The 214,148-nt window shown below is 59.1% G+C and carries 195 protein-coding genes and 5 pseudogenes (1 of these 200 running past the window's edge); 86 read left to right on the top strand and 114 right to left on the bottom strand.

Features of this window, described 5'->3' with window-relative positions; all coding sequences use genetic code 11:
* Positions 1 to 246 precede the first annotated feature (246 nt).
* The 8 genes from ACN1C3_RS10990 to ACN1C3_RS10955 all read right to left on the bottom strand — a co-directional run bounded on the left by ACN1C3_RS10990 (position 247) and on the right by ACN1C3_RS10955 (position 5,856).
* Positions 247 to 495, bottom strand: a complete 249-nt coding sequence (locus ACN1C3_RS10990; RefSeq protein ID WP_419115826.1) for a hypothetical protein — start codon at positions 493 to 495, stop codon at positions 247 to 249.
* Positions 496 to 750: 255 nt separating this feature from the next.
* Positions 751 to 993, bottom strand: coding sequence for a hypothetical protein (locus ACN1C3_RS10985; RefSeq protein WP_419115825.1), 243 nt, complete (start codon positions 991 to 993; stop codon positions 751 to 753).
* Between the two features lie 172 nt (positions 994 to 1,165).
* Positions 1,166 to 2,269, bottom strand: coding sequence for a bifunctional transcriptional activator/DNA repair enzyme AdaA (locus tag ACN1C3_RS10980; RefSeq protein ID WP_419115824.1), 1,104 nt, complete (start codon positions 2,267 to 2,269; stop codon positions 1,166 to 1,168).
* Positions 2,270 to 2,373: 104 nt separating this feature from the next.
* Positions 2,374 to 3,414, bottom strand: coding sequence for an EamA family transporter (locus ACN1C3_RS10975; protein ID WP_419115823.1), 1,041 nt, complete (start codon positions 3,412 to 3,414; stop codon positions 2,374 to 2,376).
* A gap of 34 nt (positions 3,415 to 3,448) precedes the next feature.
* On the bottom strand, positions 3,449 to 4,069 hold the full coding sequence (locus tag ACN1C3_RS10970) for a LysE family translocator (protein ID WP_419115822.1): 621 nt from the start codon (positions 4,067 to 4,069) through the stop codon (positions 3,449 to 3,451).
* 286 nt (positions 4,070 to 4,355) lie between these two features.
* Positions 4,356 to 4,889 (bottom strand): hypothetical protein, encoded by a 534-nt coding sequence (locus tag ACN1C3_RS10965; RefSeq protein ID WP_419115821.1) that lies wholly within the window; start codon positions 4,887 to 4,889, stop codon positions 4,356 to 4,358.
* 54 nt (positions 4,890 to 4,943) lie between these two features.
* A complete protein-coding gene (locus ACN1C3_RS10960; protein ID WP_419115820.1) occupies positions 4,944 to 5,426 on the bottom strand; it encodes a TIGR03067 domain-containing protein in 483 nt (160 codons plus the stop codon).
* 145 nt (positions 5,427 to 5,571) lie between these two features.
* The gene (locus tag ACN1C3_RS10955) at positions 5,572 to 5,856 is read right to left on the bottom strand and encodes a hypothetical protein (protein ID WP_419115819.1); all 285 of its coding nucleotides are present in this window, start codon (positions 5,854 to 5,856) and stop codon (positions 5,572 to 5,574) included.
* A gap of 270 nt (positions 5,857 to 6,126) precedes the next feature.
* On the opposite strand from ACN1C3_RS10955, the gene ACN1C3_RS10950 reads away from it, so the two are divergent.
* The gene (locus ACN1C3_RS10950; RefSeq protein ID WP_419115818.1) at positions 6,127 to 6,714 is read left to right on the top strand and encodes a LysE family translocator; all 588 of its coding nucleotides are present in this window, start codon (positions 6,127 to 6,129) and stop codon (positions 6,712 to 6,714) included.
* 122 nt (positions 6,715 to 6,836) lie between these two features.
* Here the strand turns inward: ACN1C3_RS10950 and ACN1C3_RS10945 are convergent, their stop codons facing one another.
* Positions 6,837 to 7,670 carry an AraC family transcriptional regulator gene (locus ACN1C3_RS10945; protein ID WP_419115817.1) on the bottom strand — a complete coding sequence of 278 codons (834 nt, stop codon included), beginning with the start codon at positions 7,668 to 7,670 and terminating at the stop codon, positions 6,837 to 6,839.
* A gap of 37 nt (positions 7,671 to 7,707) precedes the next feature.
* Complete coding sequence (locus ACN1C3_RS10940) at positions 7,708 to 8,211, bottom strand: VOC family protein (protein WP_419115816.1); 504 nt, start codon at positions 8,209 to 8,211, stop codon at positions 7,708 to 7,710.
* Positions 8,212 to 8,455: 244 nt separating this feature from the next.
* Between ACN1C3_RS10940 and ACN1C3_RS10935 the strand changes: the two genes are divergently transcribed.
* Genes ACN1C3_RS10935 through ACN1C3_RS10920 form a run of 4 tightly spaced genes read left to right on the top strand, consistent with a single transcriptional unit; the run spans position 8,456 to position 12,760 of the window.
* The gene (locus tag ACN1C3_RS10935) at positions 8,456 to 8,911 is read left to right on the top strand and encodes a (2Fe-2S)-binding protein (RefSeq protein ID WP_419115815.1); all 456 of its coding nucleotides are present in this window, start codon (positions 8,456 to 8,458) and stop codon (positions 8,909 to 8,911) included.
* Positions 8,912 to 8,960: 49 nt separating this feature from the next.
* A complete protein-coding gene (locus ACN1C3_RS10930; RefSeq protein ID WP_419115814.1) occupies positions 8,961 to 11,126 on the top strand; it encodes a molybdopterin cofactor-binding domain-containing protein in 2,166 nt (721 codons plus the stop codon).
* A gap of 1 nt (position 11,127) precedes the next feature.
* On the top strand, positions 11,128 to 11,745 hold the full coding sequence (locus ACN1C3_RS10925; protein ID WP_419115813.1) for a hypothetical protein: 618 nt from the start codon (positions 11,128 to 11,130) through the stop codon (positions 11,743 to 11,745).
* 49 nt (positions 11,746 to 11,794) lie between these two features.
* Positions 11,795 to 12,760: a diguanylate cyclase domain-containing protein gene (locus ACN1C3_RS10920; RefSeq protein WP_419115841.1), complete on the top strand. Its 966-nt coding sequence runs from the start codon at positions 11,795 to 11,797 to the stop codon at positions 12,758 to 12,760.
* Between the two features lie 16 nt (positions 12,761 to 12,776).
* Here ACN1C3_RS10920 and ACN1C3_RS10915 read toward each other — a convergent pair whose 3' ends face one another.
* Positions 12,777 to 13,202: a VOC family protein gene (locus tag ACN1C3_RS10915; RefSeq protein WP_419115812.1), complete on the bottom strand. Its 426-nt coding sequence runs from the start codon at positions 13,200 to 13,202 to the stop codon at positions 12,777 to 12,779.
* A gap of 115 nt (positions 13,203 to 13,317) precedes the next feature.
* Between ACN1C3_RS10915 and ACN1C3_RS10910 the strand changes: the two genes are divergently transcribed.
* Positions 13,318 to 14,175 carry a LysR family transcriptional regulator gene (locus ACN1C3_RS10910; protein ID WP_419115811.1) on the top strand — a complete coding sequence of 286 codons (858 nt, stop codon included), beginning with the start codon at positions 13,318 to 13,320 and terminating at the stop codon, positions 14,173 to 14,175.
* A gap of 190 nt (positions 14,176 to 14,365) precedes the next feature.
* On the opposite strand, the gene fabI is transcribed toward ACN1C3_RS10910, so the two are convergent.
* The 8 genes from fabI to gloB all read right to left on the bottom strand — a co-directional run bounded on the left by fabI (position 14,366) and on the right by gloB (position 25,151).
* Complete coding sequence (fabI, locus tag ACN1C3_RS10905) at positions 14,366 to 15,160, bottom strand: enoyl-ACP reductase FabI (protein WP_419115810.1); 795 nt, start codon at positions 15,158 to 15,160, stop codon at positions 14,366 to 14,368.
* 20 nt (positions 15,161 to 15,180) lie between these two features.
* Complete coding sequence (locus ACN1C3_RS10900; RefSeq protein ID WP_419115809.1) at positions 15,181 to 16,791, bottom strand: ABC transporter ATP-binding protein; 1,611 nt, start codon at positions 16,789 to 16,791, stop codon at positions 15,181 to 15,183.
* A 1-nt stretch (position 16,792) separates the two neighbouring features.
* On the bottom strand, positions 16,793 to 17,812 hold the full coding sequence (locus tag ACN1C3_RS10895; protein ID WP_419115808.1) for an ABC transporter permease: 1,020 nt from the start codon (positions 17,810 to 17,812) through the stop codon (positions 16,793 to 16,795).
* Position 17,813: 1 nt separating this feature from the next.
* On the bottom strand, positions 17,814 to 18,887 hold the full coding sequence (locus ACN1C3_RS10890; RefSeq protein ID WP_419115807.1) for a microcin C ABC transporter permease YejB: 1,074 nt from the start codon (positions 18,885 to 18,887) through the stop codon (positions 17,814 to 17,816).
* Position 18,888: 1 nt separating this feature from the next.
* Positions 18,889 to 20,742 carry an extracellular solute-binding protein gene (locus ACN1C3_RS10885; protein WP_419115806.1) on the bottom strand — a complete coding sequence of 618 codons (1,854 nt, stop codon included), beginning with the start codon at positions 20,740 to 20,742 and terminating at the stop codon, positions 18,889 to 18,891.
* Positions 20,739 to 22,568, bottom strand: coding sequence for an extracellular solute-binding protein (locus ACN1C3_RS10880; protein ID WP_419115805.1), 1,830 nt, complete (start codon positions 22,566 to 22,568; stop codon positions 20,739 to 20,741). Before ACN1C3_RS10880 ends, ACN1C3_RS10885 begins: the two co-directional genes overlap by 4 nt.
* A gap of 279 nt (positions 22,569 to 22,847) precedes the next feature.
* Positions 22,848 to 24,284, bottom strand: a complete 1,437-nt coding sequence (locus tag ACN1C3_RS10875) for a transglycosylase SLT domain-containing protein (protein ID WP_419115804.1) — start codon at positions 24,282 to 24,284, stop codon at positions 22,848 to 22,850.
* A gap of 99 nt (positions 24,285 to 24,383) precedes the next feature.
* Positions 24,384 to 25,151, bottom strand: coding sequence for a hydroxyacylglutathione hydrolase (gene gloB / locus ACN1C3_RS10870; protein WP_419115840.1), 768 nt, complete (start codon positions 25,149 to 25,151; stop codon positions 24,384 to 24,386).
* A gap of 65 nt (positions 25,152 to 25,216) precedes the next feature.
* On the opposite strand from gloB, the gene ACN1C3_RS10865 reads away from it, so the two are divergent.
* The 5 genes from ACN1C3_RS10865 (at position 25,217) to ACN1C3_RS10845 (ending at position 30,499) form a co-directional block, all read left to right on the top strand.
* Entirely contained in the window at positions 25,217 to 25,975 is a 759-nt protein-coding gene (locus tag ACN1C3_RS10865) for a methyltransferase domain-containing protein (RefSeq protein WP_419115803.1), read from the top strand.
* Between the two features lie 105 nt (positions 25,976 to 26,080).
* Positions 26,081 to 26,539 carry a ribonuclease HI gene (gene rnhA / locus ACN1C3_RS10860; RefSeq protein WP_419115802.1) on the top strand — a complete coding sequence of 153 codons (459 nt, stop codon included), beginning with the start codon at positions 26,081 to 26,083 and terminating at the stop codon, positions 26,537 to 26,539.
* 119 nt (positions 26,540 to 26,658) lie between these two features.
* Entirely contained in the window at positions 26,659 to 27,411 is a 753-nt protein-coding gene (gene dnaQ, locus ACN1C3_RS10855; RefSeq protein ID WP_419115801.1) for a DNA polymerase III subunit epsilon, read from the top strand.
* A 227-nt stretch (positions 27,412 to 27,638) separates the two neighbouring features.
* The gene (locus tag ACN1C3_RS10850) at positions 27,639 to 29,894 is read left to right on the top strand and encodes an Orn/Lys/Arg decarboxylase N-terminal domain-containing protein (RefSeq protein ID WP_419115800.1); all 2,256 of its coding nucleotides are present in this window, start codon (positions 27,639 to 27,641) and stop codon (positions 29,892 to 29,894) included.
* A 14-nt stretch (positions 29,895 to 29,908) separates the two neighbouring features.
* On the top strand, positions 29,909 to 30,499 hold the full coding sequence (locus tag ACN1C3_RS10845) for a GNAT family N-acetyltransferase (protein ID WP_419115799.1): 591 nt from the start codon (positions 29,909 to 29,911) through the stop codon (positions 30,497 to 30,499).
* An 8-nt stretch (positions 30,500 to 30,507) separates the two neighbouring features.
* Here ACN1C3_RS10845 and ACN1C3_RS10840 read toward each other — a convergent pair whose 3' ends face one another.
* Both ACN1C3_RS10840 and ACN1C3_RS10835 read right to left on the bottom strand, forming a co-directional pair.
* Positions 30,508 to 31,401: a LysR substrate-binding domain-containing protein gene (locus tag ACN1C3_RS10840; protein WP_419115798.1), complete on the bottom strand. Its 894-nt coding sequence runs from the start codon at positions 31,399 to 31,401 to the stop codon at positions 30,508 to 30,510.
* Between the two features lie 88 nt (positions 31,402 to 31,489).
* The gene (locus tag ACN1C3_RS10835) at positions 31,490 to 31,726 is read right to left on the bottom strand and encodes a hypothetical protein (protein WP_419115797.1); all 237 of its coding nucleotides are present in this window, start codon (positions 31,724 to 31,726) and stop codon (positions 31,490 to 31,492) included.
* Positions 31,727 to 31,912: 186 nt separating this feature from the next.
* On the opposite strand from ACN1C3_RS10835, the gene ACN1C3_RS10830 reads away from it, so the two are divergent.
* Positions 31,913 to 32,470, top strand: a complete 558-nt coding sequence (locus ACN1C3_RS10830) for an NADPH-dependent FMN reductase (RefSeq protein ID WP_419115796.1) — start codon at positions 31,913 to 31,915, stop codon at positions 32,468 to 32,470.
* 194 nt (positions 32,471 to 32,664) lie between these two features.
* Here ACN1C3_RS10830 and ACN1C3_RS10825 read toward each other — a convergent pair whose 3' ends face one another.
* Entirely contained in the window at positions 32,665 to 33,615 is a 951-nt protein-coding gene (locus ACN1C3_RS10825) for a DUF1853 family protein (RefSeq protein WP_419115795.1), read from the bottom strand.
* 146 nt (positions 33,616 to 33,761) lie between these two features.
* Here ACN1C3_RS10825 and ACN1C3_RS10820 point away from each other — a divergent pair, with 146 nt between their 5' ends.
* Genes ACN1C3_RS10820 through pepN form a run of 6 tightly spaced genes read left to right on the top strand, consistent with a single transcriptional unit; the run spans position 33,762 to position 40,298 of the window.
* Complete coding sequence (locus ACN1C3_RS10820) at positions 33,762 to 34,652, top strand: NAD(+) kinase (protein ID WP_419115794.1); 891 nt, start codon at positions 33,762 to 33,764, stop codon at positions 34,650 to 34,652.
* On the top strand, positions 34,649 to 35,623 hold the full coding sequence (locus tag ACN1C3_RS10815; RefSeq protein WP_419115839.1) for a metallophosphoesterase: 975 nt from the start codon (positions 34,649 to 34,651) through the stop codon (positions 35,621 to 35,623). Before ACN1C3_RS10820 ends, ACN1C3_RS10815 begins: the two co-directional genes overlap by 4 nt.
* Complete coding sequence (locus tag ACN1C3_RS10810) at positions 35,620 to 36,489, top strand: rhomboid family intramembrane serine protease (RefSeq protein ID WP_419115793.1); 870 nt, start codon at positions 35,620 to 35,622, stop codon at positions 36,487 to 36,489. Before ACN1C3_RS10815 ends, ACN1C3_RS10810 begins: the two co-directional genes overlap by 4 nt.
* 36 nt (positions 36,490 to 36,525) lie before the next feature.
* A complete protein-coding gene (locus ACN1C3_RS10805; RefSeq protein ID WP_419115792.1) occupies positions 36,526 to 36,786 on the top strand; it encodes a YeaC family protein in 261 nt (86 codons plus the stop codon).
* Positions 36,783 to 37,613, top strand: a complete 831-nt coding sequence (locus tag ACN1C3_RS10800) for a DUF2797 domain-containing protein (protein WP_419115791.1) — start codon at positions 36,783 to 36,785, stop codon at positions 37,611 to 37,613. The genes ACN1C3_RS10805 and ACN1C3_RS10800 overlap by 4 nt, the downstream gene beginning before the upstream one ends.
* Positions 37,614 to 37,625: 12 nt before the next feature.
* Positions 37,626 to 40,298: an aminopeptidase N gene (gene pepN / locus ACN1C3_RS10795; protein WP_419115790.1), complete on the top strand. Its 2,673-nt coding sequence runs from the start codon at positions 37,626 to 37,628 to the stop codon at positions 40,296 to 40,298.
* Between the two features lie 167 nt (positions 40,299 to 40,465).
* Here the strand turns inward: pepN and ACN1C3_RS10790 are convergent, their stop codons facing one another.
* The 4 genes from ACN1C3_RS10790 to ACN1C3_RS10775 all read right to left on the bottom strand — a co-directional run bounded on the left by ACN1C3_RS10790 (position 40,466) and on the right by ACN1C3_RS10775 (position 44,172).
* Complete coding sequence (locus ACN1C3_RS10790; RefSeq protein ID WP_419115789.1) at positions 40,466 to 40,876, bottom strand: putative zinc-binding protein; 411 nt, start codon at positions 40,874 to 40,876, stop codon at positions 40,466 to 40,468.
* 85 nt (positions 40,877 to 40,961) lie between these two features.
* Entirely contained in the window at positions 40,962 to 41,639 is a 678-nt protein-coding gene (locus ACN1C3_RS10785; protein WP_419115788.1) for a Crp/Fnr family transcriptional regulator, read from the bottom strand.
* Positions 41,640 to 41,725: 86 nt separating this feature from the next.
* A complete protein-coding gene (gene narL / locus ACN1C3_RS10780) occupies positions 41,726 to 42,373 on the bottom strand; it encodes a two-component system response regulator NarL (protein WP_419115787.1) in 648 nt (215 codons plus the stop codon).
* Positions 42,370 to 44,172, bottom strand: a complete 1,803-nt coding sequence (locus tag ACN1C3_RS10775) for a HAMP domain-containing protein (RefSeq protein WP_419115786.1) — start codon at positions 44,170 to 44,172, stop codon at positions 42,370 to 42,372. The genes narL and ACN1C3_RS10775 overlap by 4 nt, the downstream gene beginning before the upstream one ends.
* Positions 44,173 to 44,486: 314 nt before the next feature.
* On the opposite strand from ACN1C3_RS10775, the gene ACN1C3_RS10770 reads away from it, so the two are divergent.
* The 11 genes from ACN1C3_RS10770 to ACN1C3_RS10720 all read left to right on the top strand — a co-directional run bounded on the left by ACN1C3_RS10770 (position 44,487) and on the right by ACN1C3_RS10720 (position 59,188).
* Positions 44,487 to 45,791, top strand: a complete 1,305-nt coding sequence (locus ACN1C3_RS10770; RefSeq protein ID WP_419115785.1) for an MFS transporter — start codon at positions 44,487 to 44,489, stop codon at positions 45,789 to 45,791.
* Positions 45,769 to 47,190 carry a NarK family nitrate/nitrite MFS transporter gene (locus ACN1C3_RS10765; protein ID WP_419115784.1) on the top strand — a complete coding sequence of 474 codons (1,422 nt, stop codon included), beginning with the start codon at positions 45,769 to 45,771 and terminating at the stop codon, positions 47,188 to 47,190. The genes ACN1C3_RS10770 and ACN1C3_RS10765 overlap by 23 nt, the downstream gene beginning before the upstream one ends.
* Before the next feature lie 69 nt (positions 47,191 to 47,259).
* Positions 47,260 to 51,033: a nitrate reductase subunit alpha gene (locus tag ACN1C3_RS10760; RefSeq protein WP_419115783.1), complete on the top strand. Its 3,774-nt coding sequence runs from the start codon at positions 47,260 to 47,262 to the stop codon at positions 51,031 to 51,033.
* 1 nt (position 51,034) lies between these two features.
* Positions 51,035 to 52,573, top strand: a complete 1,539-nt coding sequence (gene narH / locus ACN1C3_RS10755) for a nitrate reductase subunit beta (RefSeq protein WP_419115782.1) — start codon at positions 51,035 to 51,037, stop codon at positions 52,571 to 52,573.
* Positions 52,574 to 52,575: 2 nt separating this feature from the next.
* Positions 52,576 to 53,331: a nitrate reductase molybdenum cofactor assembly chaperone gene (gene narJ / locus ACN1C3_RS10750; RefSeq protein ID WP_419115781.1), complete on the top strand. Its 756-nt coding sequence runs from the start codon at positions 52,576 to 52,578 to the stop codon at positions 53,329 to 53,331.
* Complete coding sequence (gene narI / locus ACN1C3_RS10745; protein ID WP_419115780.1) at positions 53,324 to 54,004, top strand: respiratory nitrate reductase subunit gamma; 681 nt, start codon at positions 53,324 to 53,326, stop codon at positions 54,002 to 54,004. Before narJ ends, narI begins: the two co-directional genes overlap by 8 nt.
* A 10-nt stretch (positions 54,005 to 54,014) precedes the next feature.
* Entirely contained in the window at positions 54,015 to 54,986 is a 972-nt protein-coding gene (locus ACN1C3_RS10740; protein ID WP_419115779.1) for a peptidylprolyl isomerase, read from the top strand.
* 24 nt (positions 54,987 to 55,010) lie between these two features.
* Positions 55,011 to 56,003 (top strand): GTP 3',8-cyclase MoaA, encoded by a 993-nt coding sequence (gene moaA, locus ACN1C3_RS10735; RefSeq protein WP_419115778.1) that lies wholly within the window; start codon positions 55,011 to 55,013, stop codon positions 56,001 to 56,003.
* Between the two features lie 278 nt (positions 56,004 to 56,281).
* Entirely contained in the window at positions 56,282 to 58,297 is a 2,016-nt protein-coding gene (locus ACN1C3_RS10730) for a ribonucleoside triphosphate reductase (protein ID WP_419115777.1), read from the top strand.
* 31 nt (positions 58,298 to 58,328) lie between these two features.
* Entirely contained in the window at positions 58,329 to 58,496 is a 168-nt protein-coding gene (gene nrdD / locus ACN1C3_RS10725) for an anaerobic ribonucleoside-triphosphate reductase (protein WP_219060010.1), read from the top strand.
* A complete protein-coding gene (locus ACN1C3_RS10720; RefSeq protein WP_419115776.1) occupies positions 58,493 to 59,188 on the top strand; it encodes an anaerobic ribonucleoside-triphosphate reductase activating protein in 696 nt (231 codons plus the stop codon). Before nrdD ends, ACN1C3_RS10720 begins: the two co-directional genes overlap by 4 nt.
* Positions 59,189 to 59,590: 402 nt before the next feature.
* On the opposite strand, the gene ACN1C3_RS10715 is transcribed toward ACN1C3_RS10720, so the two are convergent.
* The 4 genes from ACN1C3_RS10715 to ACN1C3_RS10700 are packed head-to-tail and all read right to left on the bottom strand — an operon-like array spanning position 59,591 to position 62,723.
* Positions 59,591 to 60,967, bottom strand: coding sequence for a 4Fe-4S binding protein (locus tag ACN1C3_RS10715; RefSeq protein WP_419115775.1), 1,377 nt, complete (start codon positions 60,965 to 60,967; stop codon positions 59,591 to 59,593).
* Positions 60,955 to 61,809: an FTR1 family iron permease gene (locus ACN1C3_RS10710; RefSeq protein WP_419115774.1), complete on the bottom strand. Its 855-nt coding sequence runs from the start codon at positions 61,807 to 61,809 to the stop codon at positions 60,955 to 60,957. The genes ACN1C3_RS10715 and ACN1C3_RS10710 overlap by 13 nt, the downstream gene beginning before the upstream one ends.
* A gap of 23 nt (positions 61,810 to 61,832) precedes the next feature.
* A complete protein-coding gene (locus ACN1C3_RS10705) occupies positions 61,833 to 62,183 on the bottom strand; it encodes a cupredoxin domain-containing protein (RefSeq protein ID WP_419115838.1) in 351 nt (116 codons plus the stop codon).
* 9 nt (positions 62,184 to 62,192) lie between these two features.
* Positions 62,193 to 62,723 (bottom strand): iron transporter, encoded by a 531-nt coding sequence (locus ACN1C3_RS10700; RefSeq protein ID WP_419115773.1) that lies wholly within the window; start codon positions 62,721 to 62,723, stop codon positions 62,193 to 62,195.
* Positions 62,724 to 63,235: 512 nt separating this feature from the next.
* Between ACN1C3_RS10700 and ACN1C3_RS10695 the strand changes: the two genes are divergently transcribed.
* The 4 genes from ACN1C3_RS10695 (at position 63,236) to ACN1C3_RS10680 (ending at position 66,366) form a co-directional block, all read left to right on the top strand.
* Complete coding sequence (locus ACN1C3_RS10695; protein WP_419115772.1) at positions 63,236 to 64,018, top strand: transporter substrate-binding domain-containing protein; 783 nt, start codon at positions 63,236 to 63,238, stop codon at positions 64,016 to 64,018.
* Between the two features lie 57 nt (positions 64,019 to 64,075).
* On the top strand, positions 64,076 to 64,804 hold the full coding sequence (locus ACN1C3_RS10690; protein WP_419115771.1) for an ABC transporter permease: 729 nt from the start codon (positions 64,076 to 64,078) through the stop codon (positions 64,802 to 64,804).
* On the top strand, positions 64,801 to 65,511 hold the full coding sequence (locus tag ACN1C3_RS10685; RefSeq protein ID WP_419115770.1) for an ABC transporter permease: 711 nt from the start codon (positions 64,801 to 64,803) through the stop codon (positions 65,509 to 65,511). The genes ACN1C3_RS10690 and ACN1C3_RS10685 overlap by 4 nt, the downstream gene beginning before the upstream one ends.
* Positions 65,512 to 65,601: 90 nt before the next feature.
* Positions 65,602 to 66,366 carry an ABC transporter ATP-binding protein gene (locus ACN1C3_RS10680; protein WP_419115769.1) on the top strand — a complete coding sequence of 255 codons (765 nt, stop codon included), beginning with the start codon at positions 65,602 to 65,604 and terminating at the stop codon, positions 66,364 to 66,366.
* A 53-nt stretch (positions 66,367 to 66,419) separates the two neighbouring features.
* On the opposite strand, the gene dsdC is transcribed toward ACN1C3_RS10680, so the two are convergent.
* The 7 genes from dsdC to ACN1C3_RS10645 form a co-directional block, all read right to left on the bottom strand.
* Positions 66,420 to 67,349 carry a DNA-binding transcriptional regulator DsdC gene (dsdC, locus tag ACN1C3_RS10675; RefSeq protein ID WP_419115768.1) on the bottom strand — a complete coding sequence of 310 codons (930 nt, stop codon included), beginning with the start codon at positions 67,347 to 67,349 and terminating at the stop codon, positions 66,420 to 66,422.
* 78 nt (positions 67,350 to 67,427) lie between these two features.
* On the bottom strand, positions 67,428 to 68,780 hold the full coding sequence (dsdA, locus tag ACN1C3_RS10670) for a D-serine ammonia-lyase (protein WP_419115767.1): 1,353 nt from the start codon (positions 68,778 to 68,780) through the stop codon (positions 67,428 to 67,430).
* Between the two features lie 37 nt (positions 68,781 to 68,817).
* Positions 68,818 to 70,161 (bottom strand): gluconate:H+ symporter, encoded by a 1,344-nt coding sequence (locus ACN1C3_RS10665; protein WP_419115766.1) that lies wholly within the window; start codon positions 70,159 to 70,161, stop codon positions 68,818 to 68,820.
* Positions 70,162 to 70,347: 186 nt separating this feature from the next.
* Positions 70,348 to 71,100, bottom strand: a complete 753-nt coding sequence (locus ACN1C3_RS10660) for an amino acid ABC transporter ATP-binding protein (RefSeq protein ID WP_419115837.1) — start codon at positions 71,098 to 71,100, stop codon at positions 70,348 to 70,350.
* Positions 71,101 to 71,111: 11 nt separating this feature from the next.
* Positions 71,112 to 71,834: an amino acid ABC transporter permease gene (locus tag ACN1C3_RS10655; protein WP_419115765.1), complete on the bottom strand. Its 723-nt coding sequence runs from the start codon at positions 71,832 to 71,834 to the stop codon at positions 71,112 to 71,114.
* Positions 71,835 to 71,862: 28 nt separating this feature from the next.
* A complete protein-coding gene (locus tag ACN1C3_RS10650; RefSeq protein WP_419115764.1) occupies positions 71,863 to 72,726 on the bottom strand; it encodes a substrate-binding periplasmic protein in 864 nt (287 codons plus the stop codon).
* Positions 72,727 to 72,872: 146 nt separating this feature from the next.
* Complete coding sequence (locus tag ACN1C3_RS10645; RefSeq protein WP_419115763.1) at positions 72,873 to 73,679, bottom strand: phytanoyl-CoA dioxygenase family protein; 807 nt, start codon at positions 73,677 to 73,679, stop codon at positions 72,873 to 72,875.
* A gap of 97 nt (positions 73,680 to 73,776) precedes the next feature.
* On the opposite strand from ACN1C3_RS10645, the gene ACN1C3_RS10640 reads away from it, so the two are divergent.
* The 7 genes from ACN1C3_RS10640 (at position 73,777) to otnI (ending at position 80,924) form a co-directional block, all read left to right on the top strand.
* Complete coding sequence (locus tag ACN1C3_RS10640) at positions 73,777 to 74,673, top strand: LysR substrate-binding domain-containing protein (RefSeq protein ID WP_419115762.1); 897 nt, start codon at positions 73,777 to 73,779, stop codon at positions 74,671 to 74,673.
* A gap of 223 nt (positions 74,674 to 74,896) precedes the next feature.
* Positions 74,897 to 75,601, top strand: a complete 705-nt coding sequence (locus tag ACN1C3_RS10635) for a FadR/GntR family transcriptional regulator (protein WP_419115761.1) — start codon at positions 74,897 to 74,899, stop codon at positions 75,599 to 75,601.
* A 43-nt stretch (positions 75,602 to 75,644) separates the two neighbouring features.
* Positions 75,645 to 76,550 (top strand): L-threonate dehydrogenase, encoded by a 906-nt coding sequence (gene ltnD, locus ACN1C3_RS10630; protein ID WP_419115760.1) that lies wholly within the window; start codon positions 75,645 to 75,647, stop codon positions 76,548 to 76,550.
* Positions 76,551 to 76,560: 10 nt separating this feature from the next.
* Positions 76,561 to 77,844, top strand: a complete 1,284-nt coding sequence (otnK, locus tag ACN1C3_RS10625; RefSeq protein WP_419115759.1) for a 3-oxo-tetronate kinase — start codon at positions 76,561 to 76,563, stop codon at positions 77,842 to 77,844.
* On the top strand, positions 77,841 to 78,479 hold the full coding sequence (locus ACN1C3_RS10620; RefSeq protein ID WP_419115758.1) for an aldolase: 639 nt from the start codon (positions 77,841 to 77,843) through the stop codon (positions 78,477 to 78,479). Before otnK ends, ACN1C3_RS10620 begins: the two co-directional genes overlap by 4 nt.
* Before the next feature lie 180 nt (positions 78,480 to 78,659).
* Entirely contained in the window at positions 78,660 to 80,120 is a 1,461-nt protein-coding gene (locus ACN1C3_RS10615; RefSeq protein WP_419115757.1) for an SLC13 family permease, read from the top strand.
* 21 nt (positions 80,121 to 80,141) lie between these two features.
* Positions 80,142 to 80,924, top strand: a complete 783-nt coding sequence (otnI, locus tag ACN1C3_RS10610) for a 2-oxo-tetronate isomerase (RefSeq protein WP_419115756.1) — start codon at positions 80,142 to 80,144, stop codon at positions 80,922 to 80,924.
* Here the strand turns inward: otnI and ACN1C3_RS10605 are convergent.
* The 10 genes and pseudogenes from ACN1C3_RS10605 to ACN1C3_RS10560 all read right to left on the bottom strand — a co-directional run bounded on the left by ACN1C3_RS10605 (position 80,921) and on the right by ACN1C3_RS10560 (position 93,001).
* Positions 80,921 to 81,739 (bottom strand): DeoR/GlpR family DNA-binding transcription regulator, encoded by an 819-nt coding sequence (locus ACN1C3_RS10605; RefSeq protein WP_419115755.1) that lies wholly within the window; start codon positions 81,737 to 81,739, stop codon positions 80,921 to 80,923. The two genes, otnI and ACN1C3_RS10605, sit on opposite strands and share 4 nt — an antisense overlap.
* 220 nt (positions 81,740 to 81,959) lie before the next feature.
* A complete protein-coding gene (locus ACN1C3_RS10600; RefSeq protein WP_419115754.1) occupies positions 81,960 to 83,042 on the bottom strand; it encodes an ABC transporter ATP-binding protein in 1,083 nt (360 codons plus the stop codon).
* Complete coding sequence (locus ACN1C3_RS10595; RefSeq protein ID WP_419115753.1) at positions 83,039 to 84,634, bottom strand: ABC transporter permease; 1,596 nt, start codon at positions 84,632 to 84,634, stop codon at positions 83,039 to 83,041. The genes ACN1C3_RS10600 and ACN1C3_RS10595 overlap by 4 nt, the downstream gene beginning before the upstream one ends.
* 19 nt (positions 84,635 to 84,653) lie before the next feature.
* Positions 84,654 to 85,670 (bottom strand): iron ABC transporter substrate-binding protein, encoded by a 1,017-nt coding sequence (locus ACN1C3_RS10590; protein WP_419115752.1) that lies wholly within the window; start codon positions 85,668 to 85,670, stop codon positions 84,654 to 84,656.
* A gap of 242 nt (positions 85,671 to 85,912) precedes the next feature.
* Positions 85,913 to 86,665 (bottom strand): annotated as a pseudogene (locus ACN1C3_RS10585) (ABC transporter ATP-binding protein); the annotation flags it as partial.
* A complete protein-coding gene (locus tag ACN1C3_RS10580; protein WP_419115751.1) occupies positions 86,659 to 87,720 on the bottom strand; it encodes a FecCD family ABC transporter permease in 1,062 nt (353 codons plus the stop codon). The pseudogene ACN1C3_RS10585 and the gene ACN1C3_RS10580, both read right to left, overlap by 7 nt.
* On the bottom strand, positions 87,717 to 88,907 hold the full coding sequence (locus ACN1C3_RS10575; RefSeq protein ID WP_419115750.1) for an ABC transporter substrate-binding protein: 1,191 nt from the start codon (positions 88,905 to 88,907) through the stop codon (positions 87,717 to 87,719). The genes ACN1C3_RS10580 and ACN1C3_RS10575 overlap by 4 nt, the downstream gene beginning before the upstream one ends.
* 68 nt (positions 88,908 to 88,975) lie before the next feature.
* The gene (locus tag ACN1C3_RS10570; protein ID WP_419115749.1) at positions 88,976 to 91,408 is read right to left on the bottom strand and encodes a TonB-dependent siderophore receptor; all 2,433 of its coding nucleotides are present in this window, start codon (positions 91,406 to 91,408) and stop codon (positions 88,976 to 88,978) included.
* Between the two features lie 103 nt (positions 91,409 to 91,511).
* Positions 91,512 to 92,489, bottom strand: coding sequence for a FecR domain-containing protein (locus tag ACN1C3_RS10565; RefSeq protein WP_419115748.1), 978 nt, complete (start codon positions 92,487 to 92,489; stop codon positions 91,512 to 91,514).
* The gene (locus tag ACN1C3_RS10560) at positions 92,489 to 93,001 is read right to left on the bottom strand and encodes a sigma-70 family RNA polymerase sigma factor (protein ID WP_419115747.1); all 513 of its coding nucleotides are present in this window, start codon (positions 92,999 to 93,001) and stop codon (positions 92,489 to 92,491) included. The genes ACN1C3_RS10565 and ACN1C3_RS10560 overlap by 1 nt, the downstream gene beginning before the upstream one ends.
* Positions 93,002 to 93,153: 152 nt before the next feature.
* On the opposite strand from ACN1C3_RS10560, the gene ACN1C3_RS10555 reads away from it, so the two are divergent.
* From ACN1C3_RS10555 to ACN1C3_RS10540, 4 genes are read left to right on the top strand one after another with little or no spacing between them, the layout of a single operon-like run.
* Positions 93,154 to 94,551 carry an S-type pyocin domain-containing protein gene (locus ACN1C3_RS10555; protein WP_419115746.1) on the top strand — a complete coding sequence of 466 codons (1,398 nt, stop codon included), beginning with the start codon at positions 93,154 to 93,156 and terminating at the stop codon, positions 94,549 to 94,551.
* Positions 94,552 to 94,560: 9 nt separating this feature from the next.
* Entirely contained in the window at positions 94,561 to 94,836 is a 276-nt protein-coding gene (locus ACN1C3_RS10550; protein WP_419115745.1) for a bacteriocin immunity protein, read from the top strand.
* Positions 94,814 to 95,524, top strand: coding sequence for an S-type pyocin domain-containing protein (locus ACN1C3_RS10545; RefSeq protein WP_419115836.1), 711 nt, complete (start codon positions 94,814 to 94,816; stop codon positions 95,522 to 95,524). The genes ACN1C3_RS10550 and ACN1C3_RS10545 overlap by 23 nt, the downstream gene beginning before the upstream one ends.
* Positions 95,524 to 95,784, top strand: a complete 261-nt coding sequence (locus tag ACN1C3_RS10540) for a bacteriocin immunity protein (protein WP_419115744.1) — start codon at positions 95,524 to 95,526, stop codon at positions 95,782 to 95,784. Before ACN1C3_RS10545 ends, ACN1C3_RS10540 begins: the two co-directional genes overlap by 1 nt.
* 160 nt (positions 95,785 to 95,944) lie before the next feature.
* On the opposite strand, the gene ACN1C3_RS10535 is transcribed toward ACN1C3_RS10540, so the two are convergent.
* The 7 genes from ACN1C3_RS10535 to ACN1C3_RS10505 all read right to left on the bottom strand — a co-directional run bounded on the left by ACN1C3_RS10535 (position 95,945) and on the right by ACN1C3_RS10505 (position 104,613).
* Positions 95,945 to 97,207: an aminotransferase class V-fold PLP-dependent enzyme gene (locus ACN1C3_RS10535; RefSeq protein WP_419115743.1), complete on the bottom strand. Its 1,263-nt coding sequence runs from the start codon at positions 97,205 to 97,207 to the stop codon at positions 95,945 to 95,947.
* Between the two features lie 18 nt (positions 97,208 to 97,225).
* Entirely contained in the window at positions 97,226 to 97,663 is a 438-nt protein-coding gene (locus ACN1C3_RS10530; protein WP_419115742.1) for a YciI family protein, read from the bottom strand.
* A 154-nt stretch (positions 97,664 to 97,817) separates the two neighbouring features.
* Positions 97,818 to 99,068, bottom strand: coding sequence for an MFS transporter (locus ACN1C3_RS10525; protein ID WP_419115741.1), 1,251 nt, complete (start codon positions 99,066 to 99,068; stop codon positions 97,818 to 97,820).
* A gap of 16 nt (positions 99,069 to 99,084) precedes the next feature.
* The gene (locus ACN1C3_RS10520; RefSeq protein WP_419115740.1) at positions 99,085 to 100,986 is read right to left on the bottom strand and encodes an IucA/IucC family protein; all 1,902 of its coding nucleotides are present in this window, start codon (positions 100,984 to 100,986) and stop codon (positions 99,085 to 99,087) included.
* The gene (locus ACN1C3_RS10515) at positions 100,983 to 102,131 is read right to left on the bottom strand and encodes an NAD/NADP octopine/nopaline dehydrogenase family protein (protein WP_419115739.1); all 1,149 of its coding nucleotides are present in this window, start codon (positions 102,129 to 102,131) and stop codon (positions 100,983 to 100,985) included. The genes ACN1C3_RS10520 and ACN1C3_RS10515 overlap by 4 nt, the downstream gene beginning before the upstream one ends.
* A gap of 28 nt (positions 102,132 to 102,159) precedes the next feature.
* A complete protein-coding gene (locus tag ACN1C3_RS10510; protein WP_419115738.1) occupies positions 102,160 to 103,203 on the bottom strand; it encodes a PLP-dependent cysteine synthase family protein in 1,044 nt (347 codons plus the stop codon).
* Positions 103,204 to 103,215: 12 nt separating this feature from the next.
* Positions 103,216 to 104,613, bottom strand: coding sequence for a Y4yA family PLP-dependent enzyme (locus ACN1C3_RS10505; RefSeq protein WP_419115737.1), 1,398 nt, complete (start codon positions 104,611 to 104,613; stop codon positions 103,216 to 103,218).
* Between the two features lie 489 nt (positions 104,614 to 105,102).
* Here ACN1C3_RS10505 and ACN1C3_RS10500 point away from each other — a divergent pair, with 489 nt between their 5' ends.
* Both ACN1C3_RS10500 and ACN1C3_RS10495 read left to right on the top strand, forming a co-directional pair.
* Positions 105,103 to 105,972: an HpcH/HpaI aldolase/citrate lyase family protein gene (locus tag ACN1C3_RS10500; protein ID WP_419115736.1), complete on the top strand. Its 870-nt coding sequence runs from the start codon at positions 105,103 to 105,105 to the stop codon at positions 105,970 to 105,972.
* An 88-nt stretch (positions 105,973 to 106,060) separates the two neighbouring features.
* The gene (locus ACN1C3_RS10495; RefSeq protein ID WP_419115735.1) at positions 106,061 to 106,501 is read left to right on the top strand and encodes a ParB N-terminal domain-containing protein; all 441 of its coding nucleotides are present in this window, start codon (positions 106,061 to 106,063) and stop codon (positions 106,499 to 106,501) included.
* Positions 106,502 to 106,549: 48 nt separating this feature from the next.
* Here ACN1C3_RS10495 and ACN1C3_RS10490 read toward each other — a convergent pair whose 3' ends face one another.
* From ACN1C3_RS10490 to ACN1C3_RS10455, 8 genes and pseudogenes are all read right to left on the bottom strand, one after another.
* Positions 106,550 to 107,965, bottom strand: coding sequence for a sensor histidine kinase (locus ACN1C3_RS10490; RefSeq protein ID WP_419115734.1), 1,416 nt, complete (start codon positions 107,963 to 107,965; stop codon positions 106,550 to 106,552).
* Positions 107,955 to 108,620 carry a response regulator transcription factor gene (locus ACN1C3_RS10485; protein ID WP_419115733.1) on the bottom strand — a complete coding sequence of 222 codons (666 nt, stop codon included), beginning with the start codon at positions 108,618 to 108,620 and terminating at the stop codon, positions 107,955 to 107,957. Before ACN1C3_RS10485 ends, ACN1C3_RS10490 begins: the two co-directional genes overlap by 11 nt.
* Before the next feature lie 96 nt (positions 108,621 to 108,716).
* Positions 108,717 to 110,144: an ArnT family glycosyltransferase gene (locus ACN1C3_RS10480; RefSeq protein WP_419115732.1), complete on the bottom strand. Its 1,428-nt coding sequence runs from the start codon at positions 110,142 to 110,144 to the stop codon at positions 108,717 to 108,719.
* A gap of 136 nt (positions 110,145 to 110,280) precedes the next feature.
* Positions 110,281 to 111,804 carry an ArnT family glycosyltransferase gene (locus tag ACN1C3_RS10475; RefSeq protein ID WP_419115731.1) on the bottom strand — a complete coding sequence of 508 codons (1,524 nt, stop codon included), beginning with the start codon at positions 111,802 to 111,804 and terminating at the stop codon, positions 110,281 to 110,283.
* Positions 111,776 to 112,090, bottom strand: a complete 315-nt coding sequence (locus ACN1C3_RS10470) for a lipid-A-disaccharide synthase N-terminal domain-containing protein (RefSeq protein ID WP_419115730.1) — start codon at positions 112,088 to 112,090, stop codon at positions 111,776 to 111,778. Before ACN1C3_RS10470 ends, ACN1C3_RS10475 begins: the two co-directional genes overlap by 29 nt.
* Positions 112,087 to 112,830: a glycosyltransferase gene (locus ACN1C3_RS10465; protein ID WP_419115729.1), complete on the bottom strand. Its 744-nt coding sequence runs from the start codon at positions 112,828 to 112,830 to the stop codon at positions 112,087 to 112,089. Before ACN1C3_RS10465 ends, ACN1C3_RS10470 begins: the two co-directional genes overlap by 4 nt.
* Before the next feature lie 41 nt (positions 112,831 to 112,871).
* Positions 112,872 to 113,870, bottom strand: coding sequence for an NAD-dependent epimerase (locus ACN1C3_RS10460; protein ID WP_419115728.1), 999 nt, complete (start codon positions 113,868 to 113,870; stop codon positions 112,872 to 112,874).
* Positions 113,871 to 113,893: 23 nt separating this feature from the next.
* Positions 113,894 to 114,046 (bottom strand): annotated as a pseudogene (locus tag ACN1C3_RS10455) (UDP-glucose 6-dehydrogenase); the annotation flags it as partial.
* 438 nt (positions 114,047 to 114,484) lie between these two features.
* Here ACN1C3_RS10455 and ACN1C3_RS10450 point away from each other — a divergent pair.
* The 9 genes and pseudogenes from ACN1C3_RS10450 to arsJ all read left to right on the top strand — a co-directional run bounded on the left by ACN1C3_RS10450 (position 114,485) and on the right by arsJ (position 121,034).
* On the top strand, positions 114,485 to 115,384 hold the full coding sequence (locus tag ACN1C3_RS10450; protein ID WP_419115727.1) for a polysaccharide deacetylase family protein: 900 nt from the start codon (positions 114,485 to 114,487) through the stop codon (positions 115,382 to 115,384).
* A gap of 367 nt (positions 115,385 to 115,751) precedes the next feature.
* Positions 115,752 to 115,868: pseudogene (locus ACN1C3_RS10445) on the top strand (arsenate reductase ArsC); the annotation flags it as partial.
* Positions 115,869 to 115,876: 8 nt separating this feature from the next.
* Positions 115,877 to 116,248, top strand: a complete 372-nt coding sequence (locus ACN1C3_RS10440) for a metalloregulator ArsR/SmtB family transcription factor (protein WP_419115726.1) — start codon at positions 115,877 to 115,879, stop codon at positions 116,246 to 116,248.
* Positions 116,249 to 116,275: 27 nt separating this feature from the next.
* Positions 116,276 to 116,746, top strand: a complete 471-nt coding sequence (locus ACN1C3_RS10435) for an arsenate reductase ArsC (RefSeq protein WP_419115725.1) — start codon at positions 116,276 to 116,278, stop codon at positions 116,744 to 116,746.
* 17 nt (positions 116,747 to 116,763) lie between these two features.
* The gene (gene arsB / locus ACN1C3_RS10430) at positions 116,764 to 117,837 is read left to right on the top strand and encodes an ACR3 family arsenite efflux transporter (RefSeq protein WP_419115724.1); all 1,074 of its coding nucleotides are present in this window, start codon (positions 116,764 to 116,766) and stop codon (positions 117,835 to 117,837) included.
* Positions 117,830 to 118,546: an arsenical resistance protein ArsH gene (gene arsH, locus ACN1C3_RS10425; protein WP_419115723.1), complete on the top strand. Its 717-nt coding sequence runs from the start codon at positions 117,830 to 117,832 to the stop codon at positions 118,544 to 118,546. Before arsB ends, arsH begins: the two co-directional genes overlap by 8 nt.
* A 12-nt stretch (positions 118,547 to 118,558) precedes the next feature.
* A pseudogene (locus ACN1C3_RS10420) lies at positions 118,559 to 118,718 on the top strand (protein phosphatase); the annotation flags it as partial.
* Positions 118,719 to 118,799: 81 nt separating this feature from the next.
* Entirely contained in the window at positions 118,800 to 119,804 is a 1,005-nt protein-coding gene (locus ACN1C3_RS10415; protein ID WP_419115835.1) for an ArsJ-associated glyceraldehyde-3-phosphate dehydrogenase, read from the top strand.
* Between the two features lie 12 nt (positions 119,805 to 119,816).
* Entirely contained in the window at positions 119,817 to 121,034 is a 1,218-nt protein-coding gene (gene arsJ / locus ACN1C3_RS10410; protein ID WP_419115722.1) for an organoarsenical effux MFS transporter ArsJ, read from the top strand.
* Positions 121,035 to 121,153: 119 nt separating this feature from the next.
* Here arsJ and hutC read toward each other — a convergent pair whose 3' ends face one another.
* The 9 genes from hutC to hutH form a co-directional block, all read right to left on the bottom strand.
* On the bottom strand, positions 121,154 to 121,891 hold the full coding sequence (gene hutC, locus ACN1C3_RS10405; RefSeq protein WP_419115721.1) for a histidine utilization repressor: 738 nt from the start codon (positions 121,889 to 121,891) through the stop codon (positions 121,154 to 121,156).
* A complete protein-coding gene (hisC, locus tag ACN1C3_RS10400; protein WP_419115720.1) occupies positions 121,891 to 123,027 on the bottom strand; it encodes a histidinol-phosphate transaminase in 1,137 nt (378 codons plus the stop codon). Before hisC ends, hutC begins: the two co-directional genes overlap by 1 nt.
* A complete protein-coding gene (locus ACN1C3_RS10395; RefSeq protein ID WP_419115834.1) occupies positions 123,024 to 123,824 on the bottom strand; it encodes an amino acid ABC transporter ATP-binding protein in 801 nt (266 codons plus the stop codon). The genes hisC and ACN1C3_RS10395 overlap by 4 nt, the downstream gene beginning before the upstream one ends.
* A gap of 140 nt (positions 123,825 to 123,964) precedes the next feature.
* Entirely contained in the window at positions 123,965 to 124,636 is a 672-nt protein-coding gene (locus ACN1C3_RS10390) for an amino acid ABC transporter permease (protein ID WP_419115719.1), read from the bottom strand.
* Complete coding sequence (locus ACN1C3_RS10385; protein ID WP_090322620.1) at positions 124,633 to 125,292, bottom strand: amino acid ABC transporter permease; 660 nt, start codon at positions 125,290 to 125,292, stop codon at positions 124,633 to 124,635. Before ACN1C3_RS10385 ends, ACN1C3_RS10390 begins: the two co-directional genes overlap by 4 nt.
* Positions 125,293 to 125,367: 75 nt before the next feature.
* A complete protein-coding gene (locus ACN1C3_RS10380) occupies positions 125,368 to 126,204 on the bottom strand; it encodes a transporter substrate-binding domain-containing protein (RefSeq protein ID WP_419115718.1) in 837 nt (278 codons plus the stop codon).
* A gap of 142 nt (positions 126,205 to 126,346) precedes the next feature.
* Complete coding sequence (locus ACN1C3_RS10375; RefSeq protein ID WP_419115717.1) at positions 126,347 to 127,723, bottom strand: FAD-binding oxidoreductase; 1,377 nt, start codon at positions 127,721 to 127,723, stop codon at positions 126,347 to 126,349.
* Positions 127,724 to 127,727: 4 nt separating this feature from the next.
* Positions 127,728 to 128,924 (bottom strand): alpha-hydroxy acid oxidase, encoded by a 1,197-nt coding sequence (locus ACN1C3_RS10370; protein WP_419115716.1) that lies wholly within the window; start codon positions 128,922 to 128,924, stop codon positions 127,728 to 127,730.
* Between the two features lie 80 nt (positions 128,925 to 129,004).
* On the bottom strand, positions 129,005 to 130,534 hold the full coding sequence (gene hutH / locus ACN1C3_RS10365) for a histidine ammonia-lyase (RefSeq protein ID WP_419115715.1): 1,530 nt from the start codon (positions 130,532 to 130,534) through the stop codon (positions 129,005 to 129,007).
* Positions 130,535 to 130,951: 417 nt separating this feature from the next.
* Between hutH and ACN1C3_RS10360 the strand changes: the two genes are divergently transcribed.
* Entirely contained in the window at positions 130,952 to 131,917 is a 966-nt protein-coding gene (locus tag ACN1C3_RS10360; RefSeq protein ID WP_419115714.1) for an isopenicillin N synthase family dioxygenase, read from the top strand.
* 40 nt (positions 131,918 to 131,957) lie between these two features.
* Here ACN1C3_RS10360 and ACN1C3_RS10355 read toward each other — a convergent pair whose 3' ends face one another.
* From ACN1C3_RS10355 to nirB, 3 genes are read right to left on the bottom strand one after another with little or no spacing between them, the layout of a single operon-like run.
* Positions 131,958 to 132,446: a CBS domain-containing protein gene (locus tag ACN1C3_RS10355; RefSeq protein WP_419115713.1), complete on the bottom strand. Its 489-nt coding sequence runs from the start codon at positions 132,444 to 132,446 to the stop codon at positions 131,958 to 131,960.
* Positions 132,443 to 132,835, bottom strand: coding sequence for a nitrite reductase small subunit NirD (gene nirD / locus ACN1C3_RS10350; RefSeq protein WP_419115712.1), 393 nt, complete (start codon positions 132,833 to 132,835; stop codon positions 132,443 to 132,445). Before nirD ends, ACN1C3_RS10355 begins: the two co-directional genes overlap by 4 nt.
* Positions 132,835 to 135,393 carry a nitrite reductase large subunit NirB gene (gene nirB / locus ACN1C3_RS10345; protein ID WP_419115711.1) on the bottom strand — a complete coding sequence of 853 codons (2,559 nt, stop codon included), beginning with the start codon at positions 135,391 to 135,393 and terminating at the stop codon, positions 132,835 to 132,837. Before nirB ends, nirD begins: the two co-directional genes overlap by 1 nt.
* A 1,268-nt stretch (positions 135,394 to 136,661) precedes the next feature.
* Here nirB and ACN1C3_RS10340 point away from each other — a divergent pair.
* From ACN1C3_RS10340 to kdpE, 7 genes are all read left to right on the top strand, one after another.
* Positions 136,662 to 136,934: a hypothetical protein gene (locus ACN1C3_RS10340; RefSeq protein ID WP_419115710.1), complete on the top strand. Its 273-nt coding sequence runs from the start codon at positions 136,662 to 136,664 to the stop codon at positions 136,932 to 136,934.
* A 551-nt stretch (positions 136,935 to 137,485) separates the two neighbouring features.
* Positions 137,486 to 137,578 carry a K(+)-transporting ATPase subunit F gene (kdpF, locus tag ACN1C3_RS10335; RefSeq protein WP_419115709.1) on the top strand — a complete coding sequence of 31 codons (93 nt, stop codon included), beginning with the start codon at positions 137,486 to 137,488 and terminating at the stop codon, positions 137,576 to 137,578.
* Positions 137,575 to 139,347: a potassium-transporting ATPase subunit KdpA gene (gene kdpA / locus ACN1C3_RS10330; protein ID WP_419115708.1), complete on the top strand. Its 1,773-nt coding sequence runs from the start codon at positions 137,575 to 137,577 to the stop codon at positions 139,345 to 139,347. Before kdpF ends, kdpA begins: the two co-directional genes overlap by 4 nt.
* Before the next feature lie 10 nt (positions 139,348 to 139,357).
* On the top strand, positions 139,358 to 141,436 hold the full coding sequence (gene kdpB / locus ACN1C3_RS10325; RefSeq protein ID WP_419115707.1) for a potassium-transporting ATPase subunit KdpB: 2,079 nt from the start codon (positions 139,358 to 139,360) through the stop codon (positions 141,434 to 141,436).
* Between the two features lie 24 nt (positions 141,437 to 141,460).
* Positions 141,461 to 142,033, top strand: coding sequence for a potassium-transporting ATPase subunit KdpC (gene kdpC / locus ACN1C3_RS10320; RefSeq protein ID WP_419115833.1), 573 nt, complete (start codon positions 141,461 to 141,463; stop codon positions 142,031 to 142,033).
* A gap of 26 nt (positions 142,034 to 142,059) precedes the next feature.
* The gene (gene kdpD, locus ACN1C3_RS10315; RefSeq protein ID WP_419115706.1) at positions 142,060 to 144,765 is read left to right on the top strand and encodes a two-component system sensor histidine kinase KdpD; all 2,706 of its coding nucleotides are present in this window, start codon (positions 142,060 to 142,062) and stop codon (positions 144,763 to 144,765) included.
* Positions 144,758 to 145,447, top strand: a complete 690-nt coding sequence (gene kdpE / locus ACN1C3_RS10310; protein ID WP_419115705.1) for a two-component system response regulator KdpE — start codon at positions 144,758 to 144,760, stop codon at positions 145,445 to 145,447. Before kdpD ends, kdpE begins: the two co-directional genes overlap by 8 nt.
* Before the next feature lie 269 nt (positions 145,448 to 145,716).
* Here the strand turns inward: kdpE and ACN1C3_RS10305 are convergent, their stop codons facing one another.
* On the bottom strand, positions 145,717 to 146,904 hold the full coding sequence (locus ACN1C3_RS10305) for an MFS transporter (RefSeq protein WP_419115704.1): 1,188 nt from the start codon (positions 146,902 to 146,904) through the stop codon (positions 145,717 to 145,719).
* Between the two features lie 18 nt (positions 146,905 to 146,922).
* Complete coding sequence (locus ACN1C3_RS10300) at positions 146,923 to 148,113, bottom strand: serine hydrolase domain-containing protein (RefSeq protein ID WP_419115703.1); 1,191 nt, start codon at positions 148,111 to 148,113, stop codon at positions 146,923 to 146,925.
* Between the two features lie 127 nt (positions 148,114 to 148,240).
* Between ACN1C3_RS10300 and ACN1C3_RS10295 the strand changes: the two genes are divergently transcribed.
* On the top strand, positions 148,241 to 149,128 hold the full coding sequence (locus tag ACN1C3_RS10295; protein ID WP_419115702.1) for a LysR family transcriptional regulator: 888 nt from the start codon (positions 148,241 to 148,243) through the stop codon (positions 149,126 to 149,128).
* A gap of 106 nt (positions 149,129 to 149,234) precedes the next feature.
* Here ACN1C3_RS10295 and ACN1C3_RS10290 read toward each other — a convergent pair whose 3' ends face one another.
* From ACN1C3_RS10290 to ACN1C3_RS10250, 9 genes are all read right to left on the bottom strand, one after another.
* Positions 149,235 to 150,596 (bottom strand): purine-cytosine permease family protein, encoded by a 1,362-nt coding sequence (locus ACN1C3_RS10290; RefSeq protein ID WP_419115701.1) that lies wholly within the window; start codon positions 150,594 to 150,596, stop codon positions 149,235 to 149,237.
* 5 nt (positions 150,597 to 150,601) lie between these two features.
* Entirely contained in the window at positions 150,602 to 151,276 is a 675-nt protein-coding gene (locus ACN1C3_RS10285; RefSeq protein ID WP_419115700.1) for a cysteine hydrolase family protein, read from the bottom strand.
* 134 nt (positions 151,277 to 151,410) lie between these two features.
* Entirely contained in the window at positions 151,411 to 151,569 is a 159-nt protein-coding gene (locus ACN1C3_RS10280) for a hypothetical protein (protein ID WP_419115699.1), read from the bottom strand.
* Positions 151,570 to 151,647: 78 nt separating this feature from the next.
* A complete protein-coding gene (locus tag ACN1C3_RS10275; protein ID WP_419115698.1) occupies positions 151,648 to 152,691 on the bottom strand; it encodes an LLM class flavin-dependent oxidoreductase in 1,044 nt (347 codons plus the stop codon).
* 58 nt (positions 152,692 to 152,749) lie between these two features.
* Positions 152,750 to 153,235: a flavin reductase family protein gene (locus ACN1C3_RS10270; RefSeq protein ID WP_150806618.1), complete on the bottom strand. Its 486-nt coding sequence runs from the start codon at positions 153,233 to 153,235 to the stop codon at positions 152,750 to 152,752.
* Between the two features lie 420 nt (positions 153,236 to 153,655).
* Positions 153,656 to 154,810 (bottom strand): ABC transporter ATP-binding protein, encoded by a 1,155-nt coding sequence (locus ACN1C3_RS10265; protein WP_419115697.1) that lies wholly within the window; start codon positions 154,808 to 154,810, stop codon positions 153,656 to 153,658.
* Between the two features lie 17 nt (positions 154,811 to 154,827).
* Positions 154,828 to 155,637, bottom strand: coding sequence for an ABC transporter permease (locus ACN1C3_RS10260; RefSeq protein ID WP_419115696.1), 810 nt, complete (start codon positions 155,635 to 155,637; stop codon positions 154,828 to 154,830).
* A gap of 6 nt (positions 155,638 to 155,643) precedes the next feature.
* Positions 155,644 to 156,588, bottom strand: coding sequence for an ABC transporter permease (locus tag ACN1C3_RS10255; RefSeq protein WP_419115832.1), 945 nt, complete (start codon positions 156,586 to 156,588; stop codon positions 155,644 to 155,646).
* The gene (locus tag ACN1C3_RS10250; protein WP_419115695.1) at positions 156,585 to 157,610 is read right to left on the bottom strand and encodes an ABC transporter substrate-binding protein; all 1,026 of its coding nucleotides are present in this window, start codon (positions 157,608 to 157,610) and stop codon (positions 156,585 to 156,587) included. The genes ACN1C3_RS10255 and ACN1C3_RS10250 overlap by 4 nt, the downstream gene beginning before the upstream one ends.
* 342 nt (positions 157,611 to 157,952) lie before the next feature.
* On the opposite strand from ACN1C3_RS10250, the gene ACN1C3_RS10245 reads away from it, so the two are divergent.
* The gene (locus ACN1C3_RS10245; protein ID WP_419115694.1) at positions 157,953 to 158,141 is read left to right on the top strand and encodes a hypothetical protein; all 189 of its coding nucleotides are present in this window, start codon (positions 157,953 to 157,955) and stop codon (positions 158,139 to 158,141) included.
* Between the two features lie 33 nt (positions 158,142 to 158,174).
* On the opposite strand, the gene ribBA is transcribed toward ACN1C3_RS10245, so the two are convergent.
* Complete coding sequence (ribBA, locus tag ACN1C3_RS10240; protein ID WP_419115693.1) at positions 158,175 to 159,284, bottom strand: bifunctional 3,4-dihydroxy-2-butanone-4-phosphate synthase/GTP cyclohydrolase II; 1,110 nt, start codon at positions 159,282 to 159,284, stop codon at positions 158,175 to 158,177.
* 86 nt (positions 159,285 to 159,370) lie between these two features.
* Between ribBA and ACN1C3_RS10235 the strand changes: the two genes are divergently transcribed.
* Positions 159,371 to 159,664, top strand: coding sequence for a DUF1330 domain-containing protein (locus tag ACN1C3_RS10235; protein WP_419115692.1), 294 nt, complete (start codon positions 159,371 to 159,373; stop codon positions 159,662 to 159,664).
* A 15-nt stretch (positions 159,665 to 159,679) separates the two neighbouring features.
* Here the strand turns inward: ACN1C3_RS10235 and ACN1C3_RS10230 are convergent, their stop codons facing one another.
* The 16 genes from ACN1C3_RS10230 to ACN1C3_RS10155 all read right to left on the bottom strand — a co-directional run bounded on the left by ACN1C3_RS10230 (position 159,680) and on the right by ACN1C3_RS10155 (position 175,715).
* Positions 159,680 to 160,243 carry an NUDIX hydrolase gene (locus ACN1C3_RS10230; protein WP_419115691.1) on the bottom strand — a complete coding sequence of 188 codons (564 nt, stop codon included), beginning with the start codon at positions 160,241 to 160,243 and terminating at the stop codon, positions 159,680 to 159,682.
* A gap of 2 nt (positions 160,244 to 160,245) precedes the next feature.
* The gene (locus ACN1C3_RS10225) at positions 160,246 to 160,998 is read right to left on the bottom strand and encodes a GntR family transcriptional regulator (protein ID WP_419115690.1); all 753 of its coding nucleotides are present in this window, start codon (positions 160,996 to 160,998) and stop codon (positions 160,246 to 160,248) included.
* Between the two features lie 90 nt (positions 160,999 to 161,088).
* Entirely contained in the window at positions 161,089 to 161,478 is a 390-nt protein-coding gene (locus tag ACN1C3_RS10220; protein ID WP_150807566.1) for a carboxymuconolactone decarboxylase family protein, read from the bottom strand.
* 20 nt (positions 161,479 to 161,498) lie between these two features.
* Positions 161,499 to 162,950: an NAD-dependent succinate-semialdehyde dehydrogenase gene (locus tag ACN1C3_RS10215; protein ID WP_419115689.1), complete on the bottom strand. Its 1,452-nt coding sequence runs from the start codon at positions 162,948 to 162,950 to the stop codon at positions 161,499 to 161,501.
* A gap of 65 nt (positions 162,951 to 163,015) precedes the next feature.
* Positions 163,016 to 163,501 (bottom strand): flavin reductase family protein, encoded by a 486-nt coding sequence (locus ACN1C3_RS10210; RefSeq protein ID WP_419115688.1) that lies wholly within the window; start codon positions 163,499 to 163,501, stop codon positions 163,016 to 163,018.
* 12 nt (positions 163,502 to 163,513) lie between these two features.
* Positions 163,514 to 164,995, bottom strand: coding sequence for an aldehyde dehydrogenase (locus ACN1C3_RS10205; protein ID WP_419115687.1), 1,482 nt, complete (start codon positions 164,993 to 164,995; stop codon positions 163,514 to 163,516).
* Positions 164,992 to 165,825 (bottom strand): alpha/beta fold hydrolase, encoded by an 834-nt coding sequence (locus ACN1C3_RS10200; RefSeq protein ID WP_419115686.1) that lies wholly within the window; start codon positions 165,823 to 165,825, stop codon positions 164,992 to 164,994. Before ACN1C3_RS10200 ends, ACN1C3_RS10205 begins: the two co-directional genes overlap by 4 nt.
* A 25-nt stretch (positions 165,826 to 165,850) precedes the next feature.
* On the bottom strand, positions 165,851 to 166,441 hold the full coding sequence (locus ACN1C3_RS10195) for an amino acid synthesis family protein (protein WP_419115685.1): 591 nt from the start codon (positions 166,439 to 166,441) through the stop codon (positions 165,851 to 165,853).
* Positions 166,442 to 166,828: 387 nt separating this feature from the next.
* On the bottom strand, positions 166,829 to 167,611 hold the full coding sequence (locus ACN1C3_RS10190) for an IclR family transcriptional regulator (RefSeq protein WP_419115684.1): 783 nt from the start codon (positions 167,609 to 167,611) through the stop codon (positions 166,829 to 166,831).
* Positions 167,612 to 167,813: 202 nt separating this feature from the next.
* Positions 167,814 to 168,491 carry a sarcosine oxidase subunit gamma gene (locus tag ACN1C3_RS10185; RefSeq protein ID WP_419115683.1) on the bottom strand — a complete coding sequence of 226 codons (678 nt, stop codon included), beginning with the start codon at positions 168,489 to 168,491 and terminating at the stop codon, positions 167,814 to 167,816.
* Between the two features lie 2 nt (positions 168,492 to 168,493).
* Entirely contained in the window at positions 168,494 to 171,433 is a 2,940-nt protein-coding gene (locus ACN1C3_RS10180; RefSeq protein ID WP_419115682.1) for a 2Fe-2S iron-sulfur cluster-binding protein, read from the bottom strand.
* Entirely contained in the window at positions 171,420 to 171,725 is a 306-nt protein-coding gene (locus ACN1C3_RS10175) for a sarcosine oxidase subunit delta (protein ID WP_419115681.1), read from the bottom strand. The genes ACN1C3_RS10180 and ACN1C3_RS10175 overlap by 14 nt, the downstream gene beginning before the upstream one ends.
* Positions 171,726 to 171,737: 12 nt before the next feature.
* On the bottom strand, positions 171,738 to 172,979 hold the full coding sequence (locus tag ACN1C3_RS10170) for an FAD-dependent oxidoreductase (protein WP_419115680.1): 1,242 nt from the start codon (positions 172,977 to 172,979) through the stop codon (positions 171,738 to 171,740).
* On the bottom strand, positions 172,979 to 173,899 hold the full coding sequence (folD, locus tag ACN1C3_RS10165) for a bifunctional methylenetetrahydrofolate dehydrogenase/methenyltetrahydrofolate cyclohydrolase FolD (protein ID WP_419115679.1): 921 nt from the start codon (positions 173,897 to 173,899) through the stop codon (positions 172,979 to 172,981). Before folD ends, ACN1C3_RS10170 begins: the two co-directional genes overlap by 1 nt.
* Entirely contained in the window at positions 173,896 to 174,762 is an 867-nt protein-coding gene (purU, locus tag ACN1C3_RS10160; protein WP_419115678.1) for a formyltetrahydrofolate deformylase, read from the bottom strand. Before purU (ACN1C3_RS10160) ends, folD begins: the two co-directional genes overlap by 4 nt.
* 359 nt (positions 174,763 to 175,121) lie before the next feature.
* Complete coding sequence (locus ACN1C3_RS10155; RefSeq protein WP_419115831.1) at positions 175,122 to 175,715, bottom strand: helix-turn-helix domain-containing protein; 594 nt, start codon at positions 175,713 to 175,715, stop codon at positions 175,122 to 175,124.
* Between the two features lie 380 nt (positions 175,716 to 176,095).
* Here ACN1C3_RS10155 and glnT point away from each other — a divergent pair, with 380 nt between their 5' ends.
* The 5 genes from glnT (at position 176,096) to ACN1C3_RS10130 (ending at position 182,052) form a co-directional block, all read left to right on the top strand.
* Positions 176,096 to 177,430: a type III glutamate--ammonia ligase gene (glnT, locus tag ACN1C3_RS10150; protein WP_419115677.1), complete on the top strand. Its 1,335-nt coding sequence runs from the start codon at positions 176,096 to 176,098 to the stop codon at positions 177,428 to 177,430.
* A gap of 76 nt (positions 177,431 to 177,506) precedes the next feature.
* Positions 177,507 to 178,412 (top strand): class II glutamine amidotransferase, encoded by a 906-nt coding sequence (locus tag ACN1C3_RS10145; RefSeq protein ID WP_419115676.1) that lies wholly within the window; start codon positions 177,507 to 177,509, stop codon positions 178,410 to 178,412.
* Positions 178,413 to 178,423: 11 nt separating this feature from the next.
* Positions 178,424 to 179,107: a protein glxC gene (locus ACN1C3_RS10140; protein WP_419115675.1), complete on the top strand. Its 684-nt coding sequence runs from the start codon at positions 178,424 to 178,426 to the stop codon at positions 179,105 to 179,107.
* A 10-nt stretch (positions 179,108 to 179,117) separates the two neighbouring features.
* Positions 179,118 to 180,440 carry an FMN-binding glutamate synthase family protein gene (locus ACN1C3_RS10135; RefSeq protein WP_419115674.1) on the top strand — a complete coding sequence of 441 codons (1,323 nt, stop codon included), beginning with the start codon at positions 179,118 to 179,120 and terminating at the stop codon, positions 180,438 to 180,440.
* A gap of 277 nt (positions 180,441 to 180,717) precedes the next feature.
* Positions 180,718 to 182,052: an ammonium transporter gene (locus ACN1C3_RS10130; RefSeq protein ID WP_419115673.1), complete on the top strand. Its 1,335-nt coding sequence runs from the start codon at positions 180,718 to 180,720 to the stop codon at positions 182,050 to 182,052.
* Between the two features lie 23 nt (positions 182,053 to 182,075).
* On the opposite strand, the gene ACN1C3_RS10125 is transcribed toward ACN1C3_RS10130, so the two are convergent.
* Positions 182,076 to 183,011 carry a LysR family transcriptional regulator gene (locus ACN1C3_RS10125; protein ID WP_419115672.1) on the bottom strand — a complete coding sequence of 312 codons (936 nt, stop codon included), beginning with the start codon at positions 183,009 to 183,011 and terminating at the stop codon, positions 182,076 to 182,078.
* Between the two features lie 127 nt (positions 183,012 to 183,138).
* Here ACN1C3_RS10125 and lysA point away from each other — a divergent pair, with 127 nt between their 5' ends.
* Together lysA and ACN1C3_RS10115 are read left to right on the top strand one after the other, a co-directional pair.
* Positions 183,139 to 184,377, top strand: a complete 1,239-nt coding sequence (gene lysA / locus ACN1C3_RS10120) for a diaminopimelate decarboxylase (protein WP_419115671.1) — start codon at positions 183,139 to 183,141, stop codon at positions 184,375 to 184,377.
* A gap of 58 nt (positions 184,378 to 184,435) precedes the next feature.
* Positions 184,436 to 185,083, top strand: coding sequence for a VOC family protein (locus tag ACN1C3_RS10115; protein WP_419115670.1), 648 nt, complete (start codon positions 184,436 to 184,438; stop codon positions 185,081 to 185,083).
* A 198-nt stretch (positions 185,084 to 185,281) separates the two neighbouring features.
* On the opposite strand, the pseudogene ACN1C3_RS10110 reads toward ACN1C3_RS10115, so the two are convergent.
* Positions 185,282 to 185,569: pseudogene (locus tag ACN1C3_RS10110) on the bottom strand (malonate transporter subunit MadM); the annotation flags it as partial.
* Between the two features lie 374 nt (positions 185,570 to 185,943).
* Between ACN1C3_RS10110 and leuS the strand changes: the two are divergent.
* Positions 185,944 to 188,397, top strand: a complete 2,454-nt coding sequence (gene leuS / locus ACN1C3_RS10105; protein WP_419115669.1) for a leucine--tRNA ligase — start codon at positions 185,944 to 185,946, stop codon at positions 188,395 to 188,397.
* A 338-nt stretch (positions 188,398 to 188,735) separates the two neighbouring features.
* Here leuS and ACN1C3_RS10100 read toward each other — a convergent pair whose 3' ends face one another.
* The 8 genes from ACN1C3_RS10100 to ACN1C3_RS10065 form a co-directional block, all read right to left on the bottom strand.
* Positions 188,736 to 190,415 (bottom strand): APC family permease, encoded by a 1,680-nt coding sequence (locus tag ACN1C3_RS10100; RefSeq protein WP_419115668.1) that lies wholly within the window; start codon positions 190,413 to 190,415, stop codon positions 188,736 to 188,738.
* A gap of 184 nt (positions 190,416 to 190,599) precedes the next feature.
* On the bottom strand, positions 190,600 to 192,942 hold the full coding sequence (locus tag ACN1C3_RS10095; RefSeq protein WP_419115667.1) for a DUF1989 domain-containing protein: 2,343 nt from the start codon (positions 192,940 to 192,942) through the stop codon (positions 190,600 to 190,602).
* 31 nt (positions 192,943 to 192,973) lie between these two features.
* Positions 192,974 to 194,341 (bottom strand): NAD(P)-binding domain-containing protein, encoded by a 1,368-nt coding sequence (locus tag ACN1C3_RS10090; protein WP_419115666.1) that lies wholly within the window; start codon positions 194,339 to 194,341, stop codon positions 192,974 to 192,976.
* A gap of 39 nt (positions 194,342 to 194,380) precedes the next feature.
* The gene (purU, locus tag ACN1C3_RS10085; RefSeq protein ID WP_419115665.1) at positions 194,381 to 195,247 is read right to left on the bottom strand and encodes a formyltetrahydrofolate deformylase; all 867 of its coding nucleotides are present in this window, start codon (positions 195,245 to 195,247) and stop codon (positions 194,381 to 194,383) included.
* A 35-nt stretch (positions 195,248 to 195,282) separates the two neighbouring features.
* Positions 195,283 to 196,413, bottom strand: a complete 1,131-nt coding sequence (locus ACN1C3_RS10080) for an aminomethyltransferase family protein (RefSeq protein WP_419115664.1) — start codon at positions 196,411 to 196,413, stop codon at positions 195,283 to 195,285.
* A gap of 39 nt (positions 196,414 to 196,452) precedes the next feature.
* Positions 196,453 to 197,466 carry a heme-dependent oxidative N-demethylase family protein gene (locus tag ACN1C3_RS10075; RefSeq protein WP_419115663.1) on the bottom strand — a complete coding sequence of 338 codons (1,014 nt, stop codon included), beginning with the start codon at positions 197,464 to 197,466 and terminating at the stop codon, positions 196,453 to 196,455.
* Between the two features lie 9 nt (positions 197,467 to 197,475).
* A complete protein-coding gene (locus ACN1C3_RS10070) occupies positions 197,476 to 198,417 on the bottom strand; it encodes a PDR/VanB family oxidoreductase (RefSeq protein WP_419115662.1) in 942 nt (313 codons plus the stop codon).
* Entirely contained in the window at positions 198,414 to 198,947 is a 534-nt protein-coding gene (locus tag ACN1C3_RS10065) for a dimethylamine monooxygenase subunit DmmA family protein (protein ID WP_419115661.1), read from the bottom strand. Before ACN1C3_RS10065 ends, ACN1C3_RS10070 begins: the two co-directional genes overlap by 4 nt.
* A 302-nt stretch (positions 198,948 to 199,249) precedes the next feature.
* On the opposite strand from ACN1C3_RS10065, the gene ACN1C3_RS10060 reads away from it, so the two are divergent.
* The 3 genes from ACN1C3_RS10060 to ACN1C3_RS10050 are packed head-to-tail and all read left to right on the top strand — an operon-like array spanning position 199,250 to position 201,790.
* On the top strand, positions 199,250 to 200,386 hold the full coding sequence (locus tag ACN1C3_RS10060; RefSeq protein ID WP_419115660.1) for a sensor histidine kinase: 1,137 nt from the start codon (positions 199,250 to 199,252) through the stop codon (positions 200,384 to 200,386).
* Complete coding sequence (locus ACN1C3_RS10055) at positions 200,355 to 201,014, top strand: response regulator (protein ID WP_419115659.1); 660 nt, start codon at positions 200,355 to 200,357, stop codon at positions 201,012 to 201,014. The genes ACN1C3_RS10060 and ACN1C3_RS10055 overlap by 32 nt, the downstream gene beginning before the upstream one ends.
* The gene (locus ACN1C3_RS10050) at positions 201,014 to 201,790 is read left to right on the top strand and encodes a PAS domain-containing protein (protein ID WP_419115658.1); all 777 of its coding nucleotides are present in this window, start codon (positions 201,014 to 201,016) and stop codon (positions 201,788 to 201,790) included. Before ACN1C3_RS10055 ends, ACN1C3_RS10050 begins: the two co-directional genes overlap by 1 nt.
* Here ACN1C3_RS10050 and ACN1C3_RS10045 read toward each other — a convergent pair.
* Both ACN1C3_RS10045 and ACN1C3_RS10040 read right to left on the bottom strand, forming a co-directional pair.
* The gene (locus ACN1C3_RS10045; protein ID WP_419115657.1) at positions 201,783 to 202,496 is read right to left on the bottom strand and encodes a cupin domain-containing protein; all 714 of its coding nucleotides are present in this window, start codon (positions 202,494 to 202,496) and stop codon (positions 201,783 to 201,785) included. The two genes, ACN1C3_RS10050 and ACN1C3_RS10045, sit on opposite strands and share 8 nt — an antisense overlap.
* A gap of 63 nt (positions 202,497 to 202,559) precedes the next feature.
* Positions 202,560 to 203,417, bottom strand: a complete 858-nt coding sequence (locus ACN1C3_RS10040) for a GNAT family N-acetyltransferase (RefSeq protein WP_419115656.1) — start codon at positions 203,415 to 203,417, stop codon at positions 202,560 to 202,562.
* Between the two features lie 253 nt (positions 203,418 to 203,670).
* Here ACN1C3_RS10040 and ACN1C3_RS10035 point away from each other — a divergent pair, with 253 nt between their 5' ends.
* From ACN1C3_RS10035 to ACN1C3_RS09995, 9 genes are all read left to right on the top strand, one after another.
* Positions 203,671 to 205,146: an aldehyde dehydrogenase family protein gene (locus tag ACN1C3_RS10035; RefSeq protein WP_419115655.1), complete on the top strand. Its 1,476-nt coding sequence runs from the start codon at positions 203,671 to 203,673 to the stop codon at positions 205,144 to 205,146.
* Positions 205,147 to 206,258: 1,112 nt separating this feature from the next.
* A complete protein-coding gene (locus ACN1C3_RS10030) occupies positions 206,259 to 206,927 on the top strand; it encodes a haloacid dehalogenase type II (protein WP_419115654.1) in 669 nt (222 codons plus the stop codon).
* A 51-nt stretch (positions 206,928 to 206,978) separates the two neighbouring features.
* Positions 206,979 to 208,253, top strand: coding sequence for an NAD(P)/FAD-dependent oxidoreductase (locus ACN1C3_RS10025; RefSeq protein ID WP_419115653.1), 1,275 nt, complete (start codon positions 206,979 to 206,981; stop codon positions 208,251 to 208,253).
* A gap of 88 nt (positions 208,254 to 208,341) precedes the next feature.
* The gene (locus ACN1C3_RS10020) at positions 208,342 to 209,979 is read left to right on the top strand and encodes an ABC transporter substrate-binding protein (RefSeq protein WP_419115652.1); all 1,638 of its coding nucleotides are present in this window, start codon (positions 208,342 to 208,344) and stop codon (positions 209,977 to 209,979) included.
* Positions 209,980 to 210,012: 33 nt separating this feature from the next.
* Positions 210,013 to 210,969 carry an ABC transporter permease gene (locus tag ACN1C3_RS10015; protein ID WP_419115651.1) on the top strand — a complete coding sequence of 319 codons (957 nt, stop codon included), beginning with the start codon at positions 210,013 to 210,015 and terminating at the stop codon, positions 210,967 to 210,969.
* Positions 210,966 to 211,841 carry an ABC transporter permease gene (locus ACN1C3_RS10010; RefSeq protein ID WP_419115650.1) on the top strand — a complete coding sequence of 292 codons (876 nt, stop codon included), beginning with the start codon at positions 210,966 to 210,968 and terminating at the stop codon, positions 211,839 to 211,841. Before ACN1C3_RS10015 ends, ACN1C3_RS10010 begins: the two co-directional genes overlap by 4 nt.
* Before the next feature lies 1 nt (position 211,842).
* Positions 211,843 to 213,684 carry an ABC transporter ATP-binding protein gene (locus tag ACN1C3_RS10005; protein WP_419115649.1) on the top strand — a complete coding sequence of 614 codons (1,842 nt, stop codon included), beginning with the start codon at positions 211,843 to 211,845 and terminating at the stop codon, positions 213,682 to 213,684.
* Entirely contained in the window at positions 213,681 to 213,989 is a 309-nt protein-coding gene (locus ACN1C3_RS10000) for a (2Fe-2S)-binding protein (protein WP_419115648.1), read from the top strand. The genes ACN1C3_RS10005 and ACN1C3_RS10000 overlap by 4 nt, the downstream gene beginning before the upstream one ends.
* Positions 213,971 to 214,148 carry the 5' portion of an FAD-dependent oxidoreductase gene (locus tag ACN1C3_RS09995; protein ID WP_419115647.1) on the top strand. The gene runs 1,214 nt beyond the window's last position, so the window shows 178 of its 1,392 coding nt (coding positions 1–178); it begins with the start codon at positions 213,971 to 213,973; its stop codon lies beyond the right edge, outside the window. The genes ACN1C3_RS10000 and ACN1C3_RS09995 overlap by 19 nt, the downstream gene beginning before the upstream one ends.

Here is a 214,148-nt window from a genome sequence, read left to right as displayed (position 1 = left end):
ACTCGGGTTGGTCTCAATACTGGATACGATAAACCGGCTTAATCGCATAACCTGAACCGCCGTATACGGAACCGTACGTACGGTGGTGTGAGAGGACGGCGGTTGTGAGACCGCCTCCTACTCGATTCGATTAGTAGCTGTACTCATTCATTCCTCGAGCCAGGTATTCATGACGTTTAGGTGATTTTCTGTGGCTTAGGGCACGTATCTTGGGAGGTTGTGTCGATAAACGCGTAAGGGACGGGGTTAGATCGCCATCGAATATTGGCCCGGTACCGAATGGAGGATGTAGGCCAGGTTGTGCCAGGGGTGGTGACAGGTACCGGCGCGGGAACAGTTGAGATCGTGTACAAACGGCAGGTTGCCCTCACTGGCTTTCTGCCCGGCACCGCAGGCAGTACAGCGCAAGTAGATGCCCGTCAGCAACCAGTGACGCGAATGTTCCAGCACATGTTGATCCAGCGTCGACAATCCCTCGATCAGTTGTTCAGTCATGGCTACGTCCATTTTTTTATGACTCAAAGGTTTCACGTCAAACCACCCAATGGGTCAACGGTAGACCAGCACCTGCCAAACGGGTAACCGCCAGACGCAAAAAAAGCCCACCGGAGTGGGCTTTGCTGTGGGGGCATTTACCTTATGGGCCATGTCCGTTGTTCATGACGTGTAGTGTGATGTGGAACGATTGATCGAGTGGATAAACCTGATGGGCGCCGTGGGGCGTGACACCGTTATATTCACCATTCGCGCTCACGCGGGCTTCACATTCTCCTCTATCTGCCGCACCGCCTGCGCATCAGCCTGGAGAAGCTTGAGCTTCAGCTTTTCGAAGTCTTCGCTGTTCACCCAATCAATGCGCCATAGCATGTACAGCATGCCCTGAGCCTTGTACAACGCTTCCAGGCGCTCGGCATGATTGTCAGTTCGGCGTATGTCATCTGTCGCTTCCTCCAGGTCAGCCAGGGCCTGCGCTTTGTTCTTGCCATAGCTCATGGTGGGACTCCTGATCTGTTCTATTGCGCACCGTATTGGTCACGATAATTCGGTCGCGTTCCGATTAATTTGGCCGCCGCGAGGCTTAAGCAACGTCAAGTACAAATCCCTGGTGCGGCCTTGCATGACCTCATCGAACGACACAACCTCTTGTTCATAATCATAGCGCCGGTCACGGGCAGCCGGCGGGACAATGACGGGTGGTGGGTTTCGAGGTCTGTACTGCTGCTTTCTCCAGTCTGAGCAAAAACGCTTTACGCGGTTGTCCGCCGCCATACCCGGTTAACGAACCGTCCGCGCCAATGATTCGGTGGCACGGCACCACAATGGCGATGCGGTTATGGCCATTGGCCAAACCGACGGCCCGGCTTGCGCCTGGTTTACCCAGCTTCGCGGCTATTTCGCCATAAGTCCGGGTCTGCCCGTAGGGAACCCTCGCCAGTTCAGCCCAGACTTCAATCGCGAATGGGGTGCCTGGCATCTGCAGCGGGACGTTGAAGTCTGTCAGTTTGCCTTCGAAGTACAGGCCAAGCTCGGTTTCGATCTGCCGAAGATGCGCGTTATGCCCCGGGGCCACGGCGTACCCATAGCGGCTCTGCAACTCTTCGACTTCCTTGGTCAGCGCCGGTCGATCGAGAAACTCCAATAGCACCAGTCCACGACTTTCCGCCATGGCGATCATCGGCCCCAGCGGTGTTGTCAGCCGGGTGAACAGCAGCGGCTCGCGGGTCGCCGTACGTCCTGGTGTGGTGTGGAAAGACTTCTGAAACGCGTCGCGGAAACCACTGAGCGATTCATACCCTGAGTCAAACGCCGCGTTGTCGATGGACTCGCCCTGTTTGATGCCGCCCAGCGCCATACCCAGGCGCCGTGCCCGAATATACGCGTGAAACGTCATGCTGAAATGCTGCTTGAACCAGCGCCTTAATTTCAGCGGCTCAATCCCTCTGGCCTCCAACTGCGCATCCGTCCAGCGCACTTCAGGGTCAGCTTCCACTGATTTGAGTAATGCCTGCACCCAGTCGGGAGCGATAGCCGCCGCGTCCAACGGCTTGCAGCGCAGGCACGGTCGATAGCCTGCCGATAGCGCGTCGTCAACATGGGCGAAGAACTCGACGTTTTCCGGCTTCGGTTTGCGCGCCGTGCAGGTCGGGCGACAAAAAATGCCGGTGGTTTTGACCGCGGTAAAGAACACCCCCTCATAGGCGGTGTCTCGTTCGAGCATGGCGCGAACCATCTCGGTGTGGGGCGGGAGCAGGGCGTTTTGTAGGTTCATGGACACGAGTCTAGAGTGACCGGCGCTGTGCCTCCACCGGAGAATCGACAGAGAATTTTGGCTAAGCAACGCCTGCCCGGACGTGAGCCTTTTTGAGCGTGACCTCAGTGTTTATGCCGGTGATGAATGTCCGGGAAGTGCGGATGGCTGTGCCGGATCGGCGCATGATCGTGTACGTGGCTGTGGGGCTCTGTGCCATCCCACTCAAACGAATGTTCGTGTTGATGATGCTCGTCGTGAACATGACGATGGCTGTGGTGGAGCGGGTCGTGTTGGTGATCGTGGGCATGGCTTTCGGTGAGGTGAATCCACACGCCGATACCCATCAACAAGGCAGCAGCCCAAAACGTGATGGACACCGGCTCGCCCAGCATCAAAATCGAAATGGCGGCCCCCAAAAACGGTGCCGTAGAAAAGTACGCGCCCGTGCGTGCGGTGCCGAGCCCTCGAAGCGCCAGAACAAACAGAACCAGGCTGATGCCATAGCCAAAGAAGCCAACGATCAGCGTCGGGCCAAGCACGGAAAAATCCGGAATCCGAGCTCCAAGAAAAAGCGCCAGAGAGCAGTTCACCACTCCGGCCACCAAACCTTTGATGCCTGCAATAAACAGGGCATCGGAGGCCGACACCTTGCGCGTCAGATTGTTATCGATGGCCCAGCAAAAGCAGGCTAAAGCGACAGCCAGTGGCCCAAGCCACTCATAAGATTGAGTTGTACCCTGCGGCCACGCCAGGATGAGGCCTCCGGCAACGATTGCGATCATACCCGCCACGATCCGGCGGTCAGCATTCTCTTTGAAAACCACCCACGCCAGTAATGCCGTCAGTACGGCTTCCAGATTGAGCATGAGTGAGGCAGTCGAGGCAGATGTTCGGGTCAAACCAAACATCAGCGCGACTGGGCCAAGAACACCACCGAAAGCAATTGCGCTGATTAGCCATGGCCATTCTGACGGAGTAAGGCCGGTTTTTTGCCAGCGGCGGTCGCGGACAAACCTGACGACTGTCAGGCCAATGCCGCTACCCAGGTATAAGAGGCCGGCGAGCAATATCGGAGAGATATTAAGGCCTAAGAGTTTGGCCAGTGGTGTACTCGCACCAAACAGTGCGGCCGCCGCCAGTGCGTAGAAAATGCTTACGTTCATTTACCCTGAACTCCGAGGCTCGCGCTGGAATCTCTCAAGCCCGGCGCGCCATCAACAATACCGAAGCAGCACCCGACAACAGCCCGGCGCAGCAACGGTTGAAAATACGCTTGCCGCGCGGCTCGGCGAACCAGCGGCGCATGTGCAAGCCCATATAGGCGTAGGCGCTGATGGCAATCCACTCCAGGCACAGGAACAACGCGCCGAGCACCGCGAACTGTGGCGTGACCGCTTGTGTCGAGTCGACGAACTGCGGCAGGAAGGCGGTGAAAATCAGAATTGCCTTGGGATTGCCTGCCGCTACCAAAAACTCCTGCCGCGCCAAAGCCAGTACCCCGACTGGCGCAGTCGCTGCGGCGTGCTCAGTTTCAGGGTTTGCCCGCCACAGCTGAATTGCCAGGTAAAACAGATAGGCCGCACCGAGGATTTTGATCCCGTAGAACAGTAGCTCAGAAGTTTGTAGCACTACCGCCAGACCGGCTGAGGCGAGGGCGATCATCCCGGCAAAGGCCAATAGGCGGCCAATCCCGGCGATACAGGAAGTGCGGTAACCGTAGCGAGTCGAATTGCTGACCGACAGCAGGTTGTTCGGACCGGGGGCCATGTTCAGGGCGAAGCAGGCCGGGAGAAACAGTGTAAGTGTCGCGAGATCCATGATGGGCTCCATGGGGTGTTTTTTACGAGTGCCTGGCTGCTTTGTACCTTGATCGCAGGTGGCATACAGCAGATGCGGAGAGTGTATGTGATGCGGATGGAAAAAATCAGACTCCTCTTTTTGAAGGGGACAATTTCGCCAAAGCGATACCAGGATTGGGGAAACTGCCCCGTAAATGGGGGCATGAGGGGTTGTCTAATCCCCGGGTGTTCGCCTCCCTTCTTACAAAAAAAACCTATAAAGCCTGCCCCCAAGACTCTATAGGTTTTTCAGTCACTGCAGCCTTTCAGGTACCGCTCTTGTCATCGCCAGGCTCGCCGCCTACGTGAACGCCATGATCATCGCCAGGCTTGTCGCCTACGTGAACGCCATGATCATCGCCAGGCTTGTCGCCTACGTGAACGCCATGATCATCGCCAGGCTTGTCGCCTACGTGAACGCCATGATCATCGCCAGGCTCGCCGCCTACGTGAACGCCGTGGTCATCGCCCGGCTCGTCGCCTACATGAACGCCGTGGTCGTCTCCTGATTCAGCATGACTTCCATTGCGGCCAGAGTCTGAATGGCCTTCGCCGGCATGCCCATCGCCATGACTGCTGCCACCGCCGCCTCCACCACTACCGCCTCCACCACTGCCTCCACCACTGCCGCCTCCACCGCCTCCACCACTGCCGCCGCCACCACCACCGCTCCCACCGCCACTACCACCTTCCTTGGCATATGCGCTCGAAAAGCCGGAAACTGTGTCAGGTACCAGTACCATTGATGTCGATAAAATTGCGCCGATAGCCAATGCTAATAAAGGCTTTGTAATAAGCATATTGACCTCCACTTTGACTCCCTGGGTAGGAAGTTCGATGAGGGACGGAGCAAATCACAGGCCAACTACTGGATCGACTACTGATATGCGGCCACCAAACTGGGTGTTTGGATTGCCTGCCACGTGGTGTCGCTTGCGAATGAAGGTGCGCATGGTTTCGCCCTTTTGGGTGCGAAACTCTTTCGGTCTGTCGCAACCTTCGTCGCCGGCAATAAAGACAAAATGATCGCCTTCCAGTTGATAACTGGCGGGTAATTGCTTTCCTTGGTCCGCTCCCATCGAATCAATCCAGGTGATGGATTTGGGTGTGGTGGAGGCGTCAAGGGTAAAACTGCCGGCCAGCAACAACGTACCGTCGGGCGTAACCACCCTGAATTGATTGCCTTCAATGGTGGTCAGCGCACCCGGCGCTCCATGTTCATCAGGCGGATTCGAGACGCCGCTGTCTTCCAGGTCGATTTGTTCCCACGAGCCTTGCAGGGCCTGCCGGTCAAATTCGCTGCCGGGGTCATCCTGAGCATTCAAAAGACTAAACATCCAAATTCCTTTTTATTGGCGCGATGCACTGCGACGCAGGCCGTCGTCGGGCCTGAAAATACATCACGGACGCGCACGATGGCTACCCGTCTGACCGGGCAGCCCTCATCGCAACCAACGCTGAACTTGAATGTGTCTGTGAAAACTAGACGTAAGGCTGACCATGGAATCCCCGTGGGAGCCGCTGCTGGCCTGGCATGTCGGTGAGTCTTTTCATCCAGGATGCGCGCCAGTCAACTGCGGCATGACCAATCTTGGCTTTGCGGGCCGCTCTGCGTGCGGCGTTGCGTGCATCTTTTCTGGCGTCTTTGAAGGCGTCGGTGTTGCGACAACTGCGGCATTTTACGCGCGCAAATTCAGTGGTGGAGGGGAGGTTGTCGCCATGGTGGCCGCAGGCCAGATGCCCGGCGGTCCTGAAGTGGGTAACCATCTGTGAATCTCCTTCGCAGTGAGTGCGGAAAAGGGATTCGCAGCCTGTTTAATTGATTGAAGACGGCCTTAGGCCCGTAATCGGTCGCGATCCCGTAAAGGGTTGGACATCAGCGCACAGGGCGCGTTCGCGGGGGAGATGAACGCTTGGAGGGGTACTTACAGAGCGAATCTTGCTGTGCGCCACGAGGGTGTTTTTCTTCAATACGGGTATCGGCGCGTTCTTTACCTTGATCGCTGGAATCACCACTGATCTGAAGAAGGTAATGCGATGAGCTTGATCATTTCCATGGCCGCGTTTGCGCTGGCCTCCTCGATCACCCCAGGACCGGTCAACATCGTCGCTCTGAGTTCGGGTGCGCAATTCGGTTTTCGCGCCAGTCTGCGGCATGTGGCCGGCGCGACCCTCGGTTTTGTGTTGTTGTTGGTGCTGATGGGGCTGGGCCTGCATGAAGTGCTGCTGCTCTGGCCGTTTCTGACGCGTGTCGTGCAGCTGGCCGGAGTAGCGTTTCTGTTGTTCATGGCCTACAAACTGACGGTTGACGATGGTCGGCTGAATACCGAAGGCGCTGACAGGGCGCCGTCGATGTTCTACGGCGCAGTAATGCAATGGCTCAATCCAAAAGCCTGGCTGGCCTGCGTGGCGGGGATGGGGGCGTTTGCCGCGAATGGCGAAGCGTCTTTGATCTGGAAGTTTGCAGCGGTGTATTTGGTGGTCTGCTATGTATCGGTGGGGTGCTGGGCGTATGCGGGGACTTTTCTGCGTCACTATCTGGGCAATCCCAAGGGGATGCGGCTGTTCAATCGGGTGATGGCGTTGCTGTTGGCGGCGAGCGCGATTTATTTGTTGTTGCCGTAAACGCAGAGGTCTCTGTAGGAGCGAGCTTGCTCGCGATGGACGTTAACGATGACGCGTGTTTTCTGAATAAACGCGTGCCCTTGAGTCCATCGCGAGCAAGCTCGCTCCTACAGGGGCTGCGGTTACCCCCGATACTGCCCCGGTGTCGCGGCCAGATGCTGCTTGAACGCCCGTTGAAAATGCGCCTGATCGGCAAACCCTGCTTCCAGTGCGACATCGGCAATCAGCTTGCCGCTGCGCAGTTGCGCCCGGGCGAACTGGATGCGTCGGTTGACCAGAAACGCGTGGGGCGTCATGCCGTAGTGCTGCTTGAAGGCGCGGATCAGATAGGAAGCCGATAACTGCGCCGCTTCGCAAATGTCTTCGAGCTTCAATGACAAGGTGCAATTGTCGCGGATGTACTGCGCGGCCCGTTCCAGCTTGAGGTTGACCTCACGGTCGGGGAGCTCGACGGGGTTGAGTCTTTGCTGCAATTCAGAGAAAAACGCCACCGCGCTGCTGTGTTTTTGCAGCGGTTCGATCTGTTCGTCGACCAGCACTTCATACAACCGGTTCAGCCCTGCATAGAGGTTGGCGTCGGTGGTATGGGTGACGGAAAAAGCCCTGAAATCCAGCGCCTGGCTGAACCCCAGTTGGTGCTGAAGATCGGTCAGCCAAGGCGTATCGACATAGAACATTCGATACGACCAGGGCTGATCGTCGATCGGGTTGCAGGCATGGACGTCACCAGGATTCATTAGCACCACGGTGCCAACGCCGACCTGCAGATGGCTGTTTTCATGGATGTAGGTGCTTTGCCCGGCGGTAATTGCACCGATGGAAAAGTGCTCGTGGGAATGCCGGGCGTAGCAGACCTTGCGACCGTCTGCGATGGAACGGGCTTCGATGAAGGGCAGGGCCTCGTCACGCCAGAAGCGCGGTTCCTTGTCAGCATCTTTCGCAGGGGGGGAGGTCATCGTCGGGCGTCCATCGTCAGGCCAGCTCTGGAGTGTATTAGCTCTGGCCGGCAAACGCTTGTTCAAGTGCGGCGATGTCGATTTTCTTCATGTGCAACATGGCTTGCATGGCTCGCTGGGATTTTGCCGTGTCGGGATCTTTCATCATATGCATCAAAGCGATCGGAACAATTTGCCAGGACACACCAAATTTATCCTTGAGCCAGCCGCACTGCTGGGCCGCTTTGTCGCCGCCCTCAGACAGGGAGTTCCAGAAGTGATCGACTTCATCCTGGGTCTGGCAATTGACCTGGAACGAAACGGCTTCGTTGAAGGTGAACACCGGACCGCCGTTGAGGCCGGTAAAGGTCTGACCGTCCAGCTCGAAACTGACGGTCATCACTGACCCCTCGGGCCGGCCATGAAGTTCGAAACCGGCTTTGCCATAGTGGGTGATGGCGGTGACTTTCGAGTGATCGAAGATTGAGCAATAGAACTCGGCAGCCGCTTCGGCCTGGTAGTCAAACCACAGGCAGGGAGTGATCTTTTGAATGCGTTGCATGGCGGTTTTCCTTGTCGGGTGGTCACGCTGGAATAAAGCTTAGCCCGCTGACTGTCGTCTGGCGGTGCCATAGATCGACAATTATGTCCTGACCTTTTTTCATGACCGGTGGTCGCTGAACATGGCTGGCCCGGCAAAGTGCGCTTAGCTCTATGGATAAACCCATGCGCGCGTAGACCGGGTTGGCCACAGCGTCGCAGCTCAGGGACACCGTGTGTCCGGACATCGGCATGAGGAAAGCGCAATGCTGACGCTCAATATCAACGCCAAAGAGCAGCCATTCGACGTCGCCGATGACATGCCGTTGCTCTGGGTGCTGCGAGATGTGGCGCACCTGACGGGCACCAAGTTTGGCTGCGGCATAGCGCAATGCGGTGCGTGCACCGTGCATGTCGACGGCGCGCCGCTGCGCTCCTGTATCACCCCGGCTTCGGCGGTGGCCCAAGGGCAAAAAATCCTCACCATCGAAGGCTTGTCGACAGACGGTTCGCACCCGGTGCAACGGGCCTGGGCCGAACTCGATGTGGTGCAGTGCGGCTACTGTCAGTCCGGGCAGATCATGTCGGCAGCGGCCTTGCTGACGAAAATCCCGTCGCCGACCGACAGCGATATCGATCATGCCCTGTCGGGGAATATCTGTCGGTGTGGTACCTATCCACGTATTCGTGCTGCGGTGAAGCGCGCGGCCGAGCTCGGCTGAAAAGCCGCTGCGCGCCGTTGGCACGACCCTGTGGGCTGGAGGCTCGGTGATGAACAGTGTGATGGAGATTTCCCGGCGTAACTTTCTCAAAAACACGGTGCTGATAGGCGGCGGTCTGGTCGTGGCTTTTGTCATTCCCGGGGCCAATCGTTTCACTCAGGCTGAATCAGGGCCGGACACGCCTTTTGCCCCCAACGCCTTTCTGCGCATCGCCAGCGATGACAGCGTCACCGTGGTGTTGGCGCATTCGGAAATGGGTCAAGGCATCTGGACCGGGTTGTCCATGTTGATCGCCGAAGAGCTGGATGCCGACTGGTCGAAAATTCGCGTCGAGCATGCTCCGGCCGCAGCGGTATATGGTTTGCCGGCGTTTGGCGGGATGCAGATAACCGGTGGTTCGACGTCCACCTGGATGGAATTCGACCGCTACCGTCAGGCCGGGGCAACAGCGCGGATGATGTTGATCGAGGCGGCGGCCAAGCGCTTTAACGTCGCGCCCTCCGAGATTCGTACCGAGCAAGGGCAGGTAATTGCCGGTGACCATCGAGCCAGCTATGGCGAGCTGGCCAATGAAGCCGGGCAGCTCCCACTACCGGATCCGGCATCGATAAAGCTCAAAGAGGCGAAAGACTGGAAAGTGATCGGCAAACCGACCAAGCGCCTCGATACACCGGAGAAAATCACCGGCCGTGCCCAGTTCGGCATGGACGTGCAATTCGAGGGTTTGCTGACGGCAATGGTCGCTCGCTCACCGGTGTTCGGCGGCACCGTCAAATCCTTCGATAGCGCAGCGGCCCTGGCCGTGCCGGGAGTGCGCAAGGTGGTGCAGGTGCCCACGGGTGTCGCCGTCGTTGCCGAGCATTTCTGGGCGGCGAAGCTGGGCCGTGATGCGCTGAAAGTCGACTGGGACCTGGGTCCCCATGCCGACCTGGACAGCGAGAAGCTACTGGAAACTTTTCGCAAGCTGGCGACCACCCAAGGCACGTCGGCGACTCAGGCTGGCGATGTGGTCGGCACTCTGGCCAAAGCCGCGAAAACCGTCATTGCCGAATACAGTGTGCCCTACCTGGCCCACGCACCGATGGAACCGCTCAACTGTACGGTTAAGCTTACTGCAGACACATGCGAAATCTGGACCGGTACTCAGTTTCAGACCATGGATCAGCAATCGGCAGCGAAAATTACCGGATTGAAACCTGAACAGGTGGAGATCCATACGACCTTTCTGGGCGGTGGCTTTGGCCGGCGAGCCAACCCTTCGTCAGACTTTGTCAGCGAAGCGGTCCAGGTGGCCAAAGCCGCCCAGGCACCGGTCAAAACCGTCTGGGCCCGCGAGGATGATGTGCGCGGCGGCTACTACCGATCGGCTTTTTTGCATCAGGCGCGCATCGGTCTTGGCGCCGATGGGCTGCCGATCGCCTGGAAGCATGTGCTGGTGGGGCAGTCGATCATGGCCGGCACGTCGTTCGAGGCCGGTTATGTAAAAAATGGCATCGACGGTACGTCCGTCGAAGGGCTGGCCGATGGGCCTTATATGAAAGGTCTGGCGAACCATCAGGTCGATCTGCATTCGCCGAAAACCGGAATCCCAGTGTTGTGGATGCGTTCGGTCGGGCACAGTCACACTGCGTTTGTCGTGGAGTCGTTGATCGATGAAATGGCCACGGCGGCCGGTAAGGACCCGGTTGAATATCGACGAGTATTGCTTAAGGACCATCCGCGGCATTTGGGCGTGCTGAATCTGGCAGTGGAGAAGGCCGGGTGGGGCTCGCCCTTGCCCGATGGGCATGCGCTGGGCGTTGCCGTGCATGAGTCGTTCGGTAGTTTCGTCGCTCAAGTGGCTGAGGTTTCGCAGGACAACCTGGCGATCCGCGTGCACCGGGTGGTCTGCGCCGTGGACTGCGGCATTGCGGTGAATCCGGCAAGCATTGCCGCGCAAATGGAGTCCTGCATCACTTTCGGTCTGAGTTCGACCTTGCACAGCAAACTCACGATCAAGGCGGGACGTGTTGTGCAGTCCAACTACCACGACTATCAGGTATTGCGCCTGAATGAGATGCCGTTGGTCGAGGTGCATATCGTGCCCAGCACCGACAAACCCGGTGGTATTGGTGAAGCCGGCGTGCCGCCCACTGCGCCGGCGGTGGCCAACGCAGTGTTTGCCCTGACTGGCCAACGGTTGCGCGAATTGCCGTTGCAGCTGGCGGGGGTGTGAGATGAAAAAGCACCTGTTTCTGGGCGCTCTGATATTGATCGGCCTCGGTGGCTATGCCGACCACCTGTATGCCGAGGATGAGGCGGCGCTGGCAGCCTTTGCCACGGTTCAGAAAGTCTTCCAGAGCCCGCGCTGTCAAAACTGTCACATCCCCGGCGATTCACCCTTGCAGTTCGATGCCGGCATTCCACACGCCATGGACGTGGTGCGCGGTGCAGAGGGCAAGGGCGCGGCGGGATTGCCGTGCACAACCTGCCATGCCGAGAGCAATCCTCCCGCCAGTTACGGACCTCACGCACCACCAGGCGCGCCGCACTGGAGCTTGCCATCGCCCGCGCACAAAATGGCCTGGATTGGCCTGCCGGCCGATAAGCTGTGCCAGATCATCAAGGATAAATCGAGTAATGGCGACCGTGACTTTGCCGCGCTGATCAAACACGTCAGCGACGACAAACTGGTGCTGTGGGGCTGGAATCCCGGTGGTACGCGGGCACCGGTGCCGGTTCCCCATGACGTCTTCGTCACCCAGTTCAAACTGTGGGCCGCAGCGGGCGGGCCGTGCCCACTGGGACACGGCATGGAGACGACCCAGCTAAGCGTGAGGGATGGCGTGGAGTAAACCCGCTTGTGGATTGATCAATGGAACATACATGCCAAGGGAGTGCGTGATGCTGGCCCCAATCAAACCTGTCAATGAGAGTACCCGCGTAGAGACTTTACGCTCGCTGAATGTCCTCGACACCTCCCCGGAGGAGCGCTTCGACCGCCTGACCCGTCTGGCCAGGCGCGTGTTCAATGTGCCGATCGCCCTGGTCAGTCTGGTGGACGCAGACCGGCAGTGGTTCAAGTCCGGCGCTGGGCTGGCGGCCAGTGAGATCGGGCGTGATATTTCTTTTTGCGGCCATGCGATCCTCGAGGACGAGATCCTGATGGTGTCGGATGCGCAGCACGATGAGCGCTTCCATGACAACCCGCTGGTCGTCGGCGATCCAGGCGTTCGTTTTTATGCGGGCTGCCCGCTGACCGCCGCCAATGGCGACACACTCGGCACCTTGTGCCTGATCGACACGAAACCCCGCCAACTGGACGACAAAGAGCGCGAGCTGCTACGTGAGCTTGCGCGCATGGCTGAACAGGAGTTGGCGGCAGTGCAGGTGGCGAGCATGGATGAGCTGACGCTGCTGTCTAATCGCCATGGTTTCGAGGTCTTGGCCCAACACGGGTTAAGCGCCTGTAAACGGCTGAAAAGACCGGCGACGCTGCTATTTTTTTATCTCGACGACTTCAAACAGATCAGCAATTGGTACGGCCATGCCGAGTGTGATAACGCGCTTAAATCCTTCGCTGACGTGCTTCGCATCGCGTTTCGTGAAAGTGATGTGATCGGCCGTTTGGATGGGGATGAATTCGTGGCGTTGCTGACCGGCTCCCATCACGTGGAGACTTCGGCAATCATGGCGCGCCTGCAAGGGATTCTGGATGAGCGTAACTCGACCTTGCAGCGCGGCTACGCCATCCGCTTCAGCGTCGGGCAGATCGAATATGACCTGCAGCGTCACGAATCGATTGAGGATCTGCTGGCCGATGCCGACTGGGCGATACACGCCCATAAGCAAGTTTTCAGAAAACGTTAATACCTCATCCTCAGGCTTATTTGGCGAACAACTGGTCGATGTCCTTGAATGCCTTGAACTCCAGGGCATTGCCGCAAGGGTCGAAGAGGAACATCGTGGCCTGCTCACCCACCTGGCCCTTGAAACGAATGCAGGGTTCGATCACGAATGGGGTGTCGAGGGATTTCAATCGTTCGGCCAGGGCTTGCCACTCATCCATTGCCAACACCACGCCAAAATGCGGGACGGGTACATCATGTCCGTCCACGGCATTGGTGTGGGCGGATTCCTGTGACGCGGTTTTGGCCTGTTCATGGATGACCAGTTGATGGCCGAAAAAATTGAAGTCGACCCACTGATCGCTCGAACGGCCTTCCGTAAGACCGAACACCTGACCATAAAAACGACGCGCAGCAGGCAGATCGAAAACCGGAATAGCCAGGTGAAAGGGAGAAAGTCGCATCAGGATCAAGCCTCGGCTGTAGAGAAGTCGGATTGATTCTAGCCTTGTGGTTTTCGATTAAAAGACGATAATTTTTGCGTCCAGCTCAAATTATTTCGATCAATCGAGGGCGGCAATGCTGCGTGAACTGAAAACTTTCATTGCCGTGACGCGCTACGGCACTTTCGCTGCGGCGGGCATGCACATTGGCCTTACTCAGTCGGCGATCAGCGCGCAGATTCGCAATTTGGAGCAGGCGCTGGGTATTCGTCTGTTCGATCGCACCGGTCGCCAGGCGATCCTCAATGCGGCAGGTCAACGTGCCTTGCCGATGGCCAGGGAAATCCTCGAGACCTTCAACCGCATGGCGGTCAGCGATGACGTGAGCGAGTTTCGCGGTGAGTTGAAGATTGGCGCGGTGGCCACGGTCCAGACTGGCTTGTTACCCCAGGCGTTGCTGCGTTTACGTCAACAGGCGCCGAAGCTTGAGCCCAAGCTGGTGCCCGGGGTCTCACTCAACTTGTTGAGTCAGGTCGATACCGGTGAAATCGATCTGGCGATCCTGATCAAACCGCCCTTTGAACTCCCCAAGGAGCTGTGCGCCCAGGTCATTCGGCAGGAACCGTTCGTGCTGATCGTTCCCGCGGATCTTGAGGGCGAAGATCCGTTGCAATTGCTCACCGAGCATCCCCATGTACGCTACGACCGAACCTCCTTCGGCGGGCGACTGGTGACGCGTTTCCTGCGTGAACAGCAGATTGAGGTACAGGTCGCACTGGAGCTGGATGAACTGGAAGCCATTGTGAAGATGGTCGAAAGCGGCCTGGGCGTCTCGCTGATTCCCCTGGCGGGTCTCTGGCTGGAATATGGGGCGAAGGTCAAGGTCATCCCGTTGGGCGATCTGACGTTTTTCCGGGAGATCGTACTGCTGGTACGGCATAGCCAGCGTAATCAACCGATTCAGCAGTTGTTTGCCCGGTGTTTGCTGGACTGAGTTCAGGAGGCCTAGTTCAGATGTGGGAGCGGGCTTGTGTGGGAGCGGGCTTGCCCGCGAAGAACGATGACGCGCAATGCCTGAAAAACCGCGGTGTTCGCTTCGCGGGCAAGCCCGCTCCCACAGGGGGCTACGATTACAGGACCATAAAAAAACCCGCCAATCGGCGGGTTTTTTCACAGCGTGGGCATCACTCTTCGAGGTTGCCCATGGCGGTGGTGTTGAAGCCGCCGTCTACGTACATGATTTCGCCGCTGATGCCGGACGCCAGGTCCGAGCACAGGAAGGCGCCGGCATTGCCGACTTCGTCGATGGTGACGTTACGACGCAGCGGCGTTTGCGCTTCGTTGGCGGCCAGCATTTTGCGGAAGTTCTTGATGCCGGAAGCGGCGAGGGTGCGGATCGGGCCAGCCGATACGGCGTTGACGCGAGTGCCTTCCGGGCCCAGGGAGCCGGCCAGGTAACGAACGCCAGCTTCCAGGGAAGCCTTGGCCATGCCCATCACGTTGTAGTTCGGCATGGTGCGCTCGGCACCCAGGTACGACAGGGTCAGCAGGCTGCCATTGCGGCCTTTCATCATTTCGCGACCGGCTTTGGCCAGGGCCACGAAGCTGTAGGCGCTGATGTCGTGAGCGATGCGGAAACCTTCGCGAGTGGTGGCTTGGGTGAAGTCGCCATCCAGTTGGTCACCCGGTGCGAAGCCGACGGAGTGAACGATCACGTCCAGGCCGTCCCACTTCTTGCTCAGTTCTTCAAAGACCTTGGCGATTTCTTCATCGCTGGCCACGTCGCAAGGGAAGCACAGCTCAGGGCCCGAACCCCAGCCTGCGGCGAACTCTTCGACACGACCCTTGAGTTTGTCGTTCTGATAAGTGAAGGCAAGCTCAGCGCCCTCGCGATGCATGGCGGCAGCGATGCCGGATGCGATGGACAGCTTGCTGGCGACACCGACGATCAGTACGCGCTTACCGGCGAGAAAACCCATGTGTTGCTCCTCTCTTCAGGTTATTCGACAGCTGTTGGGGCCAGAAAAGCGGCCTCCAGCAGCTGCTGTGTATAGGGATGTTGCGGTGCGGCAAAAATGCTTTGCGCGTCACCTTGTTCGACCACTTGGCCATGCTTGACCACCATCAACTGGTGGCTGAGCGCTTTGACTACCGCCAGGTCATGGCTGATAAACAAATATGTCAGGTTGTACTTGGTTTGCAGTGAACGCAGTAGCTCCACGACTTGACGCTGGACTGTCCGGTCGAGCGCCGAAGTGGGCTCGTCCAGCAAAATCAACGCCGGTTTTAGCACTAATGCCCGGGCAATGGCGATTCTTTGCCGTTGCCCGCCGGAGAACTCATGGGGGTAGCGGTTCCGGGTGTCCGGGTCCAGACCTACTTCCTTGAGCGCCGCGATAATCGCTTGTTCCTGTTCCGCCTCCGTGCCCATCTTATGAATCCGCAGGCCTTCGCCGACAATCTGGCTCACACACATCCGTGGGCTCAGGCTGCCGAAGGGGTCCTGAAAGACCACCTGCATCTCCCGCCGCAGCGGTCGAACCTGTTGCTGCGTCAGGCAGTCTAGCTGCTTGCCCTCGAAACGGATCGCACCTTTACTGCCGATCAACCGCAAGATCGCCAGACCCAGCGTGGACTTGCCGGAACCGCTTTCACCCACGATCCCCAGGGTTTGGCCCTGAGGCAGGCTGAAATTGATGCCATCCACCGCTTTCACGTAATCGACGGTGTTGCGCAGAAAGCCTTTTTTGATCGGAAACCAGACTTTCAGGTCCTCGACTTCCAGCAGCGGCGCCCCGGCCACATTGGTCGCCGGGTTGCCGCGAGGCTCCGCTGCCAACAGTTCCTGAGTGTAAGGATGCTGCGGCGCGCGGAACAACTCTTCGCACGATGCCTGTTCGACGATGCAACCGCGCTGCATGACACATACGCGATGCGCAATTCTTCGCACAAGGTTCAAATCGTGGCTGATCAGCAGCAATGCCATGCCCAGACGGGCCTGCAATTCCTTGAGCAACTCGAGGATTTTCAGCTGAACGGTCACGTCGAGCGCCGTAGTCGGTTCGTCGGCAATCAGCAGTTCCGGCTCGTTGGCCAGGGCCATGGCGATCATCACTCGCTGACGCTGACCACCTGACAATTCGTGGGGCAGGGCTTTGAGGCGCTTATGCGGCTCGGGAATGCCCACCAGCTCCAGCAATTCCAGCGTGCGTTTGGTCGCGACTTTGCCAGTCAGGCCTTTGTGCAGACCGAGCACTTCGTTGATCTGCTTTTCGATCGAATGCAGCGGGTTCAGCGATGTCATCGGTTCCTGGAAAATCATCGCGATCCGGTTGCCGCGGATATGCCGGATGGTTTTCTCCCTCAAGCTCAACATGTCCTGTCCGGCATACAGGATGGCGCCGGTCGGATGGTGTGCCAAGGGGTAGGGCAGCAGGCGCAGGATCGAATGCGCAGTCACTGATTTGCCCGAACCACTTTCGCCCACCAGGGCCAGGGTTTCACCGCGTTTGATATTGAAGCTGACGCGTTCGACCACCCGCTGGCGGCGATCGCCGACGATAAATTCGACGGAGAGGTCGCGGATTTCGATCAGATTGTCCTGATTCATTTCACTTCCTCGGGTCGAAGGCGTCGCGAGCGGACTCGCCGATAAACACCAGCAAGCTCAACATGATCGCCAGCACGGCGAAGGCACTCATGCCCAGCCACGGTGCTTGCAGGTTGGATTTGCCCTGGGCCACCAGTTCACCGAGGGACGGTGCGCCGGGTGGCAGGCCGAAACCCAGGAAATCCAATGCGGTCAGGGTGCCGATGGCGCCGGTGAGGATGAACGGCATGAAGGTCATTGTCGACACCATGGCGTTGGGCAGGATGTGGCGGAACATGATCGCGCCGTTCTGCATGCCCAATGCTCGGGCAGCACGCACGTACTCGAGGTTGCGTCCACGCAGGAACTCGGCGCGCACCACGTCCACCAGGCTCATCCAGGAGAACAGCAACATGATCCCCAGCAACCACCAGAAGTTTGGCTGCACGAAGCTGGCGAGGATGATCAGCAGATAGAGCACCGGCAAACCGGACCAGATCTCCAGAAAACGCTGCCCGGCCAGGTCGACCCAGCCGCCGTAGAAACCCTGCAAGGCGCCGGCGATCACGCCGATGATCGAACTGAGGATGGTCAGGGTCAGGGCGAACAACACCGAAATCCGGAAACCGTAGATCACCCGGGCCAGTACATCGCGGCCCTGGTCGTCGGTGCCCAGCCAGTTATCGGTCGAAGGCGGTGCAGGGGCCGGGACTTTAAGGTCGTAATTGATGCTTTGATAGCTGTAGGGAATCGGTGCCCACAGCGTCCAGGCGTTTTTCTCTGCCAGCAGTTCGCGGATGTACGGGCTCTTGTAGTTGGCTTCCAGCGGGAATTCACCGCCGAAGGTGGTTTCCGGGTAGCGTTTGAGCGCCGGGAAGTACCAGTCTCCGTCGTAATGCACCACCAGTGGCTTGTCGTTGGCGATCAGCTCGGCGCCCAGGCTTGCGCCGAACAGGATCAGAAACAGCCACAGCGACCACCAGCCACGTTTATTGGCCTTGAACAGTTCGAAACGTCGGCGATTGAGGGGGGAAAGATTCATCTCAATGCTCCCGGCTTTCGAAGTCGATGCGCGGATCGACCAGGGTGTAGGTAAGGTCGCCGATCAGTTTCACCACCAGACCCAGGAGCGTGAAGATGAACAGCGTGCCGAACACTACCGGGTAGTCCCGGTTGATCGCCGCTTCGAAACTCATCAGGCCCATGCCGTCGAGGGAGAAGATCACTTCCACCAGCAAGGAGCCGGTAAAGAAGATCCCGATGAAGGCCGAGGGGAAACCGGCGATCACTAGCAGCATGGCGTTGCGGAACACATGGCCGTAAAGCACCTTGCGGTTGGTCAGACCCTTGGCCTTGGCGGTGACCACGTACTGCTTGTTGATTTCATCGAGAAAGCTGTTTTTCGTCAGCAGGGTCATGGTGGCGAAGTTGCCGATCACCAATGCCGTCACCGGCAGCGCCAGGTGCCAGAAGTAATCGAGAATCTTGTGGCCCCAGCTCAGCTCATCGAAGTTGTTCGAGGTCAGGCCGCGTAACGGGAACCAGTCGAAGTAACTGCCACCGGCGAACACCACGATCAGCAGGATGGCGAACAGAAACGCTGGAATGGCGTAACCGACGATGATTGCCGAGCTGGTCCAGACGTCGAAATGGCTACCGTGCCGCGTGGCCTTGGCAATCCCCAGCGGGATCGACACCAGGTACATGATCAGCGTGCTCCAGAGCCCAAGGGAAATGGACACCGGCATTTTTTCCTTGATCAGGTCGATGACCTTGGCGTCGCGGAAGAAACTGTCGCCAAAATCCAGGGTGGCGTAGTTCTTGACCATGATCCACAAACGTTCCGGCGCCGACTTGTCGAAGCCGTACATGTGCTCGATCTCTTTGACCAGCGCCGGGTCCAGACCTTGGGCGCCACGGTAGCTGGAGCCCGCCACCGAGACTTCCGCGCCACCGCCGGCGATGCGACTGGTAGCGCCTTCGAAGCCCTCGAGCTTGGCGATCATCTGCTCTACCGGACCACCGGGGGCGGCCTGGATGATCAAGAAGTTGATCAGCAAAATGCCGAACAGGGTCGGGATAATCAGCAACAGTCGCCGAAAAATATACGCCAGCATCTTATTGCTCCACACCTGCAGGTTCGGCTTGCACCTTGGTTTCAACTTCTATCGCCGGTTTGGCGTCGGGTTTGATCCACCAGGTAGAGATACCGACGTCATAGGTCGGCGAGACTTTCGGGTGACCGATGTGGTTCCAGTAGGCCACACGCCAGGTCTTGATGTGCCAGTTGGGGATCACGTAATAGCCCCACTGCAATACCCGATCGAGGGCGCGGGCATGGGCCACCAGGCTGTTACGCGAATCGGCGTTGATCAGCTGTTCCACTAGTTCGTCGATGACCGGGTCTTTCAAGCCGATGTAGTTACGGCTGCCAGGTTTGTCGGCGCTTTCGGATTTCCAGTACTCGCGCTGTTCGTTGCCCGGTGAGCTGGACTGCGGGAAGCTGCCGACCACCATGTCGAAATCCCGCGAGCGCAGGCGGTTGATGTACTGGGAGACGTCGACCCGACGGATCACCAGGTCGATCCCCAGATCACTCATATTGCGCTTGAACGGTAGCAGCACGCGCTCGAATTCGGTCTGGGCCAGCAGAAACTCGATGGTCACCGGCTTGCCGTTAGCGTCGACCATCTTGTCGTCGACGATGCGCCAGCCGGCCTCTTGCAACAGTTGATAGGCCTTGCGTTGCTGGGCGCGGATCATGCCGCTGGCATCGGACTGCGGGTTCTGGAAGGCCTCGCTGAACACCTGCTCGGGAATTTTTCCCCTGAAGGGATCGAGGATCGCCAGTTGATCGGCGTCCGGCGGGCCGTTGGCGGCCATTTCCGAGTTCTCGAAGTAGCTGCGGGTACGAACGTAGGCGCCGTTGAACAGTTGCTTGTTGGTCCATTCAAAGTCCAGCAACAGGCTCAGGGCCTGACGCACCCGAACATCCTGGAACACCGGACGGCGCAGATTAAAGACGAAGCCTTGCATGCCCGTGGGATTGCCGTTGGGGATCTGCTCCTTGATCAGCCGGCCCTCGGTCACCGCCGGAATGTTGTAGGCGTTGGCCCAGTTCTTCGCGGTCATCTCCAGCCAATAGTCGAACTGACCGGCCTTGAGGGCTTCCAGCGCGACAGTGTTGTCGCGGTAGTAATCAATGGCCATGGTGTCGAAGTTGTAGAACCCACGGTTGACCGGCAGATCCTTGCCCCAGTAGTCCTTGACGCGCTCATAGCGAATCGAACGCCCGGCCTTCACCGAACTGACTTTGTAGGGACCGCTGCCCAACGGGATCTCGAGGTTACCTTTACTGAAATCGCGGTTTTCCCACCAGTGCTTGGGCAATACCGGCAATTGCCCGAGGATCAGCGGCAATTCGCGGTTGTTGTTGTGCTTGAACTTGAACAGCACCCGCAGCGGGTCTTCGGCGACCACGTCTTCGACGTCACCGTAGTATCCACGGTACATCGGGGCGCCATTTTTCATCAGCGTCTGAAAGCTGAACACCACGTCCTCGGCGCGAACCGGGTGGCCATCGTGGAAATGTGCTTCAGGCCGCAGGTAAAAACGCACCCAGCTGTTGTCGGGGTCCTTTTCGATTTTGCCGGCAATCAGGCCATATTCGCTGAAGGGCTCGTCGAGTCCGTGTTTGGCCAGGGTGTCGTAGATCAGGCTGATGTCGTCGGCCGGCACGCCCTTGTTGATGAACGGGTTGAGGCTGTCGAAGCCACCGAAACCCGCCTGGCGGAAGATTCCACCTTTGGGCGCATCCGGGTTGACGTAATCGAAATATTTGAAGTCGGCCGGGTATTTCGCAGGCTCGTTGTACAAGGTGAGGGCATGTTGCGGGGCGGCTTGAGCGGCGCACGCAAGTCCCGTCAACAACAGGCCGCAGGCCCGCATCAGCAGGGCACGCGAAGGTATCATTGGTCTTTCTCCGAAGGCTTCAGCCACCACGCGCTCAGGCCCAGGGTGTAGGGCGGCGTGGTGACGAAGGCGAACCGGTTGCGGTACGCCAGGCGATGATAATTGAGATACCAATTGGGAATAATGTAGTGCTGCCACAACAGCACCCGGTCCAGGGCTTTGCCTGCGGCCAGTTGTTCGTCACGGGTTTTGGCCGCGAGTAATTGTTCCAGCAGATGATCGACCACCGGGTTGGCGACACCGGCGTAGTTCTTGCTGCCCTTGACCCCGACCTGGCTGGAGTGGAAGTACTGCCATTGTTCCAGACCCGGGCTTAGGGTTTGATCGAGGGTCATCAGGATCATGTCGAAATCGAACTGATCGAGGCGTTGTTTGTATTGGGCGCGATCAACCGTGCGCAGACGGGCATCGATGCCGATGCTGGCGAGGTTCTCGGCGTAGGGTTGCAGCAGCCGCTCCAGGTTGGGATTGACCAGCAGTATTTCGAAACGCAGGGGCTGGCCGGCGCTGTTCACCAGGCGTTGACCATTGAGCTTCCAGCCAGCCTCAGCCAGGAGCCCGAGGGCGCGACGCAGGGTTTCCCGAGGAATGCCGCGGCCGTCGGTCTCTGGCAGGTTGAATGGCTGAGTAAGCAGGTTGGCGGGCAATTGGCTGCGATACGGCGAGAGCATCAGCCATTCATGGCCGACCGGGAGGCCGGTCGCGGAAAACTCGCTGTTGGGGTAATAACTCATGGCCCGTTTATAGGCGCCGCTGAACAGCGCGCGGTTGGTCCATTCGAAATCGAACATCAAGCCTAATGCTTCGCGCACTTTAATGTCGGCAAAGGTACTGCGGCGGCTGTTCATGAACAGCCCTTGAGTCTGGGTAGGAATTTGATGGGCGATTTGCGCCTTGATCACATCCCCACGGCCAACCGCTGGGAAGTTATAGCCATTGGCCCAGTTCTTGGCCTGGTGCTCGATATAGATATCGAACTCGCCGGCCTTGAACGCTTCAAAAGCCACATCGCTGTCGCGGTAGAACTCCACCTCGACCCGGTCAAAGTTGTATTTACCGCGATTGACCGGCAGGTCTTTGCCCCAGTAATCCTTGACCCGTTCGAACACCAGTTGCCGTCCCGGTTGTACCTGGGTGATGCGATAGGGACCACTGCCCAATGGCGGTTCGAAGGTCGTGCCCTTGAAGTCGCGGCCTTTCCAGTAATGCTGTGGCAGCACCGGCAGCTCACCCAGACGCAGGATCAACAGTGGGTTGCCAGCACGTTTGAAGACGAAGCGAATACGTTGCGGGTTGAGGATGTCGACCCGTTGCACTTCCTGAAGGCTGGTCCGGTATTGCGGATGGCCTGCCCTGAGCAGCAAACGGTAGGAAAACGCCACGTCGTAGGCGGTGATCGGCGTGCCGTCGTGAAAGCGCGCTTGGGGGCGCAGGTTGAACACCACCCAACTGCGGTCTTCGCTGTATTCCACGGATTGGGCGATCAGGCCATAGCTGGACGTAGGTTCATCGCCCGAAGGGGCGTATTGGCCGGTGCCGACCATCAGGGTTTCGTTCAGTTCGTTGACGCCGTATTGCAGGAAATTGGGCGTCGAAACCGGGCTGGTGCCCTTGAAGGTATAGGGGTTGAGCGTATCGAAAGTGCCAAATGCCATGACCCGCAAGGTACCGCCTTTTGGCGCTTGCGGGTTGACCCAATCGAAATGGGTGAATTTGGCCGGGTACTTGAGCGTGCCGAACTGCGCATAACCGTGGCTTTCGCTGATTGTTGCGCTTGCGGGAAAGCTCAAGGCCAAACTGATTAAGAGCAGGAGGAGGGGACGCATCAAGTCAGAGATCCGATCCAGGCGGCTTGGGCTTTGTGATCGGTACAGTAACAGCTTGTATCGACAGGAAAAAGGTTGTGCACCAAAGCGATATCTGACGCGAAAAAAAGATCGCATACGGTGCGATCCTGTGGGAGCCGGGCTTGTCCGCGAAGAACGATAACGCGGTTGCCCTGCAAAACCGCGTCGTCTGTTTCGCGGGCAAGCCCGGCTCCCACAGAAATCGCACAATACCTTGTGGAACGGGTTTTCCCGCGAAACGCCGACCTTAACCGGTTCTCAATGCGGGGAGTAAACCGTCAGCATCTGGCCCGGCTTCAGCGCTTGGCCAACCCGAGGATTCCAGCGCTTGAGGTGCTGCATTTCAACGTTGAAACGCTTGGCCACCATGTACAGCGAATCGCCTTGCTTGACCTTGTATTGGGTCTGCTGCTTCTGGGTGTTGGCCGCTACCACGGTGTTGACGCGCCCGGAACTGCCTTTTCTGGTGTCTTGCATGACCAGTGTCTGGCCGACCTTCAGGTTCTTGCCGGTCAGATTATTCCAGTGTTGCAGGTCCTTGACGTCGACCTTGTTGATCTTGGCGATCTGCGTCAGGTTGTCACCGTGTTTCACCCGGTAGCTGCGCTTCAACCTGGGGGACTCGCGGCTGTCCATGCCGTCGAATACCGGTTTTAGCGCGCGCTGACTAATCAGTTCCTCCGGCTTCATGGTCGACAGGCTGGCGGTCAGCAACTGAGCCTTGGACGTCGGCACCAGCAAATGCTGGGGGCCGTCGATGGTGGTGCGTTGCTTGAAGGCCGGGTTGAGCTGGAACAGCTCGTCTTCGTCGATATTGGCCACGGCAGCGACACGGGACAAGTCCATGCGCTGGTTGATTTCGACGACCTGGAAGTAAGGTTCGTTGGCAATCGGGCTGAGGTTGACACCATAGGCTTCCGGCGCCAGCACCACCTGGGACAAGGCCAGCAGCTTGGGAACGTAAGCCTGGGTTTCGGCAGGCAGCGGCAGGTTCCAGTAGTCGGTCGGCAGGCCGAGCTTGTCGTTACGCTCGATGGCTCGGCTGACGGTGCCTTCACCGGAGTTGTAGGCCGCCAGGGCCAGCAGCCAGTCGCCGTTGAACATATCGTGCAGACGGGTCAGGTAATCCAGAGCGGCGGTGGTCGAAGCAGTGATGTCGCGACGGCCGTCGTAGAAGCGGGTCTGACGCAGGTTGTAGTAACGCCCGGTAGACGGGATGAACTGCCACAGACCAACAGCATCGGCCCGGGAATAGGCCATCGGGTTGTAGGCACTTTCAATCACCGGCAGCAGCGCGAGCTCCAGCGGCATGTTGCGCTCTTCAAGGCGTTCGACAATGTAATGGATATACAGGCTACCGCGGTCACCGGCGTTTTCCAGAAACGACGGATTGCTGGCGAACCACAAGCGCTGTTGCTCAATGCGCGGGTTGACGCCAAGGCCCTCTTGCAACTGGAAGCCCAGGCGCATGCGTTCCCAGATATCCTGAGCGGCTTGCGGGCTTGGTTTCTCGCTGAGCCAGATGGGTTTTTGTTTGGTACGGTTGGAAAGATTAGGAGCGTGCGCCGCGTCGGTTTGCGCGACATGGCCGGTGCTTTGGCAGCCCGCCAGAGTGGCGGACACAGCCACCGCGATGGCTTGAGCCAGGCGGGTCAATGCGTCTGAATTGATGGCTTTACGAATAAATGACGACATTGGCTGGAAGTAAGTTCCGGGCAAAAATGTCGGGCGATTCTAGAAAGCACACTGGGTGCGGTCAACCATTCAGAATTTTCGTATCAATAGTGGCCCTACTTAGAACTTATCTTTCCAAGCCCGCAAGGCAGCAAAGACCGTACTCGGACCCCGGTTATCAAGACCATTCCGTTCGTCCGCTTTTTGTTTAACAGATGTTTCGCCAGTACGCAGGAAAGGGTTGGTAAGCTTTTCCAGGGCCAGGGTCGAGGGTAGCGTCATTCTTGCGGCTTCGCGCAGTTGAGTAACTTTCGCCAAACGTTCGGCGATGTCCGGGTTGCTCGGTTCGACCGCTTGGGCGAAGCGCAGATTGCTCAGGGTGTATTCGTGGGTGCAGTACACCAGCGTGTCTTCAGGCAAGGCCGACAGACGTGTCAATGAGGTGTGCATCTGCTCGGGGGTGCCTTCAAACAGACGCCCGCAACCGGCTGCGAACAGCGTGTCGCCACAGAACAGCACGCCATGATGATAAAAAGCGATATGTCCCAAGGTATGACCAGGAACGGCTAACACTTCGAATTCCCACCCGAGTACGCTAATACGGTCGTTGTCGTTCAGGGCGACATCGCGTGCCGGAATGTTTTCACTCGCCGGACCGTAGACCTTGGCGCCCGAAAGCTTTTTCAGCTGCTCGACGCCGCCGACATGATCATGGTGATGGTGTGTGACCAGAATGTCGCTGAGCGTCCACTCCGGGTGCCGCGCAAGCCACGCCTTCACGGGTGCGGCATCGCCCGGGTCGACCACGGCGCAACGCAGGGTGCTGTGATCTTGTAGCAGCCAAATGTAGTTGTCGGTGAAGGCGGGCAGGGCACTGATCTGTATCATCGTCGGATTCGCCAAGCGGAAAACAATGGCGCATCTTAGAACTTCTTGGCGAGTTGGAGAATGCAATGACCGATAAAGCGTTCGCTCAGGCTGATCCTGACTGGCTGGCATTGATCAGCGCGGCCCGTGAGTGGCTGGCAGGTCCCATCGGGCAATTTTTGCTGGGTGAGGAGCGGCGCATGCTCGAAGACGAGCTGGGCCGGTTCTTTGGCGGCTACCTCGTGCATTACGGTCCTTCGGCCGAAACACCGCCCTCGGCGCCGCAGGTGCAACGTAATGTCCGGCTCGGTGCGCCGCTGCCGGGGGTGGAGATCGTCTGCGAGGAGCAGGCCTGGCCCCTCAGTGAGCATGCTGCTGACGTGGTGGTGTTGCAGCATGGCCTGGATTTCTGCCTGTCGCCCCATGGCTTGCTTCGCGAGGCCGCCAGCAGCGTTCGGCCCGGCGGGCATTTGCTGATTGTCGGCATCAACCCCTGGAGCAGCTGGGGTTTGCGCCATGTGTTTGCCCATGACGCGCTGCGCAAGGCCCGCTGCATTTCACCTTCGCGGGTCGGCGACTGGCTGAACCTGCTGGGCTTTGCACTGGAGAAACGCCGCTTCGGGTGCTATCGTCCGCCGCTTGCGTCACCCGCCTGGCAGGCCCGCCTGGCCGGTTGGGAGCGCAAGGCCGGCGACTGGCAGTTGTCCGGCGGCGGCTTCTATTTACTGGTGGCGCGCAAGATTGTAGTCGGCTTGAGGCCGGTGCGTCAGGTTCGGCGCGAGCCAATGGGCAAGCTGATTCCGTTGCCAATGGCCAAGGTCAATCGTCGCCACATCGAGCCGTAAAACTCTCTTTCTCTTTAATATTATATTGGCCGGCCGGGCTTGCCCGGCCTTGGGCGTTGTCGGTCAACGATCGGCAAGTCACACGCATTTTCTGGATAGGTTGGCATGAGCGATAGCGATAGCGTAGAACTTTTCACCGACGGCGCCTGTAAGGGCAACCCCGGCCCAGGCGGCTGGGGCGCATTGCTGGTGTGCAAGGGCGTTGAAAAAGAACTCTGGGGTGGCGAAGCCAATACCACTAACAACCGCATGGAGCTGATGGGTGCGATTCGTGGTCTGGAAGAGCTCAAACGCTCTTGCGACGTGCTGCTGGTCACTGACTCGCAATACGTGATGAAAGGCATCAACGAATGGATGGACAACTGGAAGAAACGCGGCTGGAAAACTGCTGCGAAGGAGCCGGTGAAGAACGCTGACCTGTGGAAGATGCTCGATGAGCAGGTTAATCGCCATAACGTCACCTGGAAATGGGTTCGCGGGCATATCGGCCATCACGGCAACGAGCGCGCCGACCAATTGGCCAACCGTGGCGTTGATGAAGTGCGTGGCTACAAGCAGTCCTGATGGTTCGGCTGCACGGCACTGGTAAACAGGCTTGCTGCGAGGCGAACGCAGGCTTCGCCAGCGACTACAGCGTGCTAAAATCGCGCGCTTTGAAGATGAACCGTTGAGAGCTACCCCTGATGGCCAACAGATCCGTTGTACTCGATACCGAAACCACCGGCATGCCGGTGACCGACGGCCACCGGATTGTCGAAATCGGTTGTGTCGAGTTGATCGGTCGGCGCCTGACCGGTCGGCATTTCCATGTTTATCTGCAGCCTGACCGGGAAAGTGATGAGGGCGCCATCGGCGTCCACGGCATCACCAACGAATTCCTGGTGGGAAAACCGCGTTTCGCCGAAGTGGCCGAAGAATTCTTCGAGTTCATCAAAGGCGCGCAACTGATCATCCATAACGCGGCGTTCGACGTCGGCTTCATCAACAATGAATTCGCCCTGATGGGTCAGAAGGATCGGGCTGATATCACTCAGCACTGCACGATCCTCGACACCCTGATGATGGCTCGTGAGCGTCACCCCGGGCAGCGCAACAGCCTCGATGCCTTGTGCAAACGCTATGGCGTCGACAACTCCGGCCGTGAGCTGCACGGCGCCTTGCTCGACTCCGAGATCCTCGCCGACGTCTACCTGACCATGACCGGTGGCCAGACCAGCCTTTCCCTGGCCGGCAATGCCTCGGACGGCAACGGTTCGGGCGAAGGTTCGGGCAACCGCGCCAGCGAGATTCGTCGTTTGCCTGCCGATCGTCAGCCGACCCGGATCATTCGTGCCAGTGAAAATGACCTGGCCGAACACGTGGCGCGGATGGAAGCTATCGCCAAATCTGCCGGCGCTCCTGCGCTTTGGGTGCAGCTGGCTGAGGCCAAGGGCTAACCTTCATTGGCTAATGAGGGTGCCCTTGTGGCGAGGGAGCTTGCTCCCGCTGGGTCGCGAAGCGGCCCTAAAACCTGCAATCACATTTCGTCAGGCACACCGCATTCACAGGTTTTGCGGCTGCTGCGCACCCGAGCGGGAGCAAGCTCCCTCGCCACAGAGGTCTCAACCCTCTACCCTGAGGACATTGGCAGGCCTCGGTCTGCCGCCTCAGGACACCAGGCCCCATGTATAAAGACTTGAAATTCCCCGTCCTTATCGTGCACCGCGACATCAAGGCCGACACCGTCGCCGGTGATCGGGTCCGCGGGATCGCCCGGGAGCTGGAGCAGGAAGGCTTCAGTATTGTTTCTGCTGTGGATTACACCGAGGGACGATTGGTTGCCTCGACTCACCACGGCCTGGCCTGCATGCTGATTGCGGCCGAAGACGCCAGAGAAAATACCCATTTGCTGCAGAACATGGCCGAGCTGATCCGTCTGGCCCGTGTCCGTGCGCCGAACCTGCCAATCTTCGCCTTGGGCGAGCAGGTGACCCTGGAAAATGCACCGGCCGACGCCATGAGCGAGCTCAATCAGCTGCGCGGCATTCTCTATCTGTTCGAAGACACCGTGCCGTTCCTGGCGCGGCAAGTGGCACGGGCAGCTCGCAACTACCTTGATGGCCTGTTGCCGCCGTTTTTCAAAGCACTGGTGCAACACACCGCAGACTCCAATTACTCCTGGCATACCCCCGGTCACGGCGGTGGCGTGGCCTATCACAAGAGTCCGGTGGGGCAGGCGTTCCATCAGTTTTTCGGGGAAAATACCCTGCGCTCGGATCTGTCAGTCTCGGTGCCGGAATTGGGTTCGCTGCTCGATCACACCGGCCCATTGGCTGAAGCAGAGGCTCGCGCTGCCCGTAATTTTGGCGCCGATCACACCTTCTTCGTGATCAATGGCACCTCAACCGCCAACAAAATTGTCTGGCACTCGATGGTCGGACGCGACGATCTGGTGTTGGTGGACCGCAATTGCCACAAATCGGTTTTGCATTCGATCATCATGACCGGCGCCATTCCACTGTACCTGTGCCCGGAGCGCAATGAGCTGGGCATCATCGGGCCGATCCCGCTGAGCGAATTCAGCCCGGAGTCGATCAAGGCCAAGATTGATGCCAGCCCGTTGACTAAAGGCCGGCCGCCCAAGGTCAAGCTGGCGGTGGTCACCAACTCCACCTACGACGGCCTGTGCTACAACGCTGAGCTGATCAAGCAGACCCTGGGTAATAGCGTCGAGGTGCTGCACTTCGACGAGGCCTGGTACGCCTACGCGGCGTTTCACGAGTTTTTCGCCGGACGTTACGGCATGGGCACTTCGCGCACGGCCGATAGCCCTTTGGTGTTCACCACCCATTCCACACACAAATTGCTGGCGGCTTTCAGTCAGGCATCGATGATCCATGTGCAGGACGGTGGTGCGCGGCAACTGGACCGTGATCGCTTCAACGAAGCGTTCATGATGCATATTTCCACTTCGCCGCAGTACAGCATCATCGCCTCGCTGGACGTCGCTTCAGCAATGATGGAAGGCACGACGGGCCGTTCGCTGTTGCAGGAAATGTTCGATGAGGCACTGAGTTTTCGCCGTGCTCTGGCTAATCTGCGTCAGCATATCGCCGCCGATGACTGGTGGTTCTCGATCTGGCAGCCGCCGTCGGTTGAAGGTATCGATCGGGTCACCACCTCTGACTGGCTGCTTGAGCCTGAGGCGGACTGGCACGGTTTCGGCGACATTGTCGAAGATTACGTGCTGCTCGATCCGATCAAGGTCACGCTGGTCATGCCGGGGCTGACCGCCGGCGGGGCGTTGAGCGAGCGCGGCATTCCGGCCGCGGTGGTCAGCAAGTTCCTGTGGGAACGCGGGCTGGTGGTGGAAAAAACCGGTCTGTATTCATTTCTGGTGCTGTTCTCGATGGGTATCACCAAAGGCAAGTGGAGCACGCTGCTCACCGAGTTGCTGGAGTTCAAACGTAACTACGACGCCAACGTCAGCCTCGCAACCTGCCTGCCGTGCGTGGCGAAGCAAGACGTTGTCCGTTATAAGGGCATGGGTCTGCGAGATCTGTGTGACCAGTTGCACGCCTGTTATCGCAGCAACGCCACGGCCAAACACCTCAAACGCATGTACACCGTGCTCCCGGAAATTTCCATGAAGCCCGCAGACGCCTATGATCAACTGGTACGAGGCGAGGTTGAAGCGGTCTCCATCGACGCCCTCGACGGGCGGATCGCTGCGGTGATGCTGGTACCGTATCCACCGGGCATTCCGCTGATCATGCCTGGCGAGCGTTTCACCGAGTCGACCCGTTCGATCATCGATTACCTGGCGTTCGCCCGCACCTTCGACAGCACTTTCCCCGGCTTTGTCGCGGACGTGCATGGTTTGCAGCACGAAGATCAAGGCAATGGGCGTTGCTACACCGTCGATTGCATCAAGGTTTGAGGACGTTTCCTGCCATGCAGCCAGTCATGAATCCCAAATACCCTGGTTTAGCCGTGCGGGTTGCCGATGATGGTTTCGCGACCTATATCTGGGGCAGTGATTTCAGTTTTGAGGTCAGTACCTACGCGGCGGCGCAAGTGGGTCAAAGCGTCGACCAATGGCCGGTGGAGAAGATTGCGCCTTATCGCAAGTGTTATGGCATCGACCCGCAAGAGTTCAACAGTTACCGCGACGCCGCTGACAGCGCTATTTTCATGGCTTATCTCGATGATCAGCCAGTGGGGCATGTGGTGGTCAGCACCAACTGGAACGGTTTTGCCCATATCGACGAGCTGGCGGTGCATGCGCCGGCGCGCCGACACGGCGTGGCCAAGGCATTACTGGACGTCGCGCAGTTCTGGAGTCGCAAGAAGAACTTGCCGGGCATCATGCTGGAAACCCAGAACAATAATCTGGGCGCTTGTCGGCTTTACGAGCGCTGCGGTTACGTCATCGGAGGGATCGATCATCTGCGCTATCGCGGGATCGATCCGCAAACGTCTGAGATCGCGATTTTCTGGTATCGGTTGTTCGACTGTCCGCTGGAGGAGCGTTCGCCGGATTAAGCGGGCAATCAACCCGCCAGCATCGCCTCGGCTTTTTCCGTGACAATCTCCAGCAGTGCCTGCAGGGCGGGCGAGGGCGCGCTGTTCTTGAGCGAGAGCGAATACAGTGTGATGGGTACCGGCGGTGACAGTGGACACACGTCCAGGCCGCCGGCTCTTGCGCCGATGGCGGTAAAGGGGTCGACGATGGCCAGTCCTTCCCCTGCCTCGACCATGCTGCGCATCATCTGGTAGGTCTGTACCCGAATATGGATCATCGGGGCCGGGCGCAAGGCTTGCAGCTTGCTGTCGAGCATCACACTGAGCGGGTCATGACCTTCCAGACCAACCATCGACTGGCCGGCCAGGTCTTGCACGGAAATATATTTCTGTTTGGGTTGCAGCCAGCCATGGGGGGCCAGCAGTTGCAGTTTGCCCTGAGCCAGCACCTGGCAGTGGATATCGCCTTGGTCGGGATTGTGCAGGCTCAAGCCCAGATCGCTTTCCCGTAACAACAGGCTTTTGACGATGTCGCGGGTGGGTTGGCTGGAAAGATTGCAGGGCGCATCGGGAAAATGTCGGCGCAGGGTCGCAATGCTGTGCGGCAGTAATTGCTGCGCAAGCGGGGGCGTGCAGATGATCCGCAAAGGCGGCGCCTGATAGTGCTTCAGGCTGCTGGCCAATCGCTGCACAGGCTCAAACGCTTCGTATACACGGGCGATCCCGACTTGCAGCTCCCGTGCTTCGCGAGTGGCTTGCAGCCGCCCGCGCACGCTGGCGAACAACATGAAACCGAGTCGATCCTCGGCATCGCGAAGGATCGCTTCGACCTCGGCCACCGGCAATTGCAGCAACTCGGCAGCAGTGCCCAGATGACTGGTTTGCAGCAGCGCCTGGATCACTTCGATATGACGTAAACGCATGCGTGAAGTCCATGTCCGGCGGGTGAGGGATTCAGTGACTGAATCCTAACCCAAGTCCGCGCATATGACTTCTGCTCATAACACGGGGTTATGAAGCGACGTGTGTTGGGGGTTCGCGAGTGATGGTGACGCCGGATTGTTTCAACGTAAATTCGTTATCAGTCACTTTATCGACCCGATCGCCAATGGCCAGGCGATAGGTAGTAACAGGCTCCGAGCCGGTTATGCCGTCTTGCGACGGGGTGGATTCCTGGAACTCATGCACTGAATAAACACGGCCTTCCGCGTCTCTTGCATGGAATTGTCCGACGAGTACTGCTGCCATCTGCTTAGAACCTCTGGAGATAAATCACTCAATTTGCGGTTCTGTAGACCGTAGTTGGGCGGGGTAAGTTTTCATAGTGGAAAAAAATAGTCGTGAGGACCGATTCCTCGAAGCGCATGGGTTGTGATGCCGCTCGAATCATCTATAACTACAGGCTCCTATAGCCAGACAGTCGGGAATCCCTCAATGAGCAACGTCTACACGATTGCAGTTCTGGTCGGCAGCTTGAGAAAGGAGTCGATCAACCGGAAGGTCGCGCTGGCATTGGCAGACCTGGCACCCGCCAATCTCAAGCTGAACATTATCGAAATCGGTGATTTGCCGCTCTACAACGAAGACATTGATGCGTCACCGCCGGCAGCCTACAGCACTTTCCGTCAACAGGTGAGTTCATCCGACGCAGTGTTGTTCGTGACCCCGGAATATAACCGCTCCGTGCCGGGGGTATTGAAGAATGCGATTGACGTTGGTTCCCGCCCTTATGGCAAAAGCGCCTGGAGCGGCAAGCCGGGCGCGGTGATTAGCGCTTCACCGGGGGCTGTCGGCGGATTTGGCGCCAATCACCACCTGCGCCAGTCCATGGTGTTCCTCGACGTGCCGTGCATGCAGCAGCCCGAAGCCTATTTGAGCGGTGCAGGCTCTGCATTCGACGAAGCGGGCAAGCCTTCAGAGGCTGTCCGACCGTTCTTGCAGAAGTTTATCAATGCCTACGGGGTTTGGGTCGAGCAGCACAAGAAGGTCTGAAGCGTATGGCGTTGTTGGCGGTGGGTATCCCTTAGACCGAGTCGCCTCCATCGCGAGCAGGTCGGATCGCCGCACCGTCGCTCCCACACTTGACCTGTGTTGTTCACTAAATCGTGCTACGACGCAGATCCAATGTGGGAGCAGCCGGTCGACGCTCGATTGCTCGCGATGAGGCCTTCAACAACACAACAAATTCAACCTGTACCCGGCACATTCGGCCAAAGATCGGCCACCAGAAACAGCCGCTCGGCTTCTTCCCAGTCACCCACGGGGTTTTCCGTCAAGCGCACCAGCAGCTGCGCCGGTGCCTGCGGATCCAGATCGACCAGCCAGGCATCCAGCCGGGCGGTGTCCCACGTCTGGTCGGCAGGGTAATACGCCGGCGCCAGCCAGGCATGACGGGGCAGGGGTTGCCAGCGCCCCGGCGGCCTTTGAACGACAAATGTCGCCCAGTCACGCTGGTGCAACCAGCTGCCGTTCAAATGTTGCGGGTGCGCGCCAGTCGGTGACTGAGCCTTGCCCGGCCAGGGATAAAGCAGATAGCCCCCCAGCCACAACTGCGCGCTGAAGTGCAGAATGTCCAGGGCCGCCAGCGCTTCGCGGCTTTCGGGGCGGGCGGAGATCGGTAATTGATGCTGGCTGAGATGCGCCAGTTTGCGGTCCAGACGGTCATGACAGCCGGGGCCGAGCCACTGCGCAGAATCACGGCCGTCACCGTTTTGCGGCCCCAGATAGAGTTTGATCGCCAGTTCCAGATGGTGCACGCCGTCGCGATCGCGCAGCAGCATGTCCAGTTCGCCAAGGGTGTGGCCTTCGCGGCGGATCGGCAAATTGGCGGCGATCAATTCGATACCCGGCGCGTGCTGCACGGCGAATTGCCACAGGCGTTCGTAATACAGGCCCAGACGCCGGGTCGGGCCCAGAGCCAGCCAGTGCCGCAACGGGCTGCTGTCTTGATCAAGCCCTTTGAGCCACAGCGCCAGTTGTTCGGGAGCCTGCACCCAATCGCTGCCCGCCAGAGGATGGCGCTGCGGCCAAGGCGTTTCGCTGAGCATCGGCGGCGCGAGGATGACCCAAGCCAGGTCGCGCACTTCGGGATGGCGCAACTGGCGGGGTAGGTTGAGCAAGCCAGGAAACAGTATCATTCTGCGAGCATAGCCTATAAGGGTGTGTTCTCGATAAATGACGGTTGCGTCGTCAAGAGCAGCCCCTTACGGAAAGGGTTTTGTCTGCGGCCAGGTTTCGCCCATAATCGACTTTTTCGCCCGTCCCAGAACTTCGCAGGAACCCCATGGAGCAATTTCGTAATATCGGCATCATCGGTCGCCTGGGCAGTTCCCAGGTACTCGACACGGTTCGCCGACTGAAAAGGTTTCTGCTCGAGCGGCACCTGCATGTGATCCTCGAAGACACCATCGCCGAAGTCCTCCCGGGCCATGGTTTGCAAACGTCGTCCCGCAAGATGCTTGGTGAAGTCTGCGACATGGTCATTGTCGTCGGCGGTGACGGCAGCCTGTTGGGCGCTGCCCGGGCGCTGGCGCGGCATAACGTGCCGGTGCTGGGTATCAACCGTGGCAGCCTGGGCTTTTTGACCGATATCCGTCCCGACGAGCTGGAAGTCAAAGTCGCCGAAGTGCTCGACGGCCATTATCTGGTGGAAAACCGCTTCCTGCTGCAAGCCGAAGTCCGCCGCCACGCCGAGGCCATAGGCCAGGGCGATGCGCTGAACGACGTCGTGCTGCACCCCGGCAAGTCGACGCGGATGATCGAGTTCGAGCTGTACATCGACGGCCAGTTCGTCTGCAGCCAGAAGGCCGACGGCCTGATCATCGCGACGCCGACCGGTTCGACCGCTTATGCGCTATCGGCAGGCGGACCGATCATGCATCCCAAACTCGATGCCATTGTTATCGTGCCCATGTACCCCCATACCTTGTCTGGAAGGCCGATTGTGGTCGATGGCAACAGTGAGCTGAAAATCGTCGTGTCCAAGGATATGCAGATTTACCCGCAAGTCTCCTGTGATGGCCAGAATCACTTCACCTGTGCGCCGGGTGACACCATCACCATCAGCAAGAAGGCGCAAAAACTGCGGCTGATCCATCCTCTGGACCACAACTACTACGAAGTGTGCCGGACCAAGCTCGGCTGGGGCAGCCGGTTGGGTGGTGGAGGCGACTGATGCTCGATCCCGCGCGTAGCTACGACCTGATCGGTGACGTGCACGGTTGCGCTCATACCCTTGAGCATTTGCTCGACCGGCTCGGGTACCACAAGGTGGGCGGTGTCTGGCGCCATCCCTCGCGGCTGGCGGTGTTCCTCGGCGACATCATCGACCGCGGCCCGCGGATTCGCGAAGCGCTGCATATCGTCCACGACATGACCGAGGCCCGTCAGGCGCTGTGCATCATGGGCAACCATGAGTTCAACGCGCTGGGCTGGAGCACGCCGGCGCCACCGGGCAGCGGCAAGCAATACGTGCGTGAACACACGCCACGGCATGCGCGGCTGATCGATGAAACCCTCACCCAATTCGCTCAGCACCCGGCGGACTGGCACGACTTCCTTCAGTGGTTCTACGAGATGCCGCTGTTTGTCGACGCCGGGCGCTTCCGTGTGGTGCATGCCTGCTGGGATGCAGGCCTGATCGAACCGTTGCGGGCGCTGCATCACGACGGTCGGATCGATGAGCACTTCCTCCAGGCCGCCGCCGTGCCCGGCAGTTTTGCTTGCACGGTGTTCGATCGCCTGTTGCGCGGCACCGACATGCGTCTGCCCCACGGCTTGACCATGACCAGTGGCGATGGCCTGACCCGGGCGTTCTTTCGCACCAAGTTCTGGGAAGACGACCCGCAAACCTACGGAGACATTGTGTTCCAACCCGACGCCTTACCCGAGCCGGTGGCCCAGACGCCACTGTCTTCCACCCAGAAAGACACCTTGCTGCGTTACGGCATCGACGAGCCATTGTTGTTTGTCGGCCACTACTGGCGCAGCGGCAAACCGGCACCGATCCGGCCGAATCTGGCCTGTCTGGACTACAGCGCGGTGCTCTACGGCAAACTGGTCGCCTACCGGCTGGATCAGGAAACCCGCCTTGATCCGCGCAAATTCGTCTGGGTCGATGTCGAACGCCCGGAGGTTGTGCAATGAGTGCCGTTGCCGTATTGCGCCTGCCGTTGGCGGTCGATCTGAGTGGTTTCGTCAAACTGCTGCAACGCATGCAAGTGCCGCACAGGGTCAGCGAAGAGGCTGGCGAGCAGGTGCTGTGGGTGCCCGCCAGCATCAGTGAGGACGTACGCTCGCTGTACGAACGCTTCCCGGCTGGCGATCCCGAGCAACAGTTGGATATCCCGGTAACCCAGGCCGCGATGCGCCCGGGCTTTGTCGAACAACTGCGCCACAGCCCGGTGACCGCGCTGATCCTGCTGCTGTGTCTGATCGTTGGTGGCGTGACGCTGCTCGGCGACAACCTCGACACCCTGCGCTGGCTGACTTTCCTCGAATTTCACGTTGCGGGCGAGTACATACAGTTCACGCCGCTGGATAACAGCCTGGCTGCAGGGCAGTGGTGGCGGTTGGTGACACCGATGCTGATCCACTTCGGCATCCTTCACCTGGCCATGAACGGCATGTGGTACTGGGAACTGGGGCGGCGCATCGAGATTCGTCAGGGCAGTATCAACCTGTTGGGCCTGACGCTGTTGTTCAGTCTGGTGTCCAATTACGCCCAATATTATTTCAGCGGTCCGACCTTGTTTGGCGGGTTGTCCGGCGTCCTTTATGGTCTGCTCGGGCATTGCTGGATCTATCAATTACTGTCGCCGAACCCGGCTTATCACCTGCCCCGTGGTGTGTTGGTGATGATGCTGGTGTGGCTGCTGCTGTGTATGTCCGGGCTGATCTCGATGATCGGCTTCGGTGAAATTGCCAATGCGGCGCACATCGGCGGGTTGCTCGTCGGATGCTTCACCGGTTTGTTGGGTGGTTTGTTCAGCCGCCGTAAACTGGCCATCTAAAAAATTGCTATATGAATAAAGAGCGCGGAGAACCTGATGTCCTCTTTTAACGACATGATCAAAAACATCACCCCGGATATCTACCAGAACCTGAAACTGGCGGTAGAAATCGGCAAATGGCCCGACGGCGGCAAGCTGACCGCCGAGCAGCGCGAACTGACGCTGCAAGCGATGATCGCCTGGGAAATCCAGAATCTGCCCGAGGACGAGCGTACCGGCTACATGGGCCCGCAAGAGTGCGGCTCCAAGTCGGAACCGATACCGAACCTGTTGTTCAAGTCGGATGCCATCCATTGATCGAGATTGGCCGCGGTGCAATCAGCAAGATGTCGGCGCGCCTCGAAGCGTCGGCCGTTCAATACGCTTTTCGCTTGGGCGATACCGAGGTGCCGGTCAATCCAATGATCGGCACCACCGTGCGCCTCGAGTACCTGGGGGCGATCCACTGCACCCATTGCGGACGCAAGACCAAAACCAGTTTCAGCCAGGGTTACTGCTACCCGTGCATGACCAAGCTGGCCCAGTGCGATATCTGCATCATGAGCCCGGAGCGCTGCCACTATGCCGCAGGCACCTGTCGCGATCCGGCTTGGGGCGAGCAATTTTGCATGACCGATCACGTGGTCTATCTGGCCAATTCGTCGGGGGTCAAAGTCGGGATTACCCGCGCGACACAGCTGCCGACTCGCTGGCTGGATCAGGGTGCGAGCCAGGCATTGCCGATTATGCGTGTCTCGACTCGCCAGCAATCCGGGTTCGTTGAAGACCTGTTTCGCAGCCAAGTGGCAGACAAAACCAACTGGCGTGCGTTGCTCAAGGGCGATGCCACGGCTGTGGATCTCAAGCAGGTTCGCGAGCAGCTTTTCGACAGCTGTGCCGAAGGTCTGTTGGGTTTGCAGGAGCGCTTTGGCCTGCAGGCGATCCAGGTGATCAACGATGTTGAACCGATTGAAATCCGCTATCCGGTCGAGCAGTACCCGGCCAAGATCGTCAGCTTCAACCTGGACAAGAACCCGATTGCCGAAGGTACGCTGCTGGGGATCAAGGGCCAGTACCTGATCTTCGATACCGGCGTTATCAATATTCGTAAATACACGGCCTACCAGCTCGCCGTGCATCAGTAGAAGGACTCCAGCATGCGCACCGAACAACCGAAGATGATCTACCTGAAGGACTATCAGGCGCCTGAGTACCTGATCGACGAGACGCACCTGACCTTCGAGTTGTTCGAGGACCACAGTCTGGTCCATGCGCAACTGGTGATGCGCCGCAACCCGGCCCGTGGCGGGGGGCTGCCGCCATTGGTGCTGGATGGCCAGCAGCTGGAATTGCTGTCGGTCGCCCTGGCCGACCGCGACCTGAGTGCCACCGATGATCAACTGACCGGCTATCAGTTGACAGAGCATCACCTGACCCTGCATCCGACGAGCACTTCGTTCACCGTCGACACCAGCGTCAAGATCCACCCGGAAACCAACACCGCTCTGGAAGGCCTGTACAAATCCAGCGGCATGTTCTGCACCCAGTGTGAGGCTGAAGGTTTCCGCAAGATCACTTACTACCTCGATCGCCCGGATGTGATGAGCAAATTCACCACGACGGTCATCGCCGAGCAGCACAGCTATCCGGTGCTGCTGTCCAACGGCAACCCGATTGCCAGCGGTCCGGCAGAAGACGGCCGGCACTGGGCGACCTGGGAAGACCCGTTCATGAAACCGGCTTACCTGTTCGCGCTGGTGGCTGGTGACCTGTGGTGCGTCGAAGATACCTTCACCACCATGACCGAACGCTCCGTTGCGCTGCGCATTTATGTCGAGCCGGAAAACATCGACAAATGCCAGCACGCCATGAACAGCCTGAAGAAATCCATGCGCTGGGACGAAGAGGTTTACGGTCGCGAATACGATCTGGACATCTTCATGATCGTTGCGGTCAACGATTTCAACATGGGTGCCATGGAGAACAAGGGCCTCAACATCTTCAACTCCAGCTGCGTGCTGGCCCGCGCCGAAACCGCTACCGACGCTGCGCACCAGCGGGTCGAGGCCGTGGTCGCCCACGAATACTTCCACAACTGGTCGGGTAACCGCGTGACCTGCCGCGACTGGTTCCAACTGTCGCTCAAGGAAGGCTTCACGGTGTTCCGCGACGCCGAATTCTCTGCCGACATGAATTCGCGCACCGTTAAACGCATCGAGGACGTGGCTTACCTGCGCACTCACCAGTTCGCCGAAGATGCCGGCCCCATGGCTCACGCCGTGCGCCCGGAAAGCTTTATCGAGATCTCTAACTTCTACACCCTGACGGTCTACGAAAAGGGATCGGAGGTGGTGCGGATGATTCGCACCTTGCTTGGCGATGAAGGCTTGCGCAAAGGCAGCGACCTGTATTTCGAGCGTCATGACGGCCAGGCCGTGACCTGCGACGATTTCATCAAAGCCATGGAAGATGCCAACGGCGTCGACCTGACTCAGTTCAAACGCTGGTACAGCCAAGCAGGCACGCCGCGTCTGGCCGTCAGCGAGGCTTATGACAGCACCGCGAAAACCTACAGCCTGACCTTCCGCCAGAGCTACCCGGCGACCCCGGACAAGGTTGAAAAACTGCCGTTCGTGATTCCGGTCGAACTCGGCCTGCTGGACGCCAAAGGTGGTGCCATTGCACTGCGTCTGGCCGGTGAAGCCGCCGCTGACGGTACCTCCCGGGTACTGTCGGTGACCGAAGCAGAACAGACCTTCACCTTTGTCGATATCGCAGAAAAACCGTTGCCATCCTTGCTGCGCGGCTTCTCCGCGCCGGTGAAACTGAGCTTCCCGTACGATCGCGACCAGTTGATGTTCCTGATGCAACACGACAGCGACGGCTTCAATCGCTGGGAAGCCGGCCAGCAACTGTCGGTGCAAGTGCTGCAGGAATTGATCGCTCAGCATCAGCAGGGCACGGCGTTGGTACTGGATCAACGTCTGGTTACGGCGTTGCGCACAGTGCTGGCGGATGAGACGCTGGATCAAGCGATGGTCGCGGAAATGCTGTCGTTGCCAAGCGAAGCCTACCTCACCGAAATCAGCGACGTGACTGATGTGGACGCGATCCATGCCGCTCGCGAGTTCGCTCGCAAGCAATTGGCTGACAGCCTGCTCGACGGTTTGTGGCAGCGTTATCAGACCAACCGCGAGCTGTCGAAAACGACCGCTTACATCGCCGAGGCCGAGCACTTTGCCCGTCGCAGTCTGCAAAACATCGTGCTGTCCTATTTGATGCTCAGCGGCAAGCCGCACGTTCTGGCGGCGACCCTGGAGCAGTTCGATGCTTGCGACAACATGACCGAGCGTCTGACCGCGCTGGCGGTACTGGTCAATTCGCCATTTGTTGAAGAGAAGGCCAAGGCCTTGGCGACCTTCGCTGAAAACTTCAAAGACAACCCTTTGGTCATGGATCAGTGGTTCAGTGTCCAGGCTGGCAGCGGTTTGCCAGGCGGTTTGCAGCGTGTAAAAGAGTTGATGAAACATCCTGCGTTCAACATCAAGAACCCGAACAAGGTTCGTGCGTTGGTGGGGGCGTTTGCCGGGCAGAACCTGATTAACTTCCATGCGGCGGATGGTTCTGGCTATCGTTTCCTGGCGGATCTGGTGATCGAGCTTAATGGGTTCAATCCGCAGATTGCTTCGCGGCAGTTGGCGCCGTTGACTCGCTGGCGCAAGTACGATGCTGCTCGTCAGGCGTTGATGAAGGGGGAGTTGGAGCGGATTCGTGCGTCCGGTGAACTTTCCAGTGATGTCTTCGAAGTGGTCAGTAAAAGCCTGGCCTGACGTGGTACTCGCTCCCCAGGTGTTCAGCTGAACCCTGTGGGAGCGGCGGTGCGGCGATCCGACTTGCTCGCGAAGACGGCCTGGCAGCCGGCCTATCTCTTGCGGATGTACACTGATCCACATTGGATTTTCATTGCATCAAGACCCTCCCAGACCCTCCCAGACCCTCAAGCCATCGTCCCGGTGGCTTCGACCATCGGGTTCTCTTCCTCAAAATCCCCCCCGCCAATCAACTGTTTAACCTCCTCAAACAACTCATCATTCTGCTCCTCAGTGCAATCCTCGCCATAACGTTTGCGCAATCCATGCTGGCTCAGAATCAGGTGCACATCGGCGTGCAGGCCGTGCTGGTTCAGGCAGCCTTCGACGCATTGCAACGGGCAGCCATCCAGAGCGAGGATCCGCCGTCCCGAGCGCGCCTTGTTGACCAGTGCTGGCACATGCCCGCCGACACCGACAATGCAGGACATTTCGGCCAGGCCGGCGCGATCCAGGCGCAAGGCCAGGGTGTTGGCCAGTTGGGCGACGTTCGAACAACCGGAGCAGGAGTAGACCAAAGGCAGGGTTGAGTCGGGCATGAGGGTTCTCCACTGATGGACTCTGCCAGTGTGCAAGGCTGGCAGTATGGCGCCTTGACCATGGTCAAATCCGAGGCTGGCCTGACTACTGTTGGTAAGCGGCCAGATCCTCTTCAGCGAGGATGCGGATATGGCGCCGCTCCATGGCGATCAGGCCGCTCTCCACCAGACGATGCAAAATGCGCGAGAAGGTCTCCGGCTGGATGCCCAGTTTCGAGGCCACCAGGCGTTTGGACACCTGCAAGACGATCTGGCCATTGACCGGGTCGCGTTCCTGGAACAGGAAATTGATGACCCGTCGGCTGGCGTTGGCGAGGGTCAAGGTGTCGATGTCCTTGAGGCGTTGGTGCAAGTGAATGCTCATGCTCGCGAGGATCGCCAGGCAGATTTTCGGCTGGTCTTCCAGAGCGTTGCGGTAATGGCTGCCCTCGATACTGACCAGCACGCTGTCTTTCAGCGCCGTGGCGCTCACCGGGTAGAGTCTGGCCTGACTGAACAGCAAGGCTTCGGCGAAGGTTTGCCCAGCGTGGATGATTTCCACCAGGTTTTCCTGGCCTTCACCCGTGACCCTGTGCAGTTTGATCTGACCACTGACCAGCAGAAAAAAGCGCTTGGCCGGATCGCCCTGATGCATGAGTGTGGTGTGACAGCTCAGGCGTTTGAGATTGGCCAGGGCGCAGACGTCCTGGAAGACCTTTTCCGGCAATTGGCTGAACAGGTGATGACGGCGCAAGATTAAAACGATTGAAGGGTGGGTCAGCATGGCGTACCTCCGCTGACGGTCATGGTAGAGCGCGCGGAGCGCGTGGCCTATGCCTCCACAGGTCTACCTCCAAAGAGGGATGCCCGTCAGCTCGCACTGCGCAGATGCTCCATCGCCCACACGGCCGCCTCGACCCGCGAGCGCAAACCGAGCTTGTGCAGCAGGTTTTTGACGTGAACCTTGACCGTGCCTTCGGTGATGCCCAGCTTGTGCCCGATGACCTTGTTGCTAAAGCCGCTGGCAATGGTTTTCAGCACCTGACGTTCGCGCTCGGTCAGTTCCACCACGGCCTGGCGTGGCGGTGAGCGCAGCGCCTGGGCCATGACCTGAGTCAGGCCGGGGCTGATCACCAGTGCGCCGTTCAGCGCATCGCGGATGTACTGAATCAACAGTTCGGGCTCCATGTCCTTGAGCAGATAGCCATCGGCATCCAGGCGCAGCGCGTCGCGAATATCGTCTTCGGCATCCGACACGGTGAACAGCAGCACCTTTGCGGTGTAGTGCATCGCCCGCAACCGTCGCAGGGTTTCAATGCCATTCATTAGGGGCATGTTGTTATCGAGCAGCACCAGATCCGGCTGCAGCGGTTCGATGAGGCTGAGGGCTTCTTCGCCGTTGCTGGCTTCGCCGACGATCTCGAAATCATCTTCCAGCTCGAGCATTTGCCGGATGCCGTGACGCATCATCGGATGATCGTCCACTAGCAGGATGCGGTGTTGCAGGGGAGGGTTCATGAAACGCTACCTTCTGTGTGCTGCCCGAGAAACTCCGGTTGGAATTCCAGTTGGACGAGGGTGCCTTGCGGCGCCCGGGAGAATATTTGCAGTTGGCCGCGCAAGCTGCGGGCACGCTCATCCATGATGGTCAGGCCGTGGTGTTCGCGCTGGTCGGTCTGGCCGCTGAAGCCCCGGCCGTCGTCTTCGACGATGAGCCTGACGGTTTCGCCGTCCTGACGCAGTTGCAGCCAGGCGTTTTGCGCGTGGGCGTGGCGCAGGCAGTTGGAGAGCGCCTCGCGAGTAATTTGCAGAATGTGGATTTGCTCGCTGGCCGACAGCTGAAAGGCCAGCGTGTCGATGTGCAGGTGCACCTGGAAATCTCCCCGGCGGGAGAACTCCTGGGCCGTGTCCTTGAGTTCCTGCACCAGTCCCTCGTCGTGAATCTGCAAGCGAAAGGTGGTCAGCAGTTCGCGCAACTGGCGGTAGGCATTGTTCAGCCCCTCGCGCAGTTCGGCGGTGACGGTCTCCAGGGTTTCCACTGGTTCGCCACGGCGCATCAGGGTCTGCATGCGGCTGACTTGCAGCTTCATGTACGACAGGGCCTGAGCCAGTGAATCGTGCAGTTCGCGGGCGATGATGGTGCGCTCTTCGAGCAGCAGCAGGCGATGATCCTGTTCGCGCTGGCGCTTGAGTGAAAGCGAGGTGCCGATCAGGTTGGCCAGCGCCTGGATCAATTGGGACTCCCAACCCTGTGCCCGATGCCCGTCGTCAAAATGCGCCTTGAGCTCACCCAGTTCGTTGCCCTGGTTACTGATGCTGAAGGTTTTCGGACTGGCTTTAGTGTGTTTCTGGCAGGTGGCGCATTCACTGCTGGCACAGACTTCACGGTCGTTTTCGCCATGCAGGGCGAGCATGTGCGAGGCGGGGGCCTGCACAGCGCCGCGCAGGCACAGCGAGAGACGCAAGCCCGGCAGGCGTTGCTGGAAGCGCCGGATCAATTCGTCCAACCCTTCGGCATTGGCCAGGCGGGTGGCCAGGCTGCGGCTGCTTTGATACAGCAGTTCCAGGGCGGCATTGGCTTGTTGCAGGTTCAGGGTTTTCTGTTGGACCTGACTTTCCAGAGTACGGTGCGACTCTTCGATCGTCTCGGCCATGGCGTTGAAACTCATGGCCAACTGGCCCAGTTCGTCTTGCGACTGATGGTTGACCCGCACCTTGAAGTCCCCACCGCGAAAGCGCTGGGTGGCGTCCACCAATTCTTGCAAGGGCGTGACCACGCCGTACTGCAACTCGTACAGACCGATCAGCAGGATAATCATGGTGGTGAACAAGGCCATGCCCTGGATCGCTTGCTGCCAGCCTTGTTTGTGTTCGCTTTGTTGCTGCAACAGGCTGACGAACTGGTTCAGCTGCTCGACGAACGGCAGGGCATTGGCCTGAAAAAAAGCCCCATCACCACGTTCCAGTGCCGGGCGCAGATCGTCGTTCCAGCGTTGCTGGATGTGCTGGTAGCTGGTTTGGAGGGACGTAGGCGGGCCATCTTCCAGCACAGCCTTGAGTGACTGGCTGTCCAGGCGTTGTTGCAGGCTATCAGTGATGGTGGCGATTTCTTCGCCGGTTGCGCCTGCGGCCAGTTTCCAGCTCAGGTGGTAAGTCTCCATGCGCACGGAACCGGCGGTGTTGATAGCCGCCGCATCGCCCTGGCTGAACCAGGCGATCAACCCGGCGCTCAGGGAGCTGGCAAGGGCGAGGATGGCGATCAGGATCACCGCCAGCCCGGCGCGAGCGGGCAGGGAACTGCGCAACCAGCGCATCATCAGCGCCGATCCGGGGAAAAGATAAGAAAGCAGAGCATGTAGAGCTCCAGATTGTGATCGCCGAGGGTTTTGCAGCCGATCCCGGGCGCACTACCTCTAAAGAGTTGTCGGCCGCTCCGTGTCAGTAAAAGCGTCGGCAGACGAAGTTAATACATTGATAAATAAAGGGTTTATCTGGTTTTTCGAACTACCTCCTTAGAGGTAGACAGCGCAAGCATAGGCCTATACCGCCATGGGCTTCGTTGACATGGATCAAGTTTTTGCGGGGTTCGTCTCTCTAGTCTGCAGCCATGGCTAACTGACTGGAGAACGTTGTGACCCAACCGCGTGTACAACAAGGCCTTGTGCTGGGTATGAGTACGCTGGCCTTCACCGTGTGCTTTATGGTCTGGATGATGTTTGCCGTGCTCGGCGTGCCGATCAAGGAGCTTCTCCAGCTCAACGAAACCCAATTCGGCCTGCTGGCCGCCACCCCGGTATTGACCGGCTCGCTGGCGCGTTTGCCGCTGGGCCTGCTGACCGACCGCTTCGGCGGGCGCAGCGTGTTCTTTGTGCTGATGCTGGCCTGCGTAGCGCCGCTGTACCTGATCAGCCACGCCACCGCCTACTGGCAGTTCCTGGTGCTGGGCCTGTTCGTCGGCCTGGCCGGCGGCTCGTTTTCAGTGGGGATTGCCTACGTTGCCAAATGGTTTGACCAGCAGAACCAGGGCTTCGCCATGGGCATCTTCGGTGCTGGCAACGCCGGGTCGGCGGTGACCAAGTTCCTGGCCCCGGCGCTGATCGCCGCCGGTAGCTGGCAGTTGGTGCCGAAAGTCTTCAGCGCAATCCTGTTTATCACCGCGCTGCTGTTCTGGTTCTTGACCTCAGAAAACAAGGGCCATCGCAGTGTCACGGGCGCCAGTTTGCGTGAGCAACTGAGGGCGTTGAAGGATCCTGCGGTGTGGCGCTACTGCCAGTACTACTCGATCGTCTTCGGCGGCTACGTCGGCCTCGCGCTGTGGATGACCAAGTACTACGTGCAGGAATACGGTTTCAACCTGCAAAGCGCGGCCCTGCTGGCGGCGTGTTTTTCCCTGCCCGGCGGTGTACTGCGCGCTGTTGGCGGCTGGATGTCGGACCGCTGGGGCGCTCAGAGCGTGACCTGGTGGGTGCTGTGGGTCAGCTGGGTCTGCCTGTTCGTGCTCTCGTATCCCCAGACCCAACTGCAAGTGCAGACCCTCAACGGCCCGCTGAATTTTCATATCGGCTTGAGCCCCACGTTGTTCACCGTGCTGCTGTTCGTCATGGGCATCGCCTTCGCGTTCGGCAAGGCCTCGGTTTTCAAATACATCGCCAATGACTACCCGAAAAACATGGGCGCCGTGTCCGGCATCGTCGGCCTTGCTGGCGGCTTGGGCGGCTTCGTGTTGCCGATTCTGTTTGGCGCGCTGGTGGACCTGACCGGCGTGCGTTCGTCCTGCTTCATGTTGATGTACGGCGTGGTCTGGGTCTCCCTCACCTGGATGTACTTCAGCGAAATACGCAAGAGCCCGGTGTTCGGTAAAGAGCTGCCCGTGACCGCTTCCCCGTTTTCCAGCATTGCCCAAGGAGAAGAACATGTCCGTTCTGCAAAAGCCTGATTCAGGCCCGGTCATTCATGACTGGCGCCCGGAAGACCCAGCGTTCTGGGGGTGTAGCGGCAAACAGACCGCCACGCGCAACCTGTGGATTTCCATTCCTGCGCTGCTGTTGGCCTTTGCGGTGTGGATGGTCTGGAGCACGGTGATCGTGCGGTTGAACGCCATCGGCTTCAGCTTCACCACTGACCAGTTGTTCTGGCTGGCGGCGTTGCCGGGGCTGTCCGGCGCGACCTTGCGGGTTTTCTATTCCTTTATGGTGCCGATCTTCGGCGGCCGTCGCTGGACCGCCCTGAGCACCGCGTCGCTGTTGTTGCCATCGATCTGGATGGGCTTCGCCGTGCAGGACCCGAGCACCTCTTACAGCGTGTTTGTGCTGATCGCCTTGCTGTGCGGTTTTGGGGGCGGCAACTTCGCCTCGAGCATGTCCAACATCAGCTTCTTCTATCCGAAGTCCCAGCAGGGCACGGCCCTTGGCCTGAATGCCGGGCTAGGTAACCTGGGCGTCTCGGTGATGCAGTTCTGTGTGCCGCTGGTGATTACCTTCGGTGTGTTCGGTTTCGTTGGCGGTAAGCCGCAAACGCTGGCAGACGGTGGCCAGTTGTGGCTGCAGAACGCCGGGTTCATCTGGGTGCCGTTCATTATCGCGGTAACGCTGATTGCCTGGTTCGGCATGAACGATTTGTCCAGTGCCAGGGCTTCGTTCAGCGAACAGGCGGTGATCTTCAAGCGCAAGCACAACTGGCTGATGTGCTGGTTGTACCTGGCGACCTTCGGTTCGTTCATCGGCTTTTCCGCGGCGTTTCCGCTGCTGATCAAAACTTCCTTCCCTGACGTTATCGCCTTGAAATTCGCCTTCCTTGGGCCCTTGGTCGGGGCGCTAGTGCGTCCGTTGGGCGGCTGGCTGGCGGACAAGCTCGGTGGCGCGAAAGTGACCTTGTGGAACTTCGTGGCGATGATCGTGATGGTCTTCGGTGTGCTGCACTTTCTACCAGAAAGCAGCCACGGCGCTCTGCCGCAAAACGGTTCGGCCGGCAACTTCTACGGCTTCCTCGGCATGTTCATGCTGCTGTTCATCACCACCGGCGTGGGCAACGGCTCCACCTTCCGGATGATCCCGGTGATCTTCCGTACCCAGCATGAAAAAGCGTCTGCCGGGCAATCGCCGGCCATTCGCGAACAAGCCCTGAAGAACGCCGGCAAGGAGTCAGCCGCAGTGCTCGGCTTCAGTTCGGCCATGGGCGCCTTCGGCGCGTTCTTCATTCCCAAATCTTTCGGCACTTCGATGGCCCAGACCGGCGGCCCGGAGATGGCCTTCTACATGTTCGTCGGCTTCTACCTGAGTTGCATTGTGGTGACCTGGTGGTGGTACGCGCGTAAAGGCGCCGCGACGCCCTGCTGAACCGACCCGAATCCAACCATTGCGTGGGCGGGGCACAGACCCCGCGACAAAGCCTGAGAGGACTACACCGTGAGTCATTTACTGGATCAACTGCGGTTTTTCAACCGCAAGCAAAACGAGTTTTCCGACGGTCACGGAGAGACCCGCAAAGAGTCTCGTGACTGGGAGAACGTCTACCGTTCGCGCTGGCAGTACGACAAGATCGTGCGTTCCACCCACGGGGTGAACTGCACCGGGTCCTGCTCCTGGAAAATCTACGTCAAGAACGGTCTGATCACCTGGGAAACCCAGCAGACTGACTACCCGCGCACCCGTAACGATCTGCCTAACCATGAGCCTCGTGGCTGTCCGCGTGGTGCCAGTTACAGCTGGTACATCTACAGCGCCAACCGGCTCAAGTACCCGAAAATCCGCAAGCCGTTGCTCAAGCTCTGGCGCGACGCGCGGCTGACCATGGCTCCGGTCGAAGCCTGGGCGAGCATCGTCGAGGACAAGGTCAAGGCCGACTCCTATAAAAGCAAACGCGGCATGGGGGGCTTCATTCGTTCCAACTGGGAGGAAGTCAACGAGATCATTGCCGCTTCCAACGTCTACACCATCAAGCAATATGGCCCTGACCGGATCGTCGGTTTCTCGCCGATTCCAGCGATGTCGATGGTCAGCTATGCCGCAGGTTCCCGTTACCTGTCGCTGATCGGCGGCGCCTGCCTGAGCTTCTATGACTGGTACTGCGACTTGCCACCGGCCTCACCGATGGTTTGGGGCGAGCAGACCGACGTGCCGGAATCGGCTGACTGGTACAACTCCAACTACATCATTGCCTGGGGCTCCAACGTCCCGCAGACCCGTACTCCTGATGCGCACTTTTTCACCGAGGTTCGTTACAAGGGCACCAAAACTGTTGCCATCACTCCGGACTATTCGGAAGTGGCCAAGCTCACTGACCTGTGGCTCAACCCCAAGCAGGGTACTGACGCGGCGCTGGCCCAAGCGTTCAATCATGTGATCTTCAAAGAATTCCACCTGGACAAACCGAGCGCCTATTTCACCGACTACGCCAAGCGCTTCACTGACTTGCCGGTGCTGGTATTGCTCAAGCAAATGGTCGATGTGGCGCCGGGCGCCGGTTACCAGCCAGATCGCTTCTTGCGCGCTTCGGACCTGACCGACAACCTCGGCCAGGAAAACAACCCGGAATGGAAAACCATCGCCCTGGATGTCAGCGGTGAACTGGTTTCACCCCAGGGCTCCATCGGTTATCGCTGGGGCGAGAAGGGCAAGTGGAACATCCTCGCCCGTGAAGGCGGCGAAGGCCGTGAGATCGATCTGAAACTGAGCCTGATCGGTGATGACGTCGCCGAAGTGGCGTTCCCGTATTTTGCCGGCGAGTCCCACGAACACTTCCAGCACGTGGCCGGCGATGCCGTGCAATACCGCCGCGTACCGGTACACAACGTGGTGCTGGCGGACGGTAGCGTGGCGAAAGTCGCCACCGTGTTCGACCTGTCGGCGGCCAACCTGGCGATCGATCGCGGCCTCGGTGGCGCTAACGTGGCCAAGGATTACGATGACGCCTCGGTGCCCGGCACCCCGGCCTGGCAGGAGCAGATCACCGGCGTCAGCCGTGAGAAAGCCATCCAGATCGCCCGTGAATTCGCCGATAACGCCGACAAGACCAAGGGCCGCTCGATGATCATCGTCGGCGCGGCGATGAATCACTGGTACCACATGGACATGAACTACCGTGGGCTGATCAACATGCTCATGCTCTGCGGGTGTGTCGGCCAGACCGGTGGCGGTTGGGCGCATTACGTCGGTCAGGAAAAACTCCGTCCGCAATGCGGCTGGCTGCCACTGGCGTTTGGCCTGGACTGGAATCGTCCGCCTCGGCAAATGAACGGCACCAGTTTCTTCTATGCTCACAGCTCGCAGTGGCGCCACGAGAAAATGAGCATGCACGACGTGCTCTCGCCGCTGGCCGATAAGAGCCAGTTCCCCGAGCATGCCCTGGACTACAACATCCGCGCTGAACGCGCCGGTTGGTTGCCGAGCGCGCCACAACTGAACACCAACCCGCTGCATATTTGCCGTGATGCTGCGGCGGCTGGCATGGACCCCAAAGACTACGTGGTCAAGTCGTTGCAGGACGGTTCCCTGAGGTTCTCCTGCGAACAGCCGGACAGCCCGGTCAACTTCCCTCGCATCATGTTTATCTGGCGCTCCAACCTGCTGGGCTCTTCGGGCAAGGGCCACGAGTACATGCTCAAGTACCTGCTCGGCACCAAGAATGGTGTGATGAACGAAGACATCGGCAAGGTCGGTGACTGCAAACCCGAAGAAGCGGAGTGGGTGGACGAGGGCGCCATCGGCAAGCTCGATCTGGTCACCACGCTGGACTTCCGCATGTCCTCTACCTGCGTTTACTCGGACATCGTGTTGCCGACCGCAACCTGGTACGAGAAAGACGACATGAACACCTCGGACATGCACCCGTTCATTCACCCGTTGTCGGCGGCCATTGACCCGGCCTGGGAGTCTCGTTCGGATTGGGAGATTTACAAAGGCATCGCCAAGGCGTTTTCCAGCATGTCCGAAGGGAATCTGGGGGTTGAAAAGGACCTGGTGACCATCCCGCTGATGCACGACAGCGTTGGCGAATTGGCCCAGCCATTCGGCGGCACCGACTGGAAAAGTGCTGGCGTGGCCCCGGAACCGGGCAAGAACGCGCCGAACCTGCACGTGGTGGAGCGTGACTACCCGAATATCTACAAGCAGTTCAGTTCTCTCGGGCCATTGCTGGAAAAACACGGCAATGGTGGCAAGGGCATCAACTGGAACACCGACGACGAAGTGAAGTTCCTCGGTGAACTCAATCACAAAGAAGGTGCCGCCGGTATCAGCCACGGGCGGCCGAAAATCGACACGGCGATCGATGCCGCCGAAGTGATTCTGTCCCTTGCGCCGGAAACCAATGGCCAGGTAGCGGTCAAGGCCTGGGCCGCGCTGTCGGAATTCACCGGGATCGACCACAGCCACCTGGCGCTGTCCAAGGCCCACGAGGCGATTCGTTTCCGAGACATTCAGGCACAGCCGCGCAAGATCATTTCCAGCCCGACCTGGTCGGGTCTCGAGGACGATCACGTCAGCTACAACGCCGGCTACACCAACGTTCACGAAGGGATTCCATGGCGCACCATCACCGGTCGCCAGCAGTTCTATCAGGATCACCCGTGGATGCAGGCGTTCGGTGAGCAACTGATGAGTTATCGGCCACCGGTCAACACCCGCACCATCGAAGGGGTGAAAGGCAAGCGCAGCAACGGCCACACGGAAATCGTCCTGAACTGGATCACCCCGCATCAGAAATGGGGCATCCACAGCACCTACAGCGACAACCTGCTGATGCTCACCCTCAGCCGTGGTGGGCCGATTGTCTGGCTCTCGGAGAACGACGCGAAACGCGCCGGCATCGAGGACAACGACTGGATCGAGTGCTTCAACGTCAACGGCGCGCTGACCGCCCGGGCGGTGGTCAGCCAGCGGGTCAAGGACGGCATGGTGATGATGTACCACGCCCAGGAACGGATCGTGAACGTGCCGGGCTCGGAAACCACCAAGACCCGTGGCGGCCATCACAACTCGGTTACCCGCGTCGTGCTCAAGCCGACCCACATGATCGGTGGCTACGCCCAGCAAGCTTACGGTTTCAACTATTACGGCACGGTCGGTTGCAACCGCGATGAATTCGTTGTGGTACGCAAAATGTCCAAAGTCGACTGGCTCGATGGTTCAAGTGGCGATGACCTGCCACGTCCGCTGCCGACCGATATCGAGGAGAACTGAGATGAAGATTCGCTCACAGATCGGCATGGTTCTGAACCTGGACAAGTGCATCGGGTGCCACACGTGCTCAATCACCTGCAAGAACGTCTGGACCAGCCGCGAAGGCATGGAGTACGCCTGGTTCAACAACGTCGAATCGAAGCCCGGGATCGGCTACCCGAAAGAATGGGAAAACCAGGACAAGTGGAAGGGTGGCTGGATCCGCAATGCCAACGGCACCATCAACCCGCGCATCGGCGGTAAGTTCCGCGTGTTGGCGAACATTTTCGCCAACCCGGATCTGCCGAGCCTCGATGATTACTACGAACCCTTTGACTTCGACTATCAGCATCTGCACACCGCACCGCTGGGCGAACACCAGCCCACCGCGCGGCCGCGTTCGCTGATTTCCGGCAAGCGCATGGAAAAAATCGAGTGGGGCCCGAACTGGGAGGAAATCCTCGGTACCGAATTCGCCAAGCGGCGCAAGGACAAGAACTTCGACAAGATCCAGGCGGACATTTACGGCGAATACGAAAACACCTTCATGATGTATTTGCCGCGTTTGTGCGAGCACTGCCTCAACCCGACGTGCGCAGCGGCTTGCCCGAGCGGGGCGATCTACAAGCGTGAGGAAGACGGGATTGTCCTGATCGACCAGGAGAAATGCCGCGGCTGGCGGATGTGCATCAGCGGCTGCCCGTACAAAAAGATCTACTTCAACTGGAAAAGTGGCAAATCCGAGAAGTGCATCTTCTGCTACCCGCGTATCGAAGCCGGGATGCCAACCGTCTGCGCGGAAACCTGTGTCGGTCGGATTCGCTACCTCGGTGTGCTGCTGTATGACGCCGACCGCATCAGCGAGGTGGCGAGCACCGCCAATGAGCAGGACCTGTACGAGAAGCAACTGGAGATCTTCCTCGATCCAAATGACCCGGCGGTGATTCGTCAGGCCCTGGAAGACGGTGTGCCGCAATCGGTGATCGATGCCGCACAACGTTCGCCGGTCTACAAGATGGCCGTGGACTGGAAACTGGCGCTGCCGCTGCACCCGGAATATCGCACTCTGCCGATGGTTTGGTACGTGCCGCCGCTGTCACCGATCCAGAACGCCGCCACCGCTGGCACCGTGGGCATGAACGGGGTAATCCCGGATGTCGACAGCCTGCGTATTCCGCTGCGTTACCTGGCCAACCTGCTGACCGCAGGCGATGAGAAACCGGTCAAGCGCGCGCTCAAACGCTTGTTGGCGATGCGTGCCTACAAACGTTCCGAGCAAGTCGATGGCGTCCAGGACCTGCAAGTGCTCAAGGATGTCGGGCTTAGCGTGGCTCAGGTCGAGGAGATGTATCGCTACCTGGCGATCGCCAACTACGAAGACCGTTTTGTGGTGCCCAGTGCCCACCGTGAAGACGCCATGAGCGATGCGTTCGCCGAGCGCTCGGGCTGCGGTTTCAGTTTCGGCAGCGGTTGTAGCGGCAGCTCCGACACCAACATGTTCGGCGCCAAGAAAGCCAACCGCCGCGACATCCTGAAAACCGTCCAGTTGTGGGAGGAATGAGCATGCGCATTCTCAAAGTGATTTCGCTGCTGCTCGATTATCCGACCGAGACCCTGATAGCGGGTCGTGACGAACTGGAACAGGCGATTATCCAGTCCCGGGAAATCAGCCCCAAGCAGCGCGGCGCGTTGTTCGAGTTGCTTGAGCTGATCTGCGCCAATGACCTGATGGACGGGCAGGAGCACTACGGTGCGCTGTTCGGTCGGGGGCGCTCGCTGTCGCTGCTGTTGTTCGAGCATGTGCATGGCGAATCCCGCGACCGCGGTCAGGCCATGGTCGACATGATGGCGCAATACGAAGCCGCCGGGTTTGCCATCGGCGTCAAGGAGCTGCCGGACTATATCCCGCTGTACCTGGAGTTCCTCTCCACCCGCGAAGACATCGAGGCTCGCGAGGGCCTGGCCGATGTCTCGCACCTGCTGGCGTTGCTGGCGGCACGTCTGGAGGAGCGCGAAAGCGCTTACGCCAGCTGCTTCCGGGCGCTGCTGCAAATTGCCGGGGCCGAACCCCATCAGGCGGTGGCCGACCTGCGCGCACAGGTCGCCGCGGAACCTCGCGACGACTCCCTCGAAGCCCTCGACAAGATTTGGGAAGAGGAGGCTGTGGACTTTCTCCAGGCCGAACAGCAGGACCGTTGCAGTGGACTGCCAAGCGCACCGGGCAAGGCCCGCGAGGAAAGCGCAGTACCGCTGCACTGGGTGGATTTTCAGCATGAAGGGCTGGCCGTCGTGCCTGCCGAGGAGGTGGGCAATGTCTAAATGGAATCTGATGTTATTTGGGGTTTATCCCTATGTTGCCCTGGCGATTTGCCTGATTGGCAGTTGGGCCCGCTTCGATCTCTCGCAGTACACCTGGAAGGCTGGCTCCAGCCAGATGCTCAACCAGCGCGGGATGCGCGTGGCGAGCAACTTCTTCCATATTGGTGTGTTGTTCGTGCTGGCCGGGCACTTCGTCGGTCTGCTGACGCCGGCGTCGGTTTATCACCATGTGATCAGCACTGAGAACAAGCAGTTGCTGGCGATGGTCTCCGGCGGGATTTTCGGCCTGCTGTGCCTGGTCGGTCTGCTGATGCTGGTCAATCGGCGGTTGACCGATCCACGGGTTCGCGCCACTTCCAGCGTTTCGGACATTCTGATTTTGCTGGTGCTGCTGGCGCAGTTGCTGCTCGGTCTGCTGACCATCGCGGCCTCCACCGAGCATATGGACGGCTCGGTGATGGTGATGCTCGCCGATTGGGCGCAGAACACTGTGCTGTTGCGTCCGATGGAAGCAGCGGCGTCCATAGCGCCGGTCGGCTTGACCTACAAGCTGCACGTGTTTCTCGGCTTGACCCTGTTCGTGTTGTTCCCCTTTACCCGTCTTGTACACATGGTCAGTGCACCGATCTGGTACCTGGGACGGCGTTATCAAATCGTTCGGCAGAAAATCTGAGGAGGCAATCATGTCAGGTGGATGTGGATGTGGCGGCGGTAAAGGGGGCAGCGGTGGCTGCGGTTCTTCAAAACAAGCGGAGTCTTCTGCGCCTGGCGTCGACGACATCGCGCCGGCCGGAGCGGTGCAGTTTGAAGCGCTTGCGGTTGAACCGGCGGCTGCCGACGGCGCCCCGGCGCAACTGATCGCCAGCAGCGAACAGGAATGGCCGATCATCAGCGTCAACGAGGTATCGATCACCCCCGAGGCTCTCGCCCAGGAGCTGCAATATCACCCGGCCGAAAGCCGCGAGGAGGCGGTCTATCTGGCCGCCAGGGCGCTGGTGATCCGCGAGTTGTTGCAGCAGCGCATTGCCGAACTCGACCTGTCGTTGGAGATTGGCGCCGGTGAAAACGAAGAGGAAGCGGCCACCCGTTTGTTGCTTGAGCGGGAGGTGCAAGTGCCTCAGTGCGACGAGGAGACCAGTCTTCGTTATTACGAAAACAATCGCGGACGCTTCCACAGTGCGCCATTGCTGGCAATACGGCACATCCTGCTCGAATGTGCGCCGGAGGATGCCGAGGCCCGGGGCCTGGCGCACGATCAGGCCGAAGTCCTGCTGCAGCGTCTGGTGGATTTTCCCGGAAGCTTTGCCCAGCTTGCGCTGAACTATTCGGCTTGTCCGTCGAAGGCCCAGGGCGGTTCTCTGGGGCAGATCAGCAAGGGCCAGACCGTGCCGGAGCTGGAACGTCAGCTGTTCACCCTGGCGCCCGGGCTGGCCAGTAAACCGCTGGAAAGCCGTTACGGCTGGCATGTGGTCAGTGTCGATCAACGAATCGAAGGCATGCCGCTGCCCTATGAGGTGGTTTCCACGGCGATTCATACGCAGTTGCAGCAGGGCGTCTGGCAGAAAGCCCTGGTGCAATACCTGCAAACCCTGATCGGTGCTGCGGATATTCGCGGTATCCACTTGCAGGGCGCCGACTCACCACTGGTGCAGTGACCATTGGGCAAACCGGGAGATGTGATGAACGCTGTGATGCAGGATGGTTTTGGGCGGCAGATCGATTATCTGCGGATGTCGGTGACTGATCGGTGTGATTTTCGCTGTGTGTATTGCATGGCGAAAAACATGACTTTTCTGCCACGTCAGCAGGTCCTGACGCTTGAAGAATTGCAGCGCTTGGCGACGCTGTTCGTCGGCCTCGGGGTGCGCAAAATCCGCCTGACCGGCGGCGAGCCGCTGATCCGCCCCGGTATTGTCGGGCTGTGCCGCAACATTGCCGCGTTGCCCGGTTTGCGCGAACTGGTGATGACCAGCAACGGCTCGCAGCTGGGCCGTCTGGCCCGGCCGTTGGCCGAGGCCGGGGTCAAGCGGATGAACATCAGCCTCGATAGCCTGGACGGGCAGAAGTTTCGCGCCATCACCCGCAACGGCGATCTCGATCAGGTGCTCAACGGCATCGAAGCGGCGCGCGGTGCGGGTTTTGAACGGATCAAACTCAACTGCGTAGTCATGAAAGGGCGCAACTTCGATGAAGTCCTGGGGTTGGTGCAGTACGCCATCGAGCAACACATCGATATCAGCTTTATCGAAGAAATGCCCTTGGGTGACGTCGGGCGTTCGCGGGGGGAGTCGTTTTGCTCCAGCGACGAGGTGCGGGCACTGATCGCCAGCCGTCATCGGTTGCTCGACAGTACTGAAAACAGCGGCGGACCTGCGCGTTATGTGCGCCTGGAACGCCACCCCGATACCCGTATCGGTTTCATTTCACCCAACAGCCACAACTTCTGCGGCAGTTGCAATCGGGTCCGGATGACGGTCGAAGGGCGGCTATTGCTCTGCCTCGGCCAGGACGACTCGCTGGATTTGCGTAGTTTGCTGCGCCGCTATCCGCTGGATGACCAACCGGTGATCAACGCGGTGCAAAAGGCGTTGAGCGGTAAGCCCTTGCGCCACGATTTCAACCCGGAAGGGGAGGTGCAGATTTTGCGTTTCATGAACATGAGTGGCGGTTGAGCCGGATGCGGTTTGTAAAACAAAGGAAAACTAATGTGGGAGCGGGCTTGCTCGCGATAGCGGTCTATCAGTCAACATTGATGTTGAATGTGATGGCCTCTTCGCGAGCAAGCCCGCTCCCACATTAGATTTTCGCGGCTCTGAATCAGGTGTCTGGATTCCCTTTTGCCATCGATTTTTGACGTCGATCAATTGCAGATCGGTGCTTTTCCCGTAGCCTTCACTATATGTTGTGTTTTATATAGTTAAAACATCTATATGTGGTGTATGGAGGCCAAATGCAGAGCACGCTGATCTCAGTAGGGTATAACCGTTTGCACAAACGCGATGGCAGCCTGGTCGCCTTCGATGCGGACAAGATCCGTCAGGCGTTGATCGCCGCCGGCAAGGCCACCGGGGAGTACACCGAGGTCGAAGTCGAGGGGTTGCTCGAAGCGGTACTGGCCCGACTGGAAGGGCAGGCGCGATTGCATGTCGAGCAGATCCAGGATCGGGTCGAACGGGTCCTGATGGACGCCGGTTTTTTCCTCGCCATGCGCGCTTACATCGTCTACCGCGAACAGCACGGGCGCTTGCGCCGTGACCGCCGGACCATGGTCGAGGTGGCGACTTCGATGAACGAGTACCTGGACCGTGAAGACTGGCGCGTGCAAGCCAACGCCAATCAGGGCTACTCCCTGGGCGGGCTGGTGCTGAATGTGTCGGGCAAGGTCACCGCTAACTATTGGCTGGACGAGGTGTATAGCGAGGCGATCGGTCAGGCCCACCGCGAGGCGGATTTGCATGTGCACGATCTGGACATGCTCGCCGGTTACTGCGCCGGTTGGTCGCTGCGCACCCTGTTGCACGAAGGCCTGAATGGTGTACCCGGACGTGTCGAAGCCGGCCCGCCGAAACACCTGAGCAGTGCCCTGGGACAGATGGTGAATTTCCTTGGCACCCTGCAAAACGAATGGGCCGGTGCCCAGGCGTTCAGCTCGTTCGATACTTACCTCGCGCCCTATGTGCGCCAAGACAAGCTGAGCTATCAGGACGTGCGCCAGGCGATCCAGGAGTTTATCTACAACCTCAACGTGCCCTCGCGCTGGGGCACTCAGACACCCTTTACCAACCTGACCTTCGACTGGGTCTGCCCGCAGGATTTACGTGAGCAGATACCCATTATTGGCGGTGAGGAAATGCCGTTTGCCTATGGCGACTTGCAGGTCGAAATGGACTTGCTCAACCGCGCCTATATCGAGGTGATGCAGGCCGGCGATGCGAAAGGGCGGGTGTTCACCTTTCCGATACCGACCTACAACATCACCCATGACTTTCCATGGGACAGTGAAAACGCCGATCGCCTGTTCGAGATGACTGCGCGTTACGGGCTGCCGTACTTCCAGAACTTCCTCAATTCGGATCTGCAACCCAATCAAGTGCGCTCGATGTGTTGTCGTTTGCAGCTGGATGTCCGTGAGTTGCTCAAGCGCGGCGGCGGCTTGTTCGGCTCGGCGGAGCAGACCGGCTCGCTGGGGGTGGTCACTATCAACTGTGCGCGTCTGGGCTATGTGTTCAAGGGCGATACCAGCGGTTTGCTGCAGCGCCTGGACACCCTGATGGAGCTGGCGATGGAGAGCCTGGAGGTCAAACGCAAGGTGATTCAGCATCACATGGACGCCGGTTTGTACCCCTACACCAAGCGTTACCTGGGCACTTTGCGCAACCATTTTTCCACCATCGGCCTCAACGGCCTGCATGAAATGCTGCGCAATTTCTCTGGCGACGAGCAGGGCATGCACACCGAACAGGGCCGACAGTTTGCCTTGAATCTACTGGACCATGTGCGCGCCACCTTGCTGCGATTCCAGGAGGAAACCGGCCACCTGTACAACCTCGAAGCCACTCCGGCCGAAGGCACCACCTACCGCTTCGCCAAGGAAGACCGCAAGCGTTACCCGGACATTCTCCAGGCCGGCAGCGTCGAGGCACCGTATTACACCAATTCTTCGCAACTGCCGGTGGGCTACACCGACGATCCCTTCGAGGCGTTGGAGCTTCAGGACGAACTGCAATGCAAATACACCGGCGGCACGGTGCTGCATCTGTACATGGCCGAGCGGATTTCCTCGACCCAGGCCTGCAAGCAACTGGTGCGCAAGGCACTGGGACGTTTCCGTCTGCCGTACCTGACCGTGACCCCGACCTTCTCCATCTGCCCGGTGCACGGCTACCTCGATGGCGAGCATGAGTTCTGCCCCAAATGCGACGAGGCACTGCTGCTGCGTGAGCAAAGCCTCGGCGCCGTTCATTGATTTCGATTCACTCAACCCAAGGAACTTCACCATGAATGCATCGCAAACATTGCCCCAGGCTCAACGTCAACGCTGCGAAGTCTGGACTCGGGTGATGGGTTATCACCGCCCGGTATCGGCCTTCAATCCGGGCAAGCAGTCCGAGCACCGCGAGCGGGTCCACTTCACTGAAAGCGCGGCGCTGGCCGGGCGCCAATGAGTCGAATGCTTCGGGTCGGGGGCATGGTGCCCCTGACCACTCTCGACTATCCGGGACAGCTGGCCTGCGTGTTGTTTTGCCAGGGTTGCGCCTGGCGCTGTCGTTACTGCCATAACCCGCAATTGATCCCGCCTCGCGGCAGCGAAGAAGTGGAGTGGTGTCGGGTCCTGGCGTTTCTGCAACGTCGTCAGGACTTGCTCGATGCAGTGGTGTTCAGCGGCGGTGAGCCGACCTTGCAGGACGGTTTGCTCGGCGCTATGGACGAAGTACGGCAGATGGGCTTTCGCATTGGTTTGCACAGCGCCGGGATTAAGCCGGCCGCTTTTGCCAAGGCAGTGACGGGGGCCGATTGGGTTGGTTTCGACATAAAGGCCTTGCCTGAGGATTGTCAAACCATCACTCGGGTCGGGGGCAGTGGTGCCGCTAACTGGCGCAGTCTGGAGCATCTGCTGGCCAGTGGTGTTGACTATGAGTGTCGCACCACGGTGCATTGGCATTTGTTTGACCCGGCGCGGTTGTTGATTCTGGCGCGGCGGTTGAGTGCTCAAGGGGTCAAGCGTTTTGCGGTGCAGTTGGTCAGGACGGCGCGGATGCTGGATCCGCATTTGTCGGGTGTTTCGGCGCAGGTTGAGCAGGCGGAGTTGTGGGCTGCGATGCGGGAGTTGTTTCCGGAGTTTGTGTTGCGGGGGTGATCCCGCGGCCTGTCTCTCGCGGATGTACACCGATCCAATGTGGGAGCTGGCTTGCCTGCGAAGGCGGCCTGACAGCCGGCCTGTCTCTTGCTGATGTACATATCCATTTCTGCGGTAACGGCCACTTAGGGTTTCGCTTTTACAGCGAGTCCCTTTGGCAAACGCCCCAAAGGAACCAAAAGTCTTCGCCCCGAGCGTTCGGCCCCTCGCCAAGGCTCGGTGTTCCCTCGCTACGGTGTCCATCAGGGGGCATCGCCCTCCGGTCTGCTTCGCGACGACCTCCATGCGATGTTCTCGGCTTCGCCGAGGGGCGCTGCGCGCCAGTCCCCTGATGAACACCTCCGCTCGGCCTGCCGAAGGGGCGGGTAGATCAAGATCAAAAGCCAAAGCAAAGAACTACCGCTACCAACCCCAAAATTGCAGCCACCAGCCATATCCCACCAAGCCATTGGCCAATAACAGGCAAACGCTGCCTGCCAGGCGCCGAGCGAGGGAAACACCTTCGCGCCCCAGCACCTTCCATCCCAACACCAAACTCCAACCCATCGCCGCCATCAACAGCAACGCCCTTGCCGGCTGCACCCACTCCAGCAGCAGACCTTCATAGCGCAGTAACTTCACGGTGGTCGCCGACAGCCCCAGAAACAGTCCGGCACCGCCAAGGGGTGTCAGCGTCAGGGCCAGGGGCGAATACAGTGCCGAATTTCCCGCCAGTCGCGCCGTCAGACGCAACAGAATCAGCAACGCCGTACCCAGTAGTAATGAACTCAAACTCAAGTAGACCACGATGCTGAAACCGTCGAGCCAGCTGAAGCTGTCGTTGAGTTGCGGGTAATGGGTGAGCAGCCACCAGGGCGCGTTGTCTTGCAATGGCCAAAGCAGATCCTGTTCGACCAGCCATTGTGCGAGCTGTTGTTTGAGTGCGATGAACCATGGGCTGACAGTCCACTGAAACGCGCCCATGGCCAGGCCGATTACGCCGAACAGCAGTAATCGTGCATCCCAGGGCGATAGCGTGTGTGCCGTTGACTGAAGTATCTCTTGATTACTGGAGCGTGCGATCAGCCGAACCGCACCGCGTTGCCCGCTGCAGCGTCCGCAGGCGTGGCAGTCGCTGGCGCCTTGCAGGCGTCGGATATCGAGCAAGGGGGCGCAGTTGGGCGGTGGCAGGCGTGGCGCGGCATTTTCCAGCCAACGCTGTTCATCCACCTGAAAATGCACGGGCGCCAGTCGGGCGAGCAGGGCGAAGACGCCGCTGACCGGGCACAGGTAACGGCACCAGACCCGTTTGCTGCGGGCGAATAGCAAGCCGACGATGACCGCCGCGACGGTCGAGCCGCCTAGAATCAGCAGCGCCGCCTGGGCGTAGTCATAGACGCTGATCAACTGGCCGTAAAGGGTTGTCAGGCAGAACGCCAACGTTGGCCAGCCGCCCCAGCGCACCCAGCGTGGTACGCCCAAACCTTTGCCATAGCGGCTGGCCCATTCGCTCAGTGAACCTTCCGGGCACAGCACCCCGCACCAGAGTCGGCCGAACAGCACCATCGACAACAGCACGAACGGCCACCAGATACCCCAGAACAGAAACTGCGCGAGCAGGGTCAGGTTGTCGACGATCCGTGCCTGGCTGTCCGGCAGTGGCAGCAGCGCCGGTAGTAACAAGAGCAGCGTATAGATGAGCACGACCGTCCACTGCACGGCGCGAATCACTGGCGCGTGCCGACGCATCCTGTCGCCTATTTGCTGGAGCCATTGATTGCGGCGACTCAGGCCGCGCATGGGACTTTTCCCATGGCGCGTTGCCGTAACCAGCCGCCGACGGCCAGCCAATAGCCGACCCACACCAGCAAGGTCATACCACTGGGAGTCGCTCGGTAACCGGTAAAACCGGCCAGTAAGCCACCCAACCCTCGGCTGTCACTGAGCCACGCGCTGCTGTCCCAGAGGGCTTCGCCAACGCCGCTATAAACTATCTCCGGCAGATCCAGGGCGAGCAATTGTCCGCCGATTCGCTCGGTGCCGCTGACCAACAATGCCGCACCGAGCAGGAGCAGCAGGGCTTCGCTGATTGCAAAGAATCTCTGCCATGAAATGAATCGGCGGCTGCTGTGCAGCAGGGCGACGGTCAACGCCGCCAGCACCAGTCCCGATACCCCACCGACCGCAAACAGTCCGAGCTGCGGGCCGCGCAACTGAGCCCCTGCACCGTAAAGAAACACCACGGTTTCGCTGCCTTCACGGCTGATCGCGAGCATCGCCAGCAGCAACAGCCCGAGGCCGCCTTGTTGGGACAGGTGGCTATCGGCGTGTTGCCGTAAGTCATGCTTGAGGGTGCGTCCGTGACGGTGCATCCAGCCAACCATTTGCACAATCAGCAGGCTGGCAACCAGCGCCAGTGCAGCCTGGAACCATTCGCTGGCCGATCCGCTCATGGCTTCGCCGGCAAACAGAATCAGCACCGCCAATAACCCCGACAGCATCAACCCTAGTACCACACCGGCCCACAAATATCGGGCCAGACAATTGCCCTGGTTTTGCTGGCTGACCCAGGCCTGGAGAATGCCGATCACCAGCAGCGCCTCGACGCTTTCGCGCCAGACGATGAACATTGATTGATTCATGGAAAGCTCCGTGCACGACCAGGTTATTGAGCGAGGATGGCGCCTTCGGGCAATTGCAGATTGAACTCGTCGAAGAACGGATAGCGGCCGGGCCTGAGGGGGTGAATGACCACGAAGGTTGTCACTCCCGGTGACAGGACTTTTTCAACCCGCAGCGGCGTGCTTTCAAACTCTGCCGGACCTTGGCCGATGTTTTTCAGGACGATTTTGAAACGTTGCCCAGCCGGTACTTCCAGCAAGGCGGGGGTGAAGTGCCCGTCGCGCAGGCTGAGCTCATAGCTGGGCATTTCGGCATAGGCGGTCAATGGCGTGACCGCCCAGGCCAGAATCAGCCAGGCGAGGTGTCTCGACGGGCCGCGGCTCTCAGGCGGCATGCGGTCCATTCAATAACCGCCTTTTTTACCAATACCGGCGTAGATGAACTCGTAGTGCAGTTCGCAGCGCTCGAACCACGGCGCCACGCCGGTTTCCTTATCCGTATGGCGACCGAGGGAGGCATGACCGCTGGGTGGCAAGACGGTGAAGGTCAGTTGGTATTTGCCGGGGCCGAGCAGCTTCACGTTGTCGCCATAGTGCGGACCGTCATTGGCGACCATCGCGTGGAAGTCGCCTCTGAGTTCCGGCTCGCTGCCCTGCTTTTTCAGAGTGAAAGAGACATTGAGGTAGGGCACGAAACTGCCTTCCTGAAAGCCTTGGCGATTGTCGGCGGTGGCCCGCATGTCGGCTTCCAGATGAACATCGGAATCCGCGGTGGCCCGCATCATCCCGGCAGGGGCCATCTCGATCGGTTGCAGATACACCGCCCCGACTTCCAGCCCCGAGCACAATTGCGGCTCCCCGATCGGGTATTCCTTGGCGTGGGCCAGGGGTGCAAGCAAGAGCAGGGCAAGTGACAACGAAAAGGGGGTACGCATTAAGTCTTCCTGGGCACTGACGAGTAAGAGCTCGAGTCTAGGAGATCTTCTTGCGAATAATAATGATTACCGTCAATTTTTAGAAAGATACGACTACAAGGAGGCGAGAAAGCATTCGAGCACTTTTTCTTGTTGTATATACAGGTACAAAGTAATCGAGGCCGGTAACGTCGCTGAGCCCCGGATGGGCTGAATCGCGCGCATAAACCCATCTCAAATTGTTACCGGACGCACCAGTGTGGCGCAAAACGCTGCACCGGTAACAGTCCCCGAACGCGCCTCAAAAATTTTCGACCATTTATTTGTCGCCTCGTAAGCGCCGGCCCAGAAGGTTTCCAGCCGATTTGAGCACCTTTTTGAGCGGCCAACTCACAAGTTGGCCGTTTGATTGCATAGGCCTGTACGTACAAGTAGGGCTATGTGCGTAAGAGTCATGGGCGTTTTGAAGTACGCCTTCCAATAACAATAATTCTGCGCCACAAGCGCTCGTATTGGTTTTTAGGGATTGAATAATGAAAAAAACATTGATGACCCTTTCTGCGCTGACTTTATGCATGGCGACAGGCGTAGCGCTGGCCAAGGAATATAAAGAGCTGCGCTTTGGTGTTGACCCTTCCTACGCACCATTCGAGTCCAAAGCGGCTGATGGTAGCCTGGTGGGCTTCGATATCGACCTGGGCAACGCGATCTGCGCCGAGCTGAAGGTCAAGTGTAAATGGGTCGAAAGCGACTTCGACGGCATGATCCCTGGCCTCAAAGCCAATAAGTTCGACGGTGTGATTTCGTCCATGACGGCCACACCAGCCCGTGAGAAAGCCATCGACTTCTCCAATGAGCTGTTTTCGGGTCCCACCGCACTGGTCTTCAAGAAAGGTACTGGCATCGACACTGACCCGGCATCGCTCAAAGGTAAAAAAGTGGGCTACGAGCAAGGCACCATCCAGGAAGCCTTCGCCAAAACCGTACTGGACAAGGCGGGCGTCACCACTCTGGCCTATGCCAACCAGGACCAGGTCTACGCTGACTTGATCTCCGGTCGCCTCGATGCCTCGATCCAGGACATGCTGCAAGCCCAGCTGGGCTTCCTGAAGTCGCCACTAGGTGCCGATTTCGAAGTCAGCAAGCCGGTCGATAGCGAGCTGCTGCCAGCGAAAACGGCGGTGGGTATCGCTAAAGGCAATGCAGAACTGAAAGCCCTTTTGGACAAAGGTATCAAAGCGCTCCACGACGATGGCACCTATGCCTCTGTCCAGAAGAAGCACTTTGGTGATCTGAATCTCTACAGCGGCAAATAATGTTCCGGCGCCCGTTCCCAGGACGGGCGCTTTTTTTGATTGCCAAAGGCCTGACCCATGTTCGAAAACCTGCTGCAGATTCTGGGGCTTTCCGCTTTCAGCTTGAAGGGTTTCGGCCCGCTGCTGATGCAAGGCACCTGGATGACCGTCAAATTATCGATACTGTCGCTGCTGTTGAGCGTTCTGCTCGGCCTGCTCGGCGCCAGCGCCAAGCTTTCCAGCGTCAAGCTGTTGCGTGTTCCGGCGCAGCTCTACACCACGCTGATTCGCGGGGTGCCGGATCTGGTGCTGATGCTGCTGATTTTCTACAGCCTGCAAACCTGGCTGACCAGTCTCACCGTGGCGCTGGAGTGGGACTATATCGAGATCGATCCGTTCAGCGCCGGGATCATTACCCTGGGGTTCATCTACGGTGCCTATTTCACCGAAACCTTTCGCGGCGCGATTCTCGCCGTGCCGCGCGGGCAGATGGAAGCCGCAACCGCCTACGGCTTGACTCGCAGCCAGCGCTTTCGCTTCGTGGTGTTCCCGCAAATGATGCGCTTCGCCCTGCCGGGCATCGGCAATAACTGGATGGTGATTCTCAAGGCCACCGCGCTGGTGTCGATCATCGGCCTCGCCGATCTGGTCAAGGCCGCTCAGGATGCCGGTAAAAGCACCTATCAACTGTTCTTCTTTCTGGTGATTGCAGCGCTGATTTACCTGCTGATTACCAGTGCTTCGAACGTCGTCCTGCGCTGGCTGGAACGGCATTACGCGTCGGGTTCTCGGGAGGCTGTGCGATGATCGAACTTCTGCAGGATTACTGGAAACCTTTCCTCTATAGCGACGGCTACCACATCACTGGCCTGGCCATGACCATGTGGCTGCTCAGTGCCTCGATCTTCATCGGTTTTCTGGTGTCGATCCCACTGTCCATCGCCCGGGTTTCACCCAAGCTTTACCTACGCTGGCCGGTGCAGTTCTACACCTACCTGTTCCGCGGTACGCCGCTCTATATCCAGCTGCTGATCTGCTACACCGGGATCTACAGCATCGCCGCCGTTCGCGCGCAGCCAGTGCTCGATGCGTTCTTTCGCGATGCAATGAACTGCACCATCCTCGCCTTCGCCCTGAACACCTGTGCGTATACCACGGAGATTTTCGCCGGGGCGATCCGCAGCATGAACCATGGCGAAGTCGAAGCTGCAAAAGCCTATGGCCTGACCGGTTGGAAACTGTATGCCTACGTGATCATGCCCTCGGCCCTGCGTCGCTCGTTGCCGTACTACAGCAACGAAGTGATCCTGATGCTGCACTCGACCACCGTGGCCTTTACCGCGACCATCCCGGACATATTGAAAATTGCGCGGGACGCCAACTCGGCGACCTTTTTGACCTTTCAATCGTTCGGCATTACTGCATTGATCTACTTGAGCGTCACCTTTGCGCTGGTCGGTTTGTTCCGCCTTGCCGAACGCCGATGGCTGGCCTTTCTTGGCCATGCTCACTAGGATTTCTGCATGCGCTCCTGATTGCCCATGTCGACGCTCGCGAAGCCTGCGCAGCGGCTACCTATTTTCGTTTTGAGGATGCTTGCACCCATGTACAAACTGACCATTGAAGATCTGCATAAAAGTTACGGCAGCCACCAGGTGCTCAAGGGCGTCTCTCTGAAGGCCAAAACCGGTGATGTGATCAGCCTGATCGGCGCCAGCGGTTCGGGCAAGAGCACCTTTCTGCGCTGCATCAACTTTCTCGAAACCCCCAACAGCGGGGCGATGAGCCTGGACGACCAGCAGATTCGCATGGTCAACGATCGCCATGGTATGCGCGTGGCCGACGATGCTGAACTGCAACGAATCCGCACCCGTCTGGCGATGGTGTTCCAGCACTTCAACCTGTGGAGCCACATGACGGTGCTGGAAAACATCACCATGGCCCCGCGTCGGGTGCTGGGTGTCAGCAAAAAAGATGCTGAGGATCGGGCTCGACGCTATCTGGACAAGGTCGGTCTGCCGGCCCGGGTCGCTGATCAGTATCCGGCGTTCCTCTCTGGCGGTCAGCAACAGCGTGTGGCGATTGCCCGGGCCTTGTCCATGGAGCCGGAAGTCATGCTGTTCGACGAGCCAACCTCGGCCCTCGACCCGGAACTGGTGGGCGAAGTGCTCAAGGTGATTCAGGGCCTGGCGGAAGAAGGTCGCACCATGATCATGGTCACCCACGAAATGAGCTTCGCTCGCAAAGTGTCCAACCAGGTGCTGTTTCTGCATCAGGGGCTGGTCGAAGAGCAGGGTGCTCCCGAGGACGTGCTGGGCAACCCCCAGAGCGAGCGGTTGCGTCAGTTCCTCAGTGGCAACCTGAAGTAAGTCCCATCATCCGTATGGAGCCCGGCGAAGGTGGCATTCTTTTTCGCCGGCGCTCACGTACATTCGTGCAGCCAGTCAATCAATACCTGGACGCGCTTTGGCACGGGATTGCGGTGAGGGTGGACCAGGAAGTAATCGTAACGCCCGGGCTGGGTAAAACCGCCAAAGGGCAGGATCAACTCACCTAGATCTATTCGTCGTTGCACCAGGCGCTGGCGACCGATGGCTATACCGACATTATTGATTGCCGCGGTAACGCATAAGTCGGAACGATCAAAGGTCAGGCTTTTAGTCGGTAGTGAGGACAGCATGCCTCGATGGCCGGCCCACAGCTGCCACTCAGCATCGTAAACGGCGTTTTCCCAGGCCAAAGCGTCGTGCAGAAGGGTGCAGGTGCGCAGGTTTTCGGGGTTCTCCAGCAAACCATGTCGATGAGCATATTGCGGGCTGCAAACGGGGGCGATGGTTTCACTCATCAGTTTATGGCTGACCAGGCCAGGGAATTCGCCGTTGGCATACAGCAGGGCCAGGTCGATATTCTGGGTGCGGAAATCGATGCTGTCGTTTCCGACGCGGATATCCAATGAGATTTGAGGGTAGCGTTCGTGAAAATCGGCCAGGCGTGGCACCAGCCAGCATTGAGCGGCTGAAGGACGGGAATACAGCGCGACTGAACCGGAAATTTCCGAGTTGGGTGATTGTTGCAACGCCTCCGTCAACTCCTCCATGACCCCTTGCAGAATCATGAACACTCGCTCGCCCTCGACAGTCAGCCGAACCTGGCGTGTCAGGCGTTCGAACAGGCGCAGCGACAGTGCTCGCTCAAGCCTGCCAATGCGATGGCTCACGGCACTCGGTGTCAGGCAAAGTTCTTGCGCGGCCAGGGAGAAGCTCAGGTGTCGAGCCGCCACCAGAAAGGTATGCAGGTTGGCAAACTGCGTGCTATTGATTTGGGCCCCAGGTCGGGGGGGAAGGTTCAGCATCAATAGGGTACTCCGCTGGCGAAAATCGATGGATCCGTGCCCCTGCATTGAGCACGGGCACGGACCGACGATCAAGGTTTATTGCAGTGCCAGGAGCACCCGTCCTTTAGTCAGGTAGGCGTCCATTTCTTCGTTGGGCACCATGCTGCCTCCAGTGCCCCACACCAGATGGGTGGCGTTGGCCAGGCGAGATTCGGTCAGGTTCAGACGCTCTCGATAACCCTGCTGCTCCTGCAGAACCCTGATCAGGCCAGGAACGCCTGCCAGCGCGGAGGGTTCCAGTTTAAGGCCTTCGGTCGATTCCATCAGGGCCAGCAGGCGGTACATTTCCTCATCGCTGATCGTGTAGTAACCGTCGAGCATGCGTTGCATCGAACGACCGACGAAACCGGACGGTCGACCCACCGCCAAGCCATCGGCGGCAGTGCTGTTGTCGATGCCGAAGTCATAGACCGACACCGCATCATGCAGGCCGGTATACACCCCCAGCAGCATGCAAGGCGAGTGAGTCGGTTCGGCGAAGATGCAATGCACCGCGTCACCAAAAATGTGCTTTAGGCCAAAGGCAACGCCGCCAGGGCCACCGCCTACGCCGCACGGCAGGTAAACGAACAGGGGATGTTCTTGATCAACGGTGATGCCCGCCGCCGTCAGCTGTCGCTGCAAGCGTTCAGCGGCCACGGCATAGCCCAGGAACAGGTTGACCGAGTTTTCATCGTCGACAAAATGGCAGTGCGGATCGGACTCCGATTGTTTACGGCCTTGCTCGACGGCGACGCTGTAATCGGACGCGTACTCCATCACGGTGACCCCGCAAGAGCGCAACTTGTCTTTCTTCCATTGCCGCGCGTCGGCGGACATATGCACGGTGGCCTGAAAGCCCAGACGCGCACTCATGATGCCGATGGACAGACCCAGATTGCCGGTGGAGCCGACGGCGATACTGTACTGAGCGAAAAATGTGCGGGCTTCCTCGCTGTCCAGTTTCGCGTAGCTGTCGCCGGGTTGAATCAGGCCCGAGGCGAGAGCCAGGTCTTCGGCATGCTTGAGTACTTCGTAAATCCCGCCACGGGCCTTGATCGAGCCGGAGATCGGCAGCAGGTTGTCGGCCTTGAGCCACAAGGTGCCCTGTGATGCCTGCGGGTGTTGGCTGGCCAACGCCGCCTGCAATGTAGTCAGGGGTAAAATCTCGGACTCGATGATGCCGTGACTGGCGCGGGTCTCTGGAAAAGCCGACATGATAAACGGTGCAAAACGCTCAAGCCGGGCGCTGGCATCAGCGATATCGGCGGCGGTCAAGGCCACGTCGCTCAATGCCTGTGCGGTAGGGGCGAGGGCAGGGTTGAACCAGGTGGTTTCCTTCAGGTTCACCAGTTCGGCGATCAAGGGGTGGCTTTCGCACCATGTTTCGATGGTTTTATCCAGGATCATCTTGTTACTCCAGACTTTGAATTGCAGACGGACGGGCTCACACCCAATGCGACAACAGCAGTGTCATCCCCAGGGCGACGACTGAGGCGAGCACGGTACCGGCGGTAAATTTTTTCAGCGCATCACTCAGGGAGACGCCCAGGTATTCCTTGACCACCCAGAAAGCCGAGTCAGTCACGGTGGTCCAGCCGATAGCGCCGGCACCGATGGCGATCACCATGAGTTCGCGGTTTTGCCCTGGCATGGCGTCCAGGATGGGCAGAATCATGCCAGCCGCGCTGACCATTGCCACGGTTGCCGAGCCCACGGCCAAGTGCATCAGGCCGGCGACGAGCCAGGCCAAGAGGATCGGATTGATGTCCCATTGCCCCAGGGTGCTGGCGAGGACTTTGCCGACGCCGCTGTCGATCAGCACGCCATTGAACGCGCCACCGGCGCCGATGATCAGCAAAATATTCGCCAGCGGGGTGAAGCAGCGCTGGGTCAAGACCTGCAGTTGCGCCATCTGTAAGCCACGGCGCAGTCCCAGCGCCCAGTAGGCAAAGATCACCGCGATCGCCAGGGCGGTCAGGGGGTTGCCGAGGAAGGTCATCAGGCTGTACAGGCTGGAGCCTTGAGGCAGGCTCATGACAGCCAATGTCTTGCCGACCATCAACAGCAGCGGCAACAGGATGGTAAACAGGGTCAAGCCCAGGCCTGGCAGCTCTCGGTGCGGACTCAGGACGCAGCGCTCATCCAGAAAAGCCTGCTGGCTAGCGGGCGCAGTGCGCGAGCAGACCAGGTTGACCCAGACAGGGCCGGCGATGATGGCGGTCGGCAAGCCGACGATCAAACCGTAGAGGATGACGGTGCCGACATCGGCGCCGAGCATCCTGGTAATCGCCATGGCGGCAGGATGGGGCGGCAGCATGCAGTGCACGGTCATCAGCGAAATGGCCAGCGGTATTCCGACATACAGGATGTTGAGCCGGGTTTCCTTGGCGACGACGTAGATCAGCGGGATCAGCAAGACAAACCCCACCTCGAAGAACACCGGGATGCCTACGACGAAGCCAACCAGCATCATCGCCCATGCGGCGCGCTGTTCGCCCAGGGCATTGAGCAACGCCTGAGCAATACGCTCGGCGCCACCAGACTCTTCGAGCATTTTGCCGAGAATACTGCCCAGGCCGATAATCGCTGCGAGGAAGCCCAGCGTGCCGCCCATGCCTTTTTCAAAGGATTCGGCAATGCTCGGCAAGGGCATACCGGCCCCGGCGCCGACGACAAAACTGGCCAGCATCAAGGCCAGGAAGGAATGAACTCTGAATTTGACCACCAGCACAATGATCATCATGATCGCTGCCAGTAGTATCAGTAATAGACCCGCATTTTCTTGCATGACGACCCCTTATTATTTTATTGAGCGCGTTAGCCCGCATACCTCACGGTGCGAGGGATTAAGCGTCAGCGGTAAAGGGGTTTACAAAGGATGGTTTTTCAACGAACGGGTGATCTGATATCACCTATGGGGGAGGGGGTTCCCCATGCCAGATTCAGTGAAGAATCTGACATGGGGAGGCGCGGGTCAGTGCTGCATGGACTGGATAAAACTGGCGATGCGGCTGTTGTTGGGGGAGGCGAGCAGTTGTTCCGGGCAACCGGACTCCAGAATTCCACCGTCAGCGACAAAGCAGATGCGGTCGGCCAGTTTGCGCGCAAAGTTCATTTCATGGGTGACGATGATCATCGTCATGCCCTCCTGGGCGAGCTGGCGGATGGTGTCGAGCACACCGGACACCAGTTCCGGATCGAGGGCCGAGGTCGGCTCATCGAACAGGATCAGCTCGGGTTTCATGGCCAGGGCTCGCGCGATAGCGACCCGCTGACGCTGCCCCCCGGACAGTTGGTCGGGGTAGTAGTCGAGGCGCGTCGACAGGCCGACCTTGTCGAGAATCGCCTTGGCCTCGGCTATTGCCTCCTGTTTGGGGCGGCGTAGCACATGCACGGGTCCTTCGATGACGTTCTCCAGAACCGTGCGATTGCTGAACAGGTTGAACTGCTGGAACACCATCGGCATTTTGCTGCGCGCCATGCGCAGTCTGGATTCGTCCACTTGTTGGTAGGCCTGGTTGTCCTGATGGCACAGCCTCTCCCCGATAAAGGTGATCTCACCGGCGCACGGCGTTTCAAGAAAGTTGATGCAGCGAAGCAGTGTCGATTTTCCACCCCCGCTGGGGCCGATAAGGAAGATCACTTCACCACGCTTCACGGTCAGGTCAACGCCACGCAGAATCTTTGAATTTCCGTAGGCCTTGTGCAGGCCGCTGATCTGCAGGATGGGATCGGCATTCATGATTTGGCCTCTGTCAGCTTGGAGGGTATTGGACTGGTATTGACACGGGTTCCTGTGCGCAGGTGGGCTGGCGTCAGGCGTTGTTCGATCCAGTGCACCCCGCGTGCAGCAATGAAACTCAGGACGAAGTAGATGATCGCGACCATCAGATAAACCTGCATGCTCAGGAAGGTATTGGCGATCACGATGCTGCCGTGACGCAACAGCTCATTGACGGCAATGAAGGACACCAGCGAGGAGTCCTTGAGCAGTGAGATGAAATAACCGCCCACTGTCGGGATCGCAATTTTCAGCGCCTGGGGCAGGATCACCCGCAGATAAATCTTGTTGCGCGACATGCCGATGGACAGACCCGCTTCTCGCTGGCCCTTGTCCAGCGAGAGGATGGCGGCACGAAAGACCTCGGAGAGATAGGCCCCGAGGTTGAGGCTCAGGCCCAGCACCCCGGCCCAGAAACCGGACAGGGTCAGGCCGATTTGCGGCAGGGTGAAGTAGATCACCAGTAACTGTACGACCAGTGGCACGCCTCGCCAGAGTTCCACATAGCTGCGCAACGGCCAGTCCAGCCAGGGTCGGTGCGTCAATCGCCCGAGGGCGACGGCCAGGCCGATGAGGATGCCCAAGGCCATGCTCAGGACTGACAGTTCCAGTGTTACTACCGCGCCCTTGAGCAGGAACGGGAAGTACTTGGGAATGAGGACAAACAAGAAGTCATACATAACGGGTATCCCTCTGTTTGTTCACGGGTCAGTTCTTGGTCAACCGGGTTTGCTCGGCGTCCCAGACGCCGTATTTTTTGAGGATGGCCTGGTGAGTGCCGTCAGCGATCATTGTCTGGAGTGCGCCGTTGATGGCTTCGCGTAGATCCGTGCATTCTTCACGCACTGCAATCGCTTGGGTGCCGTAGACGTAGGGTGCCTTGGCTTCGGCTGCGGCCCATTCCGGTTTAGGTTGATAGAGAATCGGGTCACCCACGACGCGCAGATTTTTCATGGTCTCCTTCTGGCCAATCAGGGTGCCCTGATCGAGCAGAACGGCATCGGCCTGATTATTCTGCAGGGCCTGGAAGGGTTCACCAAAGCCGTTGAAGTCCATGACTTCGCCCACCACTCCGGCGTCAGCCAGCCGGTGTGCGTTGAGCGAGTCGTCGGTCCCCATTACGGTGGCGAGCTTCTTGCCCTTGAGGTCGTCCATCGATTTGATCGGTGAGTCGGTCTTCACGATGACGTAGTTGTAGCTCAGGAAGTAAGGATCGCTGAAGAGGATTCCGGCGTTCTTCACCCGCTCCTGGGTGGCCGACATGGCGGAGAGGATGATGTCCCAGCGTTTGGATTTCATGCCGGGAATCAGGGTCGACCACTCGGTAACGACATACTCGGTTTTGGGCACACCGATACGTTTGCCGATCTCTTTAAACAGCTCGGCTTCGAAGCCGCCGTAGCTGCCATCTTCGTTTTGCCAGATGAAGGGTTTCGTGCCCATCAGACCGTTACCGGAGCGCAGCACGCCGGCGGCTTTGACGTCTGCCAGGCAACTGCTGCCGGCTTGAGCCAGGCCGGCGGTGCCAAGGAGTAATAGAAGAGCGCTGATTTTGAGTGTTGAACGTTGCATGGGTGTGTCTCCGATTGGGGATTTTTTTGTTGTTATTTTGCCGAGCAAAAGCTCTCAATCTCGGAACCGTGTATCGACTGCGTGCAACTCCTTCTCCCTGATTCCTGGGGAGGCGAGCGATGGATGTTGGGGGGATAGCCGTCGTCTCAGTCGTCTTTGCGCCAGACCACCGGAAACCAGTCTTCGCGCATGCGGTCGCCGGTGTTCAGGTTGATCCCCGGGAAGGGCGGAGAGGTGCGCCCCGGGCGGGCGATGTAACGCACATCGTCGCCGATGAATCGCGTCGAGAACGCTCTTCTGCGGCCGGTGCCCTGGTTGCCCGCGGCGCCATGCACGGTGCGAAAGTCAAACACCACTGCATCGCCCGGTTGCAGTTCTGGCGAGAGGATTCTGAAGTCGCCGCTCTCCACGTCCGGCATGTCCATGAACACACTTTCCCCGGTTGTGGAGTGGGTCTGGCCATAGAAGTCGGTGTTGCTGGCCCAGCTTTTCGGTCGTACCGGTTTGGGCCACAGGTGTGAGCCGAGCACCACGCTCAGGGTGTTGAGGCGGGTTACCGGGTCGAGTGGAATCCAATAGCTTGCGGTCTGCAGGCCATCCACGCAGTAGTAGGGCAGGTCCTGATGCCAGGGCGTTGGTTTCGAGGTGCCAGGCTCTTTGACCAGGATGTGATCGTGGAAGACCTGCACCTGTTGTGATTGCATGATGTGCCCGGCGATCCCGGCCGCCGGTGAGTTCATGACAAAGTCGGTAAAGGTCGGGATGCGTTGCCAGTTGCAGTAGTCTTCGAAAAAGCGACCGCTTTCGCCGCTGCCCACGTTCTCTATCGCAAACTGGCTGGGTTGCGCGAGGTTCTGTTCGAATCCTTCGCGCAAGCGCTCTATCCAGTCGGTGAAGACGCCGCGCAGAACGACAGCTCCGTCACGTTGAAATACCTCGACATCGGACATCATCGGCCTTGCTCCTCTGTTGTTAGCGTTGTGCGAGGAGTATTGCTTTTGCGCCTAAATAGGAAAACTATATATATCTTATTCTTGAGTATAGGAAAAGATGATAGGTTTTTCGTTTCGTCAGTTGGAGTACTTCGTCGCTGCCGCCGAGCATGGAAGCATCAGTGCTGCGGCAAGAGCGCGGCATGTGTCGCAGCCCTCGGTGTCCCTGGCCGTCTCTCAGTTGGAAGACACCTTGGGTGAAAAGCTATTCCGCCGTCAGGTCAGTCGCGGGCTGGAGTTGACGCCGGCAGGGCAGCGGCTCTTGGGGCGCGCGCGGGACATCCTCAATTTGGCGGCCGCCATGACCGAGGATCACAGTGATCGGCAAACACTGCGGGGCCAACTGACGCTGGTCTGCTTTCAGGATCTGGGGCCTTACTTCGCGCCTCGACTGCTGGCTGGTTTTCGCGCGCAGCATCCGGAGGTCGTGGTCACGCTGTTTGAAACCGATCTGGCCGGGGTGCATCGAACCTTGAACGCCGGCAAGGCGGAGCTGGCATTGACCTATGAGTTGGGGCTGGACCCGCTGACCGAGCGGCAAGTACTCGCGCAACTCTCACCCTACGCCTTGCTGCCAGCCGACCATCCACTGGCGGCACAGGAGGACGTATCGCTCTTCGAGCTGGCGAGTGAATGTCTGATCCTCGAAGACATCGCGCAGACGCGAGAGTATTTCCTCTCGCTGTTCTGGTCCCACGATCTGCACCCCATGACGCAGCAATACACCCAGACCTTCGAGATGCAGCGCGGTTTGGTTGCGCATGGTTACGGCGTGGCATTGTCATGCACCCGTCCGGCAGGTGATCAGAGTTACGACGGCAAACCGATTATCTGCCGCCCGCTGCGCGAAGCCGTCAAGCCGCAGCGCGTCGTGCTCGCCCAATCCAGTGCCATGCGTCCTTCGCTAATCGCTGAAGCCTTCATGGGCTGGGCAGCAAGCGAAACTCATTCGTAGACCCGGGTTCATCTTCATCGATCGGTAAGAGTACGACTCTCAAGCTTGCTGCCTTCCAGGGCGGCTGGCCCGTGCCTGACTGTCTACAGCCGATCCTGCGTATCCGGATGCAGTGTTAAAAAATGTTAATTGTAAAAAACACTTCACATAATCTGTTCATTGGAGGATTATCTGCTCAACCTGTATGACAACCTGATAACAAGACAAAAACAGGATTGCCTCGATGTTCGACAAGGTCCCGACTCACGTGCTGAGCGACAGCGTCGCTCAGCAGCTGCTGGACAAGATTGAGACCGGTGTGTTCGGCACCGGCAGCAAGCTGCCCAGTGAAGCCATGCTTTCAGAAGCCTTCGGTGTCAGTCGCACCGTGGTCCGCGAGGCCATTTCCCGCCTGAAGAACGAAGGCGTGCTGCAGCCTCAGCAAGGGCGCGGCATCTTCGTCACGGCCAACGCCAATATCCGCCCGCTGCGTATCGATTACGCCGAAGCCAATCTGCCCGGCAGTGTCTTTCACCTGCTGGCGCTGCGCCGTGCCATCGAGGCAGAAATCGCCTCCGAAGCGGCGCTCAATCGCAGCGAGGCCGATCTGGTGCAGATCGACGAGGCGCTGGCGCGTATCGATGAAGAGGTCGATGAAGGGCTGGATGGTGTTCGCGCCGATGTGGCCTTTCACCGGGCCATTGCCCAGGCCACGGGCAACCCTTACTTCCTCAAGACCCTGGAATTCGTCAGTCAGTACCTGGAAGCCGCCACCCGCATCACCCGCACCAATGAAGCGGGCAGGGCGGATTTCTCCCGTCAGGTACATGAAGAACATCAAGCGGTCGTGGCTGCCATTCGGTTGGGCGACCCGCTCGCCGCCGGTCATGCCGCCCGCGCACATATCTACAACGCGGCCCGCCGTCTACGCCTTGCTGGCGTGGAATAAGCCGCTGTTTTTCTCATAAGCCGGTAACTAAGGAGTCCCCCTCATGAATAACAAGAATGTCGGTGTTGTCGGTCTGGGCGCGATGGGCCTGGGCATTGCCCGTTCACTGTTGCGCAGCGGCTTCAATGTGCACGCCTGCGATGTGCGTGCAGCGGTGACGGAACAGTTTGCCAGCGAGGGTGGCGTGGCGAGCGCTTCGCCTGCGCACCTGGCTGGCGAGTGCGACGTGATCATCACGGTTGTGGTGAATGCCGAGCAGACTGAAACCGTATTGTTTGGCGAGGGTGGTGCCGTGGCCGCGTTGCGTCCTGGCAGCCTGGTGATTGGTTGCGCCACCGTGGCCCCGACCTACGCGGTAGACCTGGGTCAGCGTCTGGCCGAGCAAGGCCTGCTGTATCTGGATGCACCGATCTCCGGCGGCGCGGCGAAGGCTGCCGCTGGCGAGATGACCATGATGACGTCGGGCCCGGCCGACGCTTATGCCAAAGCCGAAGCGATCCTTGCAGGTATGGCCGGCAAGGTCTATCGCCTGGGTGACGTCCATGGCTTGGGCTCGAAGGTCAAGATCATCAACCAGCTGCTCGCCGGGGTGCATATCGCTGCTTCCGCCGAAGCCATGGCGCTGGGGCTGCGTGAAGGGGTCGATGCCGACGCGCTTTACGAGGTGATCACCCACAGCGCGGGCAATTCCTGGATGTTCGAAAACCGCGTGCCGCACATTCTCAAGGCCGATTACACGCCGTTGTCCGCGGTGGATATTTTCGTCAAGGACCTGGGCCTGGTGCTGGATACCGCGCGGGCCAGCAAATTCCCGCTGCCGCTGTCGGCCACCGCCCACCAAATGTTCATGCAGGCTTCCAGTGCAGGTTTTGGTCGTGAGGACGATTCGGCGGTGATCAAGATTTTCCCGGGCATCACGTTGCCGACTGCCAAGACTGAGCCTGTTTGAGGAACGCACAATGAACACACGTCCATTGCTGGGCTGCATCGCCGACGACTTCACCGGTGCCACGGACCTGGCCAACATGCTGGTGCGCGGCGGAATGCGCACCGTGCAAAGCATCGGCATCCCGAGCAGCGATGTCGCCGCCGGGCTCGACGCCGATGCGATCGTCATCGCGCTGAAATCGCGCACTATTCCGGTCGCCGAAGCGGTCGAACAGTCCCTCGCGGCACTGGCCTGGCTGCGTGAGCAAGGCTGCGAGCAGATCTTCTTCAAGTACTGTTCGACGTTTGACTCCACCGCCGCCGGCAATATCGGTCAGGTCAGCGAAGCGCTGCTGGCGGCACTGGGCAGCGACTTCACCCTCGCGTGCCCGGCCTTTCCGGAGAATGGCCGGACGATCTTTCGCGGCCACTTGTTTGTTCAGGATCAGTTGCTCAGCGAGTCGGGTATGCAGCATCACCCGCTGACGCCAATGACCGATGCCAACCTGGTGCGGGTCCTGCAATCGCAGACCGGTTTGAGTGTTGGACTGTTGCGCTACGACACCATTGCCCAAGGGGCCGAGCAGGTTCGTGGGCGAATCGCCGAATTGCGGGATCAAGGTGTCGGCATGGCAATCGCCGATGCCTTGTCGGACAGCGATTTGTACACCCTCGGTACCGCCTGCGCCGATCTGCCGTTGTTGACGGGTGGTTCGGGCCTGGCCTTGGGTTTGCCGGACAACTTCCGTCGCGCCGGCAAATTGCGCGACCTCGATGCCTCGAGTCTCCCGGCGGTACTCGGCGGTGAGGCGGTGCTGGCCGGCAGTGCCTCGGTGGCCACCAATGGGCAAGTGGCCGCCTGGCTCGAAGCCGGCCGGCCGGCGCTACGGATTGATCCATTGGCCTTGGCGGCTGGCGAACCGGTCGTTGCCCAAGCGTTGGCCTTCGCCAAGGACAACAAAGAAACCGTGTTGATCTACGCCACCAGTTCGCCGGATGAGGTCAAGGCCGTGCAACAACAGCTGGGCGTCGAACGGGCCGGCGCTCTGGTGGAAAACGCCTTGGGTGAAATCGCCCAGGGCCTGCGCCAGAGTGGTGTGCGTCGCTTTGTGATCGCTGGCGGTGAAACCTCGGGCGCCGTGGTTCAGGCGTTGGGCGTGCAACTGCTGCAGATCGGCGCGCAGATCGATCCAGGTGTGCCGGCGACCGTCAGCAGTACTGATGAGCCGTTGGCGTTGGCACTTAAATCGGGCAACTTCGGTGGCCGCGATTTCTTCAGCAAGGCCTTGAAGCAACTGGCTGGAGGTGCGCGATGAGCAACGAAAATGCATTGCGCGAAGAAATCTGCGAGGTTGGCCGCAGCCTTTATGAGCGCGGTTACACCGTCGGCAGCGCCGGTAATATCAGCGCACGCCTGGACGACGGCTGGCTGATCACGCCGACCGATGTCTGCCTCGGCCGCCTCGACCCGGCGACGATCGCCAAGGTCAATCTGGCCGGCGAATGGGTGTCCGGTGACAAGCCTTCAAAGACCCTGGCCTTGCATCGCCAGGTCTACGACCGCAACCCGAGTGTCGGTGGCGTGGTGCATACCCATTCCACTCATCTGGTGGCGTTGACGCTGGCAGGTGTGTGGCAGCCCGACGACATCCTGCCGCCGCTGACGCCTTATCAAGTCATGAAAGTCGGGCATATCCCGTTGATTGGCTACCAGCGTCCCGGCTCGCCAAAGGTCGCCGAACAGGTCGCGCAGCTGGCCAACAGTGTTCGCGGCGTGATGCTTGAACGGCTGGGGCCGGTGGTCTGGGAGAGTTCGGTCTCCAGGGCCAGCTACGCCCTGGAAGAACTCGAGGAAACCGCACGGCTCTGGCTGATGAGCAATCCCAAGCCCGAACCGCTCGATCAGGCAGCGCTGGACGAGCTGCGAGAGACCTTCGGCGCGCACTGGTAGAGCGCTGATAGAACACGACAGATCGATAACGCAGGCCCTGTCCGGGAGACGCGCAGCGGCTCTCGATGGCCCCTGCTTGCCTAAAAATACAATAACAAGAGGAAATCCAGGCATGACTCACCTTCACTGCGGCATTTTCAGAAGAACCCTTTCGTTCACCCGGTGTGGAGGGTTTCTGAAATGAGCCCGTTAATCCTGATGGTGACCGCAGGAGTGGGCATCGCGCTGTTGTTGTTCCTGGTGCTCAAGTACAAGTTTCAGCCGTTCGTGGCCTTGATGCTGGTGAGCATTCTGGTGGCGCTGGTGGCCGGGGTGAAGCCGGCCGATCTGGTCGCCACCATCGAAGGCGGTATGGGCAAGACCCTGGGCCATATCGCGATCATCATTGCCCTGGGCGCGATGATCGGGCGGATCATCGAGCTCTCCGGCGGTGCCGAGGCGCTGGCCAAGACCTTGATCAGCCGTTTCGGCAACCGACGCACGCCGCTGGCGCTGACGATTGCCGGCTTCATGGTCGGGGTGCCGGTGTTCTTCGAGGTCGGTGTGATCATCCTCATGCCGCTGGCCTATGGTGTCGCTCGCAGTGCGCGTAAGCCGCTGTTGGTGTTCGCACTGCCGATGTGCGCGGCCTTGTTGACCGTACACGCCTTCCTGCCGCCACACCCGGGCGCAGTGGCCGCTGCCAGCCAGTTGGGCGCCGACCTCGGCCGCGTGCTGATGTTCGGTCTGCCGCTGACTGCGTTCCTTTGCTATGTCGGCTACCGTGTGGCCGGGCGCATGACCCGTCGGGTGTACCCGATGACCGACGATATTCGTGCCGAGGTCTACGGCCCGCATGTCACCAATGAAGATCTGGCTGCCTGGGCCAATGGCAACGACAAGAGCACTGCACAAGCTGCTGTGGCCGTGTCGCACATGGGCCTGGAAGAGTCCACCAGCAGCATCGTCTCCAAGTTGCCGCCGGCACCGCCGCCGGGTTTCGGTATGATCGTCAGCCTGATCGCGCTACCGATCATTCTGATTCTGCTGGGGACGCTGTCCACCTCGTTGCTGCCGGCCGAATCGATCCTGCGCGGCATCATGACCGTGCTCGGTGCGCCGCTGGTGGCGTTGCTGATCGACACCTTGCTGTGTGCCTGGTTGCTGGGTTCGCGTCGTGGCTGGAGCCGTACTCAGGTGTCCGATGTGATCGGCTCGGCCTTGCCCGGCGTGGCCATGGTGATCCTGATTGCTGGCGCTGGCGGTGTATTCGGCAAGGTGCTGGTGGATACCGGTATCGGCGCCGTGGTCTCCGATATGCTGCGCACCACCGGTCTGCCGGTGCTCGCGCTGGGCTTTCTGCTGACCATGTTGTTGCGTGCGGTGCAGGGCTCGACCACAGTGGCGCTGGTGACCACCGCCGGCATCATCAGCCCGCTGATTGCGACCCTCAATCTCACTCCGAACCACATGGCCCTGCTGTGCCTGGCCATGGGCGGTGGCGGGCTGGCCATGTCCCATATCAATGATGCCGGTTACTGGATCTTCACCAAGCTGGCCGGGCTGAACGTGGCCGACGGCTTGCGCACCTGGACCGTGTTGACCACCTTGCTCGGTACGTTGGGTTTCTGTATTACCTTGTTGATCTGGCCGTTTGTCTAACCCTTTATCCTAGGAGCTACCATGCCTCGTTTTGCTGCCAACCTCAGCATGCTCTACCCGGAACATGAGTTTCTGGATCGCTTCGCCGCCGCTGCCGCCGATGGTTTCGAAGCGGTGGAGTATCTGTTTCCCTACGACTACAGCGCTCAAGAACTCAAACAGCGCTTGAGCGACAACGGCCTGGTGCAGGCGTTATTCAACGCACCGCCCGGCGATTGGGCGGCGGGCGAGCGGGGCACGGTGTCATTGCCGGGCCGGGAGAGTGAGTTTCGTGACGGTTTTGATCGAGCACTGGAATACGCCGCTGTGCTGGGGAACTCACGAATCCACGTCATGGCAGGCCTGCTACCCTCCGAGAGTGACCGGGCACGGCATCACGGCATTTACCTGGAAAACCTCGGTTACGCGACTGCCCAAGCGGCCAAGGTCGGCGTCACGGTATTGCTCGAACCGATCAATACGCGGGACATGCCAGGCTTTTTCCTCAACCGACAGGATCAGGCCCAGGCCATCTGCAAGGAAGTGGGCGCCCGTAACCTGAAGGTTCAGTTCGACTGTTATCACTGCCAGATTGTCGAAGGTGACCTGGCCACTAAACTGCGTAGGGACTTCGACGGCATCGGCCATATCCAGATTGCCGGCGTGCCGGACCGGCATGAGCCGGACCTGGGAGAAGTCAACTATCCCTACCTGTTCGAACTGATCGACCAGTTGGGCTATGACGGCTGGGTAGGGTGCGAATACCGGCCGCGTGGCAATACGTCGGCCGGCTTGCAGTGGTTGCGGGACTGGAAGGCGCGCTAGACGCTGCTATCAGAAGGCAACAGCAGTTCCACACCCTGCTTGCGGATGCTATCGGCCGCGGCAGGGGTCAGCGCGTCGTCGCTGAGGATGATGTCGAACTGCTCGAGCCCGGCGATCTTGTACATGCTGAACGTGCCGTACTTCGAACTGCTGGCCACCAGCACCACTTGCGAAGCCGATTGCATCGCGACTTGCTTGACCTCCACCTTCAGCGCCGAAGGCGTGGTGAGGCCGCGACGCAAATCCCATGAGCTGGTCGATATGAAGGCGATATCGGTAACGACCTGACGCAAGGTGGCCACCGCCAAACCGCCCACGCAGGATTGATTGGAGTGATCCAGCTGCCCGCCGGTATGAATCACCGTGACATGGGGCGCCTCGATCAGTGCCTGGACAATGCCGAAGTCGTTGGTCACCACGGTCATGCCGGACAGCGCCTTGATGTAGGGGACGATTTCCAGCGTGCTGGTTCCCGCATCCAGATAAATCGTCATATCGGCATGCAGCAGCCGCGCCGCGAGCTTGGCCATGGCCTGCTTCTGCGGCAACTCGACCACCGCCTTGAGTTGATGGCTGGGCTCAGTGTGGAGCTGGCTGGCGATTCGCACTCCACCGGTTACCGAATAAGCACGTCCTTCCTGTTCAAGCAGCGCGATATCGCGGCGTATGGTCATGTGCGAACAGTCGAACATTTCCATCAACTGATGAACGCTCAGCACCTGATGCTTGCGCAACTGGCGCAGCATCAACTCACGACGCTGTTCAGGAATCATCGGTGCGCCGCTTTCGGCGGCGATGTCCTTTTGACTAGGCATTCGGGCTCCAGAATCAAGAAATCCGCAGACAAGGAACGCGGGGCAAACATAGTAGCGAATCTGCGGTAAAGGAACGAGGTGTTGCGCAGGACACCGGGCATACCGCAATGCCAGTAAGTTAAGGATGCGCGATCTCTAGAACAAAGCGATTCTAGTGTGGGAAGGGCCCGGCCCTTCCCACATTAGATCTTCGCGGTTTCAAGCCTTCTGTTCACTTAACTTACGGGCATTGGGCCATAACGTGAGCGTGGCCTTCTGTGTAGATGTGTATCGTGGTCCCTACTGCAGGCGCATGGATACCAGAGCTGCGCACCATCAAGGACCGGCCCGATGGCTGTCCATCGATGGATGGGGAGGGCACCTTCAGTTCTACCGTCAGGGTGCAGGTATTGCCGCCAAAATCGCGTTCTGTGACGACCCCGAAGCATCCCTGCGTCGGGTCCTGGATAGCGTTTTTGCCGGATATCTGGAGCTGTTCGGGCCGCAACATGATCCGTGCGGCGCCGTTTGGAGAGGCCTCGTTGACGTGGACATGCCCCAGGTCGCAGGCCGCCCGGCCATCTTTGATCACGGCGGGCATCATCACGGCGTCGCCGAGGAAAAATGCCGTTTCCTCGTCATGGGGCTGCAGATAAAGGTCCATGGGCGGGCCTGCCTGCACCAGTCGGCCCTGGCGCATGACGGCCAACTGATCGGCAAAGGACAGCGCTTCGGCCTGGTCGTGAGTCACCAGGATGGTCGTGACGCCGGCGTCACTCAGGAGTCGTGTCACCATCTTGCGCATGGAGGCGCGCAGGCCGGTGTCCAACGCAGAAAACGGTTCGTCCAGCAGCATCAACCGGGGGCGTTGCGCGAGGGCGCGGGCCAGGGCTACCCGTTGTTGCTGACCACCTGAAAGCTCGTGAGGCCAGCGCTGACTCATGCGTGAGTCCAGCGCGACCATGTCCATCAGCTCGGCAATCCGTTGCTGTTTCGACGCCGCGTTACCGGTAAGTCCGAAGCCGATGTTGCCGGCTACCGTCATGTGCGGGAACAGGGCGCCGTCCTGCGGAACATAGCCAATCATTCGCTGGTGGGCCGGCACCTGGCTCGAGTCATCGACCAGCGTCTGGCCATTGAGCACGATGTTGCCCGAGTCAGGAAATTCGAACCCGGCGATCGTGCGCAGCAAGGTGGTTTTGCCCGAACCGGAAGGACCGACGATCGCGGTGCGACTGCCTGCCGGAATCGACAGGTGGATATTCTCCAGGGCCCGCTGCGAACCAAAGGATTTGTTGATCGAGGTCAATTCAAGAGCGTTCATCGGCCCGCCGTGCGTTTGGATTGATGGTAAAGAAGTCCGGTCAACGGAAGCGAAAGCAGGATCATGATCAACGCATAAGGCGCAGCGGCGGCGTAGTCGATCTCGCTGGTCATGGCCCAGAAACCGGTGGCCAAGGTGCGAGTCCCGTTGGGGGCGAGCAGCAGGGTGGCGGTCAGCTCATTGGTGATCGCCAGAAACACCAGTGCAGCACCTGCGGCGGCACCCGGTGCCGCCAGTCGCAGGGTAATCAGCCACAGCGCCTGGCTGGGCGAACGGCCCAGACTGCGGGCCATGTTTTCCAGCTCAACCGGTGCCTGGGCAATGCCCGCGCGCAAACTGACCAAGGCTCTGGGCAGGAACATCAGCACATAAGCCAGGAGTACGGTGATCGTGGTCTGGTAAATCGGCCGGGCAAAATTGATGGTGATGGTCACCAATGCCAGGGCGACGACAATGCCCGGCAAGGAGCTGGTGATGTAGTTGCAGCTTTCCAGCACGCGGTGCAGTCGTCCCGGCGAGCGGATCGACAGCCAGGCGATGGGGATCGCCGCGCAGGTGGTAATGATCGCGCCAGCGACCCCAAGAAGCAGCGTCTGCTCCAGTGCTGGCAGAAGATCTCCCAGCTTCCAGACTTCTGCGCCGCCAGCAATCAGCCACTTGCCCAAGGTGATCAGTGGCACGCCGAGTGCCAGCACGCTGCTCACTATCGGTAGCGTCAGCGCCAAGGCTGTGGTCTTGCGATCCAGCCGCAAAATCCGCTGCAGGCGAGCACTCCCGGATCCCACCCGCGCATAACGGGCCTGGCCGCGACTGGCCGACTCAGCGGTCAACATGGCCAGGCAGCACAGCGCGAGCACGCCTGCCAGCATGTTGGCGGCGGGGCCATTGAAGGTGGACTTGAACTGATCGAAGATCGCAGTGGTGAAGGTGTCGAAGCGAATCATCGCGTAGAGGCCGTATTCAGCCAGCAGATGCAGCCCGACCAACAAGGCGCCACCGCCGATAGCCAAACGCAGCTGGGGCAACACAACCCGGAAAAACACGGCCCAAGGCTTGAGGCCCAGTGACTCGGCCACATCTTCGATGGCCGGATCAAGACGTCGCAGCGTTGCTGCAATCGGTAAATAGAGAAAGGGGAAATAGGCAATGACCGAGACCAATACCCCGGCAAACAGCCCATGAATCGGTGGGACCAGACTGACCCACGCATAGCTGTGCACGAACGCCGGCACCGCAAGGGGGGCGGTCGCCAGCAGTGACCACAAGCGCCGACCGGGCAGGTCAGTGCGCTCGGTCAGCCAGGCCAGAGCTACGCCCAGTGCAACACACAAGGGAATCGTGATCACCACCAGCAAAACGGTGTTGATCAATAGCTCCGCGACCCGTGGCCGGAACACCAGCGCGACGATGGTTGCCCATCCAGTCTGCAAGGAAACGCCGAGAACGAAGGCGATCGGCAACAGCGCCAGTAACGAGACCAGAATGGATAATCCGGCCACCCACGTGCCACTGCGGTTCCCGAAGGAACCGCGCGATCGTCGACGAAGGTTCGCTGGAGTCGCCGAAGCGACTCCAGCAGGGTCTGAGACCATGGTTTGCTCTGACATCAAATTACAGCAGCCCTGCCTGAGTCATTAGCTCGACAGCCTTTTTGCTGTTGAGTTTGGAGGCGTCGACCACCGGGGCGTCGAGCTGTTGCAACGGAACCAGTTTAGGGTTGGATTCAGCTTTCACGCCCACTGCGTACTCGAACGAGTTGCCGGTCTTCAGGATACCCTGACCGTCTTTACCGGTAATCCACTTCAGGAAAGCCTGAGCCTCTTCCTTGTGTTTGCTGGACGCCAGAACACCGCCACCGGAGATGCTGACAAAGGCTCCCGGATCTTTGTGTTTGAAGTAGTGCAGGGAGGTGTTCTTGCTGTTCTCGCCGGTCTTGGATTGATCGACGAAGCTGTAATAGTGGTAGATCACGCCGCTGTCGATCTGGCCGGCATTCACCGCTTTGAGCACTGCGCTGTTACCGCGGTAGACGGTGGCGTTGGTTTTCATCGCCTTCAGCCAATCCAGGGTAGCGGCCTCACCTTTAAGTTCCAGTACAGCGGCGACAATCGCCTGGAAGTCGGCACCAGCAGGCGACACGGCCCAGCGGCCTTTCCAGCTTGGGGACGCCAGGTCAAGCAGGGACTTTGGCAGGTCGGCTTCGGTCAGTTTGCTCTTGTTGTAGACAAACACGGTGGAGCGGGCTGCGATGCCAACCCATTTGCCATGGGCCGGACGATAGGCCGAACCCACTTGCTCAAGGGTAGTGGGTGCAACTGGCGCGAACAGGCCGGCGTTGTCCACCAGTACCATGGCAGGCGAGTTTTCGGTCAAGAACACATCGGCTGGGGAGGCGGCACCTTCCTGCACGATCTGGTTGCCCATCTCGGTATCATCGCCATTGCGCACGGTGACCTTGATCCCCGTTTCACGGGTGAAGCCTTCTACCCAGGACTTGGTCAGACTTTCGTGTTGAGCGTTGTAAACCACGATGCCGTCGGCGCTTGGAGCCGCGTACGCATGGCCAGCGCTCAACAGAGCGGTCGTCAGCAATGCCGTTTTGAGGAAGGCAGGGATACGGAAAGTCATTCTGTTGGCAGCTCCAGCGGTTTTTCGAAGAGTTATGGTGGCAAGCCGGTTATGGAATGTCGGTAAAAGTACGCGCAAATCGCACAAACAATACGAATCATTCTCATGTCAAGTCGGAGCGCAATTTAGTGCTGGGAATGAGAAAAAAACGTTAAGTAAATGTAAAAAGAATGTCAATTCGATTGGCCGTTGAGTGTGCGAGGCAGATCTTTAACTTCACAATGATTCACGTCAACTTCTGCAACGATACCGTCGACGATGATGTGGCTGACCGCTCTCGTGCATTTCTCGATTCGCGCCTCGACGTTGTAGACGTCACGCAACATCTGCACCGAGATGACGTCCTCACTGGGGCCACTGCCTTGCGTCGTGCCGTTGGCGATGACCAGCACCTGATCGGCAAAACGCAGTGCCTGGTTCAGGTCATGGATCGCGATGAACACAATGACTTCGCGCTTTCTGGCCAGTGAGCGCATGAAGTTCAGTACCTGCACCTGTCGATGCATGTCCAGAGCACTGGTCGGTTCGTCCATGAGCATGATTTCCGGTTCGCGAACCAGGGTTTGCGCGATGGACACCAACTGCTGCTGACCACCGCTGAGTTCGCCGAGATTTCGAAAGGAGAGGTCGGTGATTCCCAAGGCCCCGAGGATCTGATCCACCAGTTTCAACTCATCGTCATGCACCACCCAGCCTGGGGTCAGCTGCTTGCGTGCCAGCAGGACCGATTCGTAGACCGTCAATCGGGCACTGGCATTCAGGCCTTGGGGCATGTAGCAAATGCCCTGGAGGCCCTTTTTCGAGTCCTGCACAATGACCTGTCCCGGCCCATCGATCAGTCCGGCCATCCGTTTGAACAGGGTCGATTTGCCGGCAGCGTTGGGCCCCACCACCGCGACCACCTGGCCGCCAAAAAAAGTCGAAGTGGTCACGCCTGAAATAACCTGTCGATTGCCATAGCGGGCACCGAGGTTCTCAAGTTGTATGTTCACCATGAGTTCTTCTTCCCGCTGAGAATGAGAGATATGAAAAACGGCACACCGATCAGCGAGGTCACGACCCCGATAGGGAAGATCGCGCCCGGGATCAAGGTTTTACTGATCACCGAACTCGCGGACAGGATAAGTGCCCCGGTCAGCAGTGAAGCCGGCAGAAAGAAACGTTGATCCTCACCAATCAGCATGCGGGCGATATGCGGTCCTACCAGACCGATAAATCCGATGGTACCGACGAAGGCCACCGGGAATGAAGCCAGCAGACTGACCATGATCAAGGTCTGGAAACGCAAGCGCCGGACGTTGATGCCAAAGCTGGCCGCCTTGTCGTCACCCAGGCGAAGCGCAGTCAAGGCCCAGGCACGTTTGGCGAAGACCGGAAGGGTGATCAGTATCACCAGGCATATCACTCCAAGCTTGGGCCACGTGGCTTTGGTCAGGCTGCCCATGGTCCAGAACACCACCGCAGCGACCGCCTGCTCGGTGGCGAAAAATTGCACCAGTGCCAGCAGCGCATTGAAGGTGAACACCAGGGCGATGCCCAGCAGGACGATGGTCTCTGCGGTCACCCCGCGGCGCATGCTCAGAACATGAATCAGCAAAGCCGAGAGCATCGCCATGATAAAGGCGTTCAGCGGAACCATGTATTGCGCGGCGAGTGGGAATAAGGCAACGCCAAATGCCAGGCCCATGGCCGCCCCAAAACTGGCGGCGGCGGAGATGCCCAGGGTGAAGGGGCTGGCCAGCGGGTTGTTGAGGATCGTCTGCATCTGCGCACCGGCCAGCGACAAGGCGGCGCCCACAGCCACTGCCATCAGGGCCACGGGAAGGCGGATCTCCCACATGACCACCCGCACTTGAGCGGGGGCTGTGTCGGGTGAAAGCAGCGCGTTCAGTACCTCGCCGACACTGTAGCTGGCCGGCCCCAGCGCGAGATCGAGCAGAACGCTCATCAGCAGTAGAACGGCGATAGCGCCCAGGATCAGGCGCTTGCGTAATACCAGTTTGCGGTAGGTATCGCGCTGTGCGATGTCCGCTGTGCCCAAAGAACTCATGGCTTGCCCTCCGGTGTTTTCAGGCTCACGAAATAGCCCGGCTCATACGCAACAGGCAAAAAACGCTCATGCAGTTCGCGGAACGAGGCGTCCGGGTCGAGGTCGGCAAATAACGTCGGATGCAACCATTTGGCCAACTGTTGAATCGCCACAAACTGGTAGGGGCTGTTGTAAAACTGATGCCAGATGGCATGAAACTCACGACTGTCCTGAGCCTTTATTCCGGCATAGGCGGGGCGCTGGGTGTACCACTGCAGTTTGTGCTGGGCTTGCGCCAGGTCGGCGCCCGGTCCGACGCCGACCCAATGACCTTTCGGGGCAAAGGCTTCCCAGTTGGCGCTGGTGACGACCACCTGATCGGGGTTGGCGACGATCACCTGCTCCGGGTTCAGTTGGCCAAAGGTGCTGGGGATGATGCCTTTGGCAATGTTGTCGCCGCCGGCCATTTCGACAAATCTGCCGAAGTTCTCGTTGCCAAAACTCAGGCAGCAATCGTCGGTGTAACCGCCGATGCGCTCGATAAACACTTTCGGGCGCAGCGGCTGGTTAGCCTTGATGACATCGGTGACCCGGGCGATTTGCTGCTGACGAAAGCTGATGAATGCTTCGGCGCGCGCTTGCTGGCCCCATAGCTGTCCGAACAGGCGCATGGTCGGCTCGGTGTTTTCCATCGGGTTATTGCGAAAGTCGACATACACCACGGGAATACCCAACGCGTTGAGCTTCTCGATGTAACGAGCATCCTCAGTGGCATGCTGGGCTTCGATGTTCAGGATGATGACGTCCGGCTGTTGCGAAATAGCCTGCTCTATGTCGAACGTTCCCTCTTCAAATCCACCAAAGGTCGGGATGTCGGCAATCTTGGGAAAAGCCCGCAGGTAGGCGCCATAAGTGTCCGGGTCGGACTGAATCAGGTCCTTGCGCCAGCCGACGATGCGTTGAATCGGATTGTACGTATCCAGGGCTGCCACCAGATAGAGTTGGCGACCTTCGCCCAGAATCACCCGTCTGACCGGTACGTGAACCTGAACCTTGCGGCCAAGAAGATCGGTCACGGTAGTCATGGCCGGGTCCTGACTGGCTGCGACGGCGCTGCGAGGGAATATCGAAGCGAAGGCGCCGGCCCCTAGAAATCCTGCGAACAGAAGGGCGATGAACGCGCAGCTCCGTCGATGTTGAAATGCCATAGTTGAACATCCTGCCGTTGGGTGATGGGCGTGCAAAGGCCAAAGCCGTTGCACGCGCTCTAAACGTTTCAGAAATCGACGGTGGCCGATAATTGCAAGGTGCGTGGCGCGCCTTGTGAAAAGGCGCCGTAAGAGGCAACGCCAGACCAGTACTCTTGGTTGAATACGTTTTGTACCGTGGCGCGCAAGGTCGTCGGTCGCCCTTCAATGCGGGTGGTGTAACGAGCACCCGCATCGATCCGGGTCCAGGGATCGAGCTCCTGGGTGTTCGCCTGATTGACGTACTGGCTGCCGGTGTAGATCGCACCGCTGGTCAGCGTAACGCCCTCGATCCACGGCGTGTCCCATTCGGCCCAGAGATTGGCCTGCACGTCGGGTACGCCTACGGCGGTGTTGCCACGGTTGGCAGCCGTGGCGGTCTTGGTCAGTTCGGCATCGAGGAATGTCACGCCACCGAGCAGGCGTACACCGTCGGTGACCTCGCCAAATATGTTCAGCTCCACGCCACGGTTGCGTTGCTCGCCCTGTACCGAGAAAACGCCGGCAGCCAGTTCGCCGCTGGGCTTCTTGATCTGGAACAGGCTCAAGGTTGAGGTGAAGGTACCGTAGTCGACTTTGACGCCGACTTCTTGCTGGCGGGAGATGTAGGGTTTGAAGATTTCACCCGAGTTTGAAGCAGTCGCCGGCGCGATATCGCCTTTGCTTAATCCTTCGATGTAGTTGTAGTAAAACGAAACGTGCTCCCAGGGTTTGACCACGAGCCCGAAGAGCGGCGTCATCGCGCTTTTATCGTACGAAGACGTCACCGCGCCGGCCGCGTTGAAATTGTCCGATTCAATGTTCTGTTTGCGCAATCCGAGGGTGACTTGCAGGCGCTCGTCTAGCACTGACAAGGTGTCGGCCAGCGCGACGCCGGACAATTCGGTTTCGGAAATCTTCAGCGCGTCCGGAGTGGCAATAGACGGTTTTGGGCTGTCCGTGGGGTGGTAGATATTGGACAGGATGGCCGGGCCGGAAATGATCCCTCTGGACAGCTCGTCGCGGTAGCGGGTGACTTGCAAGGTGGTGGCGTGGCTGATCGGGCCGGTGTCGAAGCGGGCACGAGCGCCGGCATCGACGGTGTAGCGTTCGACCTCGAATTTGTAATAACCCGGAATCGAGCGGGTATCGCCAGCATCGTTGAGGATGGTCGGGGTCTGGTCGGACAACCGCGACACCTCGGATTTCCCGCCACCGGCATGGGCAAAGACGGTCAAGGCGTCGCTCAAGTCATACTCGGCGCCCAACAGTGCGGATTTGTCCTTCGTATCCGACCAGCCCCAGTCCTGGGTCACGTTTTTGCTGCCATTGGCCGCCGACGGGATGTCTACGCCGGACGCGATCAGAAACGGCCGGGAAGGTGCATCGAACTGTTCTTCCTGGCTGATCAAATCCAGGGTTGTTCTCAGTCTTTCGCCCTGGTAATCCAGGGAAATCGCACCGATGTCCACGTCGCGCGATTGTTTGTCGACCGCAGTATCACCTTGCTGGGTGCTGCCGTTGATGCGCACGCCGAACTGGCGCTCATCGCCGAAGCGACGGCTCAGGTCGATGTGCCCACCGATTTGCGAATCCGTTGCGTAACTGGCGGTGAACCGCGTCAGATCCTCGTCAAGCGATCGCTTGGGGACGATGTTGATCACACCGCCCACACCGCTGTTCGGAGACATGCCGTAGAGCAGGGCGCCGGGGCCTTTGATCACTTCGATCCGTTCGGCGTACTCGGTGAACACTCGATAGTTGGGCGCAACGCCGTAGACGCCATCGAACGCCAGTTCCCCCAAATTGCCTTCGCCGACCGGAAAACCGCGGATGAAAAACGAGTCGACGACGCCGCCAGCCTGACCGGTGGAGCGCACCGAGGAATCGCGCTCGAGCACGTCTGCCACGGTCACGGCCTGCTGATCCTTGATCAGGGTCGAGGTGTAGTTGCTGACGCTGAACGGGACGTCCATCAGGTCTTTGTTGCCTAACATGCCCAGGCGTCCACCACGGGCGACCTGTCCGCCGGCGTAGACCGGCGGCAACGTATCCTGGCGTACCTCGGCGGCGCTGACGGTGGTCTCGGAGAGGGTCAAGCCGCCGGCGTCGTCAGTCGGGCGTTTGGCCAGCGTATAGCTGCCGTCACTTCTGCCGACCATTTCCAGCCCACTGCCAGCCAGCAAGTGCGCAGTGGCTTGCTGGGTCGAATAGGTGCCGGACAGTCCGGGGCTTGTCAGGCCTTCGGTCAACGCGGGCTGGAATGACAGGGCGATGCCGCTGTCGATGGCAAAGCTTGCGAGCGTCTGGCCCAGTGGACCGGCCGCGATGTCATAGGTCCTGGTGGCGACTGCATCCAATTGCGCAGGCGCGGCTGCCCAGCTGTTGGGGCTTGTGGCGGCGGTCAGGGCAAGGCTTAGCATCGCGCTGCGGATAGCCAGCTTCAACGAGCGATCCGAACGCAGAGGACGTACAACGGACATGGAGTGATGACCCTTTCGACGAGATTGAGAAGTTCTTCCTTCCCTTGCCAGTCGAGATCAAAAAAAGTATCACCCTCCTGCAAGTTTTTTTGCGGCGTGCTGTTCAAGCGGGGGAGAGCAACACCCAATAACCGTTCAAATGGCCCGTGGCGACGATCGGCCAGGTTTGTACCAGCATGTTCAGGGTTCGTTGGGTATCGCTGATGGGGAAGGCGCCGGAGATGCGTAGATCGGCAATCGCCGGGTCGCAGCGAACGAAGCCGCTGCGATAGCGCGCCAGCTCGGCGACGAAGTCGGCCAGGCGCATGTTGTCGGCCATCAACATGCCTTGGGCCCAGGCGCTGACGGACTTGTCCGCAGGTTTGACACTGTCGAAGGCCCGAGAAGAAAAGTCCGTGCGTTGCCCAGCACTCACCACCAGCGGTGCATCGAGCGTTGCGCTCGACAACTCGACCTTCACGGCGCCCTCCAGCACGGCGAGCTGCGTACGTCCGGCGAGTTCGCGGACGGTAAAGCGGGTGCCCAACGCTTGCATCAGGCCTTCGGTGGTACTGACCAGGAAAGGTCGGGCGGTGGAAGAAGGATCCGGTGCGGTCTGTACCAGAACTTCTCCCTGGCGCAGCCGGATGAGACGCTGGTCGGCGTCAAATCGCACGTCGACGGCAGTGTCGGTGTTCAGGGTGATCTGCGAACCGTCGGCCAGCGTCAGCTCGCGACGCTCGCCGACAGCCGATCGATAGTCGGCCGTCCACTGTTGCGATTCGACCAGTTTCCAGCTTCCCCAGCCTGTCGGAACCAGGGCCAGTATCGTCGCCAGTTTTGTCAGGGCGGCGCGGCGGCCCGGGTTGGCGGGGCGGTCCAGCGCCGACATCGCCAACGAGGGCGGCAGTCCGCCCAATTTGCTCAACAGCAGTTCCGCACGCGCCCAGGCCCGATGACACTCGGGGCTGCTGGCACGCCAGCGTTCCCATTCGGCTCTATCGGTATCGGTGACGCTGCTCTCGCTCAAGCGCATCAGCCATTCGGCCGCTTCGTTGAGGATCAGAGGATCAATGTTCGAGTTGCTGCGGCGAGTCGGCATCACTCCACCAGCATCAGGCATTGCAGGAATGCCTGCTTCATGTAGCGCTTTACGCTAATCAGCGATACGCCCATTTGACGGGCAATCTCTTCGTACTTCATGCCGCTTATTTGCGAAAGCAGGAACGTGCGTTTGACCGGCGCCGGCAGGGTATCCAGCATGGCGTCTATCTCGTGCAGCGTTTCAAGAACGATGTAACGCTGCTCTGGAGAAGGGGCTTGAGGTTCGGGCAGTTGCGCTAAAGCACTCAGATAAGCGCGTTCAAGGGCCTTGCGTTGACACCAATTGACGAGGATGCCCTTGGCGACACAGCTCAAATAGGCCCTGGGCTCATCAATGATGGCCACCCTGGAGGCAAGAATGCGGGTGAAGGTGTCATGAACCAGATCCGCCGCATCCAGAGCATTGCCCAGTTTCCTGTGCAACCTGGCGTATAACCAGCCGTGATGGCCGGTATAAAGGGCTTCGACATTGCGCAGGTGATTATGGGTGGCTGCGGACAAATCGCTCATGGCTGGTCATTGCTTTGAGATTGAGAAGTATTCCCAATTGTAATTTGGAGCGCACCTTCCACGCAAGGATGAACTGGGTCGTTGTGACACCTGTTTAGTACGGTTATTCTGCCGCGCTCATAAATGGATTTAATGTATGCAGAGTACAAACAATGCCCCAGGAGCTGTCTCAGGAAAGTGATGAATCACTCAAGCGTCGAGGGCTGATACGGTCCAAAAAATGGCCCTACGTCGTTACTCCGCTACCTCTACCAAGCAGGACGGAGCCATTCAGGCCTACCGAAGCACAAAAAGCTCTGGAGCGTAAACAGGCGCGAGAGGAAGAAGTACGTCGGTATCAAGCAGTTCAACAAGCCGACCGCGACCGACAAGCTGAACTCATTCGCCGATATGAAGAGCGCAAAAAAGCAGAGCGCCTAAAACCGCCATCCGTCCAGGACCACACATTCGCCAAATCCATCAGCGTGGCCAAGGGGCAGGTCTGCTATCCCGGCGGTCCCGTGCCCTTTGAGGGGTTGGGCAATTACGGCACCTATGCCGTGCTCAGTACCGGTGAAGCCATCACCTCGGCGGGTACACCACTCCAACTGATCGGCGGCTCAACCACGGCACTGACCCTGGCTGGGCGACTCGGTGGCTCGGTGTCGCTGGGTCTGTCTGATCTTGCTATCAGCACAGGCGTTGTCGCAGGTGGCATTGCGGGTACCGTTGCCATGCTCTGGCCCAATACCTTTGCGTCTGACACTGCGTTTTACAGCACCGAAGAATTCGCCAATCTGACCGTGGCCAACATCGGCGTACGGATCAACCTCAAACATCTGCCCGCAGAGTCGGTCAGCGCGTTCGGGGTGTACACCGGCAACAACTCAGCGTGGCGAAGCGTTCCGCTGATTGCCGCCACCGCACGCGGTGATCAACTGGTCGCCGATCTGGGCGACGGCGTAGAGCTGATCTGGACACCTGCCGTCGATACCAGCAGGGTGCTGGGCATCCCAGCGCTGGAAGGAGCCCCGCCATTACCTGCGGCGTTTGTCTTTCCCGAAGTTAAACAGGCCGAGCAACGCTATGAGCACCCGGCAAACCCGCCCGACTTCCTGGACGCCATTATCTGGTTCCCGAGTCATCCGCAAATCCTGCCGGTCTATATCTCGCTCAATGTGCGTGGTGCGCCGGGTGTGGTTACGGGCGTTGGTCAAGACGTGACGGGGATTTGGCTGGCAGGCGCTGGCTCAGGGCTGGGGGCACCGATCCCGATGCGCATTGCGGATGAGCTGAGGGGGCGGAAGTTTTCCAGCTTCGATTCGTTCAGGCGGGCATTCTGGATAGAGATTTCGAGAGATCCTGATCTAGGCCAGCAGTTCTCTTCAAAAGACCTCGTTCGTATGAGCGCAGGGAAGGCTCCCCGAGCTAATATTGATGATATTGCTGGTTCTAGGATCTCCCATGAAATACATCATGTTGAGTTGATATCCGAAGGCGGAGAGGTCTACAACGTAGACAATTTGAGGGTCAATACCCCTAAGAATCACGTTGAAGTACACCAGAAATAAGGTGAAAAAATGAACGATCCGTACATAAAAGACAACCTTTCTGATTACACCGAACATCAATTTGTTAAGTTTTTGGAGGAGATTTTTAAAGAAGATGCTGCACCAACAGATGACAGAGCCGACGTGCTTCTGCTTCATTTCAATAAAATTGTCGGCCATCCAAAAAAGATGGACTTGATCTATCACCCCGAGCCAGGCGCTGACGACTCAGCCGAAGGCATCACCCAGACCATAAAAGAATGGCGCGAAGCTAACGGTCTGCCTGGCTTTAAATCGCGCTTCTGATCGACCTTTCAGGGGGGATCTCAGTTTCGCGCCTGTACGCGGTGATCAACTGGTCGCCGATCTGGGCGACGGCGTAGAGCTGATCTGGACACCTGCCGTCGATACCAGCAGGGTGCTGGGCATCCCAGCGCTGGAAGGAGCCCCGCCATTACCTGCGGCGTTTGTCTTTCCAGAAGCCAAACAGGCCGAGCAACACTATGAGCACCCGGCAAACCCGCCCGACTTCCGGGACGCCATTATCTGGTTCCCGAGTCATCCGCTAATCCTGCCGGTCTATATCTCGCTCAATGTGCGTGGTGCGCCGGGTGTGGTTACGGGCGTTGGTCAAGACGTGACGGAGATTTGGCTCGCCGGGGCAGGTGTTGGGCTGGGGGCGCCCGTTCCGACACGAATTGCCGACCAGCTCAGAGGCCGCGAGTTTGCTAGCTTCGATGCGTTCAGGAAGGCGTTTTGGATCGCCGTCGGAAATGATCCAGAGTTGAGCAGTCAATTCAATCAAGACAACATTAAAAGGCTTGTAAAGGGACTAGCACCAACGACTCGTGTGCGTGATCAGATAGGAAAGCGGATTTCCTTTGAACTGCACCATGTTGAGCATATTGCTGATGGCGGCGCTGTTTATGACGTGGATAATCTGCGGGCTAACACCCCAAAAAATCATATAGATATTCATAGGGAGGTACAGTGATGGAGCTTAAGAGCGCACTTTCTGACTACACCGAAGACCAGTTCAAAGCACTGATTCAGTCTATAAAAGACTGTGAAGGGACAGAGGATTTTCAGGCTGAGTTAATAGCACACCTAAACAGCCTTGCGGCGGGTGCAGGTGGTTCTGATCTGATCTATTACCCTGAAGATGGTGCGGACAATTCAGCAGAAGGGGTCGTGCAGACAATTCAGGCTTGGTGCTTGGCCAACAGTCTACCGGGCTTTAAACCGCGCTTCTGATCGACCGTTTAGGGAGAGAGCCCAGTTTCGCGCCCTGATTTACCCAAGGCGTTATCCCGGATTTGTCGCGCAGCCTGCGCGGTCCCGTGACGTTTAGCACCATCGGGCGTGGCCAACATCGGTGTACGGATCAACATCGCGAACAGCCCCGGCTCTGCTGTCAGGGCTGTTCAGATGAGAAACGCTCCAGCGCTTCGATCAGAACGTCGATTTCTGACTCAGTGTTGTAGGCATGTACTGAGGCGCGGACGACATCTTTCAACCCCCGCTGCTGCATGTCGACCATGGTTGAGCGAAAGGTCGAAGGGGTGACATTGATGCGTTTTTTCTCGGCGCCAAGCATGTGCTGCAATTGACTGGACGTATGTCCGTTCAAAGTGAAGGTGACAATGCCTGACTTGACCTGCCCGACGTCCTGATTGGCAAGGCCATTGACCTGGGCAAGACGCGTGCGCAAGTAGCTGGCCAAGGACTGGATACGCTCCCATATCGCATCGACGTCTGTCGCCAACGCATAGTCCACGGCGGCCCCGAAGCCCAGCTTTGCCGCGATGTTGCACTCCCAGTTTTCGAAGCGCTTTGCATCACCACGAATCTCGAAGGTTTCGGGTGTCAGCAGCGAGGCTGCGTGCAGATCCAGAAACGTTGGCTCCAGGTTTTGGCAAAGGTTTTTTTCCACGTACAGAAAACCCATGCCCCGTGGCCCGCGAAGGTATTTTCGACTGGTGGCGGCCAACATATGACAGCCAATCTTTTTCACGTCGATGGGGATATGCCCCGCGCCTTGGCAAGCATCGAGCAAGTACAACACTCCAGCCGCCCGAGCCAGGGCTCCAATCTGTTCTATTGGTTGTACCGGTCCTCCGTTGGTCGCAATGACCGGCAAGGAAACCAGGGCGACGCGATCGTCGCACAGCATGGTTTCCAGGGCTGCGAGAGAGACCTGACCGTATTCGTCGTTGGGTATGAACCTGATTTCGATACCGCGCTGCTTTTTCAGCTGCAAGTAGGGAATGTAATTGCCCGCGTATTCAGTGGTCGATGTCAGGACAACGTCCCCCGGCATTAAGGGCAAGGAATAGAACGCCATATCCCATGCTCGGGTGGCGTTTTCGATGACTGCAATCTCCTTCGGTTGAGCATTGATCAGCCGCGCGATGGACAGGTAAACACCCTCAAGCTCTGCCTCGACTTGCGCGGCCGCTTCGTACCCACCCCATCTGGCCTCAAGCTGCAGGTGACGGGTCATCACCGCGATAACCGGATCAGGAATCAGGGCTGCGCCCGCGTTGTTGAAATGAATGATCTGGTTGACGCCAGGTGTGTCGGCACGCAATTGATTGATGTCGAGCATCTGCCCTCCGAAGTGGAAAAACTCACACAGATCCCAGGGGCTGTTGAGGTCAACAGAGGCGCGAATCATCGCGCCTCTACATTTTAGTTAGCACTTCTTCGTCTGCTCTTTCGCCTGTGCCCATACACGCTCTTCCTGCTCACGCAGCTCGGGCGTGAACTCAGCACCGAAATCCTCAGCCTCGAACACCTGGCGAATCTCGATCTCGGCGTCTGTGCCTGGCATCGGATTGGGGCATCGTTTGACCCAGTCGATGGCTTCCTGCTTCGACTTCACCTGCCACAGCCAGTAGCCGGCAATCAGCTCCTTGGTTTCGACGAACGGGCCGTCGGTCACTATTCGTTGGTCACCCGAGAAGCGCACGCGGGTGCCTTTGCTACTGGGGTGCAGGCCTTCGCCGCCGATGAGGATGCCGGCCTTGACCAGTTCTTCGTTGTAGTTGCCCATCGCGGTCAACAATTCTTCGGTGGGCATCACGCCGGCTTCGGAATCCTGGCTGGCTTTCACAATGATCATGAATCGCATCGTCTTATCTCCGCTGATTTGAGTGACTCACTTGCTAGTCGAATGGCCGTGCCCCAAATCGACAGCCCTTCATTTCGTATTGCCGCGTTCCCTCAACAGACCCTAGGTTAGTTCATGATGGCGCACGCCCCCCAGGGTCGGACGAATACCTGGGTCAGTCGCTGGGCGGCACTTCGTTCGCCAGCATGACCACCGGCCAATAGCGCATGGCGATGATGGGAAGCAGCGCGATGGCATACGCCACAGAAACGAACAGGTAGGTGTATTGCAGGCCGTAGTGTTGGCTCAGCAACGCTCCAGCAGAGATACCGGCTATGGAGGCGAACTGCGAGGTGCTCTGCGCGATACCCAGCACATACCCTTGCTGCGAGCTGTCCGCTGTTTTTGAAATCAACGCCATGAGCACCGGGGTCGTGGCGCCCAGCAGTACGCCCCAGATGAAATAGGCAATGACAAAGATGACCGGGTTGCGGGTGATGCCGGCCAACGCCGTCAAACCGATGCAGCCGACCACGATGTAGGCTGTTCGGTGCAACGTTTCCTGCTGCGAACGGTGCTCGAAATACCGGGACCAGGGCGCCGCCGAAAGGATGAATCCAAGCGCCAGCAAGCCATAGCATAGGCCCACGATCGAATTACTGACCTCGAATATGGAGCTGACATACAGCGAAAACGAGGTTTGCGGAAGCATTCGGGCCAGCAGCAGAATCCCCATGATGCCGAGCAACGACAACAGGGGAGAGGCCTGCCAGATACCGGATGAGCCAGTGGCCTTCGTGGTTGCCGCCGGGTTGGCGGCCGAAGGTTTTTTCACTGGAGGTACGTCGGGTAGCGTGATCGCCGCAACGACCGTGCACACGGCACATAAGCCTGAAGCGATGATGTTGATCCAGAAGAACGTGGCGTAATCGAGAATCAAACCCCCGACTACCGCACCGAGCAAGGAGCCGACATTCGTTGAAATCTGAAGAATGGCAAATAACCGGGCACGGCGTGATGGAGCTTCAATGCTGACCCCGTACGCCTGAGCGGGTGCGATGTAGCCTGCGAAGGCACCCTGCAAGAAGCGCAGCACCAGGATCATCCAGATATCGGTTGAAAGTGCCAAACCCAGTTGAGTCAGCGATAACCCGGCCAACGCACGGATCATCATCATTTTATGGCCGTATCGATCGCCGATACGCCCCCAGAATGCGCTGGTGAGAATAATGCCCAGCATCGGGCCGACATAGACCGCGATGCTGGCAAAACTGAACACCGAGTCTGACCCGGTCAGTCCGCGCAGGTGGACAGGCCAGAACGGCCCGCTCATTTCCATTGCTCCCATGGAGACAAGCTGGATCGCAAAAAGAAGATAAATCAGGATTCTTACTCGCGAACCCTGAGCGATACCTGCGTGGGACATGGGTCAGCCTCAGTCTTTATGCTGCGTTGAGTGGATTGGTCAGGACGTGTTGCAACCGATAGTTGGAATACTGGAGCAGGTGCATTCTCAACAATGACCGGGTTGGCCAAGGGTCTTGCAGAAACGCTTTGCGCTCTGTTGCCCATAGCGTCTTCGAAACACGATCTTCAACCGCCGCGAACGCCTGTTCTGTTTCTTCTCTTAATACATCCCACATCCGGTTGTTTTCCAGTGAGTACTCCTTCGTCAACCAAAGGGCGACCTCGTGCAAGTGACTCAGGAAGCAGGCATCGAGTACGAACATCCTGACCGGTTCGATATCGTCAGAGAACACGGTAGGAAGGATTCCGGGCTGCACGTGGGGTTGCAGTTCGAAGCCGCGCGCCTCCAGCAAGGGAGCATAAGTACGGCCGTCGCCGAAATCACGGATCAGCAGGCTACGTGCTTTGCCATCGGGGGAAAACAGTACCATCGTGTTCTGCTGATGTGCCTCGAGCCCAATGCCGTACAGCAAATAGATAGCGACGACCGGCTGGGTGACGACTTTCGCGTACTGCCTGAACCACGCTTCGACAGTGGTGGGCGACGCGGGTGCGCCATCACGTTCGATCAAATCGGTGAACAAGGGCCGGGCGTTTCCCGGCAAGCGCGTGAACAGCGAGGCGACGGTGATGGGCAGGCATTCGTCGGTGCGGTCGAAGGCTTGCTTGCTTGCCCGATAGACCACCGACAAGTGTCGGCCTGGCGCATCGTCCTGCGTGACGGCGTGTTTGTAGCGCACGCCGATCTCCTCCGGGAAAATTTCCAGCGTGTTGTCAAAGCCGTTCTCGGCTTCAAGAATCTGCGTAATCACCTTGCTGATGCGCGGGCCCATGTGAATCGACTTGGCCTGCAGGCTGCGCAGTTCACTGGTCATCCACACGGCGATAGGCAGTTTGATCAGTGGAGCTGTCTCAGCCTGAGCGGGCATCATCGTGCGATACGACATGGTCGGCAGCGTCTCGATATCCGGGCCGTCGGTCATCAGGATTCCTTCTTCGATCTCTGCGGCAAAGGTCCTTAGCACGTAGGCGTTCAGATGCCAGGAGTGAATGGGCAACGGTAACCACTGCTTTTCATCGAGGTCTTTTGCGTTCAATCCTGCCTTCCACTCGTCCCACTGGGCCGGGAAGTTACTGGCAAACCAGGCGTGGTAACTCTTCACATGCGGCATGCTTTCCATCTTCGCCATGTCGGCTCGCAGTGACGCAATCCTCAGTGGCACGCGTGCGTTGAACTCAGGCGACAATTGCTCCACTTCTTCGTCGCTCAGACCCGGCCTCGATTTCCACGTCGGATAGTAAGGATGTCCCTCCAGCGATCCCCATTGGTCGAGCAGGATGGCCGCATCCTTGGTGCTGATGTGTTGCCGCAAATAGTCTGTGAGGCTGTTGAGCCCGGCTTCTTCGGTTTGGCTGGCAAGCTGTGCGTTCCAGCCTTGGCGATAAAGGCGAGCCTGAGCGTCATTGGTGAGGCTGTTTTCCATGTCGGATTTCAGCCCGTCAACGCCTTCATCAGTCGGTGCAAAGTCGAAGCTGGCACGCAGCACGTCAATCAACGCCTGATGGGTCTGGATCTTCTTGCGGGCCCCGTCCTGAGTAACCAGCACGATGTCACCGTCGTTGACGTGAGTGTCGGCCGGCGCAAGCTTGAAATCATCGAAAGAGAGCGTCGCGCTCGAATCTTTCAGGGGAAGGGTTGCCTGTTTTCCGTCATCGGAAAAGATCAGTGCTGATTTGTCCAGAATGCCTTCTGCAAAGAGGCAGCGAATCAGGCGCCGCATGGCATTTTTGCGGGAGTAGGTGATTAGCGTGTTCAGGTCGTCCATATCAGATATCGGCTCGTCGAGAAGTGGAGAGGAGGTCGGTTTGCTGTTCATGGCGTGCGCGGCCAGCTGCTCGGAAAGTAGTCCAGCGCGGAGTCGCGTAAGCCCTGCATGTAGGAAACACTCCAGTGCAGGACTTCTTCGATGTAGGGGACTTTCAGCTCAAATCGCTTGGCCATCTCGACCAGTAGCACCAGCCCGTAGGCAACGTCTTCGTTGAATGCCCGGCTTTCCCGTTCAATCACGTAGCCAGGGCGGTTGTCCCCGGCCGGCACCATGGGCGCGAGGATGGCGTTGTAAGCCTGGTTGGTTCGCAAGATCGACAACATGCTGCTCTGATCGCGGATTTGCTCTGCGTAAGCTTCAACTATTTCCTGTTTGAGGGATTTGACCGAAGAGAGATCGATGTCCAGTCGTTGGCTGATGACGGCGCACAGGTCCTGATTCTCCTGATCCATTCGCTCAAGGAAATAGGCGCCCAGCTCCGGACATTCGGTCCACCAGCACATGCGCTCGGGGAATATTTTTTGGTGCCATTGTCCATAAGGTCCGATTAGCCCGTAGATGACCGAGCTGTGCATGATCGGATTGCCCGGTGTCAGGGTAATTTCCAGGTAGTTATCCAGTAACGCGACGCAGGGGCCGTACAACGTAGTGAGATGCCCAAGCAGCGTCCGCCGGGATGCTTCTGACTCTCGCGAGTGCGTCGCCACGTAGAGTTGGCTTTTGGTGCCGCCCATTTTGACTGACAGTCCGGGCTTGAGATCGAATGCAGTGTGCGCAACATCCTTCATTCCCCAGATCACTGCATTTGGACGGTCTATCAACATCGCTTGTGCCAGCCAGTCGAATCCGCAGAAGCCGGGTATGGCCCCCACGTAGACCGGCTTACTGGACGAGAGGTGGGGCGCGATAGCGCGAAGCGTTTGTTGTCGCACATGTGCCGGCACCGTAATGATCACAATGTCCGCATCCTGGACCGCGGCCTTTGCGTCAGTGGTCACCAGATCCAGTTGGGCGCTTTGTGTCTTACCGTCCGGCAGGATCGCGGTCATTCTGATATTTCGAGAATACTGATCGACGATATCCAGGTTGCTTGTCAGCATCGAAACCTGAACGTTGCGAAGCTGTTTGAACAAGATGGCGTTGAGATGTCCCGTCCTGCCACCGCCACAGATCGCTACTTTTAGCGGCTTCATTTTGGTTGTGCTCCTTGAGTGGCCAGGCTCATGCGACGCTCAGTTGCAGAGCAGTCGAAACGTTGTCCGGTAATTGGGCTTTACCCAGCCAGGTGTCCAGTTGAGGCCATACGTCCGGGTCGAGCAGGTTTCGCTCCCCCAGCCATTTATCGTTGAACACAGTGTGGAGGTACTTTTCTCCGCCATCGGCAATCGGGACGACGACATTCCCGGTAATCACGCCTTTATGAATCAACTCCAGGGCTTTGAAGATCGCGCCTCCGGTCGATCCGCCGACAAGCAGCGCCATGTTTCTGGCGATATACCTGGCCGTTTCGAACGCTTGGGAATCGGTGACTTGCACGCCTAGATCGATGCAGCTGTAGTCGAGCACCAGTCCTACGGTGTCGCCTGCGGGGGTGCCGGTACCGGATTGATAGTACGGATAGCCGGGATGGCCAAAGACAATCGAACCGGCCGGTTCTACGGCAACTGTCACGGTATTCGGGTTATGCAGTTTCAGCCCGCGAGCGATACCCGTCATTGAGCCGCCTGTCCCGACGCAACCGACATAGGCATCGACATTGCCCTTTGCTTGCGCAACGGTCTCTCGGACAAAGTCGGAGTAGCCACCGGCATTTGCCGCATTGTCGGACTGGTTCATAAACACCGCGCCCGGTATTTCCCCGCCTAATTCGGCCGCCAGGCGCTGGCGCTCAACGACGGCGACTTCGTCCTCCCGATACTCGCCAGCGACATATCGAACCTCTGCGCCCAGTGCTTTCATGACGGCAATTTTGTCCTGGGCGGCGTGGTGATCCACCACGGCAATAAAGCGCAAGCCGAACTCGACCGCCGCCATGGCCAAGCCGATGCCGGTGTTGCCTGATGACGACTCGACGATGACACCGCCAGGCTTGAGTCGTCCCGACTTCAGCGCAGCCAACACCATGTTTCTCGCCATCCTGTCTTTGATGCTGCCGCCGGGGTTGTTCTTCTCAATCTTGAGCAGGAGTCTGGCGTTCGTTTCGGGAACGGATATACACAACATTGGCGTATTGCCAATCAGGTCCGAAACTTTATTCAGTATCATTGAAGTACTCCCTTAGTAGTCAGGTGAAAACGTTAAGTTCTCTTGCGTACAACAGGTCGCCATCATCCGCCGAGGCAGTGGATGGCGATGAAACTCGTTTTCCAGCAAGTCCATTTGATAACCCGCGGTATTGACGTAAACCAGTAAGTCGCCGGGTTTTGGCGTTACGCTGAAATTAATCAAGCGGTGGGTAATAACATCGTCGTCCAGACAACTATGCCCTGCGAGATACGCTGGCGAAGTTATACCCGTGGGTGCTTCGTCAGGCTGTGTGCTGATTAATATGGGATCGATAAGAAACTCGGAAGAAAACCACGTCTCGCAGGCACTGAAACTACTGCCTTCGACGAATATCACGGTTTTTTCATTGGCCAGCTTCTTTGTGCGTGTAATCCGGAATATCGATATGGCGGCCTGATCGACAAGGCTGCGCCCTGGTTCAAGCGCAAGAACAAGATCCTGGCTAATCAAATATTGAGCGACGGACAACGCTGCCTGGCATGTTGAATCAAGAAACAATTGCAACCATTGGCAAGCGGTGATGGCGGTTCCGTAAGGGTAGAACGAGGAGGGCACTGTGTTGTTGTCATAGTCGTCGGCGTTGTTATTGTTTTGCAAGAATGATTCGTAGGTGTGAGGCTCGATATATTGCATCGGCAGGCCACCACCAATATCGATCATTCTGGGTGCCAGACCCATCTCGCGAGCCGCATCGATGTAGGGTGTCAATTCACTCAAGGCGTGTGCGCGATCCGTGAACCCATAACCGCTGAGGTGGAAGTGGAAACCGTCGAACGTGATCAGGTGCTGGACTTCTGTTATTCGCTGTAAACAACGCAGCAAGCCTTTGGCGTCCATTCCAAAACGACTGGCGTTGCAACTTGAGGGGCGATAGCGCAACAACACCCTGGCCTTTCCCAGAGGGGCCAGGCGATGAACAATCGCCTCCAGATGGTCGAATTCTTCCTCCGAATCTATGGAAATCAGCGAGCCGTTTCGGACCAGCGCTTCATGGAACGCCTCGGTCTTGGCCGGTCCTGTTGCACACAGTCGGTCAGGTCTGGCCCCTGCACGGAGCGCATCCTGAAACTCATGGATGCTGGAGACGTCCACGCCTATGTTGGCGGATATGGCGGCGCTGATCAGTGCCTGAGATTTATTGGCTTTGGCGCCGTAGAAAATTTCATGACGTACCCCCTGCTTATTCAATACATCTTGCAGAGCGACGACATTCGCTTTAAGTGCATGTGGCCACGTCAGGTTTAATGGCGATCCATGCTCAGCGACGAGCGCTACCAGTGTATGTGGACTTGCATACAGCAGCTTCTCGATAACAGGATCAACGAGTGGCTTTAAACGTTCGGGAGCATAGGCAGTGGCGTGCTGGGGGAGCGCAATGAACTTCGACATAGAATACTTCCAGGTACTGAAGGTCCTGCCACTTAATAATCGGCGGCATGAGGGGATCGTCGAATAGCGATGTTTATCCTCGCGGGATGCAACTACTCGTGATTAGCGGAGGAGGGTGCCACTCTTTACACGACACATTTTCGATGCGTTGCGCCGCATTCAAAACTTCAAGAAGACTTCTCATGACGACCATTCCCTTTGGTGATGTGTGGTTGTAGCAATCGACCCTGATCCGCGAGCGCACTACATTCGAAAGTGCCATTGGGTGATATTTAAATGACATCACCGGTGGGCCGCACGACGCGAAATAGCGGTTAAAAATCCCTACAAGGCGATGCAAACAATATTGCTAATACGAATGATTATCAAGTAAGGTTTTCAAATAATTTGATTCCTCGGCTTTTTGAGGCCAGCGAGGACAGATCACGAGCAGGACGTATCAGTACGCACATCAGCCAATGAACGAGCGCTTCGCCAAGGACTAGCCCAATGACAACCGATCGACTCAACGCAAAAACGGCTCAACCCATCACCTATCTTTTTGTCCCGGGCAATCGCCCGGAAAGGTTCGGCAAAGCGGTGGAGGCGAATCCGGATGCAATCATTCTGGATCTTGAGGATGCGGTGCATCCCGACAGCAAGGCCGCTGCACGCGCTGCGATCTGGGCGTGGCAGGAAGACATGTCATCGACTCCCTGCGAGCGTTACATACGCCTCAATAGCGTGAGCAGTTCGTTGTGTCGTCAAGACCTGACCTGGCTGGGAGACATGCGTTACCCCGAACGATGCTCGGGTATCTTCCTGCCAAAGGCCGAATGCCCACAGATGCTCTCGCAGGTGGTCGAACGCTTGCTAGCCTGGAACGCCAATCTTCAGATCGTCGCGATTATCGAGACAGCAAAGGGCTTGCAGAATGTCGAGGTCATAGCGGCTATTCCGGGGGTAGCACGACTGGCTTTCGGCTCTCTGGATTTCTCACTCGATATCAACTGCAGTCAGGTCCAGGAGGCGTTTCTGTACGCCAGAAGCCGTATCGTTTTAGCCTCCCGCGCCGCCGGACTGCCCCCTCCGATTGACGGCGTAAGCCCGGCAATCAACGACCTGGCTGTCGTTTCGGATGATGCACGCTATGCGCGTACGTTGGGGTTTACCGCCAAGCTGTGTATTCATCCGTCGCAATTGAACGCAGTGCAGACCGCCTTCCTGCCTGATGCCCGGCAGTTGGCTTGGGCAGACCGCGTATTAACCGCCGTGGCAGGGGGCAGCCACGCTGTTCAAGTCGATGGCGAGATGGTCGATCTTCCTCTTATCGAGCAAGCACAAAGGATGCGCGATTTTGCCCATCAATACGGTCGCTGACGGTAAACCTTTTTTTGCGGAATGCAGATGCTGAATGCAGATGCCGAATGCAGATGCCGAATGCAGATTCAGAATCAGGAGATAGCCAATGGGATGCCCCAACGCTTCGTTCAACGCAGTACTCGACAGTATCAATAGCTATGAAATTGCACTCAGGCCGCTTTCCTGGTTTCGCCAGTCGGAGCACGTGGATCCCGGGAACGTGAAGTTTCTGGCTGAGACCATCGTCCGCGCAGGCCACTGGCTGGAACCGATAATCGTGGAGAAGTCATGCGGGATTGTGATGGATGGAAATCATCGCTTGAATGCCGCACTGGAACTTGGGTTGAAACGGGTTCCCTGTATCCAGCTGGAGTATGGTGACCCCCGGGTCTGCGTACGTCATTGGCGTACGGGTTATCACTTTGAAGTCGCGCACATTTTCAGAACCATTGCGCAGGGTGAGATCTTCCCCTACAAGACTACCCGGCACGAATTCACTCCCGCGCTGCCCGTCATATCGGTGCCTCTGGGAGAGCTGTACGCTTGAACTGTCCGGGGGCTCCGGTAGAGAACCGGAGCCCTCGGCGACTCAGGTTTATCCCTCGTACCGCATTGCTTTTATCGTCACGCAAGTGCCGCTGCGGGGAGTGCTCTGCACCACGATGTGGCCTCCCAGGCGCTCGATGATCCGTTTGCACAGGGCAAAGCCAAGCCCAAACGACAACGTTTGTGATCGTGCAGCCTCTGCACGGAAGAACACTAGCCCCAGTTGCTTCACCTCATTGATCGACATGCCAATGCCGTTGTCAGCGATTTCAATGTTATAGCCGGCCCCTCGATCCTCGTCGACGGTCACGCTGACTTCACCGCCTGCTGCGGTGTATTTGATGGCGTTGTCCAACAGATTGCCGATCACCACTTCCCAGTGTTCCCGGCCGCCCGCGACCCGTGCGGTGTCGTCATCCAGCAGGCGCAGGGAAAGGCTGATGCTCTTTTGTTCCGCCGCTCGCCGCCAACGTTCCACAGCGTGCAGGACATTGGCGTTCAACGGGCTTGATTGCCCCGTGATCTCCGAGGTTCCTTCCAGGTGCGCCAGATTGAGCAGACCGAGTGAAAGGCGTTTCAACACCTGCATTTCGGCCAGTACATCGCGACAGGTCTGCGCGTAATCTTCCGCTTTTCGCGGCCTGGCCAGAATCACTTCCAACGCAGAGGTTACCGCGGCGATAGGTGTTTTGAGTTCGTGGGAGGCGTTGGCGATGAACAGTCGTTGTCTTTCCAGCACCTCCTGGACGGCTGTTTCCATTTCCGCATAGCTGTCGAACAACAGTTTTTCTTCCGCCGAATGCGGCTCGAAAACCACCCTGCGGGTAAACTCTGGTGGTTTGAGTGTGCGCAGTTGCCGGGCGAAGCCCCTGAGGTTGCGGGTAGAAAAGGACACCACGATAAAACTGCCCAGGGTGGTCAGCAACAAGATGCCAAACGCAACGAGCGCGACCACTCTTTTGAAGGCGTCGATGGCATCAAGCGCCGGCTGGACGTTGGCTGCCACCAGCAGTGAGGCCTTCAGCGGCACTTGAGCAGAGCCGCGCGCAAGACTGCCCTTTTGCGCGATCCATTTTTCGTGGTCCACCGTAAACAGAAATGTCTCTTCGTCGTGGGCCTGAACCTCGTTCATCTCCTGCTGAAGCTGGCTGCGCTTTTTCGCAGGTGGACCCCGGGAGTCATCCAGCAGTTGTCCGTCTTCGGATGACAAGGCGAAGTACAGGTTGTGGTCATGATCCAGTTCCGTGGCGAACTCCCCCTCGCGTTGAAACACCAGATGATCGTCCTTGGCGATGATCAGTGACTCGACAATATCCGATTGCGTATCCAGATGAGGACGCAGCTCATCGAGCCTTGTGGTTTCCATCCAGTGGCTCAACCACATGAAACCAAACAGCAGCACGCACGCCTGTACAACAAAGAGTGTGATTGCGATCTTGATATTGAGCGCCAGGCTACGCCACACGAAGGATGAACCCTTTGCCGCGTATGGTCTCGATCTCAACGCCAGTGCCCGGCAACTTGCGCCGCAGACGGTTGAGCAGCACGTCCAGACTGTTGCTGTCAGGTTCGCTGTCGAAGGAGTAGAGCAGTCCGATCAGACTGTTGCGAGTCACCAGTTGATTGGCCTTGCCCGCAAGCGCCACCAGCAAGTCGTATTCCTTGCCGGTGAGTTCCAGCGGCTGACCTGCAACGCTGACGCGCAGGGTATCCAGCTCGATGTTCATATTGGCCAGTGACAGCAGGGTCGACCCTTGAGCTATCGAGCGACGAAAAAGTGCATTCAAACGAGAGACCAGTTCGATCATCTCGAAGGGTTTGGTCAGGTAGTCATCTGCGCCCTGGTCCAGCCCCTGGACTCGGTCAACCACGTCACTTTTGGCGGTCACCATGATGATCGGCACATTGCTGCCCTTTGCGCGAAGTGCTTTCAGAAGGTCCAGGCCAGACATCTCTGGCAGCATCCAGTCCAGCACAACGACGTCATATCCGCTTGATTCGAAGTAATACAAGGCTTCCTTGCCGTCTCTGGCCAGATCGACCACCCAGTTTTCTTCCTCAAGCCCGCGCTTGACGCTTTTGCCCAGCAGTACGTTGTCCTCCACTAACAGGACTTTCATAGTTCACTCCATGTTGAGGCTTTAAGCACGTTGGGGCATTCATTGCATGTCCAACCCCCTCTGGCAAGCCGTTTGAGCGCCTCAAGCGCCTCGTGCTTATTGCCCGCCTGGGCACGAAGAGCCCAACCCGATCAACAGCGCTGCGTGCTTTCTATGCAGGTAAGGCTCGAAGCGCGCAAGTGTGCAGGGCGCCAGCTTTTCCAGGCTCGCTGGCAGCGGGGCTCGTGTAAAGAGCAAGGCGCCTGACAGCTGTTCTGGCTGCAGGTTCTCGACTTTCACGGGCGTGACAGGTCGGCCAGCGTAGTAGACCACGCGCATATCCGGTGCATCGAGACTGTAGATCGGTTGAGTGGGGTAGGTGGTGAAGGCAGACCTGATTTCAGGAAACACCTGGACGCGATGAGCAAATACCCGAGCCTCAAACGTACTATAGAAAACGGCATATCCGGCCAGCACGACCAATGGAAGCCATTTCAACAGGCGATGCCATTTGCCCTGGATGTCCGCTAATACCCTTGCCCAGTGACACGCCAGCATCAGTGCGATGGCCGGGTAAATGGGCAGTAAATACTTGGCGTGTTTTTCGGAGAACACCGAAAACACAATCAACGGCACGATGACGCAGCACAGCAGAAACATGAGTTCAGGCCGCGAGCGAATGTGTTGCCACAGTTGCCGTGGACGGACGAACAGGATGAGCCAAAACGGGAAAAAATCGCCAGCCAAATACATCAGGTAGGCGTACCAGGGTTCGGCTCCACCACCGTTGATCTTATTGACGATATCTTTCTGGAAAATTCTTGCCCATACCCCCCAACCCTCTTGCACAGAGACGGCCAGGTACCAGGAACTGCCAATGGCCAAGGCAATCAGCCATGCCGGGACATCGCACAGATAAGCCTTGGCGCGTGAGGAACGTGTCCATACCGCAAAGGCCAGAATGGGCAACGTCACCAAGAGCAGGCTGACCGGCCCTTTCGTCAGCAGGCAACACCCCAGCAATGCGTAACTCAACAGCACCCATCGCCGGCTTCCCTGCTGAAACAGGTACTGCCAAGCGGCCAACAGGGATAGAAAGCACAACCCGGTCAGCGACATTTCTATTTCCGCCCGCCGCGCGAACAGACTGAAACCGGCATTCGCCGCCAGGAAAATGGTCGCGTACAGGCCGACCTGACTGCCAGCCAGTTTTGAGCCCCACTGGTACACCGCGACGCAGCAGATCGTTGCGAACAATGCCGATGGCAGACGCATGCTCCACTCGCAAAGAACACCTGCGAGCTGAGTTGATATCAGGGTAAGCCAATAGAACAGGGGAGGCTTGTCCAGGTACAGCTTCCCGTTCATGTACGGCAGTAACCACTGGCCGGCTTCATGCATTTCCCGGGTACTGACGGCGCGACGTGCTTCATTGACACTGAGGAAGGGAATTGATCCCAATCCCCAGAAAAACAGCAGCAGCACCAGGGCTGCCATTACTGCGGTGGACCAGAACAACGGTGTGTTCTCGACTTTCAACTTCATTACCTATCCCATCATCCATTGGCACGATCCTCCTTGATCGATTCAAAAACCATCCCTGCCACCCTCCAATCAGTAAGAAGCCGTCGGGGGGCGCCGACGGCTTCTTGTTTTTAACGCAAATTGCTTTAACGCAAACTCATAGAACAGCGGTCTGCCAGACGAATCGGTAGACGCGGGCGGGCGGCTCGGGATGACATTGACCATTGTCCGCATCAGCACCGACGACAAGCCATTCTGCTCGAGACGTTTTGCCTAACTTTTTGGCCTTCTCCGGCAGGAAGCATCGAGCAAAATCATTGGACGGCACCAGCGCAAATGCCTGCGGGTGAGTGCGCAACCATAGAGCAGCCTGATCGACAGTGGAATTTGACAGGAAGCCGAAATGCACGATGGGCTGTTGCGCGAACAACCAATGGCCTTCGCGCCAGTTGGCGAGAACCAGGTCAGCCCCGCCTGTTATCTCGGCGGCTTGACGCATGATCTCTTCGTGGGGGTTAGGGCCTTCCTTGATCGGTTCAATAAAGCCGCGAGCGAACCAGGCACAGAACCAGACCACCGTCAGCCCCATGAATATCTTGCGACCCAATGGGCGCTGGCGAAACCAACGACGAAGCAACCAGGGCACGAGCGGCGCTGCGATCAGTGCCAGTCCCGGTAGGGCAGGGTAAATATAGAGTTTGCGCTTACCGCTGCTCAGGCTGAAGAACAGCAGCGTCAGTACGACCCAGCCCAACAAGACCAATACCCGGCCATCGTGCTTGAGCAACTGTCGACGCCAGGCAGGCACCAGCCATGGCAAGGCGAGGAACATCGGTAGCCAGTATTGAGGAATGACCTTGACGAAGAAATACCAGAATGGCTCCTGGTGTTCCCAGGCGCTGGCATAACGTTGAGCGGTCTGATGCAGCAGGATGTTTTTCAGGTACTCCACGCCATCCGCGCTGTTTTGCAGCGCCACTGACAACACCAGCGGGACCAGCCAGATGGCGATCGCCGCCAGTGTCACCAGCAGACCCAGCAGCCAGGCCCGCTTCTGGTTTGGCATGGCCACGACGCCTCGCCAATCCTTGCGCACGGCATACGCATAGGGAATCAGCATCAACGCCGGGACGAAGCCGACGCCCTTGCTGATGACGCCAAACCCCATTGCGGCGCAGGCCACATAAAACCAACCCCATGCAGGGCCGAGCAGCAGATGGCGCACCAGGCCATACATTCCAAGCGCAGTCCAAAGGCAGAGAAATCCGTCGATCTGTCCTGTTCTGAGAATGCTGTAGGTTTGATAGGTCGCCAGAAAGAGCAGGGCAGCGATTCTTCCGATGCGAGGGTTCCACAAACGGCGCCCCAGGTCATACAGACAGGCCGTCGCCACTGCGCCCGACAGCAGCGCTGGCAGGTACAAAGCAACCTTTGGCAGACCGGTCAGTAGCGTGAACAACGCCACCGTCCACATGAACAGCGGCGGCTTGTCGGGGTATATCTCCGCAGCGCGGTGTGGCACGAACCAGGAGCCGCTTTGCAGCATTTCCAGAGCCACGCCGAGAAAGCGCTCCTCATCGACATTGAACGGCTCTCTCATGCCCAGGCCCGCGCCAATCAACAGCAGCGACAGGAGAACCAGGCCAAGGCATTCAATCCTTGGTGTTAGGGCTATACGCACCGGCTTTTTCCTTAAACTCTTTTTTCTGGCGAGCGATCAGCTGCAAATTACGCAGGTACACAACAAAGCCGAATGATTGCCCGACGATGAACACCGGGTCTTCCCGGTAGATCGCATACGCCAGCAGTAATGCGCTACCCACGATACTCAAATACCAGAAACCCACGGGAATCAGGCTGCGCTTCTTGTATTCGCTGTAGAGCCACTGCAGGGCAAAGCGCCCGGTAAACACCACTTGGCCGGCAAAACCGACCACCAGCCATAGTGTTTCTCTGCTCAAGTTCACTCCTGCACCTCCTGCGGCGTTGCATCTAAGCGGGTGCGGCGGATCAACCACCACACACCAAAGAGATCGAGAATGCCCACCAGCGCACGATCAATGTTCCCGTATTTCGAAACACCAGCACTGCGATGACGATGATTGACGGGATGCACGACCATTCGGCCGTTGTGGCGCTGAATCAGTGCTGGAATGTAACGGTGCATGTGATCGAAGTAAGGCAGGCTGAGAAAGGCTTCTCGTTCCACCACTTTCAGGCCGCAGCCGGTATCGGGTGTCGAGTCTTTGAGCATGCGACTGCGCAAACCATTGGCGAAGCGTGAGGCCCAGCGCTTGCTGGCCGTATCGCGACGGTTGACGCGGTGACCGGCCACCAGCTTGACGCCCCCGGCGAGCCCTTCGCTGCCACGGACCACCGCAAGCATCCCGGGGATGTCGGCAGGGTCGTTCTGTCCATCGCCGTCGAGTGTCGCCAGCCAATGACCGCGCGCGGCAATCGCGGCGTGGTAGATGGAGGTACTTTGCCCCAGCGAGCGGGCATGGCTGAGGATCCGCAATTGACTGAAGCCACTTTTTTTCAGCGCTCGCAATTCGGCAATGCTGTTATCGGTACTGCCATCATCGACGACGATAACTTCATAAGCCTCATCGGCCAGTGCGCTGCGAATCTCTTCCAGAAGCGGTGTTAAATTGCTGGCTTCGTTTTTGGCCGGAATCAGCACGGATACATAGATGTTGTTGCTCATGACTTCCCCAGGAATAGTGTTTTTCTAACGGTGGTGGCGCGCTATACCTGGTAATAGTCCCGATACCACTTCACGAACTCTGCCACACCGGTTTCAACGGATTGCTGAGGGTCGAAACCGACCCATTCAGCCAGTGCCGACACATCGGCCCACGTCTGTACGACGTCACCGGATTGCATCGGTAGATAATTGCGTTGCGCTTTGACGCCAATGGCCGCTTCCAGGCAGTCGATGAAATCCAGCAATTTCACCGGCTTGCCCCGACCTATGTTGTAGACCTTGCTCGGAGCGGTAGACTGCTGACTGCCGGCCTCAGGGTTTGACTGCGAGGACGGCGGCTTCAGACGCAGGCGCACAATGCCTTCAACGATGTCATCGATGTAGGTGAAATCCCGTGACATTTGCCCGTCGTTATAAATATCGATCGGCTGGTTGTTCAAGATCGCTTGCGTAAACTTGAACAGCGCCATATCCGGACGTCCCCAGGGTCCATAAACGGTGAAGAACCGCAGGCCACTGGATTGAATGCCATAGAGGTGCGCATAGCTATGCGCCATCAGTTCATTGGCACGCTTGGTGGCCGCATAAAAAGAGATAGGGCTATCGGCCCGGTCATCGACGGAAAAGGGTAATTTACCGTTTAAACCGTAGACCGAACTGCTCGAGGCATAGATGAAGTGCTTCGGCTTGAACGTGCGACAGGCTTCAAGCACATTGAGAAAACCGATGAGATTGGATTCGGCATAGGCGTCCGGGTTGTCTATCGAATAGCGAACACCGGCCTGTGCCGCCAAATGGATGACTTCGGTAAAGGCGTTGGCCTCGAATAATTCGAGTAACGCGCCCTTATCGACAATGTCCATCGCCAGGAAGCGAAAGTTGGGAAACACGGCCAATTGCGCCAGGCGCGCGCGCTTGAGTTCAACGCTGTAGTAGTCGTTAAGGTTGTCGATCCCAACAACCTCTAGCCCTTCCTCGCAGCATCGCTTGGCAGTATGAAAACCAATAAAACCGGCTGCCCCTGTGATCAGAATAGTCATGTTTGCTTCGTCCGGCCGCGTCCGATCCCCGGCTCAAAAAGGGGGGAGTGCCCGCTGTTCAGCCATTCGATTCGCTGCGCATCCACATTGATGCAACAGACTGAAGTTTCTACTTCGGCCAGACCAGCAGCCTGTGTCAGGCCGATGTAACCGGTACCGAATACCGTAACCTTCATTCGTTACTCCGTGTCAAAATCAAGGCAACCAGAAAACCAAGCCATAGCGCCGCTCTCACGGGATAACGCGTGGGCGGCAGGAAAATGGCGGGTGTCTAAAAGATGCTCATAAACCCTCCCATATTTTAGGGGTGGCGGAGAAAAAATTGTAACAATTTCGTGAAAAATATGTAGATGGTTTACTGGTTTTTAGCTTGAAACCCGCGCCGCGCCTGGCTTTTTCGGCGTGTGACTAACCCTGTCGCGCGTGTTAGCCTCGGTCGGAAATACAACAGAATGATAGTTGTAAACGTAACTGAGTGAATTTTCTTTTTCGGCGCGACACCCCACACATTTCCTTGCCGCGCCACATGCCATGCCCGATTTATTTTTTGTTGTGCTGACGGCTTGAGTTCATCATGGTCTGTACTTGCCCTTGTCTCGACTACTGCAAACAACATGAAGCACATCGTCACCGTTTTATCAGCGTTCGCTATCGCGGTCGGCCTCTTGGGTTGCATCAGCCAGCCAATCGCAATGACGCCGCAAACTGTGCAACGTTTGCACGCGCAACCCCCCATCCGTTTCCTGCTGACCTTTGACGACGGTCCGAGCGCGTCCGGGTTTTACAATCCGACGGTGTCCGTTCTCGACGATCTTGCCCGTAATCCGGTGCAATCGGGCATCAAGGCGGTCTTTTTTGTGCAGACCCGTGCAACAGGGGCGGGCGGCAGCGAACGGGGTCGCACAATCATGCACCGTGAACATGACGAAGGTCATGTGCTGGGCTTCCACACCGCCACGCCGGGGCATACCAATCATCGTTCTCTGAGCCCGGAAGAGCTGGAACAGTCGCTTACCGCTGGCAGCGCAGACATTGCTGCGATCACCGGCGCGGCACCGACGTTGGTGCGCCCGCCATTCTGGAATTACGATAAACGCACCTTCGCCGCGTATCAGCGCCATGGCATGCATGTGTTGCTGACCGATGTGAGCGCCAATGACGGCAAGATATGGGGCTACAACTTCAGTCTGCGCAGACGTTCCAGCATGCTGCGGCAATTATCCGAGGTGCGCGAGCGGATCGCCGCGGGAGAGCTGCCGGCAGTCGATGGCGCCATTCCAGTGGTGGTGACGTTCCACGATCTCAATCGCTATACCGCCCGGCATATGCAGGAATATCTGCAGATCCTGCTCGACAGTGCGCGCGGCACGGGCGTGGCAACCGCAGCCAAACCGTTTTACGACGACCGGGCGGAGTTGCAGCGTGCCGTCATGGCCCGCACGGTCAGCGACAGCTCCCAACCTGTCCAGTTGCCCGGGTTCTGGAACTGGTGGTGGGGTGGGAATTCTGATTAAAGGTTAATAAGACAGCGTTTTGAATAGGCGCGCATGTCTTGCCCGTTCGATCCCGGGCGAGACAGCTTGCCACTCAGCAGGGTTCCTTTCCGTTTCCTGGCTGGGTTGAGCCAGGGGGAGACTATCTCTGAGAAAATGACAGGCTTATTACAAAATCCGTATATATTTTTTTCAAAATTCTGCTGACGTGAAAGCCTAACGAATATTCCCGCTATCCCTCTAGTTTCAGGAGGGTTCAATGATGCTCCTCAGCAGATCCCCGCGGCCTTATCGAATGAATCTGCCGTTGAGGCTTTACCTCTCATGCGGGAAATCATATATTCGATAAACCGTATATTGGCTGGAACTTCACTATGGCCAGCAAAGCATGGCCTGGAGTTTTGAGGATCCGGTCACCAGCGACAAACCCGACGCGTTTCGTCACACCCTTCACGAAATTCATGAGCGCATCAAGATGTTCGTCTTGGTGAAAACCAAACGCTGAGAATCGATATGGCTGACCATCTGACACCGACCACTGTTTTCAAATGCCTGGCTGACGACACCCGTATCCGCACCATGCTGCTCATCACCCGTGAGGGAGAGCTGTGTGTTTGCGAGCTGACCTGTGCGTTGAACGAGAGTCAGCCAAAAATCTCCAGGCACCTGGCGCAGTTGCGCACTTGCGGCCTGTTGTCGGACCGTCGGCAAGGCCAATGGGTGTATTACCGACTGCACCCGAATCTCCCTGATTGGGTTCATCAAGTGCTGACCACTACGCTCGAAAGCAACAAGCACTGGTTGAGCCCTGACGCCAAACGCCTTGATGAAATGGGCGACCGTCCTGAGCGTGCAGCCGTGTGCTGTGAAAGCAAAATCGCCTGATTCCGCCTTCGACTACGAGATTGCTCGATGAAAATTCTGTTCCTCTGCACTGCCAATAGCTGCCGCAGCATCCTTTGTGAAGCAGTCTTCAATCACTTGGCACCGGAAGGCATGAAAGCCTACAGCGCGGGCAGTCAGCCTAAAGGCGAAGTACATCCGCTGAGTCTCAAGACGTTGGAAAACTCTGGTATTTCGACGGACGGGTTGTTCAGTAAGTCCAGCGATGTCCATGTGAACTTGGCTCCTGATTTCGTCATCACTGTGTGCGACAAGGCAGCCGGTGAAGCCTGCCCGATATTTTTCGGACCGGTCACCAAGGCGCACTGGGGGTTGGCTGACCCTTCGGAATACCACGGGACTCAAGAAGAGATCGGGGCGGCTTTTGAAGCCACCTTGGAGCAGATCAGAACTCGTATTGAAGCCTTCCTGGCATTACCGCTTTCCCAACTGAGTGCCGAGCAGCTCAAGGCAGAGCTGGCCCAGATTGGCACGCTGTAACCACAGGAGCAACGATCATGAGTAAAAGCCGCCTTTCCTTCTTGGACCGTTATCTGACGCTATGGATTTTTCTCGCCATGGCCTTAGGCATCGGTTTGGGAAGCCTGTTTGAAGGCTGGCCGCAGTGGCTCAACAGTCTTTCTGTGGGTACAACCAACATTCCCATCGCTATCGGTTTGATCGTGATGATGTATCCGCCTCTGGCCAAGGTTCGTTATGAGGAACTGCCGGAAGTCTTCAAGGACAAGCGCATCCTCGTTTTGTCACTGGTTCAGAACTGGGTCATCGGACCGGTGTTGATGTTCGCGCTGGCGATCATCTTCCTGCGGGACCAGCCGGAATACATGACGGGTTTGATCCTGATCGGCTTGGCTCGTTGCATCGCGATGGTGCTGGTCTGGAATCAGATCGCGGGCGGTAACAATCAGTACGTCGCCGGATTGGTGGCGTTCAACAGCATCTTCCAGATCCTGTTTTTCAGTGTGTATGCCTGGGTCTTCCTTGGGCTGTTGCCGCCGCTGTTCGGGCTGGAAGGCAGTGTGATCGAGACCAGCTTTGTCACCATTGCCAAGTCGGTTCTGATCTATCTGGGTGTGCCGTTCCTGGCAGGCTTCCTGACCCGTAAGATTCTCATCGCCCGTAAAGGCGAAGCTTGGTTTCAGGAGCGCTTCATTCCGAAGATCAGCCCACTGACGCTGGTGGCGTTGCTGTTGACCATCGTGGCCATGTTCAGCCTCAAGGGTGACGTGGTGCTGCAATTGCCATTGGACGTATTGCGCATCGCGATCCCTCTGACGATCTACTTCGTGGTGATGTTCTTCATCAGCTTCTGGATGGGCAAATTGCTCAAGGCTGACTACCCGCGCACCACCGCATTGGCTTTCACCGCCGCGAGCAACAATTTTGAACTGGCGATTGCCGTGGCCATTGCCACCTTCGGCCTGGCTTCCCCGGTCGCCTTTGCCACGGTGATTGGTCCGCTGGTGGAAGTGCCGGTACTGATTTCTCTGGTCGGTGTGGCCCTCTGGTTGAAACGCCGCTGGTTCGATGAATCCAAGAGCGCCGTTGCGCAGGACAAAGACTATGTTTGATGACCCTATCCCCCAACTCAATACCGAACTGGTTGATCTCCCATCGGCTGACAAGCTCGGTATTGAGAGGACTTCCATCCACAAATCGCGCATTTTGCTGCTGTACGGATCGACCCGTGAGCGCTCCTTCAGTCGCCTGCTAGTAGAGGAGGCCGCTCGACTGCTGGAGCACTTCGGTGCCGAGGCGCGGATTTTCAATCCGTCAGGTTTACCGCTGCCAGATGACGCCCCTGAGGATCATCCCCGTGTGAAGGAACTGCGCGAGCTGATGCTGTGGTCCGAGGGGCAGGTCTGGTGCTCTCCAGAACGTCACGGCTCCATGAGCGCGGTGTTCAAAGCGCAGATTGATTGGGTGCCGCTCGCGATGGGCGCTGTACGCCCGACTCAGGGCAAAACCCTCGCCGTCATGCAGGTGTGCGGTGGCTCGCAGTCGTTCAACGTGGTCAATCAGCTGCGAGTGCTGGGACGTTGGATGCGCATGTTCACCATCCCCAACCAATCCTCCGTACCGAAGGCCTATATGGAGTTCGACGACAACGGTCGGATGAAGCCTTCTCCTTTCTATGACCGTGTCGTTGATGTGATGGAAGAGTTGGTGAAATTCACACTGCTGCTTCGCGACCGCCAGGACTATCTGGTCGATCGTTATTCCGAGCGCAAGGAGTCGGCGGAAGAACTCATGAAACGTGTCAATCAGCGCTCCATCTGAGGATTTTTCACCGTGCAACAACACCCATTTTCCGTACTGCCCCTGGCACAGTTCAGTGGCCAATTGATCTTCACCCCGTGTCCAGGCACGAAGGGCACCCCCACCTTTCGAGGCGTTGCAAACCCTTAAAGATGCGGGGGCATCGGCGTTGCTGACGTTGATGCCGACCGAGGCATCCTGCCCATATCGAATACATCGGCCAGTTCGACACCCAGTCGAACTCCCACTGACAACAGATACAGAGCACAACAACATGACTATTAAAGTTGGCATCAATGGTTTCGGTCGGATCGGTCGTCTCGCTCTGCGAGCAGCCTGGAGCTGGCCAGAGTTTGAGTTCGTGCAGATCAACGATCCAGCAGGTGACGCGGCGACTCATGCGCACCTGCTGAACTTCGACTCGGTGCATGGCCGTTGGAATTACCAGGCCAACTCCGAGGGCGACAGCGTCGTCATCGACGGCAAACGAATCAAGGTAACGGCCAACAAAGCGATTGCCGACACCGATTGGTCGGGCTGCGATCTGGTGATTGAAGCCAGCGGCAAGATGAAGGCCGTGGCTGTGCTTCAGGCTTACCTCGACCAAGGCGTGAAGCGCGTGGTGGTCAGCGCCCCAGTGAAGGAAAAAGGCGCGCTGAACATCGTCATGGGCGTCAATCATCAGCTGTTCAATGCTGCGGAACATCGCATCGTCACGGCGGCGTCGTGCACCACCAACTGCCTGGCGCCAGTGGTCAAAGTGATCCACGAAAAGCTGGGCATCCGTCACGGTTCGATTACCACCATCCATGACTTGACCAACACTCAGAGCATCCTCGATCAGCCGCACAAGGATCTGCGCCGTGCCCGTGCTTCGGGCATGAGCCTGATTCCGACCAGCACCGGCTCTGCCACCGCCATTGCAGAGATCTTCCCGGAGCTGCGCGGTCGTCTGAATGGTCATGCCGTGCGCGTACCGTTGGCCAATGCTTCGCTAACTGACTGTGTATTTGAAGTCGAGCGTGCCACCACTGTCGAAGAAGTGAATCAGTTTCTCAAGGATGCTTCCGAGAACGAGCTGAAAGACATCCTTGGTTTCGAGGAGCGTCCACTGGTGTCTATCGATTACCGTACCGACCCGCGCTCATCGATCATCGACGCGCTGTCGACCATGGTCATCAACGGCACTCAGGTCAAACTCTATGCCTGGTACGACAATGAATGGGGCTATGCCAACCGCACCGTCGAACTGGCCAGAATGGTCGGACTGGCAGGCTAATAGGGAGCAACCATGAACGCGTTGTCAGCCCTCGCTCCAGAAGTGCGGCAGTACCTGCTCGTTACGGGCAATTACTGGGCCTTCACCCTCACCGACGGCGCCTTGCGCATGTTGGTGGTGCTGCATTTCCATGCGTTGGGCTACAGCCCGCTGCAAATCGCGGCGCTGTTTCTGTTCTACGAATTTTTTGGCGTGATCACAAATCTTGTGGGCGGCTATCTCGGCGCCCGGCTGGGTCTGAACCGAACCATGAACATTGGGTTGGGCATGCAGGTCGCGGCGCTGTTGATGCTGACGGTGCCCTCGGCCTTGTTGACCATCCCCTGGGTTATGGGCGCTCAGGCGCTGTCAGGGATTGCCAAAGACCTGAACAAGATGAGTGCCAAAAGCTCCATCAAACTTCTGGTGCCCGATGGGCAGCAGGGCAAGCTTTACCAATGGATAGCCATCCTCACGGGCTCAAAAAACGCACTTAAGGGCGTCGGCTTCTTTCTCGGTGGCGCATTGCTCGCGCTGATGGGTTTCAAGGGTGCGTTGTTGGCCATGGCAGGCGTCCTGGCGCTGATCTGGATCAGCAGCCTGATTCTGCTGAAGAGGGACCTGGGCAAAGCCAAGGCCAAGCCCAGGTTTCGCGAAATCCTTTCCAAGAGCCGGGCAATCAACATCCTCTCTGCCGCAAGGATGTTTCTGTTTGGTGCTCGTGATGTCTGGTTCGTGGTGGCCTTGCCGGTCTACCTGAGCAGTGTCTTTGGCTGGGATTTCTGGAAGGTTGGTGGCTTCCTCGCGGCTTGGGTGATCGGTTACGGCATCGTGCAATCGTTCGCTCCGCGCATCACCGGTAAGAAACGTGGACATGTCCCCGATGGCCGTGCTGCCTTTCTCTGGGCATCGGCGCTGGCAGGCCTGCCAGCGGCAATCGCTCTCGGGCTGAACACTGGGTTGTCGCAACAGGTAGTCCTGTTGGGCGGACTGATGGTTTTTGGTGTGTTGTTCGCTGTGAACTCGTCGTTGCACAGCTACTTGATCGTGTCCTACGCCAAGGAAGACGGCGTGTCACTGGATGTGGGCTTTTACTACATGTCTAACGCCATGGGGCGCCTGATCGGCACAGTCCTCTCCGGCTGGGTATATCAGGTGTATGGATTGGAGGCATGTTTGTGGATATCGAGCGCTTTCGTGCTGCTCGCTGCTTTGATTTCTATAGCGCTGCCTCGGCACGCAAGTCACTGAAATAGTCTCGACGGACCACTAACCACGATTACGGCTGCTAACCTGAATGCGTGAGAGGGCGATCCAAGCTGTTCGAAAAGGGCCAACCCGGCAACACGAGTGCCGAGTTCCGTCAGGCCTCAACTGTCTCTGTGCGCTCCATTCACTGGCAGGCGACTGCCCAGGCGATAGCGTGAGGAGGGATGGATCAGGCGCACATAGGTGACGATCTTGCTCTGACTCCAGGTCCTGCGCATGAGGACCAGGCAGGGTTCGTTGGCATCGATTTGCATGTGTTTGCTTTCATCGCTGCTGGGGTGGCTGGCTTCGACGATATGTTCCATTTCATCGGGCCTGATGACCTGCAACAGGTATCTCGCCGGTTGCAGGCGCTCGCCAAAGTCTTGCTGTAGAAATTCCGGCACCAGCTCCGGATTGACGTAACGATCCTCGAGTTGCACCGGTACACCTTCTTCGCAATGCACACAGATCAGATGAAAAACCGAGGAGCCGGTGGTCAGCGCCAGGGCGGCGGCCACCGGCATTGAGGCCGCCTCGCGTCCCAAGTGCAGGACGCGGCATGTGTAACTGTGACCCCTGGCGATAATCTCGTCGGCGATGTTGGTGATTCGCAGCAGGTTCGATTGCGGTTTGCTTTCGGCCACGAAGGTGCCGACGCCCGAAATCCGCACCAAAAGACCTTCTTCGGTCAGTTCGCGCAATGCACGGTTGACGGTCATGCGCGACATGCCCAGTTCCTGCACCAAACGGTTCTCTGAAGGGATCAGGTCGCCGGGTTTCCAAACGCCCGCGCGAAGCTGGCCTTGCACAAAATCCTTCGCGCGCCGATAGAGCGCTTGCGGTGCATTTTTAATCATCAGTCGGTCCGCGTCTCTTGTACGGCAAGTACTCTTGCCAAGGCTTTGAGGAAAAGGTCGTTATCCTCACAGCTTCCGATGGATACCCGCAAGTGCTGCGTGTATCCGGCTTCGCGCCAGGGCTTGATAATCACCCCCTCACGCAGCAGTGCCTGATTGATGACTTCGGCAGGCCAGGCTGTGGTGAAGTATAGGAAGTTGGTCATGGACGGTGCGGTCGATAGGCCTTGCTCCTGCAGGGCGGCGGCCAGACGCCGGCGTTCGCTGGCGACATGGGAAAGGCAGGCCTGCAGATGTTCATCGTCGGCCAGCGCCGCAACCGCCGCAGCCTGGGCCACGCGGTTAACGTTGAAGGGCGTGCGCAGACGGTTGATCAAATCAGCCAGCAGCGGATCGCTGACGATGCCGTAGCCGACGCGCAAACCCGCCAGGGAATAAGCCTTGGAGAAGGTCCGCAGCAGGATGAACGGTTTGCCGCTGGCCTGAATCAAGCCCAGGCAGTCCGGGTAATCGGCCTCCCATCGGGCGTATTCGTAATAGGCCTCGTCGAACACCAGCAAACAGTGTGCAGGCAATGCGCCGAGCAACTGCTGTAACTCACCGGCGCTAAGGGTACAGCCAACCGGATTGGACGGGCAGGAAAACATCAGCAGACGCGTGCGTGGCGTGAGCGCGGCGATCATCGCCGCCACGTCGAAGGTGCCTTCGGCGGTCATTGGCACGCCCACCATCCGGGCACCGGCGGCCATTGGGTAGATAAAATGCAAGCCGAAGGACGGCACCACGGTGACGACTTCATCGTCGTGGTCCAAAAACACCCGACTGATGACGCTCAGCAAATCCTCCGAGCCATTGCCAAACACCAATTGATCTTCCGGAACGTCGAGTTTTTTCGAGAGTGCGGCGCGTAATGCCTGGCAGCCGGCATCGGGGTACAGCGCAATTTCACTGCAGGCCTGGGCCATGGCGGCGGTAACGGCGGGTGCCGGGCCCATTGGGTTTTCATTGCTGCCCAGTTTGGCGACACGGGTCAGGCCGAAGCGCTTGCGCACCGCATCCGCGCCGAGGCCGGCGTTGTAGCTGGCAAGGTCGCGCACTTCGGCGCGGGCCAACAGATTCAGGTCGATGGCATTCATACTGGGCTGACCTCTTTGGTGTCCTGCCAGAAGGCGTTGCGATCCAGGTAGTTCTGCAGAAATTGCTGCAGGCGTGGCTGTTCGGCGTTGTGAAAGATTTCGCGAGGGGTGCCGTGAGCGACTACCTGGCCCTGATCGAGGAACACCACCGAATCGGCGACCTGAGCGGCGAAGCCCATTTCATGGGTGACCACCACCATGGTCATGCCTTCTTTAGCGAGGGTCTTCATGACTTGCAGCACCTCGCCGACCAGTTCCGGGTCGAGGGCAGAGGTGGGTTCATCGAACAGCATGATGTGCGGCTCCATCGCCAGCGCTCGAGCAATCGCCACGCGCTGTTGCTGGCCACCGGACAGCTGCGCCGGATAGGCCGCGGCCTTGTGGGCCAGACCGACTTTATCGAGCATCGCCATGGCCCGTTGCCGAGCGTTATCGGCAGACAGCTTGCGCACGCGCAACAGGGCTTCACTGACATTGCCGAGGGCGGTCATGTGCGGCCACAGGTTGAATTGCTGGAAGACCATGCCGACATTGCGCCGCACCAGATTGATTTGCGACTGCGCGGCGCGCTTGCGGCCCTTGCCATTTTCCGGCACCCAGCCAAGCAATTGGCCTTCGATATAAATTTCGCCCTCGTCGTATTCTTCAAGGAACGCCATGCTGCGCAGAAGGGTGCTTTTGCCTGAGCCTGAGGGGCCGATCAGGCACACCACTTCAGAATGTCGCACTTGCAAGTCGATACCCTTGAGTACGCGCAGAGTGCCGAAGCTCTTGCCGACGTTGTGCAGTTTCAGCATCGGCTCGCTTTTGTCGGAGAGTGCCTTGGAAGTCTTCATCGCTTCACCTGATTCTTTCAATACGGATGAGTGTGGCGGGGCTATTGGCGTCGAAGGGACCGGATTCGCGCGCAGGTCCACGGCGGCAGGAAGGAGGTTGTTCATCGAGGCTGCTTCTGCATGAATCGCCCGACGCGCACTTCCAGCAGCATGCCCAGCCGTGAACAGGCTTCCACCAGCAGCAGGTAGCCAATGCACAGCACCAGCAGGGTTTCGACAAAGGCGAAGGTTTCCGAGCCGATGCCGGTGAGGACCATGGTCAGTTCGGGGATGGTGATGATCGACAGCACGGCGGTTTCCTTGCACAGGATGGTGACCAGATTGACCAGCGCCGGCAGGATGATCACCAGCATTTGCGGAATCTGGATGCGCAGGATGCATTGCAGGCGGCTGATGCCCAGGCAGTCGGCGGCTTCCAGCTGCCCACGGGCAACGGATTCAAAACCGGTACGGAAAATTTCCGCGAAGTAGACGCTGCCATAAATGCCCAAACCCAGAATGCCGGCCGGAATGGGGTCCAGGCTCAGCCCGAAAGACGGGCCGCCGTAATACACCAGGAACAACTGGACCAGAAACGGCGTACTTCGAATCATCTCGATGAACGCCCGCAACGGCGCGCGCACCAGACTGTTGCCGAACAGCTGGGCGACGGCGATCAACAGGCCCAGCAACAGTCCCAGTGTGACACCGGCAGACCAGGTACCGAGGGTGACCATGAAGCCTTGTCCGATGTCGCCGAGGTGATTGGTGATGATTGTCGGGTCAAAGATCATGCGGTGCGCTCCTTCAGATGACGTTCCAGCAAGCCGCCAAAGAACGCCAGCGGGATGTTGATCAGGCAATAGAAGCCGGCCAGCATCAGGTAGTCCTGAACGAACATGTAGTCACTGGCCGCAATGTTCTGCGCCGTGCGGGTCAGGTCGGCCAGCCCCACCACCGACACCAGCGACGAGGCCTTGATCAGCAGGATCATTTCATTGACCAGTGCCGGCAGGGTCAGGCGCACGGCTTGAGGGACGCGAATGCGCACCAGCATTTGTCCTGAGCTCAGGCCCAGCAGGCCGGCGGCTTCCAGTTGACCGCCGGGGATGGCGAGAAAGCCACCGCGCATGATTTCAGCGATATAGGCGCCCGCCGCCAGAGACAGGCCGATCACCGCCGCCACCATGGGCGAAACGTTGGGCAGGCCGATGCGCGGCAGGAAGTAATAGATGAACAGCAATTGCACTAGCAGCGGAATGCCGCGGAACACGAATATATAGGCGCCCCCCAGACGTCTGAGCAACGGCAGGGGCGACAGACGCAGGCTGCCGACGATAACGCCGATGACAAAGCCAATAGCCAGTGCGGCGACGGAAATCTCCAGGGTCACCAGCAGGCTGTCCAGCAGCAGTGGCAGGTTTTGCAGCAGTAAAGGCCAATCGAACATCGTCGTGCCTCCAGCTTGGATAAATCGCCGGCTCGGCTGAGCCGGCAATCCGTTCAACGAACCCGCAAGCCCGGTTTACCAGGTAGGGTCGAAGTCAGCTTTTGGCACGTCCATTTCGGCACCCAGCCATTTCTTTTGCAGGGCGGCGAGACGACCGTCATCGTGCATTTTCAGCATGGCGGTATCGAGCGCGGCGATCAGGCTGTTGGCGTCGTCATCCTTGCGCCCCAGGTAGGCAAAGTAGGATTTCTTGCCAAACGGAGGCATCACCACTTTGTACTTGTCCGGGTGTTGGGCGGCGACGTAGGAAATGTTCGGCAGGGAGTTGGCGACGGCAACGATGCGCTTGGTTCCCAGCTCGGCGTAGGCCTGGTTGTTGTCGATGTATTCACGAACATCGACTTTTTTCGGCAGGGTGGAGGCGAAGGTTTTCAGTTCTTCGAGCTGCGCCGAGCCCTTGCCTGCGCCCACGGCTTTGCCGGCGATGTCGTCAGGTGTATTGATCGGGCTGTCCTTGGCGCTGACCAGTAACGCTACCGTCGCCTCGGCGACCGGCATCACGAAGTGGTAACGCTCCTTACGCGCCTTGGTGACGATGATGGGACCTGCAACCATGTCGAATTTCTTGGCTTCAAGCCCCGGCAATACGCTGGGCCATGGCAAGTCCATGAACCTGACCTTGACCCCCAACTCTTTGCCCAGCTGCTCGAACAGCTCAGCGTTCAGGCCTTTCTGTTTGCCACTTTCGGTGAAGTCGAAAGGTGCAAATTGCAGCTCGGTGCCCACCACCAGTTCACCGGCCTTTTTCACATCGGCGAGCTGATCGGCCTGGGCGGCCATGCAGGCGCCAGCCAGGGTCAAGGCGATGCACAGACCGTTGAATTTCTTACTGAACAGAGAATCGAGTTGCATGGTGTAACTCCTTCATCAGGTGCAGCGAGGCTTATGGTGTGTGTTGGTTCTAGTTATGTGTTGCGGGTGATGCGTGATAGCGACATCTATGACAGCTACAGCAGTTAACGTGCCATAGCGGTATATACAGGTCGTATTTGACTCAGCCGAGGATTTTCCCCGGGTTGAGAATGCCCTTGGGGTCGAAGCAATCCTTGAGTTGCTGCATTGCCTGGCGAGCCTCGAGGCTGACTGAGTGATGGAGAAACTCGCGCTTGAGCAGTCCGATGCCATGTTCGGCGGAGACCGAGCCGCCCAGTTCGCCGACAGCGCTATACACCAGTTCCTCGACCTCAAGGATGGGGGCAGGCTGGGGCAGGGAGGCGCAGTCGACGGTCAGGTGCAGATTGCTGTCACCGATGTGGCCGAAATACACGCTGTGATTGCCCGGCCAGCGTTGCTCCAGACGCTGGCGACAGCGTTCGGCGAAGTCGCCGATCAGGCCGATGGGCAGGCTGACGTCGAAGTTCAGCGGGGTCATGCGCAGGGGAAATTCGCCGGTCGCTTCGCGGATCTTCCAGAGCGCCCGGGCCTGGGTCTGGGAGCTGGCCAATACCGCGTCAACCACTTCACCGGCGGCAAAGGCCTCTTCCAGTGTCTGTTCAAGCAGTTCCTGAGGGCTGGCGCATTCGAGCAATACATACAGCGGATGATCCAGCGACATCGGGGCGGTTGGGTTTTCCAGCCAGGAAACCCCCAGGCGGAAGAAGTCTTGCCACATCAGTTCATAGGCTTGCGGCGTACCGACGCTGCGCTGCACCCGGCGCAGCAGGCTGACCGCACTGGCGTAATCGGGCAGGGCGCAGAGCAGGGTGGTGGTTTCCCCAGGCTGGGGGGCCAGTTTCAATACCGCACGGGTAATCACTCCAAGGGTGCCTTCGCTGCCGATGAAGCACTGTTTCAGGTCATAACCGCAGTTGTTCTTGATCATTTTGTTAAGCAGGTTGAGTACCCGGCCATCGGCCAGGACCACTTCCAGTCCGAGTACCAGGTCGCGGGTCATGCCGTAGCGGATCACCGCGTTGCCACCGGCATTGGTGGCGATGTTGCCGCCAATCTGGCATGAGCCACGGGCGCCGAGATCCAGCGGGAAGACAAAACCCGCCTCGAGCACCGCGTGCTGAATTTCCTCCAGCGTAGTGCCGGCCCAGACGCTAATAGTTGCCGCCGCCGGGTCGATTTCTTCGATGCCGCGCAGGCGCTCAAGGGACAGGGCGATGTCCGTCTCACGAGGCACTGCGCCGCCCGCCAGCCCGGTCATTCCACCTTGGGGTACCACCGATTGCTCTGCGTCATTGCAGATACGCAAGGCGCTCGCGACCTGCTCCGTGGTGCGCGGCAGCAACAGCGCCGCCGGGCAGGCCGGTGCGTGGCCGGTCCAGTCGCTGTAGTGCCGTTGACTGATATCGGCACCGGTCACTACCGCGGCATCACCCAGCGCCTGGCGCAACTGTTCGAGGGTCTGTTGCAGATCGTTCATCGGTTCAACTCACGGTGAAGGAAGTGGATGGCGTCGCGCACAACTGGCGACGGTCGAGTTGGTTCAGGTCCGGGGTACCGAGTAATGACAGGGCCAGGCGCAACTCTTGTGCGAGCAGGTCGAGGGCATGGCCGGCGCCTGCTTGTCCGCCGACAGCGACTCCATACAAAGTAGCGCGCCCGAGCAAAACTGCATCGGCACCGAGGGCGCAGGCTTTGAGAATGTCGGTGCCACGGCGTACGCCACTATCGAGCAGCAGCGTGAGCTTGCCTTTGGCCACGGCGGCAATTGCCGGCAGGCAGTCGATGCTGGCGGGAACACCGTCCAGTTGCCGACCGCCATGGTTGCTCACCACCAGCCCATCGAGGCCCAGTGCAACGGCTTTCTCGGCATCTGCCGGGTGCAATACGCCTTTGAGCAACAACCGTTGTGGCCAGCGGTCGCGCAGACGGGCGAGGGCATCCCAATCGAGCCCGGCGTCCATTTGCGAGCCGATGAAATGGGCGGCGCCTTCGATCGTGCGTTGCTCGGCTGGCAGATAGCGTTCGATGTTGCCCAGGGTTGCCAGGCCATGGGGCCACAGTGCCTGGGCCATCCAGCGTGGATGATTCAACACGTCGAGCTTGTTGCGCAGGCTCAGTTGCCGGGGGCGGACAAAGTTGCGTTTATCCCACTCACGGTTGCCCAGCAGCACGGCGTCGCTGGTCAACAGCAAGGTCGTGCAACCCACGGCATTGGCGCGTAGCAACAGGTCTTCCTGGACCTTGGGATCACGCAGGCAATACAGCTGGAACCAGAGATTCACCTCAGGCACTGCCGCCACCACTTGTTCCAGTGAACTGGTGGAAACGGTGCTGAGAGTGAAGGGTAGGCCGCGCTCCGTTGCGGCCCGGGCCAGGTGGATATCGGCATCGCGATAGAGCATGGCGTTGTAGCCGGTGGGACCGATGGCGATGGGCAGCGGCAACGCTCGGCCAAACAGCGAGCTCTGGGGCTGTGTCACGCCGCAGGGCACCAGGGTCTGTGGGAGCAGGGCGATATCAGCGAAGCCTTGGCGGTTGCGGCGCAAGGTCAACTCTTCTTCGGCGCCACCCTCCAGGTATTCCCAGGCGAAATGCGGCAAGCGTCGACGGGCCATCACTGCCAACTCGGCAATGCTCTGTGCTCGACGATAGTCCGGGCCTGAATAATAACGGCGCATGGCACTTCCCATCGGCTACGAAAGAGTAGGTGTTCGCCGCAGCAACGCGGCGGCGAACGGGCTCGGCTCAGGTTTACAAATCAGGCATACAGACGTTCGGCAGGCAACCAGCGAGTGAACGCCGCGTTCTCGACCCAGGCTCTTGCTGCGGCGATGTCCGGTGCGAAATAGCGGTCTTCATCGTAGTGCGCGACTTCACGGCGAATCATCGTCAGCACTTCAGCGAGTTTTTCCGAGGTCTGCAAAGGCGCATGCAGGTCCACGCCTTGAGCGGCGCCCAGCAGTTCGATGGCGACCACCGCGCTGCTGTTACCGGCCATGTCCAGCAAGCGACGTGCCGCAAAGGTCGCCATCGAGACATGGTCTTCCTGGTTGGCTGATGTCGGCAGGCTATCCACCGACGCTGGATGGGCGAGGGTCTTGTTCTCCGAAGCGAGGGCGGCAGCGGTGACCTGAGCGATCATGAAACCCGAATTCAGACCGCCTTCACGCACCAGAAAGGCCGGCAGGCCCGACAGTGCCGGATCAACCAGTTGGGCGATTCGTCGCTCGGACAAGGCACCGATTTCTGAAATGGCCAAGGCCAGTACATCGGCGGCCATGGCGACCGGTTCGGCGTGGAAGTTGCCGCCGGAGAGCACGTCGCCGTCGGCACAGAACACCAGCGGGTTGTCCGAGACGGCGTTGGCTTCACGCAGAAACACCCCGGCGGCGAAACGCATGTGATCCAGGCACGCGCCCATGACCTGAGGCTGGCAGCGCAGCGAGTAAGGGTCCTGCACCCGGTCGCAATCGCGATGGGATTCACGAATCTCGCTGGTGGCCAGCAGTTCGCGGTAGAGCAGCGCTACGTCGATTTGCCCCGGTTGTCCGCGAACCGCCTGGATGCGTGGGTCAAACGGCACGTCCGAGCCTTTCAATGCCTCAACGCTCAGGCTGCCGGCGACTACCGCCGCGCTGAACAGTTTTTCGCAGGCGAACAGACCACGCAAGGCCAGCGCCGTCGAAACCTGGGTGCCATTGATCAGCGCCAGGCCTTCCTTCGGGCCCAGCACCATCGGTTCCAGGCCGGCAATCGCCAGGCCTTCGACGGCATCCATTTCACGGCCTTCATGCCGCACCCGGCCGACGCCAATCAACACGGCGGACATATGCGCCAACGGCGCCAGATCGCCCGACGCGCCGACCGACCCTTGCGACGGTATGCACGGATAAACCCTGGCGGCATAGAGCTTGCTCAGGGCCTGAATGACTTCCCAGCGGATCCCGGAAAAACCACGGGCAAGGGAGCCGACCTTGAGCGCCATGATCAGGCCGACACTGGCGTCATCCAGAAGCGGGCCGGTGCCAGTGCAGTGCGACAGCAGCAGGTTGCGTTGCAGCTTGGCCAACGATTCAGTGGCGATGGAGGTCCGAGCCAGCAGGCCGAAACCGGTGTTGATGCCGTACACCGTGCGCTGGTTGGCGATGATCTCGTCTACTGTACGAGTACTGGCATTGACGACGTCGCGTGCGGCCGGGTCCAGTTCGAAAGGGCTTTGCAACTGGTAAATGGCGCGCAATTGATCGAGGGTGAGTTGACCGGGTTTGAGTTGCAGCGATGCGTACATTGAAAGTGTCCTGAGGTCAGGGTGATGGGGGATTGGGTGGCTATATGTTCCTGTATATACAGGTAAGGCAAAATGCAGGCCAGAATTCCGATTCCGCTCGCCAACCAGCGTTCCAGACCCTGTTGATCCAAAACGAAAAGAGAATCGCCGACGTCTCTTTGTTCAGGCTTGTAACCAAAGGTTGCACCAAATGGGGTCTCGCTGCCCCCTGCTGGGGCGAAGGGAAACCGATGGGTAACAGGTTGTATGCGGTCTTGTGCTGATATTAAAAAAGGCTGTTCGCTTTAGCCCAAGGCTTGCTGGCGACTGCCTGGCTGGGCGGCACAGTAAATGCTTTATCCTGTATATACCGGTTAGTCATTCGCTGGCGAAACCCGCTTTCCCACCACTGCATGCACGATGCACCCAGGAGTGAACATGACCTCTAGCGCCAATCTGCCCTTGATCGATATGTCCGGTGTCCGCGAAGGTGATCAGGCGAGTATTCGCCGAGCCGGTGACGCCATTCGAAAAGCCTGTAGCGAAACCGGCTTCTTCTACATCATCAATCACGGCGTGCCGCAAACGGTGATCGACAGAGCCATGTCGGCTGCCGGGCAGTTCTTTGCCTATCCGACCGAAGTCAAACGCCAGGTGGCAGTGAACAACCGGCATCGAGGCTGGCATGCGCTGGGTGGGGCGACCATGTATGAAGCCACCAAGCCCGATCACAAGGAGTTCTTCAGTATCGGTCTGGAGCTGACGGAGGATGATCCTTGCGTCCTCGCTGGCGAGGCCTTGCGTGGACCGAATCAGTGGCCGCTATTCATGCCGCCGCTGCGTGAGGCATTGGCTGAGTACTACGCGGAAATCGGCAAGGCCGGGGCGGATCTGTTGCGGGCGGTGGCGGTAGGGTTGGGGATCGAAGAAGATTTCTTCACGGATAAATACACCAAACCGCTGCAACGTACGCAGATGGTTTATTACCCACCGCAGCCAGCCCAGGCCGAGGCCGACCAGTTCGGAGTGGCTCCGCACACGGATTACGGCTGCATCACTTTGCTCTATCAAGACAACAGCGGCGGCTTGCAGGTGCGCGAGCTGGGCTCCAATCGCTGGATCGAGGCCACGCCGATCCCGGGCAGTCTGGTGGTGAACGTTGGAGACCTGTTGGCGCATTGGTCCAATGATCGTTTTCGTTCGACCCTGCACCGGGTAATCAATTCTTCAGGCCATGAGCGCTATTCCATCGCGACGTTCTACGACCCGACCTACAGCGCCAGAGTCGACCCCTGCGATCTGGGTATCGACCCGGCGCTGAGCCAGTACCCGCCGGTGGCCGCGGGCGACTACATCCTCAAGCGTATCGATGATTCGATGGCTTATCGCAAGAAAACCCAGTAGGCAGGGACCTGCGACCACCGTTGCGGCAAATGGCGCGAGTTCAGACCCTCGTGCTATGCCGATGGTTGGGCTGCGCCATAGGGATGTCAGCCCAGTCCCCACGAATGTACTGCTCCAGTTGGCGGATCAGGTCGGCCTGCTCGGCGATGGCTTCTTTAACCAGGTCGCCAATGGACAGCAGGCCCAGCAGTTCTCCGTCCTCTACAACCGGTAAGTGGCGCAGGTGACTGTCGGTCATGATGCCCATACAGGCCTCGATGCTTTGCCGGGAGTTCACCGTCACAACGGGCGTGCTCATGATGTCTCTGACGGGCGTGCCGACTGAGGAGCGTCCCTGGAGAACAATCTTGCGGGCGTAGTCGCGCTCGCTGATCACGCCTACTACCTGACCATTTTCGAGCACCGGTAGCGCGCCAACATTTTTTTCAGCCATCACTCTCAGCGCCTCCAGCACCATCTGATCCGGACCGATGGTGTGGACCTGGTTTTGCGTGGCCTTTAATTTCAGCAGTTGTGTAATGGATTTCATGGGGTTTGCACTCCAATTTCCACCACGTCCCCGTTCAAACGCACCGGCCAGACGCGCAGGCTTTGCTCCGGATATTCCAGGCAGCTGCCGTCTTCGAGACGGAAGTGCTGTTTGTACAGCGGCGAGGCAATCACCAGGTCACCCTTGAGGCTACCGACGATGCCACGACCGATAACATTGGCGCCTGATTTCGGGTCGCGGTTGTCGATGGCGTAGAGGGTTTTGTCCTGGGCATCGGGCAGCTGAAACAGCGCCACCTGGGCGCCATCGTGCCAGGCGACGACGCCGGAATTGGCCACCAGATCGTGACGGCTGCACAGCGTCTGCCATTGCGCAGGGCTTTCAATGCTGCTGCGGGATTCGAGACGGACAACGTTTGACTGGCTCATCAGAGCACCTCCTCGGTAACGGGAATCAGGTGGAGTTCGGTGGCGTGTACCGGGCGGCGCTGGCCACGTTCCTTGACGAAATGAATGTCCGGGTCACCGCGTTCGTCATTGACGAAGGTGCGGAAGCGCTTGAGTTTTTCCGGGTCATTGATGGCGTTGGCCCATTCGCATTCGTAACGGTTGACCACCATCTGCATCTGCGACTCCAGCTCGGCACCCAGTCCCAGGCTGTCCTCGATGATCACGTCCTTGAGGAAGTCCAGGCCGCCTTCCAGGCTCTCGCGCCAGACTGAGGTCCGCTGCAATTTGTCGGCAGTACGGATGTAGAACATCAGGAAGCGATCGATGTAGCGCAGCAGGGTGTCGTCATCCAGATCCGTGGCCAGCAACTCGGCGTGACGCGGACGCATGCCGCCATTGCCACAGACATAGAGGTTCCAGCCTTTCTCGGTGGCGATCACGCCGATGTCCTTGCTTTGCGCTTCGGCGCATTCGCGGGTGCAACCAGACACCGCGAGCTTGAATTTATGCGGCGCGCGCAGGCCCTTGTAGCGGTTCTCCAGGAGTAGCGCCATGCCGACGCTGTCCTGCACACCGTAGCGGCACCAGGTGCTGCCGACGCAGGATTTCACCGTGCGTAACGACTTGCCATAGCCGTGACCGGTCTCGAAACCGGCCTCGATCAGTTCGCCCCAAATGTCCGGCAGTTGATGCAGTTGAGCGCCGAACAGGTCGATGCGCTGGCCGCCGGTGATCTTGGTGTAAAGGTCATATTTCTTCGCCACGGCGCCGAGGGCGATCAGTTTGTCCGGAGTAATCTCACCGGCGGCGATGCGCGGGATGATCGAATAGGTGCCGTTCTTCTGCATGTTCGCCATGAAGGTGTCGTTGGTGTCCTGCAAGGGCACCAGCGACGGGTCCATGATCGGCTGGTTCCAGCACGAGGCGAGAATCGAGCCCACCGCGGGTTTGCAGATATCGCAGCCGGTGTGGCCACGGCCGTGTTTGGCGAGCATCTCGTCGAAGCTGATGATGCCTTCGACCCGCACCAGGGCGTACAGCTCCTGACGAGTGTGGGCGAAGTGCTCGCACAGGCTTTTGTCGACGGCGACGCCACGGGCGCTGAGTTCGTGTTCGAAGACTTGCTTGAGCAGCGCGCTGCAACCGCCGCAACCGGTACCGGCCTTGGTCTTGCCCTTGAGTTCGCCCAGATCGGTGCAGCCGGCGTCGATCGCACAGCACACCGCGCCTTTGGTGACGTTATGGCAGGAGCAGAGGGTGGCGGTGTCCGGCAGCGCATCGGCGCCGAGTGTCGGAGCGCCGTCCGACAGCGGCAGGATCAGGCTGGACGGATCCTTGGGCAGCGCGATGCCGTTCTGCGCGTACTGGAGGAGGGTGTCGTAATAACTGTTGTCGCCGATCAGCACCGCACCGAGCACATGCTTGCCATCGGCAGAGACCACCAGGCGGCGATAGCTGGCGCTGGCTTCGTCGATGAAACGGTAGCTCTTGGCACCCGGCGTGGTCGCGTGAGCGTCGCCGATCGAACCGACATCGACGCCCAGCAGTTTGAGCTTGGTCGACATGTCGGCGCCGGTGAAGGGTTCGTAGTGCTGGCCGGCCAGTTGCGCGGCAACGTTACGGGCCATGCTGTAGCCCGGTGCGACCAGGCCAAAGATGCTGCCGTTCCAGGAAGCGCACTCGCCGATGGCGAAGATGTCGGGGTCGCTGGTGCGGCAATGATTGTCGACCACCAGACCGCCACGGGTTGCCACCTCCAGCCCGGCGCTGCGGCCAATCGCGTCCTGCGGACGGATACCGGCGGAGAACACGATCAGATCGGTTTCAAGGAACTCGCCACCGTTGAAGTTCATGCGGTAGGCATACTCTTCACCGATGACAATCTCTTGTGTTGCTCGCGAAAGGTGTACGCCAACACCCAAGGCCTCGATCCGTGCCCGCAGCGCCTCACCGCCACTGGCGTCCAGTTGCACCGGCATCAGCTGCGGGGCGAACTCGACGACATGGGCTTCCAGCCCCAGAGACTTGAGCGCATTGGCGGCTTCAAGGCCGAGCAACCCACCGCCGACCACCACGCCGCGTCGGGCATTAGTGGCGGCTTCGCGGATTGCGTCGAGGTCGTCCAGAGTGCGGTAAACCAACCGTGAGCGGCCCTCGGCGCCGGGGATTGGCGGCACAAAGGGATAGGAGCCGGTGGCCAACACTAGACGGTCGTAAGCCTGGCGTCCGGCGCTGGTGACCACTTCCTTATGCTCGCGGTCGATTTCCAGTACCTGCACCCCGAGGTGCAACTGCACGCCATGGCGGGCGTACAGATCAGCCTCGCCAAGGGCAAGGGACTCGGCATCACGGCCGCCGAAATATTCGGAGAGGTGCACGCGGTCATAGGCACGCTGGCGCTCCTCACCGAACACATGCACGTGATAGTGGGCGAGGGCTCCGTGCTCGATCAGTTGCTCGACACAATGGTGGCCGACCATGCCGTTGCCGATGACGACCAGTGTTTCGCTTTTGATCGGGGTGACGATAGCGTTCATAGCCTTTCCTCAGTCGAAGCCGCGCCTTGGCATGGCCAGAAAAAAACCAAAAAAAAACGCCTGGAGCCGTCTAGCAGCTCCAGGCGCCTTTGCCTGGTATTCATGGATGTCTGGTGGGTGATTAACCGAGGCCGCGTTGCCTGGTTCACCTGTCCCGTGCCTCTGGAGGCTGATGGTCGGCGATGACCACGTGGGACGTCCGCCAAAGAGTTCGGCGGGAATATCAGTACATGTTTATCAGAGCTAAGCAGATTTCATGCCAGTCTCGGCGGAGCCTGTTTCGATCCCGGGAAACGGCCAGTGGGCGGGCGGGTAAAGCGCTACAACGTGGGTTTGTTCAGAGACATTTGACTGCGTTCGTCAGCTTCGCCTGGTCATTTGTTACAGCGGCGAATTGAACCAGAAGGGTGCGGATACGTTTGCCGGTGTCTTTTTTGGGGCAAGCCGATGGCGAGCTGTAGATACCGTTTTAACCCTCACCTGTCTCTCACGGCTGTACCCAGATCCACTGTGGGAGCTGGCTTGCCTGCGAAGGCGGCCTGGCAGCCGGCCTATCTCTCACGGGTGTACATATCCATTTCTGCGGTAACGGCCACTTAGGGTTTCGCTTTTACAGCGAGGCACTTTTGTCAACGAACGCCACAAAAGTTCCCAAAAAGGCTTGCCCCAAGCGTACGGCACCTCGCCTAGGCTCGGCGTTCCCTCGCTCCGGCATTCATCAGGGGGCATCGCCTCCGGTCGGCTTCGCTTCGACCTCCTCTCGATGTGTTCGACTTCGTCGAACGGCGCTTCGCGCCTACCCCCTGATGAACGCCTCCACTCGGCCTTCCGAAGGGGCGGGTGGATCAAGATCAAAAGCTGCAGGCGAGCTAACGCTCGGCCTGTTGAGTGGTGAAGGAGTATTCGATCTGAGCTGCCGAAGGTTCGGGCCGCGTTCGGACGATCTTTTGGGGTCCGACGCCGCACGTCTTACGCCTGTCTCGGAAATCCCGTCACATCAACACCTTGCATCGTTCTGAGGACGAAGCTTATAGTCCGCCGGTCGCCCATATGGCGACCGGGTTTGGCGACCTGGTAGTGGTATGCAAAAGCTGTCTGCTTGCTTGCAGGCGCTTGTGCACCCGCAAGGCTGCTTTATGGCAGCTGTGCGCGGGAGACCTTCGGGTCTGCCGGTCTCCACTCCGGTTCGCCAACCTGCGTACAGCTGCCACCCTTTCGTTTGGCGACGATTGAGCGGTAGCTCTCTTCAATTTAGTGGAGCTTTACCCATGAACCGATACATGCCCATCACCGGAGTCGACAACGACTTCCACGCCCTGCTGATCGACACCGAAGCGCCCCTCGATGTACTGCAGGAGATGGCTGACTACCGCATTCGCGCCGTAACCCAGTTGCTGGAAAACCTCGGCATGCGCGAGGAGATCAGCAGCGACGCCGTGGTGCTGCACGACTTCGCCCGAGTCCTCGCCATCCCGCTGCGCGACGGCTGCGATCTGATGGACGTGATCGGACGGCGATTGCGGGCGCAGATGGCGCCATAAACAAAACGGGCGACCTCAGGGCCGCCCGTTTTTTTGGTTGATTGCTTGGTGTCAGATCATGCGCCCAAGGGGTATCTGCTTTAGCTCCAGCGAATAACTCTGTTGCCTGCTAGAAGGCCTTCACGGGCAAGCCCAGCTCCCAGAAAGGAACGCGATCTAATAATGTGAGCGGCTTTTGTGGCGAGGGAGCTTGCTCCCGCTGGCCTGCGCAGCAGGCCCAAAACCGGTGATCGTTCCCACGCTCTGCGTGGGAATGCAGCCCGTGACGCTCCGCGTCACTGCCTATCAGTTAAGGCGACGACGCGGTCCTACGGGGAATATGTGAAGCCAGAAATTCCTTAACTGGCATTAACCTCAGGGCCGCCCGTCTTTTCGAGATCTTTATCTCGCCACCCGGAATATTTTCAGCATCTTGATACCCGAATCACTAGCCTAGGCAGCATCACAGGAGGAATCGTGATGGACATCGTCTTTCTTGGGCTCGGTGCGTTGTTCTTCGTCATCCTGGTTGGCCTGGCCCTTGGTTGTGCGGCGCTGAACAGGAGACCCTCATGAGCGGCTTCTATCTCTGTGGCGGCCTGGTGGCGTTCGGGCTGCTGGTGTACCTCGTTGCAGCGCTGCTGTTTGCGGAGGACTTCTCGTGACTATCCAGGCCTGGACTCTGCTTGGCGCCTTCTTCGTGGTGCTGGGTGTACTGGCGTGGCCACTCGCCGCTTGGCTCACCAGGGTGATGGAGGGCCGGTTCACGGTTGGCTCGCACATCGAGGCGCCGTTATATCGTCTCGCCGGCGTCAAGGCAGACACCGAGATGGGTTGGCTTCAGTACGTGCTCGCGCTGCTGCTGTTCAATATTCTCGGGCTGCTGGCCGTCTATGCGCTGCAGCGGCTGCAGGGTGTCCTTCCGTTCAATCCGCAGGGTTTTGGCGCCATCAGCCCCGACTCTTCGTTCAATACGGCGGCCAGCTTTGTCACCAACACTGACTGGCAGGGCTATAGCGGCGAAGCGACGATGAGCTATCTGACCCAGATGCTCGCGCTGACAGTGCAGAATTTTATGTCGGCGGCCACTGGCATTGTGGTCGTGACGGCACTGATTCGTGGCTTTGCGCGCCACAGCGTGGCCAGCATCGGCAATTTCTGGGCAGATATTACCCGCGTGACCGTGTGGTTGTTGTTGCCGCTGTCGCTGGTATTCGGGCTGTTCTTTGTCAGCCAGGGCGTTATCCAGAATTTTGATTCGTACAAAGAAGTGACGACACTTGAGGTGACGCAATACCCATCACCCACGCTCGATGCTTCCGGCAAGCCGATGATGGACGCGCAGGGCAACGCCGTCATGCAGAGCAACACCAGCCACACGCAAACACTTGCGATGGGGCCGGTGGCGTCGCAAGAGGCAATCAAGATGCTCGGCACCAACGGCGGCGGCTTCTTCAACGCCAACTCGGCGCATCCTTATGAAAACCCGACCGCGCTGGCGAACTTCTTTCAGTTGATCGCCATCTTCCTGATCCCGACTGCGCTGTGTTTCATGTTCGGTCGTATCGTCGGTGATCAGCGACAGGGCTGGGCGGTATTGGCGGCGATGACGACGATTTTCATCATCGCGGTAGTGGCTGTCACCCATTACGAACAGCTCGGCAATCCACAGCTCTCTGCATTGGGCGTCGATGCGGCCGCGGGCAACATGGAAGGTAAGGAGGTGCGCTTTGGCATCGCCGGGTCGAGCCTGTTCGCCGCCGTTACCACGGCGGCTTCGTGCGGTGCCGTCAACGCCATGCACGACTCGTTCACGCCGCTGGGCGGCGCCGTTCCACTGATACTGATGCAGTTCGGCGAAGTGGTGTTCGGCGGTGTCGGCTCAGGCCTGTATGGGATGCTGGTGTTTGCCATCCTCGCGGTCTTCATTTCCGGGCTGATGATTGGCCGCACGCCAGAGTATCTCGGCAAAAAGATTGAGGCCTACGAGATGAAAATGGTGGCCATCGCCATTCTGGTGACCCCGCTGCTGGTGCTGCTCGGGACAGCCATCACAGTGATGGCCGACGCAGGGCGGATTGGCGTTGCCAACCCCGGCGCCCATGGCTTCTCCGAAATTCTTTATGCCTTTACCTCGGCTGCCAACAATAACGGCAGTGCCTTCGCTGGTCTGTCGGCCAACACGCCTTTCTACAACACGCTGCTTGCTGTCGCGATCTGGTTTGGTCGCTTCGGCGTCATCGTACCGGTACTCGCAATCGCCGGCAGCCTTGCGGCCAAGAAACGACTGGCCGTGACGGCTGGGACGATGCCTACCCATGGCGTGCTATTCGTTGTTCTGTTGATCGGCACCGTGCTGCTGGTCGGCTTACTGAACTACGTACCCGCGCTTGCGTTGGGGCCGGTCGTCGAACACCTGGTGCTGTTCAAGTGAGCCCAAGACCATGACACGCAAATCATTCACCTTGTTCGACCCGACCTTGATCAGGCCGGCCATCGTCGAGTCCCTACGTAAACTCAGCCCGAGGGTGCAGTGGCGCAACCCGGTCATGTTCGTTGTCTACGTCGGTGCGATCCTCACCACCGCCTTGTGGATCCAGGCACTGAGTGGCAAGGGCGAAGCCAGCAGCGGCTTTATCATCGCGGTAACCTTGTGGCTATGGTTCACGGTACTGTTCGCCAACTTTGCCGAGGCCCTGGCTGAAGGTCGCAGCAAGGCTCAGGCGGCCTCCCTGCGTGACCTCAAAAAGGAAACCTGGGCCAAGAAACTGCGCGAACCCCACTATGGCGCTGAATGGCAATTGGCTCAGTCCGGCGATCTTTGCAAGGGCGACGTGGTGGTGGTCGAAGCGGGCGATCTCGGGGGCTCTCTGATTCCTGCGGACGGCGACGTGATCGAGGGTGCCGCGTCAGTGGATGAGTCAGCAATCACGGGCGAATCAGCGCCGGTAATACGGGAGGCGGGCGGCGACTTTTCGGCGGTGACCGGAGGGACGCGAGTACTCTCTGACTGGATCGTCATACGCGTCACGACGAACCCCGGTGAAACCTTCGTCGACCGCATGATCGCAATGGTCGAGAACGCCAAGCGGCAGAAGACCCCGAACGAAATCGCGTTATCGATCTTGCTGGTTGCGCTGACCATCGTGTTTCTTGGCGTCACGGTCACCCTGCTGCCGTACTCGCTGTACGGCGTCGAGGTGGCGAAGTCCGGATCGCCCATCTCCATCACTGTACTGGTCGCGCTACTGGTTTGCCTGATTCCCACGACCATTGCCGGCCTGCTGTCGGCGGTGGGTGTAGCAGGCATGAGCCGCATGATGGAGGCCAACGTGATTGCCACCTCGGGGCGGGCGGTGGAGGCCGCCGGTGACGTCGACGTGTTACTGCTCGACAAGACGGGCACCATCACGCTTGGTAATCGTCAGGCATCGGTATTTCTGCCCGCACCGGGCGTTAAGGAGTCGGAGCTGGCCGACGTTGCGCAACTCGCCTCGCTGGCCGATGAAACCCCCGAAGGCCGCAGCATCGTAGTGCTGGCAAAACAGCGGTTCAAACTGCGCGAGCGCGACATCCATGCCCTTGGTGCGCACTTTGTTCACTTCTCGGCGCAGACGCGCATGAGCGGCGTCGACATGGACTCCCGGCAGATACGCAAGGGCGCAGCACAAGCGATCCACAAACATATTGAAGCCCTCGGTGGCAACTTTCCGGAGAAGGTGCAAGCGATTGTCGACGAAGTGGCTCGCCGCGGCAGTACACCGCTCGTCGTGGCGGATGGGACCCGGGTGCTGGGTGTTATCGAGCTCAAAGACATCGTCAAAGGCGGCATCAAGGAGCGCTTTGCCGAGCTGCGCCGTATGGGCATCAAGACCATTATGGTCACAGGTGACAATCGCCTCACCGCAGCGGCGATCGCCGCCGAGGCGGGGGTTGATGACTTCCTGGCCGAAGCGACGCCTGAGGACAAGTTGCGGCTGATCCGCAGCCACCAAAGCGAAGGCCGGCTGGTCGCGATGACCGGCGACGGCACCAACGATGCACCGGCACTGGCTCAGGCCGATGTCGCGGTGGCGATGAATTCGGGTACCCAGGCCGCCAAAGAGGCCGGCAACATGGTCGACCTCGATAGCAACCCGACCAAGTTGATCGAGGTGGTGGAAACGGGTAAGCAGATGCTGATGACCCGCGGCTCACTCACCACATTCTCGATCGCCAACGACATCGCGAAGTACTTCGCGATCATCCCGGCTGCTTTCGTGACCACCTATCCGCAGCTCTCCGCACTCAACATCATGGGGCTCACCAGCCCGAACTCGGCGGTCTTGTCTGCGGTGATCTTCAATGCGCTGATCATCGTCTTCCTGATCCCGCTGGCGTTGAAAGGTGTCAGGTATCGCCCGGTCGGCGCGGCATTGTTGCTGCGCCGGAATCTGTTGATCTACGGCCTCGGTGGCGTGATCGTGCCATTTATCGGCATAAAGCTGATCGACATGACCTTGTCAGTTGTTGGCCTGGCTTGAAGGAGCGATCAAATGTCATCTCAAATGTCATCTTTGCTCCGTCCTGCGTTAACGCTGTTCCTGATGCTCTCGCTGATGACCGGGGTGGCCTATCCGCTGGCCATGACCGGCATCGCCAGGTTGATCTTCCCCCAGCAGGCAGCCGGCAGTCTGATCGAGAAGGACGGCAAGCCGGTGGGCTCTCTGTTGATCGGCCAGGCGTTCAGTGATCCCGGGTACTTTTGGAGCCGTCCTTCCGCCACGAGCCCAATGCCTTACAACGCAAGCGCCTCGAGTGGATCGAATCTGGGGCCACTGAATCCGGCCTTGGCCGATGCCGTCAAACAGCGTATCGAAGCGCTGCGCACTGCTGATCCAGGCAACAACGCAACGATGCCCGCCGACCTGGTCTACAGTTCTGCCAGTGGGCTTGACCCACACATCAGTGTGGCTGCGGCCGACTACCAGGCGGGCCGGGTCGCACGGGCGCGCAACGTGCCGCTCGAACGGGTGCACGCGCTGATTGCCGAACACTCCGAAGGCCCATTGCTCGGGTTCCTGGGCGAGCCACGGGTCAATGTCCTGGCACTGAACCTGGCACTCGACGCCGCACGCTGAGAGCCGACTCATACACGGTGGTCCTGATGGACGGACAACGCCCTGACCCGGATCAATTGCTGGCGCAGATTCGCGAGGAGGAGTCGCAGGCGAAGCGCGGCCGGCTGAAGATTTTTTTCGGTGCCAGCGCCGGTGTCGGCAAGACTTACGCGATGCTCGCCGCCGCCCGTACGGCGCAGGGGCAGAGTGTCGATGTGCTGATTGGCGTGGTTGAAACCCACGGTCGCGCCGAGACGCAAGCTCTGGTCTCGGGACTCGAACAGCTTGCACTGAAACAAGTCCTCTATAAGGATCGCACGCTGACTGAGTTCGATCTCGACGCAGCTCTTGAGCGCAAGCCAGCGCTGATCCTGATCGATGAGCTGGCGCATTCCAATCTCGCAGGCTCCAGGCACCCAAAACGCTGGCAGGATGTGGATGAACTCCTCAATGCAGGCATTGATGTCTGGTCGACGATGAACGTTCAGCATCTGGAAAGTCTGAACGACATTGTCGGCGGTATCACCGGCATCCGGGTCCGGGAGACAGTGCCCGACCACGTATTCGACACCGCAGACGAGGTCGTTATCGTCGACCTGCCGCCCGACGACCTGCTGCAGCGTTTGAAGGAGGGCAAGGTGTACCTGGCGCATCAGGCCGAACGCGCGGTGCACAATTTCTTCCGCAAGGGCAATCTCATTGCACTGCGAGAGTTGGCACTGCGCCGAACGGCCGACCGGGTCGACAATGAGATGCTGCAATACCGCCAGAGCGGCGCGGTACAGCCGGTCTGGGGGACACGGGATTCTCTGCTCGCCTGCGTCGGCCCGGATGAGTCCGCAGAGAAAACCGTGCGTTCGACCGCACGTCTGGCGGCCCAACTCAACGTGCCCTGGCATGCCGTCTATGTCGAGACACCCGCATTGCAGCGTCTGCCCGATGCAACGCGACATCGCGTCCTGCGCACCTTGAAACTCGCCCAAGAGATGGGGGCACAGATTTCGACCCTGGCTGGCCAGGACGTTGCCGAGACCCTCGTCAAGTATGCACGACAGCACAACCTCTCAAAGGTAGTGCTTGGCCGTGACGATACGCCGCGCCGCTGGCCCTGGACTCGCCTGCTGGCGCATCGGATCGGTGAGCGTGGAACCGACCTGGACGTGGTTCAGATAGCACTCCCGGCATTACAACGTACACGACCCGAGAAGGCAGCCGTCGGGAGTGAGCGTCGCGTGGTGTGGTCCGCCTACGGCATGAGTGCCGCGATCTGTGCGGCGACCACGTTGCTCGCCACGCCGCTGTTGCGGGTATTCGAACTGACCAATATCGTGATGTTGTTCCTGCTCGCGGTCGTCGCCATAGCGGTTCGCTACGGTCGCGGTCCGGCGGTTCTCGCCGCATTTCTTTCGGTGGGTGCGTTTGACTTCTTCTTCGTATCACCGCGTTTTTCGTTCGCCATCAGCGACGTCCAGTACCTGGTGACCTTCGGTGTAATGCTCGTTGTGGCGTTGGTGATCGGGCAAATGACTGCCGGCCTGACCTACCAGGCACGGGTAGCCCAAAGGCGCGAAGATCGCATGCGAGCGCTGTATGAGATGTCCCGACAGCTATCGGCAGCGCTAATGACCGAGCAAGTGGCAGAGATCGGCACACGTTTTCTCGCAGACGAATTCAACGCACGCGCAGCATTGCTCGTCGCGGATGACAACGACAAGCTGCAAGCGCCGATGACCACAGGCGATGCTCCTGAGGTCGACTCTGCCATTGCCCAATGGTCCTTTGATAAAGCCGAGGCAGCTGGATACGGAACGGATACCCTTCCGGCGAGCCCTACACTTTATCTGCCGCTGTCGGCACCCATGCGCGTGCGCGGTGTATTGGCGGTACAGCCACGCGATGCCACTCGATTGGGTGTTCCGGAGCAGCGACGCCTGCTCGACACCTGCGCATCGCTGTTGGCCATCTCGCTCGAAAGAATTCATTACGTCAATGTCGCTCAGGACACCACGGTTCAGATGGAGTCGGAGCGCCTGCGTAACTCGCTGCTTGCTGCGATTTCACATGACCTGCGAACACCCCTCACGGCGATGGTCGGATTGGCAGAAACACTGACGTTGGCGAAGCCCCCGTTGATCGGCGAATCCGTTGAGATTGCTCATGCGATACGTGAATCAGCGCTGCGCATGAACACCCTGGTGAACAATCTGCTCGACATGGCAAAACTCGAATCTGGCGCCGTTGCGCTGAATCTCCAGTGGCAGCCCCTGGAGGAAGTCGTGGGCAGCTCACTGAGGGCCATTCGTCCAGCGTTAGGATCACGCCCGGTGCAGGTCGCGCTTCCTGAAGACCTGCCGCTGGTGAACATCGATGCGGTGCTGATCGAACGAATTCTCGTCAATTTGCTAGAGAACGCTGGCAAGTACACCCCGCCCGATACGCTCATCAGAATGGGTGCTGCTGCCACCGACGATACGGTGGAATTATGGGTCGACGACTATGGCCCTGGATTGCCGCGAGGGCACGAGGAAGCGATATTCAGCAAGTTTGAGCGCGGCAAAAAGGAAAGCACGATCCCTGGCGTCGGGCTGGGGCTTGCCATCAGCCGGGCCATTGCTCAGGCTCATGGAGGAACGGTTCTCGGCGTCACGCGTCCGGATGGCGGCGCACGCTTCATATTGCGTCTGCCACGCGCAGAACCGCCGATTATCGAACTGTCGCCGGAGCCGACTGACGAGGGCCAACATCATGAGTGAAACGGCGCTGCGTGTCCTGATCGTCGAGGACGAATTCGAAATCCGGCGTTTCGTACGCATGGCACTCGAAGCCGAGGGGTTACTGGTGTATGAGGCCGATTCGCTTCAGCGTGGTCTCATTGAAGCCGGGACACGACGTCCCGATCTCATCGTGCTTGACCTCGGACTGCCTGATGGCGATGGGGTCGACCTCATCCGCGATCTGCGCACCTGGTCGCAGGTTCCGATTATCGTCTTGTCGGCGCGCAGTGCCGAGTCCGCCAAGATCGTTGCGCTGGACACCGGTGCCGATGACTATCTGGTGAAACCGTTCGGCACCGGTGAACTGCTCGCGCGAGTCCGGGCCCAGTTGCGCCGGAGCGTGAAGAGCGTTGAAAGCACGTCGATCGTGACCTTTGGCGACGTTCGGATCGACATGGATCGGCGCATCGTGGAGCGCGCTGGCGTCCCTGTGCACCTGACCCCACTGGAATACCGCCTGCTGACTCACTTGTGCGCCCACCCGGACCGAGTGCTGACGCATCTCCAATTGCTCAAGGCGGTATGGGGGCCATCCCATCAAGCCGATACGCAGTACCTACGCGTGTTCATGGGAGGCTTGCGCAAGAAGATCGAGGCTGACCCGTCGCAGCCATGCCATCTCCTCACCGAAACCGGTGTTGGCTATCGTTTTGTTCCTTGAAGAGAATGGGGGGTGAGGCCGTTCTGTTCTGCTGACTACCCAACGCCATATCCGCAAAATCAAACCCTGGCGAAACGGCTTCGCTGATCAGGCCATAGGTATCTACACATTTTTTGACGCAGGGCGTAGCAGCTGTCGAGTAACACGAGGCAGCGTCCGACTGCGAAGCAGCCGTAAAACCCTGCACCTCGGTGTTTCAGATGAACCGCGAGCACAGGTTTTACGAGGACTCCGGTCGAGCGCGACCCCGGCTCGAACGCTGCCTCGTTCTACTCGACAGCTGCTACTTGCGTGCCGTCCTTGCGCGGCACAGCACTGAAAAACAGCACTTTTACTACGATGACCAACACGGCCAGCGCGGCAAACAGCAAGCCACTGTAAAGGGTGCCCTGCAAGCCCATACGAGCAAGGAACCAGCCGCCGGTGGTGGAACCGATCGTCACGCCCAGGTTGATGAACGAGATATAGATACCGGTTGCGAACTCCGGGGCCTGCGGCGCTTCCGAGGTCAGCCATATCTGCGTGACGATCAGTCCGCTGGTATGGGTCGCGCCCCAGATCATTACGATCACCAGCATCGTCAGCACTGACGGGCCGGCGAACAGGTACAACAACCCATAGGCTGCGGCCAGCAGGATGGGATGCAAGATTGTCGTCCTGACCCTGTTCTGACCGATCACTTTGCCGGCATACAGGTTGCCGGCGACGCCGCCGATACCGAAGACCACCAGCAGGATACTGATCCATTGCGCGCTCATGCCGGCGTCCTTGGCCAGGTATTCGGCCGAGTAGCTGTACACGGAAAACATCGCAGCGAAAATCAGGGTCGAGGCGGTGATGTTCAGCCAAAGCGGGAATTTACGCAGAATTGCCAACTGCTCCTTATAGGAAATGCCGGGTTTGCCGGGTGAGTCCGGCAGTCGAGCAATGATCCCGATGCCCGCTATGCAGTTGACCGCGGCGCAGAACAGAAACGAGGCTTCGTAGGAGAATTGCGCAGCGATCAGCGTCGTCAATGGCACCCCCAGCACCATGCCCATGCTGGTGCCGACAAAGGCTTTGGCAGCGGCGCGGGTCGACTCCTGTGGCGGGTAGAGTGAGGTGGCTGCGACGAACGCCAGGGAAAAATACACGGGGTGAAACAGTGCCGGGATGATGCGCAGCACCATCAGCGATTCAAAGTTGGGCGCATAGGCCGACAGCACACTGGTCCCGGCGAAAATGAACAGGGCAATAGCGAGGATCTTCTTGCGGTTGAAGCGCGACAGCAGCAACACCATGATCGGGCCGAATACCGCAATGATCAGCGCGAACAGACCCACCAACAGACCCGCCTGCGACGCATTGATCGAGAAGCGCTCGATGATCACCGGAAGAATCCCGACCACGCCGAACTCGATGGTGTAAACGCCGAACAGGCCTAGTGCCAGGAAATAAATCGGATGGAGCATTTTCATGAGTCAGACTCCAACGGGTCACTGCCCATAGACGGCGTTGCAAAGGTCCAGGGTGAATTGTCCGAACATGCCTTCGAAGGCGGTGTTGGTGAAGGCGACCACGGTCAACTGCTCTGCCGGATCGACGAACCAGGAATGCCCATAAGCACCGCCCAGTCGCCAGCTGCCGACCGATTCGGCGGTCTTTGCGGCTGCCGGATCCTTGAGTACGGTGAAGCCCAGACCGAAACCGCGACCGGGCCAGTTGGCCAATTCCAGATCTTCGGTCTGGTTGCTGCCCATTTCATCGACCAATGCTTTAGGCAGTAACGGCGCGCCACCCTTGCGCAGGGTTTCGAGCAGCAGCAGGAACTCGCCAGCGCTACCGACCAATCCGGAACCACCGGAATTGAAGGCCTGTGGGTCCAGTGCCCGGGCCGGTTCCAGCTTGATGCCGGCGGTGCCTTCGAAGACCGGAATCACTTCCAGATCCTTCATGCGCCGCGGCCATGGCTGCTCATTCAGGTACGCAGGGCTCAAGCGGCTGACGTCGCCAACGCTAAAACCGGTATCGCGCCATCCCAGTGGCCGTGCGATCAGTTGGTCGATGGCCGTGGCCAGGGAAGTGCCGCATACCGCGGCGATCAGTCCGCCCAGCACGTCGGTGGCGATCGAGTAGCCCCAGGCGCTGCCCGGCTGATACAGCAGCGGGGCGTGGCTCAGGCAGCGCAGGTTTTCTTCCAGCGAAAGGCTGCTGCGCTCCATACCGTCGGATACACCGGCATCGCGATAAGGTCCGCCTTGATCGCTTTCCAGAAAACCATAGGTAAAGCCGGCGGTATGGGTCAGCAACTGGCGGACGGTGATGGTCGCGGGCTGGCCGTCGCTCAGGGTCGGCTTGAAGAAGGGCAACCAGCGACTGATGTCATCGTCAAGGCCGATCCGGCCTTGGGCGACCAGTGCCAGTGCCGCCACCGAAACGATCGGCTTGGACACCGAAGACAATCGGAACAGGGCGTCCTCGCGCATCGGTAATTGCGCTTCGCGATCGGCCAGGCCGGCCGCGCGGTGATAGATAAGCTGGCCACGATGGGCGACCAGCACCACGGCGCCGACCAGTCGTTGGTCGTGCAGGGTCTGCTTGAGCACGGTATCGATCCGTGAACCCAACTGGACGGGCTCGAACGAGCGAAGGGATTGCAATGGGCGAAGCGGTTCATTGACGGACATGTCTGACCCTTGGTGGTTGGAGGGTGAATCTGCGTGCGTCGATGGTAGAGCGGGGCACTGCGGGGGAAACAGAGGCTACAATTCCGCGGTCTACGGACCTTTTTGTCCGCAATCAAAGGAGTGAGCGTTGGATAAGCTCAATGGCATCACGGTGTTCGTGCAGGTCGCCGAAAGCCGCAGTTTTGTCGCGGCCGGCCGCTTGCTCGGGGTTTCCGCCTCGGCAGTCGGCAAAAGCATTGCCCGCATGGAAGAGAAACTGAGCACACGGCTGTTCCACCGCAATACCCGGAGCATCAATCTGACTGCCGAGGGCGCGCTGTTTCTGGAGCGCTGCCGCAAGGTGCTCCGCGAGCTGGAAGCGGCGGAGCAGGAACTCTCCAGCTCCAGCGAGGCACCGCGAGGCAAACTGCGCATCAGCCTCCCGCTGCTGGGCAACGTACTGTTCATGCAGCTGTCACGGTTCATGCAGCGCTACCCGGATATTCAGCTGGAACTGGACTTCACCGATCGGCTGGTGGATGTGGTCGAGGAAGGTTTTGACGCCGTGGTGCGCACAGGCCAGTTGAGCGATTCCCGGCTGATGGCGAGGACGCTGGACAGCTTCGAGTTTCATCTGGTCGGCGCGCCAGGGTATTTTGCGAGTCAGGGTTACCCGAGCACTGTCGAGCAGCTGCTGGAGCACCAGTGCCTGCATTACAAACTGCCTTCGACGGGCAAACTGGAAAAGTGGCCGCTGGTGGGGTTTCAGGATGGCGTGGAATTGAAGGTGCCGACGACGATGGTCTGCAACAACCTCGACATGCTCATCCATACGGCCAGGCAAGGGCTGGGCATCGCCTGCGTGCCCGAGTTTGCGGTACGCGAGGCGCTGGCTGACGGTGAGCTGGAGTCGATATTGCCCGGTCAGGTACTGCGCACCTTACAGATGCAGGTCGTATGGCCATCGAGCCGCTACCTCACACCGAAACTGCGCGCGTTCATCGATTTCATCTGCATTAGCGGGGTACGGGTGTAAGGCTGCGTCAAAACGTCTGTGGGCTTTCCCCTCAAAGCCCGCCCCTGAATATCCTTCAGGAGCGGGCGATGTGTTCTGAGCGGTGATCAACCTCTGCGCAGTGTCTTTACGACAGTTCACCCACCCTTGAAACCTGCTTGCCGAGTCTCATCAGCCAGTAGTAGCTGAGGGCCGGGACTACCAGGCCGACGACCCAGGCCAGGTCGATGCCCTCCAGCTGCGTGGCCAGCGGACCGACGTAAAGGGTGGTGTTCATGAAGGGTATCTCCACCAAAATCGCGACGATGAAACTGGCGCAGGCGATCCAGTTGACCCGGCCATAGATACCGTTCATGTCGAAGATATCGTCAATCCGGTATTCGCCTTTCCTCAGCCAGTAGAAGTCGACCAGGTTGATCGCGGTCCAGGGGATCAGGAAATAGCTCATGAAGAAAATGAAGTTGAGGAAGAAGTTGATGAAGTCACCCTGACTGATGGTGCACAACGCCGTGGCCACCAGACTGATGATCAGCATGAACACGCCTCTGACCCGGGGGGTGACGCGCAGGCGGGCGAAGGGTTCGATCACGGTGATGGTCGACATGAACGCCCCATACAGGTTGAAGACGTTGATCGACACCTGGCCATAGACGATAAACGCGAACAGCAGCAGGGCGACCGGGCCGAACAACCCGGCAACATGGCCGCCGACATTGTTGGCGAAGTCGGGAATGGCGACGCTGAGGATCGCGCCCAGGATCATCATCCACGCACCGCCGCTGACCGTTCCGGCGTAGCTGTACCAGAACACCTGGGACATCGGCGTTTTGCTCGGCAAGTAGCGTGAGTAGTCCGCGACATACGGGGCATAAGACAGCTGCCAGGTCACGGCAATGCTCACCGCCATCAGGAATTTCGCCAGCGAGAAGTCCGTCGCCGCCCATTGCACCGCCGGGATCGGCAGGCTCAGTGCGAGCAGCGTGGCGGCGATGAACACCAGCAGCGAGAGGATCGACAGCAGTTTTTGCAGGCGATGAATCAGCCGGTAGCCATACAACGCCACCACGAAGCACAACGCGCCGATCACAAAGATATTGGCATTGCTGCCCAGCGGACTGACAGTCTCCAGGGCCTGGGCGGCCAGCAAGGTGTTGCTGACGAAGAAGCCGAGGTAGATCAGCATGACGAACAGCAACGGCAGGATCGCCCCGATCACCCCGAACTGCGCGCGGCTCTGGATCATTTGCGGGATGCCCAGTTTGGGTCCCTGGGCCGAGTGCGACGCCATGAAGATCGCGCCTAGCAGTGAACCCAGAATGATCGCCAGCGCGCTCCAGAACAGATTCAGCCCGATCACCACCGGCAGCACGCCTGAGGCGATGGTGGTGATGTTCATGTTGGCGCCGAACCAGATGAAAAACAGCGAGCCGGGTTTGCCATAGCGTTCGGATTCAGGAATGAAATCGATGCTTCTTTTTTCGATGCTCATGGCAGTCACTCCTGGCACTGAAGGCTGGATTGGAAGCGGGCAATGGTGTTCGTCAACTCGTCAGGCTGGTGGGCGAACAGGTCCGGCTGCCCGGGGGCGCAGCAGACGAAATGCTCACCACGCAGCGAACGCAGGAATTGCTCGCAGGTGAACAACTCAATGGCGTACACCCAGTTGGCCATGATCAGCAGCGCAGAATAGTGCGCTGCCCAGGTGCTGGTGGTGCAGGCGTCGGTGATCAGCTGGATGCGATAGCCCAGGGAAAAGGCGTCGAATACAGTGGTCAACACACAGACATCGGTCAGCACGCCGCTGATGATCAAGGTGTCGACACCCAGGTGTTTGAGTCGTGCGTCGAGGTCGGTCTGATGGAAACCGCTGTAGCGATGTTTATCGATGACCTGCTCGTCCGGCCGGGGCGCCAGCGCGGCAATGATTTCTACTTGAGCGGTGCCGGCCCGGTAGCTGCTTGGGCCGCCATCGTCGGACCTGGGCTCACCGGGAGGCAGATCGGAACCGTCAGCCTGATTGATGTGTCGGGTATAGAACACCGGGATAGCGCCGCGGCGGGCAGCCGTGAGCAATGCAAGGTTGTGGGTGATGACCCCCTCGAGATTTTCCAGGGTGAAGCCATCTTCCTGTTGCATGTCGATGATTAAAAGTGCGTTTTTATTATTCATGAGCAAACCTGATGAAGAGCGGGGCGCAAACGGCCGCCTCGCGGACTCGATCAAATCGAGTCGAAGCAGAGTACACAGCGACAGGATTCGCCAGGCGAAGTCCGGTCGGGGTGTGGTTCTAACTCAGGGTGTGCTCAGGTGATTGTCTGCCAGAAGCCGTTTTGCTTGGCCGACACGCAGGCGCGCAAGCGCTTGAGATGGATGTGCGAAGAAGTCGAATCGCCACGCAAGTACGCCAGTTCAGCGCCTGGAGCAGGGGAGCTTGCATGTGGGTTGAATCGACTGTTTATCATGAACATAGACCATGACAGGCAAGGCTGATCGGGGGCTGCCGGACCCAGGTTGATCCGGCGGTATGGGTAACTCCAGGCTTACTTGAACGCAGGCACGACGTGCTTGATGAACAGTTCCAGGGATTTCTTTTTCTCGGCGTGGGGCAGGCTGTTGTCACACCAGAAGCTGAATTCGTCGACGCCCAGTTCCTGGTAGTACTTGATGCGCGGGATGATTTCCTCCGCGGTGCCGATCATCGCGGTCTTGTGGAGGCTCTCCAGTTCGAACTCCGGGCGACCGGCGAATTTCTCTTCCGGGCTGGGTGCCAGGAAGCCGTTGACCGGCACTTGCTTGTTGCCGAACCAGGCATCGAAGGTGCGGTAGAACTTCGAGATCGCCTTGGCGCCGACTTTCCAGCCTTCCGGGTCATCGGCACTGTGGACATGGGTGTGGCGCAGCACCATCAGTTGCGGGCGCGGTACGTCCGGGTTGTTATCCAGCGCAGCCTGGAACTTGTTCTTCAGGTCGAGCACTTCTTCGTCGCCTTTCATCAGCGGCGTGACCATCACGTTGCAGCCGTTGGCCACGGCGAAGTTGTGCGAGTCCGGGTCGCGGGCGGCGATCCACATCGGCGGGTTCGGCTGCTGGATCGGCTTCGGCACGCTGGTGGAGGTCGGGAATTTCCAGATCTCACCGTCGTGGGCGTAGTCGCCTTTCCACAAAGCACGCACCACCGGAACCATTTCCCGCAGCGCTTGGCCGCCGGACGAAGCGGGCATGCCGCCAGCCATGCGGTCGAATTCGACCTGATAGGCGCCTCGGGCCAGCCCGACTTCCATGCGGCCGTTACTGATCACGTCGAGCAGGGCGCATTCGCCGGCGACCCGCAATGGATGCCAGAACGGCGCGATGATGGTGCCGGCGCCCAGGTGAATGGTGGTGGTCTTGGCGGCCAGATAGGCCAGCAGCGGCATCGGGCTTGGGGAGATGGTGTATTCCATGGCGTGGTGTTCGCCGATCCACACGGTGCTGAAACCACCGGCCTCGGCCATCAGGGTCAGCTCGGTCAGGTCTTCGAACAATTGGCGGTGGCTGACGTGCTCATCCCAGCGCTCCATATGGACGAATAACGAAAACTTCATGACGCATACCTCGAATTTTTTGTTGTTGGCCTGTCAGCTACAGGCGCGGGGTTTGGGATCAGGCAAAGGCCGGAAGCGCGCCCATCTTGCCGCGGCAATACACCAACGGACGGGTCTGTTGCTGCGGCACGATCAGGTTCTTTACGGCGCCGACCATGATGGCGTGATCGCCGCCTTCGTATTCGCGCCACAGCTCGCATTCGATAATCGCCGTGGCATTGCTCAGCAGCGGATTACCCAGCTCGCTGAGGGTCCATTCGATACCTTGTGCTTTGTCCTTGCCTTTGCGGGCGAAGGCATAGGCTTCGTTCTGTTGCTCACCGGACAGCAAGTGAATGGCAAAGCGCTTGTTCTTGATCAACACCGGGTAAGAGTCGGAGCTGTAGTTGGGGCAGAACAGCACCAGTGCCGGGTCCATCGACAGCGAACTGAACGCGCTGGCCGTCAGGCCGACGATTTGGCCCTCGTCGTCCAGCGTGGTGATGACCGTCACACCGGAAGGGAAGGAGCCCATGACTAATTTGTAGACGTTCGCGTCGATCATTGGATGTTCCTCGGTCAGACGGTAGCGCTGTGCGCCTTTTTTTGTAGGGGTTATGTGTCTGATGGTATACCGTAATATGTCATTTGCAAGTGGTTTTTTGTTGCTCTCGGATCCTAAAACCACCCCTCACCCTAGCCCTCTCCCCAGAGGGGCGAGGGGACTGATCTTCAGTGTTTGTCGAGCCGCTGCGACCTGTGAAACCGAGTCGATTATGAATTCAACCTTGTACTTTCAGGTCGCAGCACTTCCTCAGATATCCACATTCTGCTCCCTCGCCCCTCTGGGGCGGTCCGACGTTTCGGGAGGGTTGGGGTGAGGGGTGGTTTTTGAGCCTTACGAACAACCCGAAGCATTCCACCATCCACAAAAAAACCAACACCCTCGTCAAAGGGCGTTGGCCTGATTTGGCAGAAAAGAAGATCAGTGCGCCCCAGCCGCCTTGTTCAAATCACTCTCCGCCCACTGGGTATAGACGCAGGCATCCGCCGTGGCCCAGCGCACACGCACCGGATCGCCGGTTTTGAGCGGCATACCCGCAGCGGACAGCGCCTTGACGGTCATCGCGGTACCACCGGAAGTGACCACGCTGCAGGTCTGGCTTTCACCGAGGAACAACACTTCCGTGACCCTGGCCGACACTTCGTTCCAGCCCGGCGCGAGGGCTTCGCTGGCGGACTGTTCGACGCTCAGGGCCAGGGCTTTTTCCGGACGTACCATCAGCAGCACCTCCTGATCGGTCTGCAGCCCCGAAGTCAGGCGGATCGACAGCGGTTGGCCTTCGAAGGTCGCCACGGCATTGCCCTGGGCCTTGAGCTTGAGGAAGTTCGAGTTGCCGAGGAACGAGGCGACAAAGGCATTCGGCGGGTTCTGATACAGGTCATAGCCGCTGCCCAAGCCGACGATCTTGCCATGACTGAAGATCGCGATGCGTTGCGACAACCGCATGGCTTCTTCCTGATCGTGGGTCACGTAGACGATGGTGATGCCCAGCCGGCGATGCAGCTGACGCAGTTCATCCTGCAGGTCTTCGCGCAGCTTTTTATCCAGCGCGCCGAGGGGTTCGTCCATCAGCAGGATGCGCGGCTCGTAGACCAGTGCCCGGGCAATCGCTACCCGTTGCTGCTGGCCGCCGGACAGTTGAGAAGGGCGGCGATGGGCAAACTGATCCAGTTGCACCAGTTTGAGCATCGCATCAACCCGACGTTCCCGTTCGGCGGTGGCCAGTTTGCGGATGGCCAGCGGGAACGCGATGTTGTCGCGTACCGACAGGTGCGGGAACAGCGAGTAACGCTGGAACACCATGCCAATGTCGCGTTTGTGCGGCGGCACGTTGACCAGCGATTTGCCATTGACCAGGATCTCGCCGCTGCTCGGGGTTTCGAAGCCGGCCAGCATCGACAGGGTGGTACTTTTACCGGAGCCGCTGGAGCCAAGGAAGGTCAGGAATTCACCGTCCTGGATGTCCAGCGAGATGTCGTCCACGGCGGCGAAGTCGCCGTAGTACTTGTTCAGGTTGCACAGGCTGACCAGGGTCTTGTTGTCCTGCTGTGCGGGGTCTTTGATCACGGCACTCATTACTTACTCCCAGGCGCTCAGGCGCTGACTTCGTTGCGCCGGCGCACAGCGGCGGCGATCACCATGACCAGTACCGACAGCGCGATCAGCAGCGTCGAGGCGACGGCGATCACGGGAGTCAGGTCCTGACGCAAGGTGGTCCACATTTTTACGGGCAAGGTTTGCAGGGTCGGGCTGGCCATCATCACGCTGAGGACCACCTCATCCCACGACACCAGGAAGGCGAACAGCGCACCGGCAACCATGCCCGGGCGGATCGCCGGAAAGGTCACCTTGAACACCGCTTGCAGGCGTGAAGCGCCACAAATCACTGCGGCATCTTCGATCGACTGATCGAACAGCTTCAGCGAGTTGATGATCGAAATAATGGTGAACGGCAACGCGACAATCACATGGCTGACCACAAAGGCGAACATCGTCCCGGTGTAGCCGAGTTTGAGAAACAGCGCGTACACCGCCACGGCGATGATCACCAGCGGCACGATCATCGGCAGCGTGAACAGCCCATAGAGCATCTCCCGGCCGCGGAAGCGTCCACGCACCAGCGCGAAGGCGGTCGGCAAGCCCAACGCCACGGCAAAGATCGTGGTCAGCACCGCGACCTTGAGGCTGGCATAGGCGGCGTCCATCCAGTCGGCGTTGGAAAAGAATTGCGTGTACCACTTCAGCGTCCAGCCCGGCGGCGGGAACACCAGCCACTGGGAGGAGCCGAACGACAGCAGCACGATGAACACGATGGGCAGCAACAGGAACAGCGCGATGACCCCGGTGGTGAGGTAAAGGCTAAAACGCATGCGCCGGCTCATGGCATTGGCGGTCAATAACATGATGGCTTACCTCGAGTTGCTGGAGCCGACCGGGGATTCCGGTTGCAGCTTCAGGTAGAAGTAGAACAGCACCAGGGTGATCAGGATCAGCAAGGCTGCGCCCGCGCTGGCCAGGCCCCAGTTGAGGAACGATTGCACCTGCTGGATGATGAATTCCGGCAGCATCATGTTCTGCGCACCGCCGAGCAGTGCCGGGGTGACGTAGTAGCCCAGAGACATAACGAACACCATCAAACCACCGGAGAACAGCCCCGGCCGACACAGCGGCAGGAACACCCGGAAGAAATTGCTCCAAGGGCTGGCGCCGCAGATGGAACCGGCCTGCAACACCATCGGATCGATCGCTTGCATGGTCGCCTGCAGCGGCAGGACGATGAACGGAATCATGATGTAGCTCATGCCGATCACCACGCCGGTCAGGTTATGCACCATCTCCAGCGGTTGATCGATGATGCCCATGGCCATCAAGGCCTTGTTGATCACCCCTGAAGCCTGCAGCAGTACCAGCCAGGAATAGGTGCGCGCCAACAGGCTGGTCCACATCGACAACAGGACGATATTCAGCACCCAGCGGCCCCAGCCACGCGGGACCAGGGTAATCGCCCAGGCCAGCGGAAAGCCCAATAGCAGGCTGAACAGGGTCACCAGGCCGGCCACCGAAAAAGTGTTGACCAGCACTCGGGCATACGCCGAGTTGGCGAACAGCTCGGCATAGTTGCCCAGCCCCGGCGTTGGTTCGAGAACCCCGCGCAGCAGCAGGCTGATCAGCGGTGCGAAGAAGAACAGACCCAGGAACAGCAGTGCCGGCAGCAGGTTGCTGGCACCGCGCCAACGTTGGGCCAGTGGAGCGGAACGCTTCATTACCGCCGCCTTGGCTGGAGCCGGAACGGCGGCGCCAGTGGCGCCCCCGACCGGATTGGATTGACGGGACGCAGTGGCCGTCATTTTCATTTGAGCAGCCATTCGTTCCACCGTGTCGCGATGCTCTGACCATTCTTGGCCCAGTACGCGAAGTCAAGAGTGATCTGATCCTTAGCGTAGGCAGTCGGCAGGTTAGGTGCCAGTACTGAGTCCAGGCGTTGCACGCTATCGGTGTTGATCGGCGCATAGGCGGTCAGGTTGGAGAAGTCGGCCTGGCCTTTGGCGGAGCTGGAGTTGGCCAGGAATTTCATGGCCGCATCCTTGTTTTTCGAGCCTTTAGGGATGACCAGGAAGTCGGCCATGACCAGGTTCTGCTTCCAGCTCACACCGACCGGTGCGCCATCTTCTTGCAGGGCATGGATCCGACCGTTCCAGAACTGACCGAGACTGGCTTCACCGGAGGCCAGCAGTTGTTGGGATTGCGCGCCGCCGCCCCACCAGACGATGTCCTGTTTGATGGTGTCGAGTTTCTTGAATGCGCGATCCAGATCCAGCGGATAGAGTTTGTCGGCCGGAACGCCGTCGGCCAGCAGGGCCAGTTCGAGCACGCCAGGGCTAGGCCATTTGTACAGTGCGCGTTTACCCGGGAAGGCTTTGGTGTCGAACAACGCGGTCCAGTTTTCCGGTGCCTTGGCGCCGAGCTTGCTCTGGTTGTAACCGAGGACGAAGGAGAAGAAGAACGAGCCAACGCCGTGATCGGAGACAAAACGCGGGTCGAGCTTGTCGCGCTGGATCACCTTGAAGTCCAGCGGCTCGAGCAAACCTTCAGCCGCTGCGCGCAAGGCGAAATCGGCTTCGACATCGACCACGTCCCATTGCACGTTGCCGCTTTCGACCATGGCCTTGAGTTTGCCGTAGTCGGTCGGGCCGTCCTGGACCACTTTGATCCCGCTGGACTTGCTGAAAGGGTCGGCCCAGGCCTGCTTTTGCGCATCCTGGGTGGAGCCGCCCCAACTGACGAAACTCATGCTGTCAGCCGCACTGACTGCCGTGCAGGTGATTGCCAGGAAACCTGCTGCAAGTAACGCCGTTGCACGTTTATTCAACACCATTTTCACGCCCTCATTTGTTGTGTTTTTGAGCGGGTTGTTGACGCCCGCCTGTCGGGAGCAGTAGGTCCATCGGAGCCTTGAACATCGACCGTGTCAGGGGCTGTTGTTGTGTGCTGTCCCTGGCGGGTGCACCTGACAAACTGTCCGGCCTATGGAATATCATATTATGGTATTCCAAACTTTTGGCAAGGGCTTCGCCTTACCGATTGTCAGCAGATGGCGATATTTTTTGCGTATCAGATCGCCAGGATCGTTCTCAGTTAAGCCGCCACGCGACTCTGCGGGGGGATCCTCGCGGGAGTCGCTATAGTTAAGCGGCACGTAAGCGAGTGGGGTGAATCGATGGCACTGATCAGTCGTGAAGTGTGGTGGTTAAACCCGCCCCAGCCGGGCCAGACCGAGGCGGACCTGCACTGGGGTTTTCTGGAGATCTACACCGACAAACCGCCGGTGTTTGTCGACGAGCGTCCGACCGCCGAGCAGATGGCAAAGCGCAAGAGCTGCCGGAATTTTCCTGAGGCGGATGCGTAGAAAAGCGCGTCATGCCCATATTCCGTAGTGGGCTCAGCCGGTGAACGGAATGCTTTCCACCACTTCCAGGTTGTACCCGGTCAAACCTGCGTACTTGAGCGGCGGCCCGAGATGCCGCAGTTTGCCGACGCCGATGTCTTGCAGAATCTGTGCCCCGGTACCGACTTCGGAATAGATCCTCGATTGCGAGCGGGTGTACTGCCGAGGCGGTTGGGTCAACTGCGGGATCCGCTCAAGCAGCGCCTGGGAGGATTCGTGATTGGCCAGCACCACCACGACGCCGCGACCTTCTTCGGCGACTCTTTGCAGTGCCGCCCATAACGTCCAGTTCGACGGCCCGGTGTACTCAGCGCCGACCAGATCGCGTAGCGGATCGATCACGTGCACGCGGACCAGCGTCGGGTCGTCGCGACGAATATCGCCCATGACCATGGCCATGTGGACGCCGCCTTCGATCTTGTCCTCATAGCTGATCAGGCGGAAGGTGCCGTGAACCGTCGGCAGTTCGCGCTCGCCGATGCGGGTCACGGTGTGTTCGGTGCTGAGTCGGTAATGGATCAGGTCGGCGATGGTGCCGATCTTGATGCCGTGTTTGGCCGCAAAAATCTCAAGGTCCGGTCGCCGGGCCATGGTGCCGTCATCGTTCATCACTTCAACGATCACCGAGGCCGGGGTAAAACCGGCCAGTCGCGCCAGATCGCAACCGGCCTCGGTATGCCCGGCGCGGGTCAGCACGCCACCTTCCTTGGCCCGTAGCGGAAAGATGTGTCCCGGTTGCACCAGGTCTTGCGCGGTGGCCGTGGCCGCTACGGTGGCCTCGACGGTGCGGGCGCGGTCGGCGGCGGAGATGCCGGTGGTGACCCCGGTGGCGGCTTCGATGGACACGGTGAACGCGGTGCTGAACACGCTGCCATTGCTCGGCACCATCTGCTCCAGGCCCAGCCGCTGGCAATGTTCGTCCGTCAGCGTCAGGCAGATCAGGCCCCGCGCTTCACGGGCCATGAAGCTGATCGCCTGGGCGGTGCAGCGGTCGGCGGCGAGCAGCAGGTCGCCTTCGTTTTCTCTGTCTTCATCGTCGACCAACAAAACCATCTTGCCTTGACGGTAATCTTCGATAAGTTCTTCGATGCTGTTGAAGGCCATGCTCGGGCTCTCTGTGTCGCGAATGGTTGAAGGTTCGTGTTTATGGTATACCATAATACAAATTAAATCGAAATAACGAGGTCGCTATGAAGGCTTACTGGATTGCACACGTCGATGTCACCGACCCGGATCAATACGTTCAATACACCCAGCGCGCCCCCGCAGCCTTTGCGCTGTTTGGCGGCAAGCTGCTGGCCCGTGGCGGGCGTTCCGAGGCGATGGAGGGCAGGGCGACGCCGCAACGCAGCGTAGTCATTGAATTCGAGTCTTTCGAGCAGGCACAGGCGTGCTACCGCTCGGCGGAATATCAGCAGGCGTGCCAGTACCGCCAAGGCGCGGCCAAGGCTGAAGTGATCATTGTCGAAGGGGTTGAAGCCTGAGGTTCGGCGGTTCGGTCAGCGGATGAAGTGGATTTTGCCGCTGTCATCGTTGCCCATGTAGATGCCGTAGACGCCCGCCTGGCGTTCCTCGATATAGCGTTCGAGGATCTGCCGGATGGCCGGGTAGTAGATGCTGTCCCAGGGAATGTCTTCGGGCGCGAAAAAACGACAGTCGAGGGTTTCCGGGCCGTATTGACCGGTGTCCTCCACTGCGATGGCGCGGAAGATGATGTAGACCTCACTGATCTGCGGCACGCTGAAGATCGAGTAGGGCGAGACGATTTCCGCCCGCACCCCGGTCTCCTCCCAGACTTCGCGCAGGGCTCCCTGTTCGGTGGTTTCGCCACTTTCCATGAAGCCGGCGGGCAGGGTCCAGGTGCCGGGGCGCGGCGGGATCGCGCGCTGGCACAGCAGGTACTTGCCATCCTGCTCGATGATGCAGCCGGCAATGATCTTCGGATTGACGTAGTGGATGTAACCGCAGCCGCGGCACATCAAGCGCTCATGGGTATCGCCTTGCGGTTGCTGGAGACCGAGGTCTCCGCTACCGCATTGCGGGCAGAAGCGCGGGATGGGCATGATCAGCGACCTATGCGCGGTTCTTTCAGAACGATCGGCGAGACGATGTCACGCACCTTGTCGGTCTCGTTCTGTTTGAGCTTGAGGTAGTCCAGCGCGACTTTCGCGGCAGCCCGGACGTGATCGACCGAGGCCTGATGCGCCGCCAGTGGATCGCCGCTCTTGATCGCCTCGACGATGCGCTCCATTTCCTGATTGCTGACGCTGCGACGGTTTTCCTGAGACACCGACGTGGCGCGCAGGTAGCTGATGCGGGCCTGCAACTGGCGCAGCTGGGTGGCCGCGACGTGGTTGCCCGAACCTTCCAGCAGCACGTCGTAGAAGCCTTGTACCGAATCGAGCACTTGCTGCAATTCGCCGTCCTTGAGGGCCTTGCGGTTTTCCTCGAGGGCTTTTTCCAGTGCGCGAATATCCTTGGCCTTGGCCCGCAGGGTGAACAGCTGGACGATCAGGCCTTCGAGCACGCAACGCAGCTCGTAGATATCGCAGGCATCTTCCAGGGTGATGATGGCGACGCTCGGGCCCTTGGCATCGGCGAACTCCACCAGGCCTTCGGACTCCAGGTGGCGCAGGGCTTCACGCACGGAGGTGCGGCTGACGCCCAGGCGTTCGCACAGGTCCCGCTCGACCAGACGGTCTCCCGGCAGCAGCTGGAAGTTCATAATGGCGCTTCGCAGTTTATCCAGCACGATTTCGCGCAGGGTAACGGGGTTGCGATTGACCTTGAAGCTGTCGTCAAGTGGCAGGCGTTTCATCGGGTCCGCTCTGAGTGTGGCTGTCCATGTAAAAAGAGCACTTCGATCGCATCGATCATCAGTGCTCCGGTCGGATTAAACAGCCAGTGATTAACTGGATGCCTCGGCGTCGGCTTCGGCGAATGCTTCACGGGCGAGTCGGAAACTGTCTACGGCTGCGGGAACACCGCAGTAGATGCCTACCTGAAGCAGGATCTCTCGTATTTGTTCACGACTCAGACCGTTACGCAAGGCGCCGCGTACATGCAGCTTGAGCTCATGTGGCCGGTTGAGTGCCGAAATCATGGCCAAGTTTATCATGCTGCGTTCTTTAAGCGATAAGCCCTCACGGCCCCAGACATGACCCCAGCAGTACTCGGTGACCATTTCCTGCAGGGGGCGAGTGAAGTCGTCGGCGTTCTCAATCGATTTGTTCACATAGTCCTGGCCCAGCACCTGAGTGCGGATGGCCAGGCCTTTCTGGTATTTCTCGTTGTTCATACTGGATCGCTCCTGCCGGATCAAAGCCCACCCATCAGGGTGTATTTGAGTTCAAGGTAATCGTCGATGCCGTATTTCGAGCCTTCGCGGCCCAGGCCTGACGACTTGATGCCGCCGAAGGGTGCGACCTCGGTAGAAATCAGTCCTTCGTTGATGCCGACCATGCCGTACTCCAGACCTTCGCTCATGCGCCATGCACGGCCCAGATCACGGGTGTAGCAATAGGCGGCCAGGCCGAACTCGGTGTCGTTGGCCATGCGCAGGGCATCGCTTTCACTGGTAAAACGGAACACCGCAGCCAACGGGCCGAAGGTTTCCTCGGTGGCGACTTTCATCTGTGGGGTCAGGTCTGCGAGCACCGTGGGTTGGAAGAAACCATGGCCCAAGGCATGCCGTTCGCCACCGCACAGTAGTCGGGCGCCTTTGGCCAGAGCGTCCTGCACATGGTCCTCGACCTTGGCCACTGCGCGCTCGTTGATCAGCGGGCCCTGGCTGACACCGTCCTCGAAACCATCGCCGACTTTCAGTTCACGTACACGCTCGGCGAGGCGGGCGATGAAGGCATCGTGGATACCGTCCTGCACCAGGAAGCGGTTGACGCAGACGCAGGTTTGGCCGGCGTTGCGGAACTTGGCGATCAACGCGCCTTCGACGGCACGCTCAAGGTCGGCATCGTCGAACACAATGAACGGCGCATTGCCGCCCAGTTCCAGCGAGACTTTCTTCAACGTCGAGGCGCATTGGGCCATCAGCAATTTGCCAATGGCCGTGGAACCGGTGAAGGACAGCTTGCGCACCTCTGGACTGCTGGTCAGCTCGGCGCCAATCGCCACGGCATCGCCGGTAATGACATTGAAAATCCCTGGCGGAATGCCGGCCTGTTCCGCCAGCGCGGCCATGGCCAGCGCCGAGAACGGGGTTTCCGGTGCTGGTTTGACGATGCACGGGCAACCGGCGGCCAACGCCGGGCCGGCCTTGCGGGTGATCATCGCTGCCGGGAAGTTCCACGGTGTGATGGCGGCGACAACGCCGATCGGCTCTTTGCTGACGACGATTCGCGCGTCACCCTTGTGGCTTGGAATGGTGTCGCCGTAGATGCGTTTGGCTTCTTCGGCGAACCACTCGATGAAACTCGCGGCGTAGAGGATTTCACCCTTGGCTTCGGCCAGAGGCTTGCCTTGTTCCAGGGTGAGAATCTCGGCGAGGGCGTCGGCGTTTTCCAGCATCAAGGCGTGCCAGCGTTTGAGCAGGGTGCTGCGCTCCTTGGCGGTTTTTGCACGCCAGGCCGGCCATGCGGCATTGGCAGCGGCAATGGCTGCGCGAGCCTGCGCGGCGCCGAGGTTCGGCACATGGCCGATCACTTCACCGTTAGCCGGGTTGAAAATGGCTTGGCGGCTGCCGTCCTGGGCGTCGCACCATTGGCCATTGATGTAGGCCTGCTGGCGGAACAGTTGCGAGGCTGCTGGGGTCATGCCGGCTCCCGAAAATAAAAAGGGGCCGCACCTTGGTGGTGGCGTGCGGCCCTGAAGAAAAGTGTTCAGCCGAGGGTGGGCAGCGGGCCCAGCTTGCCTCGGTGATAGATCATCGGCGTGACCGGCTGCTCGGGCAGGATCAGGTTCTTCACCGCACCCACGATGATGGCGTGGTCGCCGCCATCGTATTCACGCCACAGCTCGCACTCGATGATCGCCGTGGCCTCGTTGAGCAGCGGGTTGCCCAGCTCGCTCAGGTGCCATTCGATGCCTTTGGTCTTGTCCTTGCCTTTGCTGGCGAAGGCGTAGGCCAATGCCTGCTGATCCGCCGAGAGCAAATGGATCGCAAAGCGTTTGCTGTCGCGCAGGATCGGGTAGGTGTCGGACGCGTAGTTGGGGCAGAACAGCACCAACGCCGGGTCGATCGACAACGCACTGAAGGCGCTGGCGGTGATACCGACGATGCCACCCTCAGGGTCGAGGGTGGTGACCACCGTGACCCCGGAGGGGAAGGAGGCCATCACTTCTTTATAGATGCCTGGTTCGATCATTTCGGGCCATCCTCAACGCATGACAAAGGGGTCGGGCATCGGTGCCGACGAGAGGTTGATCCACACCGTTTTCAGCTCGGTATAGGCCAGCACCGAATCGATGCCGCTCTCGCGACCGTAGCCGCTGTTCTTGAAGCCGCCGATCGGCGCCATGGCCGAGACTGCGCGGTAGGTGTTGACCCAGATAATCCCGGAGCGCACGTCCCGCGCCAGCCGGTGGGCGCGGCCCAGGTCGCGGGTCCAGATGCCGGCCGCGAGGCCGAACTGCGAGTCGTTGGCGATGGCCAGCGCCTCGGCCTCGTCCTTGAAGCGGATCACTGACGCGACCGGGCCGAAGACTTCTTCCTGCATGATCTTCATCGAGTTGCGGTCGCATTCGAACAGGGTCGGCTCGTAGAACCAGCCGTCGCTGTCCATTTTCGGGCGCTTGCCACCCAGGCGCAGATGGGCGCCCTCGGCGATGGCGTCGGCCACCAGACCTTCGACCACGGCCAGTTGCTGGGCGGTGGCCATCGGGCCCATCTCGCTGGTGTCGTCCTGGGGATTGCCGATGCGGATGCGCTTGGCGCGTTCCACCAGACGCTCGACGAATTCGTCGTAGATCTCGTCCTGCACCAACAGTCGTGAACCCGACACGCAGCTCTGCCCGGAAGCGGCATAGATGCCGGCGATGGCACCGTTGATTGCGCTGTCGAGGTCGGCGTCGGCGAAGATAATGTTCGGTGATTTGCCGCCCAACTCCAGCGACAACTTGGCAAAGTTCTCGGCACTGCTGCGCACTACATGGCGAGCGGTCGCCGCGCCGCCGGTGAAGGCGATCTTGCGCACCAGTGGATGGCGGGTCAGGGCCGCGCCGGTGCTGGGTCCGTAGCCGGTGACGACGTTGACCACACCCGCTGGAATGCCGGCTTCAAGGGCCAGACGCGCCAGTTCGAGAATGGTTGCCGAGGCGTGTTCGGACGGTTTGATCACGATGGTATTGCCCGCCGCCAGGGCCGGCGCCAGTTTGATCGCGGTCAGGTACAGCGGGCTGTTCCAGGGAATGATCGCAGCGACCACGCCCATCGGTTCATGCACCGTGTAGGCAAACAGGTCGGGCTTGTCCAGCGGCAAGGTGCCGCCTTCGAGCTTGTCGGCAAGGCCTGCGGTGTAATGGAAGAATTCGGGCAAATAGTTGACCTGACCGCGGGTCTCGCGGATCAGTTTGCCGTTGTCGCGGCTTTCCAATTGCGCCAGTTGCTCTTTGTTCTCGGCGATCAGATCACCGAGACGGCGCAGCAATTTGCCACGGGCAGTGGCGGTAAAACCGCGCCAGGCCGGGCTTTCGAAAGCTTTTTGCGCGGCCTGTACGGCGCGCTCGACATCGGCTTCGTCAGCGTCCGGCAGTTCGGCCCAGGCTTGGGCCAGCGCCGGGTTGAGGCTTTCGAAGGTCTTGCCGGAGAGGGCATCGACCCATTGCCCATCGATGCACATCTGGAAGCGTGCGAGTGTCATGCAACGATCCCCTTTATTTGATTTTGTCGGGCTTGCGCCGTGTTGAGGAAGTCCAGCAGCACCTGATTGACCAGGCGCGGCGACTCTACCGGCATCATATGCCGTTGCTCGTGGAGCACGGCCACTTGCGCACCGGGAATCCGTTCGGCCAATTGCTGGGCCATTTGCGGCGTGGAACCGGGGTCCAGTTCGCCGGTGGCGATCAGGGTCGGCACCTGGATGCTGCCCAGGTCCTCGGCGCGGTACATGTCCTGGGTGGCGAACAACTCGTAGGTGGTCAAATAACCTTGCGGGTCATTGCCGGCCAGGGTCTGGCGGATCGCTGCGATCTGCGCCGGATTGGCTGCCTGATATTCGCGGCTGAACCAGCGTGACAGTGCGGCTTCGGCATTCGCATCCGGGCCATGTTCGGCGGCCTGGGCGGTCCTCTCGATGACCCCGGCGCGCTGTTCGGCGCTACGGTTGAACACGCTGTTGAGCACCACCAGCCCAAGCAAATGCTGCGGGTAATGCAAGGCGAAGGCTCGCGCCACCAGCCCGCCCATGGAGAAGCCGATCACCGTGGCTTGTGGCAGTTGTAAGTGTTCGAGCAATTCCAGTAACTGGTCGGCATAGCCGAGCAGCCCGGTACCCGATGCCGGGCGCGGGCTGGCGCCATGCCCGAGCATGTCATAGGCAATGACCCGATAGTGGGGAGCGAGACCAACGATCTGGCCGCCCCACATTTCTTTATTCAGGCCCACGCCGTGGATCAATACCACGGGTTGGCCTTGGCCGGTCGCCAGATAACTGGTGCCGGCCGGGGTGAGTTCAGCGCTGAGCCGAATCATGGATCGCTCCTGCAAATCTTATGAGTTACTGGGCTTTCTCGGCGGCCAGTTCTTCCAGATCGATGTAGCGGTTGCCGATGCGTGGGTGCAGGCGACCGCCGTTGGCGCAACCGAGGACGACGACAATCTCATCCGAGCGCGGCGCGTCTTCGATCTGCATTTCCAGGGTGATGTAGTGCGAACGCAGGCCTTCGTCGTCCTTGTGCATCATCGGAATCTGGATCGAGGTGCCCGGCCCACCGCGTTTGTTGGTGAAGCTCAGATAGCTCTTGGCTTTCACCGCTTCGCGGTAGTGGTTGCCAAAGCGCAGGGTGTGGATCACCGCGGAAGCGTGCTCGATCTCGCCATCGGCGCCGACCACGGCGGCTTTACCGTAAGCCTCGATCTTGTCTGCACCACCAATCGTGGCCACCAGGCGCTCGACCATCAAAGCCCCCAGATCGGAGCAGTTGGCACGAATTTCCGGTTTCAGGTCTTCGACAAAACCACGACCCAGCCATGGGTTCTTGATGACAACGGCCAGGCCGACCATGGTCACGGGTTTGTCAGTGGCCTTGCCGCCTTCGATGAAGGTTTCTTCCACGTAGCTGACGATCTTGCGAATTTCGAAACTCATGAGCGACTCCGTATGAGAGAGGGAATGTGTTTGTCGTATGATGGTATACCATAATATTGTGTATGCAAGCGTCAGCTGCAAGTTCGTCGAAAGGGCAGGCGACGGAAGGTAGGGTGGGCAGGGGAAAGTAGAGGAATGCGGCGGGTGCGATTCCGTGGATGCGGAGAGTGGGGTGAGGGCAGGCCCAGGGTTGGTCAGTTAAGAGAAATGCACAGTAATTCGACGTAAATCGGAGCCTTTCGGCGCCTGCTAGATCGCCAAGATCGCAGCCTGCGGCAGCTCCTACAAGGGCTCCGTGCTTATCCTGAATGAGCACAAATCCCGTAGGAGCTGCCGCAGGCTGCGATCTTTTTGGGGGCGCCCAGGCTTCGGGCTAAGACCTGATGTTTAAACCTTGAAACCCATCTCAACAGAGATCATCCGCGCACTGTCAAGCAACATATTCTTGAAGCGTTCACGATTCTCCGGGGAATCCATGATCGCATCCGGGCCGGACAGGTTGATCGCCGCAATCACCTCGCCACGGTGGCCGCGAATACCGGTGGCGATGGCCGTGGAGTAGTCGGAGCGGTGCAGCACCCAGCCCAGTTGCCGGTCTTGCGCGGCAATCTCCTGCAACTCGGGCAAGGTCTTGGGCGCGGGCGCCGGGTAGTCGTCCAGCCGTACGTGCTGATAGAGGCTCACCAGGGTGGCGTCGCTCAAATCGCTGAGCAACACCCGACCCATTGCCGTGCAATGGCAGGCAATGCGTGTACCGACAGGCACGTTGACCGACAAGCGTTGGGAGGCGAAAGCCCGGTAGATGTAAACGCTATCGGTCTGCTCGCGCACGGTCAGGTGACAGGACAGCGAGCTGCGGTCACGCAAGGTGTTCAGGTGTGGGATCGCGACGTCCACCAGATCGCGGCTGGCCAGGTAGGTGAAGCCATTGGCGATCACCTGCGGGCCAAGTTCATAGGTGTTTTTCCCGACTTTCTTCAGATAGCCCATGCCATTGAGCGTCTGCACGATGCGGTAAATCGACGACACGCTGAGCGCCAGGCGCTCGGCGATATCGTTCATGCTCAGCACCCGTTCGGTGCTGCTGAACAACTGCAGAATCCACAGCCCCCGCTGCAGGGCCGGGACACGGTAGTCGCTATCAGTGGTGGGCTCTTCGATGCTGTTCATGGAATCTCCTTGTAGGCTTTCGGAAGGGCGTCATACCTGACACACCGCGTGATGGCCTTCGCAGGCAATCGAGCGTCGACCGGCTGCTCCCACATTGGATCTGCGTCAGACCCGGATAGGGTGATCGGCACATAACCTGTGGGAGCTGGCTTGCCTGCGAAGACGGTGTATCAGACACAGAAAACCTTCAGGCAAACTTCATTCACGCCAACACCGCATCAATCCCCACCGGCTTCCCACCAAACTCCTGCATCGCATCCAGCAACGCACCCCACAAATACTGCACCGAAGCCCGGTCACAGAGGATGTGGAACAGCGGCAGGTCCGGTTGCGAGGCATTGATGATGATCGCGCTCATGCGCGCCACCGACGTCTGCGCCACTGCCCCCGTTGCGAACGCCTTTTGTCGCAGGTCGACGCCGCAGACCTTGGCCATCACCGCGCTGACGTGTTCGCCGGTCAACACCAGCCAGGCGTGGCTGTCCTGACGCGGCAGCAGGTAACAGGCGCTGGCGGACAGCTGCCACTGATCTTCGAGTTTCTGAAGCCGGGCGCCCGCGTCCTGCAAGCTGCCGAGCAGGAAATACTCGGTCTGGGAAAGACGCGCGACACTGCCGCCATCGGCCTGCACGACGCAGCGGTTTGGCGTGCTCGGCAATTCGAAGCGCTGCGCGAGCAAATGCGCAGCGGCATCGGCACCCCGAAAGCCGACCCGCGCCAGATTGCTCAGGTCGAGCAGGGCGCAGCTCGCCAACTGCGCGGTTTCGTCTTGATCGCCGTAACGGCTGACGATCAGGCTGTCGCCCAGACGTGCCAGTTGGGCGTTTTCCTGCAACACGTAGAGCGGACTGCGCTCGCGAAAATCTTGTGCGGTGACCATGCTCACTGCTCCTGGCGTGTGCTATCGACATCGAAGAACGGCAGTTTGACCACCGTGGCCTGTACCACTTCAGCGCCTTCCACCCGAATCGGAATCTGCTGCCCCGGCGTGCTCTGATCGACGGCGGCATAGGCCAGCCCAATGATCATGCCCAGGGTTGGCGAGTATTCGCAGGAGGTGACGTTGCCGCTGATGTCCGGGCCCTTGAGCACCAGATGACCTTCCAGCGGTTGGCTGCTGCCTTTGGGCAAGGTGAAACCCACCAGTTTGCGCTTGAGCGGCTGGGCTTCGAGGATGTCCACGGAGCGCCGGCCGACGAAGAACGGCTTCTTGCGCGAGATCGCCCAGCCCATGTCGATTTCCGCCGGGTGAGTCATGCCATCGGTGTCCTGGCTGATGATCACGTGGCCCTTTTCCAGCCGCAGCAGACGTTGGGCTTCGACGCCGAACGGACGAATGCCATGTTCACGTCCGGCGTCCATCAGCGTGTCCCAGAGGTATTCGGCATAACGCGCCGGCACATGGATTTCATACCCCAGCTCGCCGACGAAACCGACCCGCATCACCCGCGCGGCGATCCCGGCCACCGTGCCCTGACGCACACCCAAGTAGGGGAAGGCGTCAGGCGAGAGGTCGATATCAGCGCAGACCTTCTCCAGCACTTTGCGCGAATCAGGCCCGGCCAGGTTGACCGCCGCGATGGCGGCGGTGACGTTGGCGATATCGACGTTCAGCCGCCATTGCACATTCCACTTGAGCATCGACTGATAGATACGGTCGACGCCGCTGGTGGTGGCCGTGACATAAAAGTGCTGGTCGGCCAGCCGTGCGCAGACGCCGTCGTCGATCACCACGCCGTGCTCGTTAGTCATCAACGCATAACGGGTGCGGCCGATCGGTTGCTTGGCGAACGCAAAGGTGTACATCCGCTCCAGCAGTTCAGCGGCGTCCGGGCCGCGAATGTCCAGGCCACCGAGGGTCGAGACGTCGATCAGACCAACGCTTTTACGCACATGGCAGGCTTCTTCCTGCATGCAGCGTTCACGGCTGGCCGGTTGTCCGTTTTTATCCTTGAAGCCGTAGTAAGCCGGACGCTGCCAGTTACCGGCCGGCATCATTTTCGCCCCGGCCTGCAGATGACGTTGATGGATCGCGGTACGCCGGATCGGGTCGAAACTACGCCCCGCGATATGCGCCAGTTTTTCCGCTTCGAACGGCGGGCGAGCCGTGGTCACACCGGTTTCGCTGACCGTGCGTTGGGTGCTCGCAGCCACCAGGCGCGCCGTCGGCAGTGCCGAGTGCCGACCTTGGGAAGGCCCCATGCCCACGGTGGAAAAACGTTTGACCAACTGCACGTCGCGATAGCCGTGACGGGTTGCGTTGATGATGTCGCGGATTTGCAGGTCTTCATCGAAATCGACAAATTCCTTGCCGCTCGGGTGCGGGAAGATCGGCCAGTCGAAGTTGACCCGTTGTTCCGGGCTCAGCGGCTGTTCCTGATGCTCTACGGCCAGGCCCAAGGCCAGCGCTGCTTGTGCGCCGACTTTGGCGCCGTCCTTGAGTACGTTTTCCAGCAGATGACGACCGTTCACGGAACCGGCGATGGCGAGGTTTTTCGGCAGGCCGGTGATGGCGAATTCCGCCACCGGGTCGGCGTACGCCAACTTGCCACCGGCCTGACAGGCCAGTTGATAGACCGGCATGTAACCAGCGGTCATGCATAGCAGGTCGCAATCGAGTTGCAGACGTTCCTTGCCCACTTCACCACGGGCCGTGATGCGCCGGATATCGACGCCGCTGATGTGGCGCATGCCCTTGCTGTGCAAGGCTTCATAAACAGTGTGCTGCAGGTGCACGGTGACGCCCAGGCGCTTGAGCTCGGCGCTGAGGCGACCATCGTCGGCACCGTTACGCATGTCCACCACGGCGGCGACTTCAACCCCTTGCTCCAGCAGGTCCAGTGCGGTGCGATAACCGTCGTCGTTGCCGGTCAGGACCACCGCGCGTTTGCCGGGTTTGACCGCGTACAGCTTCATCAAGCGTTGCGCGGCGCTGCACAGCATCACGCCGGGCAGGTCGTTGTTGCGAAAAATCACCGGCTGATCGAACGCGCCCGAGGCGATGATGCATTGGCTGGCGCGCACTTTGTACATGCGCTTGTCCTTGATCACCGGCAGGTAGTTGTCGGTGAACCAGCCGTTGCAGGTGGCTTCAGTGAGAATCTGAATGTTCGTGTGCTGGCTGACCGCATCCACCAAGGTCTGGCGCACGTCATCGGCCTGCGCGCCTTGCACGTCGAAGCGTGCATAGGTGAGTGCGCCGCCCAATAGACGCTGTTGCTCGATCAGCAATACCTTGGCCCCGGCATTCGCGGCAGTCAGCGCTGCCTGCAAACCGGCGGGCCCGGCGCCGACCACCGCCAGATCGACGAACAGGTAAGCCTTGTCGTAATACTCCGGTTTGAAGTTCAGGTTGAGGATGCCCAGCCCGGCCTTCTTGCGAATCAGCGGTTCCCAGATTTTCCACATGCCCTTGGGCTTGTAGAACGAGCGGTAGTAAAAACCCACCGGCATGAACCGCGAAAACTTACCCAGCAATGCATCCCGGTCATTGTCCAGCGAGCCCGAATAGTTTTGCCCGCTGACCTCGACGCCGGCCTGCAGCCAGTGGGTATCGGCCAGCACATTGGGCTCGTCCGGCAGTTGCACCAGGGTGTTGGCGTCTTGCCCGGCCATGGTCAATGGGCCGCGTGGGCGGTGGTATTTGAACGAGCGCGAGAGCAAATAACGGCCATTGCCGAGCAGGGCGCTGGCGATGCTGTCACCGGCAAAGCCGGAATAGGGTTTGCCGTCGAAGTTGAAGACCAGCGGCCGCAGCCGATCGATCAGCAGGCCCATGGGCAGCGGCAAGCGGCTTTCAAAGGTGGAATCAGGCTGGCTCATTGCTGTGCTCCGCAGGGCTGAACTCGACGCGCTGGTTGTAGATTTCGCGGGCATCGAAGGTGCGCAGGATTTCGTCGGTGACGGTGTGGCGCTCGGCCAGGAACCAGTAGCTCGACGCGTTGTGCATCCACCACTCGCGAACCACGCCGGCGGCGTTCTCGCTGTTGAATACGTAATGGGCCCATTGGGCGTCGCTGCAGGTCACCGGGTCGGGCATGTCCTTGAACTCGCCGCCGTAGGTGAACTCGGTGATGTTGCGCGGCCCGTTCAGCGGGCAATTCATGACTTTCATTTGGATTGCCCCTTAGTGACTGGCCGCAGTCGCGCCCATCTCGTTGACTTGCTGGAAGGTCGAGAAGCGTTCCAGGCCAAAAGGTTTGATCAGGTCCGGAACCTTGCCGCCGGAGGCGACCAGTTCGGCCATGGTCTTGCCGCAGATCGGCGTGGCCTTGAAGCCCCAGGTGCCCCAACCGGCGTCCAGGTAATAGTTGTCGACCGGCGACAGGCCCATGATCGGGCTGTAATCGGGGGTCATGTCGGTGATCCCGGCCCACTGGCGCATCAGCTTGGCGTTGGCCAGGAACGGGAACATCTCGATGGCCGCAGAGATCAGGCTTTCCTTCAGGTCCAGGGTCGAGCGGGTGTTGTAGAGCGGGTAGGGGTCGGAGCCGCCGCCGAACACCACTTCGCCACGGCTGGTCTGCTGCACATAACAGTGCAACGCCGAGGAACTCACCAGCGGATCGAGGAACGGTTTGAACGGCTGGGTCACCATGGCTTGCAGCGGATAGCAGACGATGGGCATTTCGATCTTGGCCTTCTTGGCCATCAACGAACTGTGCCCGGCCACGGCTTGTACCGCACAGCCGCATTGAATGGTGCCGCGATTGGTTTTCACCGCGGTGATCCGGCCGTTCTGAATGATCAGGTCCTGGACTTCGGTCAGCTGATGGATTTCCACCCCGCGTTGCGCCGCACCCTTGGCGTAGCCCCAGGCCACGGCGTCATGACGAGCGGTGCCGCCGTCGATATGCCAGAGGCCAGCCAGGACCGGCAGGTGGCCGGGGTCTAGGTTGAGGCTCGGCACCAGCTCGCGAATCTGCTGGCGGTCGATCATTTCCGTACGGCCACCGAAATGCTTGTTCACTTCAGCGCGTTGACGAAAAGCCCGGACCGTTGCGTCGGTGTGGGCCAGGGTCAGCTGGCCTCGCTCGGAGTACATGATGTTGAAGTCGAATTCGTTGGACAGGTCCTTGAACAACTTCACCGACTCACTGTAGAAACGCACGCCTTCGCTGGTCAGGTAGTTGGAGCGAATCACCGCGGTGTTACGCGCGGTATTGCCACCGCCCAGATAGGACTTTTCCAGCACCGCGACATTGGTGATGCCGTGGTACTTGGCCAGGTAATAGGCAATCGCCACACCATGGCCACCACCACCGATGATCACCACATCGTAGGAAGACTTGAGTTCCTTGGGCGGTGGCAGGTCCATCTCCGCCGTGTACTCGGAGGAGAGGCCGTACTTCAAAAGATTAAAGGGCATCACGCCTCCTGGATCGGTGGTTGAGCGGCAGGCGAGTCAGCAGCCCGTTGCAGTTGCAGGCGGGTGGCGATCACAGTGTTTTTCAGCAGGTAGGCAATGGTCATCGGGCCGACCCCACCGGGCACCGGGGTAATGGCGCTGGCGACGGTGCGGGCGCTGGCGTAATCGACATCGCCCACCAGACGGCTGCCGTGCTCGGTCTCGATGCGGTTGATGCCGACATCGATCACCACCGCGCCGGGTTTCAGCCAACTGGCATCGATCATCTGCGGACGGCCGACGGCGGCGACCACAATGTCTGCCAGGCGGCACAGGGCTGCGGCATCGACACTACGCGAATGCACCACGCTGACCGAGCAGTGGGCCTGCAACAACAGGGTCGCCATGGGTTTGCCCACGATGTTAGAGCGCCCGATCACCACCGCATGCTTGCCGCTCAGGTCGCCGCAGGTGTCGTACAACAACCGCATGCAACCGCTAGGCGTACACGGCGTAAGAACTTCCTGGCCCTGAACCAGACCACCGACGTTCTCCCGATGAAAACCGTCGACATCCTTGATCGGGTCAATCGCCTGAATCACCGCGCTTTCGTCAATATGCGCTGGCACCGGTAGCTGCACGAGAATCCCGTTGACCGTTGGGTCGGCGTTCAGCTCGGCAATCACCGCCAGTAATTGCGTCTGGCTGGTGGTGGCCGGCAAACGCTGTTCCAGCGAACGAATCCCGGCTTCTTTGGCCCGCAGAATCTTGTTGCGCACATAGACCTGGCTGGCCGGGTCTTCACCGACCAACACCACGGCCAGCGTCGGCGTGACCTGCTGTTGCGCCAGTTCACGGACTTCGGCCGCGACCTCGCTGAGCACCTGGGAGGCGATGGCTTTGCCGTCGATGTCGCGGGCGATTTGGATAGAACTGTTCATCGGAAGATCACCGTTTTTTCGCGATTGATGAACACCCGGTGTTGCAGGTGGTATTTGACTGCTTTAGACAGCGCGACGGTTTCCGTATCGCGGCCGATAGTCACCAGATCGTCTGCCTTGTAGGCGTGATCGACCCGTTGCACTTCCTGCTCGATGATCGGGCCTTCGTCCAGGTCCGAGGTGACGTAGTGCGCGGTGGCGCCGATCAGTTTCACCCCGCGCTGGTGGGCCTGATGGTAGGGCTTGGCACCCTTGAAGCCGGGCAGGAACGAGTGATGGATATTGATCGCCCGGCCCGACAATTGCTTGCACAGGTCATCGGAGAGGATTTGCATGTACCGCGCCAGCACCACCAGCTCGGTCTGAGTCTCTTCGACAATCTTCAGTAATGCGGCCTCCTGCTGGGCCTTGGTGTCCTTGGTCACCGGCAGGTAGATGAACCGGATGCCTTCACGTTCGGCCATGTGCCGCAACTCCAGATGGTTGGAGACGATGGCGGTGATCTGCATGTCCATCTCGCCTTTGTGATGGCGGTACAGCAGGTCGGTCAGGCAGTGGTCGAATTTGCTGACCATGATCAACACGCGCATCGGCTGGGCGACGGCGTGCAATTGCCAGTCCATGTTCAGCGCGGCGGCCACTTCATCGAAGTCCCGGCGCAAGACCTCGATGTCACCCGTGACGCCGCTGTTGAAGCGAAAGACTGCACGCATGAAAAACTGACCGGTTTCCTCGTCATCGAACTGCGCCAGTTCGCTGATGTAGCAGCGGTTATTGGCGAGAAAGGAGGTCACGGCGGCGACGATACCCGACGTCGCCGGGCAGCTGATCTTGAAAATGAAGTGGTCCGGTTCGGTACTCATTACGGGTCCTCGCAAGGGTGACATACAGGCTAAGGGGGCTGTGAAGTCGTTGAATATTCATCGGTGGGGATTTAATTCATTGCTGAATAAAAATTCACTGCACGAATAAAATATTCCTGTGGCGCTTTTTATAGGTGAAATAAAAAACGCCGTCCAGCGTTGTTTTGGTTTTTTTTGCGAGGGGGGAGGGAGTGGGACAAGGGGGAGGGTTGTTCTGGATGTTGTATCGTGATGCCTTGCCCTGATGTCGGATCGGTTAAGAAAAGTCAGAGCTGAGATCTTTGGTGACACCGAATATTTTAGCTCTGACTTTTTCCCGCGAACGGGGCCACACGGTGTCACTGACGCTGCGAACGCTATCAATCGTCCCCATAGTTCATGATCGACAGCAGATTAATCGGCACTTTCACCAATTGCTCGGGGCCATGAGGGACTTCGCCATCGAAGGTCAGGCTGTCGCCGGCTTTCATGTGATAGAGCTGGTTGCCATGGCGATAAACGATCTCGCCCTTGAGCAGATAGAGAAACTCGGTACCCGGATGGGAGAAGGTCGGAAACTCCTCGCTGGCGTCATCCATGGTGACCATGTAGGCCTCGAAGGTCTTCTTCGGCCCACGAGTGTGGTTGAGCAGGTGATAGGTGTGGCCTTTCTCGGTGCCGCGACGCACCACTTGCATCCCTTCGCCCTTGCGCACCAGCAGGGCGCCGCTGCCTTGCTGGTCGTACTGACTGAACAATTTCGACATCGGCATACCGAGGGCGTCGCACAGGCGGCTCAGGGTATCGAGGCTGGTGGACACCTGGGCATTTTCGATCTTGCTGAGCATACCCTGGCTGATACCGGCCAGTTGCGCAACGTCGGCGATCTTCAATTCCTGCAACTGACGCTGCCGCTTGATCTGCATCCCCAGATACTGCTCGAGCCTCAAGCGTGGTTCGGCCTCGGTGGAAATCACTTTGTTCATGCTTCATTTCCGGTCATGAATATAAATTTCGCACTATGAATGTGCGATACACCCTTGCTGCCAGCCGCCACTTTTTCAGTCTGAGCGGTTCCAGCATGTCTGAAGTTTGATCCTCGCGACACTCATTTCCCTGGCGAACCCTTGAAACTCCAGTGTTTGCGAGCGCAAGGCGCTGTCGAGTGGCTATCTGAAAGCAAATCTGGCAAGGCAATTGCATTCTCATTAGGAAAGTAAGTTTCATTGTGAGAATAATCGGGTTGGCTTCAGGTCTCGCTCAGCTGAATTCTAGCACTGGGCAATCGTTAACGACTTCAGCCGACCCTCGAAGCAAATCCCGCTGTCTTGCCTTGCTCGAGGAGTCATATGTGATGTTGCCCACAGATACACAACGAATCATCGATGAGCACAAAATCAAATACGTGCTGGCCCAGTTCGTGGATATTCACGGCTCGGCCAAAACCAAGTCGGTACCGGTTTCCGGGCTGCAGACGGTGATCGACAGTGGCGCCGGCTTTGCCGGGTTCGCCATCTGCGGCATGGGCATGCAACCCCACGGCCCGGACTTCATGGCCAAGGGCGATCTGAGCACCTTGACCGCGGTGCCTTGGCAACCGGGTTACGGGCGCATCGTCTGCGTCGGCCACGTCAACAACGAGCCGCACCCTTACGATTCGCGCTACGTATTGATGCGTCAGGTGGAACGCCTGACGGCTCGTGGCTGGACCCTCAATACCGGCCTGGAACCGGAGTTCAGCCTGTTCCGCCGTGATGCCGAAGGCAAGCTATGCAGCGTTGATGCCAGCGATAACCTGGACAAACCCTGCTACGACTACAAAGGCCTGTCACGTTCGCGGCAGTTCCTGGAAAACCTCACCGAAGCCCTGCAAAAAGTCGATTTCGACATCTATCAGATCGATCACGAAGACGCCAACGGCCAGTTCGAGATCAATTACACCTACAGCGACGCGCTGACCTCGGCCGATCGTTTCACCTTCTTCCGCATGGCCGCCGGTGAAGTCGCCAACGACCTGGGCATGATCTGCTCGTTCATGCCCAAGCCTGACCCCAAGCGTGCGGGCAACGGCATGCACTTTCACCTGTCGATCGCCGACGCGGTGAACAAGAACCTGTTCCATGACGCCAGCGACTCGAGCGGCATGGGCCTGTCGAAAATGGCCTATCACTTCGCCGCCGGCCTGCTGGCCCATGGTCCGGCCTTGTGTGCCTTCGCCGCACCGACCGTCAACTCCTACAAACGCCTGGTTGTCGGCCGTTCGCTCTCGGGTTCGACCTGGGCCCCGGCGTTCGTTGCCTACGGTTCCAATAACCGCTCAGCGATGGTTCGTGTCCCTTACGGTCGCCTCGAATTCCGCCTGCCGGATGCCGGTTGCAACCCGTACCTGGTCAGCGCCGCGATCATCGCCGCCGGTCTGGACGGCATCGACCGCAAGCTGGAAGCAGGTCCGCCGTGCAATGAAAACCTCTACTCCCTGAGCCTCGAAGAAATCGCCGGCCGTGGCATCGCCACCTTGCCGCAGAGCCTCAAGGAAGCCTGTGACGCGCTGGAGGCCGACCCCTTGTTCCGGGAAAAACTCGGACGCGAAATCGTCGACGAATTCATCGACCTCAAACGCATGGAATGGGTCGAGTACAGCCGCCACGTCTCCGATTGGGAGATCCAGCGTTACACCGAATTTTTCTAAACGACTGTTTTTAAAAACCCGGCTTTTATTCCCGGCTCCTCTGACCGAGGAACCGGCTGCCCAGTAGGAGAAATGTATGTGCGGAATCGTAGGTCTGTACTTGAAGAATCCAGCGCTGGAATCCCAGCTCGGCAAACTCTTCGAACCCATGCTGCTGTCGATGACCGACCGTGGCCCGGACAGCGCCGGCTTTGCCATTTATGGCGATGAAGTAGCCAATGGCTCGGTCAAGCTGACCTTGCAAAGCACGGTGCCCGGTTTTGACTTCAGTGCCCTGATGGGCGCGCTGGAAGGCCGTCTCGGCCAGTCCGTGAACTGGTTTCAGAACGCCAGCGCCGTGGTGTTGAAAACCACCGCCAAAGAAGCCGACGTGCGCAGTGCACTGGCTGAACTGGCACCGGGCGTACGCATCATGAGCGCCGGGCAAAGCATTGAGATCCTCAAGGGCATGGGCTTGCCCAAGGAAATCTCCGAGCGCTTCAACCTTGCCGGGATGAAGGGCAGCCACATCATCGGCCACACCCGTATGGCCACCGAAAGCGCGGTGACCATGGAAGGCAGCCACCCGTTTTCCACCGGTGCCGACCTGTGCCTGGTGCACAACGGCTCGCTGTCCAACCATTTCCGCCTGCGCCAGGAACTCAAGCGTCAGGGCATCGTGTTCCAGACCGAGAATGACACTGAAGTCGCCGCCGGCTACCTGGCCTGGCGCCTGCAACAGGGCGACTCGCTCAAAGTGGCGCTGGATCACGCGCTGGAAGACCTCGACGGCTTCTTCACCTTCGCCATTGGCACCCGCAATGGTTTCGCGGTGATCCGCGATCCGATTGCCTGCAAGCCGGCGATCCTTGCCGAAACTGACGACTACGTTGCCATGGCTTCGGAATACCAGGCGCTTTCGAGCTTGCCCGGCATCGAGCACGCCAAGGTCTGGGAACCGGCGCCATCCACCATGTACATCTGGGAACGCAAAAGCGCCTGAGGAGCCCCGTTATGAAAACTATCGATCTATCTGTCAGTGAAGTACGCGAACTCAATCAGGGGCTGCACGACCAGGCCAAGCAACTGAGTGATGCGGAGTGGGTGGTGACCCATTCCAACGGCGCGCACAACCTTGCGGTCGGCGTTGACCAGGAACTGTTCATCGATATCCAGGGCCACGCCGGTTACTACTGCGCGGGCATGAACAAAAAAGCCCACATCACCGTGCACGGCAACGTCGGCACCGGCGTGGCGGAAAACATGATGTCCGGTTCGGTGCGGGTCAAGGGCAGTGCCTCGCAGGCGGCCGGTGCTACCGCCCATGGTGGTCTGTTGGTGATCGAGGGCGACGCCGGTGCCCGTTGCGGGATCTCCATGAAAGGCATCGACATCGTGGTCGGCGGCAGCATCGGTCACATGAGCTGCTTTATGGGCCAGGCCGGGCGCCTGGTGGTCTGCGGCGATGCCGGGGATGCCTTGGGCGATTCGCTGTACGAAACCCGGATCTACGTGCAGGGCAGCGTGCAGTCGCTGGGTTCCGATTGCATCGAAAAAGAAATGCGCGACGAACATCTTGTCGAGCTGAAAGAGCTGCTGGATCAAGCCGGTTTCACCGCTGACCCGAAAGCCTTCAAACGCTACGGCTCGGCCCGTCAGTTGTACAACTTCAAAGTCGACAACGCGTCCGCGTACTAAGGAGAACACCATGAGCGATAAACCTGTTCCAGTCCTGCGCGAGTCCGCGACCTTCGACCGCCTGAGCATTCAGGAAATCCAGCGCGCCGCCGAAACCGGCATCTACGACATTCGCGGTGGCGGCACCAAGCGCAAGCTGCCGCACTTCGATGACTTGCTGCTGCTCGGCGCCAGCGTTTCCCGCTATCCGCTGGAAGGCTATCGCGAGAAATGCGGCACCGATGTGATCCTCGGCAACCGCTTCGCCAAAAAGCCCCTGCACTTGAAGATTCCGGTCACCATCGCCGGCATGAGCTTCGGTGCCTTGTCGGCGAATGCCAAGGAAGCTCTGGGCCGTGGCGCGACCATCGCCGGGACCAGTACTACCACCGGCGACGGCGGCATGACCCCGGAAGAGCGCGGCCAGTCCCAGCATCTGGTCTATCAGTACCTGCCGTCGCGTTACGGCATGAACCCCGATGACCTGCGTAAGGCCGATGCCATCGAAATCGTCTTGGGGCAGGGCGCCAAGCCAGGCGGTGGCGGCATGCTGCTGGGCATGAAAGTTACCGAGCGCGTGGCCGGTATGCGCACGCTGCCGATCGGTGTCGATCAGCGCAGTGCCTGTCGGCACCCGGACTGGACCGGGCCGGACGACCTGGCGATCAAGATCGCCGAGATCCGTGAAATCACCGATTGGGAAAAACCGATCTACGTGAAAATCGGCGCGAGCCGCCCGTATTACGACGTCAAACTGGCAATCAAGGCCGGTGCCGACGTGATTGTGCTCGACGGCATGCAAGGCGGTACGGCGGCGACTCAGGAAGTCTTCATCGAGCACGTCGGCATTCCAATTCTCGGTGCCATCCCGCCTGCAGTGCAGGCGTTGCAGGAGGAGGGCATGCATCGCAAGGTGCAGTTGATCGTGTCCGGCGGTATCCGAAACGGTGCCGACGTGGCCAAGGCCATGGCCCTCGGCGCGGATGCCGTGGCCATTGGTACGGCGGCGTTGATCGCCCTGGGTGACAACCACCCGCGCCTGGACGAGGAACTGCGCAAGCTCGGTTCTGCCGCCGGTTTCTACGATGACTGGCAAGCGGGCCGCGACCCGGCGGGCATCACCACCCAGGACCCGGAGCTGTCCAAGCGGCTTGATCCGGTGGAAGGCGGTCGACGTCTGGCCAACTACCTGCGGGTGCTGGTCCTCGAAGCCCAGACCATGGCCCGGGCTTGCGGCAAGTCGCACCTGCATAACCTCGACCCTGAGGATCTGGTGGCCTTGACCGTAGAAGCCGCCGCCATGGCCCGCGTGCCGTTGGCCGGGACCTCGTGGATTCCTGGGCAGCAGTACTAAAACGCAGGACCTGTGGTGAGAGGGCTCCAATGCCTGTCAGTTAAAAGAGTTGAGCGATGAAGATCCTGTGGGAGCGGGCTTGCCCGCGAAGCGAACACCGCGGTTTTGCAGGCTTTACGCGTCATCGTTCTTCGCGGGCAAGCCCGCTCCCACAAGTCTCCAGTTTTACCCACCAGCGGGCACAGACCCGTACACACCGCGAGGCCCCACGGCCTCGCACTTTCTTTCCTCTGCCAGCCCCCTTTGGACGACTTTCCTGCTCTGGAGCTTGCTGACAATGATTCCATTCTCTGATTCACGGCTGGCGTTTCCCCGGCTGGCGCTGATGTTCGCGGCACTGTGCCTGTCACCTCTGGCCTCGGCGGCGGAGGCCACCCTGGACACCGGCACCACCGCCTGGATGATGACCGCGGCCATGTTCGTGTTGTTGATGTGCATTCCCGGTCTGGCGCTGTTTTATGGCGGCATGGTCCGGGCGAAAAACTTCCTCTCGGTGTTCACTCAGCTGTTCGCCATCGCCGGGGTGATTGGCGTGCTGTGGGTGGTCTACGGCTACAGCATCGTCGTCGACGCGACCGGCATGGTGGCCGGTGAGGTCAATCTGAACAGCTTTGTCGGCGGTTTCAGCAAAGTGTTCATGCTCGACATGACCCACGACAGCCTGGTGGGCAGCATTCCCGAAGGCGTCTACAGCGTGTTCCAGATGTCCTTCGCGATCATCACGCCGGCGCTGATTGCCGGTGGTTTCGCCGAACGCATGAAGTTCAGCGCCGCGCTGGCGTTCATGGCGCTGTGGTTCACCTTCGTCTACGCGCCGGTCGCACACATGATCTGGGGCGGACCCGGCGGGTTGATGGTCAATTGGGGCGTACTGGATTTCGCCGGCGGCACCGCCGTGCACATCAATGCCGGCGTGGCGGCACTGGCGGCGTGTCTGGTATTGGGCAAACGCAAAGGCTACCCGAACGTCGCAATGCCGCCGCATAACCTCGGTTTCACCCTGATGGGCGCCGGTCTGCTGTGGGTCGGCTGGTTCGGTTTCAACATCGGCTCGGGAGCAGCGGTGAACACCGGCGCCGGGATCATCATGCTGACCACCCAAGTGGCGGCGTGCGCCGGTGTCGTCGGCTGGATGCTCACCGAAACCCTGATCCATGGTCGGCCCAGCGCACTCGGTGCAGCCTCCGGTGCATTGGCCGGTCTCGTCGGCATCACCCCAGCCTGTGCCTTCGTCGGTCCGGCCGGTGCCTTGGCGATTGGCTTGATCACCGGCGCCGCGTGTTTCTTCGGCGTCAGCCAGTTGAAACAGAAGCTGGGTTACGACGACTCACTGGACGTGTTCAGCTTGCACGGTATCGGCGGCATCGTCGGCGCGATCCTGACTGGCGTCTTTGCTTCTCCAGCATTGGGCGGGTATGTGGAGAATCTGGATATCGTTAGCCAAGTGCTGACTCAGCTGAAGGGCGTCAGCTTCACCTTCGTCTACTGCTTTGTGGTGAGCCTGATCATCCTCAAAGTGCTGCAATGGACCATCGGCCTGCGTACCAGTGGCGAGAATGAGTCTGTGGGACTGGATTTGGCCGAGCATGATGAGCGGGCTTATAGCGTTTGATTTATAGAGGCTGATGTAACGCCTCACGAAGTGAGGCGTGTTACAGATATTCTTTTGTCGAGTGCATTGGCAAGACACAACGCCTCATGGCTCAACGACTTGCAGAAGGCCTCGACGAAGAGAGAGGAGGGTCGATAATCAGGCCTGATCAACATAACGCGATAGGGAATGGACACATTGATCGGCCGAATGGCCAAACCTCTGCCTGACTCCTCCACGGCGGTCAACGGGTTGATAATCGCCACCCCCAACTGTTGCCTGACCATGGCACAGACCGATGCCGCGTTGGTTGTTTCGATGACGGTATGCCGATCGACTCCGGCCTGACGAAAGTGCGCATCGAGCGTCTGACGATAGATATCCAGACCCGAAAAGTTGATGAAATCGACACCGCGAAAGTCTTCCAATACGAGGAGTGACCTGGACAGCAAAGGGTGACCCTCTGGCAGTATGCAGACCATGTCGGAACAAAAGAGCAATTCCCCTTGGGTACCTCGAGGTATTTGCTCACCCTCGGTCAATCCGAGGTCGAAACGCTGGGCGCTGAGTGACTCTTCCAGTAAGGGTGATTCCTGTGCAGCAATGCTCAAGCCAATGCCGACATGCTGTTGCTGAAAGTGCTTACAGACCTTGGGCAACAGCGTCTGGGAAAACATCGGAAGGCAGGTGACGCTCAGTTGGCCGTGTTCGAAGCGACGGATCGACTGTGCAACGCTGTTGATTCGCTCCAACCCAATGTAGGAACGTTCAACCTCTTCGAGCAGCATAATGGCCTGAGCCGTCGGTACCAGCCTCCCTCCCTCTCGATCGAACAGCCGAAGGCCAGAGATACTTTCAAGCCGCGCCAGTTCCCGGCTGACCGTGGGCTGGGAAGTAAATAGTAAGCGGGCCGCTCCGGTGACACTCCCTGCCTGCATGATGGCGCGGAAGACTTCGATATGCCGTATGGAAATTGCCACACCAGGCCTCCGTCAATTGATCGAGACCTATATCAAAACTGAATCGACTCACAAAGAATAGATATTTTATTGAATGCAGAGTGATCGACATGATGGCTTCTCTCTTTACTTCAGATTGAATACCTCCATGCCCAACCATTCCGTTTTCCAGCAATTAGCCGAGACTGCGAAACAGCACGGCACCCCGCTCTGGTGTTATGACGCCCAGACCATCAGGGCACGCATCGACCAACTGCAAGGCTTCGATGTCATTCGATACGCGCAAAAAGCTTGCTCCAACCTGCATATTCTCCGGCTGATCCGCGAACAAGGCGTGCGGATCGATGCCGTGTCACTGGGTGAAATCGAGCGGGCGCTGCTCGCTGGATACAGCCCTGCCGGCGACCCGGCTGGCATTGTTCTGACCTGTGATCTGTTCGATGAAGCGACATTGCGACGCGTCGTCGAACTGAACCTTGAGGTCAATACCGGCTCCATTGATATGCTCCGCCAACTGGGCCAACAGTCTCCCGGCCATCGCGTCTGGCTGCGGATCAATCCAGGGTTCGGCCACGGTCACAGCCGCAAGACCAATACCGGTGGTGAAAACAGCAAGCATGGAATTTGGCATGACCAGGTTCAAGAAGCGCTCAGCGTGATTCGGCAATTCGGGCTGAAACTGGTGGGGGTGCACATGCATATCGGTTCCGGTGTGGATTACACGCACCTTGAGCAAGTGAGCTGTGCAATGGTCTCGGCCGTGAGGGCACTCGACCACGATATCGAAGCATTCTCCATAGGCGGGGGGCTTTCCACGCCTTATCGTGTGGGGGATGAGCCGGTGGATATCCAGCGTTATGCGAACGCATGGCGCCAGGCCAAACAGGACATCGAGGCTTTTCTCGCTCACCCGGTACGGATGGAGATCGAGCCCGGTCGATTCCTGGTAGCCGAGTCAGGCTATTTGGTTACCGAAGTCCGCGCGGTGAAAAAAGTCGGCAGCCGAAACTTCATCCTGGTGAACGCCGGCTTCAATGACCTGATGCGACCAGCCCTCTATGGCGCCTATCACCGCATGACCTTGCTGGACTCCCTGGGTGTCCCGGTCGGTCGTGCGGAGCACCTCTGTGTAGTGGGAGGTCCCCTGTGCGAGTCCGGCGATATTTTTACGCAGGATGAACAGGGTGTCACACCCCGTTTGCTACCTGAAGCGCAGGTTGGCGACTTGCTGATCATGCACGACACCGGCGCGTACGGCGCCTCTATGTCATCCAACTACAACAGCCGCACACTGTTGCCGGAAGTGTTGATCGAGCAAGGGCACGCTAAATTGATTCGACGTCCGCAGCCATTGTCGGACTTGCTGGCCTTGGAATTGGGGCTTTAAAGGCCAATAGGTGATCGAAACAATCGGTTGATGAAAATCTCTTGAAGGAGCTGAGCACGTGAAAACCGCTATCGATCACCTTGTTATCGTGGCGCCGGACCTCGATACCGGCTGCGCGTTCGTCACTGATTTGCTAGGTGTCGACCTTCAACCGGGCGGCGTCCATCCACGCATGGGCACCCACAACAGGCTGCTTCGCCTTGGCCCCCAGCTCTACCTGGAAGTGATTGCCGTGGACCCATCAGCCAAACGCCCGGACCGGCCCCGCTGGTTCGGCCTTGATCAACTGGCTCCCCACGCGCCGGCGCGCCTGGCGACATGGGTTGCACGGACCGATGATATTCATACTGTTAGTGATTCCTGCCACGACATTCTCGGGGATGTCGAACCTATGACAAGAGGAACATTGTCCTGGCAGATAACGATACCGGCGGACGGAAGCCTTCCCTTGGCAGGATCAGCCCCCACCGTCATTCAATGGGGACATGCGCCTCATCCCGCGAGTGCACTCCAGGACAAAGGCTGTTCTCTGTTGGCATTGGACGTCTTCCATACAGATCCGGAAAAAGTCAAAGCGATTCTGACGGCCATAAACTTTTCTGGTCCGGTTTATCTTCATGCGCTCAAAGATGCTTCGACACCCTATCTGCTTGCGCACATTCAAACGCCAAATGGCTTAAAAACATTGCCGATTTCGAGAGCGTGAGTCGCATTTATGCGCAGCCTGCGGCAGCTCACAATAGCTTATTGAAATAGATGGCTTTTTGTAGGGGCAGCCGGTCGACGCTCGATTGGTCCGGGCGGCGTTCCGACGATGGCGATCTCAAGGACGCCATCGCCGGCAAACTTTGTGGGAGCGGGCTTGCCCGCGAAGACAGTGGAACATTCAGCGCAGGTTGCGAGCCTAGCCCACTATCCCCCGAACAATGAAATACAGCAGCGAAGGCCCAAGCAGACAACCCAGTGCGGTATAGAACGCTGCAGTGAGACAGCCATAGGGAACCAGTTTCGGATCGGTCGCCGCCAAACCGCCAGCTACTCCACTGGTTGTACCCATCAACCCACCGAAAATCACCGCGCTGCGTGGATTGTTGAGGCCGATCATCGGCGCCACGAACGGCGTCATCACCATCACCAGAATCGCCTTGATCAAGCCCGCGGCAATGGACAAGGCCATGACCTCTGAACTGGCCCGCTTGAGGGAGGGGCGAGGTTATACATAGCGTTTAAAACGTTGGTTATGGACTCGCTGAACAATGATGTTGAACTTCGCATGAGATGTGCTGTAACTAGTGAATGATGGAGAGTAATTGGCTGGATTGTAGGAATAGGGTTACAGGCTCTTAGGAGAAATATTTCCCTGTCTTAGGATCGGTATTTGAAATTTCCGTAAGTAACTTCTGAACATTTTATGAGTTGTTGACGAATTGTCTCGGACTGGACTAGGTTTGTAGCGCAGGCTAAGTCGCAATCAAGAAATTTCCGAATAAATAAGTGGCAGTCCGTTCGGTCTTTTTTAATGACGTGCATTCACAAGAGTTTCCGAAAGGGTGCGATAGGACGAACATGGAAGATGATCAGTTTAGGACGAAGTGGCAAAGCATATGGGCCGAAAACAATGTCTTCGTCGCCGATAACTTCAGTGAAAAGCCCAACTACTATGTGCTTGATATGTTCCCGTATCCTTCGGGCAATGGATTGCATGTAGGTCACGCCGTCGGTTACATAGGCACCGATATCGTAGCGCGCAAAAAAAGAATGGAAGGGTTCAATGTATTGCATCCAATGGGGTGGGATGCGTTCGGCTTGCCTGCCGAGCAATATGCAATAAAAACTGGTGTGCACCCGGCTGAAATAACAAAGAATAATTGCGAAAATTTTAAACGCCAGCTTAAGCTCATGGGGTTGAGTTATGATTGGAATAGAGAAATCGATACCTCAGATACAAAATATTATAAATGGACGCAGTTTTTATTCCTTAAACTGTATGAGCGAGGTCTTGTTTATGAAAAAGAAGAAAGCGTTTGGTGGTGTGAAGAGCTAAAAACCGTTCTTGCCAATGAAGAGGTGATAGACGGCCGGTCTGAGCGCGGCGATTACCCGTGCATAAAAAAGCCATTGAAACAATGGGTCATGCGAATTACGAATTATGCTGACCGACTGTTGGATGGACTGGATAAACTGGATTGGCCAGAATCCGTCAAAAAAATGCAACGCGAGTGGATTGGTCGTACAGAAGGAATCGATATCGACTTCAGAGTACTAGGTGAGGCTGAAAAAATTATTACTGTGTTCTCAGTTGAGCCAGAAACCATTTACGGAGCAAATGCAATCATGCTCTCTAGTGAGCATCCCTATGTAAAAAGTCTGTGCCGCTCTCTTAATAACGAAATTCGGATCAAAATATCAAAAATGCAGGATGCTGAATTTTGTCCAGAGGGTCTATTTTTAGAACACTATGTGCTCCATCCTATGACCGGAAAGAAAATTCCAATATATATCGCTAATTACTTATCAGTTGACGGTAAAGAAGGCGCCGCAATATCTGTGCCTGATGCTGATAAAAAAGTTCTAGAATTTTCTCAACTAATGAAAATTGGGTGCATTTCAATTCTCGAATCAAGCCAGTCCGGTACGAAGCTTATAAACTCAGATTTTCTAAACGGCTTGTCCAGAGCAGAGGCCAGAGAGCGAGTAACACTCTATCTTGTAAAGAACAATATCGGTGTCAAAAGAGTTCGTTACAAAATGAGGGACTGGCTGTTCTCTAGGCAACGATATTGGGGTGAACCATTCCCCTTGTACCGAAATAGCGATGGCCAAGTCATCGCGGCGGATTATTCGGAACTTCCTATTGAACTACCGGTGGTGGAAAACTATTCGCCTGGCTCAGATGGCGCCAGTCCACTACAGCGGGCTAAGGGCTGGGTTGCCTGTGAAGATACAACGGGCAATCCCCTCTATCGAGTGACCGACACCATGCCGGGTTGGGCTGGATCCTGTTGGTACTATCTCCGATTTATGGATCCACACAACCCAATCCAACCATTTTCAACGCAAAGTACAGAGTACTGGAATCAAGTAGACCTTTATGTAGGGGGCGCAGCGCACGCAACAATGCACCTTTTATATGCAAGATTTTGGCATAAAGTCCTATTTGATGTCGGATTGGTGAGCTTCGACGAGCCCTTTAAAAAACTCTTTAATCAGGGGCTTGTGACAGCTGATGCATTCAAGGATGCAACGGGCAGAGTGGTTGCTGTTGATGAGGCTGAATTGCGGGAGGGGAAGTACTGGTTAAAGAATACAAATGAAGAGCTGCAGGTATATAACACCAAAATGTCGAAATCGCTTTTGAATGTCGTGATTCCAGACAATCTTATTCAAGAATATGGAGTTGACACGTTTAGAATCTACATGATGTTCATGGGGCCTCTGGGTCAGAATAAAAAATGGGACATAAAAGGGATTAAAGGCTGTGCCCGGTTTTTGAACAGAGTGATGAATATTTTCAGTGATCGTAAACAAACCATTGCCCATCAAACTAGACAAAGTGATTTGTCATATGGGTCTCTGGAAAAAGCTTGGGAGAGGACTTTATCTAAAGTTGATGCTTCTTTCATTACCTTGAATTTCAATACAGCAATAGCGGCTTTTATGGAGTTCATAAATGAAGCCGAGAAAAGCAAAGAGTTTTTTATTGAGCGAATCGGCGCTGACTTCGTAAAGGCTCTCTGTCCGTTTGCGCCTCATATATGTTCGGAGATTTGGGAGAGTCTAGGGTGGACGAATATTGATTATTCTGAGTGGCCTAAGGTTAATGTTAGTACTGTCATGGCCACAAAAATATATATCAACGGTAAGTACATAGATGATTTGGTTGGCGGTACGGGAGAAGAGCAAGTTGATATCGGTCATGCGCGCTTTAAAGTGAATGATGCGCTAAAAGATCGTTCGATAATTAAGGTGATTTACTCTCCGCAAAAAGTCATTAATTTTTTGTGTAATAATGATGGCTGAATTGGCAGTTGCTCTTTCAGTCTCAACAGTATATTGATTATGCTCGTTTACACAGTAAGTCAAGGGCGCATGTCTTTGATTATTGCGTAAGTCGAATTGGTATTCCTTCAGTTTACTTTGAGAGAATATTCAAAGCGTGTATTGACGAGTAAAAGCTACCTGGGAAGGTCTAAAGTTGCTGCCGATATTTCAGCTATTCTCAACTTCAATCAGCAATGAATGTGGAGGAAGTGTTCCATAAACTCATGTTCAAACAAGACATGCCAGGTGGCGTGGCCGAGGGACGGCCTCCAAAGGCCGTCCCCTAAGCCGATTGCGGTCAAGAGAGGGTTACCGCTTCAAACCACCAGGCGATGACAGAAGTACACCACCAACACCCCAGCCACCAACGTCACATACGGCAGCACCCCAGCCCGTTTGGCGCCGTCATCGGTCTGGATATGCAGGTCGCTGAGCATGGCTGCCGGGAAGCGGCCCTTGTCCTGCACGTAGTGCCGATAGACAAACACTGGAAGGATTAGCAGCGCCAGCAAGACACCGGTGAACAGGGTGCCGGCGCCCCAGATATCGGCGCCCAGGCCCATGCAGGCCAGGTTGACGAAGCTCAACACGCCGCCCAACGCCAGCAGCACGGTGGGTGCCTTGTACGGGCGCGCCCAGTTTGGGCGGTCGAGGCGGTGGATCCAGCCGGCGTTGAGGTTGAGGAAGTTGAAGATGATGTAGCTGACGTTGGACGCCGCGAGGACGAACACGTAGTCGGACATCAGCAACAGCAGCAGGTTGAACGACAGGTCGGTCCACATGGCTGCGGTAGGCGCGCCGTGGTCGTTGGTGCGGCCCAGGTATTTGGGTAGCCAGCCGTCCACCGAGGCTTGGTACAAGGTGCGCGAGGAGCCGGACATCGAGGTCATGATCGCCAGCAAGGTGGCGAGGATCAGCATGATCAACACCACGTTGGCCACGACTTTACCGCCACCGATGCTGTCGGCCATGGCCTGGCCGACGCCCATGCCACTGTAGATCGCCGGTGACAGCAAACCGCTGTAAACCGCAGGCGTCACCACTGTGCCATTGGCATCCAGCACTGCCGCGCTGACCAGTTGACCGAGGCCGAGGCTGCCCTGAAACGCCATCGGCACCAGGGTGAACACCAGAATGCACAGCAGACCGGCGTAAAAGATCGCCTTGAAGGTGTCGCGTTTCGGGTCTTTGAACTCGCGGGTGTAGCACACGGCGGTCTCGAAACCGTAGGTCGACCACGCGGCCATGAACAGCCCGCCGGCCATCAATGACCAACCGGAAATGTCCCAGGCACCATCGATGACTTGGCCACTGGCGTCGTGGGCCAAGGGGTACAGCGGCAAGAAATTGGCTTGCAGCGCATCGCCGGTCAACAACGGCACCACGCCCACCAGCAGTAGCGGAATCAGCGAGGTGACGCCGAGAATCAGGGTCAGCCGCGCCGAGCGCAGGATGCCGCCGTGTTGCACAGCGAATACCCCGAGCAGAATCGCCACACCGACCACGAAGGTCGCGTTCAGGCGCAGGGACAGCCCGCTTTTGATCCAGCCCAGATCGACCAAGGTCAATTGCCAGGTATTGATCAACGCATCCGCCGGAAACAGCGCGGTGAGGATGTAACCGGCGGCCAGCCCGGAACCGATGGACAGCACCGGCGACCACGCCAGCCAGTTGCACCACACCGACACCGGTGCGATCAGTTTGCTGTAACGCACCCAGGCCACGGCACCGTAAACCGACGCGCCGCCAGATTTATGCGGGAACAACCCGGCGATTTCGGCGTAGGTGAAGGCCTGGATAAAGCCGAACAGGATCGAAATGATCCAGACGATCCACGCCGGTTTGCCCACCGTCGCTGCAATCGCGCCAATGGAGAACAGCACCAGTGCCGGCACGCCGCTGGCAACCCAGAACGCGCCTCTCCAGTCAATCTTGCGCTGCAGGCTGCCAACCGTCTGGTCAGCCTGCGGTACGGTCTCGAACGTAGTCGCTTCCATCTCTGTTATCCCATGTAAGAAGAATTGTCGGGGGCAGTCGGAAGGTCAGCCGATGCCCCGGCGCCGGTTTGGCAGCGGGGCTTTCGGTCAGCGAGTGTTTTCGGTCTTGTTGAAAGACTCTTTGTCTCGCTGGTGGGCAACGCAGTAGCGGTGTTCGGTGCTTAATCTTCGGTGCAACCATGAATCAGCTACGCACCCGGCTTTTTTCCGGGTCGTAGAAAATCGGCGCCATGACCTGGGCATCGATGCGTTTTTGCAAGCCATCGACCTTGCCCACTTGCAGCGTGGTCCCCATTTCGGCGCAGGCGACATCCACCCGGCACAAGGCGATATTGCTGCCCAACAGCGGCGAGCGGCAGGCACTGGTGACCACGCCAACCTGAGCGCGACCGTTGTAAACGCCGTCTCCGTGATGGGCGCCTTCATTGCCGCTCAGTTGCAGGCCCACCAGTTTGTGCAGGGGATTGGCGCTGCGTCGCAGCAAGGCCTCGCGGCCGATGAAGTCGTCGGTCTTGCTCTTGAGCGGCACGCTGAAACCGATCCCGGCCTCGAACGGGTCGGTCTGGTCGCTGAATTCGTAACCGGCAAAAATCAGCCCGGCTTCGATGCGCAGCATGTCCAGCGCTTCAAGGCCCAGCGGGACGATGCCCAGCGGTTCGCCCAGTTGCCAGATCCGGTCCCAGACCCGCTCGGCGTCCTGGGAATGACACCAGACTTCGTAGCCCAGCTCGCCGGTGTAGCCGGTGCGGGAAATCATCAGCGGACAGCCGTCGTAGCCATCCAGACGGCCCACCAGAAAGCGGAACCAGCCCAAGGCTTCCACGCCGGGTTGGGTGGCCGGGGTCCAGACCATTTGCTTGAGCAGTTCGCGGCTCAGCGGTCCTTGTACCGAGAGGTTGTGAATCTGCTCGCTGGCGGATTTCACCCAGACTTTCATACCGAGCTTCTGCGCTTGTTCGCGCAGCCAGACCCCGGCGTAGTCCTCGCCGCAGATCCAGCGGAAATTATCCTGGCCCAGCCGTAGCAGGGTGCCGTCGTCGAGCATGCCGCCGTGTTCATGGCACATCGCCGAATAGACCACCTGACCAATCGCCAGGCGCCGCACGTCGCGGGTCAGGCAATACTGGAGCAGGGCTTCGGCATCCGGGCCGATGATTTCGAATTTGCGCAGGGCGGTCAGGTCCATCACCGCCACCCGTTCGCGGCAGCCGTAATATTCATCGATAGCGCCGAAACCGTCGTAGCGCAGCGGCAACCACCAGTTGCGGTAGTCGGTGAAGCTGCCGGTCAGGGCGCTGGTGCGCGAGTGAAAGCCCGATTCGCGGGTCAGCGTCGGGTCGGCATCGGCGGTTTTTCGAGTGGCCATGGCGATGGAAAAGCGCTCCTTTTCTGAGTACACACGAATATGGATGTCGGTCGGGTTCCAGCCGTTGGCCGGGTCGATGTCGTCCGGGCACGATGAGCTGGCACAGACCAGATCGGTCATGGCCCGCAGCAACACGTAATCCCCGGGCCGTGACCAGGGTTCATCCAGGGTCATTTGCTGATGGGCATCGATCCCGGTGTTGTAGAAAAAGTTGATCGCCGGCCAACCGCTGCGGGCCTGCACCCCGAACGGTTCCAGCGCCCGACTGAGGTTGTCACTGCAGTTGTCGTGCCCAAAATAGCCGTGGCTTTCGTAGTAGCGCGCAGCACAAGCCAGCGCAAAGGAGTCATGCCGACCGACGGTGTCACGCACCACGTCGAGCATCGGCTGCATCTGCCGGTCGAAGAACTTCGAGAACAGCCCCGGTGCCGGATAGGCGTTGCCATTGAGGGTGCGGGTGACGGTCTGGTCCAGGTCCAGCTCTTGCCGCTGATCGAGGGCCCGGCGATTCAGCGCGACGAAATCCGAGCACTGGCGCCCGGCGACGTCCAGCACCTGGATGTACTGACCTTTGCCCACGGTGTAACTGTGGGCGGTCCCGGCGCGGATCGTGAATTCATCCAGCAGTTCGCCCAATGGTTCGGGCAGCGGTGGCACCAGCAATGGCGAAGGATTGGCCCGCTGGACCACAACGCGCAACTCGCTGGCGGTGTATTGCAGGTCTACCGCACTCGGCCCGCTGGGCGCGGCAACGATGACCAGCAACACTTCGCTGGCCACGAAGCTGCGGCGGTAACCGGCGGGTGATTGCTCGTCCCACAGCGTGGCAGCACCGGGAAGCGGAAGAGGGTCGATGCCGCGCTTGCTCAAGCCTTGGGCGATGCGGCGTGCCTGCAGGCCAGCCTCGGACATCTGCGTGGCGATAAAGCTGCAATCCGCCGTAGCAACAAGCCCCAGCGCCGCCAGCGCAGAGCGTCCAAGGGTGTCGAAGGCCAGCAGTTCGCAGGTTTGCAGCCCTTCGACGTCGATCACTTGCAGGGTATCGCCGGCTTCCAGGGCGATCAGCGTCAGCCCGCCAGCGGCCACCCGATACCGCTCCAGCGCCGGTGCCCGGGCGAACAATCCCGGTTCCCACGGGTTCGAAATACGCGGTGCATTCATGTCGATGCTCCTAGGGTTTTCAGTGCCATCGTTAACCGACCGACTTGACGGCATTGGGCGTTTCACCCAGATAGGCCGCCATGGAGTCGTCCAGCGCTTCGAGCCACGGCGTGTGATGGGGCGGCGATTGAGTGCCGGTCATCAGCGAGCGGTAGGACTTGTCGCGGTAACCCATGATGTTGTGCGCCTTGTCGTGCTTCCAGTGCAGGAAGGTGTCGTTGACCGCGGCGATATCGAAGTTCGGGTAGTCGGTGGCATCCACCAATTGCTGGATGTAGGCGCCCTGGTATTCGAACATCTGCTGGTTGGTTTCAAGCTGCTGTTCGCGGGCTTGCCACTCCAGGCTGTCGGCGACCCTGTGCGCCTGATCAGGCAGGGCGATGCGTTGCAGGATCACGTCACGGGCGTACCAGGCCTGGGCGTCGAACATGTTGAACGAGTACCACTGGTCCTGCATGCCGAGGTAAATCAGCTGTGGGTTGGGCTCCCAGAAAATGCCCTTGTACAGGTTCATCGGCCAGAGGCGGTTGTCGGTCTTGAGGCACAGTTCGTCCGGCAGGAATGGGAAGTGATGCTTGTAACCGGTGCACAGAATCACCGCATCAATGTGCTTGTGGGTGCCGTCGATAAAGTACGCACGGTTTTTTTCCAAACGCTGCAACAGCGGCTTTTCTTCCCAATTGACTGGCCAGTCATAGCCCATGGGCGCGGTGCGGTAGCAACTGGTGATGCTGCGGGCGCCGTACTTGTAGCACTGCGAACCGATGTCTTCGGCGGAATAGCTGCTGCCGACGATCAACAGGTCCTTGCCCTTGAACTCCAGCGCTTCGCGGAAATCATGGGCGTGCAGGATGCGTCCGCCGAAATGCTCGAAACCGGGGAAATACGGCATTTTCGGCGTCGAAAAGTGCCCGCAGGCGTTGATCACGTAGTCGAATTCTTCCGAGGTCTGGGTATCGTTGCCGTGGTCGTGGGCGACCACGGTGAAGCGGCGAGTCTCTTCGTTATAAGTGACCTGGCGCACCACGTTGTTGAAACGGATGTAATCGCGAACCCCGGCTTTTTCGACGCGACCCTTGATGTAGTCCCACAGCACTTCCCGTGGCGGATACGAGCCGATAGGGCGGCCGAAATGCTCTTCGAAGGTGTAGTCGGCGAACTCCAGGCATTCTTTCGGGCCGTTGGACCACAAATAGCGGTACATGCTGCCATGGACCGGTTCGCCGTTTTCATCCAGGCCGGTGCGCCAGGTGTAATTCCACATGCCGCCCCAGTCTTGCTGTTTTTCGTAGCAGACCAGTTCCGGGATGGGTGTTCCCTTGTCCCTGGCCGATTGAAATGCCCGCAGTTGAGCCATGCCGCAAGGGCCGGCGCCGATGATTGCAACGCGTGTGGTCATGGTCGTGTCTCGTGGCTGTGGATCGGAAGAAGGGCTCGCTCAGCGAAAGATCACCGTCTTGTCCTGGTTGATGAACACCCGGTGTTCCAGGTGGTATTTCAGGGCTTTGGAGAGTGCGACGGTTTCGGTGTCACGGCCGATGGCGACCAGCGCATCGGGCAGGTAGGTGTGGTCGACGCGCTGGATTTCCTGCTCGATGATCGGGCCTTCGTCGAGGTCCGAGGTGACGTAGTGGGCGGTGGCGCCGATCAGTTTCACGCCGCGCTCGTAGGCCTGGTGATAGGGCTTGGCGCCCTTGAAACCGGGGAGGAACGAGTGATGGATGTTGATCGCCCGGCCGGACAGCTGCTTGCACAGGTCATCGGAGAGGATCTGCATGTAGCGGGCGAGCACCACCAGATCGGTCTCGGTTTCTTCGACGATGCGCAGCAGTTCGGCTTCCTGGCGGGACTTGCTCTCTTTGCTGACCGGCAGGTAGATGAAGCGGATCCCTTCACGTTCGGCCATCGGCCGCAGGTCCAGGTGGTTGGAGACGATGGCGGTGATCCGCATGTCCATTTCGCCCTTGCGATGGCGATACAGCAGGTCGGTCAGGCAGTGGTCGAACTTGCTGACCATCAGCAACACGCGGGTCGGCTGAGCTGAGCTGAACAGCTGCCATTGCATATCGAAACCGCCGGCCAACTCGTTCAAGCCCAGGCGCAGCGGGGCGATGTCGCCGACCACACCTTTGTTGAAACGAAACACCGCGCGCATGAAAAACCGTCCGGTGAATTCATCGTCGAATTGCGACAGCTCGCTGATGTAGCACGCTTGCCCGGCCAGCCATGAAGTGACGGCGGCAACAATGCCGGAGGCGGCGGGGCAGCTGATCTTGAGAATGTAATGTTCGTGTGGCGTGTCCATCGAGGTCTCCCTTGAGATGCGTGATTGGCGTTCAATCAACCTTTGGCAGTGCGTTTGGTTTTTTCCGGGTCATCGAACGGCAAGGCGTGGGTGACCGCCGACGCTTCGAGGCTGCCGCGCACCTGCAGGGCGAAGCCGGGGGCGGCGCAGTCGGCGTCCATACGAGCGATGGCCATCGAGCGTTTGCTCAGGCGCGAATACATGCCGCAGGTGATCACGCCCACCTGTTTGCCGGCCTGCCACAGGGTGTCCCCGGCGTTGGCGGCGCGGGCGCCTTCGAGCAGGATGCCGGCGATCTTGAAGCGCTCTTTGCCGCGCAGGCGCCGGTGCTCATCGGCACCGCGAAAGTCCTGTTTCTCCGGTGATACGGTGAAATCCAGGCCCAGCTCCCAGAGGGTGTCGCCAGCCTTTTGATCGGCGAAGGGGTACATCTGCGAGTTGTCGTAGGGGAAGAACATCAGCGAGCTTTCGACCCGCAACCAGTCCAGGGCGGTAAAGGCGCACGGGATGATGCCCATGCCCGCACCCTGTTCGAGGATTTCGTCCCACAGGGTCGGAGCGTCGGCCGCCTTGCAGAAGATTTCGTAGCCGCGCTCGCCGGTGTAACCGGTGCGGGAGATCATCACCGGACGGCCGAACAGTTTGGTTTGCAGGTGATGGAAGTACGGCAGCTGACGAATGCCCGGGACGTGTTCGGCAAGGAAATCCACGGCCAGCGGCCCTTGCAACGACAGGTCGTGCAAGTCGTCATCAAACAGCACCGCAACCTGCCGGCCCTGAGCCGAGCGCACCAGCATGTCGTAGCCGGTGCCGGCGCCGTGCACCACCATGAAGGCGTTGGGGCCGGTGCGGTAGACGATGCAGTCATCGATGAACTTGCCGTCGTCGTCGAGCATCGAGGCATAGACCGACTTGCCGGGGTACAGCTTGGCGATGTCACGGGTGGTCGCCCATTGCAGCAGGCTTTCGGCGTGGGGGCCGACGTAGTGGACTTTTTTCAGCCCCGAGACATCCATCAGACCGGCGCGGGTACGGATCGCCTGATGGTGGTCGGCCAGGTCCGAGCTGTAGGTCCAGGCAGTGCCCATGCCGTTCCAGTCTTCAAGCTGTGAACCGAGCGCGCGGTGACGTTCGGCCAGTGCGGAAATACGCCAGGAGTTGGCCATATCGTGATTCCTTGTCTGAATGGGTGGGGTCGTGGTGTTTCAGGCCGGGTCGAACTGGCTCAGCCAGTTCACCAGCGTCTGCCGATAACGGGTCATGCCTTTGTATTCGGCGATCGGCTCGGGTAAGTCCCGCAGCACCCGGTGCAGGCGACGGCCCCAACCGGGATGGCTGACCAGCTCGTTCATGCTGATCAGGTAGGTGCGGATGCTGAACATCAGGCCGTTGCTGCGGGGCAGACGGGCCATGAATTGCAGCTCCACGCGCAGGTGGACGAGTTGGCCGACGTTTTCATCGGTGATGCTGCCGCGCTCGGCGCCCCATTCGTGGTAGGTCTCGGGGGACGAATCCAGGCGCGGATTGATCGTCAGCGTCCAGTTCAAACGGCGCACCGGTTGATCGACCTGAACGTTGAGCAGGTACTTCAGCGCCCGGTCGAACACGCCCATCTGGTTCGCCATCGGCACCGGCGAATGCCATTGCTTGAAGCTCATCCCGGCATCGAAGGCCAGCGACCAATCGGCGGGGCTGGTGACCATCCCGGCGTCCATGAACAGGTCACCGTCACGCTGATCGAGCAGCGCAATGTCGCCCTGGACCTGACGGGTGATGAACTCCAGCGGCTCGCAGGGCAGGGTCGAGGCATCGCCGAAGACGAATGCCTGATCGATGCCCAGCGCTTTGTTGCACCAGTGCCAGCGGTTACCGTCGCAACTGAGCTCGAACCACTGCGGATAGTCGGCGGCCAGATGCTCCATGAACATTTGCAAGGCATCCCACGATGCTTCCTGCATATGTGGCATCACCAGGTAGCGGCGCGGGTCCTTGTCCAGCACCAGCGCGCGTTCGGCCATTTCCGAGAGGCAATGCTCGTCAATATCGAACCAGTGCTGGTACACCGAGCCCGGTTCTTTGGCACGCGCCGGCTCGATGTTCACCGAGTACATGTAGCTGTCTTCGGTGAATGGAAACGGGAAACGCTCGATGGCCGATGCGCTGTTGCGAAAGCTGAAGGTGTCCCGGTAGCTTTCCAGAGGGCTGAATTGAACGGTCATGGTCGACTCCTAAAGGTCCAGCAAAACGGAAGAACCGCAGCCGCGTGAAACGCAGGGCATCAGAAACTCGGCCTGCTCGGTGCTGCTCAGAACGCTGTCGCGGTGATCGATATCGCCTTTGAGATGGCGCGTGACGCACTGCCCGCAGACCCCGCCACGGCACAGGTTGGGGATTTCCAGGCCGGCCGATTCCAGGGCTTCGAGCAGGCTTTGCTCGGCGCTCACCTGAATCCGCCGTCCGCTGCGCGCCAGTTCCAGACTGAACGGCAGCCCAGGTTCCGCGCCGCTGAAGGCTTCCCAATGGACCCGGCCCGGCGGCCAGCCGAGGGATTTGGCCTGTTCGCGAACACCCATCAACAGCCGCTCCGGGCCGCAGACGTAGACATGACTGCCCAAGGGCCGGTCGCTGAGAATCGCCGCAAGGTCGAGGGCTGCGCCGCTGCTACCGTCATAGCGATGCAGGCGTGATCCCAGACGTTGCTGCAACTCGTCGGCATAGGCGTCCGTCAGGTGTTTGCGGTAGGCGTAATGCAATTCGAAGTCGGCGCTGCGTTGTTCCAGCGCGCTGATGTAGGCCATGAACGGCGTGATGCCGATGCCGCCGGCAATCAGGATGTGTTGGCGAGCGGTGGAATGTAGGGCGAACAGGTTGGCCGGGGGCGAAATGCGCAAGGTGTCGCCGACATTCACCTGCTGATGCAGGTATCGTGAGCCACCCCGCGAGTGGTCCTGCAAGCGCACGGCGATGCGATAGTGACGCGTGTCGGCCGGGTCGCTGATCAGCGAGTAAGCGTTGCGCAGGTTGCGCTCGGCCAATGGCAGATGGACCTGAACATGACTGCCCGAGGAAAAACCCGGCAACCGTCCAGAGCGGCTGGCAAAGGTGAACTCGCGAATCACCGGTGTCAGCATCCTTGCATCGACGACCTGCACCTCCAGTGCCGCGCTCATGATTGAGCCTGCGCATAAGGCTGATCGGGATTTTCGCAAACGCCCAGATAAGCGCCCAGGCGTTGGGAGAAATGCTCGCGCACACTCAAATGGACCTGGCAATTGCCGCAGAAAACTACCGCCTGCGGACCGCTGTCCTGAACGCAACCGCAGTGCACGCAAAACACCCTGCGCAGCACCGGCCCGGATTCGATCAAGTCGATCTCTTCGTTGTGCATTCCGGCAGTGCGCGCCATACCGTGGATGCGCCAAAGAAAGGCTTCGTCGCCGAGGACGTACAGTTGGGTGCCGACTGCGGCGGCGTCGAGCAAGGCTTTTAACTGGCGTTCGAAGTCATTCACCGCAGCGCAGAGCACCCGGGGAGTGGGCAATCCCGGCTGTTCGAAACTCTGGATCAGACGCCCAAGCGCCGCGGCTGTCGCCGTTTGCGTCACCAGAATGTGATGCAGCGCATGGGAGCGCAGCGTCGGTTCGCGGTACACCGGCACACTCTGGGGTCTGTACGGCGCAGCGCTTTGTGTCTCAGTCATTGCAACCCTCCTGGCTGTCCAGCGTTTCAACATGGTTGAGCGAATGAGCGTCCCGATCTGGTGCGCAAGCCGGGCATCGAGCCTCAGTCTGGTGCGCTGTTTTCCGGCGTTTGGTCATGCTCGGAATCGGGGGCGTTGTTTCTTGCTGGGGAAGATAGTTTCCCGAAAGGAATTACCGTTCAATCTGGAAAAAGAGATATCTCTTTGGGGGTAGTCCGTGGGTTGTAGCGGGCAAGGCATGGAAGTTGCTCGACTAATGCCACGGTTTCTCAAAAGGCAGGCGAATGTCATTGAAAGCTCGAATGCGACCCGGCAGGTGGACGCACTGGTTACTGCGTTCGCGGCCACGTCAGGTGGACAGCGTGCGGGCATTGCTCGCCGAACTGCCGCTGCGCCTGGCCGACGCAGACGATGCCTTGTCGCATTTTCTTGATCGATTCGAAGCACTGAACCCCGGCAGCAAACTCGGCTTGTTGTTGACCGGTGAGGATTTCGGCCCCACCCGCCGGGCCATGCTCAGCCCCTGCGATCAAACGTCCAACTGCCCGTGGCGCGCCGGTGCGGTGACCGCGGTGCCGCAGCGCTGTACGGCCTGCCAGAGCCGTGGACGTTATCGACTGCTCAGCGTGCTGCCCGGCATCGCACCCGGCAGGCGCGGGGTGTTGCTGCTGGACACGCCGCGCGCGGCCGGTCGCGGGTTTCATGGGTTGCTCGGGGAGACGGCGCGGGGGCTGGGCGTGGGCGTGCAGTTGCTGCGGCACAAGCGTGAGCAGCAATGCAAGGAGGCCACGTTCCAGCATGGTGCGCTGGCCCGTGAGCTTCACGATTCGGTGGCACAGCAATTGGGTTATCTGTCGTTTCAGGCCAGCCTGATGCAGGGCAAGCTGCGCGAGCCAGAGCAGGCCGCGCCATTGCTCGCCGAGTTGCGCGGTGGGTTGAGCCATTTGCAGCGTCAGGTGCGCGAATTGATCACCAGCGCGCGCTTGACCATGGACGGCCGTTCGCTGCGCCAGGCCCTGGCAGACTCAGTGGCCGAATTTTCCCGACGCTGCATCATCGTGTTCGAGCTGGACAACCGTCTGGCCGAGGATGCGCTGTACCCGGAAACCGAATTGCAGATTTTGCAGATCATTCGCGAGGCACTGGCCAATGTAGTGCGCCATTCCCATGCCCGGCATGTACGGATCGAACTGCGCCAGGCCCAGGGCGAAATCACGGTGACTGTAGAGGATGACGGGATCGGTTTGAGCCCGGCGTCGGTGGAAGAAAACCACTTTGGGCTGGTGATCATTCGCGAACGTGCATCGACCATCGGTGCGCAACTGACCATCGAAACCATTCGGCCCCATGGCGCTCGCGTGCACTTGAGCCTTATCCAGAACAATGACGACCCGCAGAGGCACTTCGATGAACAGCACGACCTTATTGTTGATCGATGACCATCCTTTGTTCCGTAAAGGACTGGCGCAACTGTTTGATGCCAGTGATGACTTCGATGTGGTGGGCCAGGCCGCCAGCGGCAGGGAAGGGATCAACCTCGCCGTGCAGCTGACCCCAAAACTGGTGCTGCTGGACCTGCACATGCCGGGTTTGAGCGGTTTACAGGTCCTCGACGAGATCAAGCAGTTGGGCCTCGAGTGCCAGATTGTCGTATTGACCGCGTCGATGGATCGCGCCGAGTTGCTGACGGCGTTGCGCCTCGGCGCCAGTGGCTATGTGCTGAAAGAGACCGAGCCGGAGGCGCTGCTGTCGTACATGCGCAATTGCAGCAAAGGCGCGATTGTCCTGGATGATTACCTGGTCTCGCTGCTGGCCGGGCACAGCGAAATCGACGCACCGCTGGAAAAGATCGAAGACGACAACCTGACCGATCGCGAAGGGCAAACCCTGGCGTTGATCGCCTCGGGCATGAGTAACAAACAGATCGGCCGGGAGCTGGGCATCAGCGACGGCACGGTGAAGATCTACGTGAAGAACCTGTTGCAAAAGCTCAACTTGCGTTCGCGACTGGAGCTGGCGGCCTGGGTGCACAAGGTCGCGTCATTGAGAACAAAGGAGCGTCATTAATGGCAGACGAACGTGCTTCAACCCTTGAGTCGGTGTTTGGCCGGCAGGCGTCACAACCCCTGGACGTATTCCCCATTGCGTTGCTCGAACTCAAGGACAATGGCGAGATCGCTCATTTCAACACGGCCTGGACCGACTTGATGGAGCCGCCGGGCGATCGGTGCAACGTCGTGGATTATGTGCATCAGGAAGACCGTTCCCTGTGGCGTCAGGCGCTCTATGAATTGCGCCATCGGCCGGATATTTCCTTCAGTCAGCGCTTGCGCTTCGTCCATCCTCAGGGAGACCTGCGCTGGTTCGATATCAGCCTCAAGCGCCGCGACCTCACGTTCTATCTGGTGGTCAATGACATCACCCAGCACAAGCGCCGCGAAATTGCCTTGCAGGCCAGTCAACGCAGCGCCCTCAGCCTGCTCGACAGCCTGCCCGGGCTGATCTATCGCGGCCGCAACAACCACGACTGGACCATGGAGTTCGTCAGCGCCGGCTGCCTGCAACTGACGGGCTATGCCGCCGAACGGCTGATGGACAGCCACGATTTCACCTATAACAGCCTGATCCACCCGGACGATGCCGATTACGTCTGGCGCGAGGTTCAATACGCCTTGTCTCGGCATCAGCCTTATGAACTTCGCTACCGGATCCGCTGTGCGGACAACACCCTCAAGAACGTCTGGGAAAAGGGCGTGGGCATCTATTCGGACAGCCGTGAAGTGTTAGGTATCGAGGGCGCGATTTTCGAGATCGTCAATCTGCCTGCGGAACGAATCACTTGACTGCGTAAAACTTGCGAACATACCGGGTGCTGGTCCATGAACACGGTGCGCCATAGGGCACGAATACCGTGTCACCGGTATTGACCGTCAGGCTCGTCCCGTCTGGCGCCTGGAGCGTGACGCTGCCTTCGATCAGGTGCATCAGCTCGTTGAGTTTGTGCGGTCGACCATGGCGGCTGTAGGGCGTCGAATCCCAGACGCCGACGCGTAGCTCGGTGGTGTTGTCCTCGAAGGCATTGCGTGAGCGGCACTGGGGGGTGGGGCCGATCAGAATCTGCGGTTCCGGTGCGGCCGAGGGGGAGAGCATCGCCAGTGGGTCGAGGGCTGTCAGCCCCGGGTTTCGTTCGGCGACCGGGCTGGTGACGGCGCAAAATGCCCAGAGGGTATTGGCGTGGGCTTCGAGCTGGAGCGCCGTGCCGTAGCCGATCACCGCGCTTGCGCCGGGAGCCAGTTCCAGTGTCTGACCCAGAGATTGCAGCACAAGATGCCCAGAGTGGACCACGATCACTTCGGTGTAGGGGTAATCATCGACAGTGAGCGATCCGCTCGCTTGCACCACGCCGGCAGACACACCATCAGGCCCGCTGTAGGCGACTTTTCGCCCCTGGCTAAAAGGATCGACGGGGCTCAAAGGTGCGGACTGGAAGGGCGTGGGGACGCTGCTGCCGTCAGCGCAGGCCAACAGCAGGACGGTGGGGTTCAACATATGGGTGAGGCTCCAGGTTGTAGGTGATGCCGGCTGTACCGGTTGTTTCAGAGCGCGTGGCGCTTAGCCAATGGCCTGAGTCACGAGGGCAAACTGGCGGACGATACCAACAGCCTGTGGTGGCGTTCCGCGAGCCATTTGCGCAACCGTGTCGACCTGCTTCAGGCCGGCTTCCTCCAGCCATTCGGATAACCCGCTACCAGCCGGGATGTCGATGCGTACGAAGGCGTCCGGTACCTGGGCCAGCAACACCGCGATCAGGTGTTTGGCTTGCTCGAGGTTTTCGGCAATGACCGGGCCAATGCCGCGACCGCGGCCAAAGGGGCGCAGCATGGCGAAGGCGCGCAACTGACCGTCACGCTCAATGCCGACCGAATGTTCGACGGCATCGAACAGATCATCGAGCACGGTTTGCCGGTCCAGTCCGCTGCCAGCGCTGGCCAGCGTCAGTTGGCGAACCCGATCAGCCTTGCGCAGCGGGCGGCACTGTTCCCCGGCTGGCAGAGACACGGGCGCAGGAACCTGCGCCTGACCTTGATGCTGCTGAACCAATCCGAACTCGATGAACCCTTGGCTGGCGTACAGCGGGGCGCCTGCCAGTGTGGCGTTCAGCACAGCAGTACGCGACCCGCAGGCCTCGAGCGCCTGCTCCATCAATTGTCGACCAATGCCTTGGCCCTGATAGTCATTGCTGACGATCACCAGGCCGATGGTGGCGAAATCTCCCTGCGGGCAGGCGAATGCGGTGCCGATCAGACGGCCGCCATCCTCGACGACGAAACCTTCGCTGACGCGCTGCAACATGGCCCAGTCTTCCAGGCGATGTGGCCACTTCAACTGGACGGACAAGGCATGGGCTGCCGGGACATCGGCAGCGGTCATCGGGCGATAGAGATAAGCAGGACGTTGCGAGGCGGACATGGCGAGTCTCCATTGAGAGGTGAGCGCGATCGACAGGTTTTCTTCAGCGATGGTGCCTGTATCCCATCTGCGCTGCGGCCTGACAAGGGGTTCAAGCGGATTCGGCAGATTCCGTGAGCGGCGGGCCGACAGACCACACTTACTACTTAAATGAAGCCCAAGGTCGGCAGCAAATGCTTGGGCTTTTTTTCTACGATGGAGGCCTGACTTCGTGACTCGCTGAACACGTCTTTGCCGCCTTCTGGAGTGCTCCATGGATAGCTTCGATCCTCGCCTTATCGCTGTGCGCAGCGCTCATTTCATTGCCGGGAAATACCGCGATGCTCAACCGGGACTGGAGGTGGCGCGACCGTCGGATGGCCAGGTCTATGCCCAGCTGCCGATTGCCGATGCCGAGCTGGTGGATGAAGCGGTCAGCAATGCCTGGCAGGCCTTTACCCGTAGCGATTGGGCCAGTCGCCCGCCCCGTGAACGGGCGCGGGTCATGCGCCGTTGGGCCGATCTGATCGAGGCCGACACGGCGATCCTGGCGCCGTTGGAAGCCGTGGGTTCGACCCGTCCACATAAAGATGTGCTGGCCTGGGATATTCCGTACGTGGCCGAAGGCATTCGCTTCTTTGCCGAGTTGGCGGACAAGCATGGCGGCCAGGTCGCGGCGACCCAGACTGATCGGTTGGGCATGCAAATCGCCGAACCCTACGGCGTCATTGCGGCCATCGCGCCGTGGAATTTCCCCTTGAGCATGGCCTCCTGGAAAGTGGCCCCGGCATTGGCAGCAGGAAATGCCGTGGTCCTCAAACCTTCGGAACTGACCCCGTTCTCCAGTCTGCGTTTCGCCGAACTGGCGCTGCAGGCGGGAATTCCGGCCGGGATCTTCAACGTGATTCAGGGTGATGGTCGCGTCACCGGTGATGCCTTGTGCCGCCATCCGCGTGTGGCCAAGGTGACCTTTACCGGTTCCACCGCCACCGGGTCGAGCATTATGTCCACCTGTGCGCTGGTCGGTCCGAAACCGGTCACGCTGGAACTCGGCGGCAAGAGCCCGCAACTGGTGTTCGCCGATGTGCCGGATCTGGCGAAGACCGCTCGCACTGTGGCGCTGGCGATTACCGGGAATGCCGGACAGGTCTGTGTGTCTGGCTCACGGCTGCTGATCCAGCGCTCGGTCATGGAGCCTTTTGTCGAGCATTTGCGGGCGTATTTCGAGGAGCTGCGCCCCGGTCCGACCTGGTCGCCGGAGAGCACCTTGTCGCCGATCATTTCCCGGCTGCAAGCCAGTCGCATCGACGGCATCGTCCAGCGCTCGCGCCAGGCGGGTGCTGAGGTGCTGACCGGGGGCGGTGTGTTCGAGGGGTTGGGCGGCGCTTATTATCGGCCGACGTTGCTGGCGGGGCTGGATAATCAGAATCCGGCGGTCTGCGAGGAAATATTCGGCCCGGTGCTGACGGTTCAGGCGTTCGATGATGAGGAGCAGGCGTTGAGTCTGGCTGAGCATGCCACCTATGGCCTGGCGGCGGGTGTGCATACCGCTGATATCAATCGTGCCCTGCGTCTGGTTCGGCGTCTGGAGGCCGGGACGGTGTGGGTCAATCGTTATGGGCGTAGCAACGATTATATTTTGCCGACTGGGGGCTATAAGCGTTCTGGTATTGGTAAGGATTTGGGGCGTGAGGCGTTTGAAGCTAATTTGCGGTTTAAGAGTGTGTTGATTGATATCGCTGGGCTGTAGGAGCAGCCGGTCGACGCTCGATTGGTCCGGGCGGCGTTCCGACGAAGGCGGCCTGACAGCCAGCCTGTCTCTTGCGGATGTACACCGATCGACCGTGGGAGCCGAGCCTGCTCGCGAAGGCGGCCTGACAGCCGGCCTATCTCCCGCGGACGTACACCGATCAAATGTGGGAGCTGGCTTGCCTGCGAAGGCGGCCTGACAGCCGACCTGTCTCCCGCGGATGTACACCGATCGACCGTGGGAGCTGGCTTGCCTGCGAAGGCGGCCTGACAGCCGACCTGTCTCCCGCGGATGTACACCGATCAAATGTGGGAGCTGGCTTGCCTGCGAAGGCGGCCTGACAGCCGGCCTGTCTCCTGCGGATGTACACAGATCCACTGTGGGAGCCGAGCCTGCTCGCGATGGCGGCCTGACAGCCGACCTGTCTCTTGCAGATGTACATATCCATTTCTGCGGTAACGGCCACTTATGGTTCCGCTCTTACAGCGTGTCACTTTTTCAGACGCCAAAAAGTAACCCAAAGGCTTCGCCCCGAGCGTACGGCACGTCGCTAAGGCTCCGCGTTCCCTCGCTCCGGTGCCCATCATGGGGCGCCGCAATGCGGCGGGGTCAGCTTCGCTGACGGCGCTTCGCGCCAACCCCCTGATGAACACCTCCACTCGGCCTGCCGAAGGGGCGGGTAGATCAAGATCAAAAGCAGATCAACAGCAGATCAAAAGCCGATTCACCCTTGAGATAAGAGATGTACGCAAAACCGTAGAAGCTACCGATAGACCCTCACCTAAACGGGCGCTTCCTCAGGGAAGCGCCCGTTTTCGTTCAGGCCGGCGCAGGTTCTGCGGTACTGGAGCTCGTGTTTGAGCCTTGCAGCGTTATAAGGGCCCATAAGAGCGCATGAATACGGGGCTTGCCCAAGCCTGGAGCGTCCCGCAAAGTCTGCTGAGGGCGACCCGTAAAACGGTGGTTTGTATCGAGCAGCCCGCGCTTTTAACGCCATCTGCTGATTTCACGGTGGTGTAATGGCGGTGTGATGCGGCGCTGCATTACGGCTCTCTGAACGGAGCGAATGCTTGTCACGCCATGACCTCAACGAACTTTCAGGACCGCACTCAATGAGCTTTCTTCGACCTAAATTCATTACGTTCGACTGCTACGGTACGCTGACCAACTTCCACATGGGAACGATGACTCGCGAGCTGTTCGCCGATCGCGTTGTGCCCGAGCAGATGGATCAGTTCGTCAAGGACTTCTCCGCCTATCGTCTGGACCAGGTCATGGGTGACTGGATGCCTTATGACGAGATCCTCAAGACGGCTCTGGCGCGGACCTGCAAGCGTTGGGGGGTTGAGTACCGTGGCGAAGGCCAGCTCTACTATGACGCCGTGCCGACCTGGGGCCCGCACGCCGACGTGCCGGCCGGCCTGTCGAAAATCGCTGACAAGATCCCGCTGGTAATTTTCTCCAACGCCAGCAACAGCCAGATCATGTCCAACGTCGACAAACTCGGCGCGCCTTTCCATAAAGTCTTCACCGCTGAACAGGCGCAAGCCTACAAGCCTCGCCTCGCCGCATTCGAGTACATGCTCGACAACCTCAACTGCGGCCCGGAAGACATCTTGCATGTGTCTTCGAGTTTCCGTTACGACCTGTTCCCGGCTCACGACATGAAGATCAAGAACAAGGCCTTCGTCGCCCGGGGTCACGAAGTTCCGGCCAATGCGTTCTACGGCTATCAGCAGATCCCCGACATCGGTGGGCTGGCCGCATTGGTCGGTCTCTGAGTGGTCATGGGCACTCTTCAAGGCACTCTTTTTGGCATAGGCGGGTTAGACATGCGCAGTGAATCCTACTGGCTCGACACCGCACCGGCATTCACCGGTGCGCAGATCGGTGCGCTGCCCGGGAAGGTCGATGTGGCTATCGTCGGTGGCGGTTTCACTGGCCTGGCGGCGGCCCGTGCGTTGGCCTTGAAGGGCGCCAGTGTGGTGGTGCTGGAGGCTGGCCGGGTGATCGGCGAGGCCTCTGGGCGCAACGGCGGCCAGTGCAACACCGGTGTTGCCCAGGACTATGCGGCCCTGAGTGCCAGCCTCGGTGCCGACCGGGCGCGGGCGTATTACCAGGCGTATGAAAGCGCCGTGCAGAGCGTCGTTTCGCTGGTGGAGCAGGAGCAGATCGCCTGCGACCTCAAGCGTAACGGCAAGCTCAAGCTCGCCGCCAAGCCTCTGCATTACGAGGGGCTGGCGCGGACCTGCGAATTGATTCGCCGGGAAGTCGATGCCGATGTCCAGTTGCTGTCCGCCGAACAAACCCGCGCTGAGGTCAATTCGGCCCAGTTCCACGGTGGCTTATTGCAGCGCAACGGGGTGCAGATGCACGTCGGGCGTTTTGGCGTCGGTTTGGCGGAGGCGGCGGCACGGCACGGGGCGTTGATTTACCAAGGCACGCCGGTGACGGACTGGAAAGCCAATGCCGGCGGCTATCAAATCAACACCGCCAAGGGCTCGCTGCAAGCCCGGCAGATTCTGCTGGCCACCGGTGCCTGTCAGCACGGTGGGTTGGGTTGGTATCGGCGGCGGATCGTGCCGGTCGGCAGTTTCGTGATCGCCACCGAGGTCCTGCCTCAGGCCTTGATCGACCAATTGCTGCCGACCCGGCGTGCCTATGTCACCAGCCGCATGATCGGTAACTACTTTCGCCTGACCCCGGACAACCGTCTGCTGTTTGGCGGCCGGGCACGCTTTGCCATGTCCAACAGCAGCTCCGACGCCAAGAGCGGCAAGGTGCTGCACGCGGCGATGGTGCAGATGTTCCCGCAGTTGGCCTCGGTGAAAATCGACTACTGCTGGGGCGGGCTGGTGGACATGACGTCCGACCGGCTGCCGCGTGCCGGCCAGCATGGCGGGGTTTATCACTCCATGGGTTATAGCGGCCATGGGGTACAGATGTCGGTGCACATGGGCCAGGTCATGGCTGAGGTCATGGATGGCAAGGTCGAGGCCAACCCTTGGCGCGAACTGGACTGGCCGGCGATTCCCGGGCATTTCGGCAAGCCCTGGTTCTTGCCGCTGGTGGGTGCCTATTACCGGTTTCAGGATTATTTGCATTGAGTTGATGTTGTTGCTTCACCGTCGTTTGCGTTTCCAGGACGCTCCGGACAACCGCGAGCCCTTCTCATTATCGACAGGTAGAACTGATATGACTGACAACAAAGTCGACCCTCAACTGATTTCAGGCGAAGAAAGCCTGCGGGTATTCGAAGGCCTCAATCGCGGTATGTCACGCCGCAATGCGTTGCAAATGCTCGGTTTGGCCGGTGTCGCCGCCGCTGGCGCCGGTAGCCTGTTCGGTGCCGCCGGCAAGCTGCTGGCCGACGAGACTGCCAGCCCCGGCAAAGGCAAGCCAGGTGGGCGGATCCGCGTCGCCGGCATGTCCAGCTCGACCGCCGACACGCTGGATCCGGCCAGGGGTGCACTGTCCACCGACTATGTACGGCACTTCATGTTCTACAACGGTCTGACCCGTTTCGATAGCCATCTGGTGCCGCAACTGGAACTGGCCGAACGCATTGAAAACACCGATGCCACGCTGTGGACCATCACCCTGCGCAAGGATGTGACCTTCCACAACGGCAAGACCCTCAGCGCTGCCGACGTGGTGTTCTCCCTGTCGCGGCACAAGGACCCGGCCACGGGTTCCAAGGTCATGCCGTTGATGGAACAGTTCGCCGAAATCAAGGCGACCGGCCCTAACGAAGTGCAGATCCGTCTGAGTGCACCGAATGCCGAGCTGCCGTCGATTCTCGCGGTTTCGCACTTGTTGATCGTTCCTGAAGGCACCACCGACTTTAACCAGGGCATCGGCACCGGGCCGTTCAAGGTCAAGGAATTCAAACCGGGTGTGCGCTCGATTGCCGCGCGCAATACCGGCTATTGGAAACCGGGCTTGCCGTACCTGGACGAAATCGAATTTATCGCGATTGCCGATGAACCGTCGCGGGTCAACGCGCTGCTCTCGGGCGACGTGCACATGATCAACGAGGTCAACCCGCGTTCGACCACGCGGATCAAGGCCAGCGCCGGCCATCGGGTTGTCGATGCGCCGTCGGGCAACTACACCGACTTGATCGTCCGCCAGGATCAGCTGCCCGGCCAACGCCCGGAATTCACCCAGGCCCTCAAGCACCTGATGGACCGTGAGCAGATCAAGTCCGCGGTGTTCCGTGGGTTTGCGGTGGTCGGCAATGACCATCCGATCGCTCCCGGTTCGCGCTACTACAACGCCGACCTGCCGCAGACGGTCTATGACCCGGAGAAGGCGCGCTTCCTGCTGAAAAAAGCCGGCATGGACAACGTCAGCATGGCGCTGGCCGCTTCGCCAGCCGCCACCGGCTCGGTGGATATTGCGGTGCTGTTGCAGCAATCGGCGAAGCAGGCCGGGCTCAAACTCGATGTCAACCGCCTGCCCAGCGACGGTTACTGGTCCAACCACTGGATGAAGCACCCGCTGAGCTTCGGCAACATCAACCCGCGCCCGAATGCCGACGTGATCTTCTCGCAGTTCTTCCAGTCGACCGCGCCATGGAACGAGTCAGGTTGGAAGAACGATCAGTTCGACCAGTTGCTGATGCTCGCCCGCGGCGAAACCGATGATGCCAAGCGCAGCAAGATGTATGCGGACATGCAGACCCTGGTGCATGACCACTGCGGCATCGGCATTCCGGTGTTTATCAGCAATATCGATGGCGTTGACCAACGGGTCAAAGGCTATGGCAGTAACCCGCTGGGCGGTTTCATGGGGTATATGTTCGCCGAGCAGGTCTGGCTGGACGCTTGATGGCTGGGTGTAGGTTCTTGCGGGAGTAGTGCTATGAATAGCAACACACTGTGGCTGATCGGTCGGCGCCTGGGCGCTGCGATCGTGACCTTGTTGATCGTGTCGATGGTGGTGTTCGCCATTACGGCGGTGCTGCCGGGAGACGCGGCGCAACAGGCCCTTGGGCAATTTGCGACGCCGGAACAAGTGGCGGCGCTGCGCCTGAAACTGGGGCTGGATCAGCCCGGTGTGGTGCGTTACCTGCATTGGCTGATGAACCTGCTCAGCGGTGACATGGGGGTGTCAGTCTCCAATGCCATGCCGGTCAGCGAGTTGATGGCCGGGCGGGTACCCAACACCTTGATGCTGGCGGCCGTCACGGCGCTGGTGTCAGTGCCGGTGGCGTTGACCCTGGGCATCGGTTCGGCCATGGGCCGGGGCGGGCGAATTGACAGTTTCCTCAGCTTTATCACCCTGGCGCTGGTGGCAGTGCCGGAGTTTCTGGTAGCGACCCTGGCGGTGCTGATTTTCGCGGTCAATCTGGGCTGGTTGTCGGCCTTGTCTTATGCCAGCGACATCACCTCACCGTTGCAATTCATCCGTACCTACGCCTTGCCGGTGATGACCCTGTGCTGCGTGATTGTCGCGCAGATGGCACGCATGACCCGGGCGGCGGTGATCGATCAACTCGACAGTCCTTACGTGGAAATGGCCCGGCTCAAGGGCGTGAGTCCGGTAAGGATCGTCCTGCGCCATGCCTTGCCCAATGCGATCGGGCCGATTGCCAATGCCATCGCCCTGAGCCTGTCCTACCTGCTGGGCGGGGTGGTGATCGTCGAGACAATCTTCAACTACCCAGGTATTGCCAGTCTGATGGTGGATGCCGTGACCAATCGGGATATGGCGCTGGTCCAGGCCTGCACCATGCTGTTTTGTACGGCCTATCTAGGGTTGGTTCTGTTGGCTGACCTGTGTGCGATTCTTTCCAATCCGAGGCTGAGAAACCAATGAACGATCTCATTGCGAAATCGGCGCCTGCCGGACCCGAGCTGGCGCTGGGCAAGGTGTCTAATGGGCCGTCCTGGCTCGGTCTGGTAGGGGCGGCGATGTGTTTTATCTGGTTGTTGGTGGCGGTCTTCGGTCCTTGGCTGGCACCGCATCCGGTGGGTGAAGTGGTCTCCGACAATGTCTTCGACAGCCTGAGTGCCGTTTACCCGTTTGGCACCGATTACCTGGGCCGCGACATGCTCAGCCGGGTCCTGGTCGGTGCACGCTTTACCGTCGGCCTGGCGTTGATTTCAGCGGTGTTGGCCAGCGGTCTGGGAACTACCTGTGCGTTGCTCTCGGTGGTCTCGCCCAAATGGCTGGATGAGGTGATCAGTCGCTTGATGGACGCCTTCATCTCGATCCCGAGCAAGATGCTGGCGCTGATCATGGTCTCGGCCTTCGGCTCCTCGGTGTTGCTGTTGATCTGCACAGCGGTGCTGAGTTTTACCCCGGGCGCCTTCCGGATCGCCCGCAGCATGGCGGTGAACATCGAAGCGCTGGAGTACGTGCAGGTGGCCCGTACCCGTGGCGAGCGCCGGCTCTACATCGCGTGCGTGGAAATCCTGCCGAACATGCTCAACCCGGTGATGACCGACCTGGGCCTGCGCTTCGGTTTCATTGTGCTGCTGCTCAGCGGCATGAGCTTCCTCGGCCTCGGCGTGCAACCACCGGATGCCGACCTCGGGTCGCTGGTGCGCGAAAACATCGGCGGTCTCAATCAGGGCGCGCCGGCCATCGTGATTCCGGCCCTGGCCATCGGCACCCTGACTATCGGTGTGAATCTGTTTATCGACAGGTTGTCGTCCCGGCGTAGTCGACGTTCGGGAGGTCATTGATATGAGTGAATTGATTCGAGTCCAGGACTTGCGCGTGGTCGCCTGTGGTGAGCGCGGCGAGGTGGAGATCGTCAAGGGTGTGAGCTTTTCCCTGAAAAAAGGCGAAGTGCTGGCGCTGATAGGTGAGTCCGGTTCCGGCAAAACCACCATCGCGCTGGCGCTGCTGGGTTATGCCCGACGCGGTTGTCGGTTGGCCTCGGGCATTGTGCAGGTCGGCGAACACGACATGCTTAGCTTGAGCGAAAGCCAGCTACAAGGCCTGCGTGGCAACCGGGTGTCGTATATCGCGCAAAGTGCGGCGGCAGCGTTCAACCCGGCGAAGAAACTCCTCGACCAGGTGGTGGAGGGCGCATTGATTCATGGCCTGGGCAGCCGGGCCACGCTTGAGGCCAAGGCGGTCGAGCTGTTCCGTGATTTGTCCCTGCCGGACCCCGACCACATCGGCCAACGCTATCCCCACCAGGTGTCTGGCGGACAACTGCAACGGGTCATGGCGGCGATGGCGCTGATCAGCGATCCGTTGTTGGTGGTGCTCGATGAGCCGACTACGGCCCTCGATGTGACGACCCAGATCGATGTGCTGCGGGCATTCAAACGCGTGGTCCGCGAACGCGGGGCGACTGCTGTTTACGTGTCCCATGACCTGGCGGTGGTGGCGCAGATGGCCGATCAGATCGTGGTGCTCAACGGCGGCGAGATCCTTGAACAGAGCGCCACCGCGCCGTTGCTCAAGGGGCCGGCCCATGAGTACACCCGCAGTCTGCTGGCGGCAGCGCGGCCGGATGCGACGATTCGCCCACCCTGCGATGTGGCTGAAGACGAGCCGCTGCTGACCATCAAGGGACTGACCGCCGGTTACGGCAACAAGAACCTGCAAGGCATGCCGTCGATCCGCGTACTGGAAGACATCGACCTTACGGTACGCAGGGGCCAGGCCATCGGCGTGATCGGTGAGTCGGGCTCCGGAAAGTCAACCCTGGCGCGGGTCGTGGCCGGTTTGCTGACACCGGCGTTGGGTGGCCTGACCTTCGATGGTCAGCCGCTGGGCGGCAGCCTCTCTGAGCGTACCGACGAGCAGTTCCGCCGCATCCAGATGGTTTTCCAGAACGCCGACACCGCGCTCAACCCAATGCACAGCGTCAGCGCCATTCTCGGTCGGCCATTGAAGATGTATTTCGGCCTCAAGGGCGCAGCGTTGCGCCAGCGAATCGATGAGCTGCTGGACCTGGTGCGCCTGCCACGGAGCCTGGCCGAACGCCGCCCCAACGAACTGTCTGGTGGGCAAAAACAGCGGGTCAATCTGGCCCGGGCACTGGCGGCCAAACCGGACCTGATTCTCTGCGATGAGGTGACGTCGGCGCTGGATACCGTGGTCGGCGCCGCGATTCTTGAACTGTTGCGCGACCTGCGCCAGGAATTGGGCGTGTCCTATTTGTTCATCAGTCACGACATTTCCACGGTGCGAGCGCTGTGCGATGACATTGTGGTGATGTACAGCGGTCACAAGGTGCAGGCCGGCAGTCGACAGTCGTTCGCCCAGGCACCGTTCCATCCTTATACCGATCTGCTGATCCATTCGGTACCCGAACTGCGTCAGGGCTGGCTGGAGAACTGCGGCACCACCTGCGGAACGCTGCCGCCGATCGGCGCGAGGGCCAATGTGCCGGAACTCTGCACCTTCCTCAATCGCTGCCCGGTGCGCATCGACGGCGTGTGCAATCGCACCGCACCAAGCCGCCGGAACATCGACGGCGGCAGCGAAATCCTTTGCCATCGAGACAGTGCCGAGTTGCTACAGACTCAGCAGGATTTAAACAGCATGACCATGGGAGCCTATGCATGAAGGGGCGTTTTGTAAGGCTGGCCGAGCGTGACCGGCCGACCGTCAACCTGCGGGTCGACGGTGCGCCCATTGAGGCGTTGCAGGGCGATACCCTGATGGTCGCGTTGTTGACCCAGGGCACGGCACTGCGCCAATCGGAGTTCGACTCAGGAAAGCGAGCCGGTTTCTGCCTGATGGGCGCCTGCCAGGACTGCTGGGTCTGGACCCGCAGTGGCGAGCGTTTGCGGGCTTGTTCCAACGAGGTCCGTGAAGGTCTGGATATCGTCACCACACAACCGGAGGCGATATGGCCACTGCACGGCTGAGTACTGTTCGTGTCGTTATCGTCGGCGCCGGGCCTGCTGGCATCCGTTGTGCCGAGACCCTGCTGGCGGCCGGGTTAAAACCGATTCTGATCGATGAAAATCGTCGGGATGGCGGGCAGATCTACCGTCGCCAGCCCGAAGGTTTCACCCGTGATTACG

Source organism: Pseudomonas sp. H11T01, assembly GCF_048515765.1.
Classification (GTDB): Bacteria; Pseudomonadota; Gammaproteobacteria; order Pseudomonadales; family Pseudomonadaceae; genus Aquipseudomonas.
Note: the sequence above shows the minus strand (reverse complement) of the source record. Positions and strands in the feature narration are given on the sequence as shown.

Coding starts and splice junctions, on each gene's coding strand:
- ACN1C3_RS10020 (WP_419115652.1), top strand. CDS start 208,342: ATGACTGACAACAAAGTCGACCCTCAACTGATTTCAGGCGAAGAAAGC.
- ACN1C3_RS10230 (WP_419115691.1), bottom strand. CDS start 160,243: ATGCCCATCCCGCGCTTCTGCCCGCAATGCGGTAGCGGAGACCTCGGT.
- ACN1C3_RS10590 (WP_419115752.1), bottom strand. CDS start 85,670: ATGACTTTCCGTATCCCTGCCTTCCTCAAAACGGCATTGCTGACGACC.
- ACN1C3_RS10390 (WP_419115719.1), bottom strand. CDS start 124,636: ATGATCTTTGACCCGACAATCATCACCAATCACCTCGGCGACATCGGA.
- ACN1C3_RS10010 (WP_419115650.1), top strand. CDS start 210,966: ATGAACGATCTCATTGCGAAATCGGCGCCTGCCGGACCCGAGCTGGCG.
- ACN1C3_RS10965 (WP_419115821.1), bottom strand. CDS start 4,889: ATGCTTATTACAAAGCCTTTATTAGCATTGGCTATCGGCGCAATTTTA.
- ACN1C3_RS10220 (WP_150807566.1), bottom strand. CDS start 161,478: ATGAACAACGAGAAATACCAGAAAGGCCTGGCCATCCGCACTCAGGTG.
- ACN1C3_RS10575 (WP_419115750.1), bottom strand. CDS start 88,907: ATGGCATTTCAACATCGACGGAGCTGCGCGTTCATCGCCCTTCTGTTC.
- ACN1C3_RS10555 (WP_419115746.1), top strand. CDS start 93,154: ATGCCCCAGGAGCTGTCTCAGGAAAGTGATGAATCACTCAAGCGTCGA.
- ACN1C3_RS10880 (WP_419115805.1), bottom strand. CDS start 22,568: ATGCGTCCCCTCCTCCTGCTCTTAATCAGTTTGGCCTTGAGCTTTCCC.
- ACN1C3_RS10600 (WP_419115754.1), bottom strand. CDS start 83,042: ATGAACGCTCTTGAATTGACCTCGATCAACAAATCCTTTGGTTCGCAG.
- ACN1C3_RS10465 (WP_419115729.1), bottom strand. CDS start 112,830: ATGAGCAACAACATCTATGTATCCGTGCTGATTCCGGCCAAAAACGAA.
- kdpD (WP_419115706.1), top strand. CDS start 142,060: ATGGACGGACAACGCCCTGACCCGGATCAATTGCTGGCGCAGATTCGC.
- ACN1C3_RS10865 (WP_419115803.1), top strand. CDS start 25,217: ATGACCGATAAAGCGTTCGCTCAGGCTGATCCTGACTGGCTGGCATTG.
- ACN1C3_RS10200 (WP_419115686.1), bottom strand. CDS start 165,825: ATGATTCGGCTCAGCGCTGAACTCACCCCGGCCGGCACCAGTTATCTG.
- narL (WP_419115787.1), bottom strand. CDS start 42,373: ATGAACCCTCCCCTGCAACACCGCATCCTGCTAGTGGACGATCATCCG.
- ACN1C3_RS10055 (WP_419115659.1), top strand. CDS start 200,355: ATGAACAGCACGACCTTATTGTTGATCGATGACCATCCTTTGTTCCGT.
- ACN1C3_RS10135 (WP_419115674.1), top strand. CDS start 179,118: ATGAGCGATAAACCTGTTCCAGTCCTGCGCGAGTCCGCGACCTTCGAC.
- ACN1C3_RS10385 (WP_090322620.1), bottom strand. CDS start 125,292: ATGTTCGATTGGCCTTTACTGCTGCAAAACCTGCCACTGCTGCTGGAC.
- ACN1C3_RS10680 (WP_419115769.1), top strand. CDS start 65,602: ATGTACAAACTGACCATTGAAGATCTGCATAAAAGTTACGGCAGCCAC.
- ACN1C3_RS10820 (WP_419115794.1), top strand. CDS start 33,762: ATGGAGCAATTTCGTAATATCGGCATCATCGGTCGCCTGGGCAGTTCC.
- ACN1C3_RS10070 (WP_419115662.1), bottom strand. CDS start 198,417: ATGAGCGCGGCACTGGAGGTGCAGGTCGTCGATGCAAGGATGCTGACA.
- kdpC (WP_419115833.1), top strand. CDS start 141,461: ATGTCATCTTTGCTCCGTCCTGCGTTAACGCTGTTCCTGATGCTCTCG.
- ACN1C3_RS10245 (WP_419115694.1), top strand. CDS start 157,953: ATGGCACTGATCAGTCGTGAAGTGTGGTGGTTAAACCCGCCCCAGCCG.
- ACN1C3_RS10805 (WP_419115792.1), top strand. CDS start 36,526: ATGTCCTCTTTTAACGACATGATCAAAAACATCACCCCGGATATCTAC.
- ACN1C3_RS10560 (WP_419115747.1), bottom strand. CDS start 93,001: ATGAGCGATTTGTCCGCAGCCACCCATAATCACCTGCGCAATGTCGAA.
- ACN1C3_RS10655 (WP_419115765.1), bottom strand. CDS start 71,834: ATGTATGACTTCTTGTTTGTCCTCATTCCCAAGTACTTCCCGTTCCTG.
- ACN1C3_RS10530 (WP_419115742.1), bottom strand. CDS start 97,663: ATGCGATTCATGATCATTGTGAAAGCCAGCCAGGATTCCGAAGCCGGC.
- ACN1C3_RS10775 (WP_419115786.1), bottom strand. CDS start 44,172: ATGATGCGCTGGTTGCGCAGTTCCCTGCCCGCTCGCGCCGGGCTGGCG.
- leuS (WP_419115669.1), top strand. CDS start 185,944: ATGGAAGATGATCAGTTTAGGACGAAGTGGCAAAGCATATGGGCCGAA.
- ACN1C3_RS10830 (WP_419115796.1), top strand. CDS start 31,913: ATGAGCAACGTCTACACGATTGCAGTTCTGGTCGGCAGCTTGAGAAAG.
- ACN1C3_RS10450 (WP_419115727.1), top strand. CDS start 114,485: ATGAAGCACATCGTCACCGTTTTATCAGCGTTCGCTATCGCGGTCGGC.
- ACN1C3_RS10175 (WP_419115681.1), bottom strand. CDS start 171,725: ATGAAAGTCATGAATTGCCCGCTGAACGGGCCGCGCAACATCACCGAG.
- ACN1C3_RS10300 (WP_419115703.1), bottom strand. CDS start 148,113: ATGTCCGTCAATGAACCGCTTCGCCCATTGCAATCCCTTCGCTCGTTC.
- kdpB (WP_419115707.1), top strand. CDS start 139,358: ATGACACGCAAATCATTCACCTTGTTCGACCCGACCTTGATCAGGCCG.
- ACN1C3_RS10170 (WP_419115680.1), bottom strand. CDS start 172,979: ATGCCCTTTAATCTTTTGAAGTACGGCCTCTCCTCCGAGTACACGGCG.
- ACN1C3_RS10375 (WP_419115717.1), bottom strand. CDS start 127,723: ATGAACGATCTGCAACAGACCCTCGAACAGTTGCGCCAGGCGCTGGGT.
- ACN1C3_RS10900 (WP_419115809.1), bottom strand. CDS start 16,791: ATGAATCAGGACAATCTGATCGAAATCCGCGACCTCTCCGTCGAATTT.
- ACN1C3_RS10030 (WP_419115654.1), top strand. CDS start 206,259: ATGAGCTTTCTTCGACCTAAATTCATTACGTTCGACTGCTACGGTACG.
- ACN1C3_RS10985 (WP_419115825.1), bottom strand. CDS start 993: ATGAGCTATGGCAAGAACAAAGCGCAGGCCCTGGCTGACCTGGAGGAA.
- ACN1C3_RS10890 (WP_419115807.1), bottom strand. CDS start 18,887: ATGCTGGCGTATATTTTTCGGCGACTGTTGCTGATTATCCCGACCCTG.
- nirB (WP_419115711.1), bottom strand. CDS start 135,393: ATGAACGCTATCGTCACCCCGATCAAAAGCGAAACACTGGTCGTCATC.
- ACN1C3_RS10005 (WP_419115649.1), top strand. CDS start 211,843: ATGAGTGAATTGATTCGAGTCCAGGACTTGCGCGTGGTCGCCTGTGGT.
- ACN1C3_RS10695 (WP_419115772.1), top strand. CDS start 63,236: ATGAAAAAAACATTGATGACCCTTTCTGCGCTGACTTTATGCATGGCG.
- rnhA (WP_419115802.1), top strand. CDS start 26,081: ATGAGCGATAGCGATAGCGTAGAACTTTTCACCGACGGCGCCTGTAAG.
- ACN1C3_RS10195 (WP_419115685.1), bottom strand. CDS start 166,441: ATGAGTTTCGAAATTCGCAAGATCGTCAGCTACGTGGAAGAAACCTTC.
- ACN1C3_RS10440 (WP_419115726.1), top strand. CDS start 115,877: ATGGCTGACCATCTGACACCGACCACTGTTTTCAAATGCCTGGCTGAC.
- ACN1C3_RS10700 (WP_419115773.1), bottom strand. CDS start 62,723: ATGCGTACCCCCTTTTCGTTGTCACTTGCCCTGCTCTTGCTTGCACCC.
- ACN1C3_RS10540 (WP_419115744.1), top strand. CDS start 95,524: ATGGAGCTTAAGAGCGCACTTTCTGACTACACCGAAGACCAGTTCAAA.
- ACN1C3_RS10050 (WP_419115658.1), top strand. CDS start 201,014: ATGGCAGACGAACGTGCTTCAACCCTTGAGTCGGTGTTTGGCCGGCAG.
- ACN1C3_RS10275 (WP_419115698.1), bottom strand. CDS start 152,691: ATGAAGTTTTCGTTATTCGTCCATATGGAGCGCTGGGATGAGCACGTC.
- ACN1C3_RS10210 (WP_419115688.1), bottom strand. CDS start 163,501: ATGATCGAACCAGGCATCTATAAAGAAGTGATGGCCTCCTTCCCCTCC.
- dsdA (WP_419115767.1), bottom strand. CDS start 68,780: ATGATCCTGGATAAAACCATCGAAACATGGTGCGAAAGCCACCCCTTG.
- dsdC (WP_419115768.1), bottom strand. CDS start 67,349: ATGCTGAACCTTCCCCCCCGACCTGGGGCCCAAATCAATAGCACGCAG.
- moaA (WP_419115778.1), top strand. CDS start 55,011: ATGAACGCTGTGATGCAGGATGGTTTTGGGCGGCAGATCGATTATCTG.
- ACN1C3_RS10875 (WP_419115804.1), bottom strand. CDS start 24,284: ATGTCGTCATTTATTCGTAAAGCCATCAATTCAGACGCATTGACCCGC.
- ACN1C3_RS10290 (WP_419115701.1), bottom strand. CDS start 150,596: ATGAGCATCGAAAAAAGAAGCATCGATTTCATTCCTGAATCCGAACGC.
- ACN1C3_RS10280 (WP_419115699.1), bottom strand. CDS start 151,569: ATGATAAACAGTCGATTCAACCCACATGCAAGCTCCCCTGCTCCAGGC.
- ACN1C3_RS10710 (WP_419115774.1), bottom strand. CDS start 61,809: ATGAATCAATCAATGTTCATCGTCTGGCGCGAAAGCGTCGAGGCGCTG.
- ACN1C3_RS10580 (WP_419115751.1), bottom strand. CDS start 87,720: ATGAGTTCTTTGGGCACAGCGGACATCGCACAGCGCGATACCTACCGC.
- ACN1C3_RS10960 (WP_419115820.1), bottom strand. CDS start 5,426: ATGTTTAGTCTTTTGAATGCTCAGGATGACCCCGGCAGCGAATTTGAC.
- ACN1C3_RS10715 (WP_419115775.1), bottom strand. CDS start 60,967: ATGCGCGGCCTGAGTCGCCGCAATCAATGGCTCCAGCAAATAGGCGAC.
- ACN1C3_RS10000 (WP_419115648.1), top strand. CDS start 213,681: ATGAAGGGGCGTTTTGTAAGGCTGGCCGAGCGTGACCGGCCGACCGTC.
- purU (WP_419115678.1), bottom strand. CDS start 174,762: ATGAGTACCGAACCGGACCACTTCATTTTCAAGATCAGCTGCCCGGCG.
- ACN1C3_RS10480 (WP_419115732.1), bottom strand. CDS start 110,144: ATGAAGTTGAAAGTCGAGAACACACCGTTGTTCTGGTCCACCGCAGTA.
- ACN1C3_RS10090 (WP_419115666.1), bottom strand. CDS start 194,341: ATGACCACACGCGTTGCAATCATCGGCGCCGGCCCTTGCGGCATGGCT.
- ACN1C3_RS10360 (WP_419115714.1), top strand. CDS start 130,952: ATGACCTCTAGCGCCAATCTGCCCTTGATCGATATGTCCGGTGTCCGC.
- ACN1C3_RS10840 (WP_419115798.1), bottom strand. CDS start 31,401: ATGCGTTTACGTCATATCGAAGTGATCCAGGCGCTGCTGCAAACCAGT.
- ACN1C3_RS10935 (WP_419115815.1), top strand. CDS start 8,456: ATGCTGACGCTCAATATCAACGCCAAAGAGCAGCCATTCGACGTCGCC.
- ACN1C3_RS10570 (WP_419115749.1), bottom strand. CDS start 91,408: ATGTCCGTTGTACGTCCTCTGCGTTCGGATCGCTCGTTGAAGCTGGCT.
- ACN1C3_RS10505 (WP_419115737.1), bottom strand. CDS start 104,613: ATGTCGAAGTTCATTGCGCTCCCCCAGCACGCCACTGCCTATGCTCCC.
- ACN1C3_RS10955 (WP_419115819.1), bottom strand. CDS start 5,856: ATGGTTACCCACTTCAGGACCGCCGGGCATCTGGCCTGCGGCCACCAT.
- arsB (WP_419115724.1), top strand. CDS start 116,764: ATGAGTAAAAGCCGCCTTTCCTTCTTGGACCGTTATCTGACGCTATGG.
- ACN1C3_RS10510 (WP_419115738.1), bottom strand. CDS start 103,203: ATGATACTGAATAAAGTTTCGGACCTGATTGGCAATACGCCAATGTTG.
- ACN1C3_RS10925 (WP_419115813.1), top strand. CDS start 11,128: ATGAAAAAGCACCTGTTTCTGGGCGCTCTGATATTGATCGGCCTCGGT.
- hisC (WP_419115720.1), bottom strand. CDS start 123,027: ATGAATGCCATCGACCTGAATCTGTTGGCCCGCGCCGAAGTGCGCGAC.
- ACN1C3_RS10525 (WP_419115741.1), bottom strand. CDS start 99,068: ATGTCCCACGCAGGTATCGCTCAGGGTTCGCGAGTAAGAATCCTGATT.
- ACN1C3_RS10990 (WP_419115826.1), bottom strand. CDS start 495: ATGACTGAACAACTGATCGAGGGATTGTCGACGCTGGATCAACATGTG.
- ACN1C3_RS10305 (WP_419115704.1), bottom strand. CDS start 146,904: ATGAAAATGCTCCATCCGATTTATTTCCTGGCACTAGGCCTGTTCGGC.
- ACN1C3_RS10825 (WP_419115795.1), bottom strand. CDS start 33,615: ATGATACTGTTTCCTGGCTTGCTCAACCTACCCCGCCAGTTGCGCCAT.
- hutH (WP_419115715.1), bottom strand. CDS start 130,534: ATGTACGCATCGCTGCAACTCAAACCCGGTCAACTCACCCTCGATCAA.
- ACN1C3_RS10435 (WP_419115725.1), top strand. CDS start 116,276: ATGAAAATTCTGTTCCTCTGCACTGCCAATAGCTGCCGCAGCATCCTT.
- ACN1C3_RS10515 (WP_419115739.1), bottom strand. CDS start 102,131: ATGAAGCCGCTAAAAGTAGCGATCTGTGGCGGTGGCAGGACGGGACAT.
- ACN1C3_RS10100 (WP_419115668.1), bottom strand. CDS start 190,415: ATGGAAGCGACTACGTTCGAGACCGTACCGCAGGCTGACCAGACGGTT.
- ACN1C3_RS10690 (WP_419115771.1), top strand. CDS start 64,076: ATGTTCGAAAACCTGCTGCAGATTCTGGGGCTTTCCGCTTTCAGCTTG.
- ACN1C3_RS10395 (WP_419115834.1), bottom strand. CDS start 123,824: ATGCTGAAACTGCACAACGTCGGCAAGAGCTTCGGCACTCTGCGCGTA.
- ACN1C3_RS10665 (WP_419115766.1), bottom strand. CDS start 70,161: ATGCAAGAAAATGCGGGTCTATTACTGATACTACTGGCAGCGATCATG.
- ACN1C3_RS10970 (WP_419115822.1), bottom strand. CDS start 4,069: ATGGATCTCGCGACACTTACACTGTTTCTCCCGGCCTGCTTCGCCCTG.
- glnT (WP_419115677.1), top strand. CDS start 176,096: ATGTTGCCCACAGATACACAACGAATCATCGATGAGCACAAAATCAAA.
- otnI (WP_419115756.1), top strand. CDS start 80,142: ATGCCTCGTTTTGCTGCCAACCTCAGCATGCTCTACCCGGAACATGAG.
- ACN1C3_RS10650 (WP_419115764.1), bottom strand. CDS start 72,726: ATGCAACGTTCAACACTCAAAATCAGCGCTCTTCTATTACTCCTTGGC.
- kdpF (WP_419115709.1), top strand. CDS start 137,486: ATGAGCGGCTTCTATCTCTGTGGCGGCCTGGTGGCGTTCGGGCTGCTG.
- ACN1C3_RS10550 (WP_419115745.1), top strand. CDS start 94,561: ATGAACGATCCGTACATAAAAGACAACCTTTCTGATTACACCGAACAT.
- ACN1C3_RS10065 (WP_419115661.1), bottom strand. CDS start 198,947: ATGACTGAGACACAAAGCGCTGCGCCGTACAGACCCCAGAGTGTGCCG.
- ACN1C3_RS10060 (WP_419115660.1), top strand. CDS start 199,250: ATGCGACCCGGCAGGTGGACGCACTGGTTACTGCGTTCGCGGCCACGT.
- ACN1C3_RS10185 (WP_419115683.1), bottom strand. CDS start 168,491: ATGGTCACCGCACAAGATTTTCGCGAGCGCAGTCCGCTCTACGTGTTG.
- pepN (WP_419115790.1), top strand. CDS start 37,626: ATGCGCACCGAACAACCGAAGATGATCTACCTGAAGGACTATCAGGCG.
- ACN1C3_RS10015 (WP_419115651.1), top strand. CDS start 210,013: ATGAATAGCAACACACTGTGGCTGATCGGTCGGCGCCTGGGCGCTGCG.
- ACN1C3_RS10835 (WP_419115797.1), bottom strand. CDS start 31,726: ATGGCAGCAGTACTCGTCGGACAATTCCATGCAAGAGACGCGGAAGGC.
- kdpE (WP_419115705.1), top strand. CDS start 144,758: ATGAGTGAAACGGCGCTGCGTGTCCTGATCGTCGAGGACGAATTCGAA.
- ACN1C3_RS10640 (WP_419115762.1), top strand. CDS start 73,777: ATGATAGGTTTTTCGTTTCGTCAGTTGGAGTACTTCGTCGCTGCCGCC.
- ACN1C3_RS10975 (WP_419115823.1), bottom strand. CDS start 3,414: ATGAACGTAAGCATTTTCTACGCACTGGCGGCGGCCGCACTGTTTGGT.
- ACN1C3_RS10895 (WP_419115808.1), bottom strand. CDS start 17,812: ATGAATCTTTCCCCCCTCAATCGCCGACGTTTCGAACTGTTCAAGGCC.
- ribBA (WP_419115693.1), bottom strand. CDS start 159,284: ATGGCCTTCAACAGCATCGAAGAACTTATCGAAGATTACCGTCAAGGC.
- ACN1C3_RS10705 (WP_419115838.1), bottom strand. CDS start 62,183: ATGCCGCCTGAGAGCCGCGGCCCGTCGAGACACCTCGCCTGGCTGATT.
- ACN1C3_RS10980 (WP_419115824.1), bottom strand. CDS start 2,269: ATGAACCTACAAAACGCCCTGCTCCCGCCCCACACCGAGATGGTTCGC.
- ACN1C3_RS10040 (WP_419115656.1), bottom strand. CDS start 203,417: ATGTCCGCCTCGCAACGTCCTGCTTATCTCTATCGCCCGATGACCGCT.
- ACN1C3_RS10180 (WP_419115682.1), bottom strand. CDS start 171,433: ATGAGCCAGCCTGATTCCACCTTTGAAAGCCGCTTGCCGCTGCCCATG.
- ACN1C3_RS10520 (WP_419115740.1), bottom strand. CDS start 100,986: ATGAACAGCAAACCGACCTCCTCTCCACTTCTCGACGAGCCGATATCT.
- ACN1C3_RS10810 (WP_419115793.1), top strand. CDS start 35,620: ATGAGTGCCGTTGCCGTATTGCGCCTGCCGTTGGCGGTCGATCTGAGT.
- ACN1C3_RS10685 (WP_419115770.1), top strand. CDS start 64,801: ATGATCGAACTTCTGCAGGATTACTGGAAACCTTTCCTCTATAGCGAC.
- ACN1C3_RS10270 (WP_150806618.1), bottom strand. CDS start 153,235: ATGATCGACGCGAACGTCTACAAATTAGTCATGGGCTCCTTCCCTTCC.
- ACN1C3_RS10720 (WP_419115776.1), top strand. CDS start 58,493: ATGAGTCGAATGCTTCGGGTCGGGGGCATGGTGCCCCTGACCACTCTC.
- gloB (WP_419115840.1), bottom strand. CDS start 25,151: ATGATACAGATCAGTGCCCTGCCCGCCTTCACCGACAACTACATTTGG.
- purU (WP_419115665.1), bottom strand. CDS start 195,247: ATGGACACGCCACACGAACATTACATTCTCAAGATCAGCTGCCCCGCC.
- ACN1C3_RS10255 (WP_419115832.1), bottom strand. CDS start 156,588: ATGAAAATGACGGCCACTGCGTCCCGTCAATCCAATCCGGTCGGGGGC.
- ACN1C3_RS10415 (WP_419115835.1), top strand. CDS start 118,800: ATGACTATTAAAGTTGGCATCAATGGTTTCGGTCGGATCGGTCGTCTC.
- ACN1C3_RS10945 (WP_419115817.1), bottom strand. CDS start 7,670: ATGACCTCCCCCCCTGCGAAAGATGCTGACAAGGAACCGCGCTTCTGG.
- ACN1C3_RS10730 (WP_419115777.1), top strand. CDS start 56,282: ATGCAGAGCACGCTGATCTCAGTAGGGTATAACCGTTTGCACAAACGC.
- ACN1C3_RS10035 (WP_419115655.1), top strand. CDS start 203,671: ATGGATAGCTTCGATCCTCGCCTTATCGCTGTGCGCAGCGCTCATTTC.
- ACN1C3_RS10025 (WP_419115653.1), top strand. CDS start 206,979: ATGCGCAGTGAATCCTACTGGCTCGACACCGCACCGGCATTCACCGGT.
- folD (WP_419115679.1), bottom strand. CDS start 173,899: ATGAACAGTTCTATCCAAATCGCCCGCGACATCGACGGCAAAGCCATC.
- ACN1C3_RS10215 (WP_419115689.1), bottom strand. CDS start 162,950: ATGACCCCAGCAGCCTCGCAACTGTTCCGCCAGCAGGCCTACATCAAT.
- ACN1C3_RS10765 (WP_419115784.1), top strand. CDS start 45,769: ATGTCCGTTCTGCAAAAGCCTGATTCAGGCCCGGTCATTCATGACTGG.
- ACN1C3_RS10370 (WP_419115716.1), bottom strand. CDS start 128,924: ATGCGCCGTTATTATTCAGGCCCGGACTATCGTCGAGCACAGAGCATT.
- ACN1C3_RS10075 (WP_419115663.1), bottom strand. CDS start 197,466: ATGACCGTTCAATTCAGCCCTCTGGAAAGCTACCGGGACACCTTCAGC.
- ACN1C3_RS10910 (WP_419115811.1), top strand. CDS start 13,318: ATGCTGCGTGAACTGAAAACTTTCATTGCCGTGACGCGCTACGGCACT.
- dnaQ (WP_419115801.1), top strand. CDS start 26,659: ATGGCCAACAGATCCGTTGTACTCGATACCGAAACCACCGGCATGCCG.
- ACN1C3_RS10460 (WP_419115728.1), bottom strand. CDS start 113,870: ATGACTATTCTGATCACAGGGGCAGCCGGTTTTATTGGTTTTCATACT.
- ACN1C3_RS10930 (WP_419115814.1), top strand. CDS start 8,961: ATGAACAGTGTGATGGAGATTTCCCGGCGTAACTTTCTCAAAAACACG.
- ltnD (WP_419115760.1), top strand. CDS start 75,645: ATGAATAACAAGAATGTCGGTGTTGTCGGTCTGGGCGCGATGGGCCTG.
- ACN1C3_RS10485 (WP_419115733.1), bottom strand. CDS start 108,620: ATGAAAGTCCTGTTAGTGGAGGACAACGTACTGCTGGGCAAAAGCGTC.
- ACN1C3_RS10565 (WP_419115748.1), bottom strand. CDS start 92,489: ATGCCGACTCGCCGCAGCAACTCGAACATTGATCCTCTGATCCTCAAC.
- ACN1C3_RS10885 (WP_419115806.1), bottom strand. CDS start 20,742: ATGATACCTTCGCGTGCCCTGCTGATGCGGGCCTGCGGCCTGTTGTTG.
- ACN1C3_RS10205 (WP_419115687.1), bottom strand. CDS start 164,995: ATGACACTCGCACGCTTCCAGATGTGCATCGATGGGCAATGGGTCGAT.
- ACN1C3_RS10495 (WP_419115735.1), top strand. CDS start 106,061: ATGGGATGCCCCAACGCTTCGTTCAACGCAGTACTCGACAGTATCAAT.
- narI (WP_419115780.1), top strand. CDS start 53,324: ATGTCTAAATGGAATCTGATGTTATTTGGGGTTTATCCCTATGTTGCC.
- ACN1C3_RS10080 (WP_419115664.1), bottom strand. CDS start 196,413: ATGGCCAACTCCTGGCGTATTTCCGCACTGGCCGAACGTCACCGCGCG.
- fabI (WP_419115810.1), bottom strand. CDS start 15,160: ATGGGTTTTCTCGCCGGTAAGCGCGTACTGATCGTCGGTGTCGCCAGC.
- ACN1C3_RS10095 (WP_419115667.1), bottom strand. CDS start 192,942: ATGAATGCACCGCGTATTTCGAACCCGTGGGAACCGGGATTGTTCGCC.
- narH (WP_419115782.1), top strand. CDS start 51,035: ATGAAGATTCGCTCACAGATCGGCATGGTTCTGAACCTGGACAAGTGC.
- ACN1C3_RS10940 (WP_419115816.1), bottom strand. CDS start 8,211: ATGCAACGCATTCAAAAGATCACTCCCTGCCTGTGGTTTGACTACCAG.
- otnK (WP_419115759.1), top strand. CDS start 76,561: ATGAACACACGTCCATTGCTGGGCTGCATCGCCGACGACTTCACCGGT.
- ACN1C3_RS10250 (WP_419115695.1), bottom strand. CDS start 157,610: ATGGTGTTGAATAAACGTGCAACGGCGTTACTTGCAGCAGGTTTCCTG.
- ACN1C3_RS10340 (WP_419115710.1), top strand. CDS start 136,662: ATGAACCGATACATGCCCATCACCGGAGTCGACAACGACTTCCACGCC.
- ACN1C3_RS10265 (WP_419115697.1), bottom strand. CDS start 154,810: ATGAGTGCCGTGATCAAAGACCCCGCACAGCAGGACAACAAGACCCTG.
- ACN1C3_RS10850 (WP_419115800.1), top strand. CDS start 27,639: ATGTATAAAGACTTGAAATTCCCCGTCCTTATCGTGCACCGCGACATC.
- ACN1C3_RS10500 (WP_419115736.1), top strand. CDS start 105,103: ATGACAACCGATCGACTCAACGCAAAAACGGCTCAACCCATCACCTAT.
- ACN1C3_RS10145 (WP_419115676.1), top strand. CDS start 177,507: ATGTGCGGAATCGTAGGTCTGTACTTGAAGAATCCAGCGCTGGAATCC.
- lysA (WP_419115671.1), top strand. CDS start 183,139: ATGCCCAACCATTCCGTTTTCCAGCAATTAGCCGAGACTGCGAAACAG.
- ACN1C3_RS10380 (WP_419115718.1), bottom strand. CDS start 126,204: ATGCAACTCGATTCTCTGTTCAGTAAGAAATTCAACGGTCTGTGCATC.
- arsJ (WP_419115722.1), top strand. CDS start 119,817: ATGAACGCGTTGTCAGCCCTCGCTCCAGAAGTGCGGCAGTACCTGCTC.
- ACN1C3_RS10285 (WP_419115700.1), bottom strand. CDS start 151,276: ATGAATAATAAAAACGCACTTTTAATCATCGACATGCAACAGGAAGAT.
- ACN1C3_RS10950 (WP_419115818.1), top strand. CDS start 6,127: ATGAGCTTGATCATTTCCATGGCCGCGTTTGCGCTGGCCTCCTCGATC.
- ACN1C3_RS10260 (WP_419115696.1), bottom strand. CDS start 155,637: ATGTTATTGACCGCCAATGCCATGAGCCGGCGCATGCGTTTTAGCCTT.
- narJ (WP_419115781.1), top strand. CDS start 52,576: ATGCGCATTCTCAAAGTGATTTCGCTGCTGCTCGATTATCCGACCGAG.
- ACN1C3_RS10620 (WP_419115758.1), top strand. CDS start 77,841: ATGAGCAACGAAAATGCATTGCGCGAAGAAATCTGCGAGGTTGGCCGC.
- ACN1C3_RS10535 (WP_419115743.1), bottom strand. CDS start 97,207: ATGATTCGCGCCTCTGTTGACCTCAACAGCCCCTGGGATCTGTGTGAG.
- ACN1C3_RS10785 (WP_419115788.1), bottom strand. CDS start 41,639: ATGCTGACCCACCCTTCAATCGTTTTAATCTTGCGCCGTCATCACCTG.
- ACN1C3_RS10190 (WP_419115684.1), bottom strand. CDS start 167,611: ATGAACAGCATCGAAGAGCCCACCACTGATAGCGACTACCGTGTCCCG.
- ACN1C3_RS10225 (WP_419115690.1), bottom strand. CDS start 160,998: ATGAAACGCCTGCCACTTGACGACAGCTTCAAGGTCAATCGCAACCCC.
- ACN1C3_RS10915 (WP_419115812.1), bottom strand. CDS start 13,202: ATGCGACTTTCTCCCTTTCACCTGGCTATTCCGGTTTTCGATCTGCCT.
- ACN1C3_RS10645 (WP_419115763.1), bottom strand. CDS start 73,679: ATGATGTCCGATGTCGAGGTATTTCAACGTGACGGAGCTGTCGTTCTG.
- ACN1C3_RS10045 (WP_419115657.1), bottom strand. CDS start 202,496: ATGTTGAACCCCACCGTCCTGCTGTTGGCCTGCGCTGACGGCAGCAGC.
- ACN1C3_RS10605 (WP_419115755.1), bottom strand. CDS start 81,739: ATGCCTAGTCAAAAGGACATCGCCGCCGAAAGCGGCGCACCGATGATT.
- ACN1C3_RS10615 (WP_419115757.1), top strand. CDS start 78,660: ATGAGCCCGTTAATCCTGATGGTGACCGCAGGAGTGGGCATCGCGCTG.
- ACN1C3_RS10140 (WP_419115675.1), top strand. CDS start 178,424: ATGAAAACTATCGATCTATCTGTCAGTGAAGTACGCGAACTCAATCAG.
- arsH (WP_419115723.1), top strand. CDS start 117,830: ATGTTTGATGACCCTATCCCCCAACTCAATACCGAACTGGTTGATCTC.
- ACN1C3_RS10355 (WP_419115713.1), bottom strand. CDS start 132,446: ATGAAATCCATTACACAACTGCTGAAATTAAAGGCCACGCAAAACCAG.
- ACN1C3_RS10920 (WP_419115841.1), top strand. CDS start 11,795: ATGCTGGCCCCAATCAAACCTGTCAATGAGAGTACCCGCGTAGAGACT.
- ACN1C3_RS10790 (WP_419115789.1), bottom strand. CDS start 40,876: ATGCCCGACTCAACCCTGCCTTTGGTCTACTCCTGCTCCGGTTGTTCG.
- ACN1C3_RS10130 (WP_419115673.1), top strand. CDS start 180,718: ATGATTCCATTCTCTGATTCACGGCTGGCGTTTCCCCGGCTGGCGCTG.
- ACN1C3_RS10845 (WP_419115799.1), top strand. CDS start 29,909: ATGCAGCCAGTCATGAATCCCAAATACCCTGGTTTAGCCGTGCGGGTT.
- nrdD (WP_219060010.1), top strand. CDS start 58,329: ATGAATGCATCGCAAACATTGCCCCAGGCTCAACGTCAACGCTGCGAA.
- ACN1C3_RS10235 (WP_419115692.1), top strand. CDS start 159,371: ATGAAGGCTTACTGGATTGCACACGTCGATGTCACCGACCCGGATCAA.
- hutC (WP_419115721.1), bottom strand. CDS start 121,891: ATGATTAAAAATGCACCGCAAGCGCTCTATCGGCGCGCGAAGGATTTT.
- ACN1C3_RS10635 (WP_419115761.1), top strand. CDS start 74,897: ATGTTCGACAAGGTCCCGACTCACGTGCTGAGCGACAGCGTCGCTCAG.
- ACN1C3_RS10740 (WP_419115779.1), top strand. CDS start 54,015: ATGTCAGGTGGATGTGGATGTGGCGGCGGTAAAGGGGGCAGCGGTGGC.
- ACN1C3_RS10595 (WP_419115753.1), bottom strand. CDS start 84,634: ATGGTCTCAGACCCTGCTGGAGTCGCTTCGGCGACTCCAGCGAACCTT.
- nirD (WP_419115712.1), bottom strand. CDS start 132,835: ATGAGCCAGTCAAACGTTGTCCGTCTCGAATCCCGCAGCAGCATTGAA.